The sequence below is a fragment of the Pseudomonas sp. IT-P218 genome, from assembly GCF_949767605.1.
Lineage (GTDB): Bacteria > Pseudomonadota > Gammaproteobacteria > Pseudomonadales > Pseudomonadaceae > Aquipseudomonas > Aquipseudomonas putida_AE.
This window is the reverse complement of record NZ_CATKQQ010000088.1, coordinates 53,630-281,658: the sequence shown is the minus strand read 5'-3', so window position 1 is coordinate 281,658 and position 228,029 is coordinate 53,630. Positions and strand designations below refer to the sequence as shown.

The window sequence follows — 228,029 nt, the reverse complement described above, 5'->3', positions numbered from 1 at the left end:
CCGCGGGCCATGACGAAGCGGATGTTGCCGCGCACGGCGAACGCATCGAGTATCGGCATGTTGTGGATCGAGATCACTCCGAACGCGGCCTTGACCTCGCATTGCTCGAGAAACGCGGTGATGGCAGCGCCAACGGTGACAGTATTTTCATTACGCATGGCGGGACAGGCCTCCAGAAACATCGATATGGCTGCCTGTGGTGTAAGCCGACAGAGGCGAGGCCAGGAACAGGATTGCGCGGGCCGCTTCGATCGGCAGGCCCAGGCGCCCCAGGGGAATATGTTTGCGTTGTGCCAGCTGGGCGGTCCATTGGCCCCAGTCCAGCTCCCGTTCTTCGCGGGCTTCGAAACGCCGGCGCCATTGCCCGGACTCGACCAGGCCAATGAGGATGCCGTTGACCCGAATGCCATCGACGGCAAATTCGGTGGCCATCGAGCGCACCAGGTTCATCACCCCGGCGCGCGCGGCCGAGGTGGCGACCATGTGCGGTTCCGGCTGGCTGGCCAGCAGCGAGTTGACACAGACGATGGCGGCGTTGGCCTGGCTTTGCAGCTGAGCCTTGAAGGCGCGGACCGGGTTGATCACCGAGAAGAATTTCAGGTTCAGTTCTTCGGTCCAGGCGCTGTCGGTGGTGTCGGCGAAGGTCGACACGCGACCTTGTCCGGCGTTGTTGATCAGCACGCTGGCGGGTCCCAGGGCAGCAAGGCTGGCGGCGGCGAAGGCATTCACCGAGTCGGCGTCCAGGACGTTGCAGACCTGGGCGAGCAAGCGCGCCTGGGGAAAACGTTCACGCAACTGGTCTTCGGCGCTGCGCAGGCGATCTTCGTCGCGACCGCAGAAGGCCACGGCCGCGCCGGCTTCGAGCAGCAGCTCGACACAGGCCAGGCCGATGCCCGATGAGCCGCCGGTGACGATCGCGGTGCTGTCCTGCAGTTGATAGAGACTCATTTCAATCCCTCATCAGGGCCGTTACGCGGTTGTGGCCGTCGTGGCCGGTCGCGCTGTTGTAGTCGAGCAACCGCGACAGTTCGTCGGCGCTGCGCCGTACCTGCAGGAGCAATTCGTTGAAGTTGACGTGGGCGATCTGCGTAGTCGGAATGGTCACGCCCAGCGCCGCGACGATCTGCCCGGATTGATCGCGCACCGGCGCGGCCACCGAGGAAATCGCCGACTCGAAGAAGCCTTCGCCGCTGACAAATCCGCGTTGGCGGTCGGCCTGGACCATGTCGAACAGCTCCATCACGGTCTTTGGCGTGCACGGCGAAAACTGTTCCAGATGATCTTCCGGGTAGAGTTCGCGCAACTCGGCCAGCGACAGGTCTTCGAGCAGGATGCGCCCGAGCACGGTGGCGTGGGCGGGCAGTCGCGTGCCGACGTTCACCGCGCTGGAGAACACTGACGGCGGCGAGACTTTGGCCACGTAGACGATCGAGCGGCCGTCGCGCACCACCAGGTTGCTCGGGTAGTTGAGGCGGTCGCACAGGCGGGCCAGCAGCGGCTGGCCGAGCTCGGTCAGTTCCAGTGAGGCAAGGTATTCGAAGCCCAGGCGCAGCACCGACATGCCGAGGCGGTATTCGTTGCCGCTGCGGGTGACGAAGCCCATGGTTTCCAGCGTCGTCAGCAGGCGAAAGATGGTCGAGCGCGGCAGCGACAGACGCCGGGCCAGTTCCGGCGCGGTCAGCGTGCGATTGCGCCGGCTGAATTCGCACAACAGCAGCAGGCCGCGCTCCAGGCCCGGCACGATGTATTTGTCCTGAGCGTCCTTCAGCAGATCTGAATCGTTCATAGCGATGCACCTGTCAGGGATTCTTCGATGGCGCAGGCCAGGCGGCCCGCCACCACACTAGGTTGTTCGATGGGACTGGCGTGTCCGGCATCGTTGATAAGCTCGAAAGTGCCGCCCAGGGCCTTGGCCAGGGTCTCGCAGCTTTCGGGAACGGTGATGCCGTCGGCGTCGCCGCAATGCACTTCGCAAGGCATGGTCAGCGGTGCATGGCGCAGCAGGTCGTCACCGCACAGCAGCTCGATGGCCTGGCGATAACCCTCGGGATTGAGTCGTGCCATGTTCCATTTCACCCAGGCCTGTGCCTGAGGTCTGGCAGCGGGGGAGAGCATGTGGGCACTGCGTTGCTCGGCCATCTGTTCAATGCCCAGCTGCTCCAGGGCGTGCAGGCGTTTGTCGCGCACTTGCTGGCGCTGCACGGCGCGCGCTGGATGCCCGTAGCCCTGCGCCGGACTGATCAACACCAGGCGGCTGATACGCTGTTGCTGCACGCCGCTGGCGAAAGCGACGGCGGTAATCGCCCCGAGTGAATGACCCACCAGCACGCAGCGCTGGATGCCCAGGGCGTCGAGCATCTGCAGCAGCCGTTCGGCATAATCCGACGCATCCGGAGCCAGGGCTCGCAGCGGCGTCGAATCGCCGTAGCCCGGCGCGTCCCAGGCAATCACCCGGGCGTTGCGGCCCAGTTCCTGCGCCACCGCCAACCACGACGCCGAGCCCGAGCCGATCCCGTGCAACAACACAATGGCCGGCCCGCTTCCGCATTCGCGAAAGGCCTGGCGAGCACCGGCGAGCTCAAGCAGGCGCTGCGGGAAGTGCAGGGCCAGCTGCGCCTGGAGATCGGCGGTGAGCGACGGAGCGTGATGATCGATGGCGTGCGACATGGGCTTATCCGCGCTTGATCGAGGCCAGGGGGTGTTCTGGCGGGTAGGTCGGGGTCAGCGGTTTTTTCGCGCCGAGCATCACGCACATCAACGCGTCTTCATCGCCGATGTTGATCTCTTCGCGGTACACGCCGGGCGGCACGGAAATCACGTCGCGGTCGGTGAGGATGGTTTCGAATCGCTCGCCGTCCTTCTCGATCACCACCTTGAGTTTGCCGCGCAGCACGAAGAACACTTCTTCGACGTCGGTGTGCAGGTGCGGCGGGCCTTCGTGACCGGCCGGAATCACCATGGTCGAGAACGTGAAGTTCTCCGACGGGATGGTGTTCATGTCCGAGGTCACGCCGGTGCCACCGGTGCCGATGTAGCGCATTTGCGCGCGGCGGAATTTCGGGTCGTAGTCGGCCTGGAACTTCAGGGCGTTCCAGTCGTACTTGCGGGTCTCATAACGGGCGATGCGGGTGTTCATCCAGCTTTCCAGATCGCTGCCGGCGGGTTGTTCCCAGCTTTTCGGGGTTTGTTGCTGTGCTGATAAATCGGTCATGGCTGTCTCCAGATCAAGTCAAGGCATGACGAACCCGCCGTTGACCGGCAGGGTTTGTCCAGTGATGAAGCGGGCGAGGTCGGACAGCGCGAACAGCACGGCGCCGCTGACGTCCTCGGGAAGTTGTGGGCGTTGAATCGCCCGTTGATCGTTGTACAAACGGTGGCGCGCCTCGGGCACATAGGCCGTGGCTTCGACCAGCACCAGGCCGGGCGCGATGGCGTTGACCGTGATGTTGTCGGTCCCCAGTTCACGGGCCAGGCTGCGGGTCATGGCGATGATTGCGCCCTTGCTCGCGACATACGCCAGCAGGTTCGGCGCGCCCCACAGCGGGGTGTCGGACGCCAGGTTGACGATGGCGCCCTGGCCGCTGGCGCGCAGGGCCGGCAGGCACGCCTTGGTCATCAACCAGGTACCGCGCACGTTGACTTGCATCACCTGGTCCCAGGTGTCCAGGGTCAGCTCTTCGCAGGTCTTGCCACCGGAATTGGTGATCGAGGCGTTGTTCACCAGTCCGTCCAACCCACCGAGCAAACGGGTAGTTTCGGCGATGCAGGCATCGATCGAATCCGGCTGCGCCAGGTCGACCGTGACGCCATGCACGTCCAGGCCTTCGGCGACCAGTTCGGCGGCCGATTGCTGCACGCGTTCGGCGAGGATGTCGGCGATCACCACCTGGGCACCGGCGCGGCCGATGGCCTGGGCGAAGGCGTAACCCAGTCCGCGGGCGCCACCGGTGACCAGCACGCGGCGGCCTTCGAGCAAGCGATTGAGGGTGGTCATCATTGGGTACTCAACATGGCTTTGGGCATGTAGTGCAGGACGCGTTTTTCGCTCCAGACCACCGCGCCGTAGGCGAGCACACCGATCAGCGTGAGCATGACGATGGCGACGAACACGCCCGCGGTATTGCCTTGGCCTTCGGCATCGACCAGCAGGAAGCCCAGGCCCTGGTTACCGCCGACCAGTTCACCGACGGTGACGCCGATGACGGCCAGGGTCGAAGCAATGCGCAGGCCGGAGAACAGCGCGGCCATGGCCGAGGGGAACTCCACCAGGCGGAAGATCTGCCAGCGGCTGGCGTTCATGGTCCGCACCAGGTTGATCATGTCCGGGTCCACGGTGCGGATGGCCGACAGCACGTTGATCATCACCGGGAAGAACACGATCAGGATGGCGATCAAAATCTTCGGGTAGATGGTGTAGCCCAGCCACATGACGAACAGCGGGGCGAAGGCGACTTTCGGGGCGATCTGCAGCGCCAGGATGTACGGCGACAGCATGGCCTCGGCGGCGGGCGAGAGGCCCAGCGACACGCCGATCACCACACCGAGCAGGGCACCCAGGCCAAAACCGACGATGATTTCGAAGGCGGTGATCAGGGTGTGTTGCCAAAGGCCGCCGCTGTGCCACATCACCAGGCCTTCCTGGGCCACGCGGCTCAGCTGCGGCATGACGAATTCGGGCATGCCGAGCAATCCCGGGCCCCACTGCCAGAGCACCAGGAACAGGATCAGCAGGGCGACGCTGCCGAGCATGGAATTACTGAGGTTTTTCATCGTGTCGTTACCTTGTTGTCACTGGCCGTCATTGCGCGGCTGTTTGGGTGTCGATGAACTGGTTGGTGTACAGGTCGTCGAGCTTGGGCTCCTGGGTGACGATGCCTTCGCTGACATAGAACTGGCGGACCGCTTCGAGTCGCGCCGGATCGATTCGACCCAATACGGTCTGGTTGGCGTAGACATGCTCGACGTAGAGCTTGAAGATCTTCTCCAGCGAGTCTTCCTTGCCGGCATAGGCGGGCACCGCCTTGGCAAAGGTCACGGCGGCAGCCCGTGGGTCGGCAATGATGTCGCGCATGCCCTGCAGGGTTGCCTGGACCGCGCCGCGAACGATATCCGGGTGATTCTTGATCGCGTCGTCGGAGGCGAGGATCGACTGGGCCATGCTTTCGAAAATCTGCGACTGCGGTATCAGCTTGATCTTCAACCCGGCTTCTTCGGCGTTGACCACCCAGTCCGGCACACCGGCCATCGCCTCGGCTTTGTTGGCCGAGAACAATTGCCAGACACCGGCCGGGCCGGCGGCCTGGATGTTCACATCGTTCTTGCTCAGGCCAGCTTTGCGCAGGGAGGCGAGCAGGGCGTAGTAGGTGGTGTCCGAGTAGGACATCACCGTCATGGTCTTGCCCTTGAGGTCGCTGATGGAGTTGATGTTTTGCTCGGCATTGGTGGCGATCATGGTCACGCCGCCGGCACCCAGCACCGCGACCGCGCGCACCGGAATCCCGTTGGCCCGCACCACGATCGGGGTATCACCCAGGGCACCGCCGAGCATGGCGTTACCGGCGCCGATCTGTTTTGCCACGTCCACGCCACCCTTGGCGGCGATGAACTTCATGTTCAGGTTCTGGGCGGCGTAGTAACCCTTCTGCTGCGCGATGATCCACGGAGCGAAAGCCGGCAGGTTCGGTGGCGCCGGCAACAGGTAAGTCACGTCGGTCGACTGCGCCTGGGCGGCGAAGGCCATGCCCAGGCCGAGCGTGATGGCGGTGACCTGGCTGAAGCGTTGAAACAGAGACTTGAACATGCGTACTCCTAATCGGTTGCGTGCCTACAGGCGTGATCAATGCAGTTCGGTGTGTTCGCTGACTTGCAGCAACTCCATCAGGCGACCCACCAGCGGGCCGATCTCCGGCAGCTTGCGGCGCTCCAGCGGGTTGTCGCGAAACGGCAGGTCGATGTTGATTTCTTCGATGATGGTGCCGGGGCGGGCGCTCATGACCAGCAGCCGGTCAGACATGGCGATGCCTTCGATCAGGTCATGGGTAATGAACAGCGCGGTTTTCTTTTCATCGAACAGCATCCGCGCCATGTCCTGTTGCAGGATCATCTTGGTCTGCGCATCCAGCGCCGAGAACGGCTCGTCGAGGAACAGCACCTGCGGGTCGACGGCCAGGGTGCGGGCCAGGGCAGCGCGCTGGCGCATGCCGCCCGACAGCTGGAACGGGTAGTGGTCGGCAAAGCCTTGCAGGTGGCAACGATCGAGCAGATCTTCAGCCACGGCCTGACGCCTGGCGGCCCCCACACCTTGGATTTCCAGGCCCAGTTCGACGTTGCGGCGAATGCTGCGCCACGGCATCAACAGGTCTTTTTGCAGCATGAAGGCGACCTGGCGGACCGGGCCGGTGACCGCTTCACCGCCGACGAACACTTCGCCTTCGGAAGGGCGGTAGAGGCCGGAACCCATATTGAGGATGGTGCTCTTGCCGCAACCGGAAGGGCCGATGATCGACACCACTTCACCACGGCGAATCTTGAAGTTGACCCCGCGAATGGCGAACGGCGCTTCGGGTTTTCCCTTGGCCGGGAAACATTTGCCGACATTGCGGAATTCAATCTCGGTGGGCTCCAGATCTTCCTTGGGAGCGGGTTTGTTCCATTGCGGGGCGACGGCGTACATCTCTTTCACAGCCATTGGGAAGGGTCTCTGGTCTGTTTTATAGGTGATACGGCGTTTAGTGCATGAACAATGCCAGAGATTGGCAAGGTCCTTATTTTGTTTAAAAAGCGTTTTAAATTAATGATTTAGCTATTAATCTGAAAATTATCGACGTTTCATATATGAAACGTGGTTTCTTGTATGGCACGAAATTGCACATCGATCGTGCGAGGCTCGGGGATTTGCGAGGAGGTGGTGCTTTTTCAGGTAACGCTGAGGGTGGGGAAACGAGGAATTTGTTTTAAATGCGAAACGGACACAGGCCACTGTCGCCCTGCATCGCGCTGGGCTCTGCAAGGCGGATCGAAGTGGTGTGGCGTTTTAGAGTTTGACATCCAGGCGAATCAAATCCGGCCCTTGCTGCCGTTCGATATACGCAGCCACGCCGTCACCGATTCTCTGGAAACAAAGGTCGACGCAGTGCTCATTGAATCTCAGCTTGCGCACTTCCAGGCGATCGATGCCAATGGGAAGATGGGGGTGTCGAATGACCACACGGCGAGCTGCAGCATCAATGGTAATCCCCAGGCAGGCGTGCAGGAGCATGAACACTGAGCCAGCTGCCCAGGCCTGAGGTAAACAGGCCACCGGGTAAGCGACGGGTGTCTCACCGGGGGCGCGCTTGAATCCGCAAAACAGCTCCGGTAATCGCATGCCGAAGAAGGCAGCCGCTTCGAACATTCCGCTCAGCAATCGGACAGCGCCAGTGTGTTCGCCGTATCGACTGATACCTTCTGCACACAGGGCGACATCGTGAGGCCAGACCGATCCATTGTGATAAGACATGGGGTTGAAGCGGATGGCCCCCGTTTCCAGCGTCCTGACGCCCCAGCCATTGTAGAAGGCGTTAGTGAGAAGTTGCTGTGCAACGGCCTTGCCTCGCTCAGCCGAAGGTAAGCCGGTAAACAGCAGATGACCCACGTTTGAGGCCCTCACTTCGCAACGCTCGCCGTTTCCGTCAAGGGCGAGTGCATAAAATTGCCGATCCTTCATCCAGAAGCAGCGTTCAACCGCCTCACGTAATTTGTTTGCACAGGTTTGCCAGTGTTCCGCTGCCTGGTTATCGCCTCGGCGCCTGGCCAATGTGCTCATGCTCAAATAAGCGCGCCAAGCGTAGCCCTGCACTTCCACCAACGCGATAGGCCCTTCAGGCGAGCGACCATCCTGGTGGAAAATGGAATCGTGGCTGTCTTTCCAGCCCTGATTGGCCAAACCGGTGAGTTCCCCTCGCTGGTAAGTGATAAAACCTTCGGCATTCCTTGATGCATTGTTTTCCATCCATGACGTTGCCAGTTCAAGTGCCGGCCATAGCACCTCGATGAGCGCCAGATCTTCGGTGCGTCGTACATAGGCGCCGGCCAACATCAGGAACAAGGGCGTTGTATCGACGCCTCCGTAATAGCGAGCAAAGGGTAATTCGTTGAGTCTCGACATTTCCCCCTGCCGCGTCTCATGCATGATCTTTCCCGGTTCGGCATCACGGAATGTCGAGGTTTCGGTGGCTTGATGCGCGGCCAGGTAGGCGAGTACTCCGCGCGCCAGGGAGGGGTTAAGCCACAGGGATTGATAGGCCGTGATGATGGCGTCACGTCCGAACGGCGTGGAGTACCAGGGAACGCCGGCATACGGATAGGGGCCAGTCGGAAGGTCTGCCGTCAGTAAGGCCAGGTCGGCACGGGATTTATTGAGCCAGGCCTGGAACAAGCGACCTGAAGCTATGATGCGCGCGCCTCGTTGTTCTTTGTTGCGCATTGCACGGCAAGCCAGAGCGGCAGCGGATCGATAGCGCTGACGCCCCGGCTGCATGATGCTTGAACCGACCTCAATATAAAGCTCATGGCTTTTATGCGGGCCTATTTCAATTTGAAAGCTGGCATTGTCGCCGTTGATGTGCGTTGGCTCGGTGCAAAAGCTGATCGCCATGCTGCGCGGCTGTTTGTCCAGGCCCTCGTAGCACACGACGACCCCTTGCCTGGATACCTGCGGCTCGGAGAGTGTGCCGCGCAAAGGCCGGCTTTGACCGCGAACCTCGAACATATCCCGGAAGTCGCCGGCGAAACGCAAATTGATCGGCAACAGACTGGGTTGATCACTGTAATTGAACAGGCTGATGCACTCGAACATGCGTTCCTCCCAAAGGAAACGCTTGCGTCCGATATGGATAACGCCCTGTGGCGTGGTTTCTTCGCCTAACAGGGGCAGGGGATGATTGGTTAAATGAGAGATGAAGTAGACGTTGTCCTGGCTGACTGACGCGGACAGCAGGGATGGACGTTGTCCAGCGACACTCAACTGGTAGACGGAAAGGAGTCGGGTGTCGTGATGGAATAACCCTACGGCACCAGGCTCGATGTCACCGAATGCGTTGGCCACCAGGTAGGTGTTATGGTCGACCAGCACAAACAGGTTTTGAGCGCCTGGCTCATTGACGAGGGGGACTTGTTGCGGGGATTCAGGAGTACCGGATGTGATTGTCATGGGATTGGCCTGAAGGCATCGCGAGTATCAACCTGCGGTCAGTGTTCGATACAGGTCGACATACCGCTGCGCCATTACCTTGGCGGAAAAACGATTGACGAAAACGTCACGTATAGCCTGTCGATCAAGTTCAAGTACCTGACGGGTAGCGACCACAGCCTCTTGTTCGCTATTGATTATGAAGCCGGTGACGCCATGTTCAACCACTTCGGGGACGGAACCACAATTCCAGGCGATAACCGGTGTACCGCAAGCCATTGCCTCTATCATGACTAATCCGAATGGTTCGGGCCAATCAATGGGAAATAACAAGGCTCTGGCGTTTCCCAGGAAGTCGGATTTCTCATGATCTCCTATCTCTCCGATATATTCGATGCCGGGAAGTGTAAGCAAAGGACATATGCGCTGTTCGAAATATTCACGATCAGCGGCATCGACTTTGGCGGCGATCTTTAACGGCAACCCGGCAGCGAGGGCAATGTTGATTGCACGATCGGGGCGTTTTTCAGGAGATATTCTCCCCAGAAACGCCAGATAATCCCCTGAACTTCGACGCAGGCTAAAGCTGGTATGAGACAAACCGTGATAGATCGTGTCGATCCAGTTTGCATCTGGCAGTGGCGTACGCTGATGTCGGGAGATGGATACAAGAGGATAGCGATGCCATCGCGTATAGGCACCCTCAAGATCTTTCATATCCAGCCTGCCATGAAGGGTGGTCAATACCTTGTGCGCAATATCTTCAAAAAAAGGGAAGTGCAGCAAGTCAACGTGAAAATGCAAGACATCGAACTCGCCAGCTCGGTGCTGTACTTCAGAAAGCAAGCTTAAATGACAGGCAAGTTCAGATTTCAGCGGCGTTTGATCCAGTCTCAACGCTTGATCGCGACTCGTCACCAGGACGCCAGCCGTGTGTGACCCATTGGCGGCGAACAAGGTGACTTCGTGTCCCAGTTCTACCAAGGCATCTGTCAGGTGTGCAACGACCCTTTCGGTACCCCCGTACAGCGAGGGTGGGACGGACTCATATAACGGAGCAATTTGCGCTATTTTCATGATGGCCGTCCCGCTGTTGATTCATGACCTTGCGTCACCGTGAAAGTTAGACCTTTATATTGCCGGGTTAAGTTTTACGGCTACGACAAGCGGCACCCTTCATAGGCAAGTTAACGATTATTTGCTGCCATGATAGATTCCCTGATTCACGTCGACTGGAAGACAGCCAGGGTAGCGCTGGATTCTTCTCGTCCGAGCCTCATTCAAAAGCGCTGATTTTCGAGTGCTGCCATCGATGGTGTTTTGCAGCTGCGGTGAGGGAAATTGTTCCTCCAGTAAAGTGATATGTTCCAGCGCCTCTCTAAACAGGTGTTTTGCCTTTTCCTGCAGCTGCAAATAAACAAGAAACATTTCGCTGTCGAAATCACTGCGGTCAAGGAGATCGAGCGCTGACCGGTTGATGGCGTTCGCTTCCTCGAACAGCTTTCGGTTCTGCTCCATCGCTACGCGGCGGCAGGCAATAATCTGGTCGGCTGAATAGTTCGACATGATGGTTTCCACCTTCAAATCATCCCTGTCATTTAGCGGATCGCCCACATCCTGAAATGGGTGTCGGTTTCGGTTCACTAAAATTCAGACCGTGCGATCGGCAGGGATTATCAAAGAGGTTCTATTTAAAAAATCGATTATTTGCAGGGGCCGATTGCTGCCTGTGGCGACGTCAACAAAACATGAGCAAGCCAGGGCGTAATACCCTGGCAGATAGCAGATGTCCTCGCCGTTACAGCCAGGCTTTGATTTGCGTGCACACGGCTTGAGTGGAGATGCCATAACGATCATGCAGCGTCGGCAAAGCACCGGCATCGAGGAACGCGTCGGGCAAGGCAATCTGCCTGAAGGTGGGCGTCACCCCGTTGCGCAGCAGCACCCCGGCAACGGCTTCGCCCAGTCCCCCAATAATCGAACTGTTTTCTGCGGTGACCACCAGTCGACCTGACTTCCTTGCCTCGGCAAGAATGGTTTGCTCATCCAATGGCTTGATCGTCGGCACGTGCATCACGGCGACATCGATGCCGTCCGCTTGCAGTTCCTTGGCCGCTTCCAGTGCGCGCATGGTCATCAGGCCTGTAGAGATGATCAGCACATCGTTGCCGGTGCGCAGGGTCTTTGCCTTGCCGATCTCGAACTTGTAGCCGTACTCGTCCAGCACCAGCGGTACGTTGCCGCGCAGCAAACGCATGTACACCGGCCCCTGATGCGCGGCGATGGCGGGCACGGCCTGCTCGATTTCCAGGGCATCGCAGGGGTCGACGATCATCAGGTTGGGCATGGCGCGGAAGATGGCCAGGTCGTCCGTGGCCTGGTGGCTGGGGCCGTAACCGGTGGTGAGGCCGGGCAGGCCGCAGACGATCTTGACGTTGAGGTTTTCCTCGGCAATCGCCATGCAGATGAAGTCGTAGGCGCGGCGTGAGGCGAACACAGCGTAAGTGGTGGCGAAAGGTACGAAGCCTTCGCGGGCCATACCGGCGGCCGCACTCATCAGCAGTTGCTCGGCCATGCCCATCTGATAGAACCGGTCGGGATGGGCCTTGGCGAAGATGTGCAGGTCGGTGTACCTGGACAGGTCGGCGGACAGGCCGACGATGTCCTGACGCTGATCTGCCAGCGCGGCTAATGCATGCCCGAAAGGTGCCGATCTGGTGGCCTGGCCTTCCGAGGCAATGGAGGCGATCATCGCCGAGGTGGTCAGGCGTTTCCTGGTCGGTTCGGCAGTCGAAGTCGGAGTGTTGGCTGCATTGCTCATTGGTTTTTTCCTTCTTCAAGATTGTTCAGTGCCAGATCCCATTCGTGTTCTTCCACGCGGATGAAGTGCGTCTTTTCCCGGGTTTCGAGGAAGGGCACGCCTTTGCCCATTTTGGTGTCGCAGATGATCACCCGCGGCTGAGTGCCGGAATGATTGCGCGCGGCATCGAACGCGGTGACCAGCGCCTCCAGGTCATTGCCGTCGACGCGCTGGGTGAACCAGCCAAACGCTTGCCAGCGATCGACGATGGGTTCGAAGGACAGGATTTCACTGGAGTAGCCGTCGGCTTGCTGGTTGTTGACGTCGACGATGGCGATGAGGTTGTCGAGCTTCCAGTGCGATGCCGACATCACGGCTTCCCAGGTCGAGCCTTCATTCAGTTCGCCGTCGGACAGCAAGTTGTAAACGAAGGAAGGCGAGCCTTTGCGCTTGAGGCCCAGGCAGGCACCCACCGCGATGCCCAGGCCCTGACCCAGCGAACCACCGGTGATTTCCATGCCCGGCGTGTAGGCGGCCATGCCCGACATAGGCAGGCGGCTGTCGTCTGCGCCGTAGGTTTCCAACTCATCGAGCGGGATTATTTCGGCTTCGATCAAGGCCGCGTACAGCGCAATGGCGTAGTGACCGATTGACAGGTAGAAGCGATCGCGGGCTTCCCAATCAGGGTCTTCGGGCCGATGGTTCAGGGCATGGAAGTAGGACACCGCCAGCAGGTCGGCAGCGCCGAGGGCCTGGCCGACGTAGCCTTGGCCCTGGACCTGGCCCATGCGCAACGCGTGGCGACGAATGTTGTGGGCGCGCTCCGCCAGGGTCTTGGGTGTTACGAATGAAGGATGGGCAGTCATGGTAATACTCCTGTGAATCAACGATTGACCAAGGCGGCGGGAATGCGCAGCACCAGGGTGGCACCGGCGAGCAGCACGCCAGTAATCAGATACATGCCGATGGCGCTGGAACCGGTCAGTGTGGTTATCCAGCCAATCAGGTAGGGCGAACAGAAACCGGCGAGGTTGGCGAAGCTGTTCACCGCTGCGATGCCGGCGGCAGCGGATACACCACCGAGCAGCGTGGTGGGCAGCATCCAGAACATCGAGGTGGCGGACAGGATTCCGGAAGCGGCCAGGCAAAGACTCAGGATGGAGAGCATCACATTGCCCCCCATCAGGGCTGCCAGGCTCAGGCCGACGGCCCCGGCGATCATCGGCACGATCAGGTGCCAGCGGCGTTCGCGGTGTTTGTCGCCACTGCGTCCGGCATACAGCATGGCGGCAATCGCGCAGAAGTAGGGCAGGCTGGTCAGCAGGCCGATTTTCATCGGGTCGGACACGCCTGCATTACGCACCAGGGTCGGCAACCAAAAGGTGATTGCGTACTGTCCCATCACGACACAGAAGTAGATGGCTGCCAGTAACCACAGGCGACGGTCGCGGATGAATTCGCCAACAGAGGCGTGCGTGACTTTTTTCTGGTCATCCTCGGCCAGCTCGCGGCTGATCAGCGCTTTTTCGTCGTCGTTGAGCCAGCTGGCTTGATGCACGCCATCCTTCAGATAACTCAACACCAGCAGTCCAACCACCACGGTGGGCACGGCTTCGAGCACGAACATCCATTGCCATCCGGCCCAGCCGTGCATACCGGCGAAGTGAGTCATGATCCAGCCGGAGATCGGGCCACCGACCATGCCCGACAGCGGAATGGCGATGAACCACAACACGGTCATGCGCGCACGCCGGTAGGACGGGAACCAGTAGGTCAGGTACAGCAGCAGGCCCGGTGCCAGGCCGGCCTCTGCGATCCCCAGCAGAAAGCGCAACGCATAGAATTGCCAGGCGGTTTCGACGAAGGCGAACAGGGCAGAGACGATGCCCCAGGTGATCATGATGCGCGCGATCCAGACCCGCGCCCCGACCTTGTGCAGGATGATGTTGCTGGGCACTTCGCAGAGGAAGTAGCCGATGAAGAACATGCCCGCGCCCAGCCCGTAGACCGTTTCGCTGAGCGCCAGGTCATTCATCATTTGCAGTTTGGCGAAGCCGACGTTGACGCGATCGAGGTAGGCGCACAGGTAGCACAGCATCAGGAACGGCATCAGGCGCCACGCGGTTTTACGGTAGGCGTTGGAGCGCACGGTCGAAACCGCTTCGAGCGACAGGGTAGTCATTATGGTCTGATCTCTTGTTTTTATTGACCGCCAGGCGATCAAGCCCGGCTGCGTCGTCGATCCAGAACCGCACGGGCTTTGATGCCCGTCAGGTGTTGTCAGTGAATCAGCATGCCGCCGTTCACATCCAGGGTGATGCCGGTCAGGTAGGAGGATAGGTCGCTGGCCAGGAACAGCGCCGCATTGGCCACATCCTGCGCCTCGCCCAGGCGACCCAAGGGGATGCCGTCGATGATCGCGTGGCGGCGTTCGTCCTGCATCAGGCCGCCGGTGATGTCGGTGTGAATCAGGCCGGGGGCGATGGAGTTGACGCGTACCTTGTCCGGCCCCAGTTCCCGAGCCATGGCTTTAGCCAGGCCCAGCACGCCGGCCTTGGCGGCGCTGTAGTGAGGGCCACCGAAAATGCCGCCGCCACGTTGAGCGGAAACCGACGACATGCACACGATGCTGCCGCCCGCCTGCTGGCGCATCAGTGGAATCACTGCCTGGGACATGAGCAAGGTACCGCGCAGGCTGACGTCCAGCACCTTGTCGTAATCGCAAGGGCGGATGTCGAGCGTCTTGAGGGGTTGGGTGATGCCGGCGTTGTTGACCAGGATGTCGATGCGGCCGAAGTGCTCGATGATTTTTGCGACAGCCTGCTGCACCTGGGATTCGTCGGCGACGTTGGCGGCCAGGCCCAGATGGCCTTCGCCCAGGGAAGCAGCGGCATCGCGTGCGGCGGCTTCGTCCAGGTCGAGGATCACGACACGAGCACCTTGTTGCGCGAAGGTGGTCGCTGTAGCGCGGCCGATGCCACGTGCGGAAGCTGCACCGGTGATGATCGCGACTTTGCCTTGAAGAAGCATGGAAGAGTACCTCTGATTGTTTTTATTGGGTCGATCCACGAAGAACCGATGACTCAGCTTGTGCTCCAGACAAACCCTGAGCAATAACGCGAATGTCACTCGATGCTGAAAAAAATTCAGCACTCGCCAACCAACTCTGCCAATGTTTGAATAGCTGGACGCCCGGCCCAAGCCACTTGCAGCGGAATAACAATAATCATGAGTTCACCTGGCGATGCCCCCCCGATTCTTCCACCCCTGAAAGCCATTCAGGCCTTTGAACAGACGGCACGCTTCGGCAACGTCGCCCGCGCCGCCGAACTGCTTGACCTGACGCCCTCGGCGGTCAGTCACCAGTTGGCCAAACTCGAGGCCATGATCGGCCGGCAGCTGTTTCTCAGAACGGCCAGGGGCGTGACCTTGACCCCGGTGGGCGAGCAATACCTCACCGAGGTTTCCGGCATCCTGCACAGCCTCGCCGTGGCCACCGAACGGGCCACCAGCGATGTCAGCCTCGACTGCCTGCGACTGCACTCGTCGCCCAGTTTCGGCCTGTTGTGGCTGATGCCGAGACTGGAGCAATTTCGCCAGAGTCATCCCGATATCCAGCTCAATCTCTCGTGCTCCTACGAATCGCTGCATTTCAGCCGCGACAAGATCGATGTAGATATCCGCCACGGCATGCCCAACTGGCCCAGCTATGAAGTACGGACGATACGCAATGAAAAGATTGCCGTGCTGGCGTCCCCGAAGCTGCTGGAAAAACGCCCCATCCGGGCCGTCGCGGATTTACTGGACTGCAATCTGATCCTTTCGGAGGCCACGCTGATCAAGTGGCCGCAGCTGTTTGCCCAACATGGCCTGTCACGCCCGGAAAAACCCTACACGCTCAGCTTTGACCGCTCCTACATGACGCTGGAGGCAGCCAACCACGGGCTTGGGTTTGCCTTGGAAAGCACGCTGCTGGCGCAGGACTATCTGGCGCGTGGCGCGCTGGTCGAGGTAGCGCCGGATTTGAGTGCGTCAATCACTGCACACCATCTGGTTTTCCCGAGAGCCCATGCAAACTTCCCTCGGGTGAGAAGATTTCTGGAGTGGATGCAGAAGGAGTTGGGGCATGACTTCAATTACTGATCTCGATGTCGTGGTACACCACACCAGCATCTCGGCAGAGTGACTGCCGAGTGTCTGCTTCTGGCCGATGTATGCCTGTCGCCAACGTCAGCTCGCGCGATAGGAAGCAACCGGCCAGAACCAGTCGCATGAGAGGGGATAAAAATCTGGCCTCTATTCGCTGTGACTCTGTTCCTTGGACTCGCTTACGAATTACGACCAGGCAGCATGCTTTTCAACACCTCATCTTTTTCAACGAAGTGATGCGTGAGCGCCACGAGGGCGTGTCCTCCCACCAAGGCTCCGCATAGCCAAGCAACATAGGTATGAATCGATTTTGCCAAGTCATAAAGCGATTGGTCAGGACCGACCATAGGCGGTAACTGAAAAAGCCCGGCCACGAGGATGGGTTTATCCGCCACAGAGCTCCAATACCAGCCAGAGAGTGGTAGGCCGATTAGCGCCATTGCGTAAAGCATCAAGTGACCAAAGAAAGCCCCCCGCTTCATTAACGGGCTCATCGCCGCGGGCAATGCCGGCACGGGGTGAGTGAGCCTCCATGCGATACGCACGACAATCAAAAACAGCAGCGTACTCGCCATCGCTTTGTGCAGGAATGTCAGCTCATGATGCGCATTGAACTCATCACGCCAGTGAGTGGCCAGAATGCCAATGAACCAGGCACCGATCCAGAGCAACGCCATCCCCCAATGCAGCCACTTCGCGGTACTGGTGTAACTCTCTGCTTTTGCCATCCCGTTAACCCTTTCAGTTCAATCGTGGATGGATTATTGCCTCGATAACCTATCGAAAAAAAATGATAATTACTGCTTATAAAAATCGAATAGCTCGATGAATTCCATTCAGAACCCCCGGCTGCCAAGCTTTCCCACCTTCAAAAGAGAGGGTACTTATGCTGGATAGCCCAGCAGGATGCTACTCGCCGTCCTGTCGCCACCAAGGGAGAAGTCAGAGGGCCTGGCCCTTGGCTATGAAATATGAGTTCACGAACGTTGCAGTGTGCTGCAAAGACTGACGTATATCCGGTTTGGCTATTCCATGCCTGTTGGAAAATTGCTCGACCGCCGCTGTATCAAAACGAGTGGTCTGGATAAAGTCCAGGGCTTCGGGTTTTGTATTCAAAAACCGCGCGACGGGAGGAATACTCAGAAGCAACTTCAGCAAGCGCAGTGAAATGTAATGCTTGGGAGACTTTAAGCCCAAAGGTTGGGCCACCTGCACGAGGAGTTCTCGCAAGTTGGGCGTTTGCTCATCAAGCGCCAGCAGTTCCTGGCCCACCATGGCAGGATCAAAAGCACAAACCGCCACCAGCTCAACCAGGTAATCCACGGTGACCAGTGGCAGCCAGTGCTTGGCGGTACCGGGCACTGCAGTCAGCTTTCCCTGCACAAGGTTGCGTATCAGCTCCACCAGCGGCTGACCATCAAGGATATGCCCCGTGCGGCTGTGGCCACAAACTGTCGCGGGGTGGACAACGGTAATCTCCCCGCCCTTGGCGGACATGACCTCCAGGGTCGCAAAATGCGCCTCCAGCTTGCTCCCCTCGTAACCACCGACATGTCGGTAGACCGCAGGCCAATTCGTCAGCTGCGGATATCGAGGATCAATTCCGATGCGTTGCAGATGTTCATGATTTTTCAGCATGTAGCCGCCGATCATCACTAATCGACTCTTTTGCTCAGCCGCCAACAGCGCCACGCGCTTTGCCCCATCCACATTCACTGCACGAGAATGCTCCACTGAAAGTCCCCATGCGAAGTGGGCCCCCAGGTGGAATATGACTCTGGCGTGCCTTAGCACTTCTCGGTCCGCAAGACTCAGCCCGAGGTTGTCCCGTTCCAGATCGCCAGCTACGGCAAATACCCGGGTTGCGCACCCTCCCAAATTGTCGACTTGCTCGCGCAGTGCGGCCAGTCGCTCCGGGCGACGCATCAACACCCGAACGGTGTGACCTTTGGCACTCAGGTACGCCACCAAATGTTGACCGATAAAGCCGGTCCCCCCCGTGACAAAGCACTCCACGCTCATTTCCCTGCTCCTTGTTGAAGGTGAAAAATCAAGCGTAAACTATCGACCCAACTCTACAGTCAAGCGGTGTTTTCATGAAAATCGGCGAACTCGAGGCCCGCAGCGGCGCCAGCCGCCATACGCTGCGTTACTACGAGCAAATCGGCCTGATCTCACCGCTGCGGCAAACCAACAACTATCGCGTTTACACAGTGCAGACTCTGCAGGATCTGGACTTTATCCAGCGCGCGCAAAGCATGGGGTTTTCCCTGGGGGAAATAGGCGAGATTCTGGATGCGCAGCGGAACAAGCTGATCGATTGTGCTGACGGCGCGAAGCTGATTGAAAAGAAGATGGCAGAAATCAAACAGAAAATCGCCAACCTCCAAAGCATTTATCGGTATCTGGATGAAGAGCGTGCAACCCTCGAAGCCAGTGCTGCCAGGCAACTTGAGCTTCAGCAGCTGAGCAACGCTTCCAACTGAACACTGAGGACTGGTAGGCCGAGCGAATCGGCTAAAGTTTTATCACGCAATTAGTTTGGCGGAGTATTTCTGCCCCTCTGCGCTGAGCAAATAGTCATCGACTTGCTGGTTTATAAAGCGGTGTACGTAAAGCGCGCATAGACGACCTGTTCGATACGCACATGCAAAAGAGTGTCCTCGCGCGCCTGCCCACACTACGCAGGAGTGAAATCGAGCAGTGCTTCTACATAAGTGACAACCGGTTCAATCACGCAAGACGTGATGCCCCGACGCATACGTTGCTCCGGATCTGCGGGACATACGATGTCTGCCTTGGTCGTTTTCTGATCCTGGTGACGGGCAAAAATCGACCAATAGCGGACGGTGCATGACGAGGCGGTTTTACATTAAGTGCTCGCGGAGAAAATCGATGAAGGCCATCGTCCGCGCTGAACGTCGCCGCTCACGACTGAGCACAGCGCTGACAGGCAGTGCGGTGGTCTGATAATCGTCAAGCACGGTACGAACGCTGCCCTGTTCGACGTCAGGTGCGAACAGCCATTCTGGAGAAAGGGAGATACCCAAGCCGGAGAGAACCATTTCACGGATGGCCTCGCTGCTATTGCTGGTGACGTTGCCTTTGATGGCTACATCGAGCTCTTGCGCAATGTGCGTGAAATGCCAACTGTCGTAATGCTCCAGCAATGTGAAACCGATGCAGTTGTGGCCTGTCAGCTCATTGGGCTCGCGTGGCAGGCCGTGTCGATCCAGATAGGTGGGTGCGGCATAGACCCGCCGTGTGCTGGTACCCAGTGGCATTGCCACCAATCCCTCGCTCTTCACCGCACCAATCCGGATAGCCAGGTCGATGTTTTCCTTGAGCAGATCTTCGTTTTGATCGCTCAGCCGCAGGTCGATCCGGACATCTGGATGGCGCTGCAGGAAAGTCCCTATGAGCGGTGCTATGCACAACCTCCCATAGCTGACCGGTGCAGCGACTCGCAGAGGGCCGGCAATCTGCTCCTGACCGCTGGTAAAGCTGCGAGTGGCGGTTTCGAGGTGGCCGAGGATTTCCTGGCAGTGGCTGTAGAAGCGTTGCCCTTGGTCGGTCAGGGCCAGGTACCGGGTGCTGCGGGCGAACAATGGCCCGCCCAGATACTGCTCCAGAGCGCGCACCTGCTTGCTCACTGCCGGCTGCCCCATGTTCAGCTCGCGGGCAACTGCAGAAAACGACCCGCGCTCCACGACACGTACAAAGATGTGCATGCTGTCGAACAAGTCCATCGGCGATTAGACCTCTTTGTGGAATAAGTTATATGCAAATTTAGTTTCTTATCGGAATGATGAACGTGCGGCAATCTGTAAGCGTCCACTTAATCAGAGGTTCCCCATCATGAATCAGTCCATGCTCGCCGCTATCGCCGAGTCCGCTCAGGCCCCTCTGGCTGTCCGCCAAATCGATCGCCCTGTACCCGCTAAGGGGCAGGTGCTGGTCAGGGTTCACGCGGCAGGAGTCAACCCTCTCGATACCAAGATCGCCGCCGGCGCAGGGGCTCACGCCCGCCAGGCGCTGCCCGCAGTGCTCGGCCTGGATCTCGCCGGCACGGTCATCGAGCTGGGCGAGGCGGTTGATGGTTTCACCCTGGGCCAGGAAGTCTTCGGTATGCCCGGCGGGATCGGCGGTGCCCAGGGTACTATGGCCGAATACATTGCCGTGGATGCCCGGCTGATCGCGTCAAAGCCGACCACTCTCGACATGCGTGAGGCGGCTGCATTGCCTTTGGTATTCATTACCGCATGGGAAGGTTTGGTAGATCGTGCCAATGTCCGTGCCGGTCAGCGTGTGCTGATTCATGGCGGCGCAGGTGGGGTCGGTCAAGTGGCTGTGCAACTGGCCAAGGCTCGCGGTGCCGACGTCTACGCCACCGGTTCGGCGGCGAGTCTGGACTTCATTCGCTCGCTGGGGGCTACGGCCATCGACTATCAGGCACAAAGCGTAGAGGACTATGTCGAGCATTATACGGCTGGTGAAGGTTTCGACATCGTCTACGACACTGTAGGCGGCAGCACGCTGGATGCGTCATTCAAGGCCGTGAAGCCTTATACCGGGCACGTGCTGAGCTGCCTGGGTTGGGGGCAACACAGCCTGGCGCCGTTGTCGTTTAAAAGTGCAACCTACTCGGGTGTATTCACCCTGGCGCCGTTGCTCACCGGCAAAGGACGCGAACACCACGGCGCTATCCTGCGCGAGGCCGCCGCGTTGGCCAATGCCGGTCAACTGACGATCCGCGTGGATCAACAGCACTTTGAGCTGCCAGAAGTCAACGAGGCGTTTCGCCAGGTCGCGGAAGGTCGCGGCAAGGGCAAGACGGTAATCCAGTTGGTGAATGAATAGTCCCAAGTGATCTAAAGCTCATTCAGTACAAACGGCCAGAAGCGTCCGCTTTTGGCCGAGGCTGTGTAAAAACGTTTTTCAGTGGGACAGGTACTCAAAACCGGATTGAAAATCGCGCTTCTACGCGAAATCCACATCTGCTGACGTGCCGATAAATTTAAGATTTAACATAGACGCGCACACTTCAATTTTGGCGAAGCGTTTTTACACACTTTGGGCCGAAAGCTGCCAGTTGTAATTAACGCGGTCCGCGCTTCCAGTCATTAGAAAGGAAAGCGGGCGCTGGTCCCGCCGCTCCGGCCACCCATACCGGGCCAACACCTGTGCTTGAGTCGCGACTTCCACATCAGACCGCGATTCTCTTGGGCGTGAAACCAACGCCATCTGCACTTTGCCCCGCTGTACCCTGTCGCTGAGCGTATAGCTCGGCGCCGTCAGCACCCGGAGCACCACGTTCGGCCACGCCGCCGTAAAGCCCGGCAAAATGTCGCGGATCACATTCGCCGCATACTCGTCTGGAACTCCCAGCGTTATCTGCCCGAGCGTGAACGGGACAAACAGCTACATCGAAACTCGCAGTAGGTCGACCTTTCCTGGCCTATTGCAGTGACCAGGGCTGGTGGCTATCGGTCACACTCGGCTGCCCACTCACTGCGATTTTTTTGCCCAGGCGCCGAAGATCATGTCTCCGATATAGATACCTTCAGACTGGGTGCGCTCATCGTCTAACCGCGCTTGCAGGGTTTCTATTTCGACCTCTTCTGCGGTGGCGACGCCGTGCGCAAGGATTCGCGGCAGGCAGGCTCGTACGATATGTCCCAGCGCGTACGGGCTGCTGGGTGTTTGTATCAGGCATTCTCCACGTACCGCTTCCACGGTTAAACCGGCCTGGGTAAAGATGCGATGAAGGTTGAAGCCGATATGCAGATCAGCCCCTTCATGCTCGATCATGCGTTGTATCCAGCCCTGGGCCCGTTTGTGTAGCGGAAATCCGTCCAGGCTCGCGGGAACCAGAGTGGTGTCATGCTCTTGAAATACGAGAGTGCCTCCAGGCCGCAGGTGTTGCACAAGTGCTCGTACAGCAGCGACGGTATCAGCCTGATACATCAACACCCGCCGACCAACGATTGCGTCAAACACGCCAAGCGACTCGGCAAGCCCGAGCAGATCGCTATCGATAAACGTAGGCTGGGCATGGTCCGGTGGCGCGATGCGTTGACGCGCAATGGCAAGTGCGCTGGCGTCGTGATCCGCACCAACCACCGCCCCGGTGCTGCCGACCAGGCGCGCAAGCAAGTACGTGACATCGCCAGAACCACAGCCGACGTCCAGTACGCGCATCCCTTCGCGGATGCCGGCATCGGTAAGCAGGCGCTCGGTGAAGTCCGGTGTAGTGTTCGACATGGCAAAGCTCCGCAGGCGTGCTGCAAATTTGGGTGATGGGAGGGGGGCTGCAATAATCGCGTTGGCGCCATGGGTGCTAGACGCAGACCTGCACATTCAGTGGGTGGTACCTAGCGTGGAGCAATAGACCCATCCGCTTTTTCTGCCGCAACAGGCGCGTAACTTCTGCGCACGGTAAACGCGAAAACCAGGCCGCCCACGTACATCAGTACGCCATAGATTGCGGCAGGGACAACCAGCGCATCGTCTCGCAACACCGTGCTGCCGATGACGATGGCCAGTGTGGCGTTCTGCATCGCCGTTTCTATGGCAATGGTGACGGCCTGACGGCGTTCCAGGTGCCCCAGTTTGGCCACTACAAAGCCGAGGATCAGCATCAGTACGTTGAGTGCCAGGGCCAGTGGTGCCACCGTGCTAAAGTTCTGTTCGACCAGGCTCCAGTTTTTCACCAGCGCGCCGACTACGATGATCGCGAAAGCCATCGTCGATAGCCGTGTCGCCAGCGGTTCGAAGCGCTGCGCCGCGTGCGGCCAAACGCGGCGAGCCAGCATGCCCAGCGCGACCGGCAATCCGAGCATTGCGAAGACTTGAATCATCATGAAGCCAACCGGAAAGTCGATTTGCTGGTGCGCGCCCAGAAAATGCCCCATGGCAAGGGTCACAATCAACGGCAACGTGATGATGGTCATCAGGCTGGCGGCGGCGGTAAAGCTGAGCGCCAGAGCCACATCTCCGCGGGCGATATAGGTCAGCAGATTGGACGTCGTACCGGTCGGGCATGCCGCAATCAGCATAAAACCGACGGCGATTGCGCCCGGCAGTGGAAACATCGAGAGCAAGGCAAAACACACCAAGGGCAGCAGAACGAAATGGCAGGCGAAGCCGAGCAGGAATGCGCGTGGTTGTGCGGCGATCCTCCGGAAGTCGGCGGGCACCAGGCCCAGTCCGAGCGAAAACATGATTAATGCCAGCAACAGCGGCATCAGTACCGTCGCGAGTTGGTCACCAGGCAAGGCAGTCTCCCAAGCGCCGTCGTTGGGGCGCGATTGTTGTGATCAGGGCGTTGAAGCGTGGGCGCAAGACGGCGCTGTCAGCTTCGGTTAGATGCCATATAGATGCTGCGCTTGGGCGTCGCCATCACCCGGCGTAGCAGGGGTTCGAAAAACTCCAGTGGCAGTGTATGTGCGGTCGGGTCGAAAGCCGCGGCATCATATTTTTCGCAAAACTCGACCGTTCGCTGGTACAGGTCAGGCAGGTGCGAAAAACGATCACGTGAGTGACGGTCCAGACCGAGGTGCTCGAAAAAATAATAGCCTTGAAACAACCCGTGGTTGGCAATCATCCAGTGATTTTCCGTGCTGACAAATGGCTGCAGGATGACCGCCGCCATGTCTGCGTGATTGTAGCTGGCGAGCGTGTCGCCAATGTCGTGCAGCAACGCGCACACCACGTACTCCTCATCTTTGCCGTCGAGGTGCGCCAGGGTCGCTGTTTGCAGGCTATGGGTCAGCCGGTCTACGGCGAAACCACCGTAGTCACCACTCAGCAGGCGCAGGTGGTCAAGCAGGCGATCGGGTAGTTTAAGCGCATGCAGTTTTTGCTCGTCTGCAGCTACGGGCGATTTTTCGAAACGAGGTGTTTGGGCAGCAGCGCTCTTTCATCGAGCATTTAGAGCAGTCTGTTTGCCGGGATCGAAAGATGATGGTGTCGGCTTTCGTGACATGTGAGCGCTGGTTCTTGAAGGCCCGCCACTCGCTACGCAGGGCGTGCCCTGTGGGGCAACGATATTCCTGCGCTTCTTCACGCCATTGAAAATCACTGATCGAGATGCTCTCGTTCTTACGCTCGGTTTTGTCCCAAACCGGCACATGCGGCTCGATTTCTTTTTCGTCGACCATCCAGGCCAACATCGGTGCGGTTCCATATGCGGTATCGCCGATGAGCCGATCCGGCTTGATATCGAAGTGCTCTTCGACCCGCTCAATCATGGTCTTGGTGCTCTCGACCTCGGCGGTTCGATGAGCTGGCGTTGGTTCCACATCCATGATCACGCCATGCTCGACATCAATCAGGTAGTTCGTCGAGTACGCGAAGAACGCCGGGCCCCCTGGCGCTGCGGTCCAACGAGAAAGCGGATCAGTCAGTGACAGGCAGAACCAGCGATATGCCAGGTTCAAATGAGCCTCTTCGCACAACCTGCGTTCGGAGCGAATGCCGTAGCAGTAACCTACGATCAGCAGGCAAATCATCAGTTCAGGATCAATCGAAGGACGCCCGATTGGGCTATAAAAGTCGGCGAGGTAATGGCGTAGATCGCTTAGATCGAGGCATCGATCAATGTTGCGCAGGAGGTGATTGGCTGGGATGTGATCTTCAATGTTGAACGAGTAGAACAGTCTCTCTTGCCCACTCGACAATTGTCCCATCATGCTGCGAATCCCCCGCTGGCCGATGACCTGATTTTGCCGCAGGCCAGGCAGGAGATCTACTTTTTCAACAGAATCGGCCGGTTTCTGCCTGTCGTGACCGGCAGAAGTCGACCCAAACTCGGCCTTCACCGACCGCGGTTACGGCCAGAAACGGACACTTACGGGCGGACGGGGCCATTGATTGAGTGCAAATTTAGTAGATGCAAAAATTGAAGAGAAAATGAAGGCACTGCTGTGAGCAATTAAGAGCCGTTCCATCCGCACAAATCTGACAACTATTTACCGCTGAACTACGCTGCGATACGTACCACTGACCTGTATTTTGTGGAGCAAGGAACTGGCGCATGCTAAGCAGGTTGATCGCAACATTGTTGATTGTCTTAGGAATGTTCTGGTCTGTCCTCTTAAGGGCCGAAGACACTCCGAGACCGGTTGATGCTCCAGCCGTCGAACTGAAAATCGCCAATCGCAGCATCATGGTGTTCCGCGCTACGTTGCTGGGCGAAGCCCCCGAAACCCGGGTCAAGAGGGCGAAAACCGCAATCAATGAAGCCCTGGATGATGCTGACGATCTGCGTGTTACTCTCGATTCGATTCAGAATAGTTATCTGGTGCTGCTGGGCGCCAAGCGTGCCTTTATCGTTTCGCCCCAGGATGTCGATGCAACTGAATATGAATCGGTGCAGCAGGCCGCTGAAGCGGCAGCTGAAAAACTCCGTCAGGTTGTAACCGAAACCCACGAAGCGCGCAGCTTGCGCCTGATTCTGCGGTCCTTGGTGGCGACAGCGCTTGCCACCGGTATTTTTATCGCTTTGCTCTGGGGCATGGCGTATCTGCGCCGTAGATTGCTGAGGAAACTGCCTGACTTGATGCATCGGCACACTCAAGCGTTGAAAGTCGGGCGTGTGCAGTTGATCGATGCCAATTACCTCTATCCGCTGGTTAGTCGTTTGCTCGGGGTGCTGCGCTGGCTCGTCGTTTTGCTGCTCACCTATGAATGGTTAGGGTTTGTCCTGTCGCGCTTTCCTTATACCCGACCCTGGGGTGAAAGCCTCAATAACTACTTATTGGAACTCGTCGACTATTTGCTGCAAGGCGTAGTCGGGGCCATCCCAGGCCTGGGCGTGGCGGTGGCCATTTTCTTCATTGCCCGGGGTATAACGGCTTTTGCTCGGCGGATTTTGCGGCGCATGGCGACGCCCGGTACTTTCAGTTGGCTGAATCATGAAACTCTGCAACCCACCCAGCGCCTGACTTCGCTGGCGATCTGGCTGTTCGCATTGGCCATGGCCTATCCCTATTTGCCCGGTGCCGGTACAGATGCCTTCAAAGGCTTGTCGGTACTGATCGGTTTGATGATTTCGCTCGGTGCCTCCAGTGTGGTCGGGCAAGCGGCAGCCGGCTTGATCCTTACGTACACCCGCACCTTGCGGCCGGGGGAGTTCGTGCGTATTGGGGAATACGAAGGCACGGTGACTGAATTGGGGATGTTTACAACACGCATCCGAACAGGGCTGGGGGAAGTGTTGACGCTGCCCAATTCGATGATTACCGCAACCGTCACCAAGAACTATTCGCGTGCTGTGCAAGGCCCCGGTTATGTGGTCGATACGGTGGTAACCATTGGCTATGACACGCCGTGGCGCCAGGTGGAGGCGATGCTGCTGGAAGCCGCCAGGCGCACGCCGGGTGTTCTCGAAGAACCGCCCGCCCAGGTGTTCCAGACCGCTTTGTCCGACTTCTATCCCGAATATCGACTGGTGGCCCAGGCCATTCCAAGTCAACCCCGGCCGCGCGCAGTGTTGCTCAGCATGTTGCACGCCAATATTCAGGATGTATTTAACGAGTACAGCGTGCAGATCATGTCCCCGCACTATCTGGGCGATCCCAGCGAAGAGAAAAAGGTACCGAGGGACAAGTGGTTTACCGCACCCGCGCAAGAATCGAAGGAATTTGACGGCCATTGAAGGGAGTTCACACAATGCTTGAGTTTCTGCTTCATGCGTTGCGTACCGATCCGGAAATTGCGGTGTTCCTGGCCATCGCACTGGGCGTATTCATCGGTCGCATTCGTATCGGCAGTTTTCACCTGGGGTCGGTGGCGGGCGCTCTCTTGATGGGACTGTTGATCGGCCAGATCGGCCTGGAAGTACCGACTGGTTTGAAGTCAGTATTTTTTGTGATGTTCATCTACGCCGTCGGCTTCAAGAGTGGGCCAGAGTTCTTCGGCAGTCTCAACCGCGGTACGTTGAAGCTGGTGGTGCTGAGCGTAGTGCTGTGCGCAACCGCTCTCGGCTCGATTTTGTTGATGAACGCGATATTCGACTTCGATGCCGGTTTCACCGCCGGGCTCGGTGCCGGTGCGCTCACCGACACGGCGATCATGGGCACCGCCACCAGTTCGATCAATCAGCTGGCGATCGATGCCGCGGCCAAGGCGCAGCTCAACAGTCACATGGCAATTGCCTATGCGATCACCTACCTGTTCGGCACCGTCGGCCTGATCGTGTTTGTCGGCAGCATTGCGCCGAAGCTGCTCGGCGTGGATCTGCGCGCATCGGCTCGGGAACTGGAGCTGGAACTGGGCATTGCCAAGGACGAGGAGGCGATCACCGTACCCTACACACGTATGGTGGTTCGCGCGCATCAGGTGGCGGGCAACAGTGCCGCGAATGGACTGAGCATTGCCGACTTTGAAAAAATGCACGAGTCTCTGACAATCGAACGGGTAGTGCGCGATGGTCTGATTATCGAGCGTGATGAAGGTTTGACCCTCAAGGTCGGCGACATCGTCGGAGTCTACGCCTTGCGTGAAGTCGTTGGCCCGCTGTCGCAGTGGGTGGGGCCGGAGATCGACCATGCCGAATCCCTTTCGTTTCCGACCCGCGAGGTCGATATTGTCCTGACTTCACCGGAGTTTGCCGGCAAGACCATTCACCAGGCCAAATCCCGGTTGGAAAATACGCGGCGCCTGGGCTGCTTTATCATCTCCATTACCCGCCAGGGCTACGAATTGCCGTTGCTGCCCAATACCGTGTTGCGTCGGGGCGACGTGCTTAAGCTGACTGGCCGCACCGCCAGCGTCGAGGCACTGGCCAAGCGCTTGGGGCGGATTCGTGAGAGCAACTACAAAAGCGATATTGCCGTGCATACGCTCGGGATGGTCTTGGGTTCATTGCTGGGGTTGTTGTCCACGCATGTAGGGATGATCCCGGTGGAACTCGGCATCGGCGGTGGCGTGTTGGTCGCCGCGCTGTTTATTGGCTGGTATAACTCGCGCCACCCGGAAGTCGGCGCATTGCCGCCGGCCGCGCAATGGGCGTTCTCCGAGTTCGGCTTGACCGCCTTCGGTGCGGTCGTCGGTTTGCTTGCGGGCCCGGCGGCGTTCGCCGCCATGCGCGAGCAGGGCCTGGCACTGCTGTTGTCTGGCGCTGTGGTGACAATTGTGCCGCCGCTGGTGGCACTGTACTTCGGTCGTTACATCCTGCGCCTGCACCCAATGATCCTGTTCGGTGCCCTGGCCGGGGCGCAGACCGAGGCGGCGTCGATGAACAAGATCATCGAACAGTCCGGCAGCAACACCCCGGTGATCGGCTTTACCGTCTGCTACGCGATTTCCAACGTGCTGCTGGCGGTGTGCGGGCCGATCATCGTGTTTGTGGTGGCCGGCTGAGGGGCTGGCCTAGAAGCCACTTTCGCGCATGAACACCGCCATCACATGGGTGGCGCCGTCGGCCAGCAGGCTGCGGCGCTCGCCTTCGATTTTCAGGTGACCACGGGTTTCGCGCAGGGCCGGCAAGGGTTCGTCGAGCTGGATCAAGACCTGGAACAGCGCCGCACTGGGAATCAGCGAGTGTTCTGCGTTCGTGGTCGGCACCGGCCCGCCATAGCGCGAAGACAGCATGCGGTGAGACAGCTGGCTGGCCCGGGTGCTGCCGATCTGCAGCACATGCCCGCCAAGCGGCGTAGTCTGGCCGTCCGGGTAGAAACGCACGCGATCGCCAGCAGCCAGGCGGTGTACCTGATCCTGGGCGACATAGGCATCCACCTGCCAGCTACGCGGATCGATCAGGATGCCCATGGGCTCCTGACGACCGATCCACTGGCCGGCTTTCCAGTCGGGATTGACGTCCAGCCAGACCCCGGCGAAGGGCGTTTGCAGATTGAGCCGGGCGATTTCCGAACGGGCGGCCCGGGCTTCTTCGAATTGTACGTTGAGGCGCTGGCGGGTTACCGCATCTTCGGCGAGGCCGCCGGGATCGGCCAGCAGCCCGGACAATCGGGCTTCGTAGCTGCGCGCGTTGGCTTCACTGCTGCGCAGGCGTGAGGCGATGTCCGGCTCATCGAGCACCATCAGGGTTTCCCCGGCCTTGACCAAACCTTCGGAATGGATTGATTGCAGGCGCGCCGGGTAGGGCGCATAGACCCGCAACTGTTGCTCGGCGCGGGCCACGCCCACGGCGTCGATCTGGCTGCGCCAGGGCATTGCCAGGCTGATCAGCAACAGTGCCAGTGCCGCATAAAACAGTACTTTGCGCCGGGGCGGGACGCTCGCGCGATGTTGCCACCAGTGGCTGAGTTCGCGCACCACCGGCAGGGCGATAAACCAGGACAGTTCGACCATGAACAAAATGATCCCTAACAGTTTGAAGAAGAACAGGTAGACCGCCAGGGCAATCCCCAGGAACAGCACCAGGCGATACAGCCAGGTCACGATGGCAAAGGTCACCAGCAGCCGCCGTTGCCCGGTGGGAAAGGTTTCCGGCCATGGCTCCTGCAACCCCAGCAGGTTGCGCCGCAAGGTGACGCGCGCCAGCGCCGAGGAGCGCTCGTGCAGGTTGGGGAAGTCGAGCAGGTCGGAGAGGATGAAATAACCATCGAACCGCATGAACGGACTGGCGTTAAGGGCCAGCGACAGCAGCCAGCTGGTGGTTGCCAAGTAGAGCAGGGCGTTCCGCAGGGCGCCCGGATCGCAGATGGCCCAACCCAGGGTTGAGAGCCCGGCCAGAGACAGTTCGGTGACGATACCGGCCGAGGCGATGGCCAGGCGTTGTCGCGAACGGCTGAGCTTCCAGCTCTCGCCGGTGTCGGTGTAGAGCATCGGCCACAGCACTACGAAGGCGATGCCCATGTGCCCAACGCGCAACCCCAGCCGCGTCGCCACCAGGGCGTGCCCCAGTTCATGCAGAGTCTTGGCGACGATCAGCGCCAGGGCAAAACTGAACAGGCCCTCGGTGGAAAACGACTCGACCACCGCATGGGTAAACACGTCCCACTGCTGCAGGACCAGAATCACCCCGAGCAGGCTCAGGCTCAACACCAGCAGACCGGTGAGCGGATGGAACAGCCAGCCGAGCATCCCGGCCAGGCGTTGCAGCGGTTGTTGCGGGTGCAGCAGTGGAATGCGGAAAAACAGGTAGTGATGCAACCACCAGCGCCAGCTCAGCCAGCTGCCTTGTTCGCCCTTGGCTTTCAAGCGTTCCAGGGCTTCGGGACCGGAGCGCAGCAACTGGTGCTGTTCAAGGAATTGACGGAAGTCGAGGACCTGTTCGACCGCAGGCTTGAGCGCTGTGACTTCGGCAATTTGTTCGCTGATCTGCCGTGGTGACTGGCCCCAGCGCAGCAGGCACTCGAATTCCAGCCAGCCAATGCGGTAGAAGCGGTTGATCACTGTGTCCTGGATGACCCAGGCCGGTTCGCCGTCGCTGCCATCGGCCGCTTCGCTAAGGCGCAGGTCTTCTCGCAGGGGCGGCAGGGGCAGGTCTGCGGGGTCGTTCATCACCAGCCACTCCACGCCCGCAGCGTCGCCAGCGGTCGGCGTAGCAAGTAATAACCGAGCATCACCCGCCCGCCATAGAGCTTGGCGGTGCCGTGCAGGCCGAGGCGCGCATGTGCAGGCTCACCTTCAATACTGGCCAGCAGGCGGTAGGCGACCACACCTTCATCGCTGGGGCGGGCCTGATAGCTGGTTTCGAGGATCTTGCCCTTGAGCGGTGTCAGCGGGTAGGCGGTGAGAAACAGGGTGACTTCGGCCCCTGGTTCCAGGGCAATGGCGTCCGCCACCGCCAGCTGGATCAACATGGCCGGCTGGCTCGGATCGGCCACCTGCATGATGCGCTCGCCAGTCACTACCGGCTTTCCCAGCCAGTCGTTGGGATCACTGAACACCGCCACGCCGGCCCGCGGTGACAGCACCTGGGTACGCTTGAGCTGTGCCTGTACCGCCGCCAGTTCCGCCCGGCGTTGTTGCGCGCGGCCTTCGAGCAGGGTCAGTTCGTTCTTGCTCTGGGGGTTGTCGAAGGCCCGCTGGCTGGCGGCGAGCAGCTCGGCGTCAGCCACCATGACTTCCTTGCCCAGGACCTCGGCACGACTGCGCAGCGTTGTTTCGTCGAGGACGAACAGCGGCGTGCCGGAGTCCACCGGCTGGTTGGGGCGAACCTGGATCTGTTCGATCACCCCGTCGATGGGCGAGCTGATGATCTGTGCCTGGCGCGAGACGATCTCTGTCGGCGCCAGGGCAGTTTGCCGCACGGGCAGCAAGAGCAGGGCGCCCAGCACGATCAGGCCCAACAGCAGTTGCTTGCGATTGGGCCACCAACGACCCAGGCGCCGGCGCCGGCTCAGCGCCGCCCAGCAGTAGCCCCAGGTGTTGACCAGGCCCTTGAGGTGCGGCCAGAACATCGCTGGCGGCTCCTGTTCCAGCAGCAGGATCAACAGGCCGAGACGTTGCCCACCACGGTCCTCGACCGGCACGCACCACAAGCCCGCCGGCCACCACTCGTTCCAGCCTTCGGCTATTTCCTCGGGTGCGCTGACCTTGTCCTGGCTCAGCCACACCGGCTCGCCCGCGGGCACCTGAGCCGCCAGCCAGCGACTGGCGCGCCGCAACCAGACCAGGTAAGGCGAATCCTCGCTGGGCCGCGCCAGACCGGAAACATTCAACAACTCCAGTGACGAATCGCGTTGGGCAAACACCAGTGCTTGATGAAACGGCAGCAGCGGGTACAGGTCGTTGGCCATGCTGAAGGCCAGGGCGGGCAGGGTTTCGGCCGCCATGGCCTTGTCACGCAGGGCATCGAGTTGCAGCAGCAGATTAGGGTGCGGCAGTGGCTCGTTCATGGTCATGGCTGAGCACTTTTCTGCTGCGCCGTTTCCTCGTTGAACCGTGCGGTGCCGCTCATGCCGGCCATCAGGTCGGGGTATTTTTCGTCGAGGCGTGCTTCGAGCTCGACGGTCTGGGCCACGGCATCGACCCGGGAGTTTATGGCGCTGACATGGGCCGGGTAGGTTTTCCCGGTTTCATGGATGCTGACTTGCAACGGCAGGCCGGGCTTGAGGGCTTTGAGCAGGTTGGACGGTACGTTCAGGCGTACTTTCAGGGCGCCGTCGCTGACCAGGTCGAACAAGGGCGTGCCGGCGGTGACGGTCTGGTACGGCTTGACGTAGACCTTGGCGATGCGCCCGGAGAACGGCGCCAGCACCTGGCAGTAACCGCTCTGTGCCACGCCCATGGCCCGGGCGCCCTCGGCCTTCTGCACTTCGGTATTGGCCGTGGACACTTCGATGTCGCCCACGGCATTGAGCTGGCGCAGTTGCTTCTTCGCTTCGAGGTTCTGTTTGGCCATGGCCAGTTCGGCCACGGCGACCTTGCTGCGGGCTTCGGCCTCGTTGCAGTTGAAGCGCGCCAGCACCGCGTTTTTGCCGACATGCTCGGCGAAGCCGGTCTTCAGCTCGCCGAGGGTGCCGGTCATCTGGCTCGACAGGGTGGTTTCCAGTTCCGCGGCCAGCAGCACGCGAATGGCACTGGCACCTTCCATTGAGGGGGCCATTGAAGGGGCCGACGGTGTGTCGTCGGCGTTGACGGGCAGGATCAGGCAGGCCAACAACAGGGCCCCGCAACGGGACTCAAGGGCGGTTTTGTGCATTCGGCGTTCCTTGCTGAGAGATGAGCAGGCGTTGCTGTTCTTGTTCGTTCAAGGTGCGCTGGATTTCCCGGGCCAGGGTCTTGACGTCGTGTTTTTCGATTTCAGTGGGCAGCACATCCAGGCCGACCGAGTTGTACAAGCGGCCCCAGGCCGCCTGGGCACTGGAGAACGCCGCTTCGCGCTGATAACGCGAGAGCAGGTAACGACCTTCGGAGCGAATCACTTCAAGTTCGGAACCCAGCGCGCCGGTCTTGGCCGCAGTGGCATAGTCGAGCAGGCTGCGATCGACCCGCAGGCTGTCTTCGGTGAACTCGACTTCCTGGCGCGCCAGTTGATAACGCAGGGTGCCGACCCGCACCTGGGTGAGGATCGCCATGGATAGCGCCACGCGGCGGGTATCGTCGGTTTCGCTCTGGGACTTCTGGGCGGCATTGAGCGACGGCAGTTGCAACAGGCGCAGCAGGTTCATCGAGACTTGCAGGCCGGTGGCGTTCCAGTCGTTGTTGTACAGGTATTTGTTGGAGTCGTAGCGGTAGCCGAAATCGACGCTGACGTTGGGCCACAGCTGCGCCTTGGCGATGTCCAGGTCTTTCTGGTTGACCCGCTTGCGGTACCACTCTTCCATGATTTCCGGGCGATGTTCGAGCGACAGCTGCTCCAGCTGCGCCATGCTCTGGCGCACCTCCGGCAATGGCGGGTCCGGCATGTCGGCGAGGACCATTTTCGCCCCCGGTGGCAGCGACATCAGCGCGGACAGCTCGGCCTGGGCGAACTCCAGGTCCTGGCGGCGCACGGTCAACAGGTAGATCGAGTCCAGCAGGGCACGCTGATAGGCGAGGATTTCCTGGCGCGGCAACAGGCCACGGGTCTCGGCTTCCCGGGCCGAAGTCAGGGCGGTGTGGGTGCGCATCAGCAGCTTGTCCACTTCCGGCAGCAGGCGCTGGGCGCCCAAGGCGCGCCAGTAGGCGTTGCGCACATCCTGCAGGACGTTCTGCGCGACTTTGCGCCGGCGTTCCTCGGCCATGAGGATCTGGTCGGACTTCTGCTGGGTGCGGTAGTAGGCCACGCCGAAGTCCAGCAGGCTCCAGCTCATGCCAAGGCCATACAATTCGCGATAGCGCTCTTCGGAAGTGGATGCACGCAAGCTGACCTGACGGTCTTCGATGCCGATCGAGGTACCGCCGGAGTCATTGTTGCGCCCGGCATAACCGGCCGAGGCGACCAGGCGCGGCAGCATTTCATGGCTGGAGACGTCGCGCAGGTCCGACGCGAGGGCGCTTTCCATCAGCTTGAGGCGGTAGTCGAGGTTGTATTTCAACGCCCGGGCTGCCGCTTCGTAAAAGGTGATCGGCGCGGTCACCGGTTCCTGGCCGGAATACATGCGCGTCTGGTCGGCAATGATCCGCTGGCGGTTCTCTTCGTCGGTAGCAGGCTTGGGCTCCAGCGACGAACAGGCACTGAGCAGCAGGGCAGAGGCGATAGCGGTACTGAGAAACCGGGTCGCATTTGTTGGCATGTTCAATCCTTTATGCTCTTCGTATCGATTCTGTCGAACACTTCAATTGCCCCGGCTGTCGGGACGCAGGCGTTGGGCGGCGTTGCGCAACTGCGCACTGAATCCGCGGGCCGGACGTTGCTCCTGACGCGGCTCCTGATGCTGCTCCGTTTGCGCTGGGCCACGGGTCAGTTCCGCCGGATCAATGGCGAACAGCGACGGATCGCTGAGCAGGCCGTCGGCACTCAGGCCGATGCGGCCGTGGCGACCGAGCATCCAGGTCATTTCCGTTTCGGCATCGAGCCTGCTCTGGCGCACCGCATCGGCAACGTACTGGCCTGGCACCAGGCCCAGGCCATTGCCGAGGGATTCGCTGAGGAATTCGCCGTTGGAGGCCAGGCGCAAATTGCTGCCATCGGCGTTCCAGGTCGACAGTTCCAGGGCCCGGGCGGCGCGTTCGACCACCGGGGTGACGAAGACCGCCGGCACCGGATCCGGCAGGAGCAGACTGCCGTTGCGGTTGCTCGTATCACGGTCGAAGAAATTACCCTGGGGTGCCGGAATGAACGGCGTGGCGACGTCCAGAAGGATCACCAGTTCGGCCTGGTCGGTAGCGCCAGCAAGGTCACTGACGGTGTAGGTGAACACATCTCGCAGCACCTGCCCCAGGCCGGCGGCGGCGAGCACCTGCGGGTTGCTCTGGTCGATGGTGTAGGTGTAGCTGCCATCGGCATTGAGCACGAGGGTGCCGTAGAGGCCACGGATCGGCTGGCCGATCACGCCCGCCGTACCGCTGCCGTCCTCGGCGCCGGTGCGGATGCCGACCACATGCAGGTGGTCATTGCCATCCACGTCGCTGTCATTGGGCAACACGTTGCCGGTGACCTGTGGCGCGGGGACCTGGTCACTGGCGGTGGCGCTGTCGTTTTGCGCCACCGGGTTGTCGTTGGCGCCCTGGATGACCACGGTCAGGCGCGCATCCGAGGTGGCGCCGGCGGTGTCGCGCATGCGGTAGGTGAAGGTTTCGCTGAGGGTTTCGCCCGCCGTGCGCAAGGCTTGGACGGTGGGATTGCTGTTGTCGATCAGGTAGGTGTAGCTGCCGTCGGCATTGAGGATCAGTTGCCCGAAGCGACCGGTCAAGACTTGCCCTGCGCTGGCGGTCTGGCCGTTCTCGCCGGTGACGGACTGCACCTGTTTGCTTTCGCCATTGGCCACGCTGTCGACGTCGCTGTCGTTGCCCAGCACGTTGCCCGTGGCGTTGCTGCCCGGCGTGCCGTTGGCCACGCCACCGGCCTCGATGGCGGTGGATTGGTCGTCCTGGGCGATGGGCGTGTCATTGCTGCCGTCGACGGTGATGCGCAACTCGGCGACGCTGGTGGCGCCGAAGAAGTCGGACAGGGTGTAGCTGAACACATCGGTCAGGGTCTGGCCGCTCTGGCGCAGCGCCTGGACCACCGCCAGGTTGTTGTCGACCGTGTAATGCCAGCTGCCGTCGGCATTGAGCACCAGATCGCCGTAAAGCCCGCGCAGTGTGCTGCCGAGGGCGCCGCTGGTGCCGGTCCCGGTGATGCCGCCGGTGCGAATCTCGCTCACGCTGAGGGCATCGTCTTCGACATCGGTGTCATTGCTGATCACATTGCCGCTGGGGTCGATGCCCGGCTGGCTGTTGTTGAGGCCGCCGGCTTCGACCGCCGTCCCCGCATCGCCATTGGCCACCGGTGCCGAGTTGCGCCCACGGATGATGATGTGGATTTCCGCCAGATCGGTTTGCCCGCCACGGTCGGTGACCTGGTAGGTGAAGCGTTCGTTGAGGAACTGCAGCGGCCCAAGCGCCAGTACAGTGGGGTTGTTGGAGTCGACGATGTAGGTGTAGTTGCCGTCGGCGCCGATGATCAACTGGCCGAACAGCCCGTTGACCAGGGTGCCGTTGGTGTTGTCGGTACCGGCGTTGACTAGCCCCAGGCTGCCGCCCGCCGCTTCGGTACCGAAGCGGATACCTGTGACGACAAGACTATCGCCCTGGTCGACGTCGGTATCGTTGGGCAGCACGTTGCGGGTCGGGTTGATGGCGTTGCCCTTACCGTTGTCGGCTACTGCGAGGGCCACATCGTCATTCGCTACCGGAGCATCCCAGGCACCGTCGATGCGGATGCTCAGTTGGGCGATGTCCGTGGCGCCTGCGGTGTCGCGCATCCGGTAGGTGAAGGTTTCCACCAGGGAATCACCGACCTTAAGTGCCTGTACCGCCGCCAGGTTGTTATCGACCGCATAACTGTAGGTGCCGTCGGCATTGATCGTCAGGGTGCCGTACAGGCCACTGAGACTCTGGGTGGCGCCCAGGGTGGTGAAGGTGCCGCCGGCGGCTTCGCTGCCGGTGCGGATGTCGGTGACAGTCTTGGTGTCGCCGCTGTCGATGTCACGGTCGTTGCTCAGTACGTTGCCGCCAGGATTGACGCCTGGCGTGCCATTGAAGGTGCCGCCAGCCTCCACGGCCAAGGTGCTGTCGTCCTGGGCCAGGGGGTTGTCGTTGGCACCGACTATGACGATGGTCAGGGTGGCGTTGTTGGTGGCGCCGAACAGGTCGCGGATGCGGTAGGTGAAGGTCTCCGTCAGGGTATTGAGCGGTGTGCGCAAGGCCTGCACGCGCAGGTTGTCGTTGTCGACCACGTAGGTGTAGCTGCCATCGGGATTGAGCAGCAGGGTGCCGAACTGCCCCCTGAGGCCGCCGCCGAAGGTGCCGAACGTGGTGCCCTGGTTGAACTCGATGACGCTCAGGGTCTCGCCGTTGCCATCGACGTCGGTGTCATTGTTGAGCACGTTGCCGCTTGGGTTGAGCCCTGGCCGGTCGTTGTTCAGGCCGCCGGCCTCGGTGGCCAGGTTGATGTCGGGGCGGGCCACGGGCGTGTCGTCGCGCCCGACGATGGTGATGCTCAGGCTCGCACGGTCCTCGGCGCCACTGGCATCGATCACCGTGTAGCTGAACAGGTCGGCCAGGGTCTCGCCGAAGCGCAGGGCCTGGACCTCGGCCATGTTGTTGTCGAGCCGGTAGTTATAGCTGCCGTCGGCGTTGATCGTCAGCCAGCCATAAGTACCGCGCAATTCGCTGCCCAGGGTGCCCGCCGTGCCGGTGGCGAATTCGCCGCCGGTGCGTATGCTGGAAACGGCCTGGGTCTCGCCATAGTCATGGTTCGGCAGGTCGGCGGGTACTTCGCCACCGTCGACGTCGGTATCGTTGGTCAACACATTGCCGATCGGGTCCTGGCCCGGGCGGTTGTTGTTCAGGCCGCCGGCCTCGATGGCGACGGAGGCGTCATCGCCGGCGACCGGGGTGTCATTGCGGCCACGGATCAGCACGATGATTTCCGCCGAGTCGGTTTCCGGCACCGGCCCGACGCTGTCGCTGATGGTGAAGGTGAAGCGCTCCAGCAGCAGATCGCTGCCGGTGCGCAGTGCCTGCACGTCCGCATTGAGGTTGTCGAGTGCGTAGCTGTAGCTGCCGTCCGGGAAAATCGTCAGCGTCCCGTACAGGCCTGCGAGCACCGTGCCACCGATGTCGACCGCGATCGGCGTGCCGCCGTCACCGGTGCCGCCGGGCTGGATCAGGGTGACTGTCAACGGGTCGCCATCCGGGTCGGTGGCATTGACCAGGACATCGCCGGAAGGGTCGACTCCCGGCGTGCCGTTATCGATGCCGCCGGCTTCCGTCGCCAGGCCCACCACCCGTTGCGCAACGGGTGGATCGTTGACCCCGTGCACGGTGATGACCAGCTGCGCGGTGTCGGTCAGGCCGTTGGTGTCGGTGATGCGGTAGGTGAAGACTTCGTTGAGGGTTTGTCCCGCCTGCAGTCCCTGGACAAGGGTGTTGGTGCTGTCGACATCGTAGAAATACGAACCGTCGGCGCCGATGCGCAAGGTGCCGTAGAGGCCGGTCACCACAGTGCCGTTGGCCTCGGTGGTGCCTGCAGTGACGCCGCTCAATACATCGATGGCCGGGTTGTAGGTGGCTTCGCTCTTGTTGATGACGCCATCCACCCGCAGCTGGGTATTGGGGCGGTCCGCCGAGTCGATGTCCTGGTCGATGCCGTTGCCACCGGCCTGGTCGATGGTGCCGGGCCGGCTAGGGAACAGGATGACGTTGCCGGTCGGGTTGCTTTCCGGCGTTGTGCCGTTGGTCGGGGCTGCTTGAGCTTCGGCGGCGTCGTCACTGGCCACCGGGTTGTCGTTGGCGCCCTGGATGACGATGCGCAACTGCGCCACGTCGTCGAGGCCGCCGGCATCGGTGACCCTGTAGCTGAAAAACTCGACCAACTGCTGGCCCGGACTCAGGCGCTGCACCGTCAAGTTGTTGTTATCGACTGCGTAGCTGTAGGTGCCGTCGGGATTGATGGTCAGGGTTCCATACAGGCCGATACTCGGGGTGCCCGCGGTCACTGGCAGAAATGCACCCGATGCGGCCTCGGCGACGGGCCGGATGCCCGTCACCGTGCGGGTTTCGCCGTTGGCAACGCTGTCGACGTCGGTGTCGTTGGTCAATACGTTACCGATGGCATTCTGACCCGGAGTGCCATTGGTAACGCCACCGGCTTCGATCGCGACGCCATCGTCATCCACGCCGACAGGGGTGTCGTTGGCGCCCTGGATGGTCACGGTCAGGGTGGCCGTCGAAGTGTCGCCAGCGAGGTCGCCGAGTACGTAGTTGAAACTGTCCTGCAGGGTCTGCCCGGTCAGGCGCAGGGCCTGCACCGTGGCATTGTTGTTATCGACCACGTATTCATAGGAGCCGTTGCTGCCCACCAGCAGTTGCCCATACAGGCCGTTGATCACCACCACCCCGGTAATGGGCGTCTGGATGCCAGCCCCGGGCCCCACCGAAACCACATGCAACTGGTCGGCATTAGTGGCGATATCGACGTCGGTGTCGTTGGCCAGCAGGTTGCCCCTTGGGTCGATACCGATCACGTTGTTGTTGGTGCCGCCGGCTTCGAGGGCGGTGGCAACGTCGTTGACTGCCACGGGGGCGTCATTGACCGGGTCGAGGATGATCTGCAGGGCGTCGGTATCGGTCAGGGCATCGCCTGCGCCGCCCGGCAGGCCGTCGCCATCGGCATCGCCATAGTTGCCCTGGTCGTTGCTGGTCACTGTCAGGGTGTCGGTGCCGTTGAAGTTGGTATTGCCCAGGTAGAGCAAGCTGGCCAGGGCGGTATTGACGTTGGCGAGGGTGCCACTGAGGGTCAGGGTCGCGGTGTTGGCGCCGTTGACGATGACGCCGGGCACCGTGGCGCCGAGGAACAACGTGCCATTGAGCACTTGCAGGGTCACCGTGACATTGCGGTCGTTGACGTTGGGATCCCGATCGACATCGATGTCTGCCACGCTGATGCTCGCGATGCTCAGCGCCACATCTTCCTGGCCACGCTGGGTGCCGGGCAGAGTGTTGACCGGTGCGTCGTTCTGTTCGACGTAACCGGCGTCGGCACTTTGCGTGGCAGCATCACCCAGGCTGATGGTGATCTGGCCGAGGGTGCCGGCATCGGTGTCGACCCGCACGCGCAAGTCGCCCAGGGGCTGCGGGTAGCTGACCAGGCCGGCCGGCACGTCGATGCGGAATACGCCCAGCGGCAGTACGCCAAAGTGGTATTGGCCATTGGCGTCGGTGACGGTGCTGAACTGCAGGTTGTCGGCGGTGGTGGCCAGGTTGCCGTCGATCCCGGCCCAGGTCAGGGTCACTGTCTGCCCGGCCAGGCCGGCGCCGTCGGGGGTGGCGCTGGCGGTGGGTGAAGCGGTGTCGTTCCACAGGGTCCCGGTGATGACGCCGAGCCCGGCGTTGTCGCGCAGGATGTACTGGTTTGGGCCTGCGGTGCTGCCGGTACGCTCGCCATTGACGGTACCGTCGATGCCGACAAAGTTGCCGCCCCAGCTGGTGAAGTCTTCTGGCAGGCTGCTCCAGGTCAGGGTTGCATTGCTGCTGGCGACGATGGCGGCATTGGGCAGGGTGACCTGGTAGCGCACCTGAATCTGTGCGCCAACGTCCAGTTGCTCGAAGTTCACGCTCACACCGCCCGTGGTGCTGAACGTCACGCCAGCGGGCAGATTGCCCGGGCCAAATGTGGTGCCATTGATGGTGACGCTGACCAGGGTGTAGTTGCTGCCGCCGGCGAAGCTGTCGCTGACTTGCGCATCGAACGCCGGCAGGCCGCCGTTCTGGGTGAAACTCAGTTGCACTGTGGCGCTGCCGCTGGTGCCAGCGGGGTTGGGATCGAAGGCGACGATCTGTTTGTCCAGGCCGCTGAAGCTCGGTTCGACGATGCGCTCGATTACTGTGTCGCTAATGGCACGGCCTGCGCCGTTGACGATTTCATGGGCCGAGACGGCCAGTTGGGCACCCGCGACATTGCTGGCGACGTTGGTCACCCGCACGTTGAACTCGATGGAGATGCCTTCCAAGTCGGCGTCGTCGCCGTTGCCGTTGACCACGTTGCCGAAGTTGAAGGTCACCACCTGGCTGCCATCGGTATTGGTGACGACCGTCAGACGGCTCGGGTCAAAAATGCCTTGCGGCGCCAGGCCCGAGAGGTCGGGGGTAATCGGCAGCGCTTCCGGGCTGTTCTCGTTGCCATTGATGTCGAGGGTACCACCTACGATCAGGTTGGCATCGCTGACCAGGCCGCCGTTGGAAATGAAGGCAATGCGCAAGGCGTTGACCAGCGCATCGGGGGAGATGAACTCCAGGCCGTTGGCCAGGGTGATCTGGATCTGATAGTTGGGGTTGTTGCCCTCAGGCACCAGCACCACCACGCGGTAGCGGATCACTTCGCCGATGGTCACCTGCTCGGTCGGGGCCGTGGTCGGCGCCGGCGCGGCGGTGTCGGGCAGGCCGCCGACCCGGGAGATCTCGATGGCCTGGGCCACGGGGACGATCAGCGTGGATATGTTGCGATAGTCATTGAGCGTGCCGCCGTTGAGCGGGCCATCGACCCCGGTACGCTCGCCGGCCTGCGGGCCGTCGAGGCTGGTCCATTGCACGGTGGCGACGTTGGCGAAATTCGACTGCGCGGCCGCCGAGGCATTTACCACCCCGGTCAGGCTCAGCACGATGCTGCCACCCTTGGCGATGTCGATGTTGGCACCGTTGACGGTGCGCAACTGGCCACCGACCAGTTCGAAGTCGACGCCACCGTTATTGGTTGCACCGTTCTGATAGAACACGCCGACCAGGGTCATGTTGTCGAGCTGGGTCGGCAGATTGTCGAGGAAACTGATGTCGAAGGCGTTGAAGTCGCTGCCACCGGCACCGTTGCTGATGGTGATGGTAAAACTGACCGTGTCACCCTGGTCGTAGCCGCCGACGCCGGCAGTGGACGTCAATATCTGGGAGACCTGCAGCGTCGGCTCACGGATGATCACGGTGGGCTGGCCGCCGCTAAGTGCGACGGTGCGGTCCACGGCAACGGCGCCATTGGGCGTGTCGCTGTCCGGGTCGGAGAAGACCAACTGCGCGCTGTTTTGCAGGGACAGGTTGGCCTGGTTGCCGATGACGTTGTTGGCTACCAGCTGCAGGCGGATCACGAAGGTGTTGTTACCGGTCTGGTTGTCCGCCGACACACTGGAAACACTGAAGGTCCAGCGCGCATCGGCGCCATCGACTGCGGTGCCGTTGAACGCACCGATCACCACGCTGCCGGCAAAGTCGGCACCCAGGGCGCCACTGCCGGCGCGGGTGGTGATGATCTGGTAACCCAGGCCGCCGTTGAAGCTGGTGTCCAGGCGCATGCCCGGTGGAATCAGGTCATCAATGCGCAGGTTCTGCGTGCTGCCTTCGGGCAGTGTCACGACGATGTCGTAGCGCATGCTTTCGCCGATCACCAGGTCGCTGCCGGTGGTGTGGCTGGCACTGGAATCGCCGTTGTCGAGGCTGCCGTCGGCGAAGACCTTGCTGATGACCGGCGCCGCGACCTGCTGGTTGGCCAGGTCGCTAAGGTCGGTCGGGGTGAAGTCGCTGCCGCCGTTGACGCTGGCGTAATTGCTCAGGGTCGCATTCGATTGCAGGGTACGGCTGGCTTCAATGGTGCTGCTGACCAGCACGTCATAGCTGATCACGACCAGATTGGCGCCGCTGGTATCGGCTGCGGTGCCGTTGCGCCCAGCGAGGAGAGTGGCCTGGCCGCCGGCGTCGAGGAAGGTGATTTGGTTGCCGGTCACGCTGTAATCGGTGCCCAGCACCAGTAACGTGCCGTCGCCCCGGTAAATCTGCAGGTTGGCCGCCGCCAGGCTGCCGCCGACAAAGCTCAGGCCGGTGGGCAGGGTGATGCTGGTGGTGACGTCGTACGCGCCGCCGCCGCCGGTGTTTTCCAGCGCCGTGACCAAGCGCAGGCTGTCGCCACCGTCGATGTTGACGATATTGCCGTCTACGGCCGCCAGATCAGTGACGCTGCCATTGAAGGACACTCCGGTGCTGCCCGGTGGGTTCCAGCTGCCGGTGGTGTTGCTGACGCTGCCATTGGTACCGGAGACCACGCCGTGCTTGATGTTCAGCACAGGCTCGGCCACCGACACAATGGCCACCACATCCGAGGAAATTAGCGTGCGGTCGGTGAGGGTGGTTTGCTGGGTCGATTGCGCGAGCACGTCGAGGGAGCGCTGGTCGGCGAACGGCTGATCGCCCACTCGCACGCTGAAACGGATGACGATGCGGCTGCCCGCGGTGTCCTGGGTGGCAAAGCTGCCGAAATCGAACACCAGCGAGTTGCCGACGCCGCTGGTCACACTGACCACGCCGCCGGCATTGGTATTGCCGGGGCCGATTTGCCACTGGCCGACATCACTGCCCACGGTCCAGGCGATGCCAGTGACGTCGAACAGCGGCAGCGGCAGGTAAGCGGTGAGCTTGAACTGTTCATAGTCGCCGGTGACCAGGTCGTAGCTGAGCTCGAAGGTCACTTCATCGCCGGGGCGCAATTCCCCGGTGGCCGGCGGCGTGCCGTTGTTCACTTCGACCAGGTTGATGTCCACGGTGCTGGTGGGGATCACGCTGGTGGTGGCGGAGGTGTCGGTTTCGCTCTGGCCGGTGAGGTTGAACGGGTCTTGCAGCAGGGTGCCGTCGACCACCGCCGAGTTACCCAGTTCGTCGCCTTCGTTGATGTCCGGCTGCGGGTTGCCCGAGGGCGGCTTGTAGGTCTGGCCGACGATGGCCGAATAACTCAGCACCGCCAGCACCGCGCCTTCGATGCGGTCGTCGAACGCCAGGTCGCCGTTGAGCCAGCCGCGCACATTGAAAAAGGCATTGCGCAGGGACTGACCGATATCGAAGGCCATCGAGGTGCTGCCATCGGCGTTGTTGACCACCGTGGTGACCAGCGCGATGGTCTGCGCGACGCCGTTGATGGTCACCGTAACGGTGGGTGTGCCGCTCAGGGCCTGGCCGTCGCTGAGCTGGTCGCGCACGATCAGTTGGCCTTCGTTGAAGAAATCCTTGCCGAAGGCGAAGTAGTCGGAAATCGCCAGGTCGAGGTTGTACTGCAACGTATCGCCGGGTGTGATGCCGCTGTGGCCGATGTCGGTCTGCAGCGTCGCGGTCTTGAGCAGGGTGATGGATTTGGCGATGAACTCGGTGGGGCGCCCAGTGCCGCTGAAGTCGATGGTGGTGTTTGGTGCCGTGACGTCCCGGGAGTCCAGCGGCACCCATTGACCGCTGCCGGTCGGGGCGCCGAGGGTGATGGTGACCGCATCGCCGGTGACCGGGTTGATGACCGGTGCACCATTGGCATCGACTTCCGGCACATAGAACGCCACCAAGGTATCGGTCTTGCCCGTGAGGCTGGCGTATTCCACGGTGAAGGAGTTGATGTAGACATTGTCGGCGGCAATCAGCGCGGCGATTTCCGTCGCGTTGGTCACTACCCTGCCGTCGTGCAGAGTGATCGAGGTCAAGCGTCCGCCGGCGGCGGGGGTAATCGCGGTGACTTGCACGTTGTCCGGCAGCGGCTGGGTAATCACCACGTTCGACAGAGTTTGGCCCGGGGCCGGCGTCGCGGTCAGCGTCAGGGTGCGGCCAAAGTTGGGGCCAGTTGCGGTTTCCCCCTCGGGAGTGTTGAGGGTTTCATTGAAGGTAATGATGGTCGGATGCACCACGAACGCAGCGGTACCGGCCTGGATCAGGCTCGGATCGTTGAGCGGGTTGTCCAGGGCATCGTTGCCGAACTGGAAGCCGCCGCTGGCGCGCAGGCTCAGGTCGGGGCTGCCGTCGGAGAAACTGGTGTCGGCCAGGTTGCTCAGGCTGGCGTTGATCTGCACCGAAATCACCGGTTGCTGGTTGGTGACGCTGGCAAACGGCAGTTCAATGACCACCAGTTGATCGCCAGGGCGCATGCCGTAGGTCGATGCGTTGATGATCAGGAAGTTGCCGTTGGCGTCCTTTGCCAAAGGATGGGTGGCGTTGCCGGACGCATCGAAGGTCACCAGGTGGGAGATCAGGTTCTGTCCCAGGTAAGTGGCGGAGATGAAGTTCACTCCGTCGTCGCCGTCCTTGCCGGTGGTCGGGATCGCAAGGTTGATGAAGGGCGCGAAACCGGTCTGGGTGGAGGTGTTGCTGAAATCCACGGTGAAGCTGAAGTTATCGCCCAGCAGTACGTCGCTGCCAGCGGTGGGCAAGGTGGTGGTTGGTGCGGCGTCGGCGAGCAGGCCGTCGAAGCCGGCCATGGCGAAGCTGCTGATGGCGATGCTCTTGTCGATGTCGCCGACCCGGGTTTCCAGGGTCCAGTCGCCACCGGCGCGGGTGTTGCCGGTGTCATTGCTGGAAGCGGCCACGTCGGCGCCGGTCCAGCGCGCCAGTTCGGCGACCAGGGTTTTACCGGCCGCCCCGGCACCGACGTCGCAGCCATAGAGCTGGATATCCGCGCCCTGGGTCAGGTTGTTGCGCCATTGTTCGAGGGTCTGCCCGAGCTGGGCGACGTTATCGGCGGTGACGGTGCGGTTGCCAAGGGTGAATTGCCCGGCGGCACCATGGGACATGACCTGGATCGAATCGACCTTGCCCAGTTGCGCCAGCGCCGCGGAGATCGCTGCCAGGCCGTCTTCGCCCGGATTGACCACGATGGCGGTGACGTTACCAGGCAACTGGGCGACCAACTGCTCTCGGTTTTCGATGCGGCTGTCGAGCACCAGTAGCGTTCGAGCAGCTGACGGCGCCGGTTCAGTGGCCGGATGGCCCTCGTTTGGCGTGGCATGGGGAACATCGACTGCGGCCGGGGCAGGTGGGGTACCGGCCGGATCATTCTGATGCTGATCCACGGCAGCAGAAGCCGCTGCGCCGTCGAACAGAATTCGGGGCTCCAGTGCGAGCGCCTGACTTTGCGGACGCAAATGAGAGCTGGAAAAACCACGCCGCGACTCTTGCATACTGAATCCCTCAAGACAGGGTGAACTCATCCATTGACACCCTCCCCACTATTGGGGACAGGTTCAGCGTAGGACTTTTCCTCGGTATTTCCAGATTTTTCAGCGATGTTCGGACGATGTGCCCACGCTCTAGCCCCGGGTTAGAGCGTCCGGGATGTCAGAAGCGCCAGGTGGCTCCACCGCCAATGATGTGCAGGGCCGAATTGCGATAGGTGCCTGACAGTGTGTCTCCTGAGCGTGATTTGGTTTGTTCGACGTCCATGTCACCCATCCAGACCAGGGTGTAGGCCGCATGCAGGTCCAGCCCCTCATCGACCTTGTAGTTGATCCCGGTGGCCAGGCGCCAGGCGTCCCCCATGGGGTTGTCGACGGTGCGGTCCTTGTCGTCCACCGCTGAACTGTCGTAGCCAAGGCCCATGCTCCAGCGCAGCTTTGAGCTCGCTTGGTATTGCGCCCCGAGGGAGGCATGCCAGGTGTCTTTGTATTGGCGATCGGCGGTACGGTTGACGTCGGCGGCATTGGCGTCGACCTCTACACCAATGTCGCCAAACTCGCTCCAGTCCTGCCAGCCGAGGCTGCCCAGCAACTTCCATTGCGGGTCGAGATCGTGCGCGATGCTCAGCAGCACAGTCTGTGGCACCGACATGTCCAGCTCCAGAGAATCGACATCCAGACGACGCAATGCGGCGTTGATGATCGGGTTGTCGACCTTGCGCACGCTGGGGCTGTCTTTGAACTCCAGGTCGATCTTGCTGGTATAAGCGAGACCAATCTGTGTGCGTTCGCTCAGTCGATAGAGCAACCCGAAGTTAATCCCTGCACCGACATCGGTGTCCTTGTATTCAAGCTGGCCATCGGGACTGTCTCGCAACCCCAACAGGTTGTTGTTGATCGCTGTTTCGTTGCGGTAATAGGCGTACATGATGCGTGGGCCAATGCCGATGGACAGGTCGTCGGTGAACTTGTGCGCAAGCGTCGGCTGGAAGGACACCCCGATGATTGCCGCCTCCTGGTTGAAATAGCGGCCAGCCCAGTCATCGTCGTAATCCAGCGCCAGGCCGAAGTTGCCGTACATGCCGAAGCCGATGGCCGAGCGTTCATCAATCTGGTGGCTGATAAAAAAACTGGCCCCAGGCAAGTATTGCAGTGCGTTCCCGCCTTCATTGCCGTCGAACTGGTTGTGGCTGTCGCGAGAGAAGCTGAGATCGCCAAGAATGACCTGCGCATTGGCGCTGATCTGGGTGCCCGACAATTCCGTGAGGCCTGCCGGGTTGCTCATCAGTACGCTGGGGTCTGTCGCCAGCGCAGCGGCTCCCGCGTTGGCCAGGCCGTTGCCTTCCTGTCCCGCCTCGTAGATCAGGATGCCACCGGCCCAGGCATTGACAGTGAACAGACTCAAACCGAGAGCCAAGGCTGATAAGTGAAACCGGCGCGTCTGGTTGTTTCGATACATTGCGCGTCCTCTGCAAAAGCGTCAGGCAATGAGGGGGAGACCCATTGCCGAACGCCTAAAGCTCCTGCCGGGAAATGAGCAACAGTGCTGCACTTGCTTGATCTAACCGCCTCACAGGTAACGGACAGTTGCGCAAGACAAACCTGTTGACCGAATCAAGCACTACTTGGTTTTGAGTTGTTTGTATGAATTGACGATGTCTTGCGCCCAGATATCGAGCACCGCCTTGAAGTCTTTGGCTTGCACGACCTCTGAGGAATTTTCCAGATCAATGCCTGCGCCTTTGCGAACCATCTTGGCAACTACCTTGTTGTCGCCACCATCGAGAAACGCGGCTTCAGTGGCCAGGCTGGTGTCCTGGTCGCGGATGCCGGTCGCCGCACTGACGCCGGCAGCGACCAAGGCGATCGGGATAATCTCGTAGGGACGCAGTCCCTTGGTTTTGGCGCTGACGGCTGTAATGGCCGGACGCACAACCAATACGCCCGGCCCCGGGCCAGTAGCCAGCGGAAGCTCCCTGGCAAACGCATTTTTCAAGGCCTGATCGTAATACTGCGTAATGCCATTAAGGCTGCTCTGCGGGATTTTCTCGGTCGCTTGTGGTTGGGGGTACAACTGGCTACGTTCGACGTAAACGCTGGTAAAGCGACTCACGTCCACTTTCGGGTCAATCCAGCGCATGACGTCCGCACCGGATGGTGATTTCTCCTCTTTCAGAACGCTGTAGTCCTTCAAAAAGCCTGAGTAATGCTCAGGATCGACGTAGGGACTGGCACAACCCGCTAGCGCCAGGGTCAATACACATGCTGCGAACGATTTCATCTGCATAAAAGCTCCAGAGGGATCTGTGAAGGCTAAAAGAAGCGTCGTCGGCAAGTCAGAATGACGGCAGCTTTTCAAGCGCTGCCGTTTTCTGAGAACGTGTTCTATGGGCGGTACAACCCCTTAAAGATTGATCCGTTATGGCGTCACGATGTTGAACCAGAAATCGAAGTTATCCATATAGGACACCAGCTCTTCCAGCTTGCCTTGCGCCCCGTCTATCTTGATATCCCCCGAGGCCAGCGCATCTTTCAATGACGTCTCTTTCAGCACGATCTTGTTCAGCGTGTCGCGGGTCAGGGTCACCTTCGCATCGGCATCTTTTGCTTCAACACCTTCGGTGTGGTTGAGCACGCCATTCTCCATCTCCACCGAGTATTTCTGTTTGAGGTCGGTGAAATCGAAGTTGAGCGATAGACGTTTGCCCTCGGCTTTTGGCCCGTTCAAGCGCATGGCCAGGAAGTCAAAGAACAAGTCCAGATCCATGGCCCGCACCGTATCCGGGCTGGCAGTGTCGGGTGTCGGCAGCTTCATCACGCCTTCGCGCAGTTCCTTGGCGCCGGTGAGATAGAAGTTGCGCCATGGCCCGCTCTCGGCCTGATACCCCAGTTGCTCCAGGGCATCTGCCTGCAGGTTCTTCGCGGCCTGGTTGCTCGGGTTGGCGAATACCACGTGGTTGACGACTTCGGCGACCCAGCGGAACTCGCCCTTGTCGAAGTACTCCTTGGCTTTCTTCAGGACAGCCTCTTCGCCGCCCATCATCTCCACATAATGCTTGCCACCTTCTTCCGGTGGCAGTTCATTCAACTGCGCCGGGTTACCGGTAAACCAGCCCAGGTACAACACGTAGGTGGCCTTGACGTTGTGGTTCACCGAACCGTAGTAGCCACGGTTGGAGAATTTGTTGGCGATCTCCTTAGGCAGTTTGAACTGCTCGGCGATCTCGACCATGGTGTAACCCTTGTTGATCATCCGCAGAGTTTCGTCGTTGATGTAGCGGTACATGTCGCGCTGTGAAGACAGCTGCTCGCGCACCTCCTTGTTGCCCCAGACTGGCCAGTGGTGCATGGCATACATGACCTGGACATCATCGCCCCACAGTTTGAGCGCCTCGTTGAGGTACTTCGACCATGGCAGCGGTTCGCGAATCTTCGCGCCGCGCAGCGAATAGGTGTTGTGCAGGGTGTGGGTGGAGTCTTCGGCGGTATTGAGCGCTTTCTTTTCCTTGATGTAATAGAGCATCTCGGCGGGCGCCTCACTACCAGGCGCATACAGGAACTGGTAGGTCAGGCCGTCAATGATATGGGTTTCGCCAGTGGTCTTGATGATGTCGGTCGGTGGGATCAGCGTCACCGTGCCCGCTGAGGTCGTGGTGCCCAGTCCTGCACCCAACTGACCGGTCGGAGCGGGAGGCAGCAGGTTGCCGTACATGTAGCTGGCACGACGACTCATGGCCGTGCCGGCCATGACGTTTTCGGCTACCGCATGCTCGATGAATCCAAGGGGGGCATAAACCTTCACCTTGCCGGCTTTCACATCTTCTTCATTGATTACGCCGCGCACACCACCGTAGTGGTCAACGTGACTGTGGGTGTAAATCACCGCCACGACGGGCTTTTTCGGCCGATGCTGATAGTAGAGATCGAGTGCCGCCTTGGCGGTTTCGGCGGAAATCAGCGGGTCGAAAATGGTGATCCCATCCTTACCCTCGACGATGGTCATGTTCGACAGGTCGTAGTTGCGGACCTGATAGATGCCGTCTGTAACCTCGAACAAGCCGGAAATGTTGATCAGCTGGGACTGGCGCCAGAGGCTGGGGTTGGTGGTGTCTGGAGCCTCTTCGCCTTCCTTTATAAAGGCGTATTTGGCGGGGTCCCAGATGACATTGCCCGAGCCGCCTTTGATAACCGCCGACGGCAGAGGCGCGATAAAGCCTTTATGCGCCAGCTCGAAGGACGTCTTGTCGCTGAACGGCAGCTCCTTGAGCAGCGCGTTGTTAGCCGCCTTGGTGGCTTCGGATGCGGGTTTTGGTTTCTCTGCATCGGCTGCAAACGCGTTGGTGGCCAGTGCAATGGCTGCAACGAGTGAGCAAAGAGTCCCGGCTACTTTGAAGGGGCGCCATTCGCCTTGAGTGCAGGCTAGCTTCGTCGATTGTATCTTTTGATCCATCTTCCAGTTCCCTCTAGTGGCAATGCGCTATACCCAAAGTGGTAATGGCAGGTTCAATAGAAAGTAGTAGAAATCAAAAAAATTTCGAGTGATACAGGTCAAGTCAGGCTATCGAAAGTGGAATAGATGTGGGGAATTTACGGACTAAACCGGTAATACGAATAGCCTGGTTTGAACGGCTACTTTTGGCCCAGAGTGTGTAAAAACACCTTCGCGAACCCTTGCTATGATTTCTGAGGATTTCATCGCAGGGATCGCCCATGAAGCGCTTTATCCAAGGTGAACATCGAGGCCAAGGCACCTTACTTCCCGAGAGCCTCGACGACTACGTCAGCGATACCAATCCGGTGCGCGTAGTCGACGTTTTTGTCGAGGAACTCAACCTGGTTTCCTTGGGTTTTGACGGTGCTATTCCGGCTGACACAGGCCGTCCCGCTTACCACCCCGCAATCCTGTTGAAGATACACATCTACGGCTATCTCAACCGCATCCAGTCGAGCCGACGTTTGGAGCGAGAAGCCCAGCGAAATGTCGAACTGATGTGGTTGACCGGGCGTTTGATGCCGGACTTCAAGACCATCGCCAACTTCCGAAAAGACAACAGCAAGGCCATCCGAGGCGTCTGTCGCCAGTTCGTTGTGCTGTGTCAGCAGTTGGGATTGTTTGGAGAAAATCTGGTCGCCATCGATGGCAGTAAATTCAAAGTCAACAACCGCGACCGCAATTTCACCAACGCCAAACTAAAGCGACGAATGGAAGAAATTGAATCGAGTATCAACCGTTACCTGGCGGCACTCGATGCTGCTGATCGGCAAGAACCAACAGCTTCCGAGCCCAGCGCCGTGCGGCTGGAAGAGAAAATCGCCAAGCTCAAAACTCAAATGAAGGAGCTTCAAGCGATCGAAATCCAGCTCAATGAATCGCCGGATAAACAGGTCTTACTGACCGATCCAGACGCCCGCTCCATGATGACGCGCGGCACGGGAATCGTCGGCTACAACGTGCAGACAGCGGTCGATACTCAGCACCATTTGATCGTTGCGCACAAGGTGACCAACGTCGGTTCCGACCGAGATCAACTCAGCTCGATGGCCAAGCAGGCCCGCGAGGCGATGGCGTCAGATACGTTGTCGGTGGTGGCTGATCGAGGTTACTTCAAAAGCGAACAAATCCTGACCTGTCACAATGCAGGCATCACCGCCTATGTGCCCAAGCCGATGACCTCTGGAGCCAAGGCTGACGGGCGTTTCAATAACGATGCCTTCGTCTATGACGCGGCAAAAAACGAATACATTTGCCCGGCTGGAGAGGCGCTGATTTGGCACTATTCCTACGTTGAAAAAGGCTTGAAGCTGCATCGTTACTGGAGTTCAAAATGCCAGGGCTGCGCGTTGAAATTGCAGTGCACACCGAGCACGGAACGAAGAGTTCGACGCTGGGAGCATGAGGAGGTATTGGAGGAGATGCAGCTTCGGCTGAGCAAAGCACCAGAGATGATGCGAGTCCGAAAACGGACTGTTGAGCATCCCTTCGGGACGCTCAAACAATGGATGGGTGCAACGCACTTCCTGACGCGAAAGCTGGCCGGGGTGAGCGCGGAGATGAGCTTGAATGTGCTCGCCTACAACTTGAAACGGGTCATGAAAATCATCGGTACCCATCACTTGATGAAGGCGATAACGGCCTAAAAACCGGCCTATTTTTACGTCTCCCGATGATCTGGCGCGTTGCTGGGGCGGTTTAGCTCATCAGGAAGGGACATCGTGCCTTGATCAGGCTACGAAGCCGGACAGCCACTCAGCCTTGAAGATCGAAACGGGATCTAGCGTTTTTACACACTCTGGGCCGTTTTCTGCCCGTCTCTTAAGGCGGAAAACGACCCAGGCTGTGTGAAAACACGCTGGATTCATTGAAAACCGGGATTTGCTTGGATTGCCTGCGAAACCAGCAGACGGAAGCGCGAATTGCCCCAGTAAGCTACATAGGTGTTCGTAATGCTGTTTGGGCCGCGCCAGCGGCCCAAACAGCCGCTCACGGACGATCAAACGGCGGGATTCACGCCCTGATCGCCTCAAGCAGTCCTGCGATGCCGAAGATGCTCATCATTCGTTTGAGGTTGTAGGCCAGCACATGAAGGCTCATCTCAGTGCTTACCCGCGGAAGGGTTTTGGTCAGGAAGTGGGTACTTCCCATCCAGTATTTGAGCGTTCCAAAAGGATGTTCAACGGTCTGTCGGCGACGCCTCATCATCGTTGGATCATTTTCCAGCCGTACCTGCATCGCATCGACTACGGCTTCATGTTCCCAGCGCTTTATCCGGCGCTCCTTACCCGTCGTACACTGCTTCTGCATTGCGCAGGACTGGCAACCCGAGAACCAATAACAGTGCAGTAGCATGCCGTCTTCCATCGAAGAATGCCGCCGGGTCAGTAACTGTCCCGCGGGGCATCGATACTCGTCCGATGCAGTAACGTAGATGAAGTCCTGCTTACCAAATCGGCCTTCGGCTTTGCTGCCGGAAGTCAGGGGTTTCGGTACGAAGGTGGTGATGCCCGCCTGCTCGCAGGCAAGGATTTCCAAGCCTTTGTAATAGCCTCGGTCGGCCACCACCGTCAGCGACTCAGCGCCGATCTCTTCACGCGCTTGGTTCGCCATATTGCTGAGTTGCGCCCGGTCATTACCAACGTTGGTCACCTCATGGGCGATGATCAGATGGTGTTTGTCGTCGACAGCTGTTTGTACGTTGTAGCCAACCGTTCCGGTGCCTCGGCCGCTTGTGGCCATTGAGCGTGCATCTGGGTCTGTGAGGGAGATCTGCTGGTCTGGACTTTCGTGGAGCTGCACCTCGATGTCCTTGAGTTTCTGCATCTGCTTTTTCAGTGTTTCTATCTTTTCTTTAAGCCGCTCGGTTTTGGCCTCGGCCACTTCGGGCATTGCCCGATCCGCCGAATCCATCGCCGCCAGATATCGATCAATGCTCTGCTCGATCTGCTGCATGCGTGCCTTCACTTTGCCCTGGGTGAAGTTACGGTCGCGGTTGTTCACGGCTTTGAATTTGCTGCCGTCGATGGCGATGATCGATTGGGAGAAGAGATTGAGATTGCGGCAAAGCACTACGAATTGTCGGCAGACGCTGCGAATGGCTTTGCCGTTGTCTTTGCGAAAGTCGGCAATGGTTTTGAAGTCCGGAGCCAAACGCCCCGTCAGCCACATCAACTCGACGTTGCGCTCGGCCTCACGCTCCAGCCGGCGGCTGGACTGAATCCGATTGAGATAGCCGTAGATATAGATCTTCAACAAGATCGCTGGATGATAGGCCGGACGACCCGTTGCAGCAGGATCGACGCCCTCAAACCCAAGTGCGCCCAGATCGAGTTCATCGACGAAAACGTCGACCACACGGACTGGATTTTCTTGGGTTACGTAATCGTCCAGGCACTCCGGCAGCAGCGTCACTTGCGTCCGGGCCTCGCCTTCAATGAATCGCTTCATGATCGTCCCCGCTACGATCTCGACGATCAGAAGATTAGACAATTGCAGGTGTTTTCACACAGCCTGGGCCCAAAGCGGGCGCTCAGTATCATCCGCCTTTAACCGGTCGCGGCCCGTAATTAAGGGCTGCTGCGGGCGCAGAGTAATCATCAGCGAAAGTAAGTTGATCCATCTCTCGGCAAGCTGATGAAAATTCAACGAAAGCTGCATTTCACTCGAATGCAAAAATCTTCTTCCAGTCCTTTTTCATGCTGATCACAGTCCAGCCTTCACTTGTCGCCTGTGTATATAACGCGTCGGTAAAGGTGCCCACCTTAGTATCCGGTAGTCCTTGTGCAGGACCATAGGCGTACTCACGTTCGGCGTCGTCATGCAGGACCAGCATCGCCAGGCGCGCACCTTTGCCGGACTTGGCGTATTCCAGCATTTGCCTGTCACCGGTGGAATTGCCGAAGGCTGCATTGGGCTGGCGGCCGACCAGCAGGTAAATGTTCTCAGGCTTGCCGGCATCGTTGTCGTTGAGCAGTATCTTGGGTTGCTTGATCAACTGCGGCTTGCCGCTTTTATCGTAGCCATATTCGGTAGTCCCAGCACTGCCGACAACCTGTTCGGGAGGTACACCATAGACCTCTTCGGAATAGGCGCGAACGAAATCCTGCCCACCGCCGGTGACGATGTACGTTCTGTACCCATTGTCACGCAGGTACCGCATGACTTCTTCCATCGGCTGGTACGTCAACTCGGTAAAAGGGCGCTTCCAGCGAGGGTCTTTGGCTTTGGCCAGCCAGGAATGGACTTCCTGCTTGAACTCGTCCGTGGGCATGCCGCTCAGGGTGACCATGGCAATTTTGAGATAGTCATCTAGGGTCAGTTTCGCCATGGCGGCGTGATCCCCCGACAGCACTGTCTTGAACGGTTCGACCTGAGCCAGCTCAGGTTTTGCCTCGACTGCGGCAGGCACGCGACTCAGGCAATAGAACAATTGACCATAGGCAGGGTGCTCGACCCACAACGTGCCATCCTGATCGAACGTCGCGATGCGCTCGGCCGGCGCTACGAACTGTTTACCACCTTCCTGGGTGGTCGCCTTGACGAATTCAACGATGGCTTGCTTGGCTGGCCCCTCATTCCAGGACGATAAAGGGTCGGCAGCGAACACCGCCGTAGAAGCTATCAGGCTCAGCCCAAATACGGCGAGGGGGGAGCCATGGCGTCGCTTGACGTGGGGCCCAAGGTGGTTGGCAGAGACTAAGGCGTTCCAGGTACGCTGCACCAAGATCATGAGCTTCATGATGTCTACCTATTTAGGGTTTGGTAAATCGTTGGTGGTTACATGGCCGCTCACTTTGACAATGACTACAGCAGTCAGTGGGTATTCAGTCTAGATCCTTTTGCAGAACCGATATTCCGGTCGATTACGACATCCCCCTATACCGCTACTAGGGCAAGGTGATTGGCGGTTCCATTCGAGGGCATTTACTAGTACTAGCAGGTCCAGCAAAGGCTGGAGTTGACCGCCTGGCCACCGGTCCTGGCTCTGTCATTACCGGCGGTTAAACATCGCGTTGTAGTGGCCATGGTCGCCAACCTGAGACAGTCCTTGCGTCAACGAATTCGCCAACTTTGTAGGACGAAAGAGCGGGACAATAGCCATCGGTTGTAAGAGATGGACGCTAAGGCATTGGGAGCGCTTTCCCCTGTGTCTACCCGGCCTACACCTTGGAGATGCGGGTCTATACTCACGATCCCGTCATTGGTAAGGGCAATGAATGCAGACGGTGTATTCGACGTTAGTCACAAGTCATTACGGGTCAATGCTCAATATTAAAGGTTCTGCACCAACGGGTGACGGATGACCGTCAGTATTAAGATGGAGCAGTGAAGTTTTTGAGCCTTGAGAGATGAGAACACGACCTACCCGTTACGGATAGTTATGTGGATCAACTGAACGAGGATCAAATTCATGAGACCGAGACAACTGATACTGGCGGGATTGGCGTTGAGTAGTCTGGCAGTAGGAGTGAGCATGCCAGCAGTGACTCAAGCTGCTGATACAAAACCCAACATCATGTTCATCATGGCAGACGACATTGGGTGGATGCAGCCGAGTATTTATCACCAAGGGCTGGCAGTCGGAGAAACACCGAATATTGATCGCATCGCCCAGGAAGGTGCGAAATTCATGACCTACTACGCCGAGCAGAGTTGTACGGCGGGGCGCAACGCGTTCTACACTGGGATGCATCCGTTGCGTACCGGCATGATTCCACCGCAATTACCCGGCAGCCCTTCATGGCTGCGTCCTGGCACTCCCGCTCTGTCCAAGTTTTTGCTTGATTTGGGCTATACCACTGGGGAGTTCGGAAAAAATCATCTGGGTGACAACTTTGAGGCTCTGCCGACTTCCCACGGCTTTCAGGAGTTTTGGGGCTACCTCTATCACCTCGATGCGATGCAGGGCGTTAGCTTTGTCGATATCAACAAGACTCCGCAAGAGCAGGGCATTGCACCACCATGCAAGGTCACTCCGATCAACGGCCTGCCCGAAGTACCCGGCGCCATCGATCCAAGGGAAGGTACCTGTCTGACGCCACCACGTCCGGTCATGTCCTGCGTCTCCAGCGACGGTACGCAGAAGAACACCACGTGCAAGGACGAAGGGGCGCTGACGCTGGAACGCTCGAAGACGGTGGATGAAGAAATCTCAGCTAAGGTCATCGACTTCCTCGATCGCAACGATCCGAAGAAGACCGACAAACCGTTCTTCGTCTGGTACAACCCGGCACGCATGCACATCACCACGGTTTTGCCACCCAAGTATGACGCCATGGTCGGTGAAGCCGGTGGCAAGGACTGGGGCACCAATGAGGCAGGCATGAAGCAACTGGATGACAATATCGGTTATGTTTTGAAGAAACTTCAGGACATGGGCCAGTTGGACAACACGATTGTCGTCTTCACTACCGACAATGGCGCGGAAACCATTACTTTCCCAGATGGCGGTACTACCCCGTTCAAGGGCGGCAAGTTGACCACCTGGGAGGGCGGCATGCGCGCCCCACTGGTGATTCGCTGGCCTGGCGTGATTAAACCAGGCACGGTTCTGACCGATATATTTGCCTCGCTCGACTGGTTGCCGACTCTGGTCAATATCGCTGGCGGCAAGAAGGGTAACGAACTGAACCAGCAGATTATGGCGGGCAATTATCCCGGCATCGTCAAGACCAAGCTCGATGGGGTGGATCAGACGGACTACCTGACCGGTAAGTCCGCCAAATCTGCGCGTGACACCTTCTTTTATTACACCGGCTCGCAACCTTCGGCAGTGCGCTACAAGAACTGGAAGATGTACTACACCATGGTCCCGGATACCGCGACGGGCGGACTATTCGGTGCTGTCACGTATCACTGGACACAACTGCTGAACCTCAAGCGTGACCCCTTTGAAACAACAGTTGGCGCCGACGCGAAGTCCATCACCGGCTATGGCGGCGCCTTGGGTTCCCCTGGCAACGCCTATGTCTACAACTGGAACATGCTGCCAATCGGGCAGCTACTCTGGGAGAAGGAGTTGATGTCGTACAAAGACTTCCCACCCATGCAGGCACCGGAAACCTACAATCTGGATGGCATTCTCAAAGCTATGAAGCAAAGCGGTCATAACGGACACGATTAACTCCGTGTATAACCAGTCGGTATAAATCGACGGGCGCCCCCAAACAGGCGCCCGTTTTTTACTACATGAATTTTCTCTCCCAACGGCCGCTTTTGGGCCGATTGCTGCCTCTCGCGGAGGGTCTGCAGGGGTTGGATTTTTTCCTAGTCAACGGCTTGCACACTGATACGCAAACTCTCTTCCAGCGCCTCGAGATCAGATGCAGGTTCTATTGCCGATCAATATGCCTCGTCCGCGCCTCAAACGTTAATGAGGTAGCGTTATCTTGTTATCTTGTTATCGAGATTGTTGGGACTGGCCTTTCGTTTGTCATAGTATTTTTTCACCAGGCTGGCTAATAGCCCGGCGATGACGCCCAGCGTCGAGGCCGTGGAAAGCTCGACGAAGGTGGTGAGTGTCGCCGTCAGCTGCGAGGCGAAGTAGCCGACCAGGCCCAGGAAGGATGCCAGCACATTATTGATCAGGGGCAGTATTTGCAGGGATAGCACGACCAGCGTCACAACCAGTACCAGCGGGGTGATGCTCCAAGCGCCGAGATGGGGGGCCAGTGCGGCACCGGCCATGCCGGCCACGATGCCGATGGCCAGGCCGATGAGCACGCAGGCCAGATTGATCGCTGCGTCGCGCGCCGTGATGCCGCGGGTAAAAAACGCGATCCAGCCAATGAACATGGCCCAGACCGGGCCCTCAATCAACAGCGCACAGACGGTAGCGGCGAGACAAGCCACAATCGACTCGCCGAGAATGGCTTTGAATTGATTCATGCTCATGGATTGGCTCATGGCAATGTCACCTAATCGATAGTTTGTAGAGGAAAGCCTGTCGGGCACTTTTATGAGACTGGACCGCTCGCCAACATCCTGATTTCGGTTACCAGATGATCGACAGCTGCCAGCATGAATTCGATGGTTATTTCGTCGACGAAGCGGCCGTCATGAATCTTCTGATTGACTCCCGCAATGACAATCTGCGGGCTACAAACGACCCTGGACAAGGTGGCCGATAGGGTCTCTCGCAGCTGTGCTTGTGCGCGTACGCCGCCGAGTACGCCAGGCGAGGACGTCATGATCAGCACCGGTTTGTTTTTCAGTGGTGACTGGAAGCCTGGGCGCGAGGCCCAATCCAGCGCGTTTTTCAGCACGCCAGAGGTGCCGTAGTTGTATTCAGGTGAGCAGATGATCAAGCCATCAGCCTTTGATATCTGCTCTTTCAGCATGACCACCGAGGCTGGCAACGACTCTTGTTCCAGATCACTGTTGTACAGGGGGATATCGTTCAGGGGGAAAAGGCTCATGCTTGCCCGATTATCCAATCGAGTGGAGAGCGTCTTGAGCACCGCTGTATTGGTGGACTGTGAACGCAGGCTGCCTGAAATACCGAGTAGACGATAAGCGACGGTGGTCATGGAAATCCTCGAACCAGAGCGATGAATAATCAGCAAAGCTACCCGGTTTGTTTCTCTGAGAGCGGTGCACCGATCATTACAAACAGTGCGCGGGCAATCCGTTTGCTTTTGTTGCGCCACGCGTGCCGTGTGCCGTTTTGAATGACGATGTCGCCTGCTTTGACGAGCCGGCTCTGACCGTTATCCAGCTCCAGCCACATCTCACCTTCCAGAATGACTCCGTAGTCGATCGTGGCGGTGGTGTGCATGCCGGGGTTGTCCGGTTCGAACGTTTCGATCAGGCCGGGCAGTGCGGCACCCAACTCGTCAAAAGCTTGGGCGCCGTCGGCGGGATTGTGCATGACGGTGTCGGGTGGGAAATCGAACATGGCGATGCTGGTGCCTCCCTGAGGGGGAATCAGTGACGCATGATCAAGCGTCGGGTCGCGTTCGTTTTCAAGGAGTGTCGGCTGGGCGGGAGTCGTCCACAGCTGCGCCATTGCGTGTCCCGGTATCGAGGCAAAGGATTGTGCCCTTGGGGCAAAGTCATCTGAAACGAACACCGAGTTGCCCTGTTCGTCGTGGCCGGTCACGATTCTTCTTATCTTCATGTGGAGTACTCAACGAGCAGTCAGGGAGCTGGCGAGGGGAGGGCGAACCGCTTCCCTCGCCGGAGTTGATCAAGGGCAGATGACGTAGTTGCTGAAGCCGCCATGACGGTTTTCGATACCCGTTATGGCGCTGTTGACGTCCTCCAGGCGGAAAGCCGTGTTTTCGAAGAACGAGAGATCGAGCACTCCGGATTCAACCATGTCCGCCATAGCCTGGCCTTGGCCGGTGGTGAACCAGGCCGATCCGCTGATCTGGATGTCGTTGTCCATGATCCAGTGCAGATCGATGGGGACTTCGCCGGCGATGGCGCCGACGTTCACCAGGTGCCCGCCGCGATGAAGGGATTTCAGCGCCTGGGTCAGGCTCTCATGGGGGGCGCCAGGGCCCAGGGCATCAATGACCACATCGACGCCCTCGCCATGGGTGACTTCATAGGCCCATTCATTGGTGGGAATCGTACCCAAGGTATGGATTTCAATCCGGCCCGGGGCGGCCAGGTCTTTCACCTTCTGGAACAGGTCCTGGTTTCTGGCGGTGCCGAGAATCTTTCGAACGCCCATGGCCAGCGCGAGCGCGGCGGCGCCCAGGCCGAGTGTGCCGCTGATCCCGTTGATCAGCACCGTGCTGCCCGGGCCGACGTTGGCCTTGAGCAAGGCCTTGTAGGCGGTGCCCATGTAACCCAGGCGTGCGGCGGTTTCAAAACTGATGTTGTCCGGCAGTTTGACCAGGCTGTATTGCGGTGCGGGGATGTACTCGCAAAGGCCACCATAGGGGTAGTCTTCGAACATGCGCGGGCTTTTGGGGGTGAAGCCGAAATAGCCATTGAACGTATAGGCGGTACAGGCAATGGTGTTGCCTGCGCGGCAGGCCCGGCATGAACCACAGTATCGGCCAGGGTTGACATAGACCCGGTCACCGACCTTGAAGTCGTAGACCTGGGCGCCGACGGCTTCGACGACACCTGCGGGGTCCAGCCCGAAAATCGCCGGGAGCTTCGGCAGCGGGTTCTGCGGGAACCATTTGACCCAGTTGGTGAGGATGTTGTGCAGGTTCGGCACGATCCCGCAGGCCTTGACCTTGACCAATACTTCGGTCGGACGAATTGCGGGTACGGCCACTTGCTCGATGACCATGGGTTTACCGCCTTCATACAGACGTGCGGCGCGCATAGTTTTTGCTGTCATGATGTTCTCCAACACACATATTGTTTTTGTAGTGGTGCAAGCTTCAAAGCTTCGGCATTCAACGCAACCCGTCTTCGCCCTTCACGTCGGCGGCGGCCAGGCCACCCAGTCGCGCATGAATTCTCCCGCCGGTGGCCATGGCCAAGCCAAAAGCGATCTCGCCACGACGAGGGCCGTCCCATACGGTCATTTCCGCCACGCCGAAGTGGCTACGAACATAGGCGGCCTGGACGTGTCCGAGCGGGATCATCACCCGGCAACCGGGGCCGCCGATGGTCTTTGCCGCCGGCACGATCGCCTTCGGATTGCCGAGCGCTTCGCGCATGGCCCAGCCCCCGGCTTCATGCCAGACCGCCCCATGTTCCAACTCGCCGTCTTCGCCGACGATGGCGCCCTTGCCATAAGCCTGTACATGCCCGGCGCCGCCCAGGGCGTGGATCAGTTGCTCGGACAGTTGCGCGCCCAGCCCCCTTAATTCCTGCATGAACGGCAGCAGATCCTCGACATACCGACCTGCATAAGGGTTGGCGACCACGGCGGTGGCGACCGCTATCCTGAGGGGAACCGACGAGCGCGGCCCGCCTTCGTGGAATACCTCTTCGACGTCCAGCTTGATCTTGCGAACCATCACCAGCGACATACCGTTATCTCCAGAACCGAGAGCTTCATGCAGCTCGTTATTTTTTTGTACCGGTCTTCCGCATTATGCATTTAATGATGTATGGTGCAAGAAATTAGTTTTTGTGCATAAAAAACAGGAGAGCAAGATGAAGCTTATTTCGTACCGCAAAGAGGGAAAGGCGCATTACGGCGCCGTGTCCGGGGATGGGGTGGTCGAGCTGACCTGTCGATTTGCGCAGGTTGCGGATCTCGCTTCCTTCCTGGCCGAGCCTGCCCTGTTGCAGGAGGCACGCAAGATAGTAGAAGCCGCTCAACCTGATTACCCCTTTTCAAGCGTTCAGCTGGAAGCGGTCATACCCAATCCCGGCAAAGTGATTTGCGTGGGCATCAACTACGTAGCCCACGCAGAGGAGGCCGGCAGAAAGGTCGGGGAGTTCCCGGTGATTTTCCAGCGCTTCGCCGAAACGTTGCTGCCCCATGGCGAACCACTGGTGCGGCCGCAGGTGTCAGAGCAGTTCGATTTCGAAGCCGAACTGGCGGTGGTGATCGGCAAGGGGGGGGCACATATCGATCCGGCCGATGCGATGAACCATGTCGCCGGGTACACCTGCTTCAACGACGCCAGCGTTCGCGACTGGCAATTCCATACGCACCAATACGGCATGGGCAAGACGTTCAGGAAAACCGGGGCGTTGGGCCCATGGCTCATTCCGGCCTCGGAAATTTCCGATTACCGTAAGCTGGTAGTCAGGGGAGTACTCAATGGCGAGCAGTTGCAGGAGGGCAGTCTTTCAGAGTTGGCCTTCGACATTCCGCATCTGATTTCCTATGTGTCGAAAGCACTGTCATGGAACCCGGGCGACATCCTGGCAACCGGTACGCCGAGCGGGATCGGCTTCAAGCGCAATCCGCCGATCTTTCTCAAACCCGGTGACGTTTTCGAAGTGGTTATTACCGAGATCGGCACGCTATCGAACGGCGTTATCGACGAAGCCTGAGCGTCGTCCTCTGCACAATCATAAGAATCTGGAGGTTCCAAATGCCCGCCTTACCGACCATCAATTTCACCCACTCCGGCGTGTTTTGCGCAGACCTCGATCGTATGGTCGATTTCTACTGCCGCACCTTGGGTTTCATCGTCAGTGACAAAGGTGTCGCCTCAACGGGCCATCGGCTGTTTTTCATGACGCAGAATCCCGAGTTGCATCACCAGGTCGTGCTCTTCGATGGTAAACCCATCGACCTGCCCTTCAACCCGATCAATCAGTTGTCGTTTCTGCTCAATTCGCTGGATGACCTGAAAACCTACTACCAGTTCGCCAAAAAAAGCGGCATTGAAGGGATCGCACAAGTGGACCACGGCAACGCCTGGTCGATGTATTTCAAAGACCCTGAAGGCAACCCCATCGAAATGTATGTCGATGCACCGTTCTACACCGCACAACCCTGCAAGGAACCCCTTGATCTCGAACTGCCGAGCGAGGTCATCCTGGCCCAGACCGAAGCCATGTGTAAGCGCCGCCCTGGCTTCCAGACGCGAGAGCAATGGAAGAATTCCATTCGGGCGAAGATCGAAGAGCAGCGGGTTCGAATCGGTTGACAATGTGCTGATCTGTGAAGGGTTGATGGGCGCGCGCAGGCCTGTTCATCAACCCTGCGCCGCACGGGATAAAACAAAAAGCGGAGTAGACGATGGACTACGATGTCATCATTGTTGGAATGGGTCCGGTGGGTGCCCTGTGCGCAAACCTGGCTGGCATGTGGGGCCTCAAGGCCCATGTCGTGGACAAGTCCGAAACGGTGTACACCAACCCCAGGGCCATGGGTTTTGATCATGAAGTGATGCGTGTCTTTGGCAACATTGGCCTGGCCGATAAGATTGCCGAACACGTCATGCCTTATCGTCCCTCGGAGTACCACACCACGGGTTCTCGGCTGATCAAGCGCATTGATGCCGCCAAGCCTCCTTTTGCGCTGGGCTGGGCACCCAACTATGTGTTCTCGCAACCCCCCGTCGAGCGTGCACTGCGCGGCAGGATTGCCGATTTGAAGTCCGTCACTGTGGAGCTCGGTTCAGAAGTTCTGTCGGTCGATTCCAAGAGCTCGCAAGCTGAGGTACGCATTCTGGCCAAGGACGGGACCGAGCGCACGGTCACTGCAGACTATGTGCTGGCCTGTGATGGCGGCACCAGCCCGATCCGCACCCGGCTAGGGTTAAAGATGGAGGATCTGGCTTTCGATGAGCCGTGGCTTGTGGTCGATGTGATCCTCAACGAAGGGGCGGGCGAGCATCTACCGAAGACCAACGTGCAGTTTTGTGAACTGGCCCGGCCTTGTACCTTTGTCGTCGGGCCAGGGCAGCATCGGCGCTGGGAATTCATGATCAATCCCGACGAACAGCCAACGGAAATTTCCCAGCCCGAAGCGATCAGGAAGCTCATCTCCCGCTGGTTGCCTGAAGGCGATTATCAGTTATGGCGAGCATCCGCTTATCGATTCCACGCCCTGATCCTGGAGCAGTGGCAGTGCGAACGGGTGTTCTTCCTTGGGGACGCGGCACACATGACGCCACCGTTTCTCGCGCAGGGCATGTGCCAGGGGATTCGCGATGCACTGAACCTGGTCTGGAAACTCGCGCTGGTGAAAGGAGGGCTGGCAGCGCCGGCATTCCTGCACACCTACCAGGCCGAGCGGGTTCCTCATGTCCGCCAAACTACTTTGGCGGCCAAAGAGTTCGGTGTGGTGATCTGCGAACGCGATAGCGAAAAAGCTGCGATCCGCGACACGCGGATGATCCAGCAAATGACCGAGAACCCCGCAGGTACGATCAGGCAATCGTTGATTCCAGGATTGACCCAGGGGTTTGTCTCCCAGGTCGCGCCTGCCGGTGAGTTGTTCCCGCAACCGATGGTCATTAACCATGCCGGCAAGAAGGCGCTACTGGATGAGTTCACCGGCCAGTCCTTCCGGGTGGTCATTGCCCCAGGGTTTGATGCCAGCGCGTTACTGAGGTGCCTGCACAGCAGTCAATCGCTTAAAGGCCTGCCCATCCATGTCGTGCGATTGGTCGGTCCTGAACAGTCAGGCCCATGCACCGCCGATGATTACCAGGAGGTCGACGGATTGCTGGCGCAATGGCTTGAGCGTCGAGGCTGTAATGTCGTCATCGTGCGGCCGGATCACTACGTGTATGGCGGGGCGGTCACCGTTGCCTGGGCGATGGAGCTGCTGGAAGCAATGGAGCTGGCGCTGTGGTGCAAGACGCCCGAACAGGCTGCCCGAAGCGAGGGTGGCACCAGCGACCCGATGATCAGGTTTGCGCAGGTACAGAGCCAGTAACGGACAAAAGTCCTTCGCCTTGCACTGTCCACGAAAGCAGTTGCAGGGCGAAGGACTTTTTTTGCAATCGCGTTATTGAAGCGTGGCTTGTTGGCGCTCTATCGCTTCGATGGTTCGCTCCAGGGTGTCCTGGATGTGGTTGCGCAGCAGCGTCACCGCCTTGTCTGCATCGCGTGCAAGCGCCGCATCCATCAGGTCCTGGTGCTCGTTGCCCTTATGCCTCTGGCGGATTCGCTGCTTGGCAGAGAAACGTCTGTAGCGCTCGGCCCGGTCGAAGAGCGAGTCAATCATCTTCAGCATCAATTGTGATGGGCACGCCGCAAACAACGCGAAGTGGAAAGCCTTGTGCCGGGTAGACCACTCATCGTCGAGTACGAGCACGCCACTTCCCAGCTTTTTCTCAATCAGATTCAAGCGGTGAAATGCGCCGAGCACATCGGCCTCCCACGCATCGTCGCCGTATTCGATGGCATCGCCCAACGCCTCGCATTCCAGTAGACAGCGCATACGTGTGATGTCGCGAAAGTCCGTGGTGGAAATCGGAGCAACCCTGAACCCCTTGTTGTCGCTGGCTTCGACGACGCCGTCCTGCGTCAGGCGATTTAGCGCCTCACGGATAGGGGAACTGCTGAGCCCGTAGGTTTTGGATAGTTCGGCGACTTTGAGTTTTTCGCCGGGGGCCAGCTCGCAACAAACAATCGCCTTTTTCATCTTCGTCAATGCGACTTCGATCAGCGGACTGTTGGGGGAGGGGATCATGGTCGGTCATCCTGGAATTTGCACTAAACGGATTTTATGCGCAAAAAGTTGTTTGGTGCAAAGGATGAATATCGCCTTGCGCACAAATTTTCTTGCGCCGCAAGGGAAAAATTGAAGAGCAGACTTTTCCGGCGCTCTAGACCGGGCCTTTGCCTCCTAACGCCTTCTCGCCATCCATTTCAATGCTCGCGCCTTTGCGGCCTCCATGGACCGCCCGACCGCCGCAATCATCCGAAATAGGTTCCCGAATCTGCTTGACATTGAATTTGTGCAGGATTACGTTTTGTGCACAAAGTCATTTGAAATGCAATAAAACATATTTTACGCACAGATGGTTCGGCTCTTGAAGCTGACCGGAACGCATAGGGAAGAAACCCCGCAACACCCGTGGTATTCGCAGCCAAACGCTGCGAGTGGATGACCTTTTACAAAAACAAAAAAACAGGAACATCTTCATGAAAACAGCCAACCAGTGGCTCTGCCCATTGCCGGTTTCGAGCCTCGCCTGTGCAGTCGGCGCCACGGTACTACTGAGCCTCTCGACGCCATCGCAGGCCTTTCAGATCGACACGGGGAACCCGGATCTTTCGGCGACCTGGGACAACACCATCAAGTACAGCAACGCGTGGCGCGTGAACAAACTCGATCACAAAGTCGCGGTCGGCCCAGGAACAAACAACAGCAATCCCAACCTGGACGACGGTGATCGAAATTTTGACCGCGGGCTGATCTCCAATCGGCTGGATGTCTTGTCCGAATTCGACATCAAGTACAAGGACGTTGGTGCCCGTCTCAGCGCGGCCTCCTGGTACGACGATGTCTACAGCCACGATAACGACAACGACTCGCCCGGCACCGCCAACTCGTTGAGTGTCGAGTACGACGAGTTCACCAGCGACACCCGGCGCATCCACGAACAGCACACTGAAATCCTCGATGCCTTTGTCTATGGCTCCCGGGAAATCGGCAGCACTTCGTTGTCTGGGCGGTTGGGGCAGTTCACCCAGATCTATGGTGAAAGCCTGTTCTACGGAGCCAATGGTATTGCCAATGCGCAGTCCACTGTCGACCTGGTGAAGCTTCAATCCGTACCTAGCTCGCAGTTCAAGGAAATCCTGATGCCCACCCAGCAGGTCTCCGGCAACTGGCAGCTCAACGATACGGTCAGCATCGGCGCCTACTACCAGTTCAAGTGGAACAAGACGCGACTTCCTGCGGCTGGCAGCTATTTCAGCGGTGCGGATTTTGTCGGCGAAGGCGGGGAGCGGGTGTTTTTCCCTACCGGCGAGCTGCGCCATGGCAAAGACATCGATGCCAAGGATTCAGGGCAGTTTGGTGCACAGCTGAAATTCGCTGTCGAGGACTGGGAGTTCGGCCTGTACGCCGCCAAGTATCACGAAAAGACCCCGGTGTTCTACTTCCGCCCGGCCGCGCTGGTCCCCGGTGCCGATGACACCTTCGTCAACGTGTATCCCGAAGACGTCAAGGTCTTTGGCGCGAGTTTCAGCACCCTGGTCGGCGAAGCCAACATTGCCGGTGAAACCTCGATTCGGGTTGATACGCCGTTAGCCGGCGTCGGCGGCACGATCATTACCGGCTTGGGTTCCGACAACGATTCAAACCCGGCCTATCCCATTGGCCGGTCGTGGCATGCCCAGGTGTCGATGGTCAATGTCTACGGAGGCTCGGCGCTGTGGGATGGTGCATCGTTGATCGGTGAGCTGGCGTTCAACCGGCGACTGAGCGTGACCAAAAATGCCGATCAGCTGGAGCCCAACAGCACGCGCGATGCCTTTGCCCTGCGCTTCACTTTCGAACCGCAATACTTCCAGGTCTTTCCTGGCATCGACATCCAGGCCCCTGTCACCGTCGGCTACAACCCCTCCGGGCGCTCTTCGGTCACGCCCCAGGCGTTCGGCCCGGAACACGGCGGGGACCTGACCCTGGGCCTCAAGGCAGATTACAAGAAACAGTGGTACGCCTCGCTGACCTACACCAACTTTTTCGGTGAGACCGGACCGATCATCGACGCCTCCAATTCGTACACCTACCAGCAAAACATGAAGGACCGGGACTTCGTGGCGTTCTCGATCCAGCGAACTTTTTAAGCAAAGAACAGGCGGGCTCTGATAATGACAAAAATTAAACTGCTGTTGCTTTCCACCCTGTCGATCTCCCTGTGCGCCAACAGCGCATTTGCGGCGGTGAGTCCTGACGAGGCGGCGAAGCTCAAGACCAGCTTGACCCCCCTTGGGGCAGAAAAAGCCGGCAATGCCGATGGCTCGATTCCGGCCTGGACAGGCGGGCTGACCAAGGACGTGGCCGGGGCCAAATTCGGCGATGTGCCGGTCGATCCGTTCCCAGGTGAAAAACCGCTGTTGCAGATCACTGCGAAAAACGCGGCGCAGTACTCGGACAAGTTGAGTGAAGGGACCAAAGCCTTGCTGGCCAAATACCCCGAGACCTTCCACCTTGATGTGTACCCGACCCATCGAACTGCCGCGGCCCCCGACAGCGTTTATCAGAACACCTTCGCTAACGCGACTCGGTGCAAGACCACCAGTAACGGCCTGTCGGTGGAGGGCTGTTATGGCGGTATTCCGTTCCCGATTCCGAAAACCGGGAATGAGGTCATCTGGAATTTCCTGCTGCGCGTCGAGGCCGAATCCATCCAGATGGGCTACACCAACATCATCGGCAATGCCGACGGCACTCGCACCTTGGCCAGCCGTGGCGTCGAGAACTGGCAATACCCGTACTACTTCAAAGACGGCGCAGTGGACAAATGGAACGGGCAGTATGCGCTGCTGCGTTTCCTGACCAACGAACCCCCGTTCAAGGCCGGCGAATCCCTGGTGACACACGACAGTATCAACGCCCAGGAACCTCGGGAAGCCTGGCAGTATCTGGTCGGCCAGCGTCGAGTGCGCCGCGCCCCGACCGTGGGTTACGACACCCCGGACTTCGTCGCGTCCGGTGCCAACTACTTCGATGAGGTGCATGGCTTCATCGGTCATCCGGATCGTTATGACTGGAAGCTGGTCGGCAAGAAAGAGATGTACATCCCGTACAACGACAACAAATTCAACGCCGAAAAACGCGAAGATGCCTTTGTCGCCAACCACATCAATCCGGACAAGGTGCGCTGGGAGTTGCATCGCGTCTGGGAGCTGGAGGCTACGGTCGCCCCGGGCAAACGCCATGCCGTGCCCAAGCGCAAATTCTTCATCGATGAAGACAGCTGGACGGTGTCGCTGGTCGACGGCTATGACGCCGAAGGCAAGCTGTGGCGCGTGTCCCAGGTGCTGCCATTCGTAGTGCCTTCCATTCCGGCGGTGGTGGTCAAACCCGTGGTGATCTACAACCTGCAAGCCAAGACCTACAGCGTCGTTCAGGGTCTCAACGGCGAAACCTACAGCGTCATACCGCGCAAGCCCGAGAACTTCTTCACCGGTAACTCGGTAGCATCCGGATCGGTGCGCTGAGCCTCGCAACTACTTGTTCAACTTTGTGTTCAATGGACGCCGTGGCACTGACGCGGCGTTCATTAAACCGCATCATCGAGGCTCGAAAATGCGTATTCATACTCCCGGGTTTTTTCACCGGCATCTGTTCAAGGCGTTGACGCTGAGCGTGTCGATCGTGACGACGCTGGCTGGTCCGGCAATGGCGGCACCCAGCGACGGCTTGCCGCTGCAACCCTCGATCACCAGCGCCATGGCGGTGCAGTCCGTGATGCTGAGCGTTGCGCGGGCAGGGCAACGACTTGTCGCCGTGGGCGAAAGAGGCTTCATCATCGTCTCGGACGACAATGGCAGCACCTGGAGGCAAGTCAGTTCTCCGGTCAGCATGACCCTGGTCAAAGTACGTTTCATCGATGATCGCCAAGGCTGGGCGGTCGGCCATGCCGGTGTGATCCTGCACAGCCAGGATGGCGGGCTGAGCTGGAACAAACAGCTGGATGGCGTGCAGGCGGCCGAGATTGAACTGCAGGAGGCCAGGCAGGCCCTGGAGAACCCTGGCGATGCGGAAAAAGCCCGCGAACGGCTTTCGCAGGCACAACAGCTGGTGGACGATGGCCCCGACAAACCGTTGCTTGACCTGCTGTTTCTCGACGCCAGAAACGGGCTGGTGACAGGCGCTTACGGCCTGGCGTTTGCCACCCACGATGGCGGACTCAGCTGGCAATCGATCCGTTCCCGAATCGATAACCCCAACGGCTTGCACCTCTACAGCATCGAGCGGGCAGGGCCGGACCTGTTCATCGCCGGCGAACAGGGCACGCTGCTGCGCTCCAGTGACGAGGGCCAGTCCTTCGAGTCGCTGGCGTCCCCTTATGAGGGCACGACCTTTGGACTGCAGGCGACCGGCAGCGGCTCGATAGTGGCGTTCGGTCTGCGCGGCAAGGCCTTCGAATCCAGGGATCGCGGCCAGACCTGGCAGCACCTGGACACCTTGCAACCAATCACCCTGACCAGCGGCCTGCGGCTTGACGATGGCTCGGTACTGCTCACCGACGAATCAGGCCGAGTGCTGCGGTTCACCGATGGCGCCAGTACAGCGTCAGTGCTTCCAGTGACGCAACCCGGTTACTTCACCGGCATGGCGCAAGCCGCCAATGGCGACCTGATCATCAGCAGTGCACGGGGCATGTTGTCGTCCGCAGTTGCAGTGCAATCGTCGGAGCACGATCAATGAACAGTTTTACCCATACTGCCGAGCCTCACACCGTCCCTGATACCAGCACCTTCGACCCTGCTTCCGGCACGCTGGTTGAACGGCTGTTGTTCAATCACCGGCGCATCATTCTGGGCATTTGTGTCTTGCTCAGTTTGTTGCTCGGCTACCAGGCACTGGGTCTCAAGCTCAACGCCGCCTTCGAAAAGATGATCCCGACCGATCACCCGTATGTGCAGAACTACCTGCAGAATCGCGGCCAGCTGGGGGAGGGTGGCAATACCTTGCGGATTGCGATCGAGGTCAGACAGGGCAGCATCTTTGATGCTGCGTACCTGGAGACGGTCAAGAAAATCAACGATGAGGTTTTTTTGCTCCCCGGCGTCGACCGCTCATACATGAAGTCCCTGTGGACGCCGGCGACCCGCTGGATTGGCGTGACGGAAGAGGGCTTCGATGGCGGCCCGGTCGTCCCTGACAACTACGATGGCTCTGCCGGCAGCCTGGAACAGGTGCGACAGAACGTCGAACGCTCGGGCGAAATCGGCCGTCTGGTCGCCGCCAACTTCAAGTCCAGCATTGTCCTGTTGCCGCTTCAGGAAACGGCGTCCGATGAGGGGCAGCCGCTCGACTACAACGCACTTTCCAGCCAGCTCGAACAGATTCGTGCCAAGTACGAAACCGACAACATCAAGATCCACATCACCGGTTTCGCCAAGGTGGTGGGCGATCTGATTGACGGCATGCGCCAGATGCAGTTGTTCTTCGCCGCAACGCTGGTGATCTGCGGCATCGTGTTGTTCTGGTACACCCGCTGCATTCGCAGCACGCTGTTGGTGTTGCTGTGCTCGATCATCGCCGTAGTCTGGTTGTTGGGATTGCTGCCGACCCTGGGCTTTGATCTGGACCCGTACTCGATCCTGGTGCCGTTCCTGGTGTTTGCCATCGGCCTGAGCCATGGCGCGCAGAAAATGAACGGCATCATGCAGGACATCGGACGCGGTGCCGACAAGCTGGTGGCGGCGCGCTTCACCTTTCGCCGGCTGTTCCTGACCGGGCTGATGGCGCTGGTGGCCGACGCCGTGGGTTTCGCCGTGCTGATGATCATCAGGATTCCGGTGATCCAGGACCTGGCCGTCGCCGCGACACTGGGCGTGTTGACCCTGATTTTCACTAACCTGATTCTGTTGCCGATCCTGTTGTCGTATACCGGCGTCAGCAAAGCGGCGGCGCTACGTGAAGCGGCCAACGACAAGTTCTCGCAGCTGGACGCGCAACACGCGCGGCACCCGTTCTGGGCGTTTCTGGATCGATTCACCGAACGCAAATGGGCCAGCGGTGCAATCATAATCGCGGTGATTCTGGGGGTAGCCGGTTTCGCCGTCAGCCTGCACGTGAAGATCGGTGACCTGAATCCCGGGGCACCGGAGCTGCGAGCGGAGTCGCGCTACAACAGCGACAACCGCTTCATGGTCAGCAACTTTTCCGCCAGTAGCGACAAGTACGTGGTGATGGTGAAAACCCCGCAGTACTTCTGCGCCAATTACCAGACCCTGGTGGCGGTCGATGCGCTGGAGGCTCAGCTTCAACAGCTGCCCGGGGTGGTGTCCACAACCTCATTGGCGGCGCTGAGCAAGCAGGCTGCAGCGGGCATGAATGAAGGCAGCATGACCTGGTACGAGATTCCCCGTAACCAGGGGTTGTTGAATGCGATCATCACCCGCGCCCCGCGGGAGCTGTTCAACCAGAACTGCGATTTGCTGACAGTGTATGTCTACCTCAAGGACCACAAGGCGGACACCCTCACCAGCGTGGTGCAGACCGTCGAGCGATTCGCGGCGACCCACAATACCGATCAGATCCAGTTCCTTAACGCGGCAGGCAATGCCGGGATCGAGGCGGCCACCAACATCGTCGTGAAACGGTCGAACGTGCAGATGCTGTTCATGGTGTACGCCGCCGTTATCGCCCTGTGTTTCATTACCTTCAGATCCTGGCGCGCAGTGGTGTGTACAGTGCTGCCGTTGATGCTGACCTCGATTTTGTGCGAGGCCTTGATGGTGGGGCTGAACATCGGGGTCAAGGTGGCGACGCTGCCGGTGATCGCGTTGGGGGTGGGCATCGGTGTGGATTACGCGCTGTACATTCTCAGCGTCACGCTCGCCAACCTGCGCAATGGCTCAAGTCTGTCCGATGCTTACTACCTGGCCCTGCTGTCCACGGGGAAAGTGGTGGTGATGACGGGGATCACGCTGGGGATTGCGGTTCTGACCTGGGTGCTGTCTCCGATCAAGTTTCAGGCAGACATGGGTATCCTGCTTGGGTTCATGTTCATCTGGAACATGGCAGGTGCCTTGATATTGGTTCCAGCGCTCGGACACTTCCTGCTCAAGCCGCAGTTGCAGCGAGCTCTCAGAAAGGGGGGCGAAGCCTGAATCGCCCCCTGTTTGCATGTACGTTGAAGCATTCATGAACGGCCAATTGCGATCGTTCTCGACAGGCAGCAATTGGCCGTTTTCTGCCCGTCTCTCAAGGCAGAAAACGACCCGAAGCAGCCGGTCGTGGGCCATACGAATATGCGCAAGTTAGATCTCGTCATCCGATGCGGCCGATTACTGCCCTGACGACTGTAATCGCCCCTCTAATTCGGTTCCCGCCGGGGATCGACGCGTGGTAAGCGTCGCCGATCGAGGAACTAAACGGTTCTGACTGTCAAAGCTTTTTGCCGACGATACAGAATCGTCGTCGCCGTGAACCCGCACACCGCCGCGAACATCATCCAGTAGGCGGGTGATGCCTTGTCGCCCGTGGCCTGGACAAGCAGCGTCGAGATTGCTGGGGTAAAACCGCCAAACACCGCGGTGGCCAAACTGAAGGCCAGTGAAAACCCGACTACACGCACGTTCTGTGGCATGACTTCGGTCAGTGCCGCGACCATGGCGCCGTTGTAAATGCCAAAGAAGAACGAGAAATACAGCAGAACAGCGAGCAGTCGTTCGAAACTTGCCGCCTCTGCCAGCCAGTGCATGGCGGGATAGGCGGTGAAGATGCACAGCAACGATATCGCCAGCAACAGTGGCCGACGGCCAATGCGGTCGGAGAGGGCGCCGCCGATAGGCAGCCAGATAAAGTTGCTGATGCCGACCAGCAATGTGACCACCAGGCTGTCGGTGGTGCTCAGGTTCAGTACTGTCCTGCCAAACGTCGGTGTGTAGACCGTAATCAGGTAGAACGTGGTGGTGGTCATGGACGCCAGCAATCCGCCCGCCAGTACGGTGCGCCAGTTGTCACGCATCGAGCGAAAAACTTCGCGAGTGGTTGGGCGATGGCTGCGAGCAGTGAAGGCAGCGGTTTCTTCCAGTGAACGGCGAATAATGAAAATGAACGGGATGATCACGCAGCCAATGAAGAACGGAATACGCCAGCCCCAATCGGCGATTTCAGCGGCTAGCATCGTGGCATTGATCGTATAGCCCAACGCGGCCGCGACGACGATCGCCACCTGTTGGCTGGCCGATTGCCAACTGGTGTAGAAACCGGTGTGACCGGGGGTGGAAATTTCCGCCAGGTACACGGAAACACCGCCCATTTCCGCGCCGGCGGAGAAGCCCTGTAGCAGCCTGCCCAACAACACCAGAATCGGTGCCGCCACGCCAATGGCGGCGTAGCCCGGCACCAACGCGATCAATACGGTACCGGCGGCCATGATCGACAGCGTCACGATCAGCCCCTTGCGACGGCCCACCTTGTCGATGTACGCCCCCAGCACGATGGCGCCTAACGGACGCATCAGGAACCCGGAGCCGAATACCGCGAAGGTCATCATCAGCGAGGCAAACTCGCTGGTGGCTGGAAAGAAGGTCTGGGAAATGTAGGTCGCGTAGAAACCGAACAAAAAGAAGTCAAACTGCTCGAGAAAGTTACCGCTGGTGACCCGCAAAATGGCGCCCAATTTGGACCCCTTGGTTCGGGTTGTTGCCGTTGTCGTTTTCATCATGGCTACCGTTATGCTCACTATTGTTTTTGGAATGAGTGCTTTAACCGTCAGTCGCTGCCGGCGTTGATCGGGTTGGGTTGACGTTTCTCGATGGCGTGTTTGAGCAGCGCTGCGCTGCGGAAGATTCCATGGGCGAATTTGCTGTAGGGCATGGTCAGGAAAAACGCCATGACCAGGCCGAGATGAATAGCCAACATCAAGCCCAAGGCGCTGGTTTCACGCAAAGCCAGTAGCGCCAGGCCGCTTGCGCTGACCAGAAACAGCAGCGCGATGAAGCCGCGATCCATGGGTTTTTGGTTCTCATCGCCGTGCGCAGGGTTGCGACGCAGGTTCAGCCAAAGAAGACCCGCCGGGCCGATCAGCAGGCCGATGCCACCGGCAATACCCAACATCACCGGCAAGCTGAAGATCGGATAAGGCGCCGACCACTTCAGCAGATAGTGAAAGAGTGTGGCGACACTGGTGGCGGCGAAGCACAGCATGAAACCGTAAAAGGTGAGGTGGTGGAATCGACGTCGCCACAAGGTGAATTGATCGTCGGCGTTGTTGCACCCTTCGCCATGGCCGCCGTCCAGGTACTTGAGCTTCGCGACGTTGGCCGTAGCCTCCAATGCAGCGGAAGTTTTCAACGGCAGTGGCGCTGCGACCGGTGAAACGTTGCGCCAGAAACGCCGCACACCCATGGTCAGGGCAAGTACCGCAAAGCCGAACACTGAGCCAAACATCAGCGCCAGGGTGTTATGCGGGAAAATCTTGTAGAAGTTGCCACTGGGAATGGCCGTGAACAGGTTGCCCATGAGCATCAGGGTCAGGCATAAAAACAACGCCAGTCCCCCACCGGAAGCCAGCGCCAGGGTCAGGCCGTTGCGCTGATACAACCTGCCCACCACTTGCGGCCAGGCGTATTCGGCGTAAGTATCCAGGCGCACTTTGGCCATGGCTTTGGGTATGTTGACGGCGAATTCGTGTGGGGCGGCGTACTGACAGGCGTGCAGGCACGCGCCGCAGTTATGGCACAAGTTCGCCAGGTAATGGATGTCGGCCTGAGTGAATTCCAGGCGCCGGGTCATCGCCGGAAATACCGCGCAAAAACCCTCGCAATAACGGCAGGCATTGCAGATGGTCATCTGCCGCTGGACTTCACTTTCGTCAAGATTCAACACCGGGATCAACCCGCCCGATGCTTGGGGATCAAACAGTTGCATGTCGAGACTCCGTGTTTACAGATGAAACGCCAAAGCCCACCGAAGCGGCCGCCTGCACGCCAGCGATGCGGCCAAACGCGGTACCGATGGCCATGCCGATGCCAGCGGTGTAGCCCTTGCCCAGAACATTGCCGGCCATCATTTCTCCCGCGACGAACAGGTTGGGGCTCGCTTTGCCGTTGAAATGCACGGCAGCGGTTTCGTCGGTGGCGAGGCCGAGGTAGGTGAACGTGACACCCGGTTTAAGCGGGTAGGCGTAGAAAGGTGGCTTCACCAATGGCCGCGCCCAATGGGTTTTGGCGGGCGTCAGTCCTTGGGTGTGGCAGTCGTCCAACGCCGTGTGATCGAACGTGCCAACGCGGCAGGCGCTGTTGTAGTCCTCGACAGTCTTGACGAATTTTTCTTGAGGCAGCTTCAACTGGCGGGCAAGGTCTTGCAGAGTATTGGCGGTGGTTCCGGGAAAGACCGGCGGCATGAAGCGGCCGATGGCTTGTTGATCGATGATCGAATACGCCTGCTGACCGGGTTGTCCAGCCACCAGACGCCCCCAGATCGCATAACGTTTCGGCCAGAAATCCTCACCTTCGTCGTAGAAGCGTTCGCCATCACGATTGACCACCACACCCAGCGATACGCAGTCGATTCGGGTGCAGATGCCGCCGTCGTAGAGAGGCGCGCGGGCATCAATCGCGACCATGTGTGCTTGCGTCGGATCGCCGATCACATCTGCGCCAAGGTCGAGCATGCGCCGTAGCAAAATGCCGGTGTTGAATCGTGTGCCCCGGATCAGGAAATTGTCCGATGGCCATTCACCGCGTTCGTTCTGACCCCAGGCTTCGCGCAGCCATTCACGGTTGGATTCGAAGCCGCCGGCCGCCAACACGCAGGCCCGGGCTTCAATGCGTTCTGCGGCGAAACGCTGACCATCGACCTCGTGTTCACCCACATGGGCGGCGACGAATTTCCCCTCATCCAACTCGATGTCGGTCACTTGCGTGTTGTATCGAACTTTTACACCCAGGCGCTCGGCGCTGCGGAAATACGCATTGACCAGCGCTTTGCCGCCGCCCATAAAAAATGCATTGGTCCGCGCCACGTGCAGTGCGCCGGACAGCGGTGGCTGAAAATGCACGCCGTGGGAACGCATCCAGTCGCGGCAAGAAGACGATGCCCGAATGGCAATGCGTGCAAGCTTTTCATCCGTGAGACCACCGGTAACCTTCAACAGGTCTTGCCAGTATTCTTCTTCCGGATAGGCATCGATCAGCACGTCCTGCGGTTCGTCGTGCATGCACCGCAGGTTACGGGTGTGTTGGGAATTGCCACCGCGCCAGATTTTCGGAGAGGCCTCCAGCAGCATCACGCTGGCGCCCGCTTCTCGCGCCATCAGAGCGGCGCACAAGGCAGCGTTGCCACCCCCTATGATTAAGACATCGATCATTATCGCTCCTCGATTGGCAAGGAAGCGGGAACGAAGTGCTCCTTGCGAGTGGGGAGAACGATAGGGTGGGGAAGGAGTGGCCGAAAGGCTGCTTTTGACGCGGGGTGTTTAGTTTTTCTAAAGGCTTTTTCGTCAGGAGAGACCTTGTGTCCGGGGTTGAACGAGGATTACGCGTCGACCCCTTCTATCCACGTAGCTCCAGGCCACTGTTTGTCGACGACCAACTGTCGGGCCACATCGACGATGACCAGCCGCGTTGCCAGCGCCGCCGGAGAGAGTTCGTCGTCAGCCAGCGTCGCCAGAAGATTACGCCGGCCCACATGGGGGTCGGCAATCCTGATCAGTGAAAGTCCGGACCCGTCTTTCAATGCAGCGGCCGCCCCCGGTTGTATAGTTGCCGCATGACCGGCCCGGACGGCGTTCATCAAAACAGCAAGACCGTCGACTTCCATAATGACATTGGGTGTTAGCCCGACCCGCTCGAACGCACTCATCAATGCCGAGCGCAATCCATGTTGCGCGCTGGGCATCACCAGCGGCAGGCCGCCGAGGTCGGCTAACTGCACGCTGTCACCAGATGGCGCCTGAGGCAGGCTGGGCGAGGCAATGACAAACAGTTTTTCATCCAGCAGCGGAGTAACGCTCCAGCGTTTACCCCCTTCGAGCTGGAACAGGATGGCCAGGTCAATTTGCCGTGCGTTGAGCTGCGCCGCCAAGTGGCCGGAAAGCATTTCCACCAAATGCAGTTGTATGTCCGGATAACGCGCACGCATTGCGTTGATCAACGGCAACGCGAGCACCGTCGCGGTAGTCGGCGGTAAGCCGACGCTGACATAACCGCTCATTCGCCCGCGATGGGCGGCCATGATTGCGTTTTCCGCTTGGCGTAGCGTCAATTGGGCATGGTGTAAAAACGCAAATCCGGCGCTAGTGGGCGTCACGCCAGTGGAGGTTCGATTCAGGAGGCGGGTGCACAGTTCGATTTCCAGCTTGGAGATTTGCTGACTGAGGGCTGACACACCAACGTCCAGTTCAAGTGCCGCACGCCCCAGGCTGCCAAGCTCGATGATTTTTACGAAATAGCGCAGTTGTCTTAATTCCAATGTGGCTGCTCCCCGCGAATTTGTTATTCAAATACCTGAACGTTTTGCCACGCAAGTTACGAAGCCCGAAGAGGCAGCATTGTCGCAGGTTTGGGTTGACCGTTGAGCACGTGCGCTTTGTCGTAACTGAATGGGTCAACTTGACGGTTCGCACGGGGAGTGTCGATTGACTGCTCCTGGCCGAAGCGGCCTGCTATCGATAGTTCGACTATTCTTCCATGGCGGCGAAACTCACCCCAAAAAGCCTGCGCAACTCCCGGGGCGGTTCCTGATGAAAAGCTGCGACGTAGAAACCAATGTCCGTAGTCGCTACGGATTACGTAGGCAGGCCAGCGGAGATTGGTAAACCCCAGTTGATGAGGTTACGCGATGCATCGCATGGTGAGACACGTTCTCTCAGCAACGGCCATCGCAGCTGCGCTCGCCGGCTGCGCCTCCCAGCCTGCGCCAACGCCGAGCCTTGACTACAAGAGCCGCGCCGTGACGCGCAGCGATGGAGGCTTGCGCGTGTCGACCGCCGTACTGTCGGCCGCAGAAAGCGAGGCGGTCTACGGCGTGCCTCTGGCGAATAGATCGATACAGCCCGTCTGGGTCGAAGTCAACAATCAGGAAGATCGCGCCTACTATCTGCTTTCGCCGGGCCTGGATCCAAATTTCTTCCCCGCATCCGAGGCGGCCGAAGCATTTTTCTCAGGGACCCCTCAGGACGAGCGGACGGCGCTCGACCGGCACTTTCGTCGGCTGGCCTTGCGCAACCCTATCGCACCTGGCACGACAACCTCGGGCTTCGTGTTGACCAATCTCGACGAGGGGTTCAAGTTCGTTAACCTCGATCTGGTGGCAAACGGGCGGTCGAGGCATTTCTCTGTCCTGGCCCTCGTGCCGGGGCTGCGCGCCGATTACCACATCAGCGAAGTGTTCAGGCAGGGCATCGCGCCCGAAGACATTGTGAATTACACGGATGACGCCAGTTTCCAGGCGGCGCTGGAGGCGCTGCCGTGCTGTGTCACCAACGAGGAGGGTTCCAGCAACGGCGATCCGCTGAACCTGGTGGTCGTCGGCGGGCTCGATGATGCCTTCCCTGCATTCGCACGTCGCGGCTGGCGTGGGACCGAGGAGAAGTGGTCGGGGTCGATCATGAAAGTGGTCAATTCGGCGCTTTCCGGCGAGCGCTATCCCTATGCGCCAGTGAGCGATCTCTATCTGTTCGGGCGGGCTCAGGACCTTGCCTTGCAAAAGGCGCGTGACAACGTCCACCAGCGCAATCACCTGAGGCTGTGGCTGAGCCCGATGCAATATCACGGCAAGCAGGTGTGGGTGGGACAGATCAGTCGTGATATCGGCAGCCGGATGACCGTGCATACTGCGACGCTGACGACGCACAAGATCGACCCTGACGTCGACGAAGCACGCAGTGCGCTGACACAGGATATGGCGTATTCGGTGACGCTGGCCAAATTCGGCTTTGTGAAGGGGGTGGGGGCCGCGCCCCAGAGCGCGCCGCGCGAGAACCTGACGACCGATCCTTATTACACGGATGGACTGCGCTGTGTCCTGGTATTCGACCCCACGCACACCTCCCTGGGGCAAATCGAATTCTTTCTATCACAGGGCATCTACGAGAAGGGCGGACAACCACCGGGGCGGGTCAAGCCATGAGCCGCTTGCCGTCGGGGGATACTCTGCGATGTGCAATACGCTGCCTGCGCACCCTGGGTTGTGCAGCGATGCTTGCACTCGCCGTTGCTTGTTCGACCTGGCAGGCGCCTGCCGATTTCAGTACCTCCGGATTGCGTGAACGTGCGCAGACGGCCACCCATCACGAGATACGCGTCAGCGCCGCCGTGCTCAGTGCCGAAGACAGGCGGCAAATGCTGGGGGTCGAGTTGGACAGGACGCGTGTGCAGCCCGTGTGGGTCGAAGTCCAGAACCGGTCTGCCGAGCCGCTCTTGTTGCTGCGGCCGGGAACCGATCCCGATTATTTCTCGCCACTGGAAGTCGCCTGGTCCATGCACGGGTTATTCGCCCCGGCAGCGAACGCGCGCATCAATGCACACCTGGACCAACTGGGGTTCAAGAATCCCGTCCTGCCAGGCGAAACGAAAGCGGGCTTGCTGTTCATCAACCCGGAGCGCGCTACGCGGCTGCTGAATATCGATCTGCTGCAGAGAAAGACGCTGATCCCGTTCTCTCTCTTCTTGCGGGTGCCGGACGATGCCGGGGAAAAATGGTTTGCCGAAGGCTTGTTCCAGCATCAAGGTTCCGAGATCAAGGACTATGACGATCTGGTCGCGCTGCGTGCCGCGCTGGAGCGCCTTCCCTGCTGCGCCACTGACGCGAACGGCAGGGCGCAGGGCGATCCGTTCAATGTGATTCTCGTCGGTGAGTTCGCCGATATCGCCACCGCCTTTGTGCGGCGCGGCTACCGGCGTTCCACGCACCCCGCGGATGCGGCCGAACGTGCGTTCGGCCGCATGCCCGATGCCGTGGTGCGCAAGCAATCGCAAGCCGGAGCGCCGGCGACCTGGGTGCGTTTGTGGATCATGCCAATGCGCTTCGAGGGTCACTCCGTCTATCTCGCGCAGGTCGCACGACCGACCGGCGGACGCTTTGCACCGCGCGAGGCGCAAAATCTCGTCTTGCATGAGGACGTCGATGAGGCGAGGAATTTGCTGATCCAGGACATGATGTATTCGGCCGGCCTGGACAAGCTCGGGTTCGTCACCGGCGTCGGTCCCGCGTCCCAGGCACAACCGCGAACGACGTTCAGCGGCGCCCATTACTTCAGCGACGGTCTGCGTGCGGTCATGTTCTTTGCGACGCGACCGCTGAGCCTGTCGCAGGTGCAGATGCTCGATTGGGAACCGTATCTGGACTGGCGAGAATCGCCTGCACGCAAGGAGGTCGACAATGCCCGCGAGTAAACTGTTCGGCAGGCTGGATGACTCGGCCGGCCGTTTTTGCGGTGCCTGCCCACTGTTGCGCAGCGCTGGCATGGCATGGTTGATGATCGCTGCCTGCCATGGGCTCACCGCCTGCGCACCCGCGCCGCTGATGGCCTACTCGCCGGACACACCGCCGCTGGTGCTGGTCCCTGCGTCGCAGGCCGGCGTGCAGGACAAGCGGGGGCGCTTTCGCGAGATTTTTTGCTCGATCCTCAATACGCGAGGAAGCGAGATTCCCGATAGCCGCCCTTGCGAGGAGGCACTGACACGCGTCGGCAGCGAACCTGCTGGCACTGGCAAACCCGTCGATCTCGGTCAATCGAAACGCCGTCTGATCGGCGCTGTGGTGGCCGGCGTCGGCTACGAATGCTTCGAGCAATGGCTGCAAGCGCCCGGCAGCGTAGCAGTTCATCTGCGTCAGTTCGGCTATGACCTGGTGCAGATGAAGGTCGACGCCTTGTCGAGTTCTGCAAAGAACGCTCGGCAAATACGCGACGCGATCATGGCGATGCCAGCCGAAGCCGGACCGCCGCGCCTCGTCCTGATCGGTTATTCGAAGGGCGCGCCCGACATTCTCGAAGCGATGGTCAATTACCCGGAAATCCGCGGCCGCGTGGCGGCAGTGGTCAGCGCAGCCGGCTCGGTCGGCGGCTCGGCGCTGGCCAACGACGCCGAGCAGTACCAGGCGGACCTGTTGCGACACTTTCCCGGTTCGACCTGCGATTCGGGCGACGGTGGCGCGATCGACAGCCTGCGACCCGCAACGCGCAAGAACTGGCTGGCGCAGCACCGGCTGCCGTCCGAACTGAACTACTATTCGCTCGTTACCTTCCCGCAGCCGGATCACATCTCGGCCATACTGAAATCGAGTTACAACAAGCTGGCGCAGATCGATGCCCGTAACGACAGCCAAGTGATTTTCTACGATCAGATAGTGCCGGGCAGCCGCCTGATGGGCTATATCAACGCCGATCATTGGGCACTGGCAGTGCCGATCGCCCGCACGCATTCGACCCTCGGATCACTGTTGGTGACACAGAATGCCTATCCGCGCGAGGCGCTGGCGGAGGCGATGCTGCGCTTCGTCGAAGAGGATCTGGCGGCATCTGAGCATTTGAGCATTAAGTAAATACCAACAATGTCTGTTTGACATCATTGCCCTTTGTAACGGCGATGAGAAAAATAATCCCTGTTTGAAAATGTTATCGAGCATTCGCGGTCATAAATGGCAACCTGCCAGTATCCGGCCGAGCTTTCAACGAGTGTGGCAGCCCCGCCTCCTTTCAAGGACGTCACGAGTAAATGGATCTTTTAACCAACCTGCCCAGCTGGGACGACATCGAACGAAATTTCGACCAGAAATTCAATGCGTTGAATGAGGGCGTCGATCACGGCTTCCAAAGCGCCCACGACGGCTGGAACGGCTTTACCCGCCGCGTCAGCAACGGCGCCACTCAAGCCTACGGGTACGTGGGCGGGCATCGGATCGATAACGTCCGCCACGCGATGGCTCTATCTGTCCCCATCATGCAGATGAACATCAGCCGCAAATGGGCGTCGATCAATATCAACGAAATTCTGCCGGTGTTGCTCAAACTGTTGCAGGAAGTTGTGATGATCGTGGGCGGTAGCGTGACGATCGGTGCCGCTCTGGGTGGAGCGGTCGGCTCCCTTGCCTTTGGTGCTGGCGCCGTGCCTGGCGCAACAATCGGCGCCGGTGTCGGATTGCAGGTCGGTAACTTGATCATGGCAGCGCTGGGATTGTACGCCATCACCGGTTATTTCTCGGCGGGAATAGGGCCCTGCCTATCAACGATATTTGAAGGTCTCTGTACCGCGTGGCAAGCGGAAGACGGCTTGAAAAATCCTGGCCTCGACCCGACTGGCGGTTCAGCGGCGATGATTCAGGAACGCAAAGAACGCGCAGCCAGACAGTTGGCCCAAGGGCAAGAGCAATTGGTGTTGCTGTTACTGACGGCGATTGTCACCTATCTCACCCGAGGGCAGATGAAAGCGGGTGTGGTCAACAGCCTGGAAAGTATTGCGACGAGAAGTGCCAAGTTTCGATCCGAGATTTCCAACAAGCCGTTCGCCGTATGGCTCACGAAAAACGAAAAACTACTTTTGGAGCATCCGGAGCTACAGATTAGGGGGGTCACTTCAGTTGAGAAGCTTGCGCGGGAAAATCAAATGCGCGAGTTTTACGCGAAGCAAGATACTGAATTCGTTTCAGTCGAAAACAAACGAAAGTCGGTAAAGACATTTGAGCCAAGGGGCTTAAGTAACCAGGAAATCCATGATTATCTCCAGAGTGCGGACGGGCAAAAATACATCGCTAAACTCGCATTGGCAGACCCTGAGGCATCATCTGCAAGTCTCTTAGAGAGAGCTTTTGGCCAAGTGGCATCAGGCAGTACTGTACCCGTTACCACTGGCATAAGAACGCCGCTTGTGAAGATCGTACCTGTGGGTGAAAAAGGCATTTCCGACTACTCACCATTTTTCACTACAATGGAAGAATTGCAGGCGGCAGCTAAGTCCGATAAAACTCTAGCAGACTCACTCGGTTTGCCGGTCATCAGCGAAAATGCCAGATATTCTATTTTTGAAATTAAGCCACTTGAGCCTACTGAAGTTTTCGTTAGCAAGGTTGCGCCAACGGTAGAATTTGGGGGTAGAATTACGAGAACGGGAGAGGCGGCACAATATTTGGTGCCTAATCGGCAAGAGTGGTCTGCAGCAAAGCTCATTGGCGAAATCGACAATTAGGAATTAGTATGGATATTCAAGCGTTAAAACAGACCGCAATCGAATTGCGAAAACAACTGGAATTGTATAAGGACAAAGAGCCGGCAGCACTGGCTTTGTACGGGCAAATGGAATATTTGATATCCGCAGCTGAGCGTGGTGAGATCAATACCCAAGTTGAAGCAAGGGATATACCAGGCCATCGCATCATGGATGAGTCAAGCCTTCGGAAATATCGGGAGCTTTCGGATGCTTATAGCAATTTTTATGTTGAACTTATCGAGGGTCGTGGCTCGGACACGCTTAAAATGATAGAGGAAATCATGAAAAAAGTCAGACCGTAAATTAGCTATTTCTCGGTTAAACTTGCACTGATATTCACCAAAAAAACAGAATTAATCGGCGATGTGACAACTGCCCTTACTGTTGAGTGGTCAGCAGTACAGCTAATGGGTAACTTTCCGGGCATCCATAAGCAGTGCTTCGCGACAGTTACTAGCTGACAACCTGTAGATCCATATCTTGCGCAGATCTAGAATGTGTTGGCCTTCCTCGCCGCCGATCCTGGTACGGATTCCATGACTGAGCACGCAAGTTACCACCACGTTAGTGAAGTTCCCGGCCTCGTGCTGGGCTCGGCGCGCCTGACGGATGCCGGTTTCGATCGCCATTACCACCTCGACTTCCACGTTGGCTTCGTGACCGAAGGCATCCAGCGTCATCGATCCAAAGGCGAGTCGTTTCTGCTGGGGCCTGGCAACATTGCCCTGATGCCGCCGGGTGAAATCCACGACGGAGTGGCCGAAGGCGGCGGCGCCTACACGCTCAAGACATTCCGTTTGTCCCAGGCGCTGGTCGCGAGCCTCGCGGAAGACTTCAGTGGTCGTCCCCAGGACCTGGAACTGGCCGGCATGTTGCTCGAAAACACCGGGCTTGCCGGCCACCTGCGCGGCTTGCACGAGGCCATGCAGCAGGCCATCGGCCCTGGCGGTCTCGCGGTGCAGGCGCAATGGCTGACCCTTGTCGAGGGTCTGTTGCGTCAGTCGCGGGTGATCGTGCCCGAGGCGATTTCTGGAGCGCTCTCGCCCCTGCAATGGTCACGCCTCAGGGACTATTGTTTCAGCCACATCGATCAGCGCATTACCCTGGATGACCTCGCCGGTCTTTGCGGGTTGGGCCGGTTTTCGTTCCTCAAGCAGTTCAAACGGACCATCGGCATGACACCGCACGCATGGCTCCTGCGACTGCGTCTTGAACAAGCCTGTGGCCTGCTGTCGCGCAGCGAACTGCCGATCATCGATGTCGCCCACGCGGTCGGGTTTTACGATCAAAGCCACTTCAACCGTGCGTTTCGACACGCATTCGGCGTCGCGCCTTCACGCTACAGGCATTGAGTGTCGGCGTTTCACCGGCCGTCAATTTTTTACAAGCCTGGGCACTGTCCCTCGCCCTAGGATGCGCAAAACCGGGCGACTCTTCTTCGCCCGTGCAGCCGAGGACAGGTAGATGAACGCTCAATCAAACCAACCGCTCGCATTGAGTTTTGCCAGCGACAACATCGCGGGGGCCTCAAAGGAAGTGGCGCAGGCCATGATCAGGCACAGCACCGGCCAGGCCAGTGCGTACGGCACGGACGAACTCTCCCTAAAGGTCAAGCTCAAGCTCAGCGAGATCTTCGAGCGCGACGTGGAGGTCTTTCTCGTCCCTACCGGCACCGCCGCCAACAGCCTGTGCCTGAGTGCGATGACGCCACCCTGGGGCAACATCTATTGCCATCCCGCCAGCCATATCAACAACGATGAATGCGGCGCCCCCGAGTTCTTTTCCAACGGCGCAAAGCTGATGACCATCGACGGCCCGTCGGCCAAGCTGGATGTCACCCGCCTGCGCGAACGGACAGGTGAAAAGGTCGGTGACGTGCACACGACCCAACCTGCCTGCGTCAGCATTACCCAGGCCACTGAAGTCGGTAGCCTCTACAGCCTGGACGAAATCGCCGCCATCGGTGAGGTGTGTAAGGCAAGCGCCCTGGGGTTCCACATGGACGGTTCGCGGTTCGCCAACGCGTTGGTTGCCCTGGGCTGCTCCCCGGCGCAGATGACGTGGAAAGCCGGGGTGGATGCGCTCTCGTTCGGGGCTACCAAGAATGGTGCGCTGGCCGCCGAAGCGATCGTCCTGTTCAACCCCACGCTTGCCACCGAGATGAGCTATCGCCGCAAGCGCTCCGGCCATCTGCTCTCCAAGATGCGTTTTATATCGGCGCAGATCGATGCGTACCTCACCGACGACCTGTGGCTACGTAACGCACGCCAGGCCAACACAGCCGCCCAGCGCCTGGCCCGTGGGCTGGCGGGTCTGCGAGGCGTTGAAGTCATGGCCGGCGCCGAGGCCAACATCCTGTTTTGCAAGCTGGATTCGGCAATCATCGAAGCCCTGCTGAAGGCCGGGTTCGGGTTCTACCATGATCGCTGGGGGCCAAACATCGTGCGCTTTGTCACCTCGTTCGCGACCACTGCCGAGGATGTCGATCATCTGCTGAGCCAGGTCCGGCGAGTGATCGATACGCTGAGCGCGTAAGCGATTGGGTAATGGCATTGATGGCTGAGCATGCGCCGGTGGTTGGTCGGGGTTGATGATGGAGGGGCGATGTAGCTCCACGCGATGTAGATTATATTTACGTCAGGTAAGTTTGGATCTGCGAAGGATCGACCGACGACTGGTGAAATAAATGCTTGAGTGGCAGTACGCCGTGCCGCTCGTCGAATTTGAAAAATCTTTAGAAAATTTTCTCAGGCCCTTCACCTTCAGATGACTGTGGGCGCCGCATTCAGTGAATCACCGAATGAGTATCGGCGCCTTTTTGGCCTGAGGAGATTCGTCATGTTCCTACATAACAAACGACTTCAATACACCGTGCGCGTTGCCCAACCCAATCCCGGTTTGGCGAACCTTTTACTTGAGCAGTTTGGCGGAGCCCAGGGGGAGTTGGCCGCTGCGTCCAGATACTTCACCCAGGCGTTGGCCGAAGAGGATCCAGGCAGAAAGGATCTACTGATGGACATTGCCACCGAAGAACTCAGTCACCTGGAGATCGTCGGTTCAATCATCGTGATGCTCAACAAGGGTGCCAAAGGCCGCCTGGCCGAAGGCGTGGAAGAGGAGGGCGAGCTGTATCGCGCAATCAATGGCGCCGGTAATGACTCGCACATCACCTGTCTGCTGTACGGCGCCGGTGCACCACTGACCAACTCCGCAGGCGTGCCGTGGTCGGCAGCCTACGTCGATACCATCGGTGAGCCCACGGCGGACATGCGTTCCAATATTGCTGCCGAGGCCCGCGCCAAGATCGTTTACGAGCGCTTGATGAACGTCACTGATGATCCGGGTGTGAAAGAGGCCCTGGGGTTTCTGATGACCCGCGAGATCGCGCATCAATTGTCGTTCGAAAAAGCCTTGCACTCGATCCAGCCGAACTTCCCGCAAGGCAAGCTGCCCGGCATGCCTGAGTTCACCAATGTGTACTTCAACCTGTCTCAGGGCGAAGGCAGCACGCGTGGGCCGTGGAACCAGGGTGTCGATTGGGATTATGTAGAAGATCCAAAGCCGGCAGTCGACGGCGGTGATGGCGCTGCCAGCGTGGAGCTTAGCGCTGACGAAGACTCCCTGCTGATGGACATGAAAGCCCGCACGATGTCTGACCCTGAAAGCAATCCCATCACGGGTGCAGACCTGGGCTCGGGTGTCCAGGGACGTGATGAAGCCTGATAGATGTCACCGCACGCCGTCATGGCGTGCGGTGTTTCTCATTCAATGATGCGAAACAGGAGGTCTCATGCCCGAAGCGTCCTGATTGCCGTTGCATCAGGCCTGATGGAGCCTTTAGGCGCTGTTGTCGGCCTCGGCATTTCAACCAGTTTCGCCTTGGGCTACCCCGTCGCTTTAGGCCTTGCAGCAGGGGCGATGATCTTTGTTGTCTCCCATGAGGTCATACCCGAGACACATCGCTGGCCACCAAACGCCCGCGACATTGGGGCTGATGCTGGGGTTCGGGGTCATGATGTTTCTCGATACGGCATTGGGCTGACCGCCTTACCCGTTCGAACCGGATAAGGCGCCTGAGAGGGGAAGATTTCAATGCACGAGATTATCAGTGCACAGGATTTGAATATTGACCTGCAAAGCGCCAATGAAGAGGGCTTGTTCAAATGGCTGGTCGCCAGTTTTTTAATGGGCAAAAGGATTCAGGCCCGAATTGCCGCGCAAGCGTATCGAGTGATTGTCGATAAGCATAAGCGTGACACACCGGGCAAGCTCGCCCACAGCACCCATCGGGAACTCGTGGCCATGTTGGGCGAGGCGCATTATGTGCGATATGACGAAACTACCTCTGCGCGTCTGTTGGCCCTGGCTCACAAACTCAACAATGAGTACGCAGGGAAGGTGAGTAATATCGTCAGCGCGAGCGCGGATCGCCGGGACTTTGAGAATCGGCTCATTGCCTTTGAAGGTATTGGTCCCAAGACGGTCGAAATTTTCATGCGCGAGGCGTCACGAGTGATCCTGTGAACGCGCAATAGCGACGAGGGACAGGCCGAGCAGAGCAAGTCGTTCAAAAAAAGCACCGGAGACAACCTCAACATGGCGAACTTTCTTTCGATCTACCAAGTCGATTAGCTATCAGCCTCGTGCGCAACAGTAGAGGGTGCGCAAGCCTTGGCTAGTGGCTCGCGATGGATCCAGAACAAATATTAAAAAATGGTGATCGCGATGAATTGTCTTATTTGTGTCGGTGTCGCACAGCGCATTCAATGCGACGGCCCATGGGAAGAAAGAGACTGTCCGGACTGTGGTCGCTACCGTGTTTCAGATGAGCTCATCCTGGCCTTGATTGATCAGGGGCAGATCTTCGACGTCAGCAAGACGAGGGATATGCTCAATAACCGGCGTCTGGAGGATGCTATTCCGACAATTGAAATCCATGAGGCGCTACTGGTGTCTTGATAGGGTCGCGCAAACCATGCCAACGCAAAAAATAACCGTTGAAGGCTTGCAGTTGAATGTTTCAATCCGCGGCCAAGGCTCACCGCTGCTCTTGCTCAACGGCCTGGGTGGTTTGATCCGTACCTTCGATCCCCTGCGCGATGAACTGATGGATTTCAGGACCATTACGCTGGACGTGCCCGGGGTCGGAAAATCGCAAATGCCCCGCTGGCCGATGCGTCTGCCGCGCCCTGCTTTCCCAAGCTGCGCAGTCGGCCCGATTCACGCGGCTATCGTTTCATCAGAGCTGCCAGCAATGCACTCATATCGCGCCAGTGCGACCCCTCCCAGTAAACCCGTTGGCAGGCGTCGCAGTGCAGGAAGTGCGAATGGAGGGCCGCAATGCGTGGCGGCACCCGTGGCCGAGCCCGTTCCGGGCTGAGCTCGTGCAGCGGCAGGTTGCAGTGAAGGCAGAGGCTGAAGGGTCGCGCACAACGCGCCAGGTCGAGGCGCTCGAACAATTCGCGCAGCTGCAGCGATGGTTTAAGGGCATGCACATAACAGCCGTGGCTGATGATTCGGCGCTTGAGCAGGTCGCGGTCGCGCGTCAGCACGATGCGTCCGTGCTGCGCAGCGATCTCGGCGATCTCGCCATCTTCGAAGGCATTGTCGTAGAGGGTGTCGAAGCCGCTCATGCGCAGCAGCCGGGCCAGCCCGCCAAGGTGTGCGTCCGCGACGAAGCGCAGCACCCGTAAAGGTTGCGCACGCACCTTGAGCAGCGGGCTGATGTCCAGCGCTTCGAACTTGGGATACACCGCCAGCCGGTCGCTGTCGAGGATCACCCGCTCGAAGCCCACCGACTCGCCGTTCAGCAGCACCAGCTCGACCTCGGTGTGCGGTACCCCGAGGGCCTCGATCATGTGCTTGACCGTCGCCCCTCGCGCGCACTCGCAGGTAAAGGGTTGCCGCCGCCGTTCGGCGGGCAGGAAATCGTTGAGCTCCTCATAGAAGCGGAAGGTTGCGCTGGTCATGCTCAACAGTATGGCAGGGCTGCAGGCACACAGCCCTGCCAACCGATTCAGCGCAGGTGCACGTAGGTACCCGGCGCAGCCTCGGCAGCGGCATAGGCCCTGTTGCCGAGTTTGCGCGGAGCCTTTTTGTGATCGCCCGAGCGTGCCTGCAGCCAGGCCAGCCAGTGGGGCCACCAGGACCCGGCCTGTTGACTGGCAGTGTCCATCCACTCCTGAGCCTCGACGGGCAGGTTGCTGTTGGTCATGAAGCGCGCCTTGGGGTTGCCCGGCGGGTTGAGGATGCTCTGGATATGCCCACTGTTGGACACCACGAACTCGCCCTGGCCGCCAAACAGATGCATGGAGCGATAGCAGGCGTCCCACGGGGTGATGTGGTCGCTCATGCCTGCGATGCAGTAGAAGTCACTGGTGACCTGGCTGAGGTCTATCGGTGTGCCGCCGACCTCCAGGGCGCCGGCGCGGGCGAACGGGTTGGTCTGGTACATATCGATGAATTCGCCGTGCAGCGTGGCGGGCAGGTTGGTCGTGTCGTTGTTCCAGTAGAGGACATCGAAGGCCGGCGGCTCGTTGCCGAGCAGGTAGTTGTTGATCCAGTAACTCCAGATCAAGTCATTGGGGCGCATCCAGGCGAAGACCTTGGCCAGCTCGCGGCCCTCGAGCACGCCCGCCTGATAGGAACGGCGCTTGGCGGCCGTCAGGGTCTTCTCGTCGGCGAACAGCCCGACCTGGGTGTCGGGGCGGATGTCCAGCATGCTGACCGCCAGGGTAAAGGCATTGATCTTTTTTTCGTCCAGGGCGGCGTAGTGACCCAGCAGCGAGGACAGGGTGCAGCCTCCGGAACAGGCGCCGAAGGTGTTCAGGTCGGTGCTGCCGGTGATCGTAAGCACCGCGTCGATCGCTTCCTTCAGGGCTTCCACGTAGCTGGTCAAACCCCATTCGCGCTGGGCCTTGCCCGGGTTGCGCCAACTGATGGCGAAGGTCTGGATACCGCTGCCGAGCAGAAAACGGATCAGGCTCTTCTCCGGCGTCAGGTCAAACAGGTAGAACTTGTTGATCTGCGGCGGCACCACCAGAAACGGACGCACCTGCACCTGCTCGGTACGGGGCTTGTACTGGATCAACTCCAGCACCTCATTGCGAAACACCACCGCACCTTCGGTGATGCCCAGGTTGTGGCCCACCTCGAACGCCGTCTTGTCCACCTGGCTGGGCATGCCGCCGTTTTCGAGCAGGTCCCGGGTCAGCTGCGAGAAGCCATCGAGGATGCTCTTGCCGCCGGTTTCAAAGAAGCGCTTGAGCGCGACCGGGTTGGCCAGGGTGTTGGTCGGCGCCATCGCATCGGTCAGCAGGCCGATGACGAACTGACCACGCTGAGCGTCCTGTTCGCTGAGGCTGCTGGTGCTGATCCAGTCGTTCATCTCCTGGCACCAGGCCAGGTAAGTCTTCATGTAGCGACGGTAGAGCGGGTTGCGCTGCCAGGTCAGCTCGTCGAAGCGCTTGTCTCCCGCCGCGGGCTTGAGCGGCGAGCGGTCGAGCAATACATTTTTCAGCTCGATACCGAATGCAGCCATATGCCGAGCGCTGTGCATGGGTTGCTTCACTACCTGTCGCAGGACCATGCGGGCGGTACCGAGCAGGTCGCGCCCGCGAGGGCCGACCGCCGGATTGAGGTTCAACGTTTGCATTGCGGCTTGCTGGGAGAGTTCTTTATTTTTCTTGTTCATTGTGCTGCTCCGGAAAGGCCCCGAAGACGGGCGCCCGGCAGTTAAAGGGCTGCGAACAAGCCGTGCATTGAAAAAGGCAGGGCTGGCCACGCAGATCTTGAGCAGCAGCTTATCGAGGGGGGAACGGCAAACATTTCATTTGACGACAACGTCTTTTCACTTCATGACAATCCATGACCTTTTATCCGCGATTTGCTGAATCGCTCGGGACGACAGGATTCAAGGGCAGGGGATACCTTGTCGTCGACTATTTCCTCGCTGGCAAGTCGGCCCACGATCGCCGCCAGCGTGACGCCAGGATGCATGGCGCAAACGTACACTCCATCGATATCGGGCAGATAGCCGATGATGGGGATGCCATCGACAGGCATTGGCCTGAGTCCAGCCAGGTGATACGCCAGGGACGCGCCCACAATGCCTGCCCCGATGACGACCACTCGCTTGCCTGCGTTAATTTCATGACAGCTTCCGTTCTGTTGGCCTGATTAAAGTACTGGATCCGGGCTAGTGCTCCAATGTCTTCGCCATGATGATGGTGCGCTCTGATTGGTGAAATTCGTCGCGGATTTTCTTGAAGCCAAGCGCAGCGTAAAAACCTTGCGCAGTGATTGAAGAGGGGACACGCAGGAGGCTGACGCCATCTTTTATGGCGATCGATTGAATCATCGCCATCAACTGTCTTCCGATGCCTTTCCCTTGCCAGGTTGGGTCGACAAACACGCTTCGGACGACGTCCTTATCAAGACTGGCTGTTGCAACGATATGACTGTCGGTTGTTGCTACTAGCACCTGACGCCGGGTCAACAAATCAAGGATCGCCGATGGAGAAAAACTTGACTCCACTTGATCGATGATTGCGGATGAATAGTCCAGGGCATTGGACTCGCGAAGGGTGCCAATGATGATCCGACTGATTGCCAGTGCATCTGCATTCGTTGCGTTTCGAATCAGGCAACTCATTCAGGTGGCTCCTTGCGTGTGATCCCTTGATCGTAAAGGGATGTGGCGTTACTGGCGAGTATGAAAGGCGCCTGATGTATTGCGAACGCTGCATCGATTGGACATTGACTCGTTCAGATGACTGCTTTTGGCCGTTTTTTTGTTTGTTATGGACTCCCGATTGTTCCAGTCAGGCAGACCACCCACTGATAGCGCGCCCAACGATGGGCTGTTCACTACTTGCTTGATGCGTACAGCATCACGAGCAGCCGGAAGAATCAAGTGACGCCACCGCTTACATCCGGTGATGTTCCAACAAGAAGTCCACGAACAACCGCACCCGAGCCGGCATTGCCGAGCCGCCTACGAACACCGCATGAATCGGCTCCTGGTCGCCGGGGTTCCAGGCTTCCAGCAGCGGTATCAGGTCACCGCGCTGCAGATCCTCGCTCACGCTGAACTCGCCGATACGCGCAATGCCGGCACCTACTCGCGCGAGTTGTGCCAGCGCTTCACCACTGCTGCATTCGATGTTGCCGCTGACCTTCAGGGAAAACTCTCTTGTGTCACGGATGAACGGCCAGTTGGGTTCGGCACGCCGGAAGTTGAAGCGTAGGCAGTTGTGCCGTAGCAGGTCTTCCGGTTCCTGGGGGATGCCGTGCCGCTGCAGATACTCGGGCGATGCCACCACTACCTGGCCGGTGTTGCCGATCCTGCGCGCGGTCAGCGGGCTGTCGGGCAGATGGCCAAAGCGCACCGCGACGTCGGCCTGGCCGCCGAGAATGTCGACCACTTCGTCGCCGAGGGTGAGGTCGACGACGATGTTCGGGTAGCGGGCGCTGAATGCTGCCACCAAGGGAACGATGGCCAGTCGCCCATGGCCAAGGGCAGCGCTGACCCGCAATCGGCCCCTTGGTACGCCCTGGTCGGCGATGGCTTCTTCAACCTCGGCCATGTCGGCCAGGATACGCCGGGCGCCGCGCAGGAAAGCTTCGCCCTCGGCGGTGAAGGTGATCGCTCGGGTGGTGCGCAACAGCAGGCGCGTGCCAAGACGTTGTTCGGTGCGCGCGATGATCCGGCTGACCGCCGAGGGTGTCAGCCCCAATGCACGCGCGGCGGCCGACAGGCTGCCTTCCTGCGCCACGGTGGCGAACACTTCCATTTCACCCGACCTGCCGTTGAAGTCCATTTGTGCCTCTTACGCAAAGGTGATTGCCGAAAATGCTATCTACCGCCTGAAAAGGTTGGATCGTAGCATTGGCGGCATAGATAAGGAGCCTTCCATGCGTATCAATCCACCACTTGTCGCACTCGCCATTGGTGCCTTTGGCATCGGCGTTACCGAGTTCGCCCCCATGGGCATGTTGCCGGGCATCGCTGCGGATCTCGGTGTTTCCATTCCCGCCGCAGGTCTGTTGGTCAGTGCTTACGCCCTGGGCGTACTGCTCGGCGCGCCGCTGATGACCCTGACCACCGGCAGGATTCCCCGGCGCTATCTGCTGATCGGACTCATGGCGATTTTCACCCTGGGTAATCTGATGTCAGCCCTGGCCACCGATTACTACAGCCTCATGGTCGCCAGAGTGGTGACTTCACTGAACCACGGCGCGTTCTTTGGCGTTGGCTCCATCGTCGCCGCCAGCGTCGTCGCTCCGCAGAAACGAGCCGGGGCGGTTGCGGCGATGTTCATGGGCCTTACCCTGGCAACCATCGGCGGTGTGCCGCTGGCCGCCTGGTTTGGCGAACTGTTCGGCTGGCGCACCGCATTCTGGGGTATCACCGGCCTCGGCGTGGTGGCCATGGCCGCGTTGTGGTTCGCCCTGCCGAACCTGCCGGCGCCGAAAAGCGTCGGCGTTATGGCCGAAATTCGGGTACTGGGCCGTGGCCCGGTGCTGGGGGCGTTGGCCCTGACCGTCGTCGGTTCGGGTGCAATGTTTACCGTCTTCACCTACATCGCGCCGATCCTCAGCAGCGAGACCCATGCGTCCACCGCCTACATCACCGCCATGCTGGTGCTGTTCGGTGTGGGGTTGACGCTGGGCAACATGTGGGGCGGCAAGGCCGCCGACCGCTCGATAGATCGCACACTGATCGTTTCGCTGAGTGTGCTGATTCTCGTCTTGCTGGCGTTCACCGTGCTGATGCGTTGGCCGCTGCCGGCCGCCGTTGCCATCCTGATATGGGGTATCGCCAGCTTCGCCCTGGTGCCGCCGCTACAGATGCGCGTCATGGAGGCTGCGAAGGACGCGCCCAATCTGGCCTCGGCGGTGAACATCGGTGCCTTCAACCTGGGCAACGCGATTGGTGCGGCGCTGGGTGGAGCGGTGATCAATGCCGGTCTGGGTTATCCGGCGATTTCCCTGGCCGGAGCGGCAGTGGCGGGTCTGGGGCTGCTGATGGTGTTGGCTTTTGCCTGGCGTTCCAGAACGATTGCAGCTGCGGTGGTGTGAGGGGGGTAGTCACCATTGATGAGTGACGACTAGCGGCCAGTTGTTGCCTGTCGCGAAGGACTGCAAGCGACCCATTGCAGTCGCAGGCAGCCCTCATTAATGATATCGGACACACAACAGTAGTTTTCTGACTGTTCGCCTTTAGCTCGCAAGGGGGATGCCGGCTTATTGTGATCTACACTCCTTGGGCGTGTGGATGGGGGCATGCCAGTCGATCCGTAAAAACCTTGTCTGGCTATCGTGTATCAGGCGAGTTCGACAACGCCTAAATTCAAGCCCTGACCGCCAACACGACTTGGCGCTGCTGAGAAAAATCCAAGAGCGTTTCATGTGTCATGCCTGGTATCTAACTGTCGGCATGAAAACTCACGACGCCAGCTTGCACTAAACCAACGAGGTGAAAATGAACAGGAAGTCAAACCGGGGCTGGACGATGGCTGCGGCACTCGTCGTAGTGGGTTCAACGGTATTTGCTGGGTGTGCGAGCAAGAACGATCCGATCACACAGGCAAACAAGGCCGATGTGACCAAGGGCGTACCCGCACCAAGTCTCGAGCAGACCAAGGCGATCGCCGAGGAAGGTTTCATCTACGGCTTGCCGCTGGTGATGAACTACGCCGTGATGCACGAATATGCCGTCGACAAGGGCGGCCCGCAATACAAGGCGCCGTTCAACCAGATCAAGAACGAGCCTCGCGTCTTCACCTACCAAGATACGGCCATCATCACTCCGAACAGCGACACCCCGTACTCATTTGTCTGGCTGGACCTGCGCGCGGAGCCGATGGTTATCTCGGTGCCGGCAGTGGACAAGCGGCGTTACTACTCGGTGCAGATGATCGACGGCAACACTTACAACTACGGTTACATCGGCAGCCGTGCCACCGGCAACGAAGCGGGCGACTACATGGTGGTCGGTCCCGATTGGAAAGGCGCGCCCCCTCCCGGTATCAAAAAAGTCTTCACCTCGACCACCCCCTTTGCCGTGAGCGCCATTCGGACTCAGCTCTACAATGCCAAGGACATGCCGAATGTCGAGAAGGTGCAAGCGGGCTATAAGGTCCAGCCGCTCTCCGCCTTCCTCCATCAACCCGCGCCGCCCACTGCGCCGAAGATTGATTTCGTGCCGGCTACGACGGAAGGCATCAAGGCCAACTTCTACGAGTACTTGTCGGCCGCGATGGAGTATGTGCCGCCATCGGCCGACGACCAGGAGATCCGGGCCAAGCTGGCGAGCATTGGGGTGGGACCTGGTCGCACCTTCGAATTCAAGGACCTCTCGCTCGAGCACAAGGCTGTGGTCCTGCTCGGGATGAAGGCCGGTGACGAGAAGGTCGACAAGTTCCTCGCGAGCGGGACGAAGATAATCAACGGCTGGAACGTAGGCGCGTACTTCGGCGACCAAACGTTCTACAAGGCCGACTGGCTGAAGCGTGCTGGTGCTGCGAAAGGCGGCCTTTACGGCAACGACGCCGTCGAGGCGATGTATCCCAACACGCGCACCGACGGCACCGGCCATACGCTGGATACCAGCAAGCGCAAGTACACGCTGACTTTCCCGGCCGGCAAACTGCCGCCAGTCAATGCCTTCTGGTCAGTGACCATGTACGACGGCAAGAGCCAGCTGTTGGTCAAGAATCCGCTCAACCGTTACCTGATCAATTCGCCGATGCTGTCGGCGATGAAGAAAAACACGGATGGTTCACTGACGCTGTACATCCAGAAAGACTCCCCCGGCAAGGCCAAGGAGGCAAACTGGTTGCCCGCGCCTGACGATACCGTCTTTCTGGTAATGCGCCTCTATTGGCCAAAGACCGCCCCCCCTTCGATTCTTCCCGCTGGCGAAGGCAGCTGGCAGCCACCGGCGCTGGTGGTATCGAAGTAGTGCGACCCATTGCTGACACGTAGGTCGGTGTCGGCCAGTGCTACCTTTTTTGCCAATAGCAGCCGATCATGAAGGGCTGCTATTGGTCTCTTGCCCACTCGACAATTGTCCCATCATGCTGCGGCTGATGAGCCTACCTTCAGGCTGCCACGCTGAGAGTCCGGGGCCGACCACTACACAGATTCCCGGCGCGCCGAAAATCAGAAAGCCCGAAAATAGTGGTTACGCAACCATTTTCGGTTAATATTTTCTGAGTGTTCGGCGCGTATTTTAAGAAAATCTTGGCTCGGTTAAAAAAATCTAGCCAACGACTGGGGAAAAAATGGGAAATCTAGTGGGTTACGCCCATTTGATTAATGCGATGGGGCTGAAGGCTATCGGGGTAAAGAAGCCCGCACTCGTTCAACCCGTCACCCGCATTGAGCGGATCAACGGCGCGCTTGCAGTGCCGCAAGCGGTTGCACCGGAGGCTGGGGATTTTCTCTAGGGCGCTCGAAAGAGTTCATTGCTTCCTTGCCTAAGGAAATGATGGATCGCACCATCAACTGGGCGTACCTGAGCGAAACAGATTCCTCATTTGCGATTGAAAAGGAAGCACCAAGCCAGCAGAAGTCAGAGCGTTTCGTTCAGTTGCTGCGCCAGGCACATGACCGACAGCCGCTTACCGAAGACTACTTGGTCTCTCTGCAAAACAATGCAATTTCCCAACCGCTTGAATGGGCGGTGGCCTTCCGGCATGAACAAAACCACCTGACCAACTCCTTTCGAGGAGCGGCAGGGGTCACCTATATCCCCCCACCTCCAGACCTTTGCCGGGATCTGATGTTCGAACTCATGGCCTTCGCAAACCGTGCACCGTTGGAGCTTGACCCGCTGGTGGCCGCCGGCATTGCCTCATTCGGGTTCGTGTTCTTGCATCCCTTCATGGATGGGAATGGCCGACTGTCGCGCTTCTTGATACACCAGGCATTGTGCTGCAGCGGTGCGCTGGAGAACGGTTTGTTACTCCCTGTCTCCGTTGCCATGAAGCGAGAGGAGCAACGCTACCTTGAAGCTCTGCAGAGCTTCTCGAAACCTGCCCGGCAATTCTGGGACGTTCGTTGGATCGATGCCGACAACATGTCGCTTAACTTCACCGGCGACCCAAGCCTCTATCGCTACTGGGATGCGACTGAATGTGTGGCCTTCACGCTGGAAATGGCCAAGCGGGCATTGGAAATTGAACTGAGGGAAGAAACCGAGTATCTGCAACGATACGACACGTTGCTCAAGGTGGTTAATGACAACTACGACGTGCGCGGCAGCCTCTTGAGCAAGCTGATAATGCAGTGCTTAGACCAGAATGGGGTCGTATCAAAGGGCCGGCGGAAGCAATACAACGGGTATATCCAAGAGGAGGTTTTCGACTTCCTGGAAGGTCACGCCCAAGCCCTTCTGGCAGAAGCCTACGCAGAGCCCGACGACTAATAGTCTAGCGACCGGGGCGGTTGAATGACCGGTGGCAGATCCCTTGGATGAAGCCATGGCCATCTCAGTCCCGCCATCTCCACTAGCTATCAGGCGGCCCAACCTTTCAAGCTCCTCAGCTTTGAAAAGGCCCAAAGCGTGCGGTCGTTCACCCACGTGACCATCACTGGAATACCTCAAGTCTGTAACAGGCGCTGATCAAAGCAATCAGCAGCCTGCGACAGACTCCATTTATTCCCGACAGACTTTATTTCATAGCTCAAGCAGGCCAGGCAGGAGATCTACTTTTTCAACAGAATCGGCCGAAAGCTGCCTGTCGTGAAGGGCAGCTATCGACTCAAAGATGTCGCTAATCAACCGATCCATGGGGCTGCGCTGATTGAGCTTGCGTTACTACCCATGCGCTTTCTTCAGCCCTTGCAAGCGCACTTTCGCCCTTTGCACAGCGGGCAGGGAGGGTGGAGGTCATCAGTTCCACGGCAGTGACTTACCGAGGCGCCAGGTCGCCGTACCAGTAGGCTGCGGTGACGCCGCCATCCATGAGAAAGTCGCTGCCGGTGATGAAGGTGCCTTCGGGCCCCATCAGTAACGCCGCGACTGCACCGACTTCGTCGGGTGTGCCGCCACGGCCGGCAGCGCTGAGATCGATCATGCGGCGGTAGCCTTCGCCACGCGGACCGCTCAATTCGTCTCTGGCCAGTGGGGTGAAGATGATGCCGGGGCTGATGGCGTTGACTCGTGCCCCGCGCTTGCCCCAGCGTACGGCCTCGGCCATCACGCGCAGCGAATTGGCGCGCTTGGAGATCTGATAGGCGTTCAATGGATCAGTCACCTGGTCGGCCTGAAGCATGGGCAGTGCCAGCAATTGCTCGACAGGCGTGGTGGCCAGTGCCTTGTCCTGTTCGGGTGTCAGGGCGGGCAGGCGATGGCCGGACTGCGAGGCGATGACGATTGCCGAGCCGCCCTCGGCGATCACTTTGCCAAACGCTTCCAGCACCAGGGCCGTGCCATAAAGGTCCACTCGCAGGATGGTCGCTACCGGCGCTTGGGAAGGTGAAACACCCGCCGCGTGGATCACGCCGGTGATGTCACCGATGGCGGTTGCCATTCGAACCAGTGCCTCGACCGATTCGCGCGAAGAAACGTCGACGACGGTCGTGCTGACTTCGAAGCCTGCGTCGAGTAGCACCTTGGCCGCTGCGTCAGCGTTCTCCAGGCGCAGGTCGGCCAGCAGGACATGTTTACCCGCGCTGACGCGGCGGGCAATCGCCTGGCCAATCGAACCTGCTCCAATGACGACTGTGACTTTGCGGGTGTTTTTCATGAGGACCTCGTGTGAATTCGATCAAAGCCCTTGGGCGTACTGTTCGTCGCTGACCTGTTCCAGCCAGTCGACCACTTCGCCGTCCAGCACTTCGGCAATGGCGATATGCGTCATTGCAGTGGTGGCGGTCGCGCCGTGCCAGTGTTTGATGTTTGGTGGAATCCACACGGTGTCTCCCGGTTTGATTGAACGAACCGGTTGCCCCAACGCCTGCACCAGTCCGGATCCCGCGGTGACGATCAAGGTCTGGCCCAACGGGTGAGTGTGCCAGGCAGTGCGAGCGCCCGGTTCAAAGGTCACGGTGGCGCCGCTGACCCGCGCCTCTTGTGTCCCCTTGAACGGCGCGTCGACCCTAACAGTGCCGGTAAAGTAATCGGCGGGTCCCTTGGCGGAAGGCTGCGAGCCGTTCGGGTTAATGACGAGCATGGGTTTTTCCCCTTCTGCGGTTACATCGAAAGCGAGCAATGACAGCGACAACGCCGTGGCCGCGAGATTTTTCATGACGGTTCCCTTGAGGCAACAGCCGTCGGTGACGACCTGAATGGATCTAAAATCTATCAGCTGCTCATTAATATGATTAGAGGCTAGAATCCGAAAATATTTATGTGAGGTTCTCATCAATGCTCAGGGAAAACGCCAGTGATCTGCTTGCCTTCCTCGCCGTGGCAAAGGAGCGAAGCTTTACCAAGGCCGCTGCCAGGCTCGGCGTCTCCCAATCAGCGCTGAGCCATACGATTCGTGGCCTGGAAGCACGCCTTGGACTGCGTTTGTTGACGCGCACCACCCGCAGCGTTTCGCCCACCGAGGCCGGCGAGCGCCTGATGAGCAGGGTGGGGCCCCACTTCGAGGAAATCGAACTGGAGCTGGCTGACCTGAGTGATCTGCGCGACACCCCCGCAGGCAATATCCGTATCAACGCAATGGACCATGTGCTGGACCAGATCATTCGGCCCGTGCTCAAAGACTTCCTCCCCAGGTATCCGGACATCTCGGTGGAAGTCTGTTGCGACTACAGCTTCGTCGACATCGCCGCACAGGGCTTTGATGCCGGGGTCAGGCTGGGCGAGGACGTGGCGCAAGGCATGATTGCCACGCGCATCGGCCCGGACATGCGCATGTCGGTGGTGGGGTCTCCTGGCTACTTTGCCAACCGCGAACTACCCACGACGCCTCGGGCGCTCACAGATCACTTGTGCAATAACCTGCGCTTGCCCACCAACGGCGGCCTGTATGCCTGGGAGTTCGCCAAGGATGGCGAACGTCTCAAGGTTCGCGTGACAGGCCAGGTGACCTACAACGGTGTTTATCAGCTGTTGGCAGCGGCGCTGGACGGTTTCGGGTTGAGCTACATTCCCCACGACCTGGTCGCGCCTCACCTCGAAGCCGGGCGCCTGGTTCAAGTGCTGGAAGACTGGTCGCCATGGTTTTCCGGTTTTCATCTCTATTACCCGAGCAGGCGCCAGGCGTCGCCCGCGTTTGCGTTGCTGGTGGAGGCGTTGCGTTACAAGAACCCGTCCTCTTCGACGTCCTGAGGCTCCCGTAGCGCGATATCCTGGCTGCTGGCGATCATGCGCATGACACAACCGGTGAACAAGTCCGTCAGGTGCTGTTGGGTGATCTGCACTTCGCTCCACTGCAACTGGCCATAGAGCATGCCCATCACCGCGTGGGTGATCAGGCAGGTCTCGGCATCCGGCTTGCCCTTCACCCGGTATTGCTCGGCGATGATGTCGCTCAACAGCTTGCTGTGTGCGCGCTTCGACTGGTCGGCGTGGCGTTGCTGTTCCTCGTTGAGGTTGACGAACTCGCGGGTCACCAGGATCAATCGGTGCCTTTCAAGCAGAGCAAAGCTGACGAATGCCTGGACAAAACGACGTAGCCGTTCGGTTGGGTTCCTGGCGCCTTTCAGGCGGCGCCTGGTCGTGAGCAGCAAGTCTGACAAGGCGGACTCGATGAGCTCGAACAACAAGCACTGTTTATTTTCGATGTGGTGGTAAAGCGACCCGGCCTGCAGCCCCAGGTGACCTGCCAGGTCACGCAGGCCAATGGCCTGGAAGCCGCGTGTGGCGAAGAGTTCGACTGCAGCGTGAACAAGCCGGTCGCGAGGGGTGGGTGGCGAAAGGGCGCAGGCGTTAGCGGCAGGCATGGAAGAAACTCGATCTGGCTTAGGGACAGGGCAGCCCGGGCGAGCGGCCCTGTGTTGAGGTGGATCAGACCGGGGTGGTCTCCTGCGGCAGAATCAGTCGCGAAGGAATCCGTTGTCGCGAACCCCGCGCCACCCAGTAGTAGATGATGGCGGGAACGATCAGGCCGATCAGCCATGAGATATCGGTGCCGCCCAGTGTCTCGACCAGGGGACCAGTGTAGAAACTGGTAGCAATGAACGGCATCTGAATCAGTACCCCAAGTGTGTAGACCGCAATGCCCGGCAGGTTCCAGCGTCCATAGCGGCCGTCGGGATCGGACAGGGCGGGTATGTCGTAGCGCTCTTTGGTCACCAGGTAGAAATCCACCAGGTTGATAGCGCTCCAGGGGGTGAAAAACGCCAGCAGGAACAGGATGAAGGCGGAAAAATCATGCAGGAACGAGTGCCGCCCCATCAGTGCCAGCGCTGTCGCCAACCCAACCATGATCAGGATGTAGACCGAGCGCAGGGTCCTGGAGATTTCCTGATTGCCGCGAAAGCCGCTGACGATCGTGGCCAGGGACATGAAGCTGCCGTAGGCGTTGAGAGTGGTGATGGTAACCTTGCCGAACACGATACTGAAAAACAGCAGCGAGGCGACAAAGCCACTCGCCCCCAGGCCAACGATGTAGGACACCTCATGGCCGGCAAACTGATCGCCCGCCAGCGCCGCGACGAACACACCGAAGATCATCGAGATCTGTGTGCCGATCACCGATCCCAGGCCGACGGCGAGAAAGGTCTTCACGGCGGATGTGGTTCTCGGCAGGTAGCGCGAATAGTCCGCGACGTAGGGGCCGAAGGCGATTTGCCAGGAGGCTGACAGCGAGATGGCCAACAGAAAACTGCTCAGGGAAAAATGCCGGTTGGCCAGCAGTTCGCCGATGTCGTGGGCCGACAGCAAGCGATAGAACAGGTAGAAAAACGACACCACGCCAATCAGGCTCGACAGCCGCCCGATCACATGGATGGTCCGATAACCGAGTACGGTCAGCACGACGATCATGGCCGCGAAAATCAGAATGCCGCTGGCATCGCTGACGTTCATCAGTTGGCTGATGGCCTGGCCGGCGAGCACCGAACCGCTGGCCGAAAACCCCACATACATCAGGCAGGCCAGCACGATGGGAATGACCGCGCCATAGACGCCGAACTGCACGCGACTGGAGATCATCTGGGGCAGGCCCAGCTGTGGCCCTTGGGCCGCATGCAGGGCCATGATCGCGCCGCCCAGCAGTTGCCCGATCAGCAGGCCGATCAACGACCAGAACACATCACCGCCCAGCACCACGGCCAGCGCCCCGGTAACAATCGCGGTGACTTGCAGGTTGGCGCCGAACCATAGTGTGAACTGGCTGAGCAGCCGGCCATGGCGCTCCGATTCGGGGATGTAGTCGATGGATCGCCGTTCTATATACGTCTTGCGCTGCGCACTTTCTTTGGAGGCGGACATGGCGGTTCCTCTCGGGTGTCGTGGCATACGACAACCTTCTCGGGTTGGGATAAAAAGGGCGGGGCCTGGGATCAGGCCCCGGTTGTCGCGTTGTTAACGCTGGGCGTCGAGCACGCTTCGCGAAATGATGATTTTCTGTACTTCCGAGGTGCCCTCGAAAATTCGCAGGATGCGCGCGTCGCGAACGTAGCGCTCCAGCGGGAGGTCGCGGATGTAGCCATAGCCACCGTGCAACTGCAGCGCGGCATCGGTGACGAAGCCGGCGCATTCGGCGGCGAACAGCTTGGCGGTGGCCGATTCCAGGCTGAAGCGTTCACCGCTGTCGCGACGCGCGGCGGCTTTCCAGGTGAGCATGCGCGCGGCTTCCAGTTGCGTGTGCATGTCGGCCAGGCGCCATTGCGTGCCTTGATAGGCCGCCAGCGGTTTGGGCCCGATCTGCCGTTCGCGGACCCAGCCCAGGCTGGCCTGCAACGCCGCATTGGCCACCCCCAGGGACATCGCCGCCACTTCGACGCGGCCGCGATCGAGCACCGCCATGGCCGTGTTGAAACCGGCGCCTTCGCTACCCAGTAGTGCCGACGCGGGCAACCAGCAGTCCAGGGATAGCTCATAGATGGTGCTACCGCGCAGGCCCATGGTTTTTTCCGGGCTGGAAAAACTGATGCCCTCGGTGCCCTGGGGAATCATGAACGCGCTGATGCCCTTGTGCCCGGCGTCGGCGTCGGTCTTGGCATAGAGCACGATGAAACCGGCTTCGCGGGCGTTGGTGATGTAGTGCTTGCTGCCGCGAATTCTCCAGCCACCGTCTTCAGGTTGCGCACGGCAGCGCATGTCGGCCGGGTTGGAACCCGCGGCCGGTTCGGTCAGGGCGAAGGCGCCGAGTAACTCGCCGCTGGCGGCGCGGGGCAACCATTCCTGCTTTTGCGCTTCGGTGCCTCCGATCAGGATCGAGTCGGTCGCGAGGAAGTGCGCGGTCAAAGCCGACGCGGTGGAGGCGCAGGCACCGGCCACGGCCTCGACCACACGGCTCATGGCCAGGCTGCCAATCCCCAGCCCGCCATATTCCTCCGGCAGGTTGATGCCCATGCCACCCAGTTCTGCCAAGGCTTGCAGGCTTTCGGCGCAGAAGGTTTCGGTTTCGTCGTAATGCTGGGCGCGGGGCTGGATCACCTCGCGGGCCAGTTTTTCAGCGGATTCGATCACCGCCATTTCGACTTGATCCAATTCAAAGTTCATGGGAAAGCTCCTGTTTGTTCATGCCGAATGCCGCATTGTCAGCGCCCAGGCGTGGGGCGAGGGTGACGGCGTGGGGTTTGTGGCCATTGAAGAAAACCGGTTGCGGCACCAGCGGTTGCGCGGCGCCCTCGGGCCGGATCAGCAGTTGACGGGCGTGCGCCTGTTCACTGTCGGCGGCCTGGGCGAGGTTCCACACCGGGGAGGAGGGCACGCCGGCATCGAGCAGGATGTCGCAGGCCTGCTCGACGCTCAGCTGGCGCGTCCAGTGTTCGATTTGTGCGCGCAACGCCGGCTCGTTCAACGTCCGTTGCGGGTCCTCGGCGAAGAGTGGGTCGTTGGCCAGTTCCGGCTTGCCCATGCACTGGCACAAGCGTTGGAACAGCTTGTCGCTCGCCACCGCGATGACCACCTGGCCGTCGGCTGCAGAGTAGGTGTCGAAGGGTGTCGATACCGGATGGCGGTTGCCGACCAGGCCGGGCGCAACGCCGTGGGCGAAGAGATTGGACAGCCCGGTCATTTGCAGGCTGAACAACACATCAAACATGGCCACGTCGATAAATTGCGCGCCCGGGGTGTGCCGCTCGCGGGCGAACAGCGCCGAGCTGATCGCCCAGGCGGCATAGACACCGGCACACAGATCGCCGATGGACTCGCCGCTGCGCGTCGGTCCCGTCTCGGCAAAACCGGTGACGCTCATCAGGCCGGACATCGCTTGCGCGACAATGTCGTAGGCGGGCTTGTTGGACAGCGGGCCGTGCTGGCCAAAGCCGGAAATACTCGCGTAGATCAGCCTCGGGTTGTATTGCTTGAGGGTATCGAAGTCGATGCCCAGGCGACGGGTTACGCCGGGGCGGAAGTTCTCCACGACGACGTCGGCATCGCGTACCAATTCATACAACAGGGCCAGGTCCTGGGCAGACTTGAAGTCCATCTCGACACTGCGCTTGCCGCGATTGATCAGGCCGAAATAGACGCTTTCGCCATCCTTGAACGGGCCCAGGTGGCGGCTGTCATCGCCGTGCCCCGGCACTTCGAACTTGATGACGTCGGCGCCGAGGTCTGCCAGCATGGCGGTGCAGTGCGGGCCGGCCAGTACGCGGCTCAGGTCCAGTACGCGAACGCCCTGTAGTTGTTGGGTAAACGGGTTGTTGCTCATGGCAGTTTCCTCGGGGAAAGGGGCTGAATTGTTATTCCGGATGTGCAATCCCCCTGTAGGAGCGAGCTTGCTCGCGAAGGCGTCTTTCCTGACACACCTCGGTGCGGCATTCGCTGGCAAGCCAGCTCCTACAGGTTTGCGTCGGCCAAGGCCGGTTTTTTATTTACCGGTAATCATCGGCAGGTTCAGCCCTTGCTCCTTGGCGCAGTCGATCGCGATCTGGTAACCGGCATCGGCATGGCGCATCACGCCGGTCGCCGGGTCGTTGTGCAACACGCGAGCGATACGCTCGGCCGCTTCATCGGTACCGTCGCAGACAATCACCATGCCCGAGTGCTGGGAGAAGCCCATGCCGACGCCGCCGCCGTGGTGCAGGGAAACCCAGGTCGCGCCGCTCGCGGTGTTGAGCAGGGCGTTGAGCAGTGGCCAGTCGGAGACGGCGTCGGAACCGTCCTGCATCGATTCGGTTTCGCGGTTCGGGCTCGCTACGGAACCTGAGTCCAAATGGTCGCGACCGATCACGATTGGCGCGGACAGCTCGCCGCTGCGCACCATTTCGTTGAACGCCAGGCCCAGCTTGGCGCGCAGGCCCAGGCCAACCCAGCAGATACGGGCCGGCAGCCCCTGGAAGCTGATGCGCTCGCGGGCCATGTCCAGCCAGTTGTGCAGGTGGGCGTCGTCCGGGATCAGTTCCTTGACCTTGGCGTCGGTCTTGTAGATGTCTTCAGCGTTACCCGACAGCGCCGCCCAGCGGAACGGACCGATGCCACGGCAGAACAGTGGGCGGATGTAGGCCGGTACGAAGCCCGGGAAGTCGAATGCGTTTTCCACGCCTTCTTCTTGCGCCATCTGGCGGATGTTGTTGCCGTAGTCGAAGGTCGGGATGCCTTGCTTCTGGAAGTCCAGCATGGCCTGGACATGGACAGCCATCGATTGTTTGGCAGCCTTGATCACCATCGCCGGATCAGTGACAGCGCGATCGCGATACTGCTCCCAGCTCCAGCCGGCTGGCAGGTAGCCGTTGAGCGGGTCGTGGGCGCTGGTCTGGTCGGTGACCATGTCCGGGCGCACGCCGCGCTTGACCAGCTCCGGCAGGATTTCCGCGGCGTTGCCCAGCAGTGCGATGGAGATCGCCTTGCCTTCTTTGGTGTATTTGGCGATGCGGGCCAGCGCGTCGTCGAGGTCTTTGGCCTGTTCATCGACGTAGCGGCTGCTCAGGCGGAAGTCGATACGGCTCTGCTGGCATTCGATGTTCAGCGAGCAGGCACCGGCCAGGGTTGCTGCCAGAGGCTGCGCGCCGCCCATGCCACCCAGGCCTGCGGTCAGTACCCACTTGCCTTTGAGGTCATCGTTGTAGTGCTGGCGACCGGCTTCGACGAAGGTTTCGTAGGTGCCCTGGACGATGCCCTGGCTGCCGATGTAGATCCAGCTGCCGGCGGTCATCTGGCCGTACATGGCCAGGCCCTTGGCGTCGAGTTCGTTGAAGTGTTCCCAGCTCGCCCAGTGTGGCACCAGGTTGGAGTTGGCGATCAGTACGCGCGGGGCGTTGGCGTGGGTCTTGAACACGCCGACCGGCTTGCCGGATTGCACCAGCAGGGTCTCGTCGTCGTTCAGGTGGGTCAGGCTTTCGACGATCTTGTCGTAGCACTCCCAATTACGGGCCGCACGACCGATACCACCGTAAACCACCAGTTCTTTAGGGTTCTCGGCGACTTGCGGGTCGAGGTTGTTCATCAGCATGCGCAGCGGCGCTTCGGTCAGCCAGCTCTTGGCGGTCAGCTTGTTACCGCGGGCAGCGCGGATTTCAACATCACGCAGGCGTGTGTTCTTAGTGGTCATGGCGTTCTCCTCATTCAGCGGTCAGTGGCGTGGCATCGGCAAACAAGGATGTACATGTATGCTTATACCAACCTGTATGTACAAGTGAATGCAAGTGAAGGGCCAAAATCCGATCTGGCGGACGCAGAAAAATTCTAGAAAGGTGATAAATCGATTTGAATCAGATACTTATCAAAACAGAGAAAACTTGACTAACGCAGAGCTTGATCAAATTTCTGTTGCAACTTTGAAAAAGTTTGCTGCGATGGTGAGCATCTCGTAACACTTTTGTGCGAAAGGAAACGCTGGAATGTCACTTTTTTGCCACATTTGGCCTTGGCAGTAACAGCCCTGCAGAATGTCTGCAACAACAGCCTTGTCGAGCGGCAAGCGGGGGCCGCTCGACGGGTAAATCAGTTGCCGAACTTGCCTTCCAGGCGATAACGCGAACCGGGATACACCAGCCGCGCACAACCGACCTGGCCTTTGGCAGCCCAGGTACGGCGGCGAATCAACAGGCACGGCTCATACCGTTTGATTTGCAACAGCTTGCACTCCGCGGATTTGGCATGGATCGACTCGACCACATGTTCGCCTTCGGTCAGCGGGGCCAACTGGATCAGGTAGGCGTAGGGCGTGACCTGGGTAAAGTCCTGCTGCAAATAAGCGGGTGCGACGTCGGCATTGACGAAGCGTTCTTCGATCTGCACCGGCACACCGTTCTCGTGGTGCACCACCACCGAATGGAACAGGCGCTTGACCCCCTCCAGGGGGAAGGGCATGGAAGCGCGGGCCCGCTCCGGCATCTCCTCGAGCACGATCACTTCGCAGCGGTGCTCGTGACCCCGGGCCTCGATTTCTTCGGCGATGTTGTGGATCTCGAAAAGCGCAGCATGCCCCTTGGGCTCCGCCACGAAGGTGCCAACCCCTTGCATGCGCACCAGCGCGCCTTCAATGGTCAGCTCGCGCAAGGCGCGGTTGATGGTCATGCGACTGACCCCCAGCAAATTCAGCAATTCGCTTTCAGACGGCACCTTGGAATTGGGCAGCCAGGCACCGGAGCGAATCTTCTGCATGATGATCTGCTTGACCCGCGCATACAGGGGGGAGGGACTCTCAAGAGAAAAGGACTCGAGAGACGCATTGTCCTCAATAGATTTGGTCACGTTTATTCCTGAATTGAAAAAATTACCCCGACAAGCTTGCCGAGCAGTTTACCGAGCTACGGCAGCTACGCCTATGCGTAAACAAGGCGCCCGGAAAATCATCCGCGATGGCCGGCTGCGCAGGATCGACTAAGGGAAACCTTTAGCTGGGTGGGAGATTTCCCCCCTTCGGATGCTGTTCGTCTTGATACCGGCGCGGCGTCCACTCGCTTACCGTGCGTAGACCTTGGGTGTGCCGTCGTAGTGGATTGTTCCATCGGGCTCGCCTGGCGCCATAACAACAAGAAAGCGTTTTGTTCTTCGTTTGACACTGCTCCTATAAATACAGTGCCCAGGCACATACAGATGTGGAGATGTTGGATGTATCAGGTAAAGCAGTCTTGCCGTGGGCTCGGTATTGCCAGCGTGTTGGGGATGATCTGTTCGCCGTCCCATGCAGATCTCATCGATGACAGTCACTTCAAAGTGGATACGCGTAACTTCTACTTGCATCGCAACTACACCAACACCGATGCACCGGTTTCCGAAGTCCACAGTTGGTCCCAGGGTTTCGATGCGCAATTTACTTCCGGGTATACCGACACGGCCTTGGCCATCGGCCTCGATGTGGATGCGCAATACGCCGTGCGCCTGGATTCGTCGGGCAACGACGGTTCATTGCCCTACAGCGTCAGTGAGCAGCAGACGGCCGATGACTACAGTCGCGCCGGTGCGACTTTCAAGATGCGCTACAGCAAGACCGAGTTGAAGGTCGGTGACCTTCGCCCGCAATTGCCGGTGGCGTTCGATGACACCAGTCGGCAGCTGGACACCATCTACCAGGGGGCCGTGGTCGAGTCCAAGGAGGTCGATGGGTTGACGCTGACCGGTGGCCGTTTCTGGTCTGCGGTGACCCGGGAGTCTTCCAACCACGAGAAGCTCTACAAGTTTGGTTCCACCGATAACTTGGACAGTGACGGCCTGGATTTTGGCGGCGTTACTTACGACATTACCAAGACTCTGCAAGCCAGTTACTTCTATGGCGTGTTGCACGACATTTATCAGCAGCACTATTTCGGCCTGATGCATATGGCCGACTTGGGTAATGGCTACAAACTCAAGACCGACCTGCGCTACTTCAATAACAATGAAGACGGCAGTGCCTTGAACGGTGAAATCGACAACCGTTCCTACGGTGCCTTGTTCTCCCTGCTCAAGGGCGCGCACATGTTTGGCCTCAGTTACCAGCGCATGCTCGGTGACAGCGTGTTCCCGACCATGAACGGCTATATCCCGCAACCTTACCTGGTGCACTGGTCGTCCCTGGGGTTTGTCCGCCCGGATGAAAAATCCTGGGGCGCACGCTACAGCTACGACTTTGCCGGGATGGGAATGCCTGGGCTGAAGTTCTATACCCGCTACATCAAGGGCACGAACTGGGACCGTGGCGGCAACCTCAGCGACAACCAGGAAAGCGAACGTTTCCTGGGGCTCAGCTACGTGGTGCAGAGCGGGGCGCTGGCAGGCCTCGGGCTGGACCTGCGCAACATCGATGTGAAACAGAAGTACGGCTACGACTACAACGAGTTCCGTGTCGCCACGACCTACACCTGGAAGTTCTGGTAAGCGTGCCTACCCCCATAACAATAAGAGGCCTGACCATGTTCGAACCCATTGTCCTTTGCATCTGCCCCGCAACTATCCAGTCGGTGCGCCGTGCACCGTCACCCGGCGCGCTGCGCCCATGAGCGGATTCGAGAAGGAGCAAACACTAGTGAATATCCAGGTCGATAATGCGGTCCTGCAACAACAGAAAAAGAAAACCTATATCTACGAGTGGTACGTGGTCGGCCTGTGCATGATCGCCTACATCTTTTCATTCGTGGATCGGCAGATCCTGGCGCTGATGATCGAGCCTATCAAGGCCGACCTGCAGATCAGCGACACCCAGTTCAGCCTGCTGCACGGGCTGGCCTTTTCTTTGTTCTACGCCTTCATGGGCATGCCCATCGCCTACCTGGCCGATCGCTTCTCCAGGCCGAAGATCATCGCCGTCGGCGTGGTGTTCTGGAGCCTGGCGACGGCCGCCTGCGGCCTGAGCAAAAACTTCCTGCACATGTTCCTCGCGCGCATCGGCGTCGGCGTCGGCGAAGCGGCCCTGTCGCCCTCGGCCTACTCGATGTTCAGCGACATGTTCCCCAAGGAGAAACTCGGACGCGCCGTTGGCATCTACTCGATCGGTTCGTTCGTCGGTGGTGGCCTGGCCTTCCTGGTGGGCGGCTATGTGATCGCCATGCTCAAGGACATGAACACCATCGAGGTCGCCTTTCTCGGCGCGATGAAAGCCTGGCAACTGGCGTTCTTCATTGTCGGCCTGCCTGGCATCGTGGTCGGCCTGCTGATCTGGCTCACCGTGCGCGACCCTGCGCGCAAGGGCCTGCAGGTCGATGCGCAGGGGAGGGCCAAGAAGGTTGGAATGAGCGATGGCCTGCGCTTTCTCGGGCGCCACCGTGCCACCTTCACCTGCCATTACCTGGGCTTTTCGTTCTACGCCATGGTGCTGTTCTGCATGATGAGCTGGAGCCCGGCGCTGTACATCCGCAAGTTCGGCCTGACGCCGATGGAGGCGGGCTACATGCTCGGCACCGTGCTGTTGCTGGCCAACACCGCCGGGGTGCTGTTCGGTGGCTGGCTCACCGATTACCTGGCCAAGAAAGGTCACCAGGATGCCGCGATGCGCACCGGCGTGATCGGCGCCCTGGGCATGGCGGTGCCGGCCGTGCTGTTCCCGCAAGTCGATCAACTGTGGCTGTCGGTGACGCTATTGGTGCCGGCGATGTTCTTCGCTTCGTTCCCGATGCCGGCTTCAACGGCGGCGATGCAGATCCTCGCGCCGAACCAGGTGCGCGCACAGGTCTCGGCGGTGTTCCTGCTGATCAGCAATCTGCTGGGGTTGGGCCTGGGCACCACGCTGGTGGCGTTGCTGACCGATCGCTACTTCGGATCGCCAGTAGCAGTGGGCTCTTCGATGTCGCTGGTGATCGCCGGTGCATCGGCGTTGACCGTGCTTTTGCTGTGGCGCGGTTGCCGGCGTTTCCGCGAAAGTTATGCCCGGGAGTACCCGACCCACGCATGACATGAATATGTCGGTGCAACGACCCCGCTGCGTTTAGACGCAGCGGGGTCGATCCGCTTCAGGTCAGGAGAGTCTCTGATGTTGAATGACGTACACCTGCTGGAACGGCACAGCCTGCTCTGCTCGGCCGACTGCCGCGAGATCCAGGACAAGGTCAGCCACTACCTGTGCCCGCACAGTTTCAACGTGCTGCGTGACGAGCCGATTCATACCCGGCTCAACGGCGTGTTCTTCGGCACTTCGGCGCTGCTCGACTTGCGCTATGGCGCGCCGGTGGAGATCACCATCGGCGACATTGCCGATCAGTACCTGTTTCGCATCACCTTGCAGGGGCATTGCCAGGTGGCCCACGGGCGGCGCAGCGCGGCGATGCAGTCGGGCTGCCTGAGCGTGTCCTCGCCGTACGCGCAAAGCCGCATCGTCACCGATGGCGAGTGCCGCAACCTGATCCTGCGCGTCGACCGTGATGCCCTGCAGACGCAATTGCAACATCTGCTCGGACGCAGCCTGCGGCAATCGGTGATCTTCGATGTCAGTGTCGATCACCTGGGCTCCGGCGTCGTCAGCCTCTATCACACCCTGGACTACATCTGCCGGCTGTACGGCAGCGGCGTGGACGGCTCGCGCCTCGCCAGCGGCCTGTCCGACTACCTGATGCAACTGCTACTCACCCAGTTGCCGCATAACTACTCCGCAGATCTGTTGCACGATTCCCGCGCGCCACTGCCGCACCACGTGAAAAAGGCCCGTGACTACATCGAGGAACACCTCGACCAACCGATCAGCATGGCCACCCTGAGCGAGCTGTGTGGGGTTTCGGTGCGCACCTTGCAGAACGGCTTCCGGCAGTTTCTCCAGCAAGCGCCGGTGGAGTACATCCGAGACCGTCGCCTGGCGCTGGTCCACGAGTCGCTGCAGCGGGGCAACGCCTTTGAGACCGTCACCGATATCCTCTTGCGCCACGGCATCAACAGCTTCGGGCATTTTTCCAGTGCCTATCGGCAACGTTATGGCTGCCTGCCGTCGGACACCCTGCGACGACAGAAGCATTGAGACTTCTGCGCAATCCGTGAGTCGGCTGCGCATTCGGATAAGCCTGGGGCGGCAGCGCTCGATAGCATCGAGTCTCTTACCAGAGGAGTGACTCGATGAATATTACCGTGCTGGGTGGTGGACACGGCTGTTACGCCGCCGCTGTCGAAATGGCTGAGAAAGGGCATCAGACCCGCCTGTGGCGTCGCGACTCGGCGGCGCTCAAGGAGCTGCTGGCGATCGGCAGCCTGACCATCAAGGACTACCGGGGCACTCGTCAGCTCTCGGTCGGTAAACCGGGCGACAAGCTCTCATTGACCGACGATCTGGCTGAAGCCTTGGCCGACGCGCAACTGATCATCATCCCGCTGCCCTCGACCTCCCACGAAGACCTGGCCAAACAGGTGGCGCCGCACCTGCGCGACGGTCAGGTGGTGTTCCTGCCACCGGGCACCTTCGGCAGCTACGTGTTCGCCAAGGCCCTGGCCGATGCGGGCAACCGCAGCAAAGTCGCTTTCGCCGAGACCGGCACGCTGCCGTACCTGGTGCGCAAGCATGGCGCCAGCGACCTGGTGATCAGTTGCTACGCCACCCGCCTGCCGACGGGCGTATTCCCCGGCAACCTGTCCGAACACGCCTTCGCCGTGCTGCGCGAGGCCTACCCGAGCGTCGAACCGATCGAAGACGCCCTGAGCGGTGCGCTGATGAACGCAGGTCCCGTCATCCACCCGCCGCTGATCATGATGAATGCCGGTCCCCTGGAGCATTTCGAGGCCTGGGACATTCACAACGAAGGCACCCAACCGTCGATTCGCCGCGTGACCAACCAGCTCGATGCCGAGCGCATGGCCGTGCGCGAAGCACTGACCTACGGCGCACCGCATTTTCCCCTGGCCGATCACTACAACAGCAGCGAAGGCGAGGCGTGGATGTACGGTCGCGGTGCCCATGGCAAGCTGACCGACAGCGGCGACTGGCGCGAAGACATCGACCTGCAAACACATCGCTACATGCTCGAAGACACCCGCCTGGGCCTGTCCTTCCTGGTGTCCGTCGGCCGCTGGGCCGGTGTGCCGACCCCGATTGCCCAAGGCCTGTTGAGCATTGCCTCGGTCGTCGCCGGGCGTGATCTCTACGCCGAGGGCCGCACTCTGGAGAACCTCGGCCTGGCCGGGTTGAGTCGAGCACAGATGAGCGAACTGCTGACCGAGGGCTGCAACCGATGAACGCCGCGCTGCCGCAAGTCAGCGTGGTCGGCGCCGGCCGGATGGGCGAGGGCATTGCCCTGGCCTTCATCCATGCGGGCCTGCCGGTGACCCTCATCGACATCAAGGATCGCGCCGAGAATGAGCGCCACGGCTACTTCGAGCGCGTGCGCAACAACGTCCGCAGCGAACTGCAGATGCTGGTTCGCCTTGGCATGCTCCAGCCGGAACAGGCGGACATCGCGCTATCGCGGTTGACCCTGCAAACCCGATCCCGGGCCGCCGAGGCATTGCGCCGCTGCGACCTGGTGTTCGAAGCCGTGCCGGAAGTCATCGAGGTCAAGCAGCAGACCTTCGCCTGGGTCAGCGAGCATGTCCCGGCGTCGGCCATCATTGCCTCGACCACCTCGACCTTCCTGGTCACCGAGTTGAGCGAAATGGTCAGCGGGCCGCAGCGCTTCGTCAACGCGCACTGGCTCAATCCCGCGCACCTGATGCCGCTGGTGGAAGTCAGCCGCAGCGAGGCGACCTGCCCGCAGGTGGTCGAGCGGCTGCTGCAACTGCTCAAGCGCATCGGCAAGGTGCCCGTGGTGTGCAATCCGGTGGCGGGTTATATCGTGCCGCGCATCCAGGCACTGGCGATGAACGAAGCGGCACGGATGGTGGAAGAGGGCGTGGCCAGCGCCGAAGATATCGACACCGCAGTGCGCGTCGGCTTCGGTTTGCGCTTCTCGGTGCTGGGCCTGCTGGAGTTCATCGACTGGGGCGGCGGCGACATTCTCTACTACGCCTCGCGCTACTTGAGCGGCGCACTGTCACCGCGTTTCGAGTCGCCCCAAGTGATAACCGACAACATGCAAAACGGCCGCAATGGCTTGCGCGATGGCCAGGGTTTCTACGATTACCGTGACCTGGACGTGGACGCCTACAGGCAAGAGCGTCTCGGCGCCTTCGTGCGCAAGCTGGAGTTGTCGGGATTGACGCCTGCGTTCGAGGGCGCCTTGAGGCAGGCCTGAAGGCGGATTGATTTAGCGACGATAGTAGCGGCGATCGTCGTCGTAGCGGTGGCCCATGACACGATCCCGGTGGTGGCGCTCCCAATCACGATGGCGTTCCGCTTCCCGGCGGGCTTGCTCTCGACGCCACTGGTCCCGGCGCCATTGGTCTCTACGCCATTGGTCCCGGCGCCAATCGTCTCGATGATCGTGCCAGTTCCGGTCGTCATGGGCCAGCAATGACCCTGGCTGCTTGTCGGCCATGCTGGCCAAGGTCGGCCAAGGGTTCTCGGCGGCCTTGGCAGGCGCCTGGATGGCTGTGACTTCAGTGGGGAAAACAGGGGTTGCGGGCTTTATCTGTGTGGCTGATGCCGAGCCCATTGCCGCGAACGCGAACAGGCCGAAGAGCACCATCCGAGGGTCATGGAATTTCATGCGCGAAGGCAACCTCTGATTGACAATTGGTCGTGTGGCCATCCGGCTGCGGCAAGCTGCGGGTTCGCACTTGCCGAGCGGATGTGCCTATCCAAATAGACCGGTAATCAGAGAAAAGTTCTAGGGAGCCGTTGTTTAAATAGCTGTGCCCCGACACTCCACCAGCCCCTTGACCTGCCCCGAAGCCGCCTGGTTTTCATCACTCAACCAGCGCTCGAACCCCGCGCCAACCGCCGGCCACTCCGAATCAATAATCGAGTACCAGGCGGTGTCGCGGTTCTGTCCCTTGACCACCATGTGCTGGCGGAAGACGCCTTCGAAACTGAAGCCCAGCCGCTCGGCGGCGTATTTGGAGCGGGCGTTGCCGTTGTTGCATTTCCACTCCAGGCGCCGGTAGCCGAGGGCGAACGACTCCTTGGCCAGCAGGTAGACCGCCTCGGTGCTTTTCGGTGAGCGTTGCATCGGCGCGCCGAAGGTCACATGGCCGATTTCGATGCGGCCCTGGGCCGGGACGATCGACATCAGGCTGAGGAGGCCTTGCACCTCGCCGCTGGCGCGGTCGATCACGCTGAAGAAATAGGGATCGCTGCTGGCGGCATGATTGTTCAGCCAGTCGTTGAAGGCGCCGCGCTCCGGGAAGGGCCCGTAAGGCAGGTAGTCCCACAGTTTCGGGTCGGCACCGGGGCCTTGCAGGGCGTTGAACAAGTCGTCGCCGTGGCGCGTCGGGTCGAGTCTTTCCAGGCGGATGAAGCGCCCTTCGATCAGTTGGACGGTCGGGGCCGGGACGCCTTTCCAGTCGGCGGGTGAAATCGACATGCTGTTCTCCTTGAACCTTAAATGGCTTTGCGAAACTGGATGAAACCCGGACGCTCGGCGATGCGCTCGTAGAGCTGGATCGCGGTGGCGTTGGTTTCGTGGGTCAGCCAGTGCACCTTGTTGCAACCGTCGGCCTTGGCCGTGGCGTAGACGAACTCGATCAACTGGCGGCCAACGCCAGTGCCTCGGGTTTCCGGCACCACCAGCAGGTCCTGCAGGTAGCACGAGTTTTCGATGCTCCAGTTTGAACGATGGTAAATGAAATGCACCATGCCCACTGCTTTGCCGTCAGCCCAGGCGAGAGCGGCGTGGGTCGGCTCGTTCGGGTCGAGCATGCGCTGCCAGGTATTTTGGCTGACGGCGTCCGGCAGTTCGGTGTTGTAGAAGCGCAGGTAAGCCTGCCACAACGGCAGCCAGGCGGCGTGGTCCTCGGCGTTGACCTGGCGGATTTCGAGTTGACTCATGCTGATTCCTTAACGCATCAAGTGGGCGAGGGCCTGGTCGTGGGCATCGGGGCTGGCGGCCAGCCCCTCGCGCACGCCGGCGATGTCTGCGGTGCTGCGGTTCTGGCTGAGCTTGCGTTTGCCTTCCAGGCGCTGGATCGGCAAGGCAAACCCGACGATGGCCCTGAGCATGCCATCGATGTAGTCGGCGGGCGCGTCGGCGACTTTCCACGGCTGGGCGCGACCGGCTTCATGGCGATCGGTCAAGGCACTGACCAGCGAGCGCAGGCGATCGGCGTCGGTGAAGACTTCGGCGCTGCCATAGGCATGCACGGCGACGTAGTTCCAGGTCGGCACGACTTTGCCGTGCTCGGCCTTGCTCGGGTAGAAGCCGGGACTCACATAGGCATCGGCACCGGCGAAAATGACCAGTGCTTCGGCTCCGTTCTGCAGTTCCTTCCACTGAGGATTGGCCTTGGCGAAATGGCCGTACAAGGTGCCGTTCGGGCCCTCGTCGGTGTTCAGCAGCAAGGGCAGGTGACTGGCTTGCAGACCCTGTTCGCCATGGGTGACCAACAGGGCGAGTCGGGTACCGAGGATCTGTTGCTGCAGCTCGGGCAAATCATTGAGGGCGAAACCACTGGGCGTATACATGGAAATATTCCTTGGCGAATGCCTGCATCCTAGGCAGGCTATTGGTCTGTTGTAAGAGCCATTAACGTCGAATTTCATGGGTCCATTGTCATGACGAATGCGCCGCTGTCCTTGTCCTTCAACCCCGCCGGCATCGAGCTCGACCGTCGTCAGGGGCTGAGTCGCCAGCTTTATCAGGCGTTGCGGGCGAGGGTGCTGGACGGACGACTGGCCAGTGGTACGCGCTTGCCCGCCAGTCGGGACCTGGCGTCGGCATTGGCGATCTCGCGTAACAGCGTGGTGCGCGCCTACGATCAGCTTTACGCCGAAGGGTTTATCGAGGGGCGGGTGGGGGATGGGACTTATGTCGCGCAATTGCCCCAGGCGTCGTTGCCGGTCAGGAAGTCCTCGAAAAAAGCGCCGACGCAATGGCTGGATCTACCGGTGGTTGTACCTGACAAGGTCATCCACAGCGGCGCATTGCTGCGTGTTGAGAACAACCATTTGCCCACGCCACCCAGTGGTCCGCCCCGGGCGTTTCGGGTCGGCGTGCCGGCGTTCGATCTGTTTCCGTTCGAGGTGTGGGCCAAACTGAACGCAGCGTTCTGGCGCAAACCGGATCTGCAGCAGCTGTGTTACGGCGCTCCTGAAGGGGACGCGCGGTTGCGCGGGATGATCGCGGCGTATTTGCGCAGTTCCCGAGGCATGCAGTGCAGCGCCGAACAAATCGTCATCACCAGTGGCGCGCAGCAGGGGATCAGCCTCTGTGCGCAGTTGCTGGTGGAACCGGGGGACGGGGTGGCGATTGAAAACCCGGGTTATCGCGCGGCGGGTCATGCGTTCGCGGTGGCCGGCGCGCGCTTGCACGGCGTGGCGGTGGACAGCGAGGGCATCGATTGCCAGGCATTGGCGGGGTTGGGCGATTGTCGCCTGGCCTATGTGACGCCATCGCATCAGTACCCCACGGGGGTGGTGATGAGCCTGGCCCGGCGCCTGGAGTTGCTGGCCTGGGCCGAGCGCGCCAACGGCTGGATCGTCGAGGACGACTACGATGGCGAATACCGCTACAGCGGCGCACCCCTGGCGCCGCTGGCAGCACTCGATCGGCAGGGACGGGTGCTGTACGTCGGCACGTTCGGCAAGGTCGCCTTTCCGGCGCTGCGCCTGGGTTACCTGGTGTTGCCGCCGGCGCTGGTGGACGCGTTTTCTCAACGTCGAGCGGTGGATGTGCGCCATTCAGAGGTCAGCACCCAGGCGGTGATGGCCGAATTCATGGCCGCCGGGCACTTTCAGCGACACATCCGGCGCATGCGTCGCGCCGCGTTGAGCCGCCGTAACACACTGCTGACGGGCTGGCCCCGGGACATCGCCGGTGTCGGCAGTCTGCCGAGCGTCGCGGCGGGGCTGCACCTGACGGTCGCGGTCGACTCCCTGGCCCGTGAGCGTGAACTGATCGAGAAAGCGGCCAGGGTCGATGTCGAAATCAACGGGCTGAGCAGCTACTGGTTGCCGGACTCCCAGGAACCGGGAGACCAGCGTGCGGGGCTGGTCCTCGGTTTTGCGGCGGTGCCCGAGGCGGCGATCAGCGCGGCGCTCGGGCGTCTGGAAGAAGCTTGGCGTCGTTAGCGTCAGGTTTTGGCCTTCGGTTCCATGTCCCAGAAGAGCTTGCGCAGCTCGGGGTCGACGAGCTTGCGCAGGACGCCATCGATGGGCTCGAAGGCGTTCAATGCCGTTTGCTGGTCGGGGGAGAGGGTTTTGAGATAGTCATCGGCGATTTTCAGGTGGGCTGCCGTTGGCTGGTCGGCGGGGCTGACCAAGCTTTCATAATGAAAATGCGCCACCCAGATCGCCTTGCCGTTGGCCTTGTCGAGTATCCGGTACTCCTGAAAGAAGTCGCCCATCCCTGTGGTCTGGATTCGCCCTCGTGGGTCGGCGGCGACGTCGACCTGCTGGTGTTCGTGCATCCATTTGAAAGCCGTTTGAGTCGGTTTGCGCAGCTTGTATAACTTCGCTCGAACGCTGATGCCTTCTTCACGCATTTGACGCGCGGCTGCACGCATCTCGAGGCTCAGGGTCGCGACCGGCAGCGGTTCGCCGTCCCGTTTTTTACTCCGCAGCACGGCCTGATCTACGCTGTCGGCGCCTTGCTCCAGTTTGAGCGCCTGTTGATCGAACAGATCCTGTATGTCAGCGGGTATACGCCTTGGGCGCAACGCGTCCTTGGCGGTGCGCTCGATGAATCTGGACGTATCCAGGTTCAGGTCCATGGCGGCGGCGATGAGCTCCTCGTCGCTGAGTGTCGAAGCCGGTTGTTGGCGGATCATGGGCGCGATGGGCGTGAGGGGAGCCTGCGCGGTAGTGCCGGGTTCGCTCTTGGCCGGGGCCTTCGGCCGGGTTTTTCGGACTTTTGCCGGTTGATGGTAAGACGCCTGGCGACTGCTCGTCGTGGCTTTTTGTAGCGGCTTTGGGGGCTGCGGCAGCAACGCCTGGAGTCGGTTTTGGACCAATTGCGCGAACTCGCCGATCAGTCCACGCAGGTGCAGAAGTCGGGCTGGCTTGAGCAGGTCGGGATAGGCGTCCGGCAACTCCTGTAGGCGCTGGTCGGCATCGGCGAAGGTTTCAATCAGGCTGTCCAGCGCTTCAATGCGAGACTGCAGAGGGCGCAGGTTGTCGCCAGCCGCTGCCATGTCAGCCACTTGACTGGCGGCCTTGGCGGCACTCACGATGATTTTACCCACGGCATCCCGTGCCTGGGGCATCAGGGGGCTGGCCTTGTCTTCAAGACACAGTTCCTGGGCCATGCCAATCTCGTTGGTTTTCAGATCCAGCACGTTGAACGATGGCGCGAGCTTTTTTATTTCGTTCGCTCTCTCGATGCCGGACCTTCCTGCCGCGCGCAGACACTCGATCGTCGAGTGCGAAAGCTCGAGTTTTTCGACCATTTCCTGGCTCAGGTCAGTCGCCACTTGAATGTTGGCCACATAGGTTTTCAGGGGCATCGGTTCTGTCTGGCCGGTGTCGGTCATCATCCTTGTCGCCTGGGCATATTCGGTTCTCTTGATGACGAACCACAACGACAGGTTCTTCTGCAGCGAGGTGCTGATACGCAGCAATTCATGGACGTAGTTTTTGCTACCGCCGAGGGTGCGCCATTCGCGGAGTTTTTCCAGCGCCTGCCGATACGCCGTAATGGTGACTTCCAGTTTTTGCGCATACGCCTTGCTCAGGCTCTCGAAATGCTCCTGGGTTGACTTCTGCATGTCGGTTTGCAATGTGGAAAGCTCATCTTCCAGCACTTTCTGTTGATCGCTGAATGAGGTCAGGGACTCTTCCAGTTCCTTGAAGCGCATCTCATTGGCAGCGACCAGGGGTTTGCTGAAGGCATTGCCGCCGCCACCACGCAGGCGCAAGCGCAGGTCGATGAACCACTCACCCTTGGCATTATGCGTGAGCAGCGGACCGCTGCGATTTGGCTCGTCAGGGTCAACGATGTGAGGAGGGTCCTCGCCGCTTACCATGACCTGGAACCAGCGCTCGCCGACCTGGGCAAAGTTCCTGTCATTGTGTTGATAGAGGTGAGGAGGTTTTTCGTTGACCTTTGTCACGTTCCTGTCGGTGATATCAATGGCTGCGACCTTGAACGTGTCCAGGTAAGTACCCAGCGCCGCCGGTGTACGACGTGGCACCGAGCCGGCCACCTCAAGCGAGGAGCGGTGCCCGGGTGCAAGTTCTGCGACCAGTGGGGCCGGGTCGAACTGGACGGTGACAGGCTCGCCCCCAGGCAGTGTTGGTTTCTCTAACGACGGCCGCGCCAGTCGAGGCTTGCCTGATAGAGTATTGCGACGCATCGCGGCATGATGGCTGAGGACAATGCCGGTGATCAGCAGAAGGTCCGACAGCGAAGTCCATTCAATGAACGAGTCGCCTCGATTACTGGCGTCGATGGCCTGCTGGATTTCATTGATGGTCTGCCATACCCATACGGCCGTCCCGACAGCGCCGGTGAGAAAGTTCGAGGTGACGGCGAACAATGCCCAGCTGCTTTCCTTGAGCAGGGTCCAGCGGCGTTCGGCATTCGATTGTGACTGGCGGTCAGCCAGGTCGACCAAGGCCCGGGCGTTGCTTTTGAACAGTGCCGACAGGACATTCCCGGTTATTTCGTCATTCGCGGACGTTACTTGCCCGAACCCTTGCGCCTGCTTGAACGGGTTGACCAACTGTTCGGCCACGATCCACGGCGATGGCAGGCCGGTGGGGAGTACATATTGGTCATACTCATAACTGAGGGTGTTGTCCGGCAGCCATGCCAGCACGGAGTCCCTCAGCTCGCCGGGTTGATGCAATGCATACAGCAGGTTTTGCCTGGAAGGAAACTGCAACAGGGGCAGGTCCTGCATCGGGCGATAGAGCAGGCAAGGCCCGCTTTCTGCATTTCGAGGGCTGATGAGGAACATGTTCTCAACGCTGTCACTGCTACTGATCAGGCGATGTTGCGGCGTCAGCTTGAGCGGGTGGATGGCGATGGAATGGGCCTTTTCGGTATCGCTGTCGAGCAACTCGCAGATGAATCGGTAGCCGAGCTCATCAATGCCCGCCTCCTGTTTGACCTTGCCTTCGAGCGCCAGCAGCGGCAACAGCAAGCGCAACTGGTCGCAGTAGAAGTTTTCCTGGCGTCGGGATTCCACGGGCTCGTCGATCAGCTTGCGTTTGATCAGCGCCGGGTACGCCTCGCCGATATTGACTTGTGCAGCCAGGGTGGTGAGGAACGCTGGTGTGAGCCATGGCGGAACCGACTGACCGTGCAGGAACGATACGGTTGCCATGTAGGGCGCCTGGTTTTCCATGGCAAACTCGGCGAGCGTCTCGATGCGGTGGTCGAGGGGGTTGGGCAGTGTGAAGTTGCCAGAGGTAAAGCTGTTGGTGATGTTGATTCGCAGTTCATTGAGCGGCAGCGTCGCGGCATCGACTGCGCGGGTATCGGCGATGATCGCTTCAGCCATCAGGCGCTGGGCAAAGTCGATGATGGTAGGTATTTCGTTTCTGGCTGCCTTGTGCTCAGGCTGTCGATAGAGCTTGCCCAGTGCGGTGATGTAGCGGCTGTAGTCTTGAATGTCCTTGGGCGATGCGTTGCGCAGCCAGTCGGGAATCGCCGCGTGCAGTTGCATGAGCCGCGCGTGTTCGGTTTCGTCGAGCCCGCTTTCAAGTTTTGCGTCATCTTCGACTGGGTTTTCAAGGGAACCAATGATGGCGATGGCATCAAGCTGTGACGAGACCAGGGCCCAGGCCATATGGTCAAAAACGTTGCCGTCAGGCTCGAAAAGCCGCCATGTCAAGGTGCGCCCTTCGAGCGATTCCTCGAGGCGGGCGGGCAGTGAATTGCCCAATTGTTCCATTGAGCTGAACGACTCATAACCGCGCTCGATCGTGTACATCACCAGCAACTCGCGTTCGCGGCAGGTGGCCTTGAGCACCAGGGCCCCGCCGATCACGAGGTGGCTGGCAACCGTGTTTTTAACGATGTCGATATCGATCAGGCACGCCTGAATGGCCGATAGGCCGCTGCTCGAATTCTTTCGTGTGGCTTTGTCCGGGGCTTCGAACACTTCGCGCGCCATCGTGCACTCGTCGACGTCCCAGCCTTTTACCGTTTGCACTCTCAATGCCTTGCGCAGTGAATCGGACAACTCCTGCCAGCGAGGGATTTTCTGGCCTGTCTGGTTCCAGTAATCGAGCTGGCGCTTCTGCAGTTCGACGAACAACTGTGGCACCGAGTCGTTGAGTACCTGGGCAATGTCTTCAATGCTGACGGCGAGATGAACCGGGTCGTTGGCGTCGGATTCCAGGGTCAGGAAATGTTCGCCTTCGAGATAGTTGGCGGTTGTGCCATACAGGCTCTGCAGGACAAGTGTGTGGGTGAGCGAAAGGAATTCGACCGACTCCATCTCGACGTGATCGTCCACCACCCGCCATTGCGGGGTGGCGACGAGGGTTTTGTCAGGGTCGATGTTCAGTGCCGGGTAGCGCGTTGCCAATTTGTCGCGCAGCAGGTCCGAAGCGACTTCACTCGGCAACGGACTGTGGCTGGTCTGGCTGACCAGATCACTTTTTTCGAGAAGGGGTGTCGAGTCTTTTGGGGCGATCGGTGTCGGGGTACTGGTCATGATGTCGTGCCCCCGGTTTTCGCTTTCGGCAAGAACGATGATCGAGCCAGTTGTGGACTGATCTCGCTGCGGTAGATCGCGATCAACTCGTTGTTGCTGACCGTGCGCAGATCAAACGCGCCGCCCAGTGTGCGTTGCGCTTCGGTTTTCAAGTGCGCCGCACTGTAGGCGTCGGCAGCGGCGGAGGGCGTCGGGTAGTGAAAGTGGGCGTACCAAAGCACTTTGGCGGAGCTGGCGTCACGAATTTCATACTCCTCGAGATAGTCCTTGCGGTGCCCTTTGAGCCGCTTGCGCCCCGCAGTCTTGACGATGACGACCAACCCTTGGCTGTGCAGCCATTCGACGCGAGCGGCGGTGGGAGGTTGTTGCTTGGTCATGCTGATTCGAGTCTGGAGACCCTTTTGATCAAGGCTGACCGCGCCCTCATTAAGCTGTTTGGCCATGCTCACAGCGGAGCCCGGACCGCCGTCAGTAATGTTCAGCTTGGTCAGGGCCTTTTCGATGGCGGTCGCGGCGTCCTCCATCCGGCGGGCCCTTTGTTGGAAAAGGTCCTCTATTTCCACGGGGATACGCCCCGGCCGTTTGGCGTGGGCCTCGGTTCTGCGGGTAAATTCGTCCAGCTCGTCGAGTAAGGCTTGTCCCGTCTGGGTACTGGTCTTCAGATCAACCGGACCGGTGGCCTCAGGCGCGCGCGAGCTCGACACATGTTCGAGCCAGACACCGGGCGTTTTCTCGTGAAAGGTCACGACCTTGCCGCTCAATGTCGAGGTCACATCGAGCAGCTCGGTGCCATCAGCGCTGGTACGCTCGCGCAGCTTGCCGACGACCGTTCCCTTGAAACGGGTCTTGATCACGCGCCTGGGCGCAGGCGCCGGGCGTGAGGGGCCGGGCGTCGGTTCCAGCATCCTGCGCTCATTGAGCAGGCTCGCCAGGTGTCTCTCGCTGCGCTTTTTGAATTCTTCGATTTGCTGGCGCATCCGCTCCAGCGGGGGCTGTAGCAATTGCCCCGAATACTCGTCGGGCAGATCGACGATTCGTTGGTCCAGGGTTGCGTATTGCTCCACCAGATCATTGAAGCCGTCGATGCGTTCCTCCAGGCCAAGCTCATGGTCCTGGGCCGCCAGGTCGATGGACGACTGGATGGTAAGGCCGGCATCTTCGACGAGTCGCTGCATGGCCTGGCTGGCTGGCGCGGTGTCGACCGTGGCGCTGTCGTCGAGGCATAACTCCTGCGCCAGGCTGATCTGGAACAGCTTCAGATCCTGCAGGTCGAACTTCGGCAGTTGCGCCTTGCATTGGCGGGCCGCTTCCCCCGCCTCTTTGCCCAGGCGCATCAGATCCTCGATGCGGGCGTGGGCGAACTCGATCTTCTCAATGTAGCCTTGGGTCATGTCGCTGGTGAGCTGATGGACCTGGCGGGGAGTCTGGGTGCCTTCGAGGGTCTCATTGTCCAGCAAGGCAAGGGACCTGCGCATGCTTTCTCCGAACGCCAGGTTTTGCCGGGTGAACCATTTCTCCGTCAGTAACAGCTGATAGTCCAGGCAACTGACCGTAACCGGGCGATAATTGACGATGGGCTCAATGGCGTTGAAATTCTTCACTTGGTCGATGTAGGCGCCGTAGGCCGACAGCTGTGAGTCCAGCAGGTCGAGCAGGGGCTGGCGATTTGCATCGGTGGCGGCCTTTTCCGCGGCCTCGAGTTCATTTTGCAGTTCAAGCTTGCGGGCATCGAACGTGGTCAGTTGTTTCCTCAAATCTTCCTTGAGCTGTTGGTTCTTGCGTTCGATTTCCCTTCGGGCCCTACCGCCGCCGCGCAGCCGCAGGCGTGTGTCGACGAACCATTCGCCCTTTTCCGAGTGAATCAACAGGGGCCCCGTCCTGGCCGGGGTTTGTCTTGAATCGATGATCTGCACATCACCGTTGTCATTGAGCATCACTTCAAACCAGCGCTGATTGATTCGGGCATACCATTTCTGCTCGAGCGGGATCAGGAAGCGATGAGGACCGGACACGGCAGGCGTGTCTTTCAACGCCGCAGGCTTGGCAATCGCCAGGCTGTCCAGCAAGACCCCCAGCGGCACGCTTGGCAACAAGCCTTGGGTGTAGACCGACGTTTCATGGTTGGCAGGCAACTGCTCGGCGGCGACATCGGCCGCTTGATTCAGGGTGACTTTTGCCGGCGGCAGGGGTCTGGAAGCCGGTGTCGAAACCTTCTCGACGGTCTGCGGCGCAGGTTTGTCGCGACTTGCCGCGTGATGGGCAAGCACCATGCCCAGTGACAGGAACAGATCGGTCAGCGCGGCCCATTGTTGATCACTGTCGCCGACTTCGCGGGCTTCATTGGCTTCATGCAGGTCATCCATGATTTGCCAGATCCAGGCGGCCGTCCCGGCGGTGCGACCGAGGAAGGGCAGGGCAATATTGAACAGCATCCATGCGCCCTGTTTAAACGTCGCCCAACGCCGTTCTCCATTGGACACCGATTGCCTGTCCGCCAGGGTGACCAGTGCATTGGCGTTGGCGTTGAACACCGCTTGCAGCGGCGGCTCAGGGAGTGGCGCAGGACTGAAGGTGACAGCCCCCATCATGCCCAATGTCGAGGTGGGGTCGACCAACCACTGCGAGAGCGTCCAGACCGAGGGCAGCTCTCCTGGGAAGACATACTGGGAATAGTTGAAGTACAGGTCTTGCGGCAGCCAGGCCAGGACCGACTGGCGTAGCGCCTTGTCGTGTTTGATCGCGTACAGCAGATTCGCCTCGCTGGAATACTGCGTCAGCGGATGATCGAGCAGCGGTCGATACAGCAGACATGGCCCCTTGTCGGCCAGTTTCGGCCCGATCAGGAACATGTTGGCCACTTCGTCGGCCTTGTTGTCGCTGCGTCCCCCTGGAATGAATGCCAACGGACGAATGACAATTTCCTGCCCGTCGACGTAGCGATCGGCAGCCTTTTCCTGCAAGGCGGCGACCACGTACCGATAGCCCTGTTCGTCGATGCCGCTGGCCCCGCCACGGATCTTCAGTTGCAGCGCCAACAGCGGCAGTTGCAGGTGCAGTTGGCTGGTATAGAGGCGTTGTCGACGCAGGCTTTCCCCGGGATCGACCAGCAACTTGTTCTTGATCAGCTCTGGGTAGGTTTTGCCGATGTTGACGGTGCTGACCAGTTCTTCCAGGTAGGCCGGCGTCAGCCACGCAGGCGCGGCCTCACCGTCGTTGTATTGCACGGTTTTGTCGCCCAGCGGCAGGCCGGCGAGGTTCTGCAATGCAAAGTCGGCGAGCGACATTTTCAGGGTCTGTGTCTGGCCGGGCACGATGACCGCGCCGAGCACAACCAGGCTGGTAATGCTGACTTCGATGTCCGCCAGTTTCAGTGAGGTCGCGGCTGCCTGATCCTTGATCTTCTGGTCCTTGATCATCTGATCGGTCAACGCCTGCAGGGCAAAATCAGGCAGCGCGGCAATGCCTTCATCAAAGGTCTGGCCGTGGTGCTGTTCACGCAGCAGCGCCAGGTCCATCAAGTGTCGGCTGTAGCGGGTCAGATCGGTGGGCGACGCGTTTGCCAGCCAGTCCGGCAACAGGTGCTGGATCTGGCTGTAGCGCGACGTCGAGGGTGGGTGAAGTTGCGAGAAATTGTTCGCCGATGCGGCCACCTGCGGATCAAGGGTTGGGGCCCAGGTGGCATTACCAAAGGCGCCGATGGCGTCGATCTCAAGGGCAATCAGCGCCCAGGCCTGATGCTCGAAAAACATCCCTGCGGGCTCGTACAGGCGCCATTGCAACGTGCGGTCATGTCTGGACGTGACCATGCGCCCGGACAGCATTTCGCCCAATAACGCCAGCGAATCGTAGCGCTTGAAGCCTTCGGCGATCGAATGGGTCACGACAAGGGTGCGATCCTCCAGTGTGCCCACCAGCACCGCCATTTCCAGGACCCACGAGTGTTTGCTCGTGGCGGTATCGAGGCTATCGATATCGATCAGGCAGGCCTTGGTCTGGTAGCGGTCGTGAGCTGCTCGTTCGTGCTTGTCCGGGTACTGGAAAAGGGACAGGGCCATTTCTCGCAGGTCCTCGTCCCAGTCCGTCACCTTGTCGACGTTCCAGAGCTTGTGTAGCGCGTCGCGCAACTGATGCCAGCGCGGCGTCGAGTCCGCGATGGGCCGGTTCCAGTAATCGAGTTGTTGCTCCTGATAGGCAACGAACAATAATTTGGCCAATGTGTTGAGCAGGCATCCGACGGCGTTGATCTTGACCGGAAGATGACTTAGCGGCTCGACTCCCGGTTGCCGTGTCAGGAAATGTTCACCGTCGAGATAGGTCACCGATTTGCCTGACAGGCTCAGTCTTACCAGCACCTCGGTCAGGAATTCAAAGTGGCTGGTACCTGGAACGACTTGAGCGTCGGTCATAATCCAGGCAGGTGTCACCACCATCGTCACATTCGGGTCGATGTGCAGATTGGGGTAGTGGATGTCGAGGGCGGTACGTAATGATTTTGCAGCGACTTCCCTGATCGAAGGACCTGCCACCAGTTGGGTCAGTACGTCGTCGGGGTTTATGGCGGGCGAGTCGGGCATGGCCGTTTCCTGTGTCCGGTGGAGCGCTGCGGGGGCAACGCGGTTTTCGGGCAAGGTAGAGGGCTGTAGGTGACTCAAGGTGGTAGATATGTATCGCCGACAAAAAAGACCCGCGTCACCGCGGGTCTTCTGTTTCAACTAGGTTCCGGATTTGATCTTGGTCCAGGCCCGGGTGCGTGCGCGTTCGGCATCCCGTGGCAACGGCTGCAGGGTGTAGAGCGTGCCCATCGCCGCTTCGGTCGGGTACAGGTTGGGGTTATTGCGGATCGCCGGGTCCACCAGTTCCGTGGCGTCCTTGTTCGGGTTGGGATAACCCACGAAGTCGCTGACCGGCGCGATCACCTGGGGTTGCAGAAGGTAGTTGATGAAGGTGTAGGCGTCCTCCGGGTTCTTCGCGCCTTTGGGGATGGCGAGCATGTCGAACCAGATCGGCGCGCCTTCCTTGGGCAGGCGCATGTCGACGACCACACCGTTCTTGGCTTCCTTGGCGCGGTTGGCGGCCTGGGAGAAGCTGCCGGAGTAACCGACCGCGACGCAGATGTTGCCGTTGGCGATGTCGGCCATGTACTTGGAGGAGTGGAAGTAGGTGACGTACGGACGGATCTTCATCAGCAGCGCTTCAGCCTTGTCGTAGTCCGCGGGCTTCTTGCTGTTGGGGTCAAGGCCCAGGTGTTGCAGGGCCAGGGGCAGGATCTCCGAGGGCGAGTCGAGCAGGGCGACGCCGCACTGCTTGAGCTTGCTGATGTTTTCTTCCTTGAAGATCAGGTCCCAGCTGTCCACCGGTGCGTCGGCCCCCAGTGCGGCCTTGACCTTGTCGGGGTTGAAGCCGATCAGGATGGTGCCGTACATGTAGGGCACGGCGAACTTGTTGCCCGGGTCGTTGGCCTCGATCAGCTTCATCAGCTTGGGATCGAGGTGGTTCCAGTTCGGCAACTTGCTGCGATCCAGCGGCTGGAACACGCCGGCTTCGATCTGCTTGGCCAGGAACACGTTGGACGGCACCACCACGTCGTAGCCGGAGTTGCCGGTCAGCAGCTTGGCTTCCAGCGCCTCGTTGGTGTCGAAGATGTCATAGACCAGTTTGACCTGGGGGTTCTGCGCCTTGAAATCCTCCAGGGCCTTGGGGGTGATGTAGTCGAACCAGTTGTAGACGCGCAGCGTTCGTTCTTCGGCGTGAGCGCCAGTACTGAGCAGCGCCGCGCACAGGGCCGGAGCAATGACATGCTTGATCTTGTTCATTGTTCAAAACCTTCCAGCACGTTCACCGCGTTGATGCCGATTTCTTCCACCGCGTAACCGCCTTCCATGACAAACAGCGTCGGTTTGCCGAGGGCGGCGATGCGCTTGCCCATGGCCAGATAATCAGGGCTGTCGAGCTTGAATTGCGAGATCGGGTCGTCCTTGAACGTATCCACGCCCAGGGATACGACGACGATGTCGGCGCCATAGCTTTCGATCTCGTTGCAGGCTTGCTCCAGGGCGGCGCTCCAGGCATCCCAGCCGCTGCCGGCGGGCAATGGGTAATTGAAGTTGAAGCCTTCACCGGCGCCTTCGCCGCGCTCGTCTTCATAGCCAAGGAAGAACGGAAACTCGGCTTCCGGATGGCCGTGGATCGAGGTGAACAGCACGTCGCTGCGCTCGTAGAAAATCGACTGGGTGCCATTGCCGTGGTGGTAGTCGACGTCGAGGATCGCGACTTTTTTGTGGCCCTGGTCGAGGAAGGCCTGGGCGGCGATGGCGGCGTTGTTGAGGTAGCAATAACCGCCCATCAAGTCGCTGGCGGCGTGGTGCCCTGGTGGACGGCACAGGGCAAAGGCACCGCGGGCGCCGCGCTGGATCTCCGCCTGTGCGGTGAGTGCGACTTGCGCCGCGCTGTACGCCGCTTGCCAGGTGCCGGCGGTGATCGGCGCGCCGCCGTCGAAACTGTAGTAGCCGAGCTGACCGTGCAGGCTGGTGGGTTTGATGCTGCGCAAGGTGCGGGCCGGCCAGGTGTAGGGCAGCAGGTCACCGTCGGTGTTGAACTCGGTCCAGCGCGCCCAGGCGCCTTTGAAAAAGTCGAGGTAGTCGCGGCTGTGGATGCGCTCGATCGGGCCGAGGCCGAAATCCTCGGGCGCTTCCACGGGGCCCAGATTCTGCTTTTGCACCCGTTGCAACACGTGGTCGGCACGGGAAGGCATCTCGAAGCAGGGCTTGAGTTGCCCGTCGATCAGTTCACAGCGGCCGTGGTGCAGGTGGTGATCGTCCGAGTAGATCGTCAGCATTTTGTTGTTCTCCGCAGGCTGTTTCGGTTGCACACAGTCTTGCGGCGTCGAGCGTTTCGGAGAACGGCAGGAAAGGCCAAAAGGGGATTAATATGGCCAAAATGATTGACCGAAATTCGCCCCTTGTACCTGTAGGAGCTGCCGAAGGCTGCGATCTTTTGATCTTCAAGGCCGAAACTGACTGGGCGCCACCCCACTCCAGCGCACAAACGCATGGCGGAAACTCGCGGTCTCGCTGAAACCCAACGCCTCGGCAATCCGGTAGATCGGCATCTGGTCCTCACACAACATCTGCTTGGCCTGCTCGAATCTCAACTCATCCAGCAATTCCTGATAGCTGCACCCCAGATCCTTGAGATGCCGACGCAAGGTGCGCGCTGAACAATTCATCTGCTCGGCCAAGCCTTCAAGCCCAGGCGCGGGATTCAACTGCGCGCTGAGCAAATGGCGAATCCGCCCCAACCATGCCTGGCGTCCGGTGAACTCGGTGTTCTGCTTGCGGCAGCGTTCGGCCATGGCCTGGTGGGTGATGACATCCGCCAGCGGCAGGGGTTGATCGAGCCAGCGCTTGTCGAAGGCAAAGGCATTGTTGCGTGCCCCGAAGTGCAGCGGGCAGTCGAAGTGTTCGGGGTAGCTCGCCTCATAGTCGGGCGCGGCATGTTCGAAGCGCGCGGCGAGCAGCGGCAGGACATGCCCGAGCAGGTCGTCGCAGATGACTTTCAGCGACACCAGGCAGAACTCGGCGTTGAACACCGCCAGCGCCGGATTCTCCCGGTAATCGGCGGCGACGAACCAGACGCGCTCGTCGTCCTCTTCCAGGCTCAGCTCGAAAAGTGTTCCCAACAGCGCCGGATAACGCATCGCCAGGCGTAACGCGTCACCGAAGGTGGCACTGGTGAGCAGGGCATAGCCCAGTATGCCGTAGGACGAAACGTGCATCCGTTGGCCCAGTTCCAGGCCGATATCACGCTTGAGCGCGACGGCGTTGGCGCAGACCTGCATCTCTTGATTGGTGGTAATGCGCGTGTCCGCCCGGCTCAGGTCCGCGGCGCTGATGCCGCTGCCGGCCAACAAGGCTTCGCTGGACAGGCCTTCGGCCTTGAAGGCGTTGAGCACCAGGGAGACGGCGTTGAGGGTGGTCAGATGGGAGTGGAGCATGCTCGGTTCCAGCGTGGGGGTGCTGGAACCGAGCAACTTGTGTGCCGGTTTGAGCCAGTGAGCCTTAATGGCTACTCAACAACGAAGCTGCACCGGCACCGCCGAACAGTCCGGCACTGACCCGGTTGAACCAGCTCTGGCCCTTGCCGCTACGCAAATACCGCGCAGCGCCATGGGCACCGAGGCCGTAGGCCAGCTTGCACAGCAGGTCGAGTACGGTCCAGGTGGCGATCATCACCAGCAGTTGCGGCAGGAAGGGTTGCTCGGCGCTGAGGAACTGCGGCAGGAATGCGGCGAAGAACAGGATGTCCTTCGGATTGCTGGCGCCCAGCATGAAGGCTCGCCCGAACAATGCGCGAAAGCGTGGAATCGCTGTCGCCTGAGGCACTTCGGCGCCGTGGGACGGTTGGCGCGATTGCTGCCAGCTCTGCCAGGCGAGGTAGAACAGGTACAACGCGCCGACGATTTTCAATGCGCTGAACAACTGTTCCGATGCCAGCAGCAGGGCGCCCAGGCCCAGTGCCGAAGCACTCAACAGGCAGATCGAAGCAATCACGCCGCCGAGAAACGCCGGGTAGGAACGGACCAGGCCGTAATTCAAACTGTTGCTGATCATCAGCAAAGACAGTGGCCCCGGGATCAGGATCACCACCAGCGCAGCGCCGCTGAACAGCAGCCAGGTTTCCAGACTCATCACTTTCCTCCATTTGCACAAAAGCCTCACCCGACGGGGTGAGGCTGGTTTCAAGCGCGTACCGCCGAGGCTTACAGAAAGATGAACTTGGCAATGAAGATTGCGCAGAGCACCCACAGGCTGACGGAAATTTCCTTGTACTTGCCAGTGCCGGCCTTCAGCGCCACGTAGGTGATGAAGCCCAGCGCGATGCCGTCGGCGACCGAGAAGGTCAGGGGCATCATGATTGCCGTGACGATCGCCGGAATGCTGTCGGTCGCCTCGTCCCATTCGATGTGGGCCATGCCGCCCATCATCAGCATGGCCACATAGATCAGCGCACCGGCGGTTGCGTAGGCGGGGATCATCCCGGCCAGCGGAGCGAAGAACATGGCTGCAATAAATAGCACACCTACGGTCACGGCGGTAAGACCAGTCCGACCACCTGCCGCGACGCCAGCAGCACTTTCCACGTAGCTGGTGACCGGTGGAACGCCCACTACCGCACCAAACACACTGGAGGCACTGTCGGCTTTCATGGCGCGCGAGAGGTTTTCGATCTTGCCGTCAGCGTTCACCAGGTTGGCGCGCTGGGCCACCCCCATCAAGGTGCCGGCGGTGTCGAACATGTGCACGAAGAGGAAGGCCAGCACCACGCTGATCATGCTGACGTTGAACACGCCGGCGACGTTCATGGCCATCCAGGTCGGGGCCAGGCTCGGTGGGGCTGACATGATGCCCTCGTAGTGCACCAGGCCCAGGCCCCAACCGGCCAGGGTCACGGTGATGATGCTGATGAGGATCGCGCCGAACACCTTGTGATAGCTGAGGATGGCGATCATCAGGAAGCACACGGCGGCGAGCAGCGGGCCAGGCTCGCGCAGGGAACCGAGCTTGATCAAGGTCGCCGGGCTATCGACGACGATGCCCGCGGTTTTCAAGCCGATCAGCCCGAGGAACAGGCCCACGCCTGCGCCCATGGCGAAGCGCAAGCTGACGGGGATGCTGTTGAGCAGCCATTCGCGGATCCGCGAGAAGGTCAGGATCATGAACAGCACACCGGAGACGAACACCGCCCCCAACGCGGTTTCCCAGTTGTAGCCCATGGTGCCGACCACGGTGTAGGTGAAGAAAGCGTTCAGGCCCATGCCCGGCGCCAGGCCGACCGGCCAGTTGGCGTACAGGCCCATCAACAGGCAGCCCAGGGCGGCGGCAATGCAGGTGGCGACGAACGCCGCGCCATGGTCGATCCCGGCGTCGGCCATGATGTTGGGGTTGACGAAGATGATGTAGGCCATGGTGATGAAGGTTGTCAGACCGGCAATCAGCTCGGTCTTCACCGTGGTGCCATGCAAGCTGAGTTTAAAGATGCGCTCCAGCCAGCCATTGCGTAGAGGCGGCGAGAGATCCAGCGTCGATGCTTCGGATTTGCGGCTTTCCACAGCGAGGTACTCCTCAAGAGTTTTATTGTTATTTCCAGGGCCGGACCCATGAGGGTGGCAGCGGCCCTTTGAGGCACTTGCGAATTTGTTGACCGATAGGTCAGGAACTCGCACGAAGTGGATTATGCTTTTGTATACAAATAAAGCAAATAATGTTTTTGGTTTTGTCGACGAAAAGTTTGGCAATAGGGATATATCGCCTTCGTGGGCCTCATCGCCAGCAGGCTGGCTCCCACAGATTTTGTGTACACCACAGATCACTGTGGGAGCCAGCCTGCTGGCGATAGGGGCAGAACAGTCAATCAACAACAGCCTGACTTTTCCCAAGCGCCAGATTCACCGCCAACCACCCATTCACCGCCGACTCCCCAGCCTCGGCAAACACCCGCTCAAGCAATTTCACCTGCTCACGCCGCAGCGCCTGCTCAAACCGCGCACCCTCGGCGGTCAATTCCAGCAGCCGCTTACGCTTGTCCGTCTCGGATGCCACGCTGTCCACCAAATGCATTTCCAGGAGTTGGCGCAACGGCATGTTCAACGCCTGCTTGCTCACGCCCAGCAACGCCAGCAACTCCTTGACGCTCAGGTTCGGGTAACGGGCAATGAAAAACACGATGCGTTGATGCACCCGACTCAAGCCGCGCCGCTCGAGCATTTCATCGGCCTTGGCGGTAAAGGCCTGGTAACCGAAGAAAAACGCTTCCATGGCCTGCTGTTGGGAAATCGGGTTTTTAAGGTCAATCATGTTGACGTATCCGCTCGGGCTGTCGTAATTTCAGTCAACAAGTTTGACTTATTTTCCCCTGGCCTCGCTACCGGTGACCCCCATGGCTTTTTCCGAACGTGTCTCACGCCTTAAAAGTTCCTTGATCCGTGAAATCCTCGCGGCCGCCCAGCGTCCGCAGGTGATGTCGTTCGCCGGCGGCTTGCCGGCCGAAGCCATGCTGCCGAAAGTCGACTGGGACCAGATGCCGGTGTCCATGGGCCAATACGGGATGAGTGAAGGCGAACCGGCCTTGCGCGAAGCCCTGGCGGCACAGGCGCGCGCGTTGGGTGTGCCATGCGAGGCGAATCAGGTCTTGGTGGTCAGTGGCTCCCAGCAAACCCTCGACCTGGCCGCCAAGCTGTATATCGACAAAGGCACCGAGATTCTGCTCGAAGCACCGACCTACCTGGCGGCGCTGCAGATCTTCCAGCTGTTCGGAGCCCATTGCCTCACCGTGCCGCTGCAAGCCGATGGCCCGGACCTGGCGCAACTGCGCGCGCGCCTGGAAACACATCGCCCGGCGTTCATCTACCTGATCCCGACGTTCCAGAATCCATCGGCGGTGCGTTACAGCGAAGCCAAGCGCGAGGCGGTCGCGGCATTGCTGGATGAGTTTGGCGTGACCCTGATCGAAGACGAGCCTTACCGTGAGTTGACCTTCGATGGCGGCAGCGCCCAACCGATTGCCGGTCGCCTGAAGAAAGCCAGTTGGATCTACACCGGCACCGTGTCGAAAACCTTGCTGCCGGGCCTGCGTGTCGGCTATCTGATCGCCAGTCCAGACCTGTTCCCGCACCTGTTGAAGCTCAAGCAATCGGCGGACCTGCACACCAATCGGGTCGGCCAGTGGCAGGCGCTGCAATGGCTCGGCAGCGAGCCCTATCAGCAGCACCTGAGTGAATTACGGGGCTTTTACCGGGAGCGCCGCGACGCATTCCAGGCGGCGCTGCAAAGGCATTTTGCCGATCTGGCGAATTGGCACGTGCCCCAGGGCGGGCTGTTTTTCTGGCTGACGCTCAAGCACCCGCTGGACACCCGGACGTTGCTCAATGCGGCGCTGGCCAATGACGTGGCGTTCATGCCGGGTGAGCCGTTCTTCCCTGAGCCGGACAATCATCACGGGCATCTGCGGCTCAACTTCAGCCACATTGATCCGGTGCGGCTGGAGGAGGGGATAAAGCGATTGGCGGCGGTGGTGCGGCAGGCGCAGGCCATGCAAGCGGCCTGAAGAAAAAAACCGGCTCAAGGGCCGGTTTTTTGTCTGGATTTTGCGGTGTTTGTGCCGGCCTCATCGCCAGCAGGCTGGCTCCCACAGGGGATTTGCGGTGTTCACAAAACCTGTGGGAGCCAGCCTGTTGGCGATAGGGCCGTCAATCACACCCCAAATACATCAGGCTGCAGCAAACCGCTTGTCCAGATAATCAATGATCACCTTGGACTCATACATCCAGGTCGTCTGCCCATTCTCTACGATTCGCAGGCACGGCACCTTGATCTTGCCACCTTGCTCGAGCAGGGTCTGGCGATCCGTTTCGCTGTTCTTCGCATCACGCAAGGCCACCGGTACGTTCAGGCGACGCAGGGTGCGGCGGGTTTTCACGCAGAACGGGCAGGCATGGAACTGATACAGGGTCAGGTCCTTGGCGGCGGCTTCGACCTGGGCCTGGGCGGCGGCAGGGCGCTGCTTCTTGCCGGGGCGGGTGATGAAGTCGATGAAGATGATCAGTTGGCCAAGGCCGACACGAAGCGCTTTTACGAACACGTTGAAGCCTCACGGTGCTATTGGAGAAAGGCGCGCAGCTTACCTGATTTTTCCCGGACGAAAAAAAACCGGCGATGATTGCCGGTTCTCTTCGTGGGGCGAATTACTTGATCAGGCTGAGAAATTCGCTGCGAGTCGCGGCGTTCTCACGGAACTCGCCCAGCATCACCGAGGTGATCATCGACGAATTCTGCTTTTCCACACCGCGCATCATCATGCACATGTGCTTGGCCTCGATCACCACGGCAACGCCCAGGGCGCCGGTGACCTGCTGGACGGCATCGGCAATCTGGCGGCTGAGGTTTTCCTGGATCTGCAGGCGGCGGGCGTACATATCGACGATCCGCGCGACTTTCGACAAGCCCAGTACCTTGCCACTCGGGATGTAGGCCACGTGGGCCTTGCCGATGAACGGCAGCAGGTGGTGTTCGCACAACGAGTACAACTCGATGTCCTTGACCAGCACCATTTCGCTGTTGTCGGAGCTGAAGAGGGCACCGTTGGTGACTTCTTCCAGCGTCTGTTCATAACCGCGGCAGAGGTACTGCATGGCTTTGGCGGCACGTTTTGGCGTGTCGAGCAGGCCCTCGCGGGAGGGATCCTCGCCCAGTTGGCCAAGGATCGCGGTGTAATTCTGTTCCAGGGACATGAAACTACCTGTGGGATTTTACGCAAAGGGCAAGGGTACGGTGACGGACACGACGCTGCAAGCGTGAAGCATCAGCTTTACTCGTCGCGGCCTTCCATCATGGTTCGTTTGAGCATCACATAAACAGCGCCCGCACCGCCATGTTTGGGCTGGCACGAGGTGAAACCCAGTACCTGAGAATGCTGGCGCAGCCAGGTATTGACGTGGCTTTTGATCATCGGCCGCTTGCCGTCCAGGCGCACGGCCTTGCCGTGGGTGACGCGCACGCAGCGGATTTCGAACTTGGTCGCTTCAGCCAGGAAGGCCCAGAGGGTTTCCCGGGCCTTTTCCACGTTCATGCCATGCAGGTCAAGGCTGCCTTCGAACGGAATCTGCCCGATCTTGAGCTTGCGCATCTGGCTTTCCTGCACGCCGTCGCGGGCCCACATCAGCTCGTCTTCCGGGCCGACGTCGATGACGAACTGGTCGGAGAGCCCGTCAACGGTGGTGGCATCGGTACGCACGGTGGCGGCCTGGCGCAATTTTGCGATCTGCGCGCGGTCTGCCTTGGGTTTGCCGGTTTCGGCGCGATCGTGCTTGATCGGCTTGACGCCTTGGATCGCACTTTTGAACAGGGAAAAATCGTCGTCTTGCATGTCAGCCTCCGCGAAGGGCGGCCAGTTTACCCAACTCGAAGGGAATCGGGCGTGAGAAAACGCGCGGCAGCGGGCGACGATGTGCGCTTAGTCGTGTTTTTTCATCAGGTGCGGGGACATGTTCAGCGCGTTCGACTGCCGTGAACGGCGGCGGCAGCGGCGCCACAGCCACACGCCCAGGTACAGCACGAACAGGCCGATGACCAGGATCACTGCCGCCCCCGCGCGGTTGCTGTTCAACTCGCCCAGGGCGGGCATGTGACCGAACAGGGCGGCGGCACCTGCCATCGCCAGCAGCACGCCACAGGTCGCCAGCAAGGCGGCAAAGGCCGCGCCGAATCGAAAACGCCAGTTGCTTTGGCCTTTGGGCCGCAAGCGGCGAGCGTCAAAACCATCGGATAACTTCATTCCGACCTTCCTCAATGGGTATCGGCCCTTCGACCGGAAGTTGACCGGGATGTTCCTGAGGCTAAGACATTTACGGCGAACGAGAGGCTTTTGCAGATGAGCGGCGGCCTGCGCCGCCCATGAACCCTGCTCAGACCAGGTCGTTGGTCAGGGCGAGGGCGGCAAAGTTGTCCGCCATGATCGCCATTTCGGTCTGCTGCACATGCTCGGCGCTCAGCACGCCGCCTTTGTACGGCAGATCGCGGGTGGCGCAGGCGTCTTCCACCAGGGTGCAGCGGAAACCCAGGTTCTTCGCCGCCCGCACGGTGGTGCTGACACTGGAATGGCTCATGAAGCCGCACACCACCAGGTCCACCGAGCCCAGTTCTTCCAGGCGTTTTTTCAGGTCCGTGCCATGGAAGGCACTGGGCAGGATCTTCTCGATCTTGATTTCGCCGGCCAGCGGCTCCAGCCCCGGGATGAACTGGCCACGCTCGCCGCGTGGGTCGAACAGCCCACCGACGGTGCCGAGATGGCTGACATGCACGATGGGCCGGCCGGCCGCACGGGCAGCCGTCACCAATTGCTTGATGTTCGCGACAGCCGCATCCATGCCGCTCAGGGCCAGGGGGCCGCTGAGGTATTCTTTCTGGGCATCGATGATGATCAGGGTCGCATGACTCAGTTTGGCTGCTGCGTAACCGCGGCCGCTGAGTTGAAACATCGTTTGTGGAACGGACATTCTGGGGCTCCTTCGAGTGGGGCTTTTGCGACATTGTCCTCTGGCTGAGCGCTTCTGTGAATCGCTACCATCGTAGGCACCGTCGTTACTGGCGTGCAGCGTTGTCAAGTATGACGTTTTGTTCAAGGGTGGGTGAGAAAACCAGAAGTTTCCTACATTTGCCCCGGTATTTTTCCTGCGTCGTCGAGACGACGTTTGACTGGTAGAATCGCCCGTCGATTTTTCTGGAGTTTACCGTCGTGATCACTTCCCGCCTTCGTACCCTGCGTGACCATATCCGTTGGGCCGTCAGCCGCTTCCATGGGGAGGATCTGTTTTTCGGCCATGGGACCGACAACGCCTGGGACGAAGCCCGTCAACTGGTGTTGGGTGCGCTGCACTTGCCGTGGGAAATCGCCGACAGTTACCTGGACTGCAATCTGGAAGAAGACGAAGTGGCCCACCTGCAGCACCTGCTCCAGCGCCGCATCGAAGAACGCGTGCCAACCGCTTACCTGCTGGGTGAAGCCTGGTTCTGCGGCCTGTCATTCATTGTCGATGAGCGCGTGCTGATCCCGCGTTCGCCGATCGGCGAACTGATCGAAAACCGTTTCACGCCATGGCTGGGCACTGAGCCGGCGCGGATTCTCGACCTGTGCACCGGCTCCGGCTGCATCGGTATTGCCTGCGCCTATGAGTTCCAGAACGCAGAAGTGGTGCTGGCCGACCTGTCGTTCGAAGCGCTCGAAGTGGCGAACCAGAACATCGAGCGCCACGGCGTCGACCAGCGTGTCTATACCGTGCAGGGCGATGGCTTCGATGGCCTGCCGGGGCAGCGTTTCGACCTGATCGTGTCGAACCCGCCGTACGTGGACACCGAGGATTTCGCCGACATGCCGGACGAATACCAGCACGAACCGGAACTGGGCCTGGCCTGCGGCGATGACGGCCTGAACCTGGTGCGGCGCATGCTGGCCGAGGCCGCGGACCACCTGACCGAGAAGGGCTTGCTGATTGTCGAAGTGGGCAACAGCCAGGTGCATGTCGAGGCGTTGTACCCGCAAGTCGATTTCGCCTGGCTGGAATTCGAGCGCGGCGGGCATGGCGTGTTCATGTTGACGGCCGAGCAGTGCCGCGATCATCAGGCATTGTTCGCGTCCCGCGTCTAATTCCTTGAAACCCTATCGCTGGCAGGCCAGCTCCCACAGGTTTTGTGTGTGCCACAACATTTGGGCACGACATGATACCTGTGGGAGCTGGCCTGCCAGCGATGGCATCGCCGCCGACTACCGGTGTGTCGCAATCCAGATCAACAACCCCGCCTGAAACACTGCAAACGCCACCAGACAGGCAATGGTAAAGCGCAAACCGGCGTCTTCACGCTGGTATTTGCTGACCTTCTCTTCGTGTTTCTTCAGTTTGACTTCCTGCTCGGCCAGGTTCTGCTCGGCTTGCTGGAGCATCTGCGCCGCCTCGAGAATCTCCACCACCTGCAGTTTTTCGGTGTTCCAGTCGCCCAGCAAGTCACCGACCCTGACTTCCTTGACGCTGCCTTTCAAATGCTGGGCATCGGCGTAGACCACGTCGAAACCGTGCACCCTCAAAAAGTGATCGCGGCGCAGGCGCGTGTCTTCGTTCAGCGCGTCCTTGTTGTTGAGATCGCTACCGTCGACGGTATAGCCAGGCCAGCGTTTCTTCGCCCAGTTGACCCCGTAGGCGGCCATGAAGCGGCCGATGCCGCGGTTCAGCGGTTCGATTTGCAGGCCGCTGTCCGGTCCGAAATGCACGCGTTTTTCGAGGTGATCGACCCACACATCCAGATGATTCTGTTCCTTGCGCACACGCTGGCCGGGCAGGGTGATGCGCATGCGCAGCAGGCTGCGGACCTTGTCTTGGCGCTCGGCATAACCGAACTCGACAAAACGCAGGGGCCGGCCACCGGTGCTCCGATCGGTCTGCAGCGGCGCCAGACGGAGCATTTTCGGGTGCTCGACGTCGACGTCCGCCCAGGGCAGCTCGACCGCTGGCGGTGCCTCTTTTTCAGCGGTGGTGTCGGGTGAAGTCGGGGTATCGGTCATAACGGCGAGATCCTGTCCAAGCTCTACTTGTCGCCAGCCATAGCGCTGGCGACAAAGGCTTATCGGCCGTTTTTTTCAGGACTGGAGTGCTAAAGGCGCTTAAGAGGTGCGAAGTCCGTCAATAAAAGCCAGGATTCGCGTGCCCAGCTCAGCCGCCAACGGCAATTGCGGGTCTTTATAGGAGGCCAATTGCCGTTTAACGTCGTTGGGCACGATGCGCATGACGTGGTTCATGCCTTCGATCAGCGCCAGTTCGGCGTCCGGCTTGGCCGCCTTGAGCAGCTTGGCGTCATTGATCCCGACCTGGATGTCGTTGCTGCCCTGGATGATCAGCGCCGGCATTTTCAACCTGGCGAACGCCGCGGCAGGGTCCTGGCGGAACAGTGAAATCAGGTACGGCTGCACACTCGGACGGAAAATCACCTGCAGTTGCGGTGGCACGTTGTCGTCAGTCTTCCCGGCCTTGAGGCTGTCGAGCAGTTGGTTACTGCGCAGCACCAGCGGAGGAGGGAGGCGGTTGCCCAGTTGCTCGCGCAGCACCTGGTCGATCGGCCGGGCGCTGCCGGACATGGAAATCACCGCCGCCGCATCGACGCTGGGGGCCGCGAGGCTGGCGATCAAGGCGCCTTCGCTGTGGCCCAGCAGGATCAACTGGCTGAAGCGCGGGTCGGTCTTGAGTTTGCGGCCCCAGGCTTCGGTGTCGGCCACGTAGCCTTCCACCGACAGATTGCGTTCGTCAGGGGCTGCCGCCAGGCTCGCCGCCACACCGCGCTTGTCGTAGCGCACGCTGGCGATGTTGTGTTTGGCCAGTACCCAGGCCAGGCGCTTGAGGCTGTCATTGCGCCCGCCGTCGGGGTTGTTGCCATCACGATCGGTTGGGCCGGAGCCGGAAATGATCAGCACAACCGGCACCGGCGTTTCGGATTTGGGCAGCAGCAACGAGCCGAACAGCTCTCCGGTGCCGGTATCCAGGGTGATCGGCCGCTGCAGGACAGTGGCCTGGGCAAAGCCGGAAATCAGGGTAAGGCTCAAGGCTATAACTCGCAGCATTGTCGGGCCATCATGGTCAAGGTGCCGGTTGGACTCGCCGGCTCCCATAAGGTTCGAGGATGAACTACTTGGATAGCCTGCGTATACTGGCGCGCATTACGTATTCAGGTTCATTTCACGGAGCGTCCTGCATGTCCGGCAATACCTACGGCAAGCTGTTCACTGTCACCACCGCTGGCGAAAGCCATGGCCCGGCGTTGGTCGCCATTGTCGATGGCTGCCCGCCGGGCCTGGAGATTTCCCTGGAGGATCTGCAGCGCGACCTCGATCGCCGCAAGCCCGGCACCAGCCGCCACACCACCCAGCGCCAGGAAGCCGACGAAGTCGAAATCCTCTCGGGGGTGTTCGAGGGTCGCACCACCGGCTGCTCCATCGGCCTGCTGATTCGCAACACCGACCAGAAGTCCAAGGATTACTCGGCGATCAAGGACTTGTTCCGTCCGGCCCATGCCGACTACACCTACCACCACAAATATGGCGAGCGCGATTATCGCGGGGGCGGGCGCAGCTCGGCCCGGGAAACCGCGATGCGCGTGGCGGCCGGTGCGATTGCCAAGAAGTACCTGGCCACCCAGGGCATTGTCATTCGTGGCTACATGAGCCAGCTCGGCCCGATCGAAATCCCGTTCAAGACCTGGGACTCGGTGGAGCAGAACGCCTTTTTCAGTCCCGATCCGGACAAGGTGCCGGAGCTGGAAGCCTATATGGACCAGTTGCGCCGCGACCAGGATTCGGTCGGCGCGAAGATCACCGTGGTCGCCGAAGGCGTGATGCCGGGGTTGGGCGAGCCGATTTTCGACCGTCTCGACGCGGAGCTGGCCCATGCGCTGATGAGCATCAACGCGGTCAAGGGCGTGGAAATCGGCGCCGGTTTCGCCAGCGTCGCCCAGCGCGGCACCGAGCACCGCGATGAGATGACGCCAGCGGGTTTCCTCAGCAACAACGCCGGCGGCATTCTCGGCGGCATCTCGTCCGGCCAGCCGATCGTGGCCCACTTGGCGTTGAAGCCGACCTCGAGCATCACCACGCCGGGCCGTTCCATCGACATCCATGGCAACCCGGCGGAAGTCATCACCAAGGGTCGACACGACCCGTGCGTCGGCATCCGCGCCACGCCGATCGCCGAAGCGATGATGGCCATCGTGCTGATGGACCACCTGCTACGCCACCGTGGGCAGAACGCCGATGTGCGGGTGAGCACGCCGGTGCTGGGCCAGATCTAAGACACCGGTGGCGGCCCTCCCGTACTGGCGGCTTTCCAGCTTTTATCTGTTCTATTTCGCCTTGCTCGGTTCGACAGCGCCTTTTCTGGCGCTGTACTTCGATCACCTGGGGTTCTCCGCGGCGCGCATCGGCGAGCTGGTGGCCATCCCCATGCTGATGCGTTGCGTGGCGCCGAACCTCTGGGGCTGGCTCGGCGACTACACCGGGCGACGGCTTGCCATCGTGCGCTTGGGCGCGGTGTGCACGCTGCTGACGTTTTCGCTGATTTTCGTCAGCCAGACCTATGCCTGGCTGGCGATGGTCATGGCCTTGCACGCGTTCTTCTGGCACGCGGTGCTGCCGCAGTTCGAGGTCATTACCCTGGCGCACCTGCAAGGGCAGGCCTCTCGCTACAGCCAGATTCGCCTGTGGGGCTCCATCGGTTTCATCATTACGGTGGTGGCGCTCGGGCGCTTGTTCGAATGGCTCAGCCTGGATATTTATCCCGCAGCGCTGGTGCTGATCCTGGCCGGGATCGTGCTCAGCAGCCTGTGGGTTCCTAACGCCCAGCCCGTGCAGGGCGAGCGATTGACTGGCGAAGGTTTCCTCGCGCAATTGCGCAGCCCCGGGGTGTTGGCGTTCTACGCGTGCGTGGCGCTGATGCAGATGAGCCATGGGCCCTATTACACCTTTCTCACCCTGCACCTCGAGCGACTGGGTTACAGCCGCGGCGTGATCGGTATGCTCTGGGCCGTCGGCGTGGTGGCTGAAGTGCTGATGTTCATGGCCATGAGCCGGATTCTCGCGCGGTTCTCGGTGCGGCGCGTGCTGCTGGCGAGCTTCCTGCTGGCGGCGTTGCGTTGGCTGCTGCTCGGCTCGTTCGCCGAATTTCTCTGGGTGTTGTTGTTTGCCCAGGTGCTGCACGCGGCGACATTCGGCAGTTTTCACGCCGCGGCCATCCAGTTCGTGCAGCGCAGCTTCGGCCCGCGCCAGCAAGGGCAGGGCCAGGCGTTGTACGCCGCACTGGCCGGCACCGGTGGCGCAATGGGCGCGCTGTATTCCGGTTACAGCTGGAATGCCCTCGGCGCCCCCTTAACCTTTAGTATTGCCAGCCTCGCAGCGCTGGCGGCAGCCGTTATCATTGCCACACGAATGCAAGAGGACACGCGCTCCCTCTTGAACAATCAAGGAGTTGCCAGATGAGTAGCCTGTCCGTTTATCACCTTTCCAGTCCCGACATCCCCAACAAGGTGCTGACCCATTTTGAAGACATTGCCTCGACCCTGGCCGAGCAGGGCGTGCGCTTTGATCGCTGGGAAGCCACGGCGAAGGTCCGCCCCGGTGCCAGCCACGGAGACGTCATCAATGCCTATCAGGCGCCAATCGACAGTCTGATGACCGAGCACGGGTTGCGTGGGGTCGATGTGATCAGCCTTGACCGCGATCACCCGCAAAAAGACTCGATACGCGCAAGCTTCATCGAAGAACAGCGCCAGGACCAGGACGAAGTCATGCTGGTCGCCGCGGGCAGCGCCTTGTTGTGCGTGCGTATCGACGATTACGTCTATGCCGTGCTGTGCGAGAAAAACGACCTGATAATGCTGCCGGCGGGCACGCGGCAGTGGCTGGACATCGGCGAACAGCCTTTTGTCGTTGCGATTCGTCTGTCCAGCAATCAGCCTTGGGTGGCCAATTTCACCGGCGACGACATTGCGGGTCGATTCCCGCGAATGGACGACTGAGCGGTCTGCGAACACAACTCAGGCCGTGAAGCGCCAGCTTGCACGGCCTGATGGTTTACCGAAGCCTGACGCTTACAGCGAATGATAGGTCGGCAGGGCAAAACGCTGCTGGCTTTGCAGCATGGAGATTTGCGGCAACTCGCTGGCCTGTTCGGCCAGGTCGCGGCGAATGGCGCTGATGACCCACGACAGTTGGTCGCCATTGTGCAGCTGCTGGTAGGAAATCGAGCGTTTGAATTCCCGGCCTTCGCTGCGCAAGGTGAGCAGGATGCCGCCGTCAGGTCGATCCTGGGTGATCACGTCGAAGTTGGAGAACAAGGAAGAGAATTTTTCTTGGATCAGGCTCATGTCTATCAGCTCCGTAAGTGCTTGGATGGCAAAGCATGGGGAGGCTGTTGCAGTGATTGTGCCAGTATTTATCCGTAGAAAATATTCATATAAAACAACGACTTATAATTTTTGAAGTTTTTTGCTTTCGTGCAATCTGCATGAATGGCTATCGTGCATCCTGCATTTTGCGGGGTCCTCGGCGATTCGATTGAACCATTTCCCATCCACGCGCTCATCATTTCAAACGTCGGTGTCGCGGATACAAAACATTTCAAAAACCGCGTGTACAGCTGCAGAACCGTTGACGTATTTTCGGGGTCGATCAATGCCGCCCGACAATAAGAAGAGCCAACGGGAACCGCCATGAGCCGCACGCAGCGCGACACCATCACCTGGGGCATGATGCTCCGCAAGCTGCCTTCCATTGCCAAAGCCATTCCTCGCGTGGTCAAGGGCATGAAGGTCGCCAACGTCACGGATCCGACCCAAGCGTGTGGCCTGGGCTGGAGTTTCGAGCAGGCCACCCTGCGTAACCCCGAAGGCCCGGCCTTGCTGTATGGCGAGGTGCAACTGACGTACGCGCAGGTCAACCGTTGGGCCAATTCCATCGCCCATCACCTGATGGCCCAAGGCATCGGCAAGGGCGACGTGGTGGCGGTCTTCATCGAGAACCGCCCGGAACTGCTGGTGACCATTCTGGCGCTGGCCAAGGTCGGCGCCATCAGCGCGTTGCTCAATACCTCGTTAACCCGCGATACCCTTATCCATAGCCTGAACCTGGTGACGCCAGCGGCGATTGTCGTCGGTGCGGAACTGGTCCCGGCCTACCTGGCGGTGCGCGAGCGGGTGTCGATCGAGGTGGCGCGTACCTGGTTCGTCGCCGATCAGGACACCTATAGCCACCCGGGCATAGCGCCCGAAGGGTTCGTCAACCTGATGACCGCCAGCGTTGACGCCTGTAGCGACAACCCCGCCAGCAGTCAGCAGATCTTTTTCGACGACCCCTGTTTCTACATCTATACCTCGGGCACCACCGGGTTGCCCAAGGCCGGGGTTTTCAAGCACGGGCGCTGGATGCGCAGTTGCGCAAGCTTCGGCATGATCGCGCTGGACATGCGTCCCGAGGACATCGTCTACTGCACCTTGCCCCTGTATCACGCCACCGGCTTGTGCGTGTGCTGGGGCTCGGCCATCAGCGGGGCCTCGGGGTTCGCCATCCGCCGCAAGTTCAGCGCCAGAGAATTCTGGAGCGATGTACGCAAGTACCGGGCGACCACCCTGGGCTACGTCGGTGAGTTATGCCGCTACCTGGTCGACCAGCCTCCCAGTGTCGACGACAGCCAGCACGGCGTGACCAAGATGATCGGCAACGGTTTGCGTCCGGGCGCATGGGGCGAGTTCAAGACGCGCTTCGCGGTCGAGCATATCTGCGAACTGTACGCCGCCAGTGACGGCAACATCGGTTTTACCAACATCCTCAATTTCGACAATACCGTGGGCTTTTCCCTGATGTCCTGGGAGCTGGCGGCGTACGATCACGACAGCGGCGCGCCGACCCGTGGCGCCAACGGTTTCATGCGCAAGGTCGGCAAGGGCGAGCAGGGGCTGCTGCTCGCCAGGATCGACGACAAGGCACCGCTGGATGGTTACACCGACCCGCACAAGACCGAAAAGGTCGTGCTGCACGACGTGTTCGTCAAGGGTGACCGCTACTTCAACACCGGCGACCTGTTGCGCAACATCGGATTCGGTCATGCGCAGTTTGTCGATCGCCTGGGCGACACCTACCGCTGGAAGGGTGAAAACGTGTCGACCACCGAGGTCGAGAACATCCTGCTGCAGCACCCGAACATTTCCGAGGCCGTGGCCTATGGCGTGGAAGTGAACAACACCAACGGCCGGGCCGGGATGGCCGCGATCACCCCCGCGGAATCCCTGGCGACCCTGGACTTCGACGAGTTGCTGGCTTTCGCCCGGCAGCACATGCCGGCCTACGCGGTGCCGTTGTTTTTGCGGGTGAAAGTGAAAATGGAAACCACCGGGACGTTCAAATACCAGAAGACCCGGCTCAAGGACGAAGCGTTCGACCCCGGCAGGACCGGCGTTGACCCGATCTACGCCTGGTTGCCGGGCACCGACACCTACGTGCAGGTCACCGAGCAGGTCCTGGCGGAGATCCAGGGTGGCAAGCATCGCTATTGAACAGGGCTATGGCCGTGTTCCAGAAAAAAGAAGTGACAGTGACGAGCCCGCTCGGGAAACTGTCGGCTTTGCGAAAAACTGAAAGTGGAGCGTTCAATGTCAGACAACAGCCGCCAGATGACCCCCGAAGAAGCTGCCGAGTTTGCCGAACAGGTCTTCAACAAGGCGCGTGAGGGCGATGCGGCCATGATGGCTGCGCTGCTGAGCAAGGGCCTGCCGCCGAACCTGCGCAATCACAAGGGTGACACCTTGCTGATGCTGGCCGCTTACCACGGCCATGTCGACACGGTAAAAGTCTTGCTCGAACACAAGGCCGATCCGGAAATCCGCAACGACAACGGCCAGAGCCCGATTGCCGGCGCGGCCTTCAAGGGTGACCTGGCCGTGATCAAGGCCTTGGTCGAGGGGGGCGCACAGGTCGAAGGTTCGTCTTTCGACGGCCGCACCGCGCTGATGATGGCCGCGATGTTCAACCGCGTCGAAGTGGTCGACTACCTGATCGGTAAAGGTGCCGACCCGCGCGCCAAGGACGCCAACGGCATTACCGCGCTGGATGCCGCCAAGACCATGGGTGCCGTCGATACCGTTGCGCAGCTTGAGAAACTGCTGGGCTGATGGCGTTTCGGGCCAGGTTCGATCAGCCACTTTGCTGATGGACCTGGCCTGACAGACTCAATAAACCCAGACTTCGACCCGCCGGTTCCTGATCCGCCCCTCATCCTCGCTGTTGGCTGCCACCGGCATCTCGGCGCCGAAACCGCGAACATCACGCAGCACCACGCCACTTTTCACCAGTTCGCGGCGAACTGCCATGGCCCGCAGTTTCGAGAGCAGATCGGCACGTGCCGGGTCGAGCTTGGCATCGCCGAACCCTACCAGCGTTACCCGGCGATCGGTCTTGTCGTGCTGTTTCATGTAGTCGAGCACCCGTGACAGGTCCTGTCGGGCCTTGTTGTCCAGGCTGGCGCTGCCTTCTTCGAAGCGAAAGTTCACCGTCAGGCGCATGGCGTGGCGGCTCAGTGCCTGGTAGCCCTCGGGCATCAACGCGTTCGGCGTGACGTTCATGGCCTGGATGGTTTGGGCAATAAAGCCGTTGGCCGCGACGATCGCCTGGCCCTTGGGGCTTTGCGCGAAGGCCACCAGCGCTTGCGCCCAAGGGTTGTTGCCCTTGGGTGGCAGGTACAGGAACAGGCGCCGGGACAAGGGGTAGTCTTCCGTGGCAATCAGGCTGTTGAGCGGCAGCATGGCCATGGACTGGCCGTCGGCAATCGCCACGGCCTTGGCCGAGCGCACGTAGGGCAGGCCGATGAAGCCGATGCCATGGGGATCCTGAGTGACGGCGTCGGACAGTTGTTCGCTGGATTCAAACCGTTTTGCGCTGCCGCTCAGGGTTTTGCCATGACCACTGAGAACCAGCTCTTTGAAAGTATCGTAGGTGCCGGACTGATCATCGCGCGCATAGAGATGAATGGCGCCGCCTTGGCCACCGAGTTCTTCCCAATTTTTCACTTCGCCGCTGAAAATGCGTGCCAGTTGGGTGGTATCGAGGGTGTTCAACGGGTTTTGCGGATGCAGGATGATTGCTAGTCCGTCGATGGCGATGACCTGTTCGGCGGCGGCGCTCTTCAGGTCGCCCAGTGGTTGGAGGCTGACCAGCTCGCTGTCCTTGATCGGCCTGGAAGAGGCAGCGAGATCGGCAGTGGCGCTTTTCAGTGCGGTGAAGCCGGTGCTGGAGCCGTGGGCCGCCAGCTCCACTTCGACCCGACGGCCTTCCAGGGTTTCACCGACGATACGCGATTCGTTGGCCTTGTCCGCCGCTTCGCTGTGCACCTTGAGCAGACCCTGCTCGCGCATCAAACCCTCGACCAGCGCCGGCCCCAGTGCCGCGCCAATGGTGTTGGAGCCCTGGATGCGCAACACCGGACCTTGCCCGGGGATCGGTAACGGGCTGGCCGTGGCCGTCGGCGGCAGTCCGATGCACAGTATCAACAGGAACAACACGCGCAGGGTCATGCCGGCACCTAAATGGCCAGAGGAGGTGCCGAGAGATTAAGTCAGTAAGATGTCTTGAATATGACAGAGCAAAAGATCGCAGCCTGCGGCAGCTCCTACATTGGATCGGCGTACAGTTCCAACCAGATCGGCGCATGATCCGACGGCTTCTCCATCCCACGCAGTTCGTAGTCGACACCGGCCGCCTTGACCCGTGGCAACAGACCATGGGAGGCGAGGATCACATCGATCCGCAGCCCGCGCTTGGGCTCATCCTCAAAGCCACGGCTGCGATAGTCGAACCAACTGAAGACGTCAGCCACCTCCGGGTTCAGGTGGCGGAAACTGTCCACCAGGCCCCAGTTCTTCAATCGGGCCATCCACTCGCGCTCTTCCGGCAGGAAGCTGCATTTGCCGGTTTTCAGCCAGCGTTTCATGTTGTCCGGGCCGATGCCGATGTCGCAGTCTTCCGGGGAAATGTTCACGTCGCCCATCACCACCAGCGGCTGGTCGTTCTTGAACTGGCTTTCCAGCAGCACCTGGAGGTCGCTGTAGAAACGCTGTTTGGCCGGGAACTTGGTCGGGTGGTCGCGGCTTTCGCCTTGGGGGAAGTAGCCGTTCATGATGGTCACCGGTACGCCATTGGTGTCGGCGAAGGTGCCCCAGATGAAACGCCGCTGGGCATCCTCTTCATCGGTGGCAAAGCCTTTGTGCAAGGCCAGCGGCTCCTGGCGAGACAGCAGGGCGACGCCGTAGTGACCCTTTTGCCCATGGAAATACACGTGGTAGCCCAGGGCCTTGACCTCTTCAAGCGGGAACTGGTCGTCGTGGACCTTGGTTTCCTGCAACCCGATCACGTCCGGCTGATGCTTTTCGATCAGCGCCGCCAGCTGATGGGGACGGGCGCGAAGCCCGTTGATGTTGAAGGAGACGATCTTCATGCTCGGCAGTCCTGGCAAAAGGGCGATGCTAGCTGACATGGGCAATGGGGGCCAGTGCGGGGTGGGACGAACAGGGTTTCATTGCCTACACTGATTTGCGATCAGCAAGGAACTGTCTCGGCCCCAATGAGCTCGTAACAACAAGAGCGCAGCCCCGCGAGCTGCGTCAGGGAGAACGACCGTCATGCCTGAAACCTCCACCGCCATTGCCGATATCCACATGCTCGACAGCGGCTATTCCCGCGAAGCGCGTTCTCTGCTGTATCAGGCCTACCGCCACGAGCCGACGTTCAGCTACCTGTTCGAAGCCGAGCGTCCCGGCTATGAACAACGGGTGCGCGCCACCGTGCGCGAGCTGGTCAAGCAACACTTTTTCCAGGAGCTGCCGGCCATCGGCCTGCTGGTCAACGACCGGTTGATCGGCATTGCCCTGATCGCGCCGCCACAACGGCGCCTGGGGGTGACGGAAAGTTGGGCCTGGCGCCTGCGCATGGTGCTCAGTACCGGTTTTCGCTGCACCCGGCGCTACCTTGAGTACCACGACGCCGTGGCGGCCTGCGTGCCGAATGATTCGGTGCACGTACTGCCGTTGCTGGGGGTTCACCCGCAATTCCAGGGCAAGCACTTTGGTGAGCAACTGTTGCAGGCGGTGCATAACTGGTGCGCGGTGGATGAAAACTCCCAGGGCGTGATTCTCGACACCGGCAACCCGCGTTATCTCGACTTCTATAAGCGCCAGGGCTACGAAGAAATCGGCGAGGTGGCCGTTGGACCGGTTCGCGAACACGTGTTTTTCCACGCGAATCCGCAGGTATTACATTCAGCAACGGCTTGAGGCCGAACTTTACGTGCACGCCAGGCTCTATCACGCTCCACGCTCGTGATAGCATCCGCGCCTATGAATTTTCCAGGAAGAATTACCAGTGGCGTACTGCTGCTGATCACCAGCTGCGCGGCACTGGCGCAAAGTGAATTGGATGTGCGGATCAAACCGTCCAACGATGCACTGAAGACCAATATCGAAGGCTATATCGGCAGTCTCGGCGATCGTGACGAAGAGGCTTTGCTGCGCTTCAGTCGTGGCGCCGAGGAACAGGCGCGCAAGGCCGCCCAGGCCTTGGGTTACTACCAGCCGCAAATCGACAGCGAAGTGAAGGGCGGCAAGTCGCCGCGCCTGGTGCTGACCATCGATCCCGGCGAGCCGGTGCATCTGCGCAACGTCACCATCCGCGTCGACGGCCCGGCGGCCAGCCTCAAATCCTTTCGTGTGCCCAAAAGCCCTGCACTGCAAACCGGTGCGGTACTCAACCACGGTCAGTACGAGGACGCCAAGCGCCTGATCCAGAACCAGGCCTCGCGTTTTGGTTTTTTCAGTGGCCGCTTCAGCCGCCAGAAGTTGGCGGTCGACCCGCGGGCCGGCGTGGCCGATATCGAGCTGGTCTACGACAGTGGTCCGCGCTACTCGCTGGGCAAGGTCAATTTTGAAGGCGACACACCGTTCGACGAAGACCTGCTGCAACGCATGGTGCCTTTCAAGGCCGGTACGCCGTACGACTCCGAACTGATCGCCGAGCTCAATCAGGCGCTGCAATCGAGCGGCTATTTCGAAGGCGTGCGGGTCGACGCCGCGCCGACAGCGTCCAAGGACGATGTGATCCCTGTGGACGTCAAGCTCGAAACCCGCAAGCCACGCACCATGGGCCTGGGCATTGGCTACTCCACCGACGTCGGCCCACGGGTCAAGGCCAACTGGACCCGGCACTGGGTCAACCCCCAGGGCCACAGTTATGGCTGGGAGACCGAAGTCTCGGCACCTCGGCAAAACGTCGGGTTGTTCTACGACATTCCCCTGGACCCGCCGCTGACCGACAAGCTGCGTTTCGCCGGTGGTTACCAGAACGAAGAAATCGCCGACAAGGACAGCCTCAGCAAGTTGCTGACCGTAGGCCCCGAGTGGCACAGCAAGCTGCCCAGCGGCTGGCAGCGGGTGGTGTCGCTCAAGTGGCAGCGCGAGGAGTACCGCCTCGGCGACGATTCCGGCCTCAGTACCTTGCTGATGCCCGGTGTCAGCTATTCGTACCTGAAAAGCGACAACCGTATCGACCCGCACAATGGTTATCGCCTGCAGTTCGAAACCAAGGTCGCCAAGGAAGGCCTGGGTTCCGATAACAACTTGCTGTACGGCACGGCGCTGGTCAAAGGCCTGACCACGGTTTTCGACAAGCACCGCTTGCTCGGTCGACTGCAAGTTGGCGGCAGTGCCACCAACGGCTACAAATCGATACCGCCGTCTTTGCGCTTCTTCGCCGGTGGCGACCAGAGTGTGCGCGGCTACGACTACCAGAGCCTGTCCCCGGAAAACAACCAGGGTGACCGCATCGGTGGTCGCTACATGGTCACCGCCAGTGCCGAATACCAGTATTCCGTTGCGGAAAAATGGCGCGTGGCGACTTTCGTCGACCAGGGCAACTCCTTTAATACACTTGAACTGCCGAACCTCAAGACCGGGGTCGGCATCGGCGTGCGCTGGGTCTCTCCGGTTGGGCCGATCCGCCTCGACCTGGCCCATGCGCTCGACGACGATGGCGGCATTCGCTTGCACTTTTCCATGGGACCCGAGTTGTGAAACGTGGCTTGAAAATAACGTTGCTGACCATTTTGGCGCTGCTGATGCTGGTGGTCCTGACCCTGGCCACAGTGCTGGGCACGGCGACCGGCAGTCGCTGGGCACTCGGGTTTGTGCCGGGTTTGAGCCTCGACAATTTCCAGGGTCGCCTGGGCGGGCAGTGGAGTGCCGATCGCCTGTTGTGGCAGCAAGACAGCAGCCGGGTCGAGCTCAGCAAAGTCATCTTCGCCTGGTCGCCGCTGTGTCTGACGCGCATGACCCTGTGCATCGAACAACTGAAGGCCGATCAGGTCAGCCTGCAATTTCCACCCGGCGAGCCAGAAGAGAGTAGCGGGCCGATCAGTCTTCCAGACTTGAACTTGCCGCTGGCGCTCGAACTGGGGGACATCCAGGTCGGCAGCCTGCTGTTCAACGGCAGCGAACAGCTCAAGGGCTTGCAACTGGCGGCGCACTGGACGGCCAACGGCTTGCAGATCGACTCGGTGCAACTGCAGCGCGATGAACTGAGCCTGCACCTGTCCGGCTTGCTGCAACCGACTGGCAATTGGCCGCTGAAGGCAGAAGGCAAACTGACCCTGCCAGCACCTGGCACCGAACCTTGGGCGCTGGCCCTGCAAGTCGACGGCGACCTGCTGAAAACCTTGAACCTCAAGGCCGACAGCAGCGGCTATCTCAATGGGCAACTGACCGGCAAGCTGCAACCCTTGGTGGAAAACCTGCCGGCCACAGTGCGCATCACCGCTGACGGCTTCAAACCCAGCGCCGACTTGCCGGACACCCTGCAACTCAATCAGCTCGAACTCACTGGCGCCGGTGACCTGAAAAACGGTTATCAGTTAGTCGGCAAGGCCATGCTGCCAGCCGAACAAGGCCCGGTCGCGCTGGCGCTGCAAGGCAAGGTCGACGCCAACGGCGCGCAGATCGCCGCCCTGGACCTGACCGCCAACGACAAGCAAAGCCTCAAGCTCACCGGACAGCTGGACTGGAGCAAGGGCCTGAGCGCTGATGCCAAGATCGCCTGGCTGGATTTCCCCTGGCACCGGCTCTATCCGCTGATCGACGAACCGCAAGTGGCCCTGCGCAGCTTCAACGGTGACGTCTCCTACACCGACGGCAAATACCTGGGGCACTTCGACGCCGCCCTGGATGGCCCGGCCGGGGCGTTCAGCCTGACCAGCCCGTTCGCCGGTGACCTGACAAAAATCTACCTGCAACAGATCCAGCTCGTCGCCGGGCAGGGGAAGGCCGAAGGGCACTTGAATCTGCAATTCGCCGACGGCATCGCCTGGGACACTGCGCTGGATCTTTCCGCGATCGATCCGGCGTACTGGGTCGCGGAACTGCCGGGCACGTTGGCAGGCACCTTGCGCAGCAAAGGCGAGATGAAAAATGAACAGCTCAGCCTGAGCGCCGACCTGGATCTCAAGGGCAAGCTGCGTGGCCAGCCGGCCGTCCTGCAAGCCAAGGCCGATGGCAGCGGCGAGCAATGGAACCTGAACGCCCTGCAGATTCGCCTCGGCGACAACAGCATCAACGGCAAGGGCAGCCTGCAACAGAAACTTAACGGCCAGATCGACATCAAGCTGGCGCGGCTGGCCCAGCTATGGCCGCAATTGCGCGGCCAGATCAACGGCCGGGTCGATGTCGCCGGAACGCTCAAGGCACCGCAAGGCAAGCTCGGGTTGCAAGGCACGCAACTGGCTTTCCAGGACAATCGCCTGCAAAGCCTGAACCTGGACGCGACCCTCGACAGCGCGCAACGGGCGAAAATCGACCTCAAGGGCAGCGGTATCCAGGCCGGTGACACTTCGTTGGGCACCCTGACCGCCAGCGGTCAGGGCGACATCAAGAACCAGAAACTGAGCCTTGACCTGCAAGGGCCCAAGTTGAAACTGGCCCTTGGTCTGGACGGCGCACTGGACAAAGGCAACTGGCGAGGACGTCTGGCCAGCGGCGACATCCAGGCCGGTGGCCAGGACTGGAAGCTGCAAGGTCCGGCAAGACTCGAGCGGCTGGCGGACGGCAAAATCAATTTTGGCGCCCATTGCTGGGCCTCTGGCCCGGCCAGTCTGTGCGGTGAAGACCAGCGTCTGATGCCGGAGCCGAAGTTGCGTTATCACCTGCGGCAATTCCCCATCGACAGCCTCGCCCAGTGGCTGCCGAAGGATTTCGCCTGGCAGGGCCGGCTCAACGCCGACGTGCAGCTGGACCTGCCAGCCAGCGGCCCGAACGGCGTGATCAGCATCGATGCCAGCGGCGGGACGTTGCGCGTGCGCGAGAAAGAGCAGTGGCTGGATTTCCCGTATCAGACCCTCAAGCTCACCAGCACGCTTGCACCCAAGCGCATCGATACCAACCTGAATTTCGTTGGCGGCAAGCTTGGGGAATTGATGGTACAGGCGCAGATCAACCCGTTGCTGCAGAACAAACCGCTGACCGGTACCTTCCGCTTGAGTGGCCTGGACCTGTCGGTGGCGCGGCCGTTTGTGCCCATGGTCGAGAAACTGACCGGTCGCCTCAATGGCAGCGGCACGATTTCCGGTGGCCTGCTGGCGCCGCTGGTCAATGGCAATCTGGTGCTCAGTGACGGCGAAGTGTCCGGCGCCGAGTTGCCGATGGAGATTCAAGCGTTGCAACTGCAGGCGGTGATCGCCGGTGAAACCGTGCAGCTCAATGGCGGCTGGAAAAGCGGCAAGGCCGGGCAGGGCAGCCTCAACGGCAATGTCGCCTGGGGCCAGGCACCGGTAGTGGACCTGGCGCTCAAGGGCTCGCAGTTGCCGGTCAGCGTCGAACCCTACGCCAAGGTCGAAGTGGCCCCGGACCTGAAAATCTCGCTCAAGGGCGATGAGCTGGCCATCGCCGGTAAAGTGCGGGTGCCCAAGGGCGACATCACCATTCGCGAGTTGCCGCCATCGACGGTCAAGCTCTCCGATGACACGGTGATCATCGGCCAGCAGACCGAAGAGGGCAAACCACCCCTGGCGATGAAAATGGACATCGATGTGGTGGTTGGCGAAGAGAAGCTGAGCTTTGCCGGGTTTGGCCTGACCGCCAATGTGCAGGGGCATGTGCACATTGGCGACAACATGGACACCCGTGGCGAGCTATGGCTCAACGACGGCCGCTACCGCGCCTACGGTCAGCGACTTACGGTGCGCCGGGCGCGGTTGCTGTTCGCCGGCCCGCTCGACCAGCCGTACCTGGACATCGAGGCCATCCGCCAGACCGACGATGTGATCGCCGGCATCCGCTTGAGCGGCAGCGCCGAGCAACCGACCACGCAGATTTTCTCGGAACCGGCCATGAGCCAGGAACAGGCGCTGTCCTATCTGGTGCTGGGGCGTCCACTGAGTACCAACGGTGAAGACAACAACATGCTCGCCCAGGCTGCACTCGGCCTGGGCCTGATGGGCAGCTCCGGGGTAACCGGTGGCCTGGCGAAGAACCTGGGCATCGACGATTTCCAGCTCGACACCGAGGGCAGTGGCAACGCTACCAGCGTGGTCGCCAGCGGTAACCTTTCCGAGAAGCTCAGCCTGCGTTATGGCGTTGGTGTGTTCGAACCGGCCAACACCATTGCCCTGCGCTACAAGCTGAGCAAAAAGGTTTACCTGGAAGCCGCCGGTGGCGTGGCCAGTTCGCTGGACATCTTCTACAAACGCGATTTCTAAACCGCCACGCAACCCCTGTAGGAACTGGCTTGCCAGCGAAAGCGGTGGATCAGGCAGCATCGTTGTTGACGGGAATGACGCCTTCGCTGGCAAGCCAGCTCCTACAGGGATTTATGGTGTAGTCAGAATTGCACCGTCTGCCTGAGCATCTGCGCCGCCGGCGTATCCGCCGGGCTGACCATCGCATGTTTACCTGGAAGCCGCCGGTGGCTCGCGGGACATCTTCTACAAACGGGATTTCTGAACCGCCACGCAACCCTGTAGGAGCTGGCTTGCCAGCGAAAGCGGTGGATCAGGCAGCATCGTTGTTGACAGGAAGGACGCCTTCGCTGGCAAGCCAGCTCCTACAGGGATTTGTGGTGTAGTCAGAATTGCACCGTTTGCCTGAGCATCTGCGCCGCCGGCGTATCCGCCGGGCTGACCATCGCATGTTTACCTGGAAGCCGCCAGTTCGCTGGACATCTTCTACAAACGGGATTTCTGAACCGCCACGCAACCCCTGTAGGAGCTGGCTTGCCAGCGAAAGCGGTGGATCAGCCAGCATCGTTGTTGACGGGAAGGACGCCTTCGCTGGCAAGCCAGCTCCTACAGGGATTTGTGGTGTGGTCAGAACTCGGTCTGCCTGAGCATCTGCGCCGCCAGCGTATCCGCCGGGCTGACCATCGCATGTTTACCTGGAAGCCGCCAGTTCGCTGGACATCTTCTACAAGCGCGATTTCTAAACCGCCACGCAACCCTGTAGGAGCTGGCTTGCCAGCGAAAGCGGTGGATCGGGCAGCATCGTTGTTGACGGGAAGGACGCCTTCGCTGGCAAGCCAGCTCCTACAGGGATTTATGGTGTAGTCAGAACTCGGTCTGCCTGAGCATCTGCGCCGCCGGCGTATCCGCCGGGCTGACCATCGCATGTTTACCTGGAATCCGCCGGTGGCGTGGCCAGTTCGCTGGACATCTTCTACAAACGCGATTTCTAAACCGCCATGCAACCCCCTTGTAGGAGCTGGCTTGCCAGCGAAAGCGGTGAATCAGGCAACATCGCGGTTGACGGGAAGGACGCCTTCGCTGGCAAGCCAGCTCCTACAGGGATTTGTGGTGTGCTCAGAATTTTACCGTCTGCCTGAGCATCTGCGCCGCCGGCGTATCCGCCGGGCTGACCATCGCAGGTTTACCTGGAAGCCGCCGGTGGCTCGCGGGACATCTTCTACAAACGGGATTTCTAAACCGCCACGCAACCCCTGTAGGAGCTGGCTTGCCAGCGAAAGCGGTGGATCAGGCGGCATCGTTGTTGACAGGAAGGACGCCTTCGCTGGCAAGCCAGCTCCTACAGGGATTTATGGTGTAGTCAGAATTGCACCGTCTGCCTGAGCATCTGCGCCGCCGGCGTGTCCGCCGGGCTGACCATCGCATGTTTACCTGGAAGCCGCCAGTTCGCTGGACATCTTCTACAAACGCGATTTCTAAACCGCCACGCAACCCCTGTAGGAGCTGGCTTGCCAGCGAAAGCGGTGGATCAGGCGGCATCGTTGTTGACGGGAAGGACGCCTTCGCTGGCAAGCCAGCTCCTACAGGGATTTGTGGTGTGGTCAGAACTCGGTCTGCCTGAGCATCTGCGCCGCCGGCGTATCCGCCGGGCTGACCATCGCAGGTTTACCTGGAAGCCGCCAGTTCGCTGGACATCTTCTACAAACGCGATTTCTAAACCGCCATGCGACCCCTGTAGGAACTGGCTTGCCAGCGAAAGCGGTGGATCAGGCGGCATCGTTGTTGACAGGAAGGACGCCTTCGCTGGCAAGCCAGCTCCTACAGGGATTTGTGGTGTGGTCAGAACTCGGTCTGCCTGAGCATCTGCGCCGCCGGCGTATCCACCGGGCTGACCATCGCATAGTTATAACCGCTACCCGACCAGTACTCGGCCTGCAAACCGCCATCGCTACGACTGCCCCTCGGCAGCAGGTAGTTCTTCGGCCCAGGCGGGCGCACGTAAAAGCTGATCTTCTGCCCGCCCTGGTTCTCGTAGACCACCATCGCCGCAGGTCCCTGCTCGGTGCTGAGCAAGCGCCCGCTGGCCGGTTTGAATCCCGCGCCCGACAAGTCAGGCAGGCGATTGGCCTGGGTGAAATAACGGTCGAGCCAGCCCTGCATGTCACCTTCGTCGCCGGCCTTGTAGTCGGCCGGCAAGAGGCCTTGCTGGGCAATCAGGCGATAGGCCTGCAGGGCGTCGGTCATCGGTAGCTGGGTGCTGACGAGAGTAACTTCCCGCGCCTGCCAGCCGCCGAACCCGCCGACACTGACCGCGATCAACAACACTGCGGCGCTGGCCAGGTGGCGACGGGACTGGCGCTTCATGCGTTGGCGAATGACGGCCGGATCAAGGTCGGGATTGGCCGGCTGCTGCAAGGCGGCACCGAGGGCCGCGCGCAGGTGCTGGGCGTCTTGCTGCCAACCGCGAACCTGCGCCGCTACCTGTGGGTTACTGGCCAGAAAGGTCTCCACCAGGCGCCGGTCTTCCTCGCCGAGCTGATGGTCGACGTATGCGTGCAGGTCGCGCTCACTGGGGGGCATGCTGATCATTTGAGTCTCCGCAGGGAAGGGCGGTTGATTTCGCCATCGCTGAGTTGGCGCAGGGCCCGGCGAGCCCGGGACAGGCGGGACATCACGGTGCCGGTGGGGACGTCGAGAATCTCGGCGACCTCTTTGTAACTCAGGCCTTCCACCGACACCCACAGCAGCAGCGCCCGCTGTTCGGTGGGCAGTCGATCGAAGGCGTCGAGGGTCGATTGGGCGATCACGGTGCGCTCCACGGAAGGCTGCGCATCGTCGCGTCCGGTAAAGAATTCGAGCATTCGGGCATAGCGTCGGGTACGGCGGTGAGCATCGAGAAACTGTCGATACAGAATCGAGAACAACCAGGCGCGCAAGTCGCCTTCGACGCGCCTGCCGCCCCAACTCGACAGCGCCCGCTCAAGGCAGGACTGCACCAGATCGTCGGCGCTGCTGGGGTTGCGCGTCAACGACAGGGCAAACCGCCGCAATCGGGGAATGATTTCTCTCAGTTGTTCGTCGATCTCGTTCATGAAGTTCTGACTAGTCACTACGCTTTGGACTAGGAAGACGCCCGGCACTCGAGGTTATTCCACGACTGAAAAAATAAATACCGCGCGATGGAATAAACCCTCGTGGGGTTCGTCTGCTTGATTCTTCTCACTTGTGGCCGATGGCCCTGGAGTCTTTCATGGTAGATCGATCAACACCGCCAACCCGGCCACCCTTGAGTGGCGCGAGCCTGGTGCTGCGCCTGGCCGGCATTGCCGTGGTCGTCGCCGCAGTGGCTGGGGCGTTTGCCTACGTCAACGGCACCCTTGACCCACAGCGCCTGACCCCGAAAAAGCTGATCAATGTGCTGGAAACCAACAACGGTGTGCATCCGGGGTTCCGGCGCAACCACTCCAAAGGCGTGTGCGTGATCGGCCATTTCGAGAGCAGTGGTGAGGCGCGTAGCTATTCCAGCGCGCAGGTGTTCAATCAGGCACGCACGCCCGTGGTCGGTCGTTTTGCCTTGCCCGCGGGCAACCCTTATGCACCAGACAGCGCGGTGCCTATCCGCAGCATGGCCTTGCGTTTCACCCAGGCCAACGGCCAGCAGTGGCGCACCGGGATGAACAGCATGCCGGTATTTCCGGTGGGCACGCCCGAGGCGTTCTATCAGTTGCAGCAAGCCCAATCACCGGTTCCCGCGACGGGCAAACCGGACCCTGCCGCGGTACCTGCGTTCTTCGGATCACATCCGGAGGCCGGACCGTTCCTGGCCTGGATCAAGACCGCCAAACCTTCGGCCAGTTACGTGACCGAAACCTACAACAGCGTCAACGCGTTTTACCTGGTTAACGCCGCAGGACAACGGCAAGCCGTGCGCTGGAGCATGGTGCCGGTGGCCCAGGATGCGCCGGGCGCTACGGCGCCTGCGGGCACCGATTTCCTGGAGAAGGATCTGGTTCAGCGCATCGCCGCAGGGCCGTTGCGTTGGCAGTTGAACATCACCCTGGCCAACCCCGGCGATCCGGTCAACGACGCGAGCAAGGCCTGGCCAGAGGGGCGCAAAGTGTTGAACGCGGGGACATTGGTCCTTGAAAGCACCCAGCCGCAACTCAACGGCGAATGCCGTGACATCAACTACGACCCGCTGGTGTTGCCTGCCGGGATCGAAGGTTCCGACGACCCATTGCTCGCCGCTCGCTCGGCCGGTTATTCCAATTCCTACCTGCGTCGCACCAGCGAAGTCAGCCAGTTGCCCGCCGCCAAACAGGAGGCCCAGCAATGAGCACTCAACCGAAGCATTTCGCCCCTCTGGCACGCCTGCTGCACTGGCTGATGGCACTCATGGTTATGGCCATGCTGTTTATTGGCGCCGGCATGGTCTCTTCGGTGTCCGAGCGTCATGAATGGCTGATTCACCTGCACAAGCCGTTGGGAGTCGCCATCCTGCTGCTGGTGATCGTGCGCCTGGCGGTGCGCTTCTCTACCCAACAACCCCCGCTGCCGGCCGACCTCCCGGGTTGGCAAGTGCTGGCGGCCAAGGCATCGCACGTCTTGCTGTATGCCTTGATGCTGGTATTGCCGTTGTTGGGCTGGGCGATGATCTCGGCGTCGGGCGAGCCGGTGATGCTCAGCGGTTCATTGCAATTACCATCGATCGTGCCGCCGAATGCGCAGGTGTTCGCGTTCCTGCGCAAGGCCCACGGGTATCTGGCGTATCTGCTGTTCCTGACCGTGCTGCTGCATCTGGCGGCGGCGTTGTTCCATGGTTGGGTGCGGCGCGATGGTGTACTGCAAAGTATGCTGATGGGAAAAGACCGGAGTTGAGAAGTCGGGCAGCGCCCCATTCTGAGCGCGCTGCCTGGTATGTTCGCATTTACACGAGGGATATATTTCGAGATTGAGAAAACGGGTTTAATGTGCAAAATCGGTTTTTTATAGCGATATGGTATTTTGATTTCTAGAAAACTGTCATTTCTTACAGGTTCTTTCTTCTGGAAAAGCTGATCAAATATTTTTAGCTGTTTTTGGGCGTGCCAGATGGCTATTGGTATTTAACAAGTTTAAAGGGGGAGCAACCATGGTGGTATTTAATCGCTTCAATGGTATGCAACGTTTTAAAAGCTCATTATCTGTCATTGCAATATCAACCTTGGCGGTAGCTTGTTCATCCGGCCCATCTGTTAACCAAGCGGTGTCCCTTCCATTGTTATCGAAAAATTCCAACGTCCAGGCGGAGCCGAACCAAATAAGAGACTGGCGCGGTCCGATCTGGTGGATACCCTTTTATGTAGTCGAAGCTTCATGCCAAAGCGATGGAACGAGTTTTGTAATGGCTGGAGAAAAGTACGAAGAAGGCCGCAAAAAGCTCTACATTGGATGTGCACTGCCACAATATCAAGGTGCTGGCTTGCATTCGCGATTAGCTGAAAGAATTACTTTACCTTACGAAACAAATAGTACGATGTGTCCAGAAAATAAGGTTCAGGCAAGTTTCGGCCTGAATAATACCGGGAACGTTAGACTTGTAATGACTTGCGTAGGACTGGCTAAGGAGTGGACGGCTATGCGAATTCCCAATACGAGCGTGCACCCTGTCAAACACCCCTTTGCATGCCCGGAAGGTCAATATTTAAGAGGGCAGCAGATCGATAGTTAAACTGGTAATATGGCTTACTACTGTGGACGCCCCGAGCCGGGAGAAAACTTTCGGCCCCCAGCGCCAACAGGATTCAAAAAAATAAGTTCAACGCAAAATACGATTACCTTTGGCTGGAATGCGGTGGAGGGAGCACAAAAATATCGAGTGACACGCTCTGACCCTTACCCAGGTATCAATCTTGGAGAGACTGGAGCGACGACACTTACTGTTGATGCGCCTGCTGCGCTGAGATGGTATTCGATAAAATCAATAGTCAATGGGTACGAGTCGCAGAAATCGGATTCTATTTTGGCACGTCCTTGATGGAGAGATCTAACACGATGTGAGTCATGTTAGATCTGCCGTATTATAATTTAGCGAAGTTCGCCAATTATATCCGCCACTGTTGCCAGCACATCCTTCCCCAACTGCTTCGACCGCTTCCCCGACCACCCCGTCAACGGGTTCGGATGATCATCATGATCCTTGAACGGCATTTCCAGGGTCAGCGACAGGCAGTCGTACTTCTGGCCAACGCTGTTGCACGCCAGGGTCATGTTGGCCTGGCCCGGTTCGTCGCGGGTGTAGCCGTGTTTGGTCTGGAAGTCCTTGGTGGTGTGTTTCAGGTGGCTGCGGAAGTGCTCTTCGAGTTTTTCGATGCGCGGCGTGTAGCCTGGGTTACCTTCGCAACCGGCGGTGAACACGTGGGGGATTTCCTCGTCACCGTGGACGTCGAGGAACAGGTCGACGCCGTACTGTTCCATCTGTTGCTGGACGAAAAAGACTTCCGGGCTGATCTCCTGGCTGGCGCTCTGCCAGGCGCGGTTCAGGTCCTGGCCCATGGCATTGGTGCGCAGGTGACCGTGGAAGGCACCGTCCGGGTTCATGTTCGGCACCAGGTACAGGTCGGCGCTGGCCAGCAGTTTGTTCAGCACCGGGTCGTCGTGTTTTTCCAGGCGCTCGATCACGCCCTCCATGAACCACTCGGCCATGTGTTCGCCGGGATGTTGCTGGGCAATGATCCACACCTTGCGCTGGCCTTCGGCACCGGTGCCTTTGCGCAGCAGCTGGATGTCGCGACCTTCGACACTCTTGCCGGTGGCCAGCAGTTCGGTGCCGGCCTTGGTCAGCGCCTGCTCGATCAACCAGTCATGACGCCCCCGGCTGTAGGGTTCGAAGTAGGCGAACCAGGCGTGGGTCTGTTCAGCTTCGAGGCTGAAGCGCAGGCAGTCGCCCTCGAAGATGGTCGGCACGCGGAACCAGTTGACGTGGTCGTAGGACGCTACGGCTTGATAACCGGTCCAGGCCTTGTTGTAGGAGGACTGGCTGGCATTGTTCAGGCGAAACCAATGGTCCTGGCCGACATGCAGGCCGCTGGCCTTGAAGTGGAACCACTGGAAATGGTTGCTCTTGGTGTCGGGGCGGATGGCCAGCAGGGGCTTGAGCGGGTCGCTGACATCGATGACCTGGATGTTGCCGCTGTCGAAGTTGGCAGTGATTTCGAGCGAGGATTTGGCCACGGTCAGGGTTCCTGATTGAGATTTTTATGGCGGCTACTTTACACGCAAGCTTAGAGGGTTAGCAGCGCGGATAAAACGTTTCACCCGGCGTGCTGCGGTTTGCATTTCTGTCGTGTTACCACACGCACCTTATTGTGGCCGTAAGGTGACATCTTGGGGCATTTCAACTCGCCTGCTGCGACGTACCGGGCTGAAGCCGAGCCTTCCTGTAGACCAATACATCAATCCAATCAGATACCTGCACATGCGGCACGTAACTTGGCATGCAATGTGCTTTTTTGGATATATGGATAATTGGATACAAAAATACAAAAGGTGCACCGATGAAATTCGCCCCTGCCTACACCGAGCGCCAACCCGTCACCGCCGAAGAGGAGGCCTACAACTTTCTCCTGGAGGCGATCTGTAAAGGCCGTTACCGCACTGGTGAGCGCCTGATTGCCGAGGACATCGCCGGGGAAATCGGCATGAGCCGCATGCCGGTGCGCGAGGCCTTCCGTCGCCTGGATGCCGATGGCCTGGTGACGTTGCGGCCCAATCGCGGCGCGATCGTGCGCGGCCTGAACATCGAGGAGATGCGGGAAGTCTTCGAGATGCGCAGCGCCCTTGAAGGCCTGGCCATCCGGGTCGCCGTGACGAAACTCAGCGAGCGCCATTTCAGCCATCTTGAGCGCCTGCTCGACGAGATGGACGATTACCGGGAGGACGGCGCCGAGTGGGTCAGCCGCCATCGGGCCTTCCATGAATACCTGTGCAGCCTGAGTGAACGGCCGCGCCTGATGCGCCAGATATCGGCACTGTATTCGGTGATCGAACCGCACATGCGCCTGTGGCTGCAACACGCCGACAAACCCCGCAGCGCCCGGGACGAGCACGCCTCGATCATTGCCGCACTGCGTTCGGGCGATCCGGACAAGGCGGCCGCGGTGGTGTGCGAACACATCGAAGGCACCATTCCGCGACTGATTCAGTTTCTCGAAGCCCACCAATAAAGCAGATACCACACCCCCCTGTAGGAGCCGGCTTGCCGGCGAAGGCGGCCGAATGAGCGAAGCAAGACTCAAGCGCCAATCGCTGGCAAGCCAGCTCCTGCAGGGGACACCGTTGCAGCCCACTGGAGTCATGCCCATGCACAAGCCTTGCGCGTTAGTTGCCGTGTTCACCTTGAGTCTGTGTTCGCAGTGGGCGTTCGCCGCCCCCGAGTTACCCGAGCGATTGAGCAAGAGCGAGAAGATCGTCTATTGCTCCGGCATGGATTCCCCTCCGTTGGTGTCGTTCGACGTGAAGCAAAAACCGGTGGGGCTGCAGGTCGACATGGGCGAAGCGATTGCCCAGCGCCTGGGTGACAAGAAGGTCGAGTGGCGCATCTCGCCTTTCGCCGGGCTGATCCCGGCGCTGCTGGCGCAGCAGTGCGACATGATCGTCGATCAGCTGTTCGACAAGCCCGAACGCCGCGAGGTGATCGACATCGTCAACTTCATGTATTCCAGCCAATCCATCGTGGTGCCCAAGGGCAACCCCAAAGCGGTGAACAGCCTGGAAGATCTGTCCGGATTGAAGGTGGCGGTCAGCAACGGTTCGACCATCCGGGTACTGTTGGGCAAGGAAAACGAAAAACTCGAAGCGGCTGGCAAGGCGCCGATGAAACTGGTGGTGTACAACGTCGACGCCGATGCGTTCCAGGCCTTGCGCATCAATCAGGTGGATGCCTTCGGCACCACGGTCGAATCCGCCGGGCATTACCAGCAACTCGCCCCTGACCTGTTCCAGTCGGCGGTGCCGGCGTTCAATCGCATCCTCACCGGTTTCGGCGTGCGCAAAAGCGATCCGCAGCTGACCGTGGCCTTGACCGAAGTCCTGCAAGGCATGCGCGCCGACGGCAGTTACGCCGCGCTCCTCAGTAAATGGCACGTCGACAGCGACAAACTGGACTGAGGGCAGACCGGATGAATTTCAATTGGGATGTGTTCTGGCAGTACCTGTTGCAGCCCAGCGATGTCTACCTGACGGGGCTGTGGCTGACCTGCCTGATCAGCGTGTCGGCGATGTTGCTCGGTTGCGTGCTGGGGCTGATCGCGGCGTTGATGAAGCTGTCGAGTAATCCGCTGTTGCAGTACCCGGTGCGCTTTTATGTCTGGCTGATGCGCGGCACGCCGTTGCTGGTGCAGATCGTGTTTCTGTACACGGCATTGGCGGCAGGGGGGATATTCCGCTTCGAAGACCTGGACCTCGGCTGGTTCATCGTGCCGGGCAACATCCAGGCGGCGATCATCGCCCTGGGCCTGAATGAAGGCGCGTACATGGCGGAGATCATCCGCGCCGGCATCGGTGCGGTGGACAAGGGCCAATACGAAGCCGGGCGATCCCTGGGCATGACCTTTGCCAAGTTGATGCGGCGCATCGTCCTGCCCCAGGCGTTCCGGGTGATCGTGCCGCCGCTGGGCAACGAGTTCAACGTGATGCTGAAAAACACCACGCTCGTCAGCGTCATCGGGGTGCAGGAATTGCTGCTCAGTACACAAATGGTGACCTCGGCGACGTTCCGGGTGTTCGAGCTGTACCTGGTCGTGGCCATCTACTTCCTGGCATTGACCACGTTGTGGGGCTTTTTCCAGCGCTGGCTGGAACAACGTTTCGGCCAGTCTGATCGTCCGGCACCGGCTGCCAGCCGGATGTTCGGCCGCAACACCATGAAACTGTTGAGGGGGCGTTGAGATGGCGCGCATGAGTGAAGAGCTGGTCATCGAGGCGCTGGATATTCACAAGTCTTTCGGTGACCTGGAAATTCTCAAGGGCATTTCACTGCAAGTGAAACGCGGTGAAGTGGTGGTGCTGATCGGCGCTTCCGGTTCCGGCAAAACCACCTTTATCCGCTGCATCAATCTGCTGGAAGAGATTCAATCCGGGCAGATCCGCGTCGGCGGTCGGCCCATGGGCTACCGCACCCGGGCCGATGGCAGCCTGGCCCGGGACTCGGAACGCAACATTGCCCGCCAGCGCCGGGACATCGGCATGGTGTTTCAGCGTTTCAACCTGTTCCCGCACATGACGGCCCTGGAAAACATCATCGAAGCGCCGATCCAGGTGCTCGGTGTGTCGCGCACGGCGGCGCTGGAACAGGCGAGGGCGCTGCTCAAGCGCGTCGGGTTGGCGGAAAAGGCCGATCACTATCCGTCGATGTTGTCCGGTGGTCAGCAGCAGCGGGTGGCCATTGCCCGGGCGCTGGCCATGAAACCCCAGGCGATGTTGTTCGACGAGCCCACCAGCGCCCTGGACCCGGAGACGGTGGGCGAAGTCTTGCAAGTGATGAAGGAGCTGGCCGAGGAGGGCATGACCATGGTCGTGGTCACCCACGAAATGGGTTTTGCCCGGGAAGTGGCCGACCGGGTGGTGGTGCTCGATCAAGGTGAGCTGATCGAGCAGGGGCCGCCTGAACAGATCTTCAGCCAGCCCAGGCATGCCCGCACCCGTGCCTTTCTGAGCCGCGTGCTTTGAGTCCATCAAACAAATTTGTGTGAGTCCTGCCATGTTCAATTTTTCTGCCCATGAGTACCCCTACGCCTCACAACGTCAAAGTGTCTTCGCCAAACGCGGCATGGTCGCCGCGTCGCAGCCATTGGCCGCCGAAGCCGGGATTGAAATGATGCGTCGCGGTGGCAATGCCATCGATGCCGCCATCGCCACGGCCGCGGCCCTGACGGTGGTCGAACCCACCGGTTGCGGGATCGGCGGCGACGCCTTCGCGTTGGTCTGGACGCAAAACAAGCTGCACGGTCTGAACGCCAACGGTGCGGCCCCGCAGGGTCTGAGCATCGAGGCGGTGAGGGCGGCCGGTCATGAAAAGATGCCGTTGCATGGCTGGACGCCCGTGACCGTGCCGGGCTGTCCATCCGCCTGGGCAGAGTTGTCCACGCGTTTCGGTCGCCTGCCCTTTGCTGATGTGTTGCAGCCAGCGATCAGCCTGGCGCGGGATGGGTTTCCAGTGTCGCCGGTGGTTGCGCTGCAGTGGCAAACCGCGCTGGAAGACTTCACCCCGGATCGTAACGAGGTGCTGGAAAGCTGGTTCGAAACCTTTCTGATTGATGGCCGCGCACCGCGCGCAGGTGAACTGTTCCGCAACCCGGCGCAAGCCCGCACCTTGAGTGAACTGGCGGCCACCGGTTGCGAAAGCTTTTATCGCGGGGCGCTGGCGCAACGCCTGGATGCCCATTCGCGCGCCACGGGCGGCTATCTGCGCGCCAGTGATTTGCAAGACTACCGCGCCCAGTGGGTCGAGCCGATCAAGGTCAACTACCGCGGCGTCGACGTCTGGGAGATTCCACCGAGCGGCCAGGGACTCGTGGCCCTGATGACGCTGAAGATTCTCGAGGGTTTCGATTTCGACCACCGTGACAGCCAACAGACCTGGCACCGTCAGCTCGAAGCCATGAAACTCGCCTACAGCGATGGCCTGCACTACATCACAGACCCGCAGCACATGCGGGTCGCCGTGGACGACCTGCTGAGCGAAGCCTACGCCAGCCATCGCCGGGCACAGATCGGTGAACGCGCGGTGGCACCACAACCGGGAGACCCCCATGCCAGTGGCACCGTCTACCTGGCCACCGCCGACGCCGACGGCAACATGGTTTCATTCATCCAGAGCAATTATCACGGTTTCGGTTCCGGCGTGGTGTTGCCGGACAGCGGCATCGCCCTGCAAAACCGCGGTGAGGAGTTCAGTCTTGATCCCGCTCACGCCAATTGCCTGGCACCCGGGAAAAAGACCTTCCACACCATCATTCCCGGGTTTCTCAGCAAGAACGGTGAGGCGCTGGGACCTTTCGGCGTGATGGGCGGCTACATGCAGCCGCAGGGGCATGTGCAGATGGTCATGAACCTGGTGGATTTCGGGCTGAACCCACAAGCGGCCCTGGATGCACCGCGCTGGCAGTGGTTGGGCGAAATGAAGGTGGGCATCGAGCAGGACGCTTCGCGAGACATGGCGGCGGCACTGGCACGGCGCGGGCACGAAGTGCAGGTGGTGTGCGATCGCACGAGTTACGGGCGTGGACAGATCATCCTGCGCGACCCTGAAAGCGGTGTGTTGTGTGGCGGGACCGAGCCGCGTGCGGACTCGCATATAGCCGTGTATTGATGGCCTGAAGGGGGGGGGCGTCCTCCCTGACGCCGTCGCAGCTTAGAGATTATGCGATTGATTCTCAAGTGCTATTTGCCATTACTTTGCCCCAATGCCACAAGGCTTCTCTTGCCAACTGATGTTCTTTTGATATGATCCGCGCCATCGAATTTGCGACACATCAAGACTTCATTAGCCTGAAGCCATAAGCCAGAAAACTGGCAAAAAAAGACCCGGCAAAAAGCCGGGTCAAAAACCGTGATTAGCCTGATGAGGAGATAGTCCAGGAGACCGACCTAAGGTCACCTGGTCCATCGACTGATCTCGCGACCAGCTGATGCAATAATAATCATTCTCGTTTGCAAGTCAAACGATTTTGTCTGCGCGTCAGGAAAACTCTTTCCTGTCCTTCTGTTCGGCACCTACCTGCTAGCCATTCCTGCCACCCTCCAGGGAGCGGTTCAACATTGCCTTTGCCATGTCGATCATGTGCACGGTCGAAAGCGCCAGGTCCCGATGCGCACCGTGCAGGTGACTGGCTGACTCGTAGGCAGTGGCGGCGGCGCAACGTAGCAGCCCGGAAGCATGCACCAGGGCTTCCTCGATGCTGATGTTACGGTTTACGTCAAACCAATGCTCCTGCACGCCTTCCTCTGCAACAGCTGGTTTCAAGTAATAATCCAGCGCGCGCTGTGCGGCGGCAGAGCCCTGGGGAGTGTGGAGGGACGTATCGATTTGCACGTCGGGCAAGTCGTTGCTGGGTGGATTCATGATCAAGGCGAGCTCCGTGATAAATTCAGGTCCGTGATCTCATCCTAATACGTTACGTATTTGTGACAATAGTATTAATAATACATTTTGTGTTTTGCCGGGCGAGGGCCGCCACGTATCGTGCCGCACATGGATAAATGGATAGAATTGGTCAAGGCCAAGATGAGTGAACTCAAGATCACTCAGGAAATACTCGCCGACCGCCTCGGGATGTCCCAGGGCGGCATCGGGCATTGGTTGACCAAACGCCGTCAGCCCGGCATCGACGACATGAATCGAGTCCTGCAGGCGCTGGGCCTGGACTTTCTCGAAGTGGCGCTGGTGATTCGCGAGCCTGCGCACGAACAGGATGATGAGGTTTGCCTGACGCAAAAGTACAACCCGTACTTTCGCTACCCGGTCAGTGACTGGCGGGACACCGCGCAGGTGCGCGATGGAGAGCAGGCGCCGTACCGTTTCGAACTGTCCGACTACCACGCCCGAGGCGCGGCGTTCTGGTTGACCGTGGTGGGTGATGCGATGACCGCACCCAGTGGCCCCAGCGTGGCCGAGGGCATGTTGATCCTGGTGGACCCGGATGTGGAAGCGGTGCCGGGCAAACTGGTGATCGCGCAATGGCCTGACAGCAGCGAGGCGATTTTCCGCAAGTTGAGCGAAGAGGGCGGGCAGCGTTACCTGGTCCCGCTCAATCCAACATACCCGAAAAGCCTGTTCAGCGAAGAATGCCGAATCATCGGCGTGGTGGTCCAGGCCACCGTGAAGTTCTAGCCCGGCCGGCCCGCGCCATGCGCACGGCCGGCCTGGCTGTCAGGCTTCTTCCAGTTCGACCAGCGCACTGCCTTCGCTGACCATCTCGCCTTCCTGGCAATACAGCGCCTTGACCACACCGGCGTGGGGCGCGCGGATGCTGTGCTCCATCTTCATGGCCTCCAGCACCACCAGTTGCGCCCCGGCTTCGACCGTTTGCCCGGCCTCCACCAGCACGCGCACGATGCTGCCATTCATGGGCGCGGTGAGGCCGCCGTGATGGCTGTGACTGGCTTCAACGGCCGTGATCGGGTCGTAGGTCTCGATGCGGCGCAGCTCGCCTTCCCATTGCAGGTACAGGTAGTCACCCCGGCGGATCGCCCGGTGCTGGCGGCGCACGCCGTCGTGTTCGGTCAGCAATTGCTCGCCGGTGAGTCGTGCGCTATGGGACTGCGGGTTGCCCAGGGTCAAGGCGCGGTCCTGGCCCTCGCAACTCAGGTGCAGGGTGATTTGCGCGGGCAAGCCGGCGCGCAGGCCGTTGCCGATCGCCCATGGCGAGCTCGGGTCATCGACACGCGACGTGCTGTGCAGGCTCTGGGCAAAGGCCTGGCCAGCGGCTTGCCAGAATTCGTCGCTGAGCGCCGCGGGCTGTGGCAGCAGTTGTTCCTGATAACGCGGAATGAACCCGGTATCCAGTTCGGCCTGGGCAAACGCCGGGTGGGCGATGATTCGCCGCAGGAAGTTGATGTTGGTCTTGAGCCCACCGATGGCGAATTCATCGAGCATGCTCAGCAGGCGCAAGCGCGCCTGTTCGCGGTCTTCACCCCAGGCAATCAGCTTGCCGAGCATCGGGTCGTAGAACGGCGAAATCTCATCCCCTTCTTCAACGCCGCTGTCCACCCGGCGGCCCGTCCCCGGCGCGGATTCGCGATACAGCTCCAGGCGACCGGTCGCGGGCAAAAAGTCATTGCCCGGATCTTCGGCGTACAAGCGCACTTCAATCGCGTGACCGTTCAGCGGCACCTGATCCTGGGTCATCGGCAAGGCTTCGCCACGGGCTACGCGGATCTGCCAGGCCACCAGGTCGAGGCCGGTGATGGCTTCGGTCACCGGGTGTTCGACTTGCAGGCGCGTGTTCATCTCCATGAAGAAGAACTCGCCGCGGGCATCGAGCAGGAATTCCACGGTGCCGGCTCCGACATAACCGATGGCCTGCGCCGAACGCACGGCCGCCTCACCCATGGCGCGGCGCAGTTCGGGGCTCAGGCCTGGCGCTGGTGCTTCTTCGACGACTTTCTGGTGCCGACGCTGGATCGAGCAGTCGCGCTCGTTGAGGTACAGGCAATTGCCGTGTTGATCGGCGAACACCTGGATCTCCACGTGACGGGGTTTGAGCAGGTACTTCTCCACCAGCATCCGCGAATCGCCGAACGACGATTGTGCTTCGCGTTGCGCCGAGGCCAGGGCTTCGGCCAGCTGGCTGACGTCCTCGACCACCTTCATGCCCTTGCCGCCGCCGCCGGCCGTGGCCTTGAGCAGCACGGGATAGCCGATGCGTTCGCAGGCGGCGCGGAAGGTCTCGAGGTCCTGGGCTTCACCGTGGTAGCCCGGCACCAACGGCACGCCGGCGGTTTCCATCAAGGCCTTGGCCGCGGATTTGCTGCCCATGGCGTCGATGGCCGAGGCGGGCGGACCTAGGAAGATCAGGCCGGCGGCTTCGATGGCGCGGGCGAACCCGGCGTTCTCGGACAAAAAGCCGTAGCCGGGGTGTATCGCCTGGGCACCGCTGGCCTTGGCGGCGGCGATCAGTTTGTCGATCTGCAGGTAACTGTCGGCGGCCTTGCTGCCACCGAGGTCGACGCGGATATCGGCTTCACGGCTGTGCCGGGCATCGCGGTCGGTGGCACTGTGCACGGCCACGGTGGTCAGGCCCAGGGCCTTGGCGGTGCGCATCACCCGGCAGGCGATTTCGCCGCGGTTGGCCACCAGCAGGGTAGTGAGGACAGGTGCGCTCATCAACGCGGCTCCTTGGTGGTGGTTGCAGCTTGCCAGCTCGGCGGACGTTTTTGCAGAAAGGCGCGCAGGCCTTCCTGGCCTTCGGGACTGACGCGGATGCGGGCGATGGCGTTCTCGGTGTAGCGACGCAGGGACGGGGTCAACGAGCCGTCGCCGACTTCCCGCAGCAAGTCCTTGCTGGCGCGCATGGCGGCCGGGCTGTTGAGCAGCAGGTTGTCGACCCACTGCTGGATTTTCTGTTCCAGCTCGGCGATTGGGTAACTCTCCGACAGCAGGCCGAGTTCCCGTGCCCGTTGCCCGCCGAAACGTTCGGCGGTCAGGGCATAGCGCCGCGTCGCGCGTTCGCCGATGGCTTGCACCACGAACGGGCTGATCACCGCCGGCGCCAGGCCGATGCGCACTTCCGACAGGCAGAACTGTGCGTCATCGGCGCCGATGGCCATGTCGCAGCAACTGATCAGGCCCAGCGCGCCGCCGAAGGCTGCACCTTGCACCACCGCCAGGGTCGGGATTTTCAGCTTGGCCAGGTTGTACATCAGCTCCGCCAGTTCCCGGGCGTCGTCGAGGTTGGTGGCGTAGTCGAGTTCCGCCGATTGCTGCATCCAGGCGAGGTCTGCACCGGCGCTGAAATGCTTGCCACGACCGCGCACGATCAGGAATCGCAGGCTGGCATCGCTGGCCACCTTGTCCAGGGCGAGGATCAGTTCGCGGATCATCTCGGCGTTGAAGGCGTTGTTCTTTTCTTCACGGCTGAGCCACAGCGTGGCAAAACCACGTGGGTCGGTCAGCAGTTCGAGGGTATTGAAGTCGCTCATATTCATCCGTCTCCACAACTCTGTCCCTGTAGGAGCGAGCTTGCTCGCGATGGTCGTCAACGATAACGCGTGCTTACCGGGTAAACGCGTTGCCCTTTCGTCCTTCGCGAGCAAGCTCGCTCCTACAGGTTCGGATCACATCCGGAACACGCCGAAGCGGCTCGGTTCGATTGGCGCGTTCAACGACGCGGACAAGGCCAGTGCCAGCACGTCGCGGGTCTGGGCCGGGTCGATGACGCCGTCATCCCACAGGCGCGCGCTGGAGTAGTAGGGGTGACCCTGCTCTTCATACTGGTCGAGGATCGGTTGCTTGATCTCGGCTTCCTGTTCGGCGCTGAAACCGTGGCCGGCACGTTCGGCCTGCTCGCGCTTGACCTGCACCAGCACGCCGGCCGCCTGTTCGGCACCCATCACACCGATGCGCGCATTCGGCCACATCCACAGGAAGCGCGGATCGTAGGCCCGGCCGCACATGCCGTAGTTCCCGGCACCGAAGCTGCCGCCGATGATCACGGTGAACTTCGGTACCTTGGCGCAGGCCACCGCGGTCACCAGTTTCGCGCCGTGCTTGGCGATGCCGCCGGCTTCGTATTTCTGGCCGACCATGAAGCCGGTGATGTTTTGCAGGAACAGCAGCGGGATACCGCGCTGGCAAGCCAGCTCGATGAAGTGCGCGCCTTTCTGTGCCGCTTCGGCGAACAGGATGCCGTTGTTGGCGAGGATGGCGATCGGATAACCGTGCAGGTAGGCAAAGCCGCACACCAAGGTAGTCCCGAACAGGGCCTTGAATTCGTCGAACACCGAACCGTCCACCAGCCGCGCGATGACTTCACGCACGTCGAACGGTTGCTTGGCATCGGCCGGCACCACGCCGTACAGCTCGTCGCTGGCATAGAGCGGGGCGATCGGGGTGCGTTGCTGCACTTCACCCTGTTTGCGCCAGTTGAGATTGGCGACGCTGCGCCGGGCCAGGGCCAGGGCGTGTTCATCGCTTTCGGCGTAATGGTCGGCCACACCGGAAATCTTGCAGTGCACGTCGGCCCCGCCAAGATCCTCGGCACTGACCACTTCGCCCGTCGCGGCCTTCACCAGCGGTGGGCCGGCGAGGAAGATCGTCGCTTGCTCGCGCACCATGATCGCCTCGTCGGCCATGGCCGGTACGTAGGCACCGCCCGCGGTGCAGGAGCCCATGACCACGGCAATCTGCGGGATGCCCTGTGCGCTCATGTTGGCCTGGTTGAAGAAAATCCGGCCGAAGTGCTCGCGGTCTGGAAACACTTCGTCCTGGCGCGGCAGGTTGGCGCCTCCAGAGTCCACCAGGTAGATGCACGGCAGGCGGTTTTGCTGGGCGATCGTCTGGGCGCGCAGGTGCTTTTTCACCGTCAGCGGGTAGTACGAGCCACCTTTTACCGTGGCATCGTTGGCGACGATCATGCATTCGACGCCTTCCACCCGGCCGATCCCGGCAATCACGCCAGCGGCGGGCACGTCTTCGCCGTACACCTCGTAGGCCGCCAGCTGGCTGATTTCCAGAAACGGCGAGCCCGGGTCGAGCAAGCGGTTGATGCGCTCGCGGGGCAGCAGTTTGCCCCGGGAGGTGTGGCGTTCTTGCGCTTTCGGGCCGCCACCTTGCGCCACTTGGGCCAGCAGGGTGTGCAGGGCGTCGACCTGTTTAAGCATCGCCGCGCTGTTGGCGGCGAACTCCGCCGAACGGGGGTTGAGCTGGGTATGCAGGATAGCCATGGACAGCTCCGTTTAGCGGGTTTCGTTAAACAGTTCACGCCCGATCAGCATGCGACGGATCTCACTGGTGCCGGCGCCGATTTCGTACAGCTTGGCGTCACGCAGCAGGCGACCGGCCGGGAATTCGTTGATATAGCCGTTGCCGCCGAGAATCTGGATCGCGTCGAGGGCCATTTGCGTGGCGCGTTCGGCGCTGTAGAGGATCACGCCGGCAGCGTCCTTGCGGGTGGTTTCACCGCGCTCGCAGGCCTGGGCAACTGCATAGAGATAGGCGCGGCTGGCGTTGAGCTGGGTGTACATGTCGGCGACCTTGCCCTGGATCAGTTGGAACTCGCCGATGCTCTGGCCGAACTGCTTGCGGTCGTGGATGTACGGCACGATCAGGTCCATGCAGGCCTGCATGATCCCGGTCGGGCCGCCGGACAGCACGACACGTTCGTAGTCGAGGCCGCTCATCAGCACTTTCACGCCGCCGTTGAGCACGCCGAGGATGTTCTCCTCCGGCACTTCGACGTCATCGAAGAACAGCTCGCAGGTATTCGAGCCGCGCATGCCCAGCTTGTCGAACTTGTTGCTGCGGCTGAAGCCTTTCCAGTCGCGCTCGACGATGAACGCGGTGATGCCGTGGGGGCCCTTTTCCAGGTCGGTCTTGGCGTAGATCACGTAGGTGTTGGCATCCGGGCCGTTGGTGATCCAGGTCTTGCTGCCGTTGAGCACGTACTTGTCGCCACGCTTGTCGGCGCGCAGTTTCATCGAGACCACGTCGGAACCGGCGTTCGGTTCGCTCATGGCCAGGGCGCCGATGTGTTCGCCGCTGATCAGCTTCGGCAGGTATTTGGCTTTCTGTTCGTGGTTGCCGTTGCGGTTGATCTGGTTGACGCAGAGGTTGGAGTGGGCGCCATAGGACAGGGCCACCGAGGCCGAGCCACGGCTGATTTCTTCCATCGCGACCACGTGCGCCAGGTAACCCAGGCCGGCACCGCCGTATTCTTCCGGTACGGTAATGCCCAGCAGGCCCATGTCGCCGAATTTGCGCCACAGGTCGGCGGGGAACAGGTTGTCGATGTCGATCTGAGCAGCGCGCGGGGCGATCTCTTTGGCGACGAAGGACTGGACCTGATCGCGCAGCATGTCGATGGTTTCACCGAGGGCAAAGTTCAGGGATGGGTAGCTCATGGGGCACCTTTTGGCTTTTTTGTAGGGTGGGGAGGGCGGTGTTTCAGCTCTCACCTTTACGTTAACGTAAACCTGTGACGAAAGGCTGTCAATCGCCCTTTACGTTAACGTCAACTTGAGCGAGAGTAGGGGTATTGAAACCTGTAGGAGCGGGCTTGCCCGCGAAGGCGTCGGATCTGTCGACATCAGTGTAGAACGTGCCGGCCTCTTCGCTGGCAAGCCAGCTCCTGCAGGGGACCATTCGCAGCCCATTAATAAAGACAATAGGGGTCGTCATGGATCAACCCAGTGCAAGCCCGCAACGCAGTTACACCCGTGGTTCCCAGGACAAAGCCTTGCTGGCGATGACCATCGGCCAGGCGTTCGACAATACCGTCGCGCAGTACCCGGACGGGGAGGCGCTGGTGGTGCGCCATCAACAGCTGCGCTACACCTGGCGGCAACTGGCGGATGCGGCAGACCTGCAGGCCAGGGCGCTGCTGGCGCTGGGCCTGCAGGCCGGCGACCGTCTGGGCATCTGGGCCCCAAACTGCGCCCAGTGGTGCATCACGCAGATTGCCACGGCGAAAATCGGCGTGATCCTGGTCAACATCAACCCGGCCTACCGCAGCTCCGAACTCGAATACGTGTTGAAACAGTCCGGCTGCCAGTGGTTGGTCAGTGCCGGGGCGTTCAAGACTTCCGACTATCACGCCATGCTGCAGGGCCTGGTGCCGGAGCTGGCGGAGCAAGCCATCGGCAAATTGCACAGCGAGCGCCTGCCGGATTTGCGTGGGGTCGTCAGCCTGGATGCACAGCCGCCGGCGGGTTTCCTGCCATGGTCGCAACTGAGCGAGCTGGCGGGCAGCGTATCGGTCGAGCAATTGCACGAGCGCCAAAACAGTCTGCACTTCGATCAGGCGGTGAACATCCAGTACACCTCCGGCACCACCGGCTTCCCCAAGGGCGCGACCCTCAGCCACTACAACATTCTCAATAATGGCTACATGGTCGGCGAAAGCCTGGGCCTTACGGCCTGCGACCGGTTGGTGATCCCGGTGCCGTTGTACCACTGCTTTGGCATGGTCATGGGCAACCTCGGCTGCATCACCCACGGCAGCACCATGATCTACCCCAATGACGCGTTCGATCCGCTGCTGACCCTCAGCACCGTCGCCGAAGAACAGGCCACCGCGCTGTATGGCGTGCCGACCATGTTCATCGCCATGCTCGATCAACCCCAGCGCGCCGATTTCGACCTGTCGAGCCTGCGCACCGGGATCATGGCCGGTGCCACCTGTCCGATCGAGGTCATGCGCCGGGTCATCAGCGAAATGCACATGAGCGAAGTGCAGATTGCCTACGGCATGACCGAGACCAGCCCGGTGTCGTTGCAGACCGGTCCGTCGGACGATCTGGAATTGCGCGTGACCACGGTCGGCCGTACCCAGCCACAGCTGGAAAGCAAGATCATCGACGAGGCCGGCAACCTGGTGCCCCGTGGCACCATCGGTGAGCTGTGTACCCGCGGCTACAGTGTGATGCTCGGCTACTGGAACAACCCGCAAGGCACTGCGGAAGCTATCGACCAGGCCGGCTGGATGCACACCGGTGACCTGGCGAGCATGAATGAGGAGGGCTACGTGTGCATTGCCGGGCGCAACAAGGACATGATCATCCGCGGCGGCGAGAACATTTATCCGCGCGAACTGGAGGAATTCTTCTTCACCCACCCGGCAGTGGCCGATGTGCAGGTGATCGGCATTCCTTGCTCGCGTTATGGTGAAGAGATCGTCGCCTGGATCAAGTTCCACCCCGGTCACAGTGCCACCGAGCAGGAGCTGCAAGCCTGGTGCAAGGAGCGCATCGCGCACTTCAAGACACCGCGTCATTTCAAGTTCGTGGAGGAGTTTCCGATGACGGTGACGGGCAAGATCCAGAAATTCCGGATGCGCGAGATCAGCATTGAGGAGTTGCGTAGCAATAAGGCCTGACTCATTCCCTTGTAGGAGCGAGCTTGCTCGCGAAGAACTCAAGAGTGTCGCGTTGATCCAGAATGAGCGCGTTATCGTTGACGACCTTCGCGAGCAAGCTCGCTCCTACACAGGGCCGTGGAAATCTCAAGCGCCAGACAGCACAAAGGGGAGCCGAAGCTCCCCTTTAATTTTCGTTGCGCTGCTCTTTTTTTATTATTGAGGGGCGGTCTGTTTTTGTTTTTGGTGACCGTTGACCCTTTACCGCTGTTTTTGTCGATCCCCATCCGGGATCAAGAGCAAACGTATTTTTTTGAGCGCTGATCTACTTTTTCGCTGAGCGATCCAACCAGTTCGGGAGCTACCTGAAGGTAGTTTTATTATTCTCTGCCCGGTTGCGGGTAACTCCGAAAAGCACCCTGAAAAGCACATCCTCTCCAAAAAAATCTGTTAGCTGCGTCTCTGCCGTGTTGTTTTTGTTATGTCAGAGTCGTTACGTCTTGTTTTTATTAGGGGTGTCGCCAATTTTTTTATTCTTGTTATGCGATAGATATAGCAGGAGCCGTGCCAACTTTTAAAAACCCTTTAAAAACAAGCACTTGAGTTTTTTTAGGGTTTTCGGCTTCAGGGAAAACCCTACATTTTGTTTCCGTGTTACTCGCTTGCGCCCACATTCAGGTGGTTGCGGTAACACCTCGACACACCCGCACGCATCAATGTGCGCTACGCGCCTTGGCCACGCGCGAACCGGTAGGTCGTCCCAGTACATCGCAGATTTGCTGGCCGGCCAGGATCAGCGCATCCAGGTCGATCCCGGTTTCAATCCCGAGGCCATTGAGCAGGTAAACCACGTCCTCGGTGGCCACGTTACCGCTGGCGCCCTTGGCATAAGGGCAGCCGCCGAGACCGGCAATGGAGCTGTCGAACACCGAGATGCCTTCCAGCAGGCTGGCATAGATGTTGGCCATGGCCTGGCCATAGGTGTCGTGGAAGTGCCCGGCCAGTTTGTCCCGCGGCACCTGGGCCGACACCACCTCGAACATCCTGCGCGTGGCGCCTGCGGTGCCGGTGCCGATGGTGTCGCCCAGCGAAACCTCGTAACAGCCCATGGCGTAGAGCTCGCGGGCCACATGCGCTACCTGTTCCGGTGCGACGTGACCTTCATAGGGGCAGCCCAGCACGCAGGACACGTAACCGCGCACACTGACGCCATGCTGCCTGGCGGCATCCATGATGGGCACGAAGCGCTCCAGGCTTTCGCTGATCGAGCAATTGATGTTGCGCTGGGAAAACGCTTCCGACGCGGCGGCGAACACCGCGACTTCCTTGACCCCGCAGGCGAGGGCATCTTCAAAGCCGCGCAGGTTGGGGGCGAGGGCGCCGTAGGTGACGCCGGGTTTGCGCTGGATCTGCGCGAAGACATCGGCAGAGCCCGCCATCTGCGGCACCCACTTGGGCGAAACGAAGCTGCCGACTTCTATATAGCCAAGGCCCGCAGCCGTCAGCGCGTCGACCAGTCGCACCTTGTCGGCAACGCTGATGGGTTGGGCTTCATTTTGCAGACCGTCGCGGGGGCCGACTTCGACCAGGCGTACGTGGGTAGGGAGGGACATGAGATTCGACCTGTTCTAATTGTTCATAGACCCTTGTAGGAGCGAGCTTGCTCGCGAAGGACGTCAACGATAACGAGGGCAGTCTGAATGCACGCGGTGCCCTGACATCCATCGCGAGCAAGCTCGCTCCTACACAGATTCCTGACTCTTGAGCGTTTGTTCCAGCGCTTGCACACAACGCTCTTCAGCGGTATCGAGCTCCAGTTTCATCTGTTCGATGTCCAGCAGCTGCTGTTCCAGCTGTTCCCGGCGCTCGCTGATTTTTGCCAGCATGCTGTGCAGTTGCTTGGTGTTACCGCTGGACGGATCGTAGAGCTCGATCAGCTCGCGGCATTCGGCCAGGGAAAAGCCGATGCGCTTGCCCCGCAGGATCAGCTTGAGGCTGACCTTGTCGCGGGGTGAGTAGATGCGTTCCTGGCCACGCCGCTCGGGGCTGAGCAAGCCTTGTTCCTCATAGAAGCGAATGGCCCGGGTGGTGATGTCGAGCTCGCGGGCGAGGTCGGAAATGCTGTAGGTCTGGCTGCTCATGGGCGCGCTCGCAAAAAGTCATGCGCTAAGCTAATGGCAGGTTGACGTTTACGTCAAGGGGCGTGAGTTTCGGGTGTTCTTGCTGATCTCTTCGCGAGCAAGCCCGCTCCCACCTTTGATTTGCGTCGAACACAAATACCGTGTTCAGCAAAGATTAAGTGTGGGAGCGGGCTTGCTCGCGAAGAACGATAACGCGGTGTAACGCCTCACACCGTGTCCAGCTTCTTCTCCTGCGCCGTCACCTGCTGGCACAACTCGATCATCTGCTCGCGCATCCAGCGGTTCGCCGGGTCCTGGTCAGTGCTTTCGTGCCAGTAAAGGTGGGTTTCCACCGGCGGCACATCGTTGACCGGCAGATAAAAGGCGTGCAGGTCGTTACGGCGGGCGAAGCGTTCCGGCACGGTCATGACCATATCGGTCTGCTGCAGCACCTGCGAGGCCATCAGGTAATGCTGGGAGCGCAGGGCGATCTTGCGCTGGATACCCATTTTGCCCAGGGCCAGGTCAACATAGCCCAGGCCGCTGCGACGGCTGGAAATGTGGACGTGGGTCAGGCTCAGGTAATCATCGAGGGTGAGTTTTTCCTTGCCCGCCAGCGGGTGGCCCTTGCGCATGGCGCACACGTAACGATCTTCCATCAGCTTGACGTGGCGCACCTGCGGGTCGGTGTTGAGTGGTGCATCCACGGCGAAGTCGAGTCGGCCAGCGGCCAGTTCCTTGGTGGTCTCGCGCCGCTTGGACAGGAAGCTTTCGATGATCACGGTCGGCGCCAGGCGGCGCAGGCGCTGGAACAGCGGCGGCAGGATCACAGCTTCAGTGAGGTCGGTCATGCTGATGCGGTAGGTCTTGACCGCCTGCAAGGGATTGAAGATGCGGCTTTCCTGCACCGACACGCGCAGCAACGAAAGCGCGTTGCGCACCGGGCCGATAATGTTCTGCGCCATGGGCGTAGGCACCATGCCCTGGGCGGTGCGTACGAACAGCGGGTCGTTGAACGTCTCGCGCAATCGGGCCAGCGCGTTGGACACCGCAGGTTGGGTAATCCCGACAATCTGCCCGGCGCGGGTCAGGTTGGCCTCGGTGTAGATCGCGTCAAAGACGATGAAAAGGTTGAGGTCGACCTTGCTCAGATTCATTGCGCTGCACTCTTGTTTTAGGTGGGCTCGATCAGTCGATCATATATCGGTGATGAATGTTTATACACGCCGAGAATAGGCTAGGTAAATTTTCATGGCTGTTCTAGCATCGATTGCATGAACGAACAACTCCTCTGAAACCCGTTGAAAAGGTAGAGCTGGCCATGGATTTCGCTTATTCGCCCAAGGTGCAAGAACTGCGTGAGCGCGTGACCGCGTTCATGGACACCTACGTCTATCCCGCCGAAGCGGTCTTCGAGCGCCAGGTCGCCGAGGGCGACCGCTGGCAGCCGACGGCGATCATGGAAGAACTCAAGCTCAAGGCCAAGGCAGAAGGCCTGTGGAATTTGTTTCTGCCTGAGTCCGAGCTCGGCGCCGGCCTGACCAACCTCGAATACGCTCCGCTGGCGGAAATCATGGGCCGTTCGCTGCTGGGGCCCGAGCCGTTCAACTGCTCGGCACCGGACACCGGCAACATGGAAGTGCTGGTGCGCTACGCCAACGAAGAACAGAAACAACGCTGGCTCGAACCCTTGCTGCGCGGCGAGATCCGCTCGGCTTTCGCCATGACCGAACCGGACGTCGCGTCATCCGACGCCACCAACATGGCCGCCCGTGCCGTGCGTGACGGTGACGAGTGGGTGATCAACGGCAAGAAGTGGTGGACCTCCGGTGCTTGCGATCCGCGCTGCAAGATCCTCATCTTCATGGGCCTGAGCAACCCTGACGCACCGCGCCATGCGCAGCACTCGATGATCCTGGTGCCGGTGGACACCCCCGGGGTGAAAATCCTGCGTCCGTTGCCCGTGTTCGGCTATGACGACGCCCCCCACGGCCACGCCGAAGTATTGTTTGAAAATGTCCGGGTGCCGTATGAAAACGTCCTGTTGGGCGAAGGACGCGGCTTCGAAATCGCTCAAGGTCGTCTTGGACCGGGGCGGATTCACCACTGCATGCGTTCGATCGGCATGGCTGAGCGTGCGCTGGAACTGATGTGCAAGCGCTCGGTGAACCGTACGGCGTTCGGCAAACCCCTGGCACGCCTGGGCGGCAACATCGACAAGATCGCCGATTCGCGGATGGAGATCGACATGGCCCGCCTGCTGACACTCAAGGCGGCGTACATGATGGACACCGTCGGCAACAAGGTGGCGAAGAGTGAAATCGCGCAGATCAAGGTGGTGGCCCCGAACGTGGCCTTGCGCGTGATCGACCGGGCGATCCAGATCCATGGCGGGGCAGGGGTGTCCAACGATTTCCCGCTGGCCTACATGTATGCCATGCAGCGCACCCTGCGCCTGGCGGACGGTCCGGATGAAGTGCACCGCGCGGCCATCGGCAAGTTCGAGATCGGCAAGTACGTGCCCAAGGAAATGTTGCGCAGCAGTCATTAAGACGGCAGCGCGGGCCCAATCCGGGCCCGCGCTCATTCAACGGGTCAATCCACGCTGGGCAGCCCGTAGAACGCCCGCGCGCAAGCCGTACTGTGGGCGGCCAGGTCTTCCTGGCTTTCGCCGCGGTGCAAGGCCACCTCACGCAAGACTTCCGTCAGATACGCCGGCTCGTTGCGACCGTTTTTCGGTTTGGGGCGAAGGCTGCGCGGCAACAGATATGGCGCATCGCTCTCCAGCATCAAGCGCCCGCGTGGGATCTCCTTGACCAAGGGATGCAAATGCGTGCCCCGGCGCTCATCGCAAATCCAGCCGGTGATGCCGATGTGCAAATCCAGGTCCAGGTAACTGAACAGCGCTTTCTGTTCGCCGGTGAAGCAGTGCACTACGGCGGCCGGCAACTGATCGCGAAAGTCACGCAGGATTTCCAGCAGACGCTGGCTGGCATCGCGTTCGTGCAGAAACACCGGCATTTGCAGTTCGACCGCCAGCGCCAGGTGTTCTTCGAGGACTTTCTCTTGCTGCGGACGCGGTGAAAAATCGCGGTTGAAATCCAGGCCGCATTCACCGACCGCCACGATGTTCGGTTCTCTCAGCAGGCTGCGCAGGCGACGGGCGCTGTCGGCATTCCAGTCGCTGGCCGCGTGGGGATGAATACCGGCGGTGGCGAACAGCTTTTGACCTGTTTCGTCCAGTTGCCGGCACAGCTCCAGCGCCTGTTCGCTGCCCTCGACATTGGTGCCGGTGAGCACCAATTGGCAGACCCCCGCGGCGTAGGCGCGGTCCAGTACGGCCTGGTGCTTGTCGGCGAAACTGGGGTTGGTCAGGTTGACGCCGATATCGATGAGTTGCATGGTGCTACCTCGGACCAGGGCCGCAAAGCATACCAGAGCTCTGGATTTATCAGAAAAGCCAAGAACTACAACGGGTTATGGCGGTCTCTTAATGTCGCGAACAAGTCTGGGTGGTGGCGATGCCATCATTGTGCCAGTCTTTCGCGCATTGCCAGCGTCTTCAGGCGCTTTATTTCTGACGCTTGATTGCATGAAATCATTCATGTGGTTGAACTGAATTCTTTGCGGAGAGTGGATGATTCGTCCCTCGGTTTTGCTACTGCTGTGTTGCTCGCTGTTGCTGCCGATGTCGGCGGTTGCGCGGCTGCCCGGGCCGCTGCAAGCCGTGCCGGCCGCCAAGGTCCGTGACCTCACGGACATCCGCAGCAGTCGTGTGCTGCGCGTGCTGGTCAACCAGAGCCGTAACAGCTCTGGCGAAGTCCAGGGCCAAGCCATCGGTGTCGAATACCATCGCCTGCGCGCTTTCGAGCAATACCTCAATGGCCACGCGCGGGATGGCCAGGAAATCACCCTCAAGATCATTCCCAAAGCCAAGGATCAATTGCTCGGTGCGTTGCAGCGTGGGGAGGGCGACCTGGTGGCCCCCGGCGAGCTGCTCGACCTGCAGCCGGGCTTCGCCGTCAGCAGCAGTGAACCGGTCGCCAGTGACATCCCGCTGGTGCTGGTGGGGATCAAGGGTGAACGTCGCTATACCCGTCTCGAACAACTGTCGGGAAAAACCCTCGCACTGCCCAACGGCAGCGCCGCCGGTGACGCCATCAGCCAGATCAACCAGAAGCTGGCGCTGCATAAATTGCCGCCGGTCAAGATCGAGTGGGTCGACCCGAGCCTGGCGGTCGAGGACGTGCTGGAAATGGTCCAGGGCGGGATCTTTCACCTGACCATCGTCGAGCAGCCGATTGCCGAACGCTGGGGCAAGATCCTGCCGAAATTGCGTATCGATCGCCAGGTGCTGATCAGCGAGCCAGGCGAAGAGTTCTGGTTCGTGCGCCGCGACGCGTCGATGCTGCGGGCCAGCATCGATCGTTTCCTGGCGGGCTATAAAAAGCCGTCGGACCAGGACGTAGCGTTTCTGCGCATCTATAGACGCCTTTACCAGGTCCACTATCCGTTGGCCAAGGCTGACCGCCAGCGCCTGGAAAAGCTGCGGCCGGTGCTGCAAAAACATGCAACCGCCCAGGACATGGACTGGCTGAACCTGGCGGCGCTGGCGTTCAAGGAGTCGGGCCTGCAACCTGCGGCGCGCAGTGGCGGTGCGCCGACCGGGCTGATGCAGATCACCCCGTCAGCAGCGCAGCGCGTGGGCGTGAGCAACATTCACGAACTGGATGCCAACGTGCAGGCGGGGGCCAAGTACCTGGCGATGATTCGCCGCAAGTTCTTTGCCAGCCCCAAGCTCAACGAACGCGAGCGCATGGCCTTTGTGCTGGCGGCCTACAACATCGGGCCGGAGCGGGTGCAAGGCATGCGCGCAGAGGCCCGTCGACGGGGGTTGAACCCCAACCAGTGGTTTTTCCAGGTCGAACGCATCGCCATGGAGCAGGTGGGAATGGGACCTGTCAGCTATGTTAATAGCGTGAACAAGTATTACCTGGCGTTCGATCGGGAGCGGGAGTCGTTGGAGCCCCAGGGGCAGAAAGTTGCCCTGCGTAAATGATCGAATAAACTGATTGTTATGGCGGATTCTTTGCGCTTTTAACATGAGATTTACTGATTAATATAGCGGCCAACCAACACACACTCTCAAGGGATGTCACAGCATGAGCACACTGATCAACAAGGTATTGTTTACCCGCGCTGGCTACGGCCTGACCGTTTTGCGGATTTTCGTCGGCATCATCTTCGCTGCCCACGGTGCACAGAAACTCTTCGGCGCATTCGGTGGCTATGGCCTGGCGGGTACCGCGCAGTACATGGAAAGCATCGGCCTGGCGCCGGGCTACCTGATGGCGACGCTGGCGGGCGGCACCGAGTTCTTCGGCGGCCTGGCTTTGATCATCGGCTTGCTGGTACGTCCGGCGGCGCTGGGCCTGACCTTCCTTTCGCTGGTGGCGATTTTTACCGTGCATATCAGCAATGGCCTGTTCATGGCGAACAACGGCTATGAATTCGCCCTGGCGTTGCTCGGTGGCAGCATCGCGGTGCTGATCGAAGGGGCCGGCAAACTGTCGGCGGACCGCGCCATCGCCGGCTGACAGCTTTTCGAACAGACAAAAAAATGCCCGTATCACGGGCATTTTTTGTTTAGGGCATCAGAACCCGAGTCTGTCGCGCAATCCGTAGTACCACGCGCCAAGTGCAGCAAAGGGTGTACGCAGCAGTTGGCCACCCGGGAACGGGTAGTGGGGCAGGTCGGCAAAGGCGTCGAAACGTTCGGCCTGACCACGCAATGCCTCGGCCAGGACCTTGCCCGCCAGGTGCGTGTAGGTGACGCCGTGGCCGCTGCAACCCTGGGAGTAATAGATGTTGTCGCCCAGTCGCCCGACCTGAGGCAGGCGCGACAGGGTCAGCAGGAAATTTCCAGTCCAGGCGTAGTCGATCTTCACATCCTTGAGCTGCGGGAACGCCTTGAGCATCTTCGGCCGAATGATCGCTTCGATGTTCGCCGGATCCCTTGCGCCATACACCACGCCGCCGCCGAAAATCAGACGTTTGTCGCCGCTCAGGCGGTAGTAGTCGAGCAGGTAGTTGCAGTCTTCGACGCAATAGTCCTGGGGCAGCAGGCTTTTCGCCAACTCATCGCCCAAGGGCTCCGTGGTGATCACCTGCGTGCCGCAAGGCATCGATTTGGCCGCCAGCTCCGGCACCAGGTTACCCAGGTAGGCGTTGCCCGCCACGATGATGAACTTGGCCTTGACCTTGCCCTGAGGGGTGTGCACGACCGGGTTGGCACCGCGCTCGATGCGCACCGCCGGCGACTGCTCATGAATAGTGCCGCCCAGTGACTCCACGGCCGCCGCTTCGCCCAGCGCCAGGTTGAGCGGATGGATATGCCCGCCACTCATGTCGAGCATGCCACCGATATATTGATCGCAAGCCACCACCTCGCGGATGCGGCGCTGATCCAGCAACTCCAGCTGCGTATGCCCGAAACGCTCCCACAAACGCTTCTGCGCTTCCAGATGACCCATCTGCTTGTCAGTGATGGCGGCAAATACGCCGCCGTCCTTCAAGTCGCACTGGATGTTGTACCTGGCCACCCGGTCACGAATGATCCGCCCGCCCTCGAACGCCATCTGCCCCAGCAACTGAGCCTGACGCGGACCGACACTGCGCTCGATCACATCGATATCGCGGCTGTAGCTGTTGACGATTTGCCCACCATTGCGCCCCGACGCACCGAAACCGACCCTGGCCGCCTCCAGCACTGTCACCCGAAAGCCGTGCTCCAGCAGGAACAGCGCCGAGGACAACCCGGTATAACCGGCGCCGATCACGCACACATCCGTCTCGACCTCACCCTGCAACGACGGACGCGGCGGCACCGCATTGGCCGATGCGGCGTAATAGGACTCTGGGTAAGGGGTGTTCGCCATCCTGCAGCCTCTGTTTAATAAATTTAACGAATGCGTCGATCCTACCCGAGTTGAAAAACCGCCGCCAGCCACCGGAAAATCTTCTTTGCCGCAGCGAAATTAAATATTTTGCATATTCATAGGGTTAGCGCGAAAAAAGGTGTTGACACCCTCCCGGAATTCCGTAGAATGCCGCCTCACAGCAGGCACGTAGCTCAGTTGGTTAGAGCACCACCTTGACATGGTGGGGGTCGTTGGTTCGAGTCCAATCGCGCCTACCAAACAAAATCCGCTCTGCTGGGCGGTCTGGAAGGGCTCACCGAAAGGTGGGCCCTTTTTTTGTTGTCTGCGATTTAAAAAGCCTATGCAAAGCCAGCAATCAAGCGCCAATCAACGCGTTGCGCAGCCCCGCCTTATTGAATGTATTTCAAACCCACCAGATTCCTGTTCAGCTTGGCTCGCTCGCTGCAGGCAATGGTATGGCTGGCCTTGTTCCATCGAACGTTGCTGATGTCCTGACTTGCCGCTTTTTCAATCGCATCCTTGTTGAGACTTCCTTGGATCCACTGGCCACAAAATGGATCTCGTAACGTTCCCTCATTGACTCTGGCATCCTCGCCATTCATTCTCACTTGAGAAATATTACTATTTGAAGACGGCGTTGACGCGAGCCGAATGAAAATCAGTTCGTCTCGGGTTGAACTGCCAGCAGCCAATTGCATCAAAGCAAGACAGGCAACCGGGCATAGCTGCATCGAGGCGGGAGGGAGTGATGAGGAGGCGGACAATGATCAAGTTCTTTGCGGCTTACCTGTCCATTTGCCTCTTGCTTCAGTGGACGGTGGTCGAGGCGTCGCCCTGGATTGCCAGCCATGTCCTGCTGCGCTGGATCCTGTAACGCTACGGGCGCGACAGGGGCCTCAGGCGTAAGATAAGCAGTGTTACCTCATCTGAAGGAGTCGTTTATGATCTCCGACCAAGTGAACAGACAGGCATCCGATCACAAGGCTGTGTGGGATCAATATTTCTGCGCCGCGTTGATTGCCGAAAGCAACCTGACGGCACCCGTCGTAGGCGGGGCCACGCATGAAGACCGGCAGAATCTGTTGATTGAAAGGGCCAGGGCGCTCGCGGACAAGATGATGGACTGCAGGAAATAACCAGAGCCCAGCCTTCGCGCTGGGCTCTTCACATCTGCGCAGTGGCACCGTAGCTGATTGATTCAGGCAATCAGCTCGACCTTGCCTGTGGCCAGGCGATAAATGCCCCCCACTATTTTCAACTGGCCCCTGCCGAGCGCGTCAGACAGCAAGGGAGTGGCTTGCTTGAGGCGCTCGATCGAGTTCTTGATGTTTTGTACGGTCGCGTTTTCAACCAGGTCACCTGGATGACTGCCTGCCTGCTCGATAGCGGATTTGAGTGCATCCGTCAGTGCAGGGATCTTCCCGGGGAACACCGTGTGATCCTTGACGGCTTTCACGCCGGCCTCGATGGCACCGCAGCGCTCATGGCCCAGTACCAGGATGAGCGGGGCGCCGAGCACGGCCACGCCGTATTCAAGGCTCGCCAGGCCTTCGTCCGTGACGAAGTTGCCGGCCAGGCGTACGGCGAAAAGGTCGCCCCGGGCGGTATCGAAAGCGTATTCCGGTGCAATGCGCGAGTCAGAGCAGCTCAGCACCGCCACAAAAGGGTTCTGGCCGGTAACCAGTGCTTCTCGTTCATCCTTGAAGTCGTGGGTTTCCGAGTTTCCGCTGACATAGCGTTGGTTGCCCTCCATCAGCCTTTTCAGTGCCTCATCCGGGGTGATGACGTTTTTCGGCTTTGGTGGCGCGGCGTTTTTCTCCGCTGCTTGAACAATTCGGCTCGGCAGGGCGCCGGCCAATAACAGGGCGCCTGCTCCTAATCCGGCAAGGCGAAGAAAGCGACGGCGCTCATTGGTTTTTGCTGCGGCGTTTGAATCACATGATTCACACATGATGTTGTGCACTCAAGGTCAATTTGGTGGGAATGACTGCCGTTGGGGAGCGTACCTGCGGGGGCTCAACACTGGAATGTTTGAGTCTAGTCGGTGTGTAACATCACGTTTTACGGGGCTTGCAGCGAATGTGCGGGTGAGGCCTTGATACAAAATGCAGGTTGTCCGGCAGGTGCAATCCATTGATTGATGAGCTACTACTGACAGGCTGATTCGACTTGGTCCTTACAGGAGTTTCCCGATGCTGACTCACTGGTTGCTTGCAGCGGTTCATCTTTTGGCGTTTGCGCTTGGATTCTGGGCTGTCCTGACGCGTGGCACGGCTTTTCGGCGCCTGGCGATCGGCACGGGAGAGGCTCGCAGTGTGTTGATGGCAGACAACCTATGGGGCATTTCTGCGGTTGTGCTGCTGGTTACCGGCGGCATGCGGGCCTTTGGCGGCTTCGAAAAAGGTACGGATTACTACCTGCACCAGCCGTTGTTCCACCTCAAGATGACGTTGTTCGTGCTCATCCTGTTACTGGAAATTGCGCCGATGGTGGCGTTGATCAAATGGCGGGTTGCACGGTCGCGTGGCGCTGCTATCGATACCTGGCGTGCGACGCTGTTTGCACGAATCAGTCATATCGAAGCTGTGCTGATGTTGCTGATGATGGTGGCGGCCACCGGCATGGCGCGCAGTATCGCTTTCGGCTGATCAAGGGGGTTCGGTTAAAGCGCAGGCGATGTTGCGCTTGCATCTTAGCCAGCCGTCGTTGCGGGGCGTACGGGCTGGCTACTGACTGCGACAGGATTCAGGTTTGTGGCTTTTCCGGGGCGGTGAGGCCGGCCTGAATGCGCTGATAAATCTCTTCGCGGTGCACTGCGACGTCTTTGGGCGCGTTGATGCCAATCCGGACTTGCTGGCCGCTTACGCCCAGGATGGTGATCGTAATGTCATCACCAATGTTTATGCTTTCACCGACTTTGCGGGTGAGTATCAGCATGGTCTTCTCCTTGATTGCTTTGTGGGGCACCTGATTCGGACAGTGCAGAGGTCGGTGTTATATATAGATTAGTGCGAAGTCTCACAGTTTGGGTGCCTCTTTCTGACGCGCAGATGCAGCATTAATTCCCAAGGCGTAACTATACAGAGGCCGCCACTATCATTCTCGTTGTTTTGAGTCCATTTTGCGGCACTCGCGAAGTATTCATGAATGCTAAAATCCCCCGCTTTAAGCATTCAGAGGGAAACGCTGTGCGCAAAATGGTCTTGGCAATCGCGGTATTGGCGCTGGCGGGATGCGGTGAGGGCAAGCGCGAAGAAGCGCAAAAACCGCAGCCTGCAGCGGCGGCAACAGCGGCGCAGGTATCGGGGCCACAGTGGGACCTCGAAGTGCGGGGTGAAACACCTCAGGCCGTCAGCGATCTCAGCGGCTGGCTGATCGAACACAGCTTCATGTCCAACGTGATCAGGGAAAACGGCAAGACTCGGATTCTGATGGGGCCGTACAGCTCCAGGGAAGAAGCCGAGGCCAAGCAGGCGCAGGTGAACGCCGCGCTGATCAAAGCGAAAAAGCGGAACATTGAAGTGCTGGTGCTGGAGCGCCCGACGGTTCAGTAAAGGCTGAAGTGGGTGGCTGAAAGACAAAGGCCCGGGGTGTGCAGCCCCGGGCCTTTGTTTGTTCGGCGAGTATTCAGCCGCAGGCTTTCATGTCCACCGGGCCGACAAATTCGTTGCCGCGCCCCATGACGCACGCCACGCTCTGGTTGCGTTGGCGTTCCCAGGCTTGCACCGGGTAGGTCTTGTCCCAGGCCTTGTACAGCTGCTGGTCCTGTTTCGACAGGCGCAAACCATATTGCTTGCTCATGTAGAAATAGGTCCGGGCGATCATGCCGCGGATGGAAGGGCGGGGCATGACCTTTTTCGCCTTGAAGTCGACCTGGGTCAGGCACGAACCGTATTGCCCCGATTGCTCCGGCAGCCAGCCGAAACTGAAGTTGCTGCGGTCACCATTGACCTCGCCGATGCTGGGCACCAGGTTGTGCAGATCGGCCTCGGCCTTCTGGTAGGTCGGGTCGTATCGAGTACAGTTTTTACGCCCACCTTCCTGCCAGCACTGACGCTGATGGCCGATCTGCCAGGCCGGAACGATGTGCTCCCACTCGATGCGCGCGGCGCGCTTGGCGTTTTTGCGCGGCACATACCCGCAGGCTGCGAGGTTCACCTTGTTGCCGGTGTATTTGCAGCCGCAATAGAACTCGGTGGATTGCGGCGCATACAGCTTCCAGGCGACTTTCTTGGCTTCGCTGAAGGTGCGTGGCGCATCGGCCTGGGCACCCGTGGCAAACACCAGGAACAGCAAGGCAAAAAAACGGACACTCATCGACTCAGTCTTCCTTCGGCACTACCCAGAAAATCTGCACGCCACCGTCGTCGCGATAGGCGAGAGTGACGTTGTCGTTCTCGTCGATTTCTTCGAGCAGGCGTTCCCACTCGTCCACGGGCTCGTCTGGAAGGCGGAAGATCAGGGCGGCCCTGGCTTTCTGAGCAGTAGGGCCATTGATGATTTTCTGAACGCGCAAGCCCATGCGTACATAGGTGTCTGGTGAGGCGGAGGTGCTGTCCACAGGATTATCCTTATTAAGCTGTACGTGCATACAGTATTTAACTGTAGGCATTTTCGCAACCGCTTAAAATTCAAGAGAATCCTCTGACAGTGGTTTTTGCCGATTGGTGTAGGGGGATGAGAGTTTTTTGTCAGGCAAGTGCTGCGAGGCGAGTGGCCAAAGAGGTGCCCGACCGGAGTCGGTCGGGCGAGGGCGAATCAATATTCCCAGAACATCCGTTGCAGCTCTTTGCTGTCATTGGTCTTGGTCAGCGCGACCATCGCCAGGATGCGGGCTTTCTGCGGGTTCAGGTCATGCGCCACCACCCAGTCATACTTGTCGTCAGGCTGTTCGGCGTTACGCAGGACGAAACCGCCGGCATTGACGTGGGAAGAGCGGATGATCTGCACCCCGTCCTTGCGCAGGGCTTGCAAGGTGGGAACGACCCGGGAAGACACCGAACCATTGCCGGTACCGGCATGGATGATGGCCTTGGCGCCCGACTGGGCCAGGGCCTTGTAGGCGGTGTCGCTGACGTTGCCGTAGGAGTAGGCAATTTCGACGTCAGGCAGGCTTTCAATGGTCTTGATATCGAATTCCGAGTCCATGGTGTGGCGCTTGGCCGGGAGACGGAACCAGTAGGATTTACCTTCGACCACCATCCCGAGCGGGCCCCAGGCGCTTTTGAACGCCTCGGTCTTGATGTTGATCATCTTGCTGACATCGCGACCCGACTGGATTTCATCGTTCATGGTCACCAGCACGCCTTTGCCACGCGCGTCCTTGCTGCTGGCCACGGCGACGGCGTTGTACAGGTTCAACATGCCGTCGGCGGACATTGCGGTACCCGGGCGCATGGAGCCCACGACAATGATCGGCTTGTCGGTTTTTTCCACCAGGTTGAGGAAGTAGGCGGTTTCTTCCAGGGTGTCGGTGCCGTGGGTGATCACGATGCCATCGACGTCCTTGCTGTCCGCCAGTTCGGCGACGCGACGGCCCAGCTGCAGCAGGTTGTCGTTGGTGATGCTTTCGGAGGCGATCTGCATGACCTGTTCGCCGCGAACGTTGGCCAGTTGGCCAAGCTGTGGAACCGCGGCGATCAATTGTTCGATGCCGACTTTCGCCGCCTGGTAGGTGGCGCTGTTGGCGGCGCTGGCGCCCGCACCGGCGATGGTGCCGCCGGTGGCCAGGACCACGACGTTGGCCAGCTTCTGTTGGGTTTCGGCTTCTTTCGCCTGAAGGGCGGCGGGCAGGAGCAGCAGGAGGGCCAAGGTGCCCGGGAGAAGGTTTTTCAAAGCAGATGTCATTATTTTTCTCTCTAGTAGTGACGGTGCCGATGCAGGTTCATCTAGATGCGCCCCAAAGGGATCTGGACCTTTTGGGGTGCTGGAGAAAAGCACGACGCGTACCAGTTACAACTGGAATCATAAATAACTCGTAACACACTGATTTGTTTATCGTTTTAAACGGATGGTTGAATGGTGATCGCCCGGTTCTGTCCGGTTTTCCGATTATCCGTGGGTTTTTCATTCGGCATTCCGAAAGGATTACGGACCCAATTTAAACATCGGCGTTAAAGAAACCCGCCGGCAGGTCGATGCTTCAATGAAGAATCATGCCCAGGGAGTTCACATGTCATTGACGATCGGTTTGCCCCATTCAGCGGTGATCAATATCGGCGGGAAATCCGCGGCTGCCGTCGACACCCTGAGCGACGCGACCGCGGCGCAACAGCCGGGTGTGCCAGTGAAAGAAGAAAAGCCTGTGAGCCTTGGGCAGGGCGCGCAGGCGGGTGAAAAAACCGAAGGCGCTGGCAGCCAGCAAAGCGTCGCGGTGCAAATGTTGCTCAAGCGCCTGCAGGAACTGCAGGAGCAACTGCGCGAGCAACAGCAACAATTGGCGGCTACCCAGGCCGCGTCTTTTCAGTCTGAAGAGGCCAAGGCCACGGCCGTGATGTCGCTTCAGGCGCAGGTTGCAGATACTTCGGCGGCGTTGATGCAGGTTGCCGCCAGCCTGGCGAAAGCCTTGACCGATTCTGGCAGTATTGTCAGCACTACGGCTTGACCAACCTGGCGCTTGATTGTGCGCGTAGCCTGCGAACGGGGTAGGTTGACAAAGTCCGGCAACGTTCGCATAGTCAGGCTTCGCAAACGTTTGCGACACCTCCAGATGCCGCCTCGACGTTGCTCACAATAATCATAAGATCGGAGTGAATCCATGAAGCTGCCATTCGCAGGACGTCTTCTTGCTGTCGCCATACTGGCTGGCGCCACCGCCACGCTGCCTGTTTCTTCGGTGTTCGCCCAGACGCCTGAAAAGCCTAAAGTCGCGCTGGTGATGAAGTCCCTGGCCAACGAATTCTTCCTGACCATGGAAGACGGCGCCAAGGCCTACCAGAAAGACCACTCCGGCGAGTTCGAGCTCATCTCCAACGGCATCAAGGATGAAACCGACACCGCCAACCAGATCCGCATCGTCGAGCAAATGATCGTGTCCAAGGTCGATGCGCTGGTGATCGCACCGGCTGATTCCAAGGCCATGGTGCCCGTGATCAAGAAAGCCGTCGACGCTGGCATCACCGTGATCAACATCGACAATCAGCTCGACCCGGCCGTGGTCAAGAGCAAGAACATCAGCGTGCCGTTCGTAGGCCCGGACAACCGCAAGGGCGCGCGCCTGGTGGGTGAGTACCTGGCCCAGAAGCTCAAGGCCGGTGATGAAGTCGGCATCATCGAAGGGGTGTCCACCACCACCAATGCCCAGGCCCGCACCGCAGGCTTCAAGGATGCGATGGAGGCTGCGCAGATCAAGGTCGTGTCCGTGCAATCGGGCGACTGGGAAATCAACAAGGGCAACCAGGTTGCCGCCTCCATGCTCAGCGAGTACCCGAACATCAAGGCCCTGCTGGCCGGCAACGACAGCATGGCGGTTGGCGTGGTGTCAGCCGTGCGCGCCGCGGGCAAGGCAGGCCAGGTCCAGGTGGTCGGTTACGACAACATCAATGCCATCAAGCCGATGCTTAAGGATGGCCGCGTCCTGGCCACCGCCGATCAATTTGCCGCCAAACAGGCGGTATTCGGCATCGAGACCGCGTTGAAGATCATCAAGGGCGAGAAGGTCGACAGCGGCACCAACGGCGTGATCGAAACTCCGGTAGAGCTGGTTACCCAGTAATTTTCCGCCGGCACAATGACGCTCGCCCGTCCCGGCGAGCGCCTGGAGAGTTTTATGTCCGTTAGCGCCCCGCACGCTGTCCTCTCGGTCAGTGGCATTGGCAAGACTTACGCCCAGCCGGTCCTGGCCGGCATCGACCTCACGCTCATGCGCGGCGAGGTGCTGGCCCTGACCGGCGAGAATGGCGCTGGCAAAAGCACGCTGTCGAAGATCATCGGCGGGCTGGTCACACCGACCACCGGGCAGATGCAGTTTCAGGGTCAGGATTACCGCCCGGGCAGCCGCACCCAGGCCGAAGACCTGGGTATCCGCATGGTGATGCAGGAGCTCAATCTGTTGCCGACCCTGTCGGTGGCGGAAAACCTGTTTCTGCACAAGCTGCCAAGCACCGCTGGCTGGATCATCCGCAAGCAACTGCGCCAGGCGGCGCTCGAGGCCATGGCTCAGGTCGGGCTCGACGCGATCGACCCGGACACGCTGGTGAGTGAGTTGGGCATCGGCCACCAGCAGATGGTCGAGATCGCGCGCAACCTGATCGGCGATTGCCATGTGCTGATCCTCGATGAGCCGACCGCGATGCTGACCGCCCGTGAAGTCGAAATGCTCTTCGAGCAGATCACGCGCCTGCAGGCCCGTGGCGTGTCGATCATCTATATTTCCCACCGCCTCGAAGAACTGGCACGGGTGGCCCAGCGCATTGCGGTTCTGCGGGACGGCAACCTGGTGTGTGTCGAGCCGATGGCCAACTACAACAGTGAGCAACTGGTCACGCTGATGGTCGGGCGCGAACTGGGCGAACACCTCGACATGGGGCCTCGGGACATCGGCGCGGCGGCGTTGACGGTCAAGGGGCTGACCCGCGCCGACAAGGTGCGTGACGTGTCCTTCGAAGTGCGCGCCGGCGAGATCTTCGGCATTTCCGGATTGATCGGGGCAGGGCGCACCGAGTTGCTGCGGTTGATCTTTGGTGCCGACACCGCGGACAGCGGCACGGTGGCCCTGGGTTCACCGGCGCAGGTGGTGAATATCCGTTCTCCGGTGGACGCGGTCGGGCATGGCATCGCCCTGATCACCGAAGACCGCAAGGGCGAGGGCCTGCTGCTGACGCAATCGATCGGCGCGAACATTGCCCTGGGGAACATGCCGGGTATTTCCAGCGGTGGATTGGTCAATCCGGGCGATGAGGCGGCGTTGGCCCAGCGTCAGATCGATGCCATGCGCATCCGCAGTTCCGGGCCGGCGCAGTTGGTGTCCGAGTTGTCCGGGGGCAACCAGCAGAAAGTGGTGATCGGTCGCTGGCTGGAGCGCGATTGCTCGGTGCTGCTGTTCGACGAGCCGACCCGGGGCATCGATGTCGGCGCCAAGTTCGACATCTACGCGCTGCTCGGCGAGCTGACTCGCCAGGGCAAGGCGTTGGTGGTGGTGTCCAGTGACCTGCGCGAATTGATGTTGATCTGCGACCGCATCGGCGTGCTCTCGGCGGGGCGCCTGATCGACACCTTCGAGCGGGACAGCTGGACCCAGGATGATTTGCTTGCCGCCGCGTTCGCCGGCTACCAGAAACGTGATGCGCAGCTCTTCGAAGCAGCGCCAAAGGATCTTCAATGAAAAGCGCATCTTCGGCCGGCCAGCGCAGCGGCAATTTCTATGGGCTGGGCACTTACCTGGGGCTGGCCGGTGCCTTGCTGGCCATGGTCGTGCTGTTCTCGCTCCTGAGCAGCCATTTCCTCTCCTACAGCACCTTCAGCACCCTGGCCAACCAGATTCCGGACTTGATGGTACTGGCGGTCGGCATGACCTTCGTGCTGATCATCGGCGGCATCGATCTGTCGGTGGGTTCGGTGCTGGCGCTCGCCGCCTCGACGGTCAGCGTGGCGATTCTCGGCTGGGGCTGGAGCGTGCTGCCCGCGGCATTGCTCGGCATGGCGGTTGCCGCGCTGGCGGGGACCGTCACCGGTTCGATCACCGTGGCCTGGCGGATTCCGTCGTTCATCGTGTCCCTGGGCGTGCTGGAAATGGCTCGCGGCCTGGCTTACCAGATGACTGGTTCGCGCACGGCCTACATCGGTGATGCCTTTGCCTGGCTGTCCAATCCGATCGCCTTCGGGATCTCGCCGTCGTTCATCATTGCCTTGCTGATCATTTTCATCGCCCAGGCCGTGTTGACCCGTACCGTGTTCGGCCGCTACCTGATCGGCATCGGTACCAACGAGGAAGCGGTGCGCCTGGCGGGGATCAACCCCAAACCCTACAAGATCCTGGTGTTCAGCCTGATGGGGCTGCTGGCCGGGATCGCCGCGCTGTTCCAGATTTCGCGCCTGGAAGCGGCAGACCCCAATGCCGGCTCCGGACTGGAGCTGCAAGTGATCGCTGCCGTGGTGATTGGCGGCACCAGCCTGATGGGCGGGCGCGGCTCGGTCATCAGCACCTTTTTCGGTGTGCTGATCATTTCCGTATTGGCGGCCGGTCTGGCGCAGATCGGTGCCACCGAGCCGACCAAACGCATCATCACTGGCGCGGTGATCGTGGTGGCGGTGGTGCTGGATACTTATCGCAGTCAACGCGCAAGCCGGCGGACCTGAGTCATGGCAACGATCAAGGATGTAGCGGCACTGGCGGGGATTTCCTACACCACGGTTTCCCACGTGGTGAACAAGACCCGGCCGGTCAGTGAAGAAGTGCGGGTCAAGGTCGAGGCCGCGATCAAGACCCTCGACTACGTACCCAGTGCCGTGGCCCGGTCACTCAAGGCCAAGACCACGGCCACCATCGGCCTGCTGGTGCCCAACAGCCTCAACCCGTACTTCGCCGAGCTGGCGCGGGGCATCGAGGATTATTGTGAGCGCAATGGCTATTGCGTGATCCTGTGCAATTCCGACGACAACCCGGACAAGCAGCGCAGCTACCTGCGGGTACTGCTTGAGAAACGCATCGACGGGCTGATCGTCGCCTCGGCCGGGGGTGACAGCGGGCTGGCCCAGGGCCTGGCGAACGTGCGCACGCCGATGGTGATCGTCGACCGCGCGCTCGAAGGCGTCGATGCGGACCTGGTGCGCATCGACCACGAGTACGGCGCCTACCTGGCCACCCGGCACCTGCTGGAGTTGGGGCATCGGGATATCGCCACCATCAGCGGCCCGGCGACCACCAGTGTGGCGCAGATGCGTCTGGCCGGATTTTGCCGGGCCCTTGCAGAGGCAGGCCTCAGCGTTGCGCCCGAGCGCATGCTGGAAAGCGATTTCACCAGCACCGGTGGTTACAGCGCCGCCGCGACGCTGCTGGAACATAATCCGCCCAGCGCGATTTTTGCCGCCAACGACATGATCGGTTTTGGCGTGCTGCGTGCCGCCGCCGAGCGCAATATCCGCGTGCCCACGGACCTGTCGGTGATCGGCTTTGACGACATCCAGATGAGCCGTTATGTCTATCCGGCCTTGACCACCGTGGGGCAGTCGATCCTGCAACTGGGCGAAATGGCGGCCGGGGTGCTGCTGCGCCGGATCGCCACGCCGACCCTTTCGACCGAGCAACGGATCGTCACCCCCAGCATCGTCATGCGCGAATCCACCGCGCCGTTGGCTGGGGTGTTTGAGCAGTACCGATAAACAAAAAGTACCGCTGAATCCAAAGCAGCGCTGAAACCGTCTTGATGAGTAGCAATGTAATGTCAGCAAAAGTAGTGGTAGTCGGCAGCTTGAACATGGACCTGGTGACCCGGGCGCCGCGCTTGCCCCGTGGTGGAGAAACACTGATCGGCCAGTCGTTTGCGACCGTCTGTGGCGGCAAGGGCGCGAACCAGGCTGTGGCGGCCGCGCGCCTCGGCGCGCAGGTGTCGATGGTGGGCTGCGTGGGCAGCGATGCCTATGGCCAGGTGTTGCGCCAGGCGTTGCTGGACGAGGGCATCGATTGTCGGGCTGTCAGCGCCGTGCAGGGCACCAGTGGCGTGGCGTTGATCGTGGTCGACGACAACAGCCAGAACGCCATCGTGATCGTCGCCGGGGCCAACGGCGCACTGACGCCGGCGGTGCTCGGCTGTTTCGATGCGGTGCTGCAGGAGGCGGACGTGATCATCTGCCAGCTGGAAATGCCGGACGCCACGGTCGGTCATGCGCTCAAGCGCGCCCGTGAACTGGGCAAGACCGTGATCCTCAACCCCGCGCCGGCCAGCCGACCGTTGCCGGCGGATTGGTATGCGTCCATCGACTACCTGATCCCCAACGAAAGTGAAGCGGCGGCGCTCAGCGGTTTGCCGGTGGACTCGCTGCAATCGGCGCAGACTGCGGCCACTCGCCTGATCGAGATGGGCGCCGGCAAGGTCATCATCACCCTCGGCGCCCAAGGCTCGCTGTTTGCCGATGGCAAAGGCTTTGAGCATTTCCCGGCGCCGAGCGTGAAGGCGCTCGATACCACGGCGGCCGGCGATACCTTCGTGGGTGGCTTTGCCGCAGCGTTGGTGGCCGGCCAGAGCGAAGCCCAGGCGATACGGTTCGGGCAGGTCGCCGCTGCGTTGTCGGTCACCCGGGCTGGCGCGCAACCCTCGATCCCCACCCTGGCCGACGTGCAGGCGTTTAAAACATCATGAAAAAGACTCCTTTGCTCAATGTCGCGCTGTCGCGGCTGATCGCCTCCCTGGGGCATGGCGACACTGTGGTGATCGGCGATGCGGGCCTGCCGGTACCGCCCGGTGTCGAGTTGATCGACCTGGCCCTGACCCAGGGCATTCCGGATTTCATCAGCACCCTGAAAGTCGTGCTCAGCGAAATGCAGGTCGAAAGCCATGTGCTGGCGCAGGAGATCCTCGACCGGCAGCCGCCGGCACTGGCGGTCCTGGACGCACTGGAAGTCGAGGGTGCGCTGGGGCGGCGCGAACTGCTCAGCCATGAACAGTTCAAGGTCCTCAGTCGACAGGCGCGAGCGATCGTGCGGACCGGCGAATGTCAGCCTTACTGCAACATCGTGCTGGTGGCCGGGGTGACGTTTTGATCCCGATCAGCGCAAACCAGGCGCCACAACCGATCGACCTGATCATCGATACCGATCCCGGTGCCGACGATGTGATTGCCTTGCTGTTTGCCCTGGCATCGCCGCAGGAATTGAACGTGCGCGCATTGACCACGGTCGCCGGCAACGTGCGCCTGGACAAAACCTCGCGCAATGCCCGGCTTGCCCTGGAGTGGGCCGGGTGCGAAGCGGTGCCGGTGTATGCCGGGGCGCCGAAACCGCTGAAACGCACGCCCATCTATGCCGAGCACGTCCACGGCGAAGAAGGTTTGCCGGGCGTCGCGGTCCATGGGCCCAAGCAAGGCCTGGCCGAGGGCAGCGCGATCGACTTCCTGATCGACACGCTGCTGGCCGCCAGGCCCCAGAGCATCACCATCGCCATGTTGGGGCCGCAGACCAACCTTGCCCTGGCGCTGATGCGCGAGCCTGGGATCGTTCGGGGCATCAAGGAAGTGGTGATCATGGGCGGTGCGCACTTCAACGGCGGTAACATTACGCCGGTGGCGGAATTCAACCTGTTCGCCGATCCGCACGCTGCCGAGGTGGTGCTCAAGAGTGGCGTAAATCTGGTCTATCTGCCGCTGGACGTGACCCACAAGATCCTCACCAATGACGCGCGCCTGGAGCGGATTGCGGCGTTGAACAACAAGGCCGGCAAGCTGGTGGGCGACATCCTGAATGAATGCATCGGCGGTGACATGGCGCGCTATGGCATTCCCGGTGGCCCGGTGCATGACGCCACGGTCATCGCCTACCTGCTCAAGCCGGCGCTGTTCAGTGGCCGCTCGGTCAATGTGGTGGTCGACAGCCGCGAAGGTCCGACGTTTGGCCAGACCATCGTCGACTGGTATGACAGCCTCAAGGCGCCGAACAACGCTTTTTGGGTTGAAGACGGTGACGCCCAGGGATTCTTCGATCTGTTGACCGAGCGCCTGGCGCGTCTGAAGTAGCGCTCGAACCCTGGGGGCTCACCCTCGCTGCGTTTGCCCGGCACCATGATTGTTCGAGTGTTTTTCGAAAATCTGGTCGATGAAAGACCGTGCCGCTTCGGTGCCCAGGTCCTTGACCAAGAGGTCAATGCCGATGATGGCCAGCTCTTCCGGGCTGCCGGGGCTGTAAGAAATATGGCCGTCCGGCCATTTGATCTTGATATCGGCGTCGATGCTCACGGTGGTCATGGTAGGGCTCGAGAGTCAGGGAGAATTGTGAGTGTCGAGTTAATCACTTTATGGCGCTTTTGGCACTGCGACTTAGGCATGAGCGCAGGGCTATGCGACACTTGGTCTTTGACAATTATTCAAGGACCGCGCTGTGCAGATCGATTTGAACACTCCCGGCGGCTTGACCCTTGAAACAGTGCGTCAGTTGTTGGCTGCAGCCAGCGACGATGAGCACACGCAATTGCGCGTGACCAAGGGCGGCATCGCCTATATTTCATCGGGGGTCGTGGGTGGCACCGATATCGACGGCTTGCTGTTTCGCCTGGAGACCTGGGCCAAGGGGTCAGGTTATGTCGGGCGGGTGGCGGCCAGTGATGAAGTCTGGGTCATGCAGATCTACAATGCGTTGAAGCAGAACTGGCCAAAACCGGCTTTTGACTACATCGACGTCTACTGAGAGCCGTTCATATCCCGTCACGATTGAAAGGTGAAGGGCAGGGCGCTGCTCAGGCAAACTTGTCGTTTGTCCGTGTTTAAGGACGGGATGCCTGGGCTCCCCCGTGAAACCAAACGCCGCATTGGCGGTCGCAAGAATTCAGCTAAATCATTGAAATAAGGAGGCGTCATGCCTTGGAAGCTCGCGTCATTGGGTACTGTGCTGGCTGCTGCCATGCTGGTCGGTTGCAGCACGGCCACCACCGAGCCGACTGACCCAGCCACTACCACGGAGTCAGGTCATAGCCGTTGCGAGGCCAAAGCGGCCGAATTCACCATCGGCAAGCAGGCGTCGCCTGAGCTGCTGGAGCAGGCACGCACCCGTGCCGGCGCTCAGAACGCACGGTTCCTGCAGCCTAACGACATGATCACGCTGGAATACCGCTCCGACCGCCTGAACCTCAACACCGATGCCAATCGGGTCGTCACCCGCGTCAACTGCGGCTGATCGATCAGGCTTATGTGTCGCCCATAAAAAACCCCGTCACATGGACGGGGTTTTTTTAGTGCGCCTGGAAATTACTCTGGGCGAACTTGAGCAGCTTGCATACCCTTTTGGCCTTTCTCAGCCACGAAGGAAACAGTCTGGCCTTCTTTCAGGCTTTTGAAACCGTCGCTTTCGATAGCTTTGAAGTGTACGAACAGGTCGTCACCGCCACCTTGAGGAGTGATGAAGCCGAAGCCTTTTTCATCGTTGAACCATTTAACGGTGCCGGTTTGGCGATTAGACATGGTGTATCTCCAAGAAACATATATTTTCAGTAGTACTGTGCTGCTCAGGCCAACTGGGCACACCCGAGTATCATAGTCGAAATGTTCGCTTTGGGAGCCCCCCACAGCGGTTGTTTGCCCTACAGTCGCACATTCTTTGTTCGCTTGTGGGGCTGAAAGCCCCGGTTTATAAGGCTTTCAGCCGAAAGTGAAGGCAATAAAAAAAGCTGTAAAACCTGAATAAATTGTAGGAAAGGGGCTGATTGGGCGGCTTTTTACCGGCAAATCATGGTTCGAAAGCACTGGAAAGGGGTCATTTCGCCTCTTTGCTGGTGGCCTTGCATTTAGCAATTTTGTCCAGGGCCTGTTTCTTCAGATCATCACTTGCGGTGTTGTTCATCAAAGCCTGAATATCGCTGGCCGGGTACGACTTGATAGCGTCGGCGCCACAGGCGCAGTGGGATTTCGCGGCCGGCGTGCCAATCTTCTCCGCGGCCGCAGGCACGCACTGCGCCATGTATTTCTGCCGCTCGCCCTTGGGCCAGTCCGCATGGGCGGCCAGGGGCAGCAGGAGAACGACAGGGGCGATGACTGCGAACAAACGATTCAGACGCATGCTGGGATGCTCCTTGTGGGTCAATGTCTTGTTATCTGAGGGGTAAAGCGCGGTTCAAGTTCAGCACTCTGGCATAAAACAACGGATTTGCCCCGCCAGAAAACCTCTTCACCGCCACGACCGTTCATCTGTGCTAGCATGCCTGGCTCGGGCGTTCGCAGGCGCCGGTCGACCTTCAGTCCCGGCCGCGGCAGATGCCCGAATAACCCTGATTTGAATCCCAGTCACTCTGGTTCGGTTTCCCGGTTGGCCGCAAGGCTCCTGCCGCTGTAAGGCAGGCGTTCGTCATTGAATGGCCTGGATCGGATCTTGTACTGGCTCATCCCAACCCACGTGACCTTTGGTAGGGGTCACCACTAGGAGAGGAGGCGCCATGCCAACTATTACTCTTCCCGACGGCAGTCAACGTTCATTCGATCACCCGGTTTCCGTAGCCGAGGTCGCCGCATCCATCGGTGCCGGCCTGGCCAAGGCCACCGTAGCGGGCAAGGTCGACGGCAAGCTGGTCGACGCCAGCGACACCATCAGCAGCGACGCCACGCTGCAAATCATCACGCCAAAGGATGAAGAGGGGCTGGAGATCATTCGCCACTCTTGCGCCCACCTGGTCGGTCACGCGGTGAAGCAACTGTACCCGACGGCCAAGATGGTCATCGGTCCGGTCATTGACGAAGGCTTCTATTACGACATCGCCTTCGAGCGTCCTTTCACCCCGGACGACCTGGCCGCCATCGAACAGCGCATGCAGCAGCTGATCGAAAAAGATTACGACGTGATCAAGAAAGTCACTCCGCGCGCCGAAGTGATCGAAGTGTTCAAGGCCCGTGGCGAAGACTACAAGCTGCGCCTGGTCGAGGACATGCCGAACGAGCAGGCCATGGGCCTGTACTATCACGAAGAATACGTCGACATGTGCCGCGGTCCGCACGTGCCGAACACCCGCTTCCTGAAATCCTTCAAGCTGACCAAGTTGTCCGGCGCCTACTGGCGTGGCGATGCCAAGAACGAGCAATTGCAGCGCGTCTACGGCACCGCATGGGCTGACAAGAAGCAGCTGGCGGCCTACATCCAGCGCATCGAAGAAGCCGAGAAGCGCGACCACCGCAAGATCGGCAAGCGCCTGGGCCTGTTCCACACCCAGGAAGAGTCGCCGGGCATGGTGTTCTGGCACCCGAACGGCTGGACCCTGTACCAGGTGCTCGAGCAGTACATGCGCAAGGTGCAACGCGACAACGGTTACCTGGAGATCAAGACTCCACAGGTCGTTGACCGCAGCCTGTGGGAAAAATCCGGGCACTGGGCCAATTACGCCGACAACATGTTCACCACCCAGTCGGAAAACCGCGACTACGCGATCAAGCCAATGAACTGCCCTTGCCACGTGCAGGTGTTCAACCAGGGCCTGAAAAGCTACCGCGAGTTGCCGATGCGCCTGGCCGAATTCGGTGCCTGCCACCGTAACGAGCCATCGGGTGCGCTGCACGGCATCATGCGCGTACGTGCGTTCACTCAGGACGACGCCCACATCTTCTGCACCGAAGAGCAGATGCAGGCCGAATCCGCGGCATTCATCAAGCTGACCATGGACGTCTACGCCGATTTCGGCTTTAAAGACGTCGAGATGAAGCTGTCCACTCGTCCGGAAAAACGCGTCGGTTCCGACGAGTTGTGGGATCGCGCTGAAGCTGCGCTGGCTGCAGCCCTTGATAGTGCTGGCTTGCCGTACGATCTGCAGCCGGGTGAAGGTGCGTTCTACGGTCCGAAGATCGAGTTCTCGCTAAAAGATTGCCTTGGCCGTGTCTGGCAATGTGGTACCCTGCAGCTCGATTTTAACCTGCCTGTCCGTCTGGGTGCCGAATTCGTCTCCGAAGACAACAGCCGCAAGCATCCGGTGATGTTGCATCGGGCGATCCTGGGCTCCTTCGAACGTTTCGTCGGAATCCTGATCGAGCACTACGAGGGTGCATTCCCTGCGTGGCTGGCTCCGACCCAGGCAGTGATCATGAATATCACTGACAAGCAGGCAGATTTTGCCGCCGAAGTGGAAAAAACTCTCAACGAAAGCGGGTTTCGTGCCAAGTCTGACTTGAGAAATGAAAAAATCGGCTTTAAAATCCGAGAGCATACTTTGCTCAAGGTTCCTTATCTCTTGGTTATCGGAGATCGGGAAGTCGAGATGCAGACTGTCGCTGTGCGTACTCGTGAAGGTGCTGACCTGGGCTCGATGCCCGTCGCCCAGTTCGCTGAGTTCCTCGCGCAAGCGGTTTCCCGGCGTGGTCGCCAAGATTCGGAGTAATTATTATTAAGCGTGAAATGAGACAAGATAAACGAACTGCACCGAAAGCCCCGATCAACGAGAATATCTCGGCACGCGAGGTTCGGTTAATTGGGGCTGAAGGTGAACAGCTCGGGATTGTGTCAATTGAAGACGCGCTTCTTAAGGCTGAAGAGGCCAAACTGGATCTGGTGGAGATTTCCGCCGATGCAGTACCACCTGTTTGCAAACTGATGGACTACGGCAAATCGATCTTCGAGAAGAAGAAGCAGATTGCTGCGGCCAAGAAAAACCAGAAGCAGATCCAGGTTAAAGAAATCAAGTTTCGTCCAGGGACGGAGGAAGGGGATTACCAGGTAAAACTGCGCAACCTGGTACGTTTCCTGAGTGACGGGGACAGGGCCAAGGTATCCTTGCGATTCCGCGGCCGTGAGATGGCCCACCAGGAGCTGGGGATGGAACTCCTCAAGCGAGTTGAAGGTGACTTGCTCGAGTACGGTTCGGTCGAACAGCATCCTAAGATGGAAGGACGCCAGCTGATCATGGTCATCGCCCCGAAAAAGAAGAAGTAATCAACAGGGCACGGCAGGCCTTCTGATTATGTTTATCAACTGAATGCGGAGTATCCGAACATGCCAAAAATGAAGACCAAAAGTGGTGCTGCTAAGCGGTTTCTGAAAACTGCTAACGGTATCAAGCACAAGCACGCTTTCAAGAGCCACATCCTGACCAAAATGTCGACCAAGCGTAAGCGTCAACTGCGCGGTAGCAGCTTGCTGCATCCGTCTGACGTGGCAAAAGTCGAGCGCATGCTGCGCCTTCGTTAATTTTAGTCAAGAATAGAGGAAGTAACTCATGGCTCGTGTAAAGCGTGGCGTCATTGCCCGTAAGCGTCACAAAAAAATTCTGAAACTTGCTAAAGGCTACTACGGCGCACGCTCCCGCGTATTCCGTGTTGCCAAGCAAGCGGTAATCAAGGCAGGCCAATACGCCTACCGTGACCGTCGTCAGAAAAAACGTCAGTTCCGCGCTCTGTGGATCGCTCGTATCAACGCTGGTGCTCGTATCAACGGTCTGTCCTACAGCCGTTTCATCGCCGGCCTGAAAAAAGCGTCCATCGAGATCGACCGTAAGGTTCTGGCTGATCTGGCAGTGAACGAAAAAGCGGCGTTTGCTGCGATTGTCGAGAAAGCTAAAGCCACCTTGGCTTAAGTACCCCCGACAGTCACCCGGCCTCACCTCCGTGGGGCCAGGTGTTAAACGTCATAAATAGGGGAAGAGCCTTCAAGCTCTTCCCCTATTTTGTATCTGGAGTCTGTACATGGAAAACCTGGATGCGCTCGTCTCTCAAGCACTAGAGGCTGTGCAAAGCGCTGAAGATATCAATGCCCTGGAGCAAATCCGGGTTCACTACCTTGGCAAGAAGGGCGAGTTGACTCAGGTGATGAAGACCCTGGGGAATTTGCCGGCAGAAGAGCGTCCGCAAGTCGGCGCCCTGATCAACGTTGCCAAGGAGCGTGTCACAGAGGTTCTCAATGCCCGCAAGGCACTGTTTGAAGAGGCCGACCTGGCCGCCAAACTGTCTGCCGAGTCCATTGACGTGACCCTGCCTGGCCGCGGCCAGACCTCGGGTGGCCTGCATCCGGTTACGCGCACTCTGGAACGTATCGAACAGTTCTTCACCCATATCGGCTACGGCATTGCCGAAGGCCCTGAGGTCGAAGACGACTACCACAACTTCGAAGCACTCAACATCCCAGGCCATCACCCGGCCCGGTCGATGCATGACACCTTCTATTTCAACGCCAACATGTTGCTGCGCACCCATACCTCGCCGGTACAGGTCCGCACCATGGAGTCGAAACAGCCGCCGATCCGCATCGTCTGCCCAGGCCGTGTGTACCGTAGCGACTCGGATATCACCCACTCGCCGATGTTCCACCAGGTCGAAGGCCTGCTGGTCGATCGCGACATCAATTTCGCCGATCTCAAAGGCACCATCGAAGAATTCCTGCGGGTGTTCTTCGAAAAAGAACTGGCCGTGCGTTTCCGTCCTTCCTACTTCCCGTTCACCGAGCCATCGGCAGAAGTCGACATGGAATGCGTGATGTGCAGCGGTAAAGGCTGCCGCGTCTGCAAGCAGACCGGCTGGCTGGAAGTGATGGGCTGCGGCATGGTTCACCCGAACGTGCTGCGCATGTCCGGGATCGACCCGGAAGAGTTTTCGGGCTTCGCCTTCGGCATGGGCGTCGAGCGCCTGGCCATGCTGCGTTATGGCGTGAACGACTTGCGTCTGTTCTTCGACAACGACTTGCGGTTCCTCGCGCAATTTCGCTAGTCGTAACGAATTCTTAGGAGAGCAGGATGAAATTCAGTGAACAATGGCTGCGTGGCTGGGTAAGCCCGCAGGTAAGTCGCGACGAGCTGGTTGCCCGTCTGTCGATGGCCGGTCTTGAGGTCGATAGCGTTACGCAGGCCGCCGGTGAATTCAGTGGCGTCATCGTGGGCGAGGTGCTGAGCACCGAACAGCACCCGGACGCCGACAAGTTGCGCGTGTGCCAGGTCAGCAACGGCTCGGAAACTTTCCAGGTGGTGTGCGGCGCGCCAAACGTGCGCCCGGGCCTGAAGATCCCGTTCGCCACCATCGGTGCCGAATTGCCGGGCGACTTCAAGATCAAGAAAGCCAAGCTGCGGGGCGTCGAGTCCAACGGCATGCTGTGCTCGCAAGCCGAGCTGCAAGTGGGCGAAGGCAACGACGGCCTGATGGAATTGCCGGCCGATGCGCCGGTTGGTCAGGACATTCGTGAATACCTGAAACTGGACGATGCCAGCATCGAGGTCGACCTGACCCCGAACCGTGGCGACTGCCTGTCCCTGGCCGGTCTGGCCCGCGAAGTCGGTGCGCTGTATGCCGCTGAAGTCACCCGTCCGGTGGTACCTGCCGTGCCTGCGGTGCACGACGAAGTGCGTTCGATCGAAGTCCTGGCGCCGGCTGCCTGCCCGCGTTACCTGGGCCGAGTGATCCGCAATGTCGACCTGACCAAGCCAACGCCGCTGTGGATGGTTGAACGCCTGCGTCGTGGCGACGTGCGCAGCATCGACGCTGCCGTCGACATCACCAACTATGTGATGCTGGAGCTGGGTCAACCGCTGCACGCCTTCGATCTTGCCGAAATCAATGGCGGCATCCGCGTGCGCATGGCGGAAGAAGGCGAGAAGCTGGTACTGCTCGACGGTCAGGAAGTCAGCCTGCGTAGCGATACGCTGGTGATCGCCGACCACACCCGCGCCCTGGCCATCGCCGGCGTCATGGGTGGCGAGCACAGCGGTGTGAACACCGCGACCACCCGCGACATCTTCCTCGAAAGCGCGTTCTTCGATCAGATCGCCGTCGCTGGCAAGGCCCGTTCCTATGGCCTGCACACCGATGCCTCGCACCGCTACGAGCGTGGCGTGGACTGGCAACTGGCCCGTGAAGCCATGGAGCGCGCCACCGGCCTGCTGCTGGAAATCACCGGTGGCGAAGCCGGCCCGATCATCGAGACCGTCAGCGAACAACACCTGCCGAAGATTGCCCCGGTCACCCTGCGTGCCCAGCGCATCACCCAGATGCTGGGCATGGAAATGGATTCGGCCGAAGTCGAGCGCCTGCTCAACGGCTTGGGCCTGACCGTTTCTGCCGACGGGGCAGGGCAGTGGCGCGTAGAAGTGCCAAGCCATCGCTTCGACATCAGCCTGGAAGTCGACCTGATCGAAGAGCTGGCCCGCCTATACGGCTACAACCGCCTGCCGGTTCGTTACCCGCAAGCGCGCCTGGCGCCGCAAGCCAAGGCTGAAGCCCGTAGCGACCTGCCTGAACTGCGTCGCCTGTTGGTCGCCCGTGGTTACCAGGAAGCGATCACCTACAGCTTCATCGATCCGAAACAGTTCGAACTGTTCAATCCAGGTGTCGAGCCGTTGCTGCTGGCCAACCCGATCTCGAACGACATGGCCGCCATGCGCTCGTCCCTGTGGCCAGGCCTGGTCAAGGCGCTTCAGCACAACCTGAACCGTCAGCAGGATCGCGTTCGCCTGTTCGAAAGCGGCCTGCGTTTCGTCGGCCAGTTGGAAGGCCTGAAGCAAGAGCCGATGCTGGCCGGTGTCGTCTGCGGCAGCCGCCTGCCGGAAGGCTGGGCACAGGGTCGCGATACGGTCGACTTCTTCGACGTCAAGGCTGACGTGGAAGCGGTGCTGGGCTTTGCCGGTGCGCTGGATGCCTTCACTTTCGTGCCGGGCAAACACCCTGCGTTGCACCCGGGTCAAACCGCGCGCATCGAGCGAGAAGGTCGTCTGGTCGGTTTCGTCGGCGCCATCCACCCGGAACTGTCGAAAACCCTGGGTCTGGACCGTCCAGTCTTCGTTTTCGAGCTGGTCCTGGCGGAAGTGGCCTCGGGTAAAATGCCTAAATTCCACGAGTTGTCGCGCTTTCCTGAAGTGCGTCGTGACCTTGCATTGATTGCTCACAAAGATGTTGCGGCCGCGGCAGTACTGGACGTAATCCGTGAAAATGCAGGCGAATGGCTGACAGACCTCAGGCTATTTGACGTGTATCAGGGTAAAGGCATTGATCCTGATAGAAAAAGCCTTGCAGTTGGCTTGACCTGGCAGCATCCATCGCGCACTCTTAATGACGATGAGGTGAATTCCACGACGCAAAATATCCTCACCTCGCTCGAACAAAGGTTGGACGCCACGTTAAGGAAGTGACGTATGGGGGCTTTGACGAAAGCTGAGATGGCGGAACGTCTGTATGAAGAGCTGGGCCTGAACAAGCGGGAAGCCAAGGAATTGGTCGAACTGTTTTTCGAGGAAATCAGGCACGCTCTCGAAGACAACGAGCAGGTCAAATTGTCCGGTTTCGGCAATTTCGACCTTCGGGACAAACGCCAGCGGCCTGGCCGCAACCCGAAAACGGGGGAAGAAATCCCGATCACGGCTCGCCGTGTGGTCACCTTTCGTCCAGGGCAGAAGTTGAAGGCCCGAGTTGAGGCTTATGCTGGAACCAAGTCATAACGACGAGCTTCCCGTCATCCCAGGCAAACGCTACTTCACCATTGGTGAAGTCAGCGAGCTGTGTGCGGTAAAACCACACGTGCTGCGCTACTGGGAGCAGGAGTTTCCTCAACTCAACCCCGTCAAACGCCGCGGAAACCGCCGGTATTATCAGCGCCAGGACGTGCTGATGATCCGGCAGATCCGCGCGCTGCTGTACGATCAGGGTTTCACCATTGGCGGCGCACGCCTGCGCCTGTCCGGCGATGAAGCCAAAGACGACACCACCCAGTACAAACAGATGATCCGGCAGATGATTGCCGAGCTCGAAGATGTCCTGGTTGTCCTCAAGAAATAAATTTCTGCTTTTAAATACTTCCAGTTTTCAAAAGCTTGCGATATATTCTTGAGCGTTCCTCGAGGTGAGGAACACGATACACGCCTAGTCGGGGCGTAGCGCAGTCCGGTAGCGCACTAGCATGGGGTGCTAGGGGTCGAGTGTTCGAATCACTCCGTCCCGACCATATAATTCAATGACTTAGCCCAACTTTCGCGAGTTGGGCTTTTTCATGTGCGTGACTTTTGCGTGACTTCTCGATTTTTCACGCCTGTTTCCTCTTCAAGATTGTCAGCACCGGTCCACGCGAATCGGTTGCTGATACCATGTTTGCAGCTTCAATCAGATGCCCGAGCTCAGCGCCCGAATAGTGACTGGTGATGCTGCCGTTCTTGTGGCCCAGAAGTGCCTTTCGGTCTTCCTCGGTGACGCCAGCTGCGCGTAGCCGTCGGCCAAATGTGTGTTTGAGGTCGTGGATCCTTATGGATGCATAACCTGGGTGAGCGGGGCGAAGGTTTTCCTCCTGCCAGAGTTTCGCCGCTCTCACCCGCGCCTTCTTCCAAGCCGAGTCGTTCATCCGGTGCATCGCGGTACCGTTGTAGGGAAAAACCCATTCCTTGCTCAGACCGCGCTGCTGCTCGATGATCGACTTGGCCACGTTGTTGAGCACGACCAGGCGCTCATCACCGTTTTTAACGCCGGACCGTTCGTGTCTGCCACCAAAATCAGCAGGGATCAGAAATACACTCGTGCCGAGTTCCGGTACCGAGATTTCCCAATCCCATCGCAGCTTGCAGACCTCCTGCTCCCGGGTGCCGGTGTTCACCTTGAACAGCGCCATCGTTTGCAGGTGAGCCGGCAATTCCGCAAATAGAATCGACTGCTCTTGCCAGGACATCGGATAGGGCTTGCGGCTCGACTTCTTCTCTTCCAATTTCGTGAGCATTGGCACGCTATCCAGCCACGGCCTGCGCTCATCGTCTCGCCACTTCCTGGCACACAACGATAAAACCCGAACCACACGCTCGATCGAGATATTCACCGTTCTGTTGCTTACACCCTTCTTTACCTTGCCGTCCTCGAGCTTCTTGGTCGCCAACCTGTCCTTGATGAAGGGCACCAGGGCTTCGTCATCAATGTGGGTGAGCGGTATATCGCCAATGAACGGGTCCAGCTGAGAAAGGTGGTGTGCCGATAACTTGATTGAAGGCTGGTCCTTAAATTCCAGCAGGAAGCGAGTCGCCGCCTCCCGCCAGATCCTGACCTTCTTTACGCCATACACCTTCTGCTGGCGGATCTGCTCCAGCCTGAAGATCAGGTAGCGTTCCGCTTCTTCCCGGTCACCAGTTCCAGTGCTTTCGTAAAGTCGTTCTCCGTTGATTTTCTTGTCGATATGCCAGATGCCTTTCCTCTCGGAGAGGCCTGTGATCGATTTTCGCGCCATGATTTATCTCCTTTCAGGCGCTCGCTGCGGGGCAATTGTTGCTCCGGGGCGCGTTTTTTATCAATTGCTTTGGCCTCGACATACGCCGTTGCCCAGTCATCCAGCTCCTGGCGGTCGAAGCCAACACCGCGCTCACCGATGGGGAACTCGCTGACATATGGGCGTACGGTTTTGTCGAATTCGGCGCGGCACATGCCTAGGTAAATTGGTGCGGCGCCGGCACGGATGAAACGAGGGAGGATGCTTTCGCGCCGGGGCCGAGAGGGCGCCTGCGCCAGTTCTGCGGACATAAGTGCTCCATGCCGCCCGCGGCGGCAGAAGGTGGTTAATGTGTGATTTACACGCGAAGAAGCCGCCCGACAAATGGCAGCTATGGGACGGTTGACGCGGTTTGTTCGTCGTACTAAATATTTTCTACCGTGCTGTATCCATAGAAACTCGGACAAGACCGGAGGCCACTAAGATGATGCGTAGAGGTTCCACGTATTGGCTTTGGGCGGACTGCGAGCTGCACTGTAGGTCCTACGATGAGGTTGTCAGCGACGGCACCATCATTGACGTGCAGGCCAGAATTTCGAGGAAGGGAAGAACGCAATTGTTTATCGGGGTCTACGACAAAAATGGAGCTCCTCTGTTTGAGGAAGCCCACGAATCCTTGCCGAATGACACCATGACCACCGCGCTTGCGTGGGGTGTGAATCGTGCACGAGGTATCGCGGCTGGCAATTGTGTTTTGTCGGCTCAATCTCATGTTGCGAATGGTGCATCTACTCAGTCTCATCACCAGCCAGCAGCCTAAAAGCAATCCCGAAGGCGGCGCCGCACCGGTCTATCTTTGGTGCGGCGCTGATTCGGCTCATCACCGCGGCCCCTTGTAGCAGTACACGTAGGCGAACCAGGCGAGGGCGATCATGGCGTCACCCGCTTGAACTCGACGACCCAGACCCAGGGGTTGGCGTCCCAGTCGCCACCGGTCGACTGCCAGAGCCCGGCGAACCCATGGATAACCGCCTCCTTGCACTGGTGTCGACTCGGTGAAGTTTCCAGGAACTGCTGACACATCGCGGCATCAACACCTTCGGCTTCTGCCTGGTCTCCGCTGATGTCCTGCAATCGCTCGACTCGGACGTCGGTGATCTCCAGCAGGATGCGGCAGGCAGCCCGCGGCATGTGAATGCTGGGCTTGTGCTTCAGGCCGAAATCCTTTCGCGCCTCGTCGCTGTGCGAACCTGGGCAATAGTCAGCTGCATAGGCGTAGCGCTGGAGGGGGCCGTCTGGGTCCGGGCGGTGTTCGACGCCGGTGCCGTGCAGATCGATGAAGGTCTCGCGCACCCACAGTCGATCGCCGCGGCTGCCATAAGGGCATCCCCCGTACATGGCCAGCTCAGCGGCGCATTCCTCCTCGGTCGCACCGAACGCTGCGAACCCCCAGCGCGGATGGTCTTGAACTACGGCGATCCACTGATGTTCGGGGGAGTCGGACTTGCTGCGGCTCGGGATCTGAGAGCCCCTGATCGGGCGCCGCGTAACCGTCTTTTGTCCGGACAAGATTGAGCGAACCATCGCACCGTTGAAAAGAATGGGCCGCTCTTTATGGAATGGCTCCGGCGCCTTAGGCGGTTTCGCCATTTGCGCCTGGCACCGCTTACAGCTGACCGACTCACGTTGGCGGGTGCCATCCCACTCTACGTCGGAATCTTCGTGCAGCCCACAAGCCGAGAGCGCCCAGCGCTCATTATCCTGAGTACATCCTGAGTCGACGATTAGGTGATTTTTCCTGGGCATGACTTCGTCCTTGCCGCTATAGCGGCTGACTTTGAAGGGGGAGGACGCTGCTAGTGGCGTCGGAATTGGTATGAATGTTAGTCTTCAGTTACTGTAGGTTTTTCGGATTAATCTAGGATCGAATAAAGCCTGAAACAAACGAGGTGAGTTGCAACTTTTATAAGAATTCGGCTCTCTTGTCTAAAAATTAACCATGGTGCTGGGATTGAAATGCGTAATTGGATTCGTAGTTGCTGCGATGCTTTTGTAAGTTTCTGTAAAAAATGGGCTTTTGTTATAATTGGCATAGAAATCATTGTTGTTTCTATCTTGATGGTGTGGGGTGGTGCATTAAAGGCGCAGGCATTAACTCCTGCAGATTGCATACAAGTAGTTATTATGGTTTTTATCGCAGGTACTATGTTCGTTGGGATTAAATCTCACAATCATGAGAAAGAGTACTCTCAATCTGCTACAAATTTAGAAAGCGCTTTGTCCTTAATAGAGAGGGCTGCCCAAGTGCTTGTGGTGGACGGTAAATTAACAAATGATAGAGTGGCCTGGGTAACTTGCGCGCGCCTGATAGCACGCGCTGAAGTATTGGGTCAGAAAGTCACTACTGAGACTCACACATTGATTTTCGAATCTGAGCGTGACTTTCAAAGGCACAAATTTCGAGATATGCTGAAAATCGGCGGTGAAGAACTTAAAGGCTCATTTTTTTGTGGGGGTGATCAAAGTCAGACCATTGGTGGGGTTGTAAGTGGTTTCGATCATCCTGAAGGGGGGAGAAGCTGGATTCCCACTAGAATAATTAATGTGGTGTATACGTTCATGAGTTTTCCTGAAAATTATGAGGACCCGCTTAGGTCTTCAGAAGACTTCGGGGCCAAAGAACGCAATCGTTTATATCAGCTGGGGCATGAAGGCGTTCGTGAGTATTTGGTCTTTAGAAAGATTTTTCTGATAATTGGGAAAAAAGTTCTTAAGAAAAGTGATAAAAAGGGCGAGCCTCTAAGTGCTGAAGCTATTGATGATGTAATAGCTGCCGATATGCTGATGCTTGAGCTTGAAGAGTGAGGAGGAGGAATGCTTCCTCCGGTAGTTGAAGCGTAGGCCTATGCGGCGAGCCGTTGGTAAAGCTCAATGATGTCGGAGGCGTTCGCCCTTACCAGAGCCTCTGCTTCGTCCGGACAAACACTGTTGCCGATAAGCCGCACCTGGTCCGTCTTGTTGATGTCGCGCCACTCTTCGGCACCGGTCACCGGGTCAACAAACAGCCCGCGATCAATGATGTAGTCCTTGTCGAAACCCTGGGCTGCCTTCAGCTCTGGCGGCTGCAGCATGCGCAGGGTGATGTCGACCAGCACATAGCCACCGACCATGACCAGGTCCGCCGGGTCTTTGAAGTGCTCCGGCATATGTTGGTGCATGAACGCGGCGCAGCGGCGGGCGCCTTCCAGTTGCTCCGGCGTCAGTGTGTCCGGCACTTGCACCACCTCGACCAGCGCAACCCGGTCCTTCGTCGGCAGGGTGTGCATCGGTTCGGTGAGCGAGATGCCGTCTTTCTCGTTGCCGTAGTACTTCACCAGGTAGGCGTTCACCAGCCGCTGGTTGGCGCCGGATTGGCAGATAGTCGAGATAGGGTCAAAGGCCGAGCGCCCGTCGCCTTTGTAATACCCGCCATTCGCCTGTTCGAAGAACGCAGCGACGACACCGTGTCGCGCGGCGCCGGCCAGCACGGTCTGTGTTAGCTCTTCCGGCGAGCTTCCGACGGCGTTCTGCCCGAAGGCTGTCATGTGCGCGGCAACCATCGCGAAGTGGCCGCCTTTGACTTGGGCGACCTGCGTGCGCAGCGGTTCTTGCGCGTCGAAGTTGCGCTGCGACGATCCGTTGGCGCACTCGGTGAGGAACGGCGCCGCTACCGGCTGCACCAGTGCGTGATGCGTGCCGCCGGCGCTGATGGTCGATAAGGCCTCGTCGACGCCGTGGGTGCTGGTGAGCGCTTCGGATGTGCCGCGCATTGGGACAATGAATGGCTTCGCACTGGTCAGCACGTGTCGCCAGCAACCCTTGGCCACCCGGCGCATGGTGTTCATGGCCATCGGTTTATCGCGGAAGATCGTGCGGCCCAAGTTGCTCCAGTCGATGCATTCCGCGGCAGTTCGCCAAGGTTGCTGTTTCGCCGTCGGCACTTTGTAACGCTTTGGCGCTGGCCACACTATCGGCTTACCGTCGCTTCGGGCCACCAGGTACAGGCGCTTGCGGATGGTCGGGGTGCCAGCGTTGGCCGCGATGCGCTCGCGCCATTCGACGTTGTAGCCAAGACCGCGCACCAGGCTTTCCGCTGGGACGTATTCGCCGATCGATTGCAGGATCTCTGGCATGTCCGGGTGATCGGCGGCGAGACCGGTGCTGAGCGCGGCGATGAATGCCTTGAAAGTCCGTCCACGCTCGGCCTTGATCGGCTGGCCGTCTTCGTCAATCGGACCCCAATCGCAGAACTCTTCGACATTCTCCAGGAACATCAGGCGAGGCCGGGTGGCGTGCGCCCAGCGAACAACCACCCAGGCGAGCCCGCGCACCCCGCGGTCACGCGGCGCGCCGCCCTTGGCCTTGCTGTGATGCCGGCAATCCGGTGAGGCCCAGAGAATGCCGACCGGCTGGCCGCCCGTGGCATGGACCGGATCCACCTCGAACACGTCCGCAACATAGTGCGCCGTTTGCGGATGGTTGGCGCGGTGAACCGCCAGCGCGATCGGGTTGTGGTTTACCGCGACATCCGGCTCCCGGTACGCCCGGGCTATCCCCGTGCTGGCACCGCCGCCGCCGGCGAACAGGTCCACCACAAGTTCCTTTTCGAATGGCAGGCCCATGCTTGGCTGACGGTTGACGAGCTGGGGTAATTTCTGTTGTGCGTACATAGGGGATCCTCGCCGGGAGCGCGCGGCTTCGGCATAATCGTTAAAAAATTTTGGAGAGGTGGTTTGAAAATGGATCGGATGGTTTGGGGCGGATGTGCACTACTGTTCTTTGCTGGCGGAGTTTATTTCAATATTCTTCCGGACTTTACTTGGAAGAAAGAGGCGTCTGTTGCGGACGTTGTGGGCGGAGTTTCTGCAATTGCTGCTGCATTTGCAGCATATGCATCTTGGAAGGCAGCCAATATATCAAAACAGTCTGCCGAGGATAGTAAGTCATTTACCAGGGCTCAGCTTTATGTGAGTCACAGACAGGATTTTATAGAGCTGCTTGATTATATTGCGACTGAGTTAAAGGTTATTTTTTTCAGGAAAAATGATTTGTATCGAAAACTCTTCCCCAAAAATCATTACTCAGGCGAGGTGTTTGATGCAATCGGTCAGGCGGATGTGGTGGCTCAGTGGGCATTCAAATACTCTTCGATTGTTGCCACCACAAAGGGAATCCCAACCGATTTGGAGTTGGATCAATGGATAATCGAGTGCTCAAATTTGAGCGAGGAGATGAATTTTGTGTTTCCGCAACTTGCTGAGCCTGAGTTGTATCTGTATGCATCGATAGAACCAATTCAAACTCAATTTGGAGAGAGTCCTGCGAGGCCAGTGTTTTTGTTGGCCGAGGCGATGAACCATTTGTTGGCATTTTGCGGGCGCGAAAAAGTTGAGCCGCTTGTGATGGATGACCACCCATTTGAAAAGCACTATTTGAAGTACTTTCAAAAAATCAAAAAAGGGCATCCAATGCATTATGTTAGAGATCGATCTAAAGAAAGTACGGTTTAATAATATAGATCACATAGGATCAGGCAACGGTGCGCTGATTCAAAAGCTGCTGGCGCGCAGCTTCAAACTCGCCCGCCACGATCTCGGCGGCACCTACGGTGTGCTCTCCGTTTTCCTTCAGCTGGAATCCGAGGTTGAGATAAATGACGCCTTCATGCTTGAAGGAAACGCCGCCGCTCAACTAAACACTGCCCCAGTCCACGCCGAGAGCTTTCCATACATCATCCTTTCTAATGCGCGCAGGGCAATGTAGTTGCCTCGAACCAAGCAGCCGTTCGTGCTCAGCTTTGTACGCTGCTCTCGCTTCTTTCGTGGCGCCTTTCTCCGGCTTTGCCGAATTCCGAAGAGCGCGGTAGCCATACTGGTCCGGACGCCGCCAATGTACGTCAAGGTCCCGACTGTCGCTGATCTTCACGCCGCCGACATAGCTGTCATTGCCTGAATACATTGGAGAGCTAGGACCGCCGAATACGTCTTTGAGGGCCTCGCGCTTTCGGTCAAATTCGACCCGCTTGGCGCCCCATGCCTCGATGGCGGCCAGCGCCGGCGCGGCGTTGGTCTTGTAGAAGTAGCTGCTCATGACAATCTCCAGGCAGTCGCCAGCCTCGCCGGCTGGCGTGATTCGTTGAAGTGGGGTATTTGTATTCGGCCTGGCATGGGCCGGATCAGGGGTGAAAATGGCATTCGATAAACGAACCCAGCGGTTCATCAATGGTCTCGATACGGCGAAGGCACAAGTTGCGGCAGATGGCATAGAGCTGACGCCGGAAGAGGCTGTGAAGGCTGCGATGAAAAGAGCTCTAGGCTCGAAGACGGTGAAAAAGCGCAAGAAAAAGAAGGGCCGCGGCGGATCACCGTTTCTACCGGGTAGCTTCGAAAGCTCTTCCAGGTAGGCGCGGCCTCCGTGACCGGTGGTGGCATAATTTGATAGCGGTGGTGTCTGAGGTGTAAGATCGCGACCACTACAGTGATCGCTTAGCGGCGATTTCTCATGAGCACGGGCTAACAGCTCGCGTGAAAGAAAAACTCTTAAGCTATTTTTTTATTGCATCGAGCCTAGTGACGTTGTGCGGTTTTCCATTACTTGATGGCATTCCACTTATTTACCATATCGATCTAGGAGTAATTTTGATGGCTATAACAGCAGCATTTGGATGGGGCGGGGCGGCGCTGGGAGCGATCGATATTCAATTGTTAAGAGTCGGACGAGTAATGCAGCTGCCGGACAGTTCCGCAGAGGGTTAAAATCCTTCCGCTCCCTCCAAATTTTAGTCCGGAGCGACAATCTCGTCGCCTGGATCGCGTTTCAACTCGACCAAGCTTTGATTGTGAAATTCACGCGCCACGCTCTCGCTAATTATGATTTCGTGGCGCGCACGAAGCGCATTCCGCGCACCTTCAGGTCCGAGCGAATGCACGTACCGTAGGACGCCCTCGATAACAGAGGCCTGCTCGGTATCCTCGTTCCAGGCCATCAACTCTTCAAGAATGTTGCGTGTGCCGAGTCGGCACCGATGTCGGAGTTCCTTCTCGTCGAGTTCGATCCGCTTCTTGGCAGCCTTGACCGACCGCTCCTTTCCACTTTTGGCCATGGCCAACCTCATCTATGCCGCTGGCCGGCAATGCCAGCCAGGTTTGTCGTTTGCGTTGCTGGACGCGTGCCATCCTGCGCATCAGGCTGATGCCGGGAAGTCGAGTGAGTAATCGGCGATCAGCCGGCGGCACAGAGTTTCGCTGATGCCGAGGTGCTTGCTGGCCTTATACCGTGTCATGCCGGCCGCTTTACACTCCACCAATTGAGCGGCCAGGGCGGCTTTTTCGTCGTTGTTGATGACTCTTCCGCGCTTGGTCTTCGGCGCCTCGATGTTCCGATACCCGTACGCCGGCTTCGGGATTTGATCGACACCGGGACTGTCTTTGCCGATCCCAGTAGGGATCAGCTGTGCCTGACCCCCGGATGCAAAGAAGGCAGCTTTCGCCGCCTCCAGTCCACTTTGCCGCTTTGCGGCTTGTTCGATTGCTTGGTCCATGTCAGGCACCGTTTAAAGGGTGGAGGGGCGCGAAGGGGATGTCGTCGTCGAAGCTGTCGGGCGGGGCTGCCTGCTGGTTCTGGGCTGGTCTGGCTGCCGCCTGCTGCCGGGACTGCTGAGGCCTGGCCTGCTGCTGCGCCTGATTGGCCGCCTGAGGCGGTGAGCCGACGAACTTGATCAGGATAATCTTGCCTGTCAGCTTGAAGCCCTCGCCGCCGCTGGTCTTGGCGTACGTTTCGATGTGGGCATCGTCCATGGTGAAGTAGATCTGCTGGCCTTTGAGCAGATAGGGCGCCATGGCTTCGGCCTGCTTGCCCCAGAGGGTGGCATCGACCCACTGAGTCGGGCGCTTGCCATCCTGACCCTTGCGACCGTAGTCGCAGGCGAGGGCCAGATTGACCACAGCGTCACCGCCCGGGGTGTAGCGCAGTTCAGCATCACGGCCAATGCGGCCGACGTCGGTAAGTGTTGGCATTGGGTTTCCTTAAGCGGCGATGCCGAGCACGCGGTTCATGCGCTCGTCGAGGATTTCGTAGAAGGTTTTGACGCGTTCGCTCATCTTGCGAATCATCACTTCGTCACGGTAGGCACGCTTCACGAACAGCTTCATGCCCGGCCAGTAGCTGACGAAGTCGATCCACTCGCGATCCGACACCCACAAGCCGCCCTGGCACTGCGCGACATGCTCCTTGGGGATCTCGCCGGACAGGATCACTTCCACCTGAAATTTCGGCAGCTTGGTCTTGATCTCGCACAGGCCGTCTTCGCCGATCAGCGAGTCTGGCGAGTAGCCGATACCGTGATTCAGGATGATGCCGACCTGCTCGGTGGTGACGTCCAGTTGCGACTGGTACAGGCCGCGGGCGATGCCTTCGTATTCATGGCCGCGCTCGGTGTGGCGGTTACCCTGGAACGGATCGGCAGCTTCACCGGTGATGCGCTCGCCGATCAGCGTGTTCATGTAGGTGAAGGCGCCGGCGCCGAAACCTGCCTCACCCTTGCCGTTGACCAGCAGGGTGTCCAGCTCGGAGCAGGTCACGATGCCCAGGCGTAGATCCAGCCACTCTTGAGTCCCTTGCTCAACGTTACTGATGATTTTCATCGTCTTTCCCTTCGGTGGTTTTGCTGTTTTGGGTGGCTGACTTGGTGAGCATGGCCAGCACCTGGTCGAACAGTGACTTCTCAACTGATGCCGGCGTGCCGTGCATCTTCTTGAAAGCCTCTTTCGCCTTGTCGCTGCATTTCTCCAGCAGAATGGCGAGCTGCGCGGCCTGGGCTGAAGTCACGCGCGGCGTCACCTGCGCGGCCGGCCCGTTGCCGTCGTCGTCTTCGCCGGTGGTGGTGAAGTTCAGCAGCAGGCCTGCGGTGTAGCGTTTGCCGTAGCTGACGCTAGAGGCGACCGCCTGCACGCCGTTTTTGCTGCCGGACGCATCGACAGGCAGAACAATCGAAGTTACTTCCCGGTGGCCGGCGCGATGGCTCAGCACACCTTCGACCTCGATGCCTCGCTCATTGCGAGGGGTGCGGAAGGTGATGGCGAATCCATACTTGGCCATCACCGGCTTGATCATTTCGTTGACGTCTTCCCAGAGCGCATAGGTGCTCTGGACCCGGCCGTTCTTGTCCTTGATGCCGCCGCGTTCGCCGATCACCGGCATTTCTTCCTGCATGTGAGCCAGGGCATCGTCGTATTGCTGCTTCGCCTGCTGAGCCTGGAAGCGTTCGTGCATCAGCATCAGGCGCTCCATCTTGTCGATGTCAGCGTCGGGGCTCATGGCCACCTGCTGGATGATCGACATGATGGTCGCCGATTCGGTTTGAATGGCCGGCACGCGCTCGACCTGGTCTTTCACTGCGAGATTACTCATGGCGACCTCAATACTTGATGGAAATGGCGGGGATGAAGCCGCTGGCGATCAGCTTGACAGCCAGGCGGGCGCATTCTTCGTTCATGCCGTTGGCGATGAATGCCTCTTTCGCTGCTTTGTAGATGGCGCCTTTGTGGGCCCGATCTGCCTCGCGCAGCTTTTCTTGGCGTAGGATTTCGTCGGCCGCGGCGTTCTGGCGGGCGATCTCGTCCAGTCGAGCTTGCTCAACCGCTGCGGCTTGACGCTGCTCGGCGGCAATGCGGTCCTGCTCAGCGCGGCGAATGGACTCGACACGATCCGCCTCGGCTTGCAGCTTCTGGCGCTCGGCCTGTTCAGCGGCCAGTTTCAGCTGCAGGGCTTGGTTAGCAGCGGCAGCCTCGGCCTCGCGGACTTTGCGCTCGGCGTCGCGCTGAGCCTGTGCAGCCTGATCAATCAGCGCCTGTTCACGTTTGGCGGCTGCATCACGCTCAGCCTGGGCTTTTTCTTCGGCTTCACGCTGGGCTTTCTCTGCCGCTTCCCGGGCGATTGCGGCTTCATGGTCAGCCTTGGCCCGCGCCTCTGCTTCAGCGCGCAGCCTGGCCAGTTCTGCTTGCTCAGCTTCGTACTTCTGGCGGGCGGCGAGGGCAGAGCGAAGCACGCTCAGGGCTTTGTCCTTGGCACGGGCTGCTTCCGGCTCGAATTCTTCCCAAGCATCGCCCAGAGCAATCGCTTCGAGCTGTGCGACTCGGTCGGTCAGGTCTTCGGCGGTGATGCCGTCCAGATCCACGGCCATCAGCCGGATGCGCTCGATCGCGTCATTGTGCTTGTCGACCCGGGCGTCCTCAGCGGCTTGCCACTCATTCAGCGGGCGGCGGACTTCTTCCTGCCATGAGTCCAAGGTGTCGCGAACGCGCTTGCGCTCGGCGTCGATCTTCTTCGGGACTTCCTTCAGGTCGGCGACCAGCTTCTTGCCGACGTCGTCCAAGGCCGTCTTGGAGCGGGCGACTGCATACGCCATTGAGGCGATCGCATCGCGACCCTTGCGGGTGCTGATGTCCGGCGTGAAGCCATCGATCTTGGAGCGAATCACCTGCAGCCAAGGCTCAAGACCCTTTTCAGTGCTGTAGACGGCGAGTGCGGTTTCTTGCGGCGGCACTACGGCCAGTTCGGTTTTTGCGGACATGGGGAATCCTTGCCGCGATGCTCGCAGCGTTTGCAGGTGGTGGTTATTGAGTGATCTGGCCGGAGTAGGCGCTTGCAAGCATCCAGGCGGTGAAGAGAAGCAGGGCAACGGCTGAGCCGCGCCAGGTGTGGACGCGCTTGGCGCGCTGGTAGGAAGTCATGGCCGAACCCTCACAGCGATCCGTCCGCCCTTCATGGTCGCAGCCAGGCGATGCGGTAGGTTGGCGACCAGTTCTTCGCGCTTGCGACCGATAACCTCATTGAAGGGCAATCCGAAACTGAGAATGGCGATGCGCCGCTCGATAGCTTCGAGCTGCTCATCGATCAGCGTTTTTACCGGTGCTGTGCTCATGACAACTCCTTGCGCTTCCGGCTGATCTTCAGCAGGCGAGCGCTGTAATGGTGGAATTCTTCGGCGGTGATCTCGCCGGCGGTGAAGAACCTCACGAGCAGCCCGTCGGCGAGGCTGTCATCGATGTCTCGGCTGCCGGTGTGCTCCAGGGCTTCAAGCGCTTGATCGATGGCGATGTGCGGGCTCACAGATCGGCGTCCTCGGCCTGGGCGATCAGCGCATCGTCTGCGAGGGGCTCGAGCAGGACTTCGGCAATCTCGCCAAGCTTGCCCAGCGGGTGATCGCTATTGCCAAGCAACTCAGCTACAGCCGTCTTATCAGTGTTTCCGGTCGTCGCCGTGATCAGCAGCCATCCCAGCGCCGAGGTGTGCACCTCGCTGTCGGCCAGGCGGTTGTTCACGTACTCATCCACTGCCAGGGCGAATTCCTCGGCGGTCACGCCTTGCTGAGGGCGCATGCGGCGCTGAAACGAAACGCTGCAGCCGCGCAGGAGCTCTTCGGCGGCGTTGTGCAACCACTCGGCCCGAGCATCATCGTGCGGGCTGTGGCTCACTGGAGGCGGCTTGCGGTGATGTCGAGGCAGATAACTATGCGTGGTGTTCATGATCGCCTCCAGAGGGCGAGGTGGAGTAGGCGAGGGCCGCCCATCCGTTTTAAACATATGGACCGCGGGCCATTTGGCGCGATCCACTTTTCAGATAAGCGATGCAGGGGGCCGCGTTGCGCGGTGCAGAATCGTCCGCATCGGGGTGTGATCTGGCCGGCGCTGATCTCCGGCTTGCGTGTGAAGTGTCAGGTTCAACCGAGCCGACCAGCTTTCGCCCATCGGCGCCGCACTTGTGAGCCTGCGTCGTTTCGCATCAGCCTGCGCATTCAGATCACACTCCGATGCGGCCTGGTGCTGGGGAGTACCAGGTGCTCGGGCAGTTATCGTCAGGCTGACGTGGCGCTGGTTGGTCTTACCCGTGCGTGATGGATAGATCACTGATGACACAAATCGAAGCGTCCTCGGGATCGGTTGATTCGGAGTAGTCGATCTGGTTGTACACGCCGCCGTGGAAAGCGAGAGTTTTCGTGTCCCAGGTGTTGTCGAGGCGCATGATTGCGGAAGTAGATTTGACGCCGTTACAGCTCGCCGATACGGAAACGGCACCGCTGGAGTTGGCGTGAATGTTGATCTTGAAGAGCGCGCCGAGCGGCACGTTTTCCAATACCGTCGAGTTGACCGGATCGTCTTGTAGGTAGCTCGACCGAAACCCCATGGTGATTTTGCCTTTGTTCCAGAACACCTTCACCGGAGGGCGCTCGGAACCCTGCACGTGAATTTGGCCGATCACGACCTTCTGCAACGAATTGACCTTCGTCAACCGCATTTCTTGACGGCACCAATGGTCTGCAGCACTAGAAAATGGCCAGTAACCAGGTTCTTTCCATTCGCAGCGAGTTCGATGGACGCTTTTACTGGAAGCTCCAAGAGTGGGCGCTGTCATCTGCAGCGATCCGTCGGGAAGCATCGAGATGACGCTGGGGCATTCGATCAGCGCTCGCCAACCGATCAGGTCGAGGGAGATAGGGTTCGTGTCGGAAATTGGAAGCGGGGTGGCGATGGTGAAGTTGCTGATGTCCACAGTCATTGTCGATTCCTTATTGCCTGTTGATTTCCCGTCTGGCCCTGTCGCCAAGGCCAGCCAGTGAAATCTTGTTTTCCGCTGGCACCGCATAGCGGGTCATTCACGCGGTTCGAGCCTTTCGCTCTAGTCAGCCGTCGAGGTGGTCCTCGCGTTGGTAGCCTTTCGGGGCTATCTGATCTCCGGTCGCCGTAGAGGCAGTGCCGTCTTTTTTCGTATTGCGCTGATTGTTAAAGAGCGGTCAGGCCCTTTGAGGCCCTTCGCAGTGGCTGTGTGTCGCTGCGATGGGTGAACTATCACGTATCGTGTTTATTTCGTCAACACGAGATGTGATTAATTTTCAAAATTAAACACGGCAAAAAATGGTTCCGTGTTTTGAAATGGTGGGATATGCTTTGCGAAACCTGTATGGATATACAGCATCTAAGGAGTAATAGATGTCCAGGCCGCAAAAGCAAAAACAACAGGAGAGGGTGGAAGTGTCCGGGCTCGAGCGCCTAGCACTCAGGGTTTCGTCGATGATCAATCATCCAATTGCTCAGCTGCAGCGCTGGGTGACGATCCATCGTCTCGACACGGACGGTGAAGAGGAGTGGGCAGAGGTGATGGGCATACTCACCGAGATAGGCGGCATAGAAATGATCTTCAAAGATGAAGGCGAATCGGTGACGCTGAAGTGGGAGCCTACGCCTGAGGATGAGCGCCCGGCAGAAACGGAGTTTGAGCCAGCAGAACATGAGGCGGCGCCTTTCTGACAGCCACAAAAAAGCCCGCTAAGCAGCGGGCTTTTTCTGTGCATCAGGTTTAAACCAGGTGGGCATTCCATACGAGTAGAACTCGCGCTTGTATGTAGGTTTCATCACGCCTGATCATTCTCGCTTTGTGCCGTGAGTTGTCGGAGATCATCTCAAAATGATCAGAGTCGGCAATCTGCAGACGCTTGATATAGATGTGGTCCTGCCAGCTGAAGAAGTAAATTCCATCCCCGACGAATTCGTGAATGCTCACGTCTACAATCAGCGGATCGCGGTGCTTGATGGTCGGCTCCATTGACTGGCCCCAACCGGTGATCATCTTCAAGTGGTAGTGCTCTTGGAACTCGACACCAAGTTCGCGCAGGTGCCGAGGGCTTACCCTGACATCCTTGAACATTTCGGGATAATCGTGAGGTATTTGCCCTCCACCCATGGCGCCACGAACGTCGTAGTGGGCAATCCACACTTCATCCCCAACCAAGCCAGGGCGAGAGAAGTCGGCGGTGATTACATTGCTGGCTGGCTCAACACTTTCAGTGGCAGCAAGGATTTTCTCCTTGATGTGTGTAGGCAGTCTTTTCCCCGCTTGAGCAAGCATTTCACGGACCAAATCTGCAGACCCGGATGCAGTGGCGGTAGCTGCTGAGGTCGCGTACGAGGTGCCGCTTGTGAGTAGGATTTCGGATACGTCTACCCCGATAGCTTTCGCCATTGCAGCGATATCAGCCAGCGATGGTTCGCGGCTTCCTGCCTCGTAGTTTCCTACCCTGGACTGTGATTTCCAGCCGCAGGCTTCCGCGAGCTGCGCTTGAGACATGCCCGCTGCTTTCCTGAGGCGCTGTATGCGCTGACCTAATGATTCGTTCATGCGCGGGATTCAATCACGAATTGAAATACCCGGCTTTCACTTATTGTGTTTGCCAATAACACGATACGTGTTTATCCTTCATTCAAGAGCCATAGGAGCGAATTTCATGAACCACGTCCGAAGTATCCGAGAGAAGGCCGGGATTACCCAGGCTGCTCTTCGTCGGTCGCTTGGGTGGAATCAGTCTCGCCTCGCGAATTACGAGTCCGGACTTCGTTGCCCTGGGCTAAGCGAGGCACGCCTCATCGTTACCGCGCTGAATGCGCTCGGCGCCAAGTGTGGTCTCGACGAGGTTTTCCCCCCTGAAGATTTGAACAGCCAGTCCGCTGCATAACCATTTTGATAAGTCGCAAGGAGCAACAAATGTACGAAGACCCTAAGCATCTGAACCACAACGAAACCAAGGTGCGCTTGAGCGACGAGTACGACGAATATCTGCGCTCGCTCGCAAAGATCCACGGCACTCAAAAGGCCGTGCTGGCCCGTGAAATTCTGAAAGCTGCGATCCAGCAGATGAGGGATGAGCTTACCCGGATTCAAGACATCGCCTGAAGGCCCCCAATGGAGGCTTTATGCCTGAGAACCAGAGCGAGCTGCTTTTGCGGCAGATCGCGGACGTAGACGACATCAAATTTCTTGAAGAGGTCGCCACCATGCTCGGTATCCCGATAGAGCAGCTGGCTAAAGAGAGGATTGAAAAGCTCATCGTCACCAGGACAAGACCCAAGACGATGACGGGAACGGTCCAGCCATTCAGGCGACCCTATTCCCATCCCAAAAGTCGGGCTGATGAGGGCCTGAAAAGTGTTTAACCCCAAATCGCAGACACAAAAAAACCGACGGGCAAGGTCGGCTTTTTCATTACGTACTGCTTAAAACACTGTGAGGCAGATTATGCATACCTCAAACAATGATGTACAGGGCCTGAAAAAGTCCGCGCCACATTTCCTCCAGTCGCAAAACGTGTCGCGCACTATTTCCAGCATCGAACTCCGCGACATGGTCAACGAGGCTCGCAGCCAGGCTGGCGAGCCGAAAGTCAGGAACGACCAGTTCATTATCCGCGTGCAAGACGAGCTCGGCGATGAGCTGGGGGAGTGCAAAATAATTGCACACCCCCAGAGCCGCGTGGATATGGCCAGCTACGAGCTGACTCTCGATCAATGCATGCTCGTAGGCATGCGCGAATCGAAAGCCGTTCGCCGATCCGTACTGCAAAAGCTGAAGGAGCTGGAGGGGCCCCGCGTCATTGCCACGCTTCCTGACTTCTCCAATCCGGCAGCAGCGGCCCGTGCCTGGGCCGAACAGTTCGAACTGCAGCAGGCTGCCAATCAGGCCTTGATTGAGGCAGCTCCGAAAATTGCCTTCGTCGAGAAGTACGTCGATTCGACGGGGCTCAAGGGCTTTCGTCAGACAGCCAAGCTTCTGAAGGCCAACGAGTCGCGATTCCGTGAATTCCTGATCGACAAAAAAATCATGTACCGCATGGGCGGCGAATGGCAGGCCTACCAGCCTCACATCGACGCCGGGCGCTTCGAAGTGCGGGCCGGCACCACTGACGGCGGGCATGCCTTCAACCAGTCCAAATTCACCCCCAAGGGCGTCACTTGGGTTGCTGGCTTGTGGGCTCAATACCAACTTCGGGAGGCCGTGTAATGGCCGGGGACTGGATCAAAATGCGCATCGAACTTCAAACCCATCCGAAAGTTTTCCGCATGGTGTCCGCATTGAAAGCGGACAGACTTCGGATCATTGGTGGACTGCATGTTGCCTGGAGTACTTTTGACACTCATTGCGATGACGGTGTGCTCGTTGGCTACACCACTGAAGCGATGGATGCTGTTGTCGGGTGGCCGGGTTTCACGCAGGCCATGATCGACGTTGAGTGGGCCTGCATGGAGGATGAGGGCCTTGTAATGCCTCGCTTTGACGAACATAACGGGGCAAGTGCAAAGCGCCGCGCCAACGATAACGAGCGCAAACGGAACGACAGAAAGACGAAAAACGTCCGCAATGTGTCCGCTAGTGATGCGGACAAATTGCGGACCAGAGAAGAGAAGAGAAGAGAAGATAAAGATCAAAAGCCTTCTGTCGATGATGCAGTCGATTCGGCTGAGCTGTTCGCCCGATTCTGGACGCTGTATCCCCGCAAGGTCGGCAAGGAGGCTGCACGCAAGGCGTGGGACAAACTCACCCTGACCGCCGAGCTGTTCGAGGTGATGGTTCAGGCCCTGGGCGCGCAGAGCGTCAACACCGAATGGACCAAGGACAACGGCCAGTTCATCCCGCACCCGTCGACCTGGCTCAACGGCAAGCGCTGGGAGGACGAAGTGCCCGAGCCGGCGCCCGCTGCGAACAATGTTCACCAGTTCCCGCCTCGTCGTCAGGCCAATGGCCCCGACTTCGATAACCGAGCCTGGGCTGAGAACTTGGACGGTGGTCTGTGAACAAGCCAAAGCCGCCGAGGAGCGCGGCTCAACTCATGAAGGTCACCGGTGCGACCACTGACCTGCGCGCTGCTGTTGGCAGTTACCAGCCTCCGGCGATGCCGGTCATGCCCAAGACCCTGCCGCCTGGAACGATCGATGTCGTCAACGCCTTGTTCAAGGAACTGCAGGCCATCTTCCCGGCTTGGAAGCAGGCTTGGCCGACCGATGACGCGCTGGATTCTGCCAAGCGCAGCTGGATCAAGGCTTTCAT

Annotated in this window: 203 protein-coding genes, 2 tRNA genes and 10 pseudogenes (2 of these 215 running past the window's edge); 92 read left to right on the top strand and 123 right to left on the bottom strand. The window is 59.7% G+C overall.

What is annotated here, in order from left to right; genetic code table 11:
- The 16 genes from ACM6I6_RS28970 to ACM6I6_RS28895 form a co-directional block, all read right to left on the bottom strand.
- Positions 1–158, bottom strand: partial view of a thiamine pyrophosphate-binding protein gene (locus ACM6I6_RS28970; RefSeq protein ID WP_323628629.1) — the 5' portion only. It extends 1,525 nt beyond the left edge of the window; only the first 158 of its 1,683 coding nucleotides appear in the window; its start codon is at positions 156–158; its stop codon lies beyond the left edge, outside the window.
- Entirely contained in the window at positions 151–948 is a 798-nt protein-coding gene (locus ACM6I6_RS28965) for an SDR family oxidoreductase (RefSeq protein ID WP_408600315.1), read from the bottom strand. The genes ACM6I6_RS28970 and ACM6I6_RS28965 overlap by 8 nt, the downstream gene beginning before the upstream one ends.
- 1 nt (position 949) lies before the next feature.
- Positions 950–1,786, bottom strand: coding sequence for an IclR family transcriptional regulator (locus ACM6I6_RS28960; RefSeq protein ID WP_008054905.1), 837 nt, complete (start codon positions 1,784–1,786; stop codon positions 950–952).
- The gene (locus ACM6I6_RS28955; RefSeq protein ID WP_414921136.1) at positions 1,783–2,667 is read right to left on the bottom strand and encodes an alpha/beta fold hydrolase; all 885 of its coding nucleotides are present in this window, start codon (positions 2,665–2,667) and stop codon (positions 1,783–1,785) included. The genes ACM6I6_RS28960 and ACM6I6_RS28955 overlap by 4 nt, the downstream gene beginning before the upstream one ends.
- Before the next feature lie 4 nt (positions 2,668–2,671).
- Positions 2,672–3,211 carry a cupin domain-containing protein gene (locus tag ACM6I6_RS28950; protein ID WP_274076426.1) on the bottom strand — a complete coding sequence of 180 codons (540 nt, stop codon included), beginning with the start codon at positions 3,209–3,211 and terminating at the stop codon, positions 2,672–2,674.
- A gap of 18 nt (positions 3,212–3,229) precedes the next feature.
- Positions 3,230–3,997 carry an SDR family oxidoreductase gene (locus ACM6I6_RS28945; RefSeq protein WP_323607710.1) on the bottom strand — a complete coding sequence of 256 codons (768 nt, stop codon included), beginning with the start codon at positions 3,995–3,997 and terminating at the stop codon, positions 3,230–3,232.
- Positions 3,994–4,770, bottom strand: coding sequence for an ABC transporter permease (locus ACM6I6_RS28940; protein ID WP_274076428.1), 777 nt, complete (start codon positions 4,768–4,770; stop codon positions 3,994–3,996). The genes ACM6I6_RS28945 and ACM6I6_RS28940 overlap by 4 nt, the downstream gene beginning before the upstream one ends.
- 28 nt (positions 4,771–4,798) lie before the next feature.
- A complete protein-coding gene (locus ACM6I6_RS28935) occupies positions 4,799–5,800 on the bottom strand; it encodes an ABC transporter substrate-binding protein (RefSeq protein WP_274076429.1) in 1,002 nt (333 codons plus the stop codon).
- Positions 5,801–5,836: 36 nt separating this feature from the next.
- A complete protein-coding gene (locus ACM6I6_RS28930; protein WP_414921146.1) occupies positions 5,837–6,673 on the bottom strand; it encodes an ABC transporter ATP-binding protein in 837 nt (278 codons plus the stop codon).
- 360 nt (positions 6,674–7,033) lie between these two features.
- Positions 7,034–9,190, bottom strand: a complete 2,157-nt coding sequence (locus tag ACM6I6_RS28925) for a glycogen debranching N-terminal domain-containing protein (RefSeq protein WP_414921135.1) — start codon at positions 9,188–9,190, stop codon at positions 7,034–7,036.
- 27 nt (positions 9,191–9,217) lie between these two features.
- Positions 9,218–10,246, bottom strand: a complete 1,029-nt coding sequence (locus tag ACM6I6_RS28920) for a glycosyltransferase family 4 protein (RefSeq protein ID WP_414921134.1) — start codon at positions 10,244–10,246, stop codon at positions 9,218–9,220.
- A 117-nt stretch (positions 10,247–10,363) separates the two neighbouring features.
- The gene (locus ACM6I6_RS28915) at positions 10,364–10,735 is read right to left on the bottom strand and encodes a hypothetical protein (protein ID WP_414921133.1); all 372 of its coding nucleotides are present in this window, start codon (positions 10,733–10,735) and stop codon (positions 10,364–10,366) included.
- A 232-nt stretch (positions 10,736–10,967) separates the two neighbouring features.
- Positions 10,968–11,990: a transketolase family protein gene (locus ACM6I6_RS28910; protein ID WP_274076433.1), complete on the bottom strand. Its 1,023-nt coding sequence runs from the start codon at positions 11,988–11,990 to the stop codon at positions 10,968–10,970.
- Positions 11,987–12,835, bottom strand: coding sequence for a transketolase (locus tag ACM6I6_RS28905; RefSeq protein ID WP_414921132.1), 849 nt, complete (start codon positions 12,833–12,835; stop codon positions 11,987–11,989). The genes ACM6I6_RS28910 and ACM6I6_RS28905 overlap by 4 nt, the downstream gene beginning before the upstream one ends.
- 17 nt (positions 12,836–12,852) lie before the next feature.
- A complete protein-coding gene (locus ACM6I6_RS28900) occupies positions 12,853–14,151 on the bottom strand; it encodes an MFS transporter (protein WP_274076435.1) in 1,299 nt (432 codons plus the stop codon).
- Positions 14,152–14,249: 98 nt separating this feature from the next.
- Complete coding sequence (locus tag ACM6I6_RS28895; RefSeq protein ID WP_414921131.1) at positions 14,250–14,999, bottom strand: SDR family NAD(P)-dependent oxidoreductase; 750 nt, start codon at positions 14,997–14,999, stop codon at positions 14,250–14,252.
- A 198-nt stretch (positions 15,000–15,197) separates the two neighbouring features.
- Here ACM6I6_RS28895 and ACM6I6_RS28890 point away from each other — a divergent pair, with 198 nt between their 5' ends.
- Positions 15,198–16,112 (top strand): LysR substrate-binding domain-containing protein, encoded by a 915-nt coding sequence (locus ACM6I6_RS28890; RefSeq protein ID WP_274076437.1) that lies wholly within the window; start codon positions 15,198–15,200, stop codon positions 16,110–16,112.
- A 185-nt stretch (positions 16,113–16,297) separates the two neighbouring features.
- On the opposite strand, the gene ACM6I6_RS28885 is transcribed toward ACM6I6_RS28890, so the two are convergent.
- Together ACM6I6_RS28885 and ACM6I6_RS28880 are read right to left on the bottom strand one after the other, a co-directional pair.
- Positions 16,298–16,846: a cytochrome b gene (locus ACM6I6_RS28885; RefSeq protein WP_323628643.1), complete on the bottom strand. Its 549-nt coding sequence runs from the start codon at positions 16,844–16,846 to the stop codon at positions 16,298–16,300.
- 214 nt (positions 16,847–17,060) lie between these two features.
- Positions 17,061–18,140 (bottom strand): SDR family oxidoreductase, encoded by a 1,080-nt coding sequence (locus ACM6I6_RS28880; RefSeq protein ID WP_414921130.1) that lies wholly within the window; start codon positions 18,138–18,140, stop codon positions 17,061–17,063.
- 74 nt (positions 18,141–18,214) lie between these two features.
- On the opposite strand from ACM6I6_RS28880, the gene ACM6I6_RS28875 reads away from it, so the two are divergent.
- Positions 18,215–18,604, top strand: coding sequence for a MerR family transcriptional regulator (locus ACM6I6_RS28875; RefSeq protein WP_323607716.1), 390 nt, complete (start codon positions 18,215–18,217; stop codon positions 18,602–18,604).
- 381 nt (positions 18,605–18,985) lie between these two features.
- On the opposite strand, the gene ACM6I6_RS28870 is transcribed toward ACM6I6_RS28875, so the two are convergent.
- Positions 18,986–19,867: a LysR family transcriptional regulator gene (locus ACM6I6_RS28870; RefSeq protein WP_414921129.1), complete on the bottom strand. Its 882-nt coding sequence runs from the start codon at positions 19,865–19,867 to the stop codon at positions 18,986–18,988.
- A gap of 109 nt (positions 19,868–19,976) precedes the next feature.
- On the opposite strand from ACM6I6_RS28870, the gene ACM6I6_RS28865 reads away from it, so the two are divergent.
- A complete protein-coding gene (locus tag ACM6I6_RS28865) occupies positions 19,977–20,978 on the top strand; it encodes a zinc-dependent alcohol dehydrogenase family protein (protein ID WP_414921128.1) in 1,002 nt (333 codons plus the stop codon).
- Between the two features lie 377 nt (positions 20,979–21,355).
- Here ACM6I6_RS28865 and ACM6I6_RS28860 read toward each other — a convergent pair.
- From ACM6I6_RS28860 to ACM6I6_RS28840, 5 genes and pseudogenes are all read right to left on the bottom strand, one after another.
- A pseudogene (locus ACM6I6_RS28860) lies at positions 21,356–21,518 on the bottom strand (LysR substrate-binding domain-containing protein); the annotation flags it as partial.
- Positions 21,519–21,626: 108 nt separating this feature from the next.
- Positions 21,627–22,382, bottom strand: coding sequence for a methyltransferase domain-containing protein (locus ACM6I6_RS28855; RefSeq protein WP_414921127.1), 756 nt, complete (start codon positions 22,380–22,382; stop codon positions 21,627–21,629).
- Between the two features lie 110 nt (positions 22,383–22,492).
- A complete protein-coding gene (locus tag ACM6I6_RS28850) occupies positions 22,493–23,395 on the bottom strand; it encodes a bile acid:sodium symporter family protein (RefSeq protein ID WP_414921126.1) in 903 nt (300 codons plus the stop codon).
- 77 nt (positions 23,396–23,472) lie between these two features.
- A pseudogene (locus tag ACM6I6_RS28845) lies at positions 23,473–23,970 on the bottom strand (HD domain-containing protein); the annotation flags it as partial.
- Positions 23,971–23,980: 10 nt separating this feature from the next.
- Positions 23,981–24,811, bottom strand: a pseudogene (locus ACM6I6_RS28840) (transposase); the annotation flags it as partial.
- Between the two features lie 344 nt (positions 24,812–25,155).
- Between ACM6I6_RS28840 and ACM6I6_RS28835 the strand changes: the two are divergent.
- Both ACM6I6_RS28835 and aspT read left to right on the top strand, forming a co-directional pair.
- Complete coding sequence (locus tag ACM6I6_RS28835; protein ID WP_414921125.1) at positions 25,156–26,778, top strand: mechanosensitive ion channel family protein; 1,623 nt, start codon at positions 25,156–25,158, stop codon at positions 26,776–26,778.
- A 14-nt stretch (positions 26,779–26,792) separates the two neighbouring features.
- Positions 26,793–28,484 carry an aspartate-alanine antiporter gene (gene aspT, locus ACM6I6_RS28830; RefSeq protein WP_414921124.1) on the top strand — a complete coding sequence of 564 codons (1,692 nt, stop codon included), beginning with the start codon at positions 26,793–26,795 and terminating at the stop codon, positions 28,482–28,484.
- Between the two features lie 9 nt (positions 28,485–28,493).
- Here the strand turns inward: aspT and ACM6I6_RS28825 are convergent, their stop codons facing one another.
- The 8 genes from ACM6I6_RS28825 to ACM6I6_RS28790 all read right to left on the bottom strand — a co-directional run bounded on the left by ACM6I6_RS28825 (position 28,494) and on the right by ACM6I6_RS28790 (position 50,069).
- Positions 28,494–30,590 (bottom strand): HlyD family efflux transporter periplasmic adaptor subunit, encoded by a 2,097-nt coding sequence (locus ACM6I6_RS28825; protein WP_408596527.1) that lies wholly within the window; start codon positions 30,588–30,590, stop codon positions 28,494–28,496.
- Positions 30,590–31,936, bottom strand: coding sequence for an efflux RND transporter periplasmic adaptor subunit (locus ACM6I6_RS28820; protein ID WP_408596525.1), 1,347 nt, complete (start codon positions 31,934–31,936; stop codon positions 30,590–30,592). The genes ACM6I6_RS28825 and ACM6I6_RS28820 overlap by 1 nt, the downstream gene beginning before the upstream one ends.
- Positions 31,933–32,736, bottom strand: a complete 804-nt coding sequence (locus tag ACM6I6_RS28815) for an efflux RND transporter periplasmic adaptor subunit (protein ID WP_414921123.1) — start codon at positions 32,734–32,736, stop codon at positions 31,933–31,935. The genes ACM6I6_RS28820 and ACM6I6_RS28815 overlap by 4 nt, the downstream gene beginning before the upstream one ends.
- Entirely contained in the window at positions 32,717–34,252 is a 1,536-nt protein-coding gene (locus ACM6I6_RS28810) for a TolC family protein (RefSeq protein WP_414921122.1), read from the bottom strand. Before ACM6I6_RS28810 ends, ACM6I6_RS28815 begins: the two co-directional genes overlap by 20 nt.
- Positions 34,253–34,294: 42 nt before the next feature.
- Positions 34,295–45,625 carry a VCBS domain-containing protein gene (locus tag ACM6I6_RS28805; protein WP_414921121.1) on the bottom strand — a complete coding sequence of 3,777 codons (11,331 nt, stop codon included), beginning with the start codon at positions 45,623–45,625 and terminating at the stop codon, positions 34,295–34,297.
- Positions 45,626–45,782: 157 nt separating this feature from the next.
- Complete coding sequence (locus ACM6I6_RS28800) at positions 45,783–47,078, bottom strand: OmpP1/FadL family transporter (RefSeq protein WP_414921120.1); 1,296 nt, start codon at positions 47,076–47,078, stop codon at positions 45,783–45,785.
- Between the two features lie 162 nt (positions 47,079–47,240).
- On the bottom strand, positions 47,241–47,906 hold the full coding sequence (locus ACM6I6_RS28795; protein WP_414921119.1) for a DUF3313 family protein: 666 nt from the start codon (positions 47,904–47,906) through the stop codon (positions 47,241–47,243).
- Between the two features lie 132 nt (positions 47,907–48,038).
- Complete coding sequence (locus ACM6I6_RS28790) at positions 48,039–50,069, bottom strand: alkyl/aryl-sulfatase (protein WP_414921118.1); 2,031 nt, start codon at positions 50,067–50,069, stop codon at positions 48,039–48,041.
- A gap of 260 nt (positions 50,070–50,329) precedes the next feature.
- Here ACM6I6_RS28790 and ACM6I6_RS28785 point away from each other — a divergent pair, with 260 nt between their 5' ends.
- Positions 50,330–51,757, top strand: coding sequence for an IS1182 family transposase (locus ACM6I6_RS28785; RefSeq protein ID WP_414921117.1), 1,428 nt, complete (start codon positions 50,330–50,332; stop codon positions 51,755–51,757).
- Positions 51,758–52,124: 367 nt separating this feature from the next.
- On the opposite strand, the gene ACM6I6_RS28780 is transcribed toward ACM6I6_RS28785, so the two are convergent.
- Both ACM6I6_RS28780 and ACM6I6_RS28775 read right to left on the bottom strand, forming a co-directional pair.
- Positions 52,125–53,561 (bottom strand): IS1182 family transposase, encoded by a 1,437-nt coding sequence (locus ACM6I6_RS28780; protein WP_414921116.1) that lies wholly within the window; start codon positions 53,559–53,561, stop codon positions 52,125–52,127.
- Between the two features lie 211 nt (positions 53,562–53,772).
- Positions 53,773–54,852, bottom strand: a complete 1,080-nt coding sequence (locus ACM6I6_RS28775; protein ID WP_414921115.1) for an HAD family hydrolase — start codon at positions 54,850–54,852, stop codon at positions 53,773–53,775.
- Between the two features lie 735 nt (positions 54,853–55,587).
- Here ACM6I6_RS28775 and ACM6I6_RS28770 point away from each other — a divergent pair.
- Positions 55,588–57,237 carry an arylsulfatase gene (locus tag ACM6I6_RS28770; protein ID WP_414921114.1) on the top strand — a complete coding sequence of 550 codons (1,650 nt, stop codon included), beginning with the start codon at positions 55,588–55,590 and terminating at the stop codon, positions 57,235–57,237.
- Positions 57,238–57,497: 260 nt separating this feature from the next.
- Here ACM6I6_RS28770 and ACM6I6_RS28765 read toward each other — a convergent pair whose 3' ends face one another.
- From ACM6I6_RS28765 to ACM6I6_RS28745, 5 genes are all read right to left on the bottom strand, one after another.
- Positions 57,498–58,007 (bottom strand): DUF1097 domain-containing protein, encoded by a 510-nt coding sequence (locus ACM6I6_RS28765; protein ID WP_414921113.1) that lies wholly within the window; start codon positions 58,005–58,007, stop codon positions 57,498–57,500.
- A gap of 62 nt (positions 58,008–58,069) precedes the next feature.
- Complete coding sequence (locus ACM6I6_RS28760; protein WP_414921112.1) at positions 58,070–58,642, bottom strand: NADPH-dependent FMN reductase; 573 nt, start codon at positions 58,640–58,642, stop codon at positions 58,070–58,072.
- 38 nt (positions 58,643–58,680) lie between these two features.
- The gene (locus ACM6I6_RS28755) at positions 58,681–59,232 is read right to left on the bottom strand and encodes a cupin domain-containing protein (RefSeq protein WP_414921111.1); all 552 of its coding nucleotides are present in this window, start codon (positions 59,230–59,232) and stop codon (positions 58,681–58,683) included.
- 69 nt (positions 59,233–59,301) lie between these two features.
- The gene (locus tag ACM6I6_RS28750; protein WP_323627949.1) at positions 59,302–60,417 is read right to left on the bottom strand and encodes an alcohol dehydrogenase catalytic domain-containing protein; all 1,116 of its coding nucleotides are present in this window, start codon (positions 60,415–60,417) and stop codon (positions 59,302–59,304) included.
- 58 nt (positions 60,418–60,475) lie between these two features.
- Entirely contained in the window at positions 60,476–61,057 is a 582-nt protein-coding gene (locus tag ACM6I6_RS28745; RefSeq protein ID WP_323627951.1) for an amino acid synthesis family protein, read from the bottom strand.
- A gap of 127 nt (positions 61,058–61,184) precedes the next feature.
- Here ACM6I6_RS28745 and ACM6I6_RS28740 point away from each other — a divergent pair, with 127 nt between their 5' ends.
- From ACM6I6_RS28740 to ACM6I6_RS28730, 3 genes are all read left to right on the top strand, one after another.
- Positions 61,185–62,036, top strand: a complete 852-nt coding sequence (locus ACM6I6_RS28740) for a fumarylacetoacetate hydrolase family protein (RefSeq protein WP_414921110.1) — start codon at positions 61,185–61,187, stop codon at positions 62,034–62,036.
- A 41-nt stretch (positions 62,037–62,077) separates the two neighbouring features.
- The gene (locus ACM6I6_RS28735; RefSeq protein WP_323627953.1) at positions 62,078–62,638 is read left to right on the top strand and encodes a VOC family protein; all 561 of its coding nucleotides are present in this window, start codon (positions 62,078–62,080) and stop codon (positions 62,636–62,638) included.
- Positions 62,639–62,730: 92 nt separating this feature from the next.
- The gene (locus tag ACM6I6_RS28730) at positions 62,731–64,377 is read left to right on the top strand and encodes a bifunctional 3-(3-hydroxy-phenyl)propionate/3-hydroxycinnamic acid hydroxylase (RefSeq protein WP_323627954.1); all 1,647 of its coding nucleotides are present in this window, start codon (positions 62,731–62,733) and stop codon (positions 64,375–64,377) included.
- A 72-nt stretch (positions 64,378–64,449) separates the two neighbouring features.
- Here ACM6I6_RS28730 and ACM6I6_RS28725 read toward each other — a convergent pair whose 3' ends face one another.
- On the bottom strand, positions 64,450–65,136 hold the full coding sequence (locus ACM6I6_RS28725; RefSeq protein WP_323627956.1) for a GntR family transcriptional regulator: 687 nt from the start codon (positions 65,134–65,136) through the stop codon (positions 64,450–64,452).
- A 455-nt stretch (positions 65,137–65,591) separates the two neighbouring features.
- On the opposite strand from ACM6I6_RS28725, the gene ACM6I6_RS28720 reads away from it, so the two are divergent.
- Genes ACM6I6_RS28720 through ACM6I6_RS28705 form a run of 4 tightly spaced genes read left to right on the top strand, consistent with a single transcriptional unit; the run spans position 65,592 to position 72,248 of the window.
- Positions 65,592–67,244 (top strand): DUF1302 domain-containing protein, encoded by a 1,653-nt coding sequence (locus ACM6I6_RS28720; protein WP_323627957.1) that lies wholly within the window; start codon positions 65,592–65,594, stop codon positions 67,242–67,244.
- Positions 67,245–67,268: 24 nt separating this feature from the next.
- Positions 67,269–68,621 (top strand): DUF1329 domain-containing protein, encoded by a 1,353-nt coding sequence (locus ACM6I6_RS28715; protein WP_414921109.1) that lies wholly within the window; start codon positions 67,269–67,271, stop codon positions 68,619–68,621.
- 25 nt (positions 68,622–68,646) lie between these two features.
- Positions 68,647–69,834 carry a YCF48-related protein gene (locus tag ACM6I6_RS28710; protein WP_323627959.1) on the top strand — a complete coding sequence of 396 codons (1,188 nt, stop codon included), beginning with the start codon at positions 68,647–68,649 and terminating at the stop codon, positions 69,832–69,834.
- Positions 69,831–72,248: an efflux RND transporter permease subunit gene (locus ACM6I6_RS28705; RefSeq protein WP_414921108.1), complete on the top strand. Its 2,418-nt coding sequence runs from the start codon at positions 69,831–69,833 to the stop codon at positions 72,246–72,248. Before ACM6I6_RS28710 ends, ACM6I6_RS28705 begins: the two co-directional genes overlap by 4 nt.
- Before the next feature lie 260 nt (positions 72,249–72,508).
- Here the strand turns inward: ACM6I6_RS28705 and ACM6I6_RS28700 are convergent, their stop codons facing one another.
- The 4 genes from ACM6I6_RS28700 to ACM6I6_RS28685 all read right to left on the bottom strand — a co-directional run bounded on the left by ACM6I6_RS28700 (position 72,509) and on the right by ACM6I6_RS28685 (position 77,559).
- Positions 72,509–73,810 carry an MFS transporter gene (locus ACM6I6_RS28700; protein WP_414921107.1) on the bottom strand — a complete coding sequence of 434 codons (1,302 nt, stop codon included), beginning with the start codon at positions 73,808–73,810 and terminating at the stop codon, positions 72,509–72,511.
- Between the two features lie 47 nt (positions 73,811–73,857).
- Entirely contained in the window at positions 73,858–75,015 is a 1,158-nt protein-coding gene (tcuB, locus tag ACM6I6_RS28695; RefSeq protein ID WP_414921106.1) for a tricarballylate utilization 4Fe-4S protein TcuB, read from the bottom strand.
- The gene (gene tcuA / locus ACM6I6_RS28690) at positions 75,002–76,456 is read right to left on the bottom strand and encodes an FAD-dependent tricarballylate dehydrogenase TcuA (RefSeq protein ID WP_323627965.1); all 1,455 of its coding nucleotides are present in this window, start codon (positions 76,454–76,456) and stop codon (positions 75,002–75,004) included. The genes tcuB and tcuA overlap by 14 nt, the downstream gene beginning before the upstream one ends.
- A gap of 167 nt (positions 76,457–76,623) precedes the next feature.
- Positions 76,624–77,559: a LysR substrate-binding domain-containing protein gene (locus ACM6I6_RS28685; protein WP_401315158.1), complete on the bottom strand. Its 936-nt coding sequence runs from the start codon at positions 77,557–77,559 to the stop codon at positions 76,624–76,626.
- A gap of 369 nt (positions 77,560–77,928) precedes the next feature.
- Between ACM6I6_RS28685 and ACM6I6_RS28680 the strand changes: the two genes are divergently transcribed.
- The 11 genes and pseudogenes from ACM6I6_RS28680 (at position 77,929) to ACM6I6_RS28630 (ending at position 88,253) form a co-directional block, all read left to right on the top strand.
- Positions 77,929–79,218 (top strand): LssY C-terminal domain-containing protein, encoded by a 1,290-nt coding sequence (locus ACM6I6_RS28680; protein ID WP_274076443.1) that lies wholly within the window; start codon positions 77,929–77,931, stop codon positions 79,216–79,218.
- 68 nt (positions 79,219–79,286) lie between these two features.
- Positions 79,287–80,483 carry an LssY C-terminal domain-containing protein gene (locus tag ACM6I6_RS28675; RefSeq protein ID WP_323607720.1) on the top strand — a complete coding sequence of 399 codons (1,197 nt, stop codon included), beginning with the start codon at positions 79,287–79,289 and terminating at the stop codon, positions 80,481–80,483.
- Between the two features lie 70 nt (positions 80,484–80,553).
- Entirely contained in the window at positions 80,554–81,633 is a 1,080-nt protein-coding gene (locus tag ACM6I6_RS28670) for a hypothetical protein (RefSeq protein WP_414921105.1), read from the top strand.
- A 173-nt stretch (positions 81,634–81,806) separates the two neighbouring features.
- The gene (locus ACM6I6_RS28665) at positions 81,807–83,273 is read left to right on the top strand and encodes a DUF6861 domain-containing protein (RefSeq protein WP_414921104.1); all 1,467 of its coding nucleotides are present in this window, start codon (positions 81,807–81,809) and stop codon (positions 83,271–83,273) included.
- An 8-nt stretch (positions 83,274–83,281) separates the two neighbouring features.
- Positions 83,282–83,596 carry a hypothetical protein gene (locus tag ACM6I6_RS28660; RefSeq protein WP_274076447.1) on the top strand — a complete coding sequence of 105 codons (315 nt, stop codon included), beginning with the start codon at positions 83,282–83,284 and terminating at the stop codon, positions 83,594–83,596.
- 234 nt (positions 83,597–83,830) lie between these two features.
- Positions 83,831–84,646: an AraC family transcriptional regulator gene (locus ACM6I6_RS28655; protein ID WP_414921103.1), complete on the top strand. Its 816-nt coding sequence runs from the start codon at positions 83,831–83,833 to the stop codon at positions 84,644–84,646.
- Between the two features lie 112 nt (positions 84,647–84,758).
- A complete protein-coding gene (locus ACM6I6_RS28650) occupies positions 84,759–85,829 on the top strand; it encodes a threonine aldolase family protein (RefSeq protein ID WP_274076449.1) in 1,071 nt (356 codons plus the stop codon).
- Between the two features lie 303 nt (positions 85,830–86,132).
- Entirely contained in the window at positions 86,133–87,017 is an 885-nt protein-coding gene (locus ACM6I6_RS28645) for a manganese catalase family protein (protein WP_414921102.1), read from the top strand.
- Positions 87,018–87,092: 75 nt separating this feature from the next.
- Positions 87,093–87,336: pseudogene (locus ACM6I6_RS28640) on the top strand (ZIP family metal transporter); the annotation flags it as partial.
- A 50-nt stretch (positions 87,337–87,386) separates the two neighbouring features.
- Entirely contained in the window at positions 87,387–87,818 is a 432-nt protein-coding gene (locus tag ACM6I6_RS28635; protein WP_274076451.1) for a DNA methylase, read from the top strand.
- 201 nt (positions 87,819–88,019) lie between these two features.
- Positions 88,020–88,253, top strand: a complete 234-nt coding sequence (locus ACM6I6_RS28630) for a hypothetical protein (protein WP_274076452.1) — start codon at positions 88,020–88,022, stop codon at positions 88,251–88,253.
- Positions 88,254–88,522: 269 nt separating this feature from the next.
- On the opposite strand, the gene ACM6I6_RS28625 is transcribed toward ACM6I6_RS28630, so the two are convergent.
- The 5 genes and pseudogenes from ACM6I6_RS28625 to ACM6I6_RS28605 all read right to left on the bottom strand — a co-directional run bounded on the left by ACM6I6_RS28625 (position 88,523) and on the right by ACM6I6_RS28605 (position 93,115).
- Positions 88,523–89,263 (bottom strand): Mut7-C RNAse domain-containing protein, encoded by a 741-nt coding sequence (locus ACM6I6_RS28625; protein WP_414921101.1) that lies wholly within the window; start codon positions 89,261–89,263, stop codon positions 88,523–88,525.
- A gap of 47 nt (positions 89,264–89,310) precedes the next feature.
- Positions 89,311–90,987, bottom strand: a complete 1,677-nt coding sequence (gene phaC, locus ACM6I6_RS28620) for a class II poly(R)-hydroxyalkanoic acid synthase (protein WP_414921100.1) — start codon at positions 90,985–90,987, stop codon at positions 89,311–89,313.
- A 161-nt stretch (positions 90,988–91,148) separates the two neighbouring features.
- Positions 91,149–91,373, bottom strand: a pseudogene (locus ACM6I6_RS28615) (FAD-dependent oxidoreductase); the annotation flags it as partial.
- 118 nt (positions 91,374–91,491) lie between these two features.
- The gene (locus ACM6I6_RS28610) at positions 91,492–91,947 is read right to left on the bottom strand and encodes a GNAT family N-acetyltransferase (RefSeq protein WP_274076455.1); all 456 of its coding nucleotides are present in this window, start codon (positions 91,945–91,947) and stop codon (positions 91,492–91,494) included.
- A gap of 274 nt (positions 91,948–92,221) precedes the next feature.
- On the bottom strand, positions 92,222–93,115 hold the full coding sequence (locus tag ACM6I6_RS28605) for a LysR family transcriptional regulator (protein WP_274076456.1): 894 nt from the start codon (positions 93,113–93,115) through the stop codon (positions 92,222–92,224).
- 94 nt (positions 93,116–93,209) lie between these two features.
- On the opposite strand from ACM6I6_RS28605, the gene ACM6I6_RS28600 reads away from it, so the two are divergent.
- The 3 genes and pseudogenes from ACM6I6_RS28600 to ACM6I6_RS28590 all read left to right on the top strand — a co-directional run.
- A complete protein-coding gene (locus ACM6I6_RS28600) occupies positions 93,210–94,376 on the top strand; it encodes an MFS transporter (protein ID WP_414921099.1) in 1,167 nt (388 codons plus the stop codon).
- Between the two features lie 433 nt (positions 94,377–94,809).
- Positions 94,810–96,261, top strand: coding sequence for a DUF1254 domain-containing protein (locus tag ACM6I6_RS28595; RefSeq protein WP_274076472.1), 1,452 nt, complete (start codon positions 94,810–94,812; stop codon positions 96,259–96,261).
- Between the two features lie 483 nt (positions 96,262–96,744).
- Positions 96,745–97,728 (top strand): annotated as a pseudogene (locus tag ACM6I6_RS28590) (Fic family protein); the annotation flags it as partial.
- Between the two features lie 487 nt (positions 97,729–98,215).
- Here the strand turns inward: ACM6I6_RS28590 and ACM6I6_RS28585 are convergent.
- Both ACM6I6_RS28585 and ACM6I6_RS28580 read right to left on the bottom strand, forming a co-directional pair.
- The gene (locus ACM6I6_RS28585; RefSeq protein ID WP_414921098.1) at positions 98,216–99,052 is read right to left on the bottom strand and encodes an SDR family oxidoreductase; all 837 of its coding nucleotides are present in this window, start codon (positions 99,050–99,052) and stop codon (positions 98,216–98,218) included.
- A gap of 21 nt (positions 99,053–99,073) precedes the next feature.
- Positions 99,074–99,553 (bottom strand): cupin domain-containing protein, encoded by a 480-nt coding sequence (locus tag ACM6I6_RS28580; protein ID WP_323607729.1) that lies wholly within the window; start codon positions 99,551–99,553, stop codon positions 99,074–99,076.
- Between the two features lie 119 nt (positions 99,554–99,672).
- On the opposite strand from ACM6I6_RS28580, the gene ACM6I6_RS28575 reads away from it, so the two are divergent.
- Positions 99,673–100,584: a LysR family transcriptional regulator gene (locus ACM6I6_RS28575; protein ID WP_323607731.1), complete on the top strand. Its 912-nt coding sequence runs from the start codon at positions 99,673–99,675 to the stop codon at positions 100,582–100,584.
- On the opposite strand, the gene ACM6I6_RS28570 is transcribed toward ACM6I6_RS28575, so the two are convergent.
- The 6 genes from ACM6I6_RS28570 to hutC all read right to left on the bottom strand — a co-directional run bounded on the left by ACM6I6_RS28570 (position 100,554) and on the right by hutC (position 108,066).
- On the bottom strand, positions 100,554–101,198 hold the full coding sequence (locus tag ACM6I6_RS28570; RefSeq protein ID WP_408600356.1) for a TetR/AcrR family transcriptional regulator: 645 nt from the start codon (positions 101,196–101,198) through the stop codon (positions 100,554–100,556). The two genes, ACM6I6_RS28575 and ACM6I6_RS28570, sit on opposite strands and share 31 nt — an antisense overlap.
- Before the next feature lie 64 nt (positions 101,199–101,262).
- The gene (locus tag ACM6I6_RS28565) at positions 101,263–102,690 is read right to left on the bottom strand and encodes a cytosine permease (RefSeq protein WP_323607732.1); all 1,428 of its coding nucleotides are present in this window, start codon (positions 102,688–102,690) and stop codon (positions 101,263–101,265) included.
- 93 nt (positions 102,691–102,783) lie between these two features.
- The gene (locus ACM6I6_RS28560) at positions 102,784–103,926 is read right to left on the bottom strand and encodes an acyl-CoA dehydrogenase family protein (protein ID WP_414921097.1); all 1,143 of its coding nucleotides are present in this window, start codon (positions 103,924–103,926) and stop codon (positions 102,784–102,786) included.
- Positions 103,916–105,082, bottom strand: a complete 1,167-nt coding sequence (locus tag ACM6I6_RS28555) for a CoA transferase (protein ID WP_323607736.1) — start codon at positions 105,080–105,082, stop codon at positions 103,916–103,918. Before ACM6I6_RS28555 ends, ACM6I6_RS28560 begins: the two co-directional genes overlap by 11 nt.
- 159 nt (positions 105,083–105,241) lie before the next feature.
- Positions 105,242–106,921 (bottom strand): urocanate hydratase, encoded by a 1,680-nt coding sequence (hutU, locus tag ACM6I6_RS28550; protein ID WP_414921096.1) that lies wholly within the window; start codon positions 106,919–106,921, stop codon positions 105,242–105,244.
- Positions 106,922–107,313: 392 nt separating this feature from the next.
- Positions 107,314–108,066, bottom strand: coding sequence for a histidine utilization repressor (gene hutC, locus ACM6I6_RS28545; protein ID WP_323607555.1), 753 nt, complete (start codon positions 108,064–108,066; stop codon positions 107,314–107,316).
- Between the two features lie 360 nt (positions 108,067–108,426).
- Between hutC and ACM6I6_RS28540 the strand changes: the two genes are divergently transcribed.
- The 5 genes from ACM6I6_RS28540 to ACM6I6_RS28520 all read left to right on the top strand — a co-directional run bounded on the left by ACM6I6_RS28540 (position 108,427) and on the right by ACM6I6_RS28520 (position 114,434).
- Positions 108,427–109,671 carry an OprD family outer membrane porin gene (locus ACM6I6_RS28540; protein WP_414921095.1) on the top strand — a complete coding sequence of 415 codons (1,245 nt, stop codon included), beginning with the start codon at positions 108,427–108,429 and terminating at the stop codon, positions 109,669–109,671.
- Between the two features lie 148 nt (positions 109,672–109,819).
- On the top strand, positions 109,820–111,181 hold the full coding sequence (locus ACM6I6_RS28535) for a spinster family MFS transporter (protein ID WP_414921094.1): 1,362 nt from the start codon (positions 109,820–109,822) through the stop codon (positions 111,179–111,181).
- A gap of 78 nt (positions 111,182–111,259) precedes the next feature.
- Complete coding sequence (locus ACM6I6_RS28530; RefSeq protein WP_414921093.1) at positions 111,260–112,234, top strand: AraC family transcriptional regulator; 975 nt, start codon at positions 111,260–111,262, stop codon at positions 112,232–112,234.
- Positions 112,235–112,329: 95 nt separating this feature from the next.
- Positions 112,330–113,439: an NAD/NADP-dependent octopine/nopaline dehydrogenase family protein gene (locus ACM6I6_RS28525; RefSeq protein ID WP_323607549.1), complete on the top strand. Its 1,110-nt coding sequence runs from the start codon at positions 112,330–112,332 to the stop codon at positions 113,437–113,439.
- Complete coding sequence (locus tag ACM6I6_RS28520; protein WP_323607548.1) at positions 113,436–114,434, top strand: 3-hydroxybutyryl-CoA dehydrogenase; 999 nt, start codon at positions 113,436–113,438, stop codon at positions 114,432–114,434. The genes ACM6I6_RS28525 and ACM6I6_RS28520 overlap by 4 nt, the downstream gene beginning before the upstream one ends.
- A 12-nt stretch (positions 114,435–114,446) precedes the next feature.
- On the opposite strand, the gene ACM6I6_RS28515 is transcribed toward ACM6I6_RS28520, so the two are convergent.
- The 4 genes from ACM6I6_RS28515 to ACM6I6_RS28500 form a co-directional block, all read right to left on the bottom strand.
- A complete protein-coding gene (locus ACM6I6_RS28515) occupies positions 114,447–114,848 on the bottom strand; it encodes a hypothetical protein (protein WP_323607547.1) in 402 nt (133 codons plus the stop codon).
- Between the two features lie 135 nt (positions 114,849–114,983).
- Positions 114,984–115,664 (bottom strand): GNAT family N-acetyltransferase, encoded by a 681-nt coding sequence (locus tag ACM6I6_RS28510; protein ID WP_414921092.1) that lies wholly within the window; start codon positions 115,662–115,664, stop codon positions 114,984–114,986.
- 17 nt (positions 115,665–115,681) lie between these two features.
- A complete protein-coding gene (locus ACM6I6_RS28505; protein ID WP_414921091.1) occupies positions 115,682–116,128 on the bottom strand; it encodes a GNAT family N-acetyltransferase in 447 nt (148 codons plus the stop codon).
- A 9-nt stretch (positions 116,129–116,137) separates the two neighbouring features.
- Positions 116,138–116,761 (bottom strand): FMN-binding negative transcriptional regulator, encoded by a 624-nt coding sequence (locus ACM6I6_RS28500; protein WP_323607544.1) that lies wholly within the window; start codon positions 116,759–116,761, stop codon positions 116,138–116,140.
- Positions 116,762–116,851: 90 nt separating this feature from the next.
- On the opposite strand from ACM6I6_RS28500, the gene ACM6I6_RS28495 reads away from it, so the two are divergent.
- Complete coding sequence (locus ACM6I6_RS28495; protein WP_406591102.1) at positions 116,852–118,366, top strand: PLP-dependent aminotransferase family protein; 1,515 nt, start codon at positions 116,852–116,854, stop codon at positions 118,364–118,366.
- A 2-nt stretch (positions 118,367–118,368) separates the two neighbouring features.
- On the opposite strand, the gene ACM6I6_RS28490 is transcribed toward ACM6I6_RS28495, so the two are convergent.
- The 8 genes from ACM6I6_RS28490 to ACM6I6_RS28455 form a co-directional block, all read right to left on the bottom strand.
- Positions 118,369–122,901 carry a dermonecrotic toxin domain-containing protein gene (locus ACM6I6_RS28490; RefSeq protein ID WP_414921090.1) on the bottom strand — a complete coding sequence of 1,511 codons (4,533 nt, stop codon included), beginning with the start codon at positions 122,899–122,901 and terminating at the stop codon, positions 118,369–118,371.
- Complete coding sequence (locus ACM6I6_RS28485; protein ID WP_414921089.1) at positions 122,898–127,475, bottom strand: dermonecrotic toxin domain-containing protein; 4,578 nt, start codon at positions 127,473–127,475, stop codon at positions 122,898–122,900. Before ACM6I6_RS28485 ends, ACM6I6_RS28490 begins: the two co-directional genes overlap by 4 nt.
- Before the next feature lie 138 nt (positions 127,476–127,613).
- A complete protein-coding gene (locus ACM6I6_RS28480) occupies positions 127,614–128,714 on the bottom strand; it encodes a polyamine ABC transporter substrate-binding protein (protein WP_414921088.1) in 1,101 nt (366 codons plus the stop codon).
- Entirely contained in the window at positions 128,711–129,736 is a 1,026-nt protein-coding gene (locus tag ACM6I6_RS28475; RefSeq protein WP_406591098.1) for a histone deacetylase family protein, read from the bottom strand. Before ACM6I6_RS28475 ends, ACM6I6_RS28480 begins: the two co-directional genes overlap by 4 nt.
- A gap of 165 nt (positions 129,737–129,901) precedes the next feature.
- Complete coding sequence (locus ACM6I6_RS28470; protein WP_414921087.1) at positions 129,902–130,894, bottom strand: AraC family transcriptional regulator; 993 nt, start codon at positions 130,892–130,894, stop codon at positions 129,902–129,904.
- A 64-nt stretch (positions 130,895–130,958) separates the two neighbouring features.
- The gene (locus ACM6I6_RS28465) at positions 130,959–131,588 is read right to left on the bottom strand and encodes a LysE family translocator (RefSeq protein ID WP_323607538.1); all 630 of its coding nucleotides are present in this window, start codon (positions 131,586–131,588) and stop codon (positions 130,959–130,961) included.
- A gap of 71 nt (positions 131,589–131,659) precedes the next feature.
- Positions 131,660–133,009 (bottom strand): NCS2 family permease, encoded by a 1,350-nt coding sequence (locus ACM6I6_RS28460; protein ID WP_095196825.1) that lies wholly within the window; start codon positions 133,007–133,009, stop codon positions 131,660–131,662.
- A 298-nt stretch (positions 133,010–133,307) separates the two neighbouring features.
- The gene (locus tag ACM6I6_RS28455) at positions 133,308–133,754 is read right to left on the bottom strand and encodes a MarR family winged helix-turn-helix transcriptional regulator (protein WP_323607537.1); all 447 of its coding nucleotides are present in this window, start codon (positions 133,752–133,754) and stop codon (positions 133,308–133,310) included.
- 82 nt (positions 133,755–133,836) lie between these two features.
- Between ACM6I6_RS28455 and ACM6I6_RS28450 the strand changes: the two genes are divergently transcribed.
- Complete coding sequence (locus ACM6I6_RS28450) at positions 133,837–135,003, top strand: PLP-dependent aminotransferase family protein (protein WP_414921086.1); 1,167 nt, start codon at positions 133,837–133,839, stop codon at positions 135,001–135,003.
- A 162-nt stretch (positions 135,004–135,165) separates the two neighbouring features.
- On the opposite strand, the gene ACM6I6_RS28445 is transcribed toward ACM6I6_RS28450, so the two are convergent.
- From ACM6I6_RS28445 to ACM6I6_RS28425, 5 genes are all read right to left on the bottom strand, one after another.
- Positions 135,166–135,537 (bottom strand): glutathione S-transferase N-terminal domain-containing protein, encoded by a 372-nt coding sequence (locus ACM6I6_RS28445; RefSeq protein WP_274077667.1) that lies wholly within the window; start codon positions 135,535–135,537, stop codon positions 135,166–135,168.
- Between the two features lie 103 nt (positions 135,538–135,640).
- The gene (gene folE, locus ACM6I6_RS28440; RefSeq protein ID WP_046815589.1) at positions 135,641–136,186 is read right to left on the bottom strand and encodes a GTP cyclohydrolase I FolE; all 546 of its coding nucleotides are present in this window, start codon (positions 136,184–136,186) and stop codon (positions 135,641–135,643) included.
- A 77-nt stretch (positions 136,187–136,263) separates the two neighbouring features.
- Positions 136,264–136,821 (bottom strand): Smr/MutS family protein, encoded by a 558-nt coding sequence (locus ACM6I6_RS28435; protein WP_007898817.1) that lies wholly within the window; start codon positions 136,819–136,821, stop codon positions 136,264–136,266.
- A gap of 87 nt (positions 136,822–136,908) precedes the next feature.
- Complete coding sequence (locus ACM6I6_RS28430) at positions 136,909–137,229, bottom strand: hypothetical protein (protein ID WP_274077668.1); 321 nt, start codon at positions 137,227–137,229, stop codon at positions 136,909–136,911.
- Between the two features lie 130 nt (positions 137,230–137,359).
- Complete coding sequence (locus ACM6I6_RS28425; RefSeq protein WP_274077669.1) at positions 137,360–137,950, bottom strand: cysteine hydrolase family protein; 591 nt, start codon at positions 137,948–137,950, stop codon at positions 137,360–137,362.
- Positions 137,951–138,189: 239 nt separating this feature from the next.
- Between ACM6I6_RS28425 and prmB the strand changes: the two genes are divergently transcribed.
- Complete coding sequence (gene prmB / locus ACM6I6_RS28420; RefSeq protein WP_414921085.1) at positions 138,190–139,098, top strand: 50S ribosomal protein L3 N(5)-glutamine methyltransferase; 909 nt, start codon at positions 138,190–138,192, stop codon at positions 139,096–139,098.
- Positions 139,099–139,215: 117 nt separating this feature from the next.
- Here the strand turns inward: prmB and ACM6I6_RS28415 are convergent, their stop codons facing one another.
- Both ACM6I6_RS28415 and ACM6I6_RS28410 read right to left on the bottom strand, forming a co-directional pair.
- On the bottom strand, positions 139,216–140,007 hold the full coding sequence (locus ACM6I6_RS28415; protein WP_323626344.1) for a hypothetical protein: 792 nt from the start codon (positions 140,005–140,007) through the stop codon (positions 139,216–139,218).
- A gap of 99 nt (positions 140,008–140,106) precedes the next feature.
- Positions 140,107–141,105, bottom strand: a complete 999-nt coding sequence (locus tag ACM6I6_RS28410; protein ID WP_323607533.1) for an alpha/beta hydrolase — start codon at positions 141,103–141,105, stop codon at positions 140,107–140,109.
- A gap of 83 nt (positions 141,106–141,188) precedes the next feature.
- On the opposite strand from ACM6I6_RS28410, the gene aroC reads away from it, so the two are divergent.
- The 3 genes from aroC to ACM6I6_RS28395 are packed head-to-tail and all read left to right on the top strand — an operon-like array spanning position 141,189 to position 144,002.
- The gene (aroC, locus tag ACM6I6_RS28405; protein ID WP_406591094.1) at positions 141,189–142,280 is read left to right on the top strand and encodes a chorismate synthase; all 1,092 of its coding nucleotides are present in this window, start codon (positions 141,189–141,191) and stop codon (positions 142,278–142,280) included.
- Positions 142,281–142,287: 7 nt separating this feature from the next.
- Positions 142,288–143,463, top strand: coding sequence for an MFS transporter (locus tag ACM6I6_RS28400; RefSeq protein ID WP_414921084.1), 1,176 nt, complete (start codon positions 142,288–142,290; stop codon positions 143,461–143,463).
- Positions 143,460–144,002 (top strand): acireductone dioxygenase, encoded by a 543-nt coding sequence (locus tag ACM6I6_RS28395; protein ID WP_414921083.1) that lies wholly within the window; start codon positions 143,460–143,462, stop codon positions 144,000–144,002. Before ACM6I6_RS28400 ends, ACM6I6_RS28395 begins: the two co-directional genes overlap by 4 nt.
- A 72-nt stretch (positions 144,003–144,074) precedes the next feature.
- On the opposite strand, the gene ACM6I6_RS28390 is transcribed toward ACM6I6_RS28395, so the two are convergent.
- A complete protein-coding gene (locus ACM6I6_RS28390; RefSeq protein ID WP_274077676.1) occupies positions 144,075–144,350 on the bottom strand; it encodes a DUF3509 domain-containing protein in 276 nt (91 codons plus the stop codon).
- Between the two features lie 345 nt (positions 144,351–144,695).
- On the opposite strand from ACM6I6_RS28390, the gene ACM6I6_RS28385 reads away from it, so the two are divergent.
- Entirely contained in the window at positions 144,696–146,534 is a 1,839-nt protein-coding gene (locus tag ACM6I6_RS28385) for a long-chain-acyl-CoA synthetase (RefSeq protein WP_414921082.1), read from the top strand.
- A 96-nt stretch (positions 146,535–146,630) separates the two neighbouring features.
- Positions 146,631–147,149, top strand: coding sequence for an ankyrin repeat domain-containing protein (locus ACM6I6_RS28380; protein WP_274077678.1), 519 nt, complete (start codon positions 146,631–146,633; stop codon positions 147,147–147,149).
- 57 nt (positions 147,150–147,206) lie between these two features.
- Here ACM6I6_RS28380 and ACM6I6_RS28375 read toward each other — a convergent pair whose 3' ends face one another.
- Together ACM6I6_RS28375 and xthA are read right to left on the bottom strand one after the other, a co-directional pair.
- On the bottom strand, positions 147,207–148,547 hold the full coding sequence (locus ACM6I6_RS28375) for a substrate-binding domain-containing protein (protein ID WP_414921081.1): 1,341 nt from the start codon (positions 148,545–148,547) through the stop codon (positions 147,207–147,209).
- A gap of 95 nt (positions 148,548–148,642) precedes the next feature.
- Entirely contained in the window at positions 148,643–149,467 is an 825-nt protein-coding gene (gene xthA, locus ACM6I6_RS28370; RefSeq protein ID WP_414921080.1) for an exodeoxyribonuclease III, read from the bottom strand.
- A 184-nt stretch (positions 149,468–149,651) separates the two neighbouring features.
- Here xthA and ACM6I6_RS28365 point away from each other — a divergent pair, with 184 nt between their 5' ends.
- From ACM6I6_RS28365 to ACM6I6_RS28355, 3 genes are all read left to right on the top strand, one after another.
- Entirely contained in the window at positions 149,652–150,302 is a 651-nt protein-coding gene (locus tag ACM6I6_RS28365; RefSeq protein ID WP_274077681.1) for a GNAT family N-acetyltransferase, read from the top strand.
- Between the two features lie 63 nt (positions 150,303–150,365).
- Entirely contained in the window at positions 150,366–152,093 is a 1,728-nt protein-coding gene (locus ACM6I6_RS28360) for an autotransporter assembly complex protein TamA (RefSeq protein ID WP_414921079.1), read from the top strand.
- Positions 152,090–155,764 (top strand): translocation/assembly module TamB domain-containing protein, encoded by a 3,675-nt coding sequence (locus ACM6I6_RS28355; RefSeq protein WP_414921078.1) that lies wholly within the window; start codon positions 152,090–152,092, stop codon positions 155,762–155,764. The genes ACM6I6_RS28360 and ACM6I6_RS28355 overlap by 4 nt, the downstream gene beginning before the upstream one ends.
- 365 nt (positions 155,765–156,129) lie before the next feature.
- Here the strand turns inward: ACM6I6_RS28355 and ACM6I6_RS28350 are convergent.
- The 7 genes and pseudogenes from ACM6I6_RS28350 to ACM6I6_RS28320 all read right to left on the bottom strand — a co-directional run.
- Positions 156,130–156,222, bottom strand: a pseudogene (locus tag ACM6I6_RS28350) (anti-sigma factor); the annotation flags it as partial.
- Positions 156,223–156,370: 148 nt separating this feature from the next.
- On the bottom strand, positions 156,371–156,535 hold the full coding sequence (locus ACM6I6_RS28345; RefSeq protein WP_414921145.1) for a hypothetical protein: 165 nt from the start codon (positions 156,533–156,535) through the stop codon (positions 156,371–156,373).
- A 72-nt stretch (positions 156,536–156,607) separates the two neighbouring features.
- Positions 156,608–156,685, bottom strand: a pseudogene (locus ACM6I6_RS28340) (hypothetical protein); the annotation flags it as partial.
- 418 nt (positions 156,686–157,103) lie between these two features.
- Positions 157,104–157,196: pseudogene (locus ACM6I6_RS28335) on the bottom strand (anti-sigma factor); the annotation flags it as partial.
- Positions 157,197–157,344: 148 nt separating this feature from the next.
- Positions 157,345–157,434 (bottom strand): annotated as a pseudogene (locus ACM6I6_RS28330) (hypothetical protein); the annotation flags it as partial.
- A gap of 148 nt (positions 157,435–157,582) precedes the next feature.
- Positions 157,583–158,332 (bottom strand): anti-sigma factor family protein, encoded by a 750-nt coding sequence (locus ACM6I6_RS28325; protein ID WP_414921077.1) that lies wholly within the window; start codon positions 158,330–158,332, stop codon positions 157,583–157,585.
- On the bottom strand, positions 158,329–158,835 hold the full coding sequence (locus ACM6I6_RS28320) for an RNA polymerase sigma factor (protein ID WP_414921076.1): 507 nt from the start codon (positions 158,833–158,835) through the stop codon (positions 158,329–158,331). Before ACM6I6_RS28320 ends, ACM6I6_RS28325 begins: the two co-directional genes overlap by 4 nt.
- A 158-nt stretch (positions 158,836–158,993) precedes the next feature.
- On the opposite strand from ACM6I6_RS28320, the gene ACM6I6_RS28315 reads away from it, so the two are divergent.
- The 3 genes from ACM6I6_RS28315 to ACM6I6_RS28305 all read left to right on the top strand — a co-directional run bounded on the left by ACM6I6_RS28315 (position 158,994) and on the right by ACM6I6_RS28305 (position 161,453).
- Positions 158,994–160,079: a catalase family peroxidase gene (locus ACM6I6_RS28315; RefSeq protein WP_414921075.1), complete on the top strand. Its 1,086-nt coding sequence runs from the start codon at positions 158,994–158,996 to the stop codon at positions 160,077–160,079.
- Positions 160,076–160,621, top strand: coding sequence for a cytochrome b (locus ACM6I6_RS28310; protein ID WP_414921074.1), 546 nt, complete (start codon positions 160,076–160,078; stop codon positions 160,619–160,621). The genes ACM6I6_RS28315 and ACM6I6_RS28310 overlap by 4 nt, the downstream gene beginning before the upstream one ends.
- A gap of 253 nt (positions 160,622–160,874) precedes the next feature.
- Positions 160,875–161,453: a hypothetical protein gene (locus ACM6I6_RS28305; RefSeq protein WP_414921073.1), complete on the top strand. Its 579-nt coding sequence runs from the start codon at positions 160,875–160,877 to the stop codon at positions 161,451–161,453.
- A gap of 356 nt (positions 161,454–161,809) precedes the next feature.
- Here ACM6I6_RS28305 and ACM6I6_RS28300 read toward each other — a convergent pair whose 3' ends face one another.
- The gene (locus tag ACM6I6_RS28300) at positions 161,810–162,961 is read right to left on the bottom strand and encodes a M14-type cytosolic carboxypeptidase (protein WP_274076576.1); all 1,152 of its coding nucleotides are present in this window, start codon (positions 162,959–162,961) and stop codon (positions 161,810–161,812) included.
- A 317-nt stretch (positions 162,962–163,278) separates the two neighbouring features.
- On the opposite strand from ACM6I6_RS28300, the gene ACM6I6_RS28295 reads away from it, so the two are divergent.
- From ACM6I6_RS28295 to ACM6I6_RS28275, 5 genes are all read left to right on the top strand, one after another.
- A complete protein-coding gene (locus ACM6I6_RS28295) occupies positions 163,279–163,947 on the top strand; it encodes a GntR family transcriptional regulator (RefSeq protein ID WP_414921072.1) in 669 nt (222 codons plus the stop codon).
- Between the two features lie 136 nt (positions 163,948–164,083).
- Complete coding sequence (locus tag ACM6I6_RS28290; RefSeq protein ID WP_274076575.1) at positions 164,084–164,890, top strand: ABC transporter substrate-binding protein; 807 nt, start codon at positions 164,084–164,086, stop codon at positions 164,888–164,890.
- A gap of 11 nt (positions 164,891–164,901) precedes the next feature.
- The gene (locus tag ACM6I6_RS28285; protein ID WP_274076566.1) at positions 164,902–165,669 is read left to right on the top strand and encodes an amino acid ABC transporter permease; all 768 of its coding nucleotides are present in this window, start codon (positions 164,902–164,904) and stop codon (positions 165,667–165,669) included.
- A 1-nt stretch (position 165,670) separates the two neighbouring features.
- On the top strand, positions 165,671–166,450 hold the full coding sequence (locus ACM6I6_RS28280) for an amino acid ABC transporter ATP-binding protein (protein ID WP_274076565.1): 780 nt from the start codon (positions 165,671–165,673) through the stop codon (positions 166,448–166,450).
- A gap of 31 nt (positions 166,451–166,481) precedes the next feature.
- Positions 166,482–168,092 (top strand): gamma-glutamyltransferase family protein, encoded by a 1,611-nt coding sequence (locus ACM6I6_RS28275; RefSeq protein WP_414921071.1) that lies wholly within the window; start codon positions 166,482–166,484, stop codon positions 168,090–168,092.
- Positions 168,093–168,503: 411 nt separating this feature from the next.
- On the opposite strand, the gene ACM6I6_RS28270 is transcribed toward ACM6I6_RS28275, so the two are convergent.
- Entirely contained in the window at positions 168,504–168,845 is a 342-nt protein-coding gene (locus tag ACM6I6_RS28270; RefSeq protein ID WP_274076563.1) for a DUF6124 family protein, read from the bottom strand.
- Between the two features lie 129 nt (positions 168,846–168,974).
- On the opposite strand from ACM6I6_RS28270, the gene ACM6I6_RS28265 reads away from it, so the two are divergent.
- Positions 168,975–169,613: a LexA family protein gene (locus tag ACM6I6_RS28265; protein ID WP_274076562.1), complete on the top strand. Its 639-nt coding sequence runs from the start codon at positions 168,975–168,977 to the stop codon at positions 169,611–169,613.
- 39 nt (positions 169,614–169,652) lie between these two features.
- On the opposite strand, the gene ACM6I6_RS28260 is transcribed toward ACM6I6_RS28265, so the two are convergent.
- The 4 genes from ACM6I6_RS28260 to ACM6I6_RS28245 form a co-directional block, all read right to left on the bottom strand.
- Positions 169,653–171,608, bottom strand: coding sequence for an acetyl/propionyl/methylcrotonyl-CoA carboxylase subunit alpha (locus ACM6I6_RS28260; RefSeq protein ID WP_414921070.1), 1,956 nt, complete (start codon positions 171,606–171,608; stop codon positions 169,653–169,655).
- A complete protein-coding gene (locus tag ACM6I6_RS28255) occupies positions 171,608–172,423 on the bottom strand; it encodes a gamma-carboxygeranoyl-CoA hydratase (RefSeq protein ID WP_414921069.1) in 816 nt (271 codons plus the stop codon). Before ACM6I6_RS28255 ends, ACM6I6_RS28260 begins: the two co-directional genes overlap by 1 nt.
- A 135-nt stretch (positions 172,424–172,558) precedes the next feature.
- Positions 172,559–174,166 (bottom strand): carboxyl transferase domain-containing protein, encoded by a 1,608-nt coding sequence (locus tag ACM6I6_RS28250; RefSeq protein WP_414921068.1) that lies wholly within the window; start codon positions 174,164–174,166, stop codon positions 172,559–172,561.
- A 12-nt stretch (positions 174,167–174,178) separates the two neighbouring features.
- The gene (locus ACM6I6_RS28245) at positions 174,179–175,342 is read right to left on the bottom strand and encodes an isovaleryl-CoA dehydrogenase (RefSeq protein ID WP_056724068.1); all 1,164 of its coding nucleotides are present in this window, start codon (positions 175,340–175,342) and stop codon (positions 174,179–174,181) included.
- Between the two features lie 275 nt (positions 175,343–175,617).
- On the opposite strand from ACM6I6_RS28245, the gene ACM6I6_RS28240 reads away from it, so the two are divergent.
- Positions 175,618–177,315: an AMP-binding protein gene (locus ACM6I6_RS28240; protein WP_414921067.1), complete on the top strand. Its 1,698-nt coding sequence runs from the start codon at positions 175,618–175,620 to the stop codon at positions 177,313–177,315.
- A 692-nt stretch (positions 177,316–178,007) separates the two neighbouring features.
- Here ACM6I6_RS28240 and ACM6I6_RS28235 read toward each other — a convergent pair.
- From ACM6I6_RS28235 to ACM6I6_RS28225, 3 genes are all read right to left on the bottom strand, one after another.
- Entirely contained in the window at positions 178,008–178,907 is a 900-nt protein-coding gene (locus ACM6I6_RS28235) for a hydroxymethylglutaryl-CoA lyase (protein ID WP_323607514.1), read from the bottom strand.
- A gap of 129 nt (positions 178,908–179,036) precedes the next feature.
- Positions 179,037–179,435 carry a MerR family transcriptional regulator gene (locus tag ACM6I6_RS28230; RefSeq protein WP_274076555.1) on the bottom strand — a complete coding sequence of 133 codons (399 nt, stop codon included), beginning with the start codon at positions 179,433–179,435 and terminating at the stop codon, positions 179,037–179,039.
- A gap of 206 nt (positions 179,436–179,641) precedes the next feature.
- Complete coding sequence (locus tag ACM6I6_RS28225; RefSeq protein WP_274076554.1) at positions 179,642–180,571, bottom strand: LysR family transcriptional regulator; 930 nt, start codon at positions 180,569–180,571, stop codon at positions 179,642–179,644.
- Between the two features lie 164 nt (positions 180,572–180,735).
- On the opposite strand from ACM6I6_RS28225, the gene ACM6I6_RS28220 reads away from it, so the two are divergent.
- Positions 180,736–181,965 (top strand): acyl-CoA dehydrogenase, encoded by a 1,230-nt coding sequence (locus tag ACM6I6_RS28220; RefSeq protein ID WP_008057192.1) that lies wholly within the window; start codon positions 180,736–180,738, stop codon positions 181,963–181,965.
- 44 nt (positions 181,966–182,009) lie between these two features.
- Here ACM6I6_RS28220 and ACM6I6_RS28215 read toward each other — a convergent pair whose 3' ends face one another.
- Entirely contained in the window at positions 182,010–182,816 is an 807-nt protein-coding gene (locus ACM6I6_RS28215) for a TatD family hydrolase (RefSeq protein WP_414921066.1), read from the bottom strand.
- Positions 182,817–183,051: 235 nt separating this feature from the next.
- Here ACM6I6_RS28215 and ACM6I6_RS28210 point away from each other — a divergent pair, with 235 nt between their 5' ends.
- A complete protein-coding gene (locus tag ACM6I6_RS28210; RefSeq protein ID WP_323626323.1) occupies positions 183,052–184,473 on the top strand; it encodes a transglycosylase SLT domain-containing protein in 1,422 nt (473 codons plus the stop codon).
- 103 nt (positions 184,474–184,576) lie between these two features.
- A complete protein-coding gene (locus tag ACM6I6_RS28205) occupies positions 184,577–185,011 on the top strand; it encodes a DoxX family protein (protein WP_274076551.1) in 435 nt (144 codons plus the stop codon).
- A gap of 57 nt (positions 185,012–185,068) precedes the next feature.
- On the opposite strand, the gene ACM6I6_RS28200 is transcribed toward ACM6I6_RS28205, so the two are convergent.
- Positions 185,069–186,352, bottom strand: coding sequence for an NAD(P)/FAD-dependent oxidoreductase (locus ACM6I6_RS28200; protein WP_414921065.1), 1,284 nt, complete (start codon positions 186,350–186,352; stop codon positions 185,069–185,071).
- 183 nt (positions 186,353–186,535) lie between these two features.
- Between ACM6I6_RS28200 and ACM6I6_RS28195 the strand changes: the two genes are divergently transcribed.
- Positions 186,536–186,612, top strand: a tRNA-Val gene (locus tag ACM6I6_RS28195).
- Positions 186,613–186,744: 132 nt separating this feature from the next.
- Here the strand turns inward: ACM6I6_RS28195 and ACM6I6_RS28190 are convergent.
- Positions 186,745–187,119 (bottom strand): hypothetical protein, encoded by a 375-nt coding sequence (locus ACM6I6_RS28190; protein WP_414921064.1) that lies wholly within the window; start codon positions 187,117–187,119, stop codon positions 186,745–186,747.
- 177 nt (positions 187,120–187,296) lie between these two features.
- On the opposite strand from ACM6I6_RS28190, the gene ACM6I6_RS28185 reads away from it, so the two are divergent.
- Entirely contained in the window at positions 187,297–187,491 is a 195-nt protein-coding gene (locus ACM6I6_RS28185; protein ID WP_274076548.1) for a hypothetical protein, read from the top strand.
- A gap of 62 nt (positions 187,492–187,553) precedes the next feature.
- On the opposite strand, the gene ACM6I6_RS28180 is transcribed toward ACM6I6_RS28185, so the two are convergent.
- Positions 187,554–188,306, bottom strand: coding sequence for a carbonic anhydrase (locus ACM6I6_RS28180; RefSeq protein ID WP_274076574.1), 753 nt, complete (start codon positions 188,304–188,306; stop codon positions 187,554–187,556).
- Between the two features lie 241 nt (positions 188,307–188,547).
- Between ACM6I6_RS28180 and ACM6I6_RS28175 the strand changes: the two genes are divergently transcribed.
- Positions 188,548–189,003, top strand: coding sequence for a DUF2214 family protein (locus ACM6I6_RS28175; RefSeq protein WP_323607512.1), 456 nt, complete (start codon positions 188,548–188,550; stop codon positions 189,001–189,003).
- Between the two features lie 97 nt (positions 189,004–189,100).
- Here ACM6I6_RS28175 and csrA read toward each other — a convergent pair whose 3' ends face one another.
- Positions 189,101–189,292: a carbon storage regulator CsrA gene (gene csrA / locus ACM6I6_RS28170; protein ID WP_008057174.1), complete on the bottom strand. Its 192-nt coding sequence runs from the start codon at positions 189,290–189,292 to the stop codon at positions 189,101–189,103.
- 251 nt (positions 189,293–189,543) lie between these two features.
- Between csrA and ACM6I6_RS28165 the strand changes: the two genes are divergently transcribed.
- Positions 189,544–189,909: an SPOR domain-containing protein gene (locus ACM6I6_RS28165; RefSeq protein ID WP_274076573.1), complete on the top strand. Its 366-nt coding sequence runs from the start codon at positions 189,544–189,546 to the stop codon at positions 189,907–189,909.
- A 73-nt stretch (positions 189,910–189,982) separates the two neighbouring features.
- On the opposite strand, the gene ACM6I6_RS28160 is transcribed toward ACM6I6_RS28165, so the two are convergent.
- The 3 genes from ACM6I6_RS28160 to ACM6I6_RS28150 all read right to left on the bottom strand — a co-directional run bounded on the left by ACM6I6_RS28160 (position 189,983) and on the right by ACM6I6_RS28150 (position 192,202).
- Entirely contained in the window at positions 189,983–190,672 is a 690-nt protein-coding gene (locus tag ACM6I6_RS28160; RefSeq protein ID WP_274076546.1) for an endonuclease I family protein, read from the bottom strand.
- A 4-nt stretch (positions 190,673–190,676) separates the two neighbouring features.
- Positions 190,677–190,967 (bottom strand): DUF1654 domain-containing protein, encoded by a 291-nt coding sequence (locus ACM6I6_RS28155; RefSeq protein ID WP_274076545.1) that lies wholly within the window; start codon positions 190,965–190,967, stop codon positions 190,677–190,679.
- A gap of 146 nt (positions 190,968–191,113) precedes the next feature.
- Positions 191,114–192,202: an asparaginase gene (locus ACM6I6_RS28150; RefSeq protein WP_274076544.1), complete on the bottom strand. Its 1,089-nt coding sequence runs from the start codon at positions 192,200–192,202 to the stop codon at positions 191,114–191,116.
- A gap of 325 nt (positions 192,203–192,527) precedes the next feature.
- On the opposite strand from ACM6I6_RS28150, the gene ACM6I6_RS28145 reads away from it, so the two are divergent.
- The 8 genes from ACM6I6_RS28145 (at position 192,528) to ACM6I6_RS28110 (ending at position 200,020) form a co-directional block, all read left to right on the top strand.
- Positions 192,528–192,959, top strand: coding sequence for a hypothetical protein (locus ACM6I6_RS28145; protein WP_414921063.1), 432 nt, complete (start codon positions 192,528–192,530; stop codon positions 192,957–192,959).
- A 153-nt stretch (positions 192,960–193,112) separates the two neighbouring features.
- Positions 193,113–194,069, top strand: a complete 957-nt coding sequence (locus ACM6I6_RS28140; protein ID WP_406591072.1) for a sugar ABC transporter substrate-binding protein — start codon at positions 193,113–193,115, stop codon at positions 194,067–194,069.
- Between the two features lie 54 nt (positions 194,070–194,123).
- Entirely contained in the window at positions 194,124–195,677 is a 1,554-nt protein-coding gene (locus tag ACM6I6_RS28135; RefSeq protein ID WP_414921062.1) for a sugar ABC transporter ATP-binding protein, read from the top strand.
- On the top strand, positions 195,674–196,651 hold the full coding sequence (locus tag ACM6I6_RS28130) for an ABC transporter permease (protein WP_414921061.1): 978 nt from the start codon (positions 195,674–195,676) through the stop codon (positions 196,649–196,651). The genes ACM6I6_RS28135 and ACM6I6_RS28130 overlap by 4 nt, the downstream gene beginning before the upstream one ends.
- Positions 196,652–196,654: 3 nt before the next feature.
- Positions 196,655–197,674, top strand: coding sequence for a LacI family DNA-binding transcriptional regulator (locus tag ACM6I6_RS28125; protein ID WP_274076539.1), 1,020 nt, complete (start codon positions 196,655–196,657; stop codon positions 197,672–197,674).
- A 59-nt stretch (positions 197,675–197,733) separates the two neighbouring features.
- Positions 197,734–198,651, top strand: a complete 918-nt coding sequence (gene rbsK, locus ACM6I6_RS28120; RefSeq protein WP_414921060.1) for a ribokinase — start codon at positions 197,734–197,736, stop codon at positions 198,649–198,651.
- On the top strand, positions 198,648–199,052 hold the full coding sequence (gene rbsD / locus ACM6I6_RS28115) for a D-ribose pyranase (RefSeq protein ID WP_414921059.1): 405 nt from the start codon (positions 198,648–198,650) through the stop codon (positions 199,050–199,052). Before rbsK ends, rbsD begins: the two co-directional genes overlap by 4 nt.
- The gene (locus tag ACM6I6_RS28110; protein ID WP_414921058.1) at positions 199,004–200,020 is read left to right on the top strand and encodes a nucleoside hydrolase; all 1,017 of its coding nucleotides are present in this window, start codon (positions 199,004–199,006) and stop codon (positions 200,018–200,020) included. The genes rbsD and ACM6I6_RS28110 overlap by 49 nt, the downstream gene beginning before the upstream one ends.
- A gap of 18 nt (positions 200,021–200,038) precedes the next feature.
- Here the strand turns inward: ACM6I6_RS28110 and ACM6I6_RS28105 are convergent, their stop codons facing one another.
- Entirely contained in the window at positions 200,039–200,248 is a 210-nt protein-coding gene (locus tag ACM6I6_RS28105) for a hypothetical protein (protein ID WP_274076535.1), read from the bottom strand.
- Between the two features lie 133 nt (positions 200,249–200,381).
- Here ACM6I6_RS28105 and ACM6I6_RS28100 point away from each other — a divergent pair, with 133 nt between their 5' ends.
- Positions 200,382–200,687, top strand: a complete 306-nt coding sequence (locus ACM6I6_RS28100) for a hypothetical protein (RefSeq protein WP_274076534.1) — start codon at positions 200,382–200,384, stop codon at positions 200,685–200,687.
- A 168-nt stretch (positions 200,688–200,855) separates the two neighbouring features.
- Complete coding sequence (locus tag ACM6I6_RS28095) at positions 200,856–201,173, top strand: I78 family peptidase inhibitor (protein WP_274076533.1); 318 nt, start codon at positions 200,856–200,858, stop codon at positions 201,171–201,173.
- Positions 201,174–201,244: 71 nt separating this feature from the next.
- Here the strand turns inward: ACM6I6_RS28095 and ACM6I6_RS28090 are convergent, their stop codons facing one another.
- A complete protein-coding gene (locus tag ACM6I6_RS28090; RefSeq protein WP_003179963.1) occupies positions 201,245–201,457 on the bottom strand; it encodes a cold-shock protein in 213 nt (70 codons plus the stop codon).
- Between the two features lie 292 nt (positions 201,458–201,749).
- Positions 201,750–202,052, bottom strand: a complete 303-nt coding sequence (locus ACM6I6_RS28085) for a hypothetical protein (RefSeq protein WP_414921057.1) — start codon at positions 202,050–202,052, stop codon at positions 201,750–201,752.
- 373 nt (positions 202,053–202,425) lie between these two features.
- Here ACM6I6_RS28085 and thrS point away from each other — a divergent pair, with 373 nt between their 5' ends.
- From thrS to ACM6I6_RS28040, 9 genes are all read left to right on the top strand, one after another.
- The gene (thrS, locus tag ACM6I6_RS28080) at positions 202,426–204,348 is read left to right on the top strand and encodes a threonine--tRNA ligase (RefSeq protein WP_046815517.1); all 1,923 of its coding nucleotides are present in this window, start codon (positions 202,426–202,428) and stop codon (positions 204,346–204,348) included.
- Positions 204,348–204,899, top strand: coding sequence for a translation initiation factor IF-3 (gene infC / locus ACM6I6_RS28075; protein ID WP_172435703.1), 552 nt, complete (start codon positions 204,348–204,350; stop codon positions 204,897–204,899). The genes thrS and infC overlap by 1 nt, the downstream gene beginning before the upstream one ends.
- Positions 204,900–204,959: 60 nt before the next feature.
- Complete coding sequence (gene rpmI, locus ACM6I6_RS28070) at positions 204,960–205,154, top strand: 50S ribosomal protein L35 (RefSeq protein WP_002553160.1); 195 nt, start codon at positions 204,960–204,962, stop codon at positions 205,152–205,154.
- Between the two features lie 28 nt (positions 205,155–205,182).
- Complete coding sequence (gene rplT, locus ACM6I6_RS28065; RefSeq protein ID WP_007905879.1) at positions 205,183–205,539, top strand: 50S ribosomal protein L20; 357 nt, start codon at positions 205,183–205,185, stop codon at positions 205,537–205,539.
- A 109-nt stretch (positions 205,540–205,648) separates the two neighbouring features.
- On the top strand, positions 205,649–206,665 hold the full coding sequence (gene pheS, locus ACM6I6_RS28060; RefSeq protein WP_007905876.1) for a phenylalanine--tRNA ligase subunit alpha: 1,017 nt from the start codon (positions 205,649–205,651) through the stop codon (positions 206,663–206,665).
- A gap of 26 nt (positions 206,666–206,691) precedes the next feature.
- A complete protein-coding gene (gene pheT / locus ACM6I6_RS28055) occupies positions 206,692–209,073 on the top strand; it encodes a phenylalanine--tRNA ligase subunit beta (RefSeq protein ID WP_274076531.1) in 2,382 nt (793 codons plus the stop codon).
- Between the two features lie 3 nt (positions 209,074–209,076).
- Positions 209,077–209,379 carry an integration host factor subunit alpha gene (ihfA, locus tag ACM6I6_RS28050; protein ID WP_002553164.1) on the top strand — a complete coding sequence of 101 codons (303 nt, stop codon included), beginning with the start codon at positions 209,077–209,079 and terminating at the stop codon, positions 209,377–209,379.
- The gene (locus ACM6I6_RS28045) at positions 209,360–209,716 is read left to right on the top strand and encodes a MerR family transcriptional regulator (protein WP_003179985.1); all 357 of its coding nucleotides are present in this window, start codon (positions 209,360–209,362) and stop codon (positions 209,714–209,716) included. Before ihfA ends, ACM6I6_RS28045 begins: the two co-directional genes overlap by 20 nt.
- Before the next feature lie 89 nt (positions 209,717–209,805).
- A tRNA-Pro gene (locus ACM6I6_RS28040) sits at positions 209,806–209,882 on the top strand.
- Positions 209,883–209,960: 78 nt separating this feature from the next.
- Here the strand turns inward: ACM6I6_RS28040 and ACM6I6_RS28035 are convergent.
- The 3 genes from ACM6I6_RS28035 to ACM6I6_RS28025 all read right to left on the bottom strand — a co-directional run bounded on the left by ACM6I6_RS28035 (position 209,961) and on the right by ACM6I6_RS28025 (position 212,768).
- Complete coding sequence (locus tag ACM6I6_RS28035) at positions 209,961–211,124, bottom strand: tyrosine-type recombinase/integrase (RefSeq protein ID WP_414921144.1); 1,164 nt, start codon at positions 211,122–211,124, stop codon at positions 209,961–209,963.
- Positions 211,010–211,429, bottom strand: coding sequence for a hypothetical protein (locus ACM6I6_RS28030; protein ID WP_323626311.1), 420 nt, complete (start codon positions 211,427–211,429; stop codon positions 211,010–211,012). Before ACM6I6_RS28030 ends, ACM6I6_RS28035 begins: the two co-directional genes overlap by 115 nt.
- 619 nt (positions 211,430–212,048) lie before the next feature.
- Entirely contained in the window at positions 212,049–212,768 is a 720-nt protein-coding gene (locus tag ACM6I6_RS28025) for a hypothetical protein (protein ID WP_414921143.1), read from the bottom strand.
- A 366-nt stretch (positions 212,769–213,134) separates the two neighbouring features.
- Here ACM6I6_RS28025 and ACM6I6_RS28020 point away from each other — a divergent pair, with 366 nt between their 5' ends.
- Positions 213,135–213,983, top strand: a complete 849-nt coding sequence (locus ACM6I6_RS28020) for a hypothetical protein (protein ID WP_414921056.1) — start codon at positions 213,135–213,137, stop codon at positions 213,981–213,983.
- A gap of 38 nt (positions 213,984–214,021) precedes the next feature.
- Here the strand turns inward: ACM6I6_RS28020 and ACM6I6_RS28015 are convergent, their stop codons facing one another.
- On the bottom strand, positions 214,022–215,827 hold the full coding sequence (locus ACM6I6_RS28015) for a DNA cytosine methyltransferase (protein ID WP_414921055.1): 1,806 nt from the start codon (positions 215,825–215,827) through the stop codon (positions 214,022–214,024).
- A gap of 69 nt (positions 215,828–215,896) precedes the next feature.
- Here ACM6I6_RS28015 and ACM6I6_RS28010 point away from each other — a divergent pair, with 69 nt between their 5' ends.
- Positions 215,897–216,667, top strand: coding sequence for a hypothetical protein (locus ACM6I6_RS28010; protein ID WP_414921054.1), 771 nt, complete (start codon positions 215,897–215,899; stop codon positions 216,665–216,667).
- Positions 216,668–216,686: 19 nt separating this feature from the next.
- On the opposite strand, the gene ACM6I6_RS28005 is transcribed toward ACM6I6_RS28010, so the two are convergent.
- Entirely contained in the window at positions 216,687–216,848 is a 162-nt protein-coding gene (locus tag ACM6I6_RS28005; RefSeq protein WP_414921053.1) for a hypothetical protein, read from the bottom strand.
- Positions 216,849–217,247, bottom strand: coding sequence for a hypothetical protein (locus ACM6I6_RS28000; RefSeq protein WP_414921052.1), 399 nt, complete (start codon positions 217,245–217,247; stop codon positions 216,849–216,851).
- Positions 217,248–217,344: 97 nt separating this feature from the next.
- On the opposite strand from ACM6I6_RS28000, the gene ACM6I6_RS27995 reads away from it, so the two are divergent.
- Positions 217,345–217,560 (top strand): hypothetical protein, encoded by a 216-nt coding sequence (locus ACM6I6_RS27995; RefSeq protein WP_414921051.1) that lies wholly within the window; start codon positions 217,345–217,347, stop codon positions 217,558–217,560.
- A gap of 121 nt (positions 217,561–217,681) precedes the next feature.
- A complete protein-coding gene (locus tag ACM6I6_RS27990; protein ID WP_414921050.1) occupies positions 217,682–217,912 on the top strand; it encodes a hypothetical protein in 231 nt (76 codons plus the stop codon).
- 23 nt (positions 217,913–217,935) lie between these two features.
- Here ACM6I6_RS27990 and ACM6I6_RS27985 read toward each other — a convergent pair whose 3' ends face one another.
- The 10 genes from ACM6I6_RS27985 to ACM6I6_RS27940 form a co-directional block, all read right to left on the bottom strand.
- Complete coding sequence (locus ACM6I6_RS27985) at positions 217,936–218,259, bottom strand: hypothetical protein (RefSeq protein WP_414921049.1); 324 nt, start codon at positions 218,257–218,259, stop codon at positions 217,936–217,938.
- 81 nt (positions 218,260–218,340) lie between these two features.
- The gene (locus ACM6I6_RS27980) at positions 218,341–218,697 is read right to left on the bottom strand and encodes a hypothetical protein (protein ID WP_414921048.1); all 357 of its coding nucleotides are present in this window, start codon (positions 218,695–218,697) and stop codon (positions 218,341–218,343) included.
- A 1-nt stretch (position 218,698) separates the two neighbouring features.
- Positions 218,699–219,172 carry a single-stranded DNA-binding protein gene (gene ssb / locus ACM6I6_RS27975; protein WP_414921047.1) on the bottom strand — a complete coding sequence of 158 codons (474 nt, stop codon included), beginning with the start codon at positions 219,170–219,172 and terminating at the stop codon, positions 218,699–218,701.
- Positions 219,173–219,181: 9 nt separating this feature from the next.
- A complete protein-coding gene (locus tag ACM6I6_RS27970; protein WP_223504275.1) occupies positions 219,182–219,799 on the bottom strand; it encodes a lambda exonuclease family protein in 618 nt (205 codons plus the stop codon).
- The gene (locus ACM6I6_RS27965; RefSeq protein ID WP_414921046.1) at positions 219,783–220,565 is read right to left on the bottom strand and encodes an ERF family protein; all 783 of its coding nucleotides are present in this window, start codon (positions 220,563–220,565) and stop codon (positions 219,783–219,785) included. The genes ACM6I6_RS27970 and ACM6I6_RS27965 overlap by 17 nt, the downstream gene beginning before the upstream one ends.
- A 7-nt stretch (positions 220,566–220,572) precedes the next feature.
- Complete coding sequence (locus tag ACM6I6_RS27960; RefSeq protein ID WP_414921045.1) at positions 220,573–221,727, bottom strand: hypothetical protein; 1,155 nt, start codon at positions 221,725–221,727, stop codon at positions 220,573–220,575.
- Positions 221,728–221,883: 156 nt separating this feature from the next.
- On the bottom strand, positions 221,884–222,078 hold the full coding sequence (locus ACM6I6_RS27955; RefSeq protein WP_414921044.1) for a hypothetical protein: 195 nt from the start codon (positions 222,076–222,078) through the stop codon (positions 221,884–221,886).
- On the bottom strand, positions 222,075–222,266 hold the full coding sequence (locus ACM6I6_RS27950) for a hypothetical protein (protein WP_414921043.1): 192 nt from the start codon (positions 222,264–222,266) through the stop codon (positions 222,075–222,077). The genes ACM6I6_RS27955 and ACM6I6_RS27950 overlap by 4 nt, the downstream gene beginning before the upstream one ends.
- A complete protein-coding gene (locus ACM6I6_RS27945; RefSeq protein ID WP_414921042.1) occupies positions 222,263–222,682 on the bottom strand; it encodes a hypothetical protein in 420 nt (139 codons plus the stop codon). Before ACM6I6_RS27945 ends, ACM6I6_RS27950 begins: the two co-directional genes overlap by 4 nt.
- Positions 222,683–223,037: 355 nt before the next feature.
- Positions 223,038–223,712 carry a polysaccharide lyase family 7 protein gene (locus ACM6I6_RS27940; protein WP_414921041.1) on the bottom strand — a complete coding sequence of 225 codons (675 nt, stop codon included), beginning with the start codon at positions 223,710–223,712 and terminating at the stop codon, positions 223,038–223,040.
- Between the two features lie 431 nt (positions 223,713–224,143).
- Here ACM6I6_RS27940 and ACM6I6_RS27935 point away from each other — a divergent pair, with 431 nt between their 5' ends.
- Positions 224,144–224,461: a DUF1654 domain-containing protein gene (locus ACM6I6_RS27935; protein WP_414921040.1), complete on the top strand. Its 318-nt coding sequence runs from the start codon at positions 224,144–224,146 to the stop codon at positions 224,459–224,461.
- 49 nt (positions 224,462–224,510) lie between these two features.
- Here ACM6I6_RS27935 and ACM6I6_RS27930 read toward each other — a convergent pair whose 3' ends face one another.
- On the bottom strand, positions 224,511–225,329 hold the full coding sequence (locus ACM6I6_RS27930; RefSeq protein WP_414921039.1) for an XRE family transcriptional regulator: 819 nt from the start codon (positions 225,327–225,329) through the stop codon (positions 224,511–224,513).
- Positions 225,330–225,435: 106 nt separating this feature from the next.
- Between ACM6I6_RS27930 and ACM6I6_RS27925 the strand changes: the two genes are divergently transcribed.
- The 6 genes from ACM6I6_RS27925 to ACM6I6_RS27900 form a co-directional block, all read left to right on the top strand.
- Positions 225,436–225,663 carry a helix-turn-helix transcriptional regulator gene (locus ACM6I6_RS27925; protein WP_414921038.1) on the top strand — a complete coding sequence of 76 codons (228 nt, stop codon included), beginning with the start codon at positions 225,436–225,438 and terminating at the stop codon, positions 225,661–225,663.
- A 29-nt stretch (positions 225,664–225,692) separates the two neighbouring features.
- Positions 225,693–225,881 (top strand): hypothetical protein, encoded by a 189-nt coding sequence (locus ACM6I6_RS27920; protein WP_110658565.1) that lies wholly within the window; start codon positions 225,693–225,695, stop codon positions 225,879–225,881.
- A gap of 20 nt (positions 225,882–225,901) precedes the next feature.
- Positions 225,902–226,141: a hypothetical protein gene (locus ACM6I6_RS27915; protein ID WP_414921037.1), complete on the top strand. Its 240-nt coding sequence runs from the start codon at positions 225,902–225,904 to the stop codon at positions 226,139–226,141.
- Positions 226,142–226,223: 82 nt separating this feature from the next.
- Entirely contained in the window at positions 226,224–226,985 is a 762-nt protein-coding gene (locus tag ACM6I6_RS27910) for a phage antirepressor KilAC domain-containing protein (protein WP_414921036.1), read from the top strand.
- On the top strand, positions 226,985–227,776 hold the full coding sequence (locus ACM6I6_RS27905) for a Pyocin large subunit-like protein (RefSeq protein ID WP_414921035.1): 792 nt from the start codon (positions 226,985–226,987) through the stop codon (positions 227,774–227,776). The genes ACM6I6_RS27910 and ACM6I6_RS27905 overlap by 1 nt, the downstream gene beginning before the upstream one ends.
- A 35-nt stretch (positions 227,777–227,811) precedes the next feature.
- Positions 227,812–228,029 carry the 5' portion of a replication protein P gene (locus ACM6I6_RS27900; RefSeq protein WP_414921034.1) on the top strand. Its footprint extends 538 nt past the window's final position, so 218 of the gene's 756 nt are visible here — the first part of the coding sequence; the start codon lies at positions 227,812–227,814; its stop codon lies beyond the right edge, outside the window.

Bases quoted from the DNA above. Each gene is read 5' to 3' on its own strand.
- ACM6I6_RS28485 (WP_414921089.1), bottom strand. From the start codon at position 127,475: ATGCCCGACTCGCCCGCCATAAACCCCGACGACGTACTGACCCAACTG.
- ACM6I6_RS28310 (WP_414921074.1), top strand. From the start codon at position 160,076: ATGAGCACTCAACCGAAGCATTTCGCCCCTCTGGCACGCCTGCTGCAC.
- ACM6I6_RS28920 (WP_414921134.1), bottom strand. From the start codon at position 10,246: ATGAAAATAGCGCAAATTGCTCCGTTATATGAGTCCGTCCCACCCTCG.
- ACM6I6_RS28225 (WP_274076554.1), bottom strand. From the start codon at position 180,571: ATGAATCTGAGCAAGGTCGACCTCAACCTTTTCATCGTCTTTGACGCG.
- ACM6I6_RS27970 (WP_223504275.1), bottom strand. From the start codon at position 219,799: ATGAAAATCATCAGTAACGTTGAGCAAGGGACTCAAGAGTGGCTGGAT.
- ACM6I6_RS27955 (WP_414921044.1), bottom strand. From the start codon at position 222,078: ATGAGCACAGCACCGGTAAAAACGCTGATCGATGAGCAGCTCGAAGCT.
- ACM6I6_RS28465 (WP_323607538.1), bottom strand. From the start codon at position 131,588: ATGAGTCTGGAAACCTGGCTGCTGTTCAGCGGCGCTGCGCTGGTGGTG.
- ACM6I6_RS28175 (WP_323607512.1), top strand. From the start codon at position 188,548: ATGCTGACTCACTGGTTGCTTGCAGCGGTTCATCTTTTGGCGTTTGCG.
- ACM6I6_RS28680 (WP_274076443.1), top strand. From the start codon at position 77,929: ATGCATCGCATGGTGAGACACGTTCTCTCAGCAACGGCCATCGCAGCT.
- ACM6I6_RS28950 (WP_274076426.1), bottom strand. From the start codon at position 3,211: ATGACCGATTTATCAGCACAGCAACAAACCCCGAAAAGCTGGGAACAA.
- ACM6I6_RS28900 (WP_274076435.1), bottom strand. From the start codon at position 14,151: ATGACTACCCTGTCGCTCGAAGCGGTTTCGACCGTGCGCTCCAACGCC.
- ACM6I6_RS28500 (WP_323607544.1), bottom strand. From the start codon at position 116,761: ATGTATACGCCCAGTGGTTTCGCCCTCAATGATTTGCCCGAGCTGCAG.
- ACM6I6_RS28375 (WP_414921081.1), bottom strand. From the start codon at position 148,547: ATGACCCTGCGCGTGTTGTTCCTGTTGATACTGTGCATCGGACTGCCG.
- ACM6I6_RS27985 (WP_414921049.1), bottom strand. From the start codon at position 218,259: ATGGCCAAAAGTGGAAAGGAGCGGTCGGTCAAGGCTGCCAAGAAGCGG.
- ACM6I6_RS28835 (WP_414921125.1), top strand. From the start codon at position 25,156: ATGCTAAGCAGGTTGATCGCAACATTGTTGATTGTCTTAGGAATGTTC.
- ACM6I6_RS28205 (WP_274076551.1), top strand. From the start codon at position 184,577: ATGAGCACACTGATCAACAAGGTATTGTTTACCCGCGCTGGCTACGGC.
- ACM6I6_RS28010 (WP_414921054.1), top strand. From the start codon at position 215,897: ATGGATCGGATGGTTTGGGGCGGATGTGCACTACTGTTCTTTGCTGGC.
- ACM6I6_RS28660 (WP_274076447.1), top strand. From the start codon at position 83,282: ATGGATATTCAAGCGTTAAAACAGACCGCAATCGAATTGCGAAAACAA.
- ACM6I6_RS28780 (WP_414921116.1), bottom strand. From the start codon at position 53,561: ATGAAGCGATTCATTGAAGGCGAGGCCCGGACGCAAGTGACGCTGCTG.
- ACM6I6_RS28595 (WP_274076472.1), top strand. From the start codon at position 94,810: ATGGCTGCGGCACTCGTCGTAGTGGGTTCAACGGTATTTGCTGGGTGT.
- ACM6I6_RS28505 (WP_414921091.1), bottom strand. From the start codon at position 116,128: ATGAGTCAACTCGAAATCCGCCAGGTCAACGCCGAGGACCACGCCGCC.
- ACM6I6_RS27995 (WP_414921051.1), top strand. From the start codon at position 217,345: ATGGCATTCGATAAACGAACCCAGCGGTTCATCAATGGTCTCGATACG.
- ACM6I6_RS28630 (WP_274076452.1), top strand. From the start codon at position 88,020: ATGAATTGTCTTATTTGTGTCGGTGTCGCACAGCGCATTCAATGCGAC.
- ACM6I6_RS28775 (WP_414921115.1), bottom strand. From the start codon at position 54,852: ATGAAGCTCATGATCTTGGTGCAGCGTACCTGGAACGCCTTAGTCTCT.
- ACM6I6_RS28265 (WP_274076562.1), top strand. From the start codon at position 168,975: ATGGATAAATGGATAGAATTGGTCAAGGCCAAGATGAGTGAACTCAAG.
- ACM6I6_RS28320 (WP_414921076.1), bottom strand. From the start codon at position 158,835: ATGAACGAGATCGACGAACAACTGAGAGAAATCATTCCCCGATTGCGG.
- xthA (WP_414921080.1), bottom strand. From the start codon at position 149,467: ATGAAGATCGTCTCCTTCAACATCAACGGGCTTCGCGCCCGTCCCCAT.
- ACM6I6_RS28795 (WP_414921119.1), bottom strand. From the start codon at position 47,906: ATGCAGATGAAATCGTTCGCAGCATGTGTATTGACCCTGGCGCTAGCG.
- ACM6I6_RS28365 (WP_274077681.1), top strand. From the start codon at position 149,652: ATGCCTGAAACCTCCACCGCCATTGCCGATATCCACATGCTCGACAGC.
- ACM6I6_RS28135 (WP_414921062.1), top strand. From the start codon at position 194,124: ATGTCCGTTAGCGCCCCGCACGCTGTCCTCTCGGTCAGTGGCATTGGC.
- ACM6I6_RS28730 (WP_323627954.1), top strand. From the start codon at position 62,731: ATGGACTACGATGTCATCATTGTTGGAATGGGTCCGGTGGGTGCCCTG.
- ACM6I6_RS28495 (WP_406591102.1), top strand. From the start codon at position 116,852: ATGACGAATGCGCCGCTGTCCTTGTCCTTCAACCCCGCCGGCATCGAG.
- ACM6I6_RS27940 (WP_414921041.1), bottom strand. From the start codon at position 223,712: ATGACTGTGGACATCAGCAACTTCACCATCGCCACCCCGCTTCCAATT.
- ACM6I6_RS28160 (WP_274076546.1), bottom strand. From the start codon at position 190,672: ATGAGTGTCCGTTTTTTTGCCTTGCTGTTCCTGGTGTTTGCCACGGGT.
- ACM6I6_RS28810 (WP_414921122.1), bottom strand. From the start codon at position 34,252: ATGCCAACAAATGCGACCCGGTTTCTCAGTACCGCTATCGCCTCTGCC.
- ACM6I6_RS28290 (WP_274076575.1), top strand. From the start codon at position 164,084: ATGCACAAGCCTTGCGCGTTAGTTGCCGTGTTCACCTTGAGTCTGTGT.
- ACM6I6_RS28790 (WP_414921118.1), bottom strand. From the start codon at position 50,069: ATGGATCAAAAGATACAATCGACGAAGCTAGCCTGCACTCAAGGCGAA.
- ACM6I6_RS27930 (WP_414921039.1), bottom strand. From the start codon at position 225,329: ATGAACGAATCATTAGGTCAGCGCATACAGCGCCTCAGGAAAGCAGCG.
- ACM6I6_RS28930 (WP_414921146.1), bottom strand. From the start codon at position 6,673: ATGTACGCCGTCGCCCCGCAATGGAACAAACCCGCTCCCAAGGAAGAT.
- ACM6I6_RS28735 (WP_323627953.1), top strand. From the start codon at position 62,078: ATGCCCGCCTTACCGACCATCAATTTCACCCACTCCGGCGTGTTTTGC.
- ACM6I6_RS28105 (WP_274076535.1), bottom strand. From the start codon at position 200,248: ATGACCACCGTGAGCATCGACGCCGATATCAAGATCAAATGGCCGGAC.
- ACM6I6_RS28815 (WP_414921123.1), bottom strand. From the start codon at position 32,736: ATGCACAAAACCGCCCTTGAGTCCCGTTGCGGGGCCCTGTTGTTGGCC.
- ACM6I6_RS28085 (WP_414921057.1), bottom strand. From the start codon at position 202,052: ATGCGTCTGAATCGTTTGTTCGCAGTCATCGCCCCTGTCGTTCTCCTG.
- ACM6I6_RS28090 (WP_003179963.1), bottom strand. From the start codon at position 201,457: ATGTCTAATCGCCAAACCGGCACCGTTAAATGGTTCAACGATGAAAAA.
- ACM6I6_RS28380 (WP_274077678.1), top strand. From the start codon at position 146,631: ATGTCAGACAACAGCCGCCAGATGACCCCCGAAGAAGCTGCCGAGTTT.
- ACM6I6_RS28555 (WP_323607736.1), bottom strand. From the start codon at position 105,082: ATGAGCAACAACCCGTTTACCCAACAACTACAGGGCGTTCGCGTACTG.
- ACM6I6_RS28935 (WP_274076429.1), bottom strand. From the start codon at position 5,800: ATGTTCAAGTCTCTGTTTCAACGCTTCAGCCAGGTCACCGCCATCACG.
- ACM6I6_RS28015 (WP_414921055.1), bottom strand. From the start codon at position 215,827: ATGTACGCACAACAGAAATTACCCCAGCTCGTCAACCGTCAGCCAAGC.
- ACM6I6_RS28560 (WP_414921097.1), bottom strand. From the start codon at position 103,926: ATGAACTTTGAATTGGATCAAGTCGAAATGGCGGTGATCGAATCCGCT.
- ACM6I6_RS28625 (WP_414921101.1), bottom strand. From the start codon at position 89,263: ATGACCAGCGCAACCTTCCGCTTCTATGAGGAGCTCAACGATTTCCTG.
- ACM6I6_RS28905 (WP_414921132.1), bottom strand. From the start codon at position 12,835: ATGACTGCCCATCCTTCATTCGTAACACCCAAGACCCTGGCGGAGCGC.
- ACM6I6_RS28570 (WP_408600356.1), bottom strand. From the start codon at position 101,198: ATGCCTGCCGCTAACGCCTGCGCCCTTTCGCCACCCACCCCTCGCGAC.
- ACM6I6_RS28020 (WP_414921056.1), top strand. From the start codon at position 213,135: ATGCGTAATTGGATTCGTAGTTGCTGCGATGCTTTTGTAAGTTTCTGT.
- ACM6I6_RS28000 (WP_414921052.1), bottom strand. From the start codon at position 217,247: ATGAGCAGCTACTTCTACAAGACCAACGCCGCGCCGGCGCTGGCCGCC.
- ACM6I6_RS28315 (WP_414921075.1), top strand. From the start codon at position 158,994: ATGGTAGATCGATCAACACCGCCAACCCGGCCACCCTTGAGTGGCGCG.
- hutU (WP_414921096.1), bottom strand. From the start codon at position 106,921: ATGACCACTAAGAACACACGCCTGCGTGATGTTGAAATCCGCGCTGCC.
- ACM6I6_RS28580 (WP_323607729.1), bottom strand. From the start codon at position 99,553: ATGAAAAATCTCGCGGCCACGGCGTTGTCGCTGTCATTGCTCGCTTTC.
- ACM6I6_RS28215 (WP_414921066.1), bottom strand. From the start codon at position 182,816: ATGCAACTCATCGATATCGGCGTCAACCTGACCAACCCCAGTTTCGCC.
- ACM6I6_RS28565 (WP_323607732.1), bottom strand. From the start codon at position 102,690: ATGTCCGCCTCCAAAGAAAGTGCGCAGCGCAAGACGTATATAGAACGG.
- ACM6I6_RS28235 (WP_323607514.1), bottom strand. From the start codon at position 178,907: ATGTCCCTCCCTACCCACGTACGCCTGGTCGAAGTCGGCCCCCGCGAC.
- ACM6I6_RS28395 (WP_414921083.1), top strand. From the start codon at position 143,460: ATGAGTAGCCTGTCCGTTTATCACCTTTCCAGTCCCGACATCCCCAAC.
- tcuB (WP_414921106.1), bottom strand. From the start codon at position 75,015: ATGCAACTGTTTGATCCCCAAGCATCGGGCGGGTTGATCCCGGTGTTG.
- ACM6I6_RS28285 (WP_274076566.1), top strand. From the start codon at position 164,902: ATGAATTTCAATTGGGATGTGTTCTGGCAGTACCTGTTGCAGCCCAGC.
- ACM6I6_RS28890 (WP_274076437.1), top strand. From the start codon at position 15,198: ATGAGTTCACCTGGCGATGCCCCCCCGATTCTTCCACCCCTGAAAGCC.
- ACM6I6_RS28600 (WP_414921099.1), top strand. From the start codon at position 93,210: ATGCGTATCAATCCACCACTTGTCGCACTCGCCATTGGTGCCTTTGGC.
- ACM6I6_RS27965 (WP_414921046.1), bottom strand. From the start codon at position 220,565: ATGAGTAATCTCGCAGTGAAAGACCAGGTCGAGCGCGTGCCGGCCATT.
- ACM6I6_RS28800 (WP_414921120.1), bottom strand. From the start codon at position 47,078: ATGTATCGAAACAACCAGACGCGCCGGTTTCACTTATCAGCCTTGGCT.
- ACM6I6_RS28875 (WP_323607716.1), top strand. From the start codon at position 18,215: ATGAAAATCGGCGAACTCGAGGCCCGCAGCGGCGCCAGCCGCCATACG.
- ACM6I6_RS28045 (WP_003179985.1), top strand. From the start codon at position 209,360: ATGCTGGAACCAAGTCATAACGACGAGCTTCCCGTCATCCCAGGCAAA.
- ACM6I6_RS28230 (WP_274076555.1), bottom strand. From the start codon at position 179,435: ATGAGCAGCCAGACCTACAGCATTTCCGACCTCGCCCGCGAGCTCGAC.
- ACM6I6_RS28250 (WP_414921068.1), bottom strand. From the start codon at position 174,166: ATGGCTATCCTGCATACCCAGCTCAACCCCCGTTCGGCGGAGTTCGCC.
- ACM6I6_RS28655 (WP_414921103.1), top strand. From the start codon at position 83,831: ATGACTGAGCACGCAAGTTACCACCACGTTAGTGAAGTTCCCGGCCTC.
- ACM6I6_RS28510 (WP_414921092.1), bottom strand. From the start codon at position 115,664: ATGTCGATTTCACCCGCCGACTGGAAAGGCGTCCCGGCCCCGACCGTC.
- ACM6I6_RS28635 (WP_274076451.1), top strand. From the start codon at position 87,387: ATGCACGAGATTATCAGTGCACAGGATTTGAATATTGACCTGCAAAGC.
- ACM6I6_RS28945 (WP_323607710.1), bottom strand. From the start codon at position 3,997: ATGATGACCACCCTCAATCGCTTGCTCGAAGGCCGCCGCGTGCTGGTC.
- ACM6I6_RS28200 (WP_414921065.1), bottom strand. From the start codon at position 186,352: ATGGCGAACACCCCTTACCCAGAGTCCTATTACGCCGCATCGGCCAAT.
- ACM6I6_RS28665 (WP_414921104.1), top strand. From the start codon at position 81,807: ATGGATCTTTTAACCAACCTGCCCAGCTGGGACGACATCGAACGAAAT.
- ACM6I6_RS28455 (WP_323607537.1), bottom strand. From the start codon at position 133,754: ATGATTGACCTTAAAAACCCGATTTCCCAACAGCAGGCCATGGAAGCG.
- ACM6I6_RS28750 (WP_323627949.1), bottom strand. From the start codon at position 60,417: ATGACAGCAAAAACTATGCGCGCCGCACGTCTGTATGAAGGCGGTAAA.
- ACM6I6_RS28030 (WP_323626311.1), bottom strand. From the start codon at position 211,429: ATGTCCGCAGAACTGGCGCAGGCGCCCTCTCGGCCCCGGCGCGAAAGC.
- ACM6I6_RS28295 (WP_414921072.1), top strand. From the start codon at position 163,279: ATGAAATTCGCCCCTGCCTACACCGAGCGCCAACCCGTCACCGCCGAA.
- ACM6I6_RS28430 (WP_274077668.1), bottom strand. From the start codon at position 137,229: ATGAAGTTATCCGATGGTTTTGACGCTCGCCGCTTGCGGCCCAAAGGC.
- ACM6I6_RS28125 (WP_274076539.1), top strand. From the start codon at position 196,655: ATGGCAACGATCAAGGATGTAGCGGCACTGGCGGGGATTTCCTACACC.
- aroC (WP_406591094.1), top strand. From the start codon at position 141,189: ATGTCCGGCAATACCTACGGCAAGCTGTTCACTGTCACCACCGCTGGC.
- thrS (WP_046815517.1), top strand. From the start codon at position 202,426: ATGCCAACTATTACTCTTCCCGACGGCAGTCAACGTTCATTCGATCAC.
- tcuA (WP_323627965.1), bottom strand. From the start codon at position 76,456: ATGATCGATGTCTTAATCATAGGGGGTGGCAACGCTGCCTTGTGCGCC.
- ACM6I6_RS27910 (WP_414921036.1), top strand. From the start codon at position 226,224: ATGCATACCTCAAACAATGATGTACAGGGCCTGAAAAAGTCCGCGCCA.
- ACM6I6_RS28515 (WP_323607547.1), bottom strand. From the start codon at position 114,848: ATGAAATTCCATGACCCTCGGATGGTGCTCTTCGGCCTGTTCGCGTTC.
- ACM6I6_RS28895 (WP_414921131.1), bottom strand. From the start codon at position 14,999: ATGCTTCTTCAAGGCAAAGTCGCGATCATCACCGGTGCAGCTTCCGCA.
- rplT (WP_007905879.1), top strand. From the start codon at position 205,183: ATGGCTCGTGTAAAGCGTGGCGTCATTGCCCGTAAGCGTCACAAAAAA.
- ACM6I6_RS27960 (WP_414921045.1), bottom strand. From the start codon at position 221,727: ATGTCCGCAAAAACCGAACTGGCCGTAGTGCCGCCGCAAGAAACCGCA.
- rpmI (WP_002553160.1), top strand. From the start codon at position 204,960: ATGCCAAAAATGAAGACCAAAAGTGGTGCTGCTAAGCGGTTTCTGAAA.
- ACM6I6_RS28705 (WP_414921108.1), top strand. From the start codon at position 69,831: ATGAACAGTTTTACCCATACTGCCGAGCCTCACACCGTCCCTGATACC.
- ACM6I6_RS28855 (WP_414921127.1), bottom strand. From the start codon at position 22,382: ATGTCGAACACTACACCGGACTTCACCGAGCGCCTGCTTACCGATGCC.
- ACM6I6_RS28715 (WP_414921109.1), top strand. From the start codon at position 67,269: ATGACAAAAATTAAACTGCTGTTGCTTTCCACCCTGTCGATCTCCCTG.
- ACM6I6_RS28240 (WP_414921067.1), top strand. From the start codon at position 175,618: ATGGATCAACCCAGTGCAAGCCCGCAACGCAGTTACACCCGTGGTTCC.
- ssb (WP_414921047.1), bottom strand. From the start codon at position 219,172: ATGCCAACACTTACCGACGTCGGCCGCATTGGCCGTGATGCTGAACTG.
- ACM6I6_RS28585 (WP_414921098.1), bottom strand. From the start codon at position 99,052: ATGAAAAACACCCGCAAAGTCACAGTCGTCATTGGAGCAGGTTCGATT.
- ACM6I6_RS28260 (WP_414921070.1), bottom strand. From the start codon at position 171,608: ATGAGCGCACCTGTCCTCACTACCCTGCTGGTGGCCAACCGCGGCGAA.
- ACM6I6_RS27925 (WP_414921038.1), top strand. From the start codon at position 225,436: ATGAACCACGTCCGAAGTATCCGAGAGAAGGCCGGGATTACCCAGGCT.
- ACM6I6_RS28720 (WP_323627957.1), top strand. From the start codon at position 65,592: ATGAAAACAGCCAACCAGTGGCTCTGCCCATTGCCGGTTTCGAGCCTC.
- ACM6I6_RS28915 (WP_414921133.1), bottom strand. From the start codon at position 10,735: ATGTCGAACTATTCAGCCGACCAGATTATTGCCTGCCGCCGCGTAGCG.
- phaC (WP_414921100.1), bottom strand. From the start codon at position 90,987: ATGAACAAGAAAAATAAAGAACTCTCCCAGCAAGCCGCAATGCAAACG.
- ACM6I6_RS28880 (WP_414921130.1), bottom strand. From the start codon at position 18,140: ATGAGCGTGGAGTGCTTTGTCACGGGGGGGACCGGCTTTATCGGTCAA.
- ACM6I6_RS28150 (WP_274076544.1), bottom strand. From the start codon at position 192,202: ATGACATCTGCTTTGAAAAACCTTCTCCCGGGCACCTTGGCCCTCCTG.
- ACM6I6_RS28865 (WP_414921128.1), top strand. From the start codon at position 19,977: ATGAATCAGTCCATGCTCGCCGCTATCGCCGAGTCCGCTCAGGCCCCT.
- rbsK (WP_414921060.1), top strand. From the start codon at position 197,734: ATGTCAGCAAAAGTAGTGGTAGTCGGCAGCTTGAACATGGACCTGGTG.
- ACM6I6_RS28245 (WP_056724068.1), bottom strand. From the start codon at position 175,342: ATGAGCTACCCATCCCTGAACTTTGCCCTCGGTGAAACCATCGACATG.
- ACM6I6_RS28605 (WP_274076456.1), bottom strand. From the start codon at position 93,115: ATGGACTTCAACGGCAGGTCGGGTGAAATGGAAGTGTTCGCCACCGTG.
- ACM6I6_RS28490 (WP_414921090.1), bottom strand. From the start codon at position 122,901: ATGACCAGTACCCCGACACCGATCGCCCCAAAAGACTCGACACCCCTT.
- ACM6I6_RS28385 (WP_414921082.1), top strand. From the start codon at position 144,696: ATGAGCCGCACGCAGCGCGACACCATCACCTGGGGCATGATGCTCCGC.
- ACM6I6_RS28575 (WP_323607731.1), top strand. From the start codon at position 99,673: ATGCTCAGGGAAAACGCCAGTGATCTGCTTGCCTTCCTCGCCGTGGCA.
- ACM6I6_RS28700 (WP_414921107.1), bottom strand. From the start codon at position 73,810: ATGATGAAAACGACAACGGCAACAACCCGAACCAAGGGGTCCAAATTG.
- ACM6I6_RS28360 (WP_414921079.1), top strand. From the start codon at position 150,366: ATGAATTTTCCAGGAAGAATTACCAGTGGCGTACTGCTGCTGATCACC.
- ACM6I6_RS28825 (WP_408596527.1), bottom strand. From the start codon at position 30,590: ATGAACGACCCCGCAGACCTGCCCCTGCCGCCCCTGCGAGAAGACCTG.
- ACM6I6_RS28110 (WP_414921058.1), top strand. From the start codon at position 199,004: ATGTCAGCCTTACTGCAACATCGTGCTGGTGGCCGGGGTGACGTTTTG.
- ACM6I6_RS28130 (WP_414921061.1), top strand. From the start codon at position 195,674: ATGAAAAGCGCATCTTCGGCCGGCCAGCGCAGCGGCAATTTCTATGGG.
- ACM6I6_RS28785 (WP_414921117.1), top strand. From the start codon at position 50,330: ATGAAGCGCTTTATCCAAGGTGAACATCGAGGCCAAGGCACCTTACTT.
- ACM6I6_RS28670 (WP_414921105.1), top strand. From the start codon at position 80,554: ATGGCATGGTTGATGATCGCTGCCTGCCATGGGCTCACCGCCTGCGCA.
- ACM6I6_RS28805 (WP_414921121.1), bottom strand. From the start codon at position 45,625: ATGCAAGAGTCGCGGCGTGGTTTTTCCAGCTCTCATTTGCGTCCGCAA.
- ACM6I6_RS28520 (WP_323607548.1), top strand. From the start codon at position 113,436: ATGAACGCCGCGCTGCCGCAAGTCAGCGTGGTCGGCGCCGGCCGGATG.
- ACM6I6_RS28870 (WP_414921129.1), bottom strand. From the start codon at position 19,867: ATGGACTTGTTCGACAGCATGCACATCTTTGTACGTGTCGTGGAGCGC.
- aspT (WP_414921124.1), top strand. From the start codon at position 26,793: ATGCTTGAGTTTCTGCTTCATGCGTTGCGTACCGATCCGGAAATTGCG.
- folE (WP_046815589.1), bottom strand. From the start codon at position 136,186: ATGTCCCTGGAACAGAATTACACCGCGATCCTTGGCCAACTGGGCGAG.
- ACM6I6_RS28725 (WP_323627956.1), bottom strand. From the start codon at position 65,136: ATGATCCCCTCCCCCAACAGTCCGCTGATCGAAGTCGCATTGACGAAG.
- ACM6I6_RS28255 (WP_414921069.1), bottom strand. From the start codon at position 172,423: ATGAGCGACTTCAATACCCTCGAACTGCTGACCGACCCACGTGGTTTT.
- ACM6I6_RS28540 (WP_414921095.1), top strand. From the start codon at position 108,427: ATGTATCAGGTAAAGCAGTCTTGCCGTGGGCTCGGTATTGCCAGCGTG.
- ACM6I6_RS28760 (WP_414921112.1), bottom strand. From the start codon at position 58,642: ATGACCACCGTCGCTTATCGTCTACTCGGTATTTCAGGCAGCCTGCGT.
- ACM6I6_RS28270 (WP_274076563.1), bottom strand. From the start codon at position 168,845: ATGAATCCACCCAGCAACGACTTGCCCGACGTGCAAATCGATACGTCC.
- ACM6I6_RS28180 (WP_274076574.1), bottom strand. From the start codon at position 188,306: ATGTGTGAATCATGTGATTCAAACGCCGCAGCAAAAACCAATGAGCGC.
- ACM6I6_RS28745 (WP_323627951.1), bottom strand. From the start codon at position 61,057: ATGTCGCTGGTGATGGTTCGCAAGATCAAGCTGGACGTCGAAGAGGTA.
- ACM6I6_RS28525 (WP_323607549.1), top strand. From the start codon at position 112,330: ATGAATATTACCGTGCTGGGTGGTGGACACGGCTGTTACGCCGCCGCT.
- ACM6I6_RS28675 (WP_323607720.1), top strand. From the start codon at position 79,287: ATGCTTGCACTCGCCGTTGCTTGTTCGACCTGGCAGGCGCCTGCCGAT.
- ACM6I6_RS28305 (WP_414921073.1), top strand. From the start codon at position 160,875: ATGGTGGTATTTAATCGCTTCAATGGTATGCAACGTTTTAAAAGCTCA.
- ACM6I6_RS28025 (WP_414921143.1), bottom strand. From the start codon at position 212,768: ATGGCGAAACCGCCTAAGGCGCCGGAGCCATTCCATAAAGAGCGGCCC.
- csrA (WP_008057174.1), bottom strand. From the start codon at position 189,292: ATGCTGATACTCACCCGCAAAGTCGGTGAAAGCATAAACATTGGTGAT.
- ACM6I6_RS28955 (WP_414921136.1), bottom strand. From the start codon at position 2,667: ATGTCGCACGCCATCGATCATCACGCTCCGTCGCTCACCGCCGATCTC.
- ACM6I6_RS27935 (WP_414921040.1), top strand. From the start codon at position 224,144: ATGTCCAGGCCGCAAAAGCAAAAACAACAGGAGAGGGTGGAAGTGTCC.
- ACM6I6_RS28740 (WP_414921110.1), top strand. From the start codon at position 61,185: ATGAAGCTTATTTCGTACCGCAAAGAGGGAAAGGCGCATTACGGCGCC.
- ACM6I6_RS28390 (WP_274077676.1), bottom strand. From the start codon at position 144,350: ATGAGCCTGATCCAAGAAAAATTCTCTTCCTTGTTCTCCAACTTCGAC.
- ACM6I6_RS28275 (WP_414921071.1), top strand. From the start codon at position 166,482: ATGTTCAATTTTTCTGCCCATGAGTACCCCTACGCCTCACAACGTCAA.
- ACM6I6_RS28095 (WP_274076533.1), top strand. From the start codon at position 200,856: ATGCCTTGGAAGCTCGCGTCATTGGGTACTGTGCTGGCTGCTGCCATG.
- ACM6I6_RS28470 (WP_414921087.1), bottom strand. From the start codon at position 130,894: ATGCTCCACTCCCATCTGACCACCCTCAACGCCGTCTCCCTGGTGCTC.
- ACM6I6_RS28210 (WP_323626323.1), top strand. From the start codon at position 183,052: ATGATTCGTCCCTCGGTTTTGCTACTGCTGTGTTGCTCGCTGTTGCTG.
- ACM6I6_RS28155 (WP_274076545.1), bottom strand. From the start codon at position 190,967: ATGCCTACAGTTAAATACTGTATGCACGTACAGCTTAATAAGGATAAT.
- ACM6I6_RS28910 (WP_274076433.1), bottom strand. From the start codon at position 11,990: ATGAGCAATGCAGCCAACACTCCGACTTCGACTGCCGAACCGACCAGG.
- ACM6I6_RS28610 (WP_274076455.1), bottom strand. From the start codon at position 91,947: ATGAGTTGCCTGATTCGAAACGCAACGAATGCAGATGCACTGGCAATC.
- ACM6I6_RS27905 (WP_414921035.1), top strand. From the start codon at position 226,985: ATGGCCGGGGACTGGATCAAAATGCGCATCGAACTTCAAACCCATCCG.
- ACM6I6_RS28480 (WP_414921088.1), bottom strand. From the start codon at position 128,714: ATGAACAAGATCAAGCATGTCATTGCTCCGGCCCTGTGCGCGGCGCTG.
- ACM6I6_RS28410 (WP_323607533.1), bottom strand. From the start codon at position 141,105: ATGGGAGCCGGCGAGTCCAACCGGCACCTTGACCATGATGGCCCGACA.
- ACM6I6_RS28650 (WP_274076449.1), top strand. From the start codon at position 84,759: ATGAACGCTCAATCAAACCAACCGCTCGCATTGAGTTTTGCCAGCGAC.
- ACM6I6_RS28820 (WP_408596525.1), bottom strand. From the start codon at position 31,936: ATGACCATGAACGAGCCACTGCCGCACCCTAATCTGCTGCTGCAACTC.
- rbsD (WP_414921059.1), top strand. From the start codon at position 198,648: ATGAAAAAGACTCCTTTGCTCAATGTCGCGCTGTCGCGGCTGATCGCC.
- ACM6I6_RS28925 (WP_414921135.1), bottom strand. From the start codon at position 9,190: ATGACAATCACATCCGGTACTCCTGAATCCCCGCAACAAGTCCCCCTC.
- ACM6I6_RS28755 (WP_414921111.1), bottom strand. From the start codon at position 59,232: ATGAAGATAAGAAGAATCGTGACCGGCCACGACGAACAGGGCAACTCG.
- ACM6I6_RS28185 (WP_274076548.1), top strand. From the start codon at position 187,297: ATGATCTCCGACCAAGTGAACAGACAGGCATCCGATCACAAGGCTGTG.
- ACM6I6_RS28965 (WP_408600315.1), bottom strand. From the start codon at position 948: ATGAGTCTCTATCAACTGCAGGACAGCACCGCGATCGTCACCGGCGGC.
- ACM6I6_RS28940 (WP_274076428.1), bottom strand. From the start codon at position 4,770: ATGAAAAACCTCAGTAATTCCATGCTCGGCAGCGTCGCCCTGCTGATC.
- ACM6I6_RS28220 (WP_008057192.1), top strand. From the start codon at position 180,736: ATGGATTTCGCTTATTCGCCCAAGGTGCAAGAACTGCGTGAGCGCGTG.
- ACM6I6_RS27915 (WP_414921037.1), top strand. From the start codon at position 225,902: ATGCCTGAGAACCAGAGCGAGCTGCTTTTGCGGCAGATCGCGGACGTA.
- ACM6I6_RS28450 (WP_414921086.1), top strand. From the start codon at position 133,837: ATGGCTTTTTCCGAACGTGTCTCACGCCTTAAAAGTTCCTTGATCCGT.
- ACM6I6_RS28530 (WP_414921093.1), top strand. From the start codon at position 111,260: ATGTTGAATGACGTACACCTGCTGGAACGGCACAGCCTGCTCTGCTCG.
- ACM6I6_RS28885 (WP_323628643.1), bottom strand. From the start codon at position 16,846: ATGGCAAAAGCAGAGAGTTACACCAGTACCGCGAAGTGGCTGCATTGG.
- ACM6I6_RS28475 (WP_406591098.1), bottom strand. From the start codon at position 129,736: ATGCTGACGATCTACTCGGACGATCACCACCTGCACCACGGCCGCTGT.
- ACM6I6_RS27920 (WP_110658565.1), top strand. From the start codon at position 225,693: ATGTACGAAGACCCTAAGCATCTGAACCACAACGAAACCAAGGTGCGC.
- ACM6I6_RS28140 (WP_406591072.1), top strand. From the start codon at position 193,113: ATGAAGCTGCCATTCGCAGGACGTCTTCTTGCTGTCGCCATACTGGCT.
- ACM6I6_RS27945 (WP_414921042.1), bottom strand. From the start codon at position 222,682: ATGAACACCACGCATAGTTATCTGCCTCGACATCACCGCAAGCCGCCT.
- ACM6I6_RS28960 (WP_008054905.1), bottom strand. From the start codon at position 1,786: ATGAACGATTCAGATCTGCTGAAGGACGCTCAGGACAAATACATCGTG.
- ACM6I6_RS28645 (WP_414921102.1), top strand. From the start codon at position 86,133: ATGTTCCTACATAACAAACGACTTCAATACACCGTGCGCGTTGCCCAA.
- ACM6I6_RS28145 (WP_414921063.1), top strand. From the start codon at position 192,528: ATGTCATTGACGATCGGTTTGCCCCATTCAGCGGTGATCAATATCGGC.
- ACM6I6_RS28435 (WP_007898817.1), bottom strand. From the start codon at position 136,821: ATGCAAGACGACGATTTTTCCCTGTTCAAAAGTGCGATCCAAGGCGTC.
- ACM6I6_RS28770 (WP_414921114.1), top strand. From the start codon at position 55,588: ATGCCAGCAGTGACTCAAGCTGCTGATACAAAACCCAACATCATGTTC.
- ACM6I6_RS28280 (WP_274076565.1), top strand. From the start codon at position 165,671: ATGGCGCGCATGAGTGAAGAGCTGGTCATCGAGGCGCTGGATATTCAC.
- ACM6I6_RS28765 (WP_414921113.1), bottom strand. From the start codon at position 58,007: ATGAGCATGAATCAATTCAAAGCCATTCTCGGCGAGTCGATTGTGGCT.
- ACM6I6_RS28415 (WP_323626344.1), bottom strand. From the start codon at position 140,007: ATGACCGATACCCCGACTTCACCCGACACCACCGCTGAAAAAGAGGCA.
- pheT (WP_274076531.1), top strand. From the start codon at position 206,692: ATGAAATTCAGTGAACAATGGCTGCGTGGCTGGGTAAGCCCGCAGGTA.
- ACM6I6_RS27980 (WP_414921048.1), bottom strand. From the start codon at position 218,697: ATGGACCAAGCAATCGAACAAGCCGCAAAGCGGCAAAGTGGACTGGAG.
- pheS (WP_007905876.1), top strand. From the start codon at position 205,649: ATGGAAAACCTGGATGCGCTCGTCTCTCAAGCACTAGAGGCTGTGCAA.
- ihfA (WP_002553164.1), top strand. From the start codon at position 209,077: ATGGGGGCTTTGACGAAAGCTGAGATGGCGGAACGTCTGTATGAAGAG.
- ACM6I6_RS28325 (WP_414921077.1), bottom strand. From the start codon at position 158,332: ATGATCAGCATGCCCCCCAGTGAGCGCGACCTGCACGCATACGTCGAC.
- ACM6I6_RS28425 (WP_274077669.1), bottom strand. From the start codon at position 137,950: ATGTCCGTTCCACAAACGATGTTTCAACTCAGCGGCCGCGGTTACGCA.